General features: G+C 50.5%; 131 protein-coding genes and 3 tRNA genes (1 of these 134 running past the window's edge). 55 read left to right on the top strand and 79 right to left on the bottom strand.

Annotation, left to right across the window (positions count from 1 at the left end):
- Positions 1 to 519: 519 nt before the first annotated feature.
- Positions 520 to 2,178, top strand: coding sequence for an ATP-binding response regulator (locus tag DEV76_RS20955; RefSeq protein WP_198652151.1), 1,659 nt, complete (start codon positions 520 to 522; stop codon positions 2,176 to 2,178).
- Here the strand turns inward: DEV76_RS20955 and DEV76_RS20950 are convergent, their stop codons facing one another.
- Positions 2,179 to 3,408, bottom strand: coding sequence for an alkaline phosphatase family protein (locus tag DEV76_RS20950; protein ID WP_109699886.1), 1,230 nt, complete (start codon positions 3,406 to 3,408; stop codon positions 2,179 to 2,181).
- 49 nt (positions 3,409 to 3,457) lie between these two features.
- Between DEV76_RS20950 and DEV76_RS20945 the strand changes: the two genes are divergently transcribed.
- Together DEV76_RS20945 and DEV76_RS20940 are read left to right on the top strand one after the other, a co-directional pair.
- The gene (locus DEV76_RS20945; RefSeq protein ID WP_109699885.1) at positions 3,458 to 4,309 is read left to right on the top strand and encodes an SMP-30/gluconolactonase/LRE family protein; all 852 of its coding nucleotides are present in this window, start codon (positions 3,458 to 3,460) and stop codon (positions 4,307 to 4,309) included.
- Between the two features lie 55 nt (positions 4,310 to 4,364).
- Entirely contained in the window at positions 4,365 to 7,463 is a 3,099-nt protein-coding gene (locus tag DEV76_RS20940) for a two-component regulator propeller domain-containing protein (RefSeq protein ID WP_109699884.1), read from the top strand.
- Here DEV76_RS20940 and DEV76_RS20935 read toward each other — a convergent pair.
- The 4 genes from DEV76_RS20935 to DEV76_RS20920 are packed head-to-tail and all read right to left on the bottom strand — an operon-like array spanning position 7,460 to position 12,577.
- A complete protein-coding gene (locus tag DEV76_RS20935; protein WP_109699883.1) occupies positions 7,460 to 8,863 on the bottom strand; it encodes an MBL fold metallo-hydrolase RNA specificity domain-containing protein in 1,404 nt (467 codons plus the stop codon). The genes DEV76_RS20940 and DEV76_RS20935 overlap by 4 nt on opposite strands.
- Positions 8,860 to 9,354 (bottom strand): DUF4442 domain-containing protein, encoded by a 495-nt coding sequence (locus DEV76_RS20930; protein WP_109699882.1) that lies wholly within the window; start codon positions 9,352 to 9,354, stop codon positions 8,860 to 8,862. Before DEV76_RS20930 ends, DEV76_RS20935 begins: the two co-directional genes overlap by 4 nt.
- Before the next feature lie 10 nt (positions 9,355 to 9,364).
- The gene (gene ppk1 / locus DEV76_RS20925) at positions 9,365 to 11,359 is read right to left on the bottom strand and encodes a polyphosphate kinase 1 (RefSeq protein ID WP_109699881.1); all 1,995 of its coding nucleotides are present in this window, start codon (positions 11,357 to 11,359) and stop codon (positions 9,365 to 9,367) included.
- Between the two features lie 6 nt (positions 11,360 to 11,365).
- Positions 11,366 to 12,577 (bottom strand): Pycsar system effector family protein, encoded by a 1,212-nt coding sequence (locus DEV76_RS20920; protein ID WP_109699880.1) that lies wholly within the window; start codon positions 12,575 to 12,577, stop codon positions 11,366 to 11,368.
- Positions 12,578 to 12,648: 71 nt separating this feature from the next.
- Between DEV76_RS20920 and DEV76_RS20915 the strand changes: the two genes are divergently transcribed.
- Positions 12,649 to 13,503, top strand: coding sequence for a hypothetical protein (locus tag DEV76_RS20915; RefSeq protein WP_109699879.1), 855 nt, complete (start codon positions 12,649 to 12,651; stop codon positions 13,501 to 13,503).
- Positions 13,500 to 17,126: a BamA/TamA family outer membrane protein gene (locus DEV76_RS20910; protein ID WP_109699878.1), complete on the top strand. Its 3,627-nt coding sequence runs from the start codon at positions 13,500 to 13,502 to the stop codon at positions 17,124 to 17,126. Before DEV76_RS20915 ends, DEV76_RS20910 begins: the two co-directional genes overlap by 4 nt.
- A 75-nt stretch (positions 17,127 to 17,201) precedes the next feature.
- Here the strand turns inward: DEV76_RS20910 and DEV76_RS20905 are convergent, their stop codons facing one another.
- From DEV76_RS20905 to DEV76_RS20890, 4 genes are all read right to left on the bottom strand, one after another.
- Entirely contained in the window at positions 17,202 to 19,568 is a 2,367-nt protein-coding gene (locus DEV76_RS20905; protein WP_109699877.1) for a hypothetical protein, read from the bottom strand.
- A gap of 68 nt (positions 19,569 to 19,636) precedes the next feature.
- Entirely contained in the window at positions 19,637 to 20,260 is a 624-nt protein-coding gene (locus DEV76_RS20900) for a DUF3267 domain-containing protein (RefSeq protein ID WP_109699876.1), read from the bottom strand.
- 1 nt (position 20,261) lies between these two features.
- Positions 20,262 to 21,488, bottom strand: coding sequence for a diaminopimelate decarboxylase (gene lysA / locus DEV76_RS20895; RefSeq protein ID WP_109699875.1), 1,227 nt, complete (start codon positions 21,486 to 21,488; stop codon positions 20,262 to 20,264).
- A 39-nt stretch (positions 21,489 to 21,527) separates the two neighbouring features.
- Entirely contained in the window at positions 21,528 to 21,914 is a 387-nt protein-coding gene (locus DEV76_RS20890) for an RNA-binding S4 domain-containing protein (RefSeq protein WP_109699874.1), read from the bottom strand.
- Positions 21,915 to 23,326: 1,412 nt separating this feature from the next.
- On the opposite strand from DEV76_RS20890, the gene DEV76_RS20885 reads away from it, so the two are divergent.
- Positions 23,327 to 24,748 (top strand): cation:proton antiporter, encoded by a 1,422-nt coding sequence (locus DEV76_RS20885; protein WP_109699873.1) that lies wholly within the window; start codon positions 23,327 to 23,329, stop codon positions 24,746 to 24,748.
- Between the two features lie 705 nt (positions 24,749 to 25,453).
- On the opposite strand, the gene DEV76_RS20880 is transcribed toward DEV76_RS20885, so the two are convergent.
- The 11 genes from DEV76_RS20880 to DEV76_RS20830 form a co-directional block, all read right to left on the bottom strand.
- Positions 25,454 to 27,199: a carboxypeptidase-like regulatory domain-containing protein gene (locus DEV76_RS20880; RefSeq protein WP_109699872.1), complete on the bottom strand. Its 1,746-nt coding sequence runs from the start codon at positions 27,197 to 27,199 to the stop codon at positions 25,454 to 25,456.
- A 207-nt stretch (positions 27,200 to 27,406) separates the two neighbouring features.
- Positions 27,407 to 29,176 (bottom strand): carboxypeptidase-like regulatory domain-containing protein, encoded by a 1,770-nt coding sequence (locus tag DEV76_RS20875; RefSeq protein ID WP_109699871.1) that lies wholly within the window; start codon positions 29,174 to 29,176, stop codon positions 27,407 to 27,409.
- 333 nt (positions 29,177 to 29,509) lie between these two features.
- A complete protein-coding gene (locus tag DEV76_RS20870) occupies positions 29,510 to 30,751 on the bottom strand; it encodes a lytic transglycosylase domain-containing protein (RefSeq protein WP_109699870.1) in 1,242 nt (413 codons plus the stop codon).
- A gap of 15 nt (positions 30,752 to 30,766) precedes the next feature.
- Complete coding sequence (gene gatA, locus DEV76_RS20865; RefSeq protein WP_109699869.1) at positions 30,767 to 32,215, bottom strand: Asp-tRNA(Asn)/Glu-tRNA(Gln) amidotransferase subunit GatA; 1,449 nt, start codon at positions 32,213 to 32,215, stop codon at positions 30,767 to 30,769.
- 81 nt (positions 32,216 to 32,296) lie between these two features.
- Positions 32,297 to 32,524, bottom strand: a complete 228-nt coding sequence (locus tag DEV76_RS20860) for a Sec-independent protein translocase subunit TatA/TatB (protein ID WP_109699868.1) — start codon at positions 32,522 to 32,524, stop codon at positions 32,297 to 32,299.
- A gap of 326 nt (positions 32,525 to 32,850) precedes the next feature.
- Positions 32,851 to 33,198 (bottom strand): 50S ribosomal protein L19, encoded by a 348-nt coding sequence (rplS, locus tag DEV76_RS20855; RefSeq protein ID WP_109699867.1) that lies wholly within the window; start codon positions 33,196 to 33,198, stop codon positions 32,851 to 32,853.
- 86 nt (positions 33,199 to 33,284) lie between these two features.
- Complete coding sequence (trmD, locus tag DEV76_RS20850) at positions 33,285 to 33,965, bottom strand: tRNA (guanosine(37)-N1)-methyltransferase TrmD (RefSeq protein ID WP_109699866.1); 681 nt, start codon at positions 33,963 to 33,965, stop codon at positions 33,285 to 33,287.
- Positions 33,966 to 33,977: 12 nt separating this feature from the next.
- A complete protein-coding gene (gene rimM / locus DEV76_RS20845) occupies positions 33,978 to 34,544 on the bottom strand; it encodes a ribosome maturation factor RimM (RefSeq protein WP_232827010.1) in 567 nt (188 codons plus the stop codon).
- Positions 34,545 to 34,577: 33 nt separating this feature from the next.
- On the bottom strand, positions 34,578 to 35,042 hold the full coding sequence (gene rpsP / locus DEV76_RS26360) for a 30S ribosomal protein S16 (protein ID WP_109699865.1): 465 nt from the start codon (positions 35,040 to 35,042) through the stop codon (positions 34,578 to 34,580).
- 124 nt (positions 35,043 to 35,166) lie between these two features.
- Positions 35,167 to 36,486 (bottom strand): signal recognition particle protein, encoded by a 1,320-nt coding sequence (gene ffh, locus DEV76_RS20835; RefSeq protein WP_109699864.1) that lies wholly within the window; start codon positions 36,484 to 36,486, stop codon positions 35,167 to 35,169.
- Positions 36,487 to 36,591: 105 nt separating this feature from the next.
- A complete protein-coding gene (locus DEV76_RS20830; RefSeq protein ID WP_109699863.1) occupies positions 36,592 to 37,461 on the bottom strand; it encodes a sigma-70 family RNA polymerase sigma factor in 870 nt (289 codons plus the stop codon).
- A gap of 400 nt (positions 37,462 to 37,861) precedes the next feature.
- Here DEV76_RS20830 and DEV76_RS20825 point away from each other — a divergent pair, with 400 nt between their 5' ends.
- A complete protein-coding gene (locus tag DEV76_RS20825) occupies positions 37,862 to 38,242 on the top strand; it encodes an START-like domain-containing protein (RefSeq protein WP_109699862.1) in 381 nt (126 codons plus the stop codon).
- Here the strand turns inward: DEV76_RS20825 and DEV76_RS20820 are convergent.
- Entirely contained in the window at positions 38,239 to 38,844 is a 606-nt protein-coding gene (locus tag DEV76_RS20820; RefSeq protein WP_109699861.1) for a hypothetical protein, read from the bottom strand. The two genes, DEV76_RS20825 and DEV76_RS20820, sit on opposite strands and share 4 nt — an antisense overlap.
- 145 nt (positions 38,845 to 38,989) lie before the next feature.
- On the opposite strand from DEV76_RS20820, the gene DEV76_RS20815 reads away from it, so the two are divergent.
- Together DEV76_RS20815 and DEV76_RS20810 are read left to right on the top strand one after the other, a co-directional pair.
- Positions 38,990 to 40,432 carry an LptF/LptG family permease gene (locus tag DEV76_RS20815; protein ID WP_109699860.1) on the top strand — a complete coding sequence of 481 codons (1,443 nt, stop codon included), beginning with the start codon at positions 38,990 to 38,992 and terminating at the stop codon, positions 40,430 to 40,432.
- 112 nt (positions 40,433 to 40,544) lie between these two features.
- The gene (locus tag DEV76_RS20810; protein WP_109699859.1) at positions 40,545 to 41,783 is read left to right on the top strand and encodes an ArnT family glycosyltransferase; all 1,239 of its coding nucleotides are present in this window, start codon (positions 40,545 to 40,547) and stop codon (positions 41,781 to 41,783) included.
- A 31-nt stretch (positions 41,784 to 41,814) separates the two neighbouring features.
- On the opposite strand, the gene DEV76_RS20805 is transcribed toward DEV76_RS20810, so the two are convergent.
- On the bottom strand, positions 41,815 to 42,543 hold the full coding sequence (locus tag DEV76_RS20805) for a superoxide dismutase (RefSeq protein WP_109699905.1): 729 nt from the start codon (positions 42,541 to 42,543) through the stop codon (positions 41,815 to 41,817).
- A 571-nt stretch (positions 42,544 to 43,114) separates the two neighbouring features.
- Here DEV76_RS20805 and DEV76_RS20800 point away from each other — a divergent pair.
- Genes DEV76_RS20800 through DEV76_RS20780 form a run of 5 tightly spaced genes read left to right on the top strand, consistent with a single transcriptional unit; the run spans position 43,115 to position 48,686 of the window.
- The gene (locus DEV76_RS20800; protein WP_109699858.1) at positions 43,115 to 44,218 is read left to right on the top strand and encodes a ThiF family adenylyltransferase; all 1,104 of its coding nucleotides are present in this window, start codon (positions 43,115 to 43,117) and stop codon (positions 44,216 to 44,218) included.
- A 28-nt stretch (positions 44,219 to 44,246) separates the two neighbouring features.
- Positions 44,247 to 44,945, top strand: a complete 699-nt coding sequence (locus DEV76_RS20795) for a hypothetical protein (RefSeq protein ID WP_109699857.1) — start codon at positions 44,247 to 44,249, stop codon at positions 44,943 to 44,945.
- Between the two features lie 58 nt (positions 44,946 to 45,003).
- Positions 45,004 to 47,163, top strand: coding sequence for a sensor histidine kinase (locus tag DEV76_RS20790; RefSeq protein ID WP_109699856.1), 2,160 nt, complete (start codon positions 45,004 to 45,006; stop codon positions 47,161 to 47,163).
- 22 nt (positions 47,164 to 47,185) lie between these two features.
- Positions 47,186 to 48,283: a sensor histidine kinase gene (locus tag DEV76_RS20785; RefSeq protein ID WP_109699855.1), complete on the top strand. Its 1,098-nt coding sequence runs from the start codon at positions 47,186 to 47,188 to the stop codon at positions 48,281 to 48,283.
- Positions 48,267 to 48,686, top strand: coding sequence for a response regulator (locus tag DEV76_RS20780; protein ID WP_109699854.1), 420 nt, complete (start codon positions 48,267 to 48,269; stop codon positions 48,684 to 48,686). The genes DEV76_RS20785 and DEV76_RS20780 overlap by 17 nt, the downstream gene beginning before the upstream one ends.
- Positions 48,687 to 48,781: 95 nt before the next feature.
- Here the strand turns inward: DEV76_RS20780 and DEV76_RS20775 are convergent, their stop codons facing one another.
- From DEV76_RS20775 to DEV76_RS20760, 4 genes are all read right to left on the bottom strand, one after another.
- Positions 48,782 to 50,272 (bottom strand): trypsin-like peptidase domain-containing protein, encoded by a 1,491-nt coding sequence (locus DEV76_RS20775; protein ID WP_109699853.1) that lies wholly within the window; start codon positions 50,270 to 50,272, stop codon positions 48,782 to 48,784.
- Between the two features lie 78 nt (positions 50,273 to 50,350).
- Positions 50,351 to 51,586, bottom strand: a complete 1,236-nt coding sequence (locus tag DEV76_RS20770) for a sensor histidine kinase (protein ID WP_109699852.1) — start codon at positions 51,584 to 51,586, stop codon at positions 50,351 to 50,353.
- Between the two features lie 14 nt (positions 51,587 to 51,600).
- Positions 51,601 to 52,275 (bottom strand): response regulator transcription factor, encoded by a 675-nt coding sequence (locus DEV76_RS20765; RefSeq protein ID WP_109699851.1) that lies wholly within the window; start codon positions 52,273 to 52,275, stop codon positions 51,601 to 51,603.
- A 123-nt stretch (positions 52,276 to 52,398) separates the two neighbouring features.
- Positions 52,399 to 52,776, bottom strand: a complete 378-nt coding sequence (locus DEV76_RS20760) for a DUF805 domain-containing protein (protein ID WP_109699850.1) — start codon at positions 52,774 to 52,776, stop codon at positions 52,399 to 52,401.
- Positions 52,777 to 52,992: 216 nt separating this feature from the next.
- On the opposite strand from DEV76_RS20760, the gene DEV76_RS20750 reads away from it, so the two are divergent.
- Positions 52,993 to 53,066: transfer RNA gene (locus DEV76_RS20750), tRNA-Ala, on the top strand.
- Between the two features lie 530 nt (positions 53,067 to 53,596).
- The gene (locus DEV76_RS20745; RefSeq protein ID WP_109699848.1) at positions 53,597 to 54,379 is read left to right on the top strand and encodes a hypothetical protein; all 783 of its coding nucleotides are present in this window, start codon (positions 53,597 to 53,599) and stop codon (positions 54,377 to 54,379) included.
- A 432-nt stretch (positions 54,380 to 54,811) separates the two neighbouring features.
- Here DEV76_RS20745 and DEV76_RS20740 read toward each other — a convergent pair whose 3' ends face one another.
- Entirely contained in the window at positions 54,812 to 56,170 is a 1,359-nt protein-coding gene (locus DEV76_RS20740; RefSeq protein ID WP_109699847.1) for a RagB/SusD family nutrient uptake outer membrane protein, read from the bottom strand.
- 17 nt (positions 56,171 to 56,187) lie between these two features.
- Positions 56,188 to 59,793, bottom strand: coding sequence for a SusC/RagA family TonB-linked outer membrane protein (locus DEV76_RS20735; RefSeq protein WP_109699846.1), 3,606 nt, complete (start codon positions 59,791 to 59,793; stop codon positions 56,188 to 56,190).
- A 470-nt stretch (positions 59,794 to 60,263) separates the two neighbouring features.
- Between DEV76_RS20735 and DEV76_RS20730 the strand changes: the two genes are divergently transcribed.
- Together DEV76_RS20730 and DEV76_RS20725 are read left to right on the top strand one after the other, a co-directional pair.
- Positions 60,264 to 60,725, top strand: coding sequence for a MauE/DoxX family redox-associated membrane protein (locus tag DEV76_RS20730; RefSeq protein WP_109699845.1), 462 nt, complete (start codon positions 60,264 to 60,266; stop codon positions 60,723 to 60,725).
- An 87-nt stretch (positions 60,726 to 60,812) separates the two neighbouring features.
- Positions 60,813 to 61,205 (top strand): hypothetical protein, encoded by a 393-nt coding sequence (locus tag DEV76_RS20725; protein WP_109699844.1) that lies wholly within the window; start codon positions 60,813 to 60,815, stop codon positions 61,203 to 61,205.
- Between the two features lie 71 nt (positions 61,206 to 61,276).
- On the opposite strand, the gene DEV76_RS20720 is transcribed toward DEV76_RS20725, so the two are convergent.
- Positions 61,277 to 62,404: a TlpA disulfide reductase family protein gene (locus DEV76_RS20720; RefSeq protein ID WP_109699843.1), complete on the bottom strand. Its 1,128-nt coding sequence runs from the start codon at positions 62,402 to 62,404 to the stop codon at positions 61,277 to 61,279.
- A 131-nt stretch (positions 62,405 to 62,535) separates the two neighbouring features.
- Positions 62,536 to 63,114 (bottom strand): RNA polymerase sigma-70 factor, encoded by a 579-nt coding sequence (locus DEV76_RS20715; protein ID WP_157963021.1) that lies wholly within the window; start codon positions 63,112 to 63,114, stop codon positions 62,536 to 62,538.
- Between the two features lie 106 nt (positions 63,115 to 63,220).
- On the opposite strand from DEV76_RS20715, the gene DEV76_RS20710 reads away from it, so the two are divergent.
- The 9 genes from DEV76_RS20710 to DEV76_RS20670 all read left to right on the top strand — a co-directional run bounded on the left by DEV76_RS20710 (position 63,221) and on the right by DEV76_RS20670 (position 76,713).
- Positions 63,221 to 64,225: a FecR family protein gene (locus DEV76_RS20710; RefSeq protein ID WP_109699841.1), complete on the top strand. Its 1,005-nt coding sequence runs from the start codon at positions 63,221 to 63,223 to the stop codon at positions 64,223 to 64,225.
- A 258-nt stretch (positions 64,226 to 64,483) separates the two neighbouring features.
- The gene (locus DEV76_RS20705; protein ID WP_157963020.1) at positions 64,484 to 67,759 is read left to right on the top strand and encodes a TonB-dependent receptor; all 3,276 of its coding nucleotides are present in this window, start codon (positions 64,484 to 64,486) and stop codon (positions 67,757 to 67,759) included.
- A gap of 9 nt (positions 67,760 to 67,768) precedes the next feature.
- On the top strand, positions 67,769 to 69,427 hold the full coding sequence (locus DEV76_RS20700) for a RagB/SusD family nutrient uptake outer membrane protein (RefSeq protein ID WP_109699839.1): 1,659 nt from the start codon (positions 67,769 to 67,771) through the stop codon (positions 69,425 to 69,427).
- A gap of 24 nt (positions 69,428 to 69,451) precedes the next feature.
- Complete coding sequence (locus tag DEV76_RS20695) at positions 69,452 to 70,735, top strand: IPT/TIG domain-containing protein (RefSeq protein ID WP_109699838.1); 1,284 nt, start codon at positions 69,452 to 69,454, stop codon at positions 70,733 to 70,735.
- An 8-nt stretch (positions 70,736 to 70,743) separates the two neighbouring features.
- Positions 70,744 to 71,880 (top strand): family 20 glycosylhydrolase, encoded by a 1,137-nt coding sequence (locus DEV76_RS20690; protein ID WP_109699837.1) that lies wholly within the window; start codon positions 70,744 to 70,746, stop codon positions 71,878 to 71,880.
- A 172-nt stretch (positions 71,881 to 72,052) separates the two neighbouring features.
- Entirely contained in the window at positions 72,053 to 73,321 is a 1,269-nt protein-coding gene (locus DEV76_RS20685) for a hypothetical protein (RefSeq protein ID WP_109699836.1), read from the top strand.
- Positions 73,322 to 73,587: 266 nt separating this feature from the next.
- Positions 73,588 to 73,986: a hypothetical protein gene (locus tag DEV76_RS20680; RefSeq protein WP_109699835.1), complete on the top strand. Its 399-nt coding sequence runs from the start codon at positions 73,588 to 73,590 to the stop codon at positions 73,984 to 73,986.
- Positions 73,987 to 74,124: 138 nt separating this feature from the next.
- On the top strand, positions 74,125 to 76,203 hold the full coding sequence (locus DEV76_RS20675; protein WP_232827009.1) for a M3 family metallopeptidase: 2,079 nt from the start codon (positions 74,125 to 74,127) through the stop codon (positions 76,201 to 76,203).
- A gap of 123 nt (positions 76,204 to 76,326) precedes the next feature.
- Positions 76,327 to 76,713, top strand: coding sequence for a response regulator (locus DEV76_RS20670; protein WP_109699833.1), 387 nt, complete (start codon positions 76,327 to 76,329; stop codon positions 76,711 to 76,713).
- Here the strand turns inward: DEV76_RS20670 and DEV76_RS20665 are convergent.
- The 8 genes from DEV76_RS20665 to DEV76_RS20630 form a co-directional block, all read right to left on the bottom strand.
- A complete protein-coding gene (locus DEV76_RS20665; RefSeq protein ID WP_109699832.1) occupies positions 76,706 to 77,530 on the bottom strand; it encodes a CheR family methyltransferase in 825 nt (274 codons plus the stop codon). The genes DEV76_RS20670 and DEV76_RS20665 overlap by 8 nt on opposite strands.
- 9 nt (positions 77,531 to 77,539) lie before the next feature.
- Complete coding sequence (locus DEV76_RS20660; RefSeq protein ID WP_109699831.1) at positions 77,540 to 81,124, bottom strand: response regulator; 3,585 nt, start codon at positions 81,122 to 81,124, stop codon at positions 77,540 to 77,542.
- Positions 81,121 to 82,722, bottom strand: coding sequence for a sensor histidine kinase (locus DEV76_RS20655; protein ID WP_109699830.1), 1,602 nt, complete (start codon positions 82,720 to 82,722; stop codon positions 81,121 to 81,123). The genes DEV76_RS20660 and DEV76_RS20655 overlap by 4 nt, the downstream gene beginning before the upstream one ends.
- Before the next feature lie 194 nt (positions 82,723 to 82,916).
- Positions 82,917 to 84,017, bottom strand: a complete 1,101-nt coding sequence (locus tag DEV76_RS20650; RefSeq protein WP_109699829.1) for an efflux RND transporter periplasmic adaptor subunit — start codon at positions 84,015 to 84,017, stop codon at positions 82,917 to 82,919.
- Entirely contained in the window at positions 84,001 to 87,234 is a 3,234-nt protein-coding gene (locus DEV76_RS20645) for an efflux RND transporter permease subunit (protein ID WP_109699828.1), read from the bottom strand. The genes DEV76_RS20650 and DEV76_RS20645 overlap by 17 nt, the downstream gene beginning before the upstream one ends.
- A 13-nt stretch (positions 87,235 to 87,247) precedes the next feature.
- A complete protein-coding gene (locus tag DEV76_RS20640; protein WP_109699827.1) occupies positions 87,248 to 88,645 on the bottom strand; it encodes a TolC family protein in 1,398 nt (465 codons plus the stop codon).
- Between the two features lie 35 nt (positions 88,646 to 88,680).
- On the bottom strand, positions 88,681 to 90,006 hold the full coding sequence (locus DEV76_RS20635) for a sensor histidine kinase (RefSeq protein ID WP_109699826.1): 1,326 nt from the start codon (positions 90,004 to 90,006) through the stop codon (positions 88,681 to 88,683).
- Between the two features lie 9 nt (positions 90,007 to 90,015).
- Positions 90,016 to 90,699 carry a response regulator transcription factor gene (locus DEV76_RS20630; RefSeq protein WP_109699825.1) on the bottom strand — a complete coding sequence of 228 codons (684 nt, stop codon included), beginning with the start codon at positions 90,697 to 90,699 and terminating at the stop codon, positions 90,016 to 90,018.
- 157 nt (positions 90,700 to 90,856) lie between these two features.
- On the opposite strand from DEV76_RS20630, the gene DEV76_RS20625 reads away from it, so the two are divergent.
- Positions 90,857 to 91,753, top strand: coding sequence for a hypothetical protein (locus DEV76_RS20625; RefSeq protein WP_157963019.1), 897 nt, complete (start codon positions 90,857 to 90,859; stop codon positions 91,751 to 91,753).
- Positions 91,754 to 91,829: 76 nt separating this feature from the next.
- On the opposite strand, the gene DEV76_RS20620 is transcribed toward DEV76_RS20625, so the two are convergent.
- From DEV76_RS20620 to DEV76_RS20600, 5 genes are all read right to left on the bottom strand, one after another.
- The gene (locus DEV76_RS20620) at positions 91,830 to 93,869 is read right to left on the bottom strand and encodes a protein-disulfide reductase DsbD family protein (RefSeq protein ID WP_109699823.1); all 2,040 of its coding nucleotides are present in this window, start codon (positions 93,867 to 93,869) and stop codon (positions 91,830 to 91,832) included.
- A gap of 102 nt (positions 93,870 to 93,971) precedes the next feature.
- The gene (locus DEV76_RS20615) at positions 93,972 to 94,427 is read right to left on the bottom strand and encodes a protein-disulfide reductase DsbD domain-containing protein (protein ID WP_109699822.1); all 456 of its coding nucleotides are present in this window, start codon (positions 94,425 to 94,427) and stop codon (positions 93,972 to 93,974) included.
- A gap of 52 nt (positions 94,428 to 94,479) precedes the next feature.
- Positions 94,480 to 95,172 carry a phosphoribosylformylglycinamidine synthase subunit PurQ gene (purQ, locus tag DEV76_RS20610; protein ID WP_109699821.1) on the bottom strand — a complete coding sequence of 231 codons (693 nt, stop codon included), beginning with the start codon at positions 95,170 to 95,172 and terminating at the stop codon, positions 94,480 to 94,482.
- A 101-nt stretch (positions 95,173 to 95,273) separates the two neighbouring features.
- Positions 95,274 to 96,197: a hypothetical protein gene (locus tag DEV76_RS20605; protein WP_157963018.1), complete on the bottom strand. Its 924-nt coding sequence runs from the start codon at positions 96,195 to 96,197 to the stop codon at positions 95,274 to 95,276.
- A 72-nt stretch (positions 96,198 to 96,269) separates the two neighbouring features.
- A complete protein-coding gene (locus DEV76_RS20600; RefSeq protein WP_109699819.1) occupies positions 96,270 to 97,853 on the bottom strand; it encodes a hypothetical protein in 1,584 nt (527 codons plus the stop codon).
- Positions 97,854 to 97,940: 87 nt separating this feature from the next.
- Between DEV76_RS20600 and DEV76_RS20595 the strand changes: the two genes are divergently transcribed.
- Positions 97,941 to 98,864 (top strand): TIGR01777 family oxidoreductase, encoded by a 924-nt coding sequence (locus tag DEV76_RS20595; RefSeq protein WP_232827008.1) that lies wholly within the window; start codon positions 97,941 to 97,943, stop codon positions 98,862 to 98,864.
- 4 nt (positions 98,865 to 98,868) lie between these two features.
- On the opposite strand, the gene DEV76_RS20590 is transcribed toward DEV76_RS20595, so the two are convergent.
- From DEV76_RS20590 to DEV76_RS20575, 4 genes are all read right to left on the bottom strand, one after another.
- Entirely contained in the window at positions 98,869 to 100,065 is a 1,197-nt protein-coding gene (locus DEV76_RS20590; RefSeq protein ID WP_232827007.1) for an anthranilate synthase component I family protein, read from the bottom strand.
- A 99-nt stretch (positions 100,066 to 100,164) separates the two neighbouring features.
- Positions 100,165 to 100,695 carry a hypothetical protein gene (locus DEV76_RS26010; RefSeq protein WP_157963017.1) on the bottom strand — a complete coding sequence of 177 codons (531 nt, stop codon included), beginning with the start codon at positions 100,693 to 100,695 and terminating at the stop codon, positions 100,165 to 100,167.
- Positions 100,696 to 100,792: 97 nt separating this feature from the next.
- A complete protein-coding gene (locus DEV76_RS20580) occupies positions 100,793 to 102,055 on the bottom strand; it encodes an adenylosuccinate synthase (RefSeq protein ID WP_109699817.1) in 1,263 nt (420 codons plus the stop codon).
- A gap of 78 nt (positions 102,056 to 102,133) precedes the next feature.
- Positions 102,134 to 104,380: a RelA/SpoT family protein gene (locus DEV76_RS20575; protein WP_109699816.1), complete on the bottom strand. Its 2,247-nt coding sequence runs from the start codon at positions 104,378 to 104,380 to the stop codon at positions 102,134 to 102,136.
- A 200-nt stretch (positions 104,381 to 104,580) separates the two neighbouring features.
- Here DEV76_RS20575 and DEV76_RS20570 point away from each other — a divergent pair.
- From DEV76_RS20570 to DEV76_RS20565, 3 genes are all read left to right on the top strand, one after another.
- Positions 104,581 to 104,662, top strand: a tRNA-Leu gene (locus DEV76_RS20570).
- Between the two features lie 64 nt (positions 104,663 to 104,726).
- Positions 104,727 to 104,807: transfer RNA gene (locus DEV76_RS26005), tRNA-OTHER, on the top strand.
- Positions 104,808 to 105,064: 257 nt separating this feature from the next.
- The gene (locus DEV76_RS20565) at positions 105,065 to 106,195 is read left to right on the top strand and encodes a TlpA family protein disulfide reductase (RefSeq protein WP_157963016.1); all 1,131 of its coding nucleotides are present in this window, start codon (positions 105,065 to 105,067) and stop codon (positions 106,193 to 106,195) included.
- 80 nt (positions 106,196 to 106,275) lie between these two features.
- Here the strand turns inward: DEV76_RS20565 and DEV76_RS20560 are convergent, their stop codons facing one another.
- The 9 genes from DEV76_RS20560 to DEV76_RS20520 form a co-directional block, all read right to left on the bottom strand.
- Entirely contained in the window at positions 106,276 to 106,761 is a 486-nt protein-coding gene (locus DEV76_RS20560; protein ID WP_232827006.1) for an NDR1/HIN1-like protein, read from the bottom strand.
- Positions 106,762 to 107,169: 408 nt separating this feature from the next.
- A complete protein-coding gene (locus DEV76_RS20555; RefSeq protein ID WP_109699813.1) occupies positions 107,170 to 110,181 on the bottom strand; it encodes a PQQ-dependent sugar dehydrogenase in 3,012 nt (1,003 codons plus the stop codon).
- Positions 110,182 to 110,199: 18 nt separating this feature from the next.
- On the bottom strand, positions 110,200 to 111,324 hold the full coding sequence (locus DEV76_RS20550) for a DUF4855 domain-containing protein (RefSeq protein ID WP_109699812.1): 1,125 nt from the start codon (positions 111,322 to 111,324) through the stop codon (positions 110,200 to 110,202).
- 9 nt (positions 111,325 to 111,333) lie between these two features.
- The gene (locus tag DEV76_RS20545; RefSeq protein WP_109699811.1) at positions 111,334 to 112,539 is read right to left on the bottom strand and encodes a DUF4998 domain-containing protein; all 1,206 of its coding nucleotides are present in this window, start codon (positions 112,537 to 112,539) and stop codon (positions 111,334 to 111,336) included.
- Positions 112,540 to 112,561: 22 nt separating this feature from the next.
- Positions 112,562 to 113,761 (bottom strand): DUF5000 domain-containing lipoprotein, encoded by a 1,200-nt coding sequence (locus tag DEV76_RS20540; RefSeq protein ID WP_109699810.1) that lies wholly within the window; start codon positions 113,759 to 113,761, stop codon positions 112,562 to 112,564.
- A gap of 27 nt (positions 113,762 to 113,788) precedes the next feature.
- Entirely contained in the window at positions 113,789 to 115,693 is a 1,905-nt protein-coding gene (locus DEV76_RS20535) for a RagB/SusD family nutrient uptake outer membrane protein (protein WP_198652150.1), read from the bottom strand.
- Between the two features lie 47 nt (positions 115,694 to 115,740).
- Complete coding sequence (locus tag DEV76_RS20530) at positions 115,741 to 119,013, bottom strand: SusC/RagA family TonB-linked outer membrane protein (protein ID WP_232827005.1); 3,273 nt, start codon at positions 119,011 to 119,013, stop codon at positions 115,741 to 115,743.
- A 493-nt stretch (positions 119,014 to 119,506) separates the two neighbouring features.
- Complete coding sequence (locus tag DEV76_RS20525; RefSeq protein WP_198652149.1) at positions 119,507 to 120,748, bottom strand: sugar MFS transporter; 1,242 nt, start codon at positions 120,746 to 120,748, stop codon at positions 119,507 to 119,509.
- A 9-nt stretch (positions 120,749 to 120,757) separates the two neighbouring features.
- Positions 120,758 to 121,948 carry an AGE family epimerase/isomerase gene (locus tag DEV76_RS20520; protein ID WP_109699808.1) on the bottom strand — a complete coding sequence of 397 codons (1,191 nt, stop codon included), beginning with the start codon at positions 121,946 to 121,948 and terminating at the stop codon, positions 120,758 to 120,760.
- Between the two features lie 430 nt (positions 121,949 to 122,378).
- Here DEV76_RS20520 and DEV76_RS20515 point away from each other — a divergent pair, with 430 nt between their 5' ends.
- Positions 122,379 to 123,617: an ROK family protein gene (locus DEV76_RS20515; protein ID WP_109699807.1), complete on the top strand. Its 1,239-nt coding sequence runs from the start codon at positions 122,379 to 122,381 to the stop codon at positions 123,615 to 123,617.
- A 116-nt stretch (positions 123,618 to 123,733) separates the two neighbouring features.
- On the opposite strand, the gene DEV76_RS20510 is transcribed toward DEV76_RS20515, so the two are convergent.
- From DEV76_RS20510 to rhaT, 4 genes are read right to left on the bottom strand one after another with little or no spacing between them, the layout of a single operon-like run.
- On the bottom strand, positions 123,734 to 125,083 hold the full coding sequence (locus tag DEV76_RS20510; RefSeq protein WP_109699806.1) for an FGGY-family carbohydrate kinase: 1,350 nt from the start codon (positions 125,081 to 125,083) through the stop codon (positions 123,734 to 123,736).
- Positions 125,084 to 125,086: 3 nt separating this feature from the next.
- Positions 125,087 to 126,361, bottom strand: a complete 1,275-nt coding sequence (locus DEV76_RS20505) for a sugar isomerase (RefSeq protein WP_109699805.1) — start codon at positions 126,359 to 126,361, stop codon at positions 125,087 to 125,089.
- A 12-nt stretch (positions 126,362 to 126,373) separates the two neighbouring features.
- Complete coding sequence (locus DEV76_RS20500) at positions 126,374 to 128,464, bottom strand: bifunctional aldolase/short-chain dehydrogenase (protein WP_109699804.1); 2,091 nt, start codon at positions 128,462 to 128,464, stop codon at positions 126,374 to 126,376.
- Between the two features lie 7 nt (positions 128,465 to 128,471).
- The gene (gene rhaT, locus DEV76_RS20495; RefSeq protein ID WP_109699803.1) at positions 128,472 to 129,527 is read right to left on the bottom strand and encodes an L-rhamnose/proton symporter RhaT; all 1,056 of its coding nucleotides are present in this window, start codon (positions 129,525 to 129,527) and stop codon (positions 128,472 to 128,474) included.
- A 109-nt stretch (positions 129,528 to 129,636) separates the two neighbouring features.
- On the opposite strand from rhaT, the gene DEV76_RS20490 reads away from it, so the two are divergent.
- The 5 genes from DEV76_RS20490 to DEV76_RS20470 all read left to right on the top strand — a co-directional run bounded on the left by DEV76_RS20490 (position 129,637) and on the right by DEV76_RS20470 (position 135,131).
- Positions 129,637 to 130,665 (top strand): GntR family transcriptional regulator, encoded by a 1,029-nt coding sequence (locus tag DEV76_RS20490; RefSeq protein WP_109699802.1) that lies wholly within the window; start codon positions 129,637 to 129,639, stop codon positions 130,663 to 130,665.
- 303 nt (positions 130,666 to 130,968) lie between these two features.
- On the top strand, positions 130,969 to 132,339 hold the full coding sequence (tig, locus tag DEV76_RS20485) for a trigger factor (RefSeq protein ID WP_109699801.1): 1,371 nt from the start codon (positions 130,969 to 130,971) through the stop codon (positions 132,337 to 132,339).
- On the top strand, positions 132,329 to 133,048 hold the full coding sequence (gene clpP / locus DEV76_RS20480; protein ID WP_109699800.1) for an ATP-dependent Clp endopeptidase proteolytic subunit ClpP: 720 nt from the start codon (positions 132,329 to 132,331) through the stop codon (positions 133,046 to 133,048). Before tig ends, clpP begins: the two co-directional genes overlap by 11 nt.
- Positions 133,049 to 133,652: 604 nt before the next feature.
- On the top strand, positions 133,653 to 134,897 hold the full coding sequence (gene clpX / locus DEV76_RS20475) for an ATP-dependent Clp protease ATP-binding subunit ClpX (protein WP_109699799.1): 1,245 nt from the start codon (positions 133,653 to 133,655) through the stop codon (positions 134,895 to 134,897).
- A gap of 33 nt (positions 134,898 to 134,930) precedes the next feature.
- Complete coding sequence (locus DEV76_RS20470) at positions 134,931 to 135,131, top strand: hypothetical protein (RefSeq protein WP_109699798.1); 201 nt, start codon at positions 134,931 to 134,933, stop codon at positions 135,129 to 135,131.
- Between the two features lie 108 nt (positions 135,132 to 135,239).
- Here DEV76_RS20470 and DEV76_RS20465 read toward each other — a convergent pair whose 3' ends face one another.
- Positions 135,240 to 135,815 carry a cupin domain-containing protein gene (locus DEV76_RS20465; RefSeq protein ID WP_109699797.1) on the bottom strand — a complete coding sequence of 192 codons (576 nt, stop codon included), beginning with the start codon at positions 135,813 to 135,815 and terminating at the stop codon, positions 135,240 to 135,242.
- 2 nt (positions 135,816 to 135,817) lie between these two features.
- Positions 135,818 to 136,693, bottom strand: coding sequence for a c-type cytochrome (locus DEV76_RS20460; protein ID WP_109699796.1), 876 nt, complete (start codon positions 136,691 to 136,693; stop codon positions 135,818 to 135,820).
- Positions 136,694 to 136,788: 95 nt separating this feature from the next.
- On the opposite strand from DEV76_RS20460, the gene DEV76_RS20455 reads away from it, so the two are divergent.
- A complete protein-coding gene (locus tag DEV76_RS20455; protein WP_109699795.1) occupies positions 136,789 to 137,280 on the top strand; it encodes a helix-turn-helix transcriptional regulator in 492 nt (163 codons plus the stop codon).
- A gap of 229 nt (positions 137,281 to 137,509) precedes the next feature.
- Here the strand turns inward: DEV76_RS20455 and DEV76_RS20450 are convergent, their stop codons facing one another.
- The 7 genes from DEV76_RS20450 to porX form a co-directional block, all read right to left on the bottom strand.
- The gene (locus DEV76_RS20450; RefSeq protein WP_109699794.1) at positions 137,510 to 139,135 is read right to left on the bottom strand and encodes an NADP-dependent glyceraldehyde-3-phosphate dehydrogenase; all 1,626 of its coding nucleotides are present in this window, start codon (positions 139,133 to 139,135) and stop codon (positions 137,510 to 137,512) included.
- A 170-nt stretch (positions 139,136 to 139,305) separates the two neighbouring features.
- Positions 139,306 to 139,773: a hypothetical protein gene (locus DEV76_RS20445; RefSeq protein WP_109699793.1), complete on the bottom strand. Its 468-nt coding sequence runs from the start codon at positions 139,771 to 139,773 to the stop codon at positions 139,306 to 139,308.
- 125 nt (positions 139,774 to 139,898) lie between these two features.
- Complete coding sequence (locus tag DEV76_RS20440; RefSeq protein WP_232827004.1) at positions 139,899 to 141,020, bottom strand: acyl-CoA dehydrogenase family protein; 1,122 nt, start codon at positions 141,018 to 141,020, stop codon at positions 139,899 to 139,901.
- Between the two features lie 37 nt (positions 141,021 to 141,057).
- Complete coding sequence (locus tag DEV76_RS20435; RefSeq protein ID WP_157963015.1) at positions 141,058 to 141,798, bottom strand: ComEA family DNA-binding protein; 741 nt, start codon at positions 141,796 to 141,798, stop codon at positions 141,058 to 141,060.
- A gap of 42 nt (positions 141,799 to 141,840) precedes the next feature.
- Positions 141,841 to 142,605, bottom strand: coding sequence for an MBL fold metallo-hydrolase (locus tag DEV76_RS20430; RefSeq protein WP_109699790.1), 765 nt, complete (start codon positions 142,603 to 142,605; stop codon positions 141,841 to 141,843).
- The gene (locus DEV76_RS20425) at positions 142,602 to 142,985 is read right to left on the bottom strand and encodes a hypothetical protein (RefSeq protein WP_232827003.1); all 384 of its coding nucleotides are present in this window, start codon (positions 142,983 to 142,985) and stop codon (positions 142,602 to 142,604) included. The genes DEV76_RS20430 and DEV76_RS20425 overlap by 4 nt, the downstream gene beginning before the upstream one ends.
- 21 nt (positions 142,986 to 143,006) lie before the next feature.
- A complete protein-coding gene (porX, locus tag DEV76_RS20420; RefSeq protein WP_109699789.1) occupies positions 143,007 to 144,560 on the bottom strand; it encodes a T9SS response regulator signal transducer PorX in 1,554 nt (517 codons plus the stop codon).
- A 160-nt stretch (positions 144,561 to 144,720) separates the two neighbouring features.
- On the opposite strand from porX, the gene DEV76_RS20415 reads away from it, so the two are divergent.
- The 11 genes from DEV76_RS20415 (at position 144,721) to DEV76_RS20365 (ending at position 155,691) form a co-directional block, all read left to right on the top strand.
- Positions 144,721 to 145,947 carry an HD domain-containing protein gene (locus DEV76_RS20415; protein WP_109699788.1) on the top strand — a complete coding sequence of 409 codons (1,227 nt, stop codon included), beginning with the start codon at positions 144,721 to 144,723 and terminating at the stop codon, positions 145,945 to 145,947.
- A 92-nt stretch (positions 145,948 to 146,039) separates the two neighbouring features.
- The gene (gene lpxD / locus DEV76_RS20410; RefSeq protein WP_109699787.1) at positions 146,040 to 147,095 is read left to right on the top strand and encodes a UDP-3-O-(3-hydroxymyristoyl)glucosamine N-acyltransferase; all 1,056 of its coding nucleotides are present in this window, start codon (positions 146,040 to 146,042) and stop codon (positions 147,093 to 147,095) included.
- 30 nt (positions 147,096 to 147,125) lie between these two features.
- Positions 147,126 to 148,538, top strand: coding sequence for a bifunctional UDP-3-O-[3-hydroxymyristoyl] N-acetylglucosamine deacetylase/3-hydroxyacyl-ACP dehydratase (locus tag DEV76_RS20405; RefSeq protein ID WP_232827002.1), 1,413 nt, complete (start codon positions 147,126 to 147,128; stop codon positions 148,536 to 148,538).
- Positions 148,539 to 148,547: 9 nt separating this feature from the next.
- On the top strand, positions 148,548 to 149,348 hold the full coding sequence (gene lpxA, locus DEV76_RS20400; protein ID WP_109699786.1) for an acyl-ACP--UDP-N-acetylglucosamine O-acyltransferase: 801 nt from the start codon (positions 148,548 to 148,550) through the stop codon (positions 149,346 to 149,348).
- Positions 149,332 to 149,949, top strand: coding sequence for an ABC transporter ATP-binding protein (locus DEV76_RS20395; RefSeq protein ID WP_109699785.1), 618 nt, complete (start codon positions 149,332 to 149,334; stop codon positions 149,947 to 149,949). The genes lpxA and DEV76_RS20395 overlap by 17 nt, the downstream gene beginning before the upstream one ends.
- Positions 149,950 to 149,996: 47 nt before the next feature.
- Positions 149,997 to 151,328 carry an MFS transporter gene (locus DEV76_RS20390; RefSeq protein ID WP_109699784.1) on the top strand — a complete coding sequence of 444 codons (1,332 nt, stop codon included), beginning with the start codon at positions 149,997 to 149,999 and terminating at the stop codon, positions 151,326 to 151,328.
- A 3-nt stretch (positions 151,329 to 151,331) separates the two neighbouring features.
- The gene (locus DEV76_RS20385) at positions 151,332 to 152,171 is read left to right on the top strand and encodes an MBL fold metallo-hydrolase (RefSeq protein ID WP_109699783.1); all 840 of its coding nucleotides are present in this window, start codon (positions 151,332 to 151,334) and stop codon (positions 152,169 to 152,171) included.
- 18 nt (positions 152,172 to 152,189) lie between these two features.
- A complete protein-coding gene (locus DEV76_RS20380; protein WP_109699782.1) occupies positions 152,190 to 152,642 on the top strand; it encodes a hypothetical protein in 453 nt (150 codons plus the stop codon).
- A gap of 43 nt (positions 152,643 to 152,685) precedes the next feature.
- On the top strand, positions 152,686 to 154,245 hold the full coding sequence (locus DEV76_RS20375) for a helicase HerA-like domain-containing protein (protein ID WP_109699781.1): 1,560 nt from the start codon (positions 152,686 to 152,688) through the stop codon (positions 154,243 to 154,245).
- Positions 154,246 to 154,268: 23 nt separating this feature from the next.
- Positions 154,269 to 154,640, top strand: a complete 372-nt coding sequence (locus DEV76_RS20370) for an SdpI family protein (protein ID WP_109699780.1) — start codon at positions 154,269 to 154,271, stop codon at positions 154,638 to 154,640.
- A gap of 4 nt (positions 154,641 to 154,644) precedes the next feature.
- Entirely contained in the window at positions 154,645 to 155,691 is a 1,047-nt protein-coding gene (locus DEV76_RS20365; protein ID WP_109699779.1) for a Gfo/Idh/MocA family oxidoreductase, read from the top strand.
- Positions 155,692 to 155,696: 5 nt separating this feature from the next.
- On the opposite strand, the gene DEV76_RS20360 is transcribed toward DEV76_RS20365, so the two are convergent.
- The 3 genes from DEV76_RS20360 to DEV76_RS20350 are packed head-to-tail and all read right to left on the bottom strand — an operon-like array spanning position 155,697 to position 160,360.
- Positions 155,697 to 157,604 carry a RecQ family ATP-dependent DNA helicase gene (locus DEV76_RS20360; protein ID WP_109699778.1) on the bottom strand — a complete coding sequence of 636 codons (1,908 nt, stop codon included), beginning with the start codon at positions 157,602 to 157,604 and terminating at the stop codon, positions 155,697 to 155,699.
- A gap of 3 nt (positions 157,605 to 157,607) precedes the next feature.
- Positions 157,608 to 158,213 (bottom strand): trimeric intracellular cation channel family protein, encoded by a 606-nt coding sequence (locus tag DEV76_RS20355; protein WP_109699777.1) that lies wholly within the window; start codon positions 158,211 to 158,213, stop codon positions 157,608 to 157,610.
- 38 nt (positions 158,214 to 158,251) lie between these two features.
- Complete coding sequence (locus DEV76_RS20350; protein ID WP_109699776.1) at positions 158,252 to 160,360, bottom strand: heavy metal translocating P-type ATPase; 2,109 nt, start codon at positions 160,358 to 160,360, stop codon at positions 158,252 to 158,254.
- 236 nt (positions 160,361 to 160,596) lie between these two features.
- On the opposite strand from DEV76_RS20350, the gene tsaE reads away from it, so the two are divergent.
- Together tsaE and DEV76_RS20340 are read left to right on the top strand one after the other, a co-directional pair.
- On the top strand, positions 160,597 to 161,058 hold the full coding sequence (gene tsaE / locus DEV76_RS20345) for a tRNA (adenosine(37)-N6)-threonylcarbamoyltransferase complex ATPase subunit type 1 TsaE (protein WP_109699775.1): 462 nt from the start codon (positions 160,597 to 160,599) through the stop codon (positions 161,056 to 161,058).
- A 46-nt stretch (positions 161,059 to 161,104) separates the two neighbouring features.
- Entirely contained in the window at positions 161,105 to 162,322 is a 1,218-nt protein-coding gene (locus tag DEV76_RS20340) for an alanine dehydrogenase (RefSeq protein ID WP_109699774.1), read from the top strand.
- Between the two features lie 84 nt (positions 162,323 to 162,406).
- Here the strand turns inward: DEV76_RS20340 and DEV76_RS20335 are convergent, their stop codons facing one another.
- From DEV76_RS20335 to DEV76_RS20320, 4 genes are all read right to left on the bottom strand, one after another.
- On the bottom strand, positions 162,407 to 163,621 hold the full coding sequence (locus tag DEV76_RS20335) for a hypothetical protein (RefSeq protein ID WP_157963014.1): 1,215 nt from the start codon (positions 163,619 to 163,621) through the stop codon (positions 162,407 to 162,409).
- Between the two features lie 22 nt (positions 163,622 to 163,643).
- Complete coding sequence (locus DEV76_RS20330; RefSeq protein WP_109699772.1) at positions 163,644 to 164,426, bottom strand: undecaprenyl-diphosphate phosphatase; 783 nt, start codon at positions 164,424 to 164,426, stop codon at positions 163,644 to 163,646.
- Between the two features lie 65 nt (positions 164,427 to 164,491).
- Positions 164,492 to 164,743 carry a DUF3098 domain-containing protein gene (locus tag DEV76_RS20325; RefSeq protein WP_109699771.1) on the bottom strand — a complete coding sequence of 84 codons (252 nt, stop codon included), beginning with the start codon at positions 164,741 to 164,743 and terminating at the stop codon, positions 164,492 to 164,494.
- 20 nt (positions 164,744 to 164,763) lie between these two features.
- Positions 164,764 to 165,618 (bottom strand): cell division protein FtsX, encoded by an 855-nt coding sequence (locus DEV76_RS20320; protein ID WP_157963013.1) that lies wholly within the window; start codon positions 165,616 to 165,618, stop codon positions 164,764 to 164,766.
- A gap of 188 nt (positions 165,619 to 165,806) precedes the next feature.
- On the opposite strand from DEV76_RS20320, the gene leuS reads away from it, so the two are divergent.
- Positions 165,807 to 168,584, top strand: a complete 2,778-nt coding sequence (leuS, locus tag DEV76_RS20315; RefSeq protein WP_109699769.1) for a leucine--tRNA ligase — start codon at positions 165,807 to 165,809, stop codon at positions 168,582 to 168,584.
- 86 nt (positions 168,585 to 168,670) lie between these two features.
- On the opposite strand, the gene DEV76_RS20310 is transcribed toward leuS, so the two are convergent.
- On the bottom strand, positions 168,671 to 169,951 hold the full coding sequence (locus tag DEV76_RS20310; protein ID WP_109699768.1) for a hypothetical protein: 1,281 nt from the start codon (positions 169,949 to 169,951) through the stop codon (positions 168,671 to 168,673).
- A gap of 447 nt (positions 169,952 to 170,398) precedes the next feature.
- On the opposite strand from DEV76_RS20310, the gene DEV76_RS20305 reads away from it, so the two are divergent.
- Positions 170,399 to 173,596 (top strand): S41 family peptidase, encoded by a 3,198-nt coding sequence (locus DEV76_RS20305; RefSeq protein ID WP_109699767.1) that lies wholly within the window; start codon positions 170,399 to 170,401, stop codon positions 173,594 to 173,596.
- 305 nt (positions 173,597 to 173,901) lie between these two features.
- On the opposite strand, the gene DEV76_RS20300 is transcribed toward DEV76_RS20305, so the two are convergent.
- The gene (locus tag DEV76_RS20300; protein ID WP_157963012.1) at positions 173,902 to 174,147 is read right to left on the bottom strand and encodes a type II toxin-antitoxin system HicA family toxin; all 246 of its coding nucleotides are present in this window, start codon (positions 174,145 to 174,147) and stop codon (positions 173,902 to 173,904) included.
- 240 nt (positions 174,148 to 174,387) lie between these two features.
- A complete protein-coding gene (locus DEV76_RS20295; RefSeq protein WP_109699765.1) occupies positions 174,388 to 174,783 on the bottom strand; it encodes a hypothetical protein in 396 nt (131 codons plus the stop codon).
- A 116-nt stretch (positions 174,784 to 174,899) separates the two neighbouring features.
- On the opposite strand from DEV76_RS20295, the gene DEV76_RS20290 reads away from it, so the two are divergent.
- Positions 174,900 to 175,320: the 5' portion of an endonuclease/exonuclease/phosphatase family protein gene (locus DEV76_RS20290; protein WP_198652148.1), read on the top strand. It continues 431 nt past the right edge of the window; 421 of the gene's 852 nt are visible here — the first part of the coding sequence; its start codon is at positions 174,900 to 174,902; the stop codon falls past the right edge of the window.

Below are 175,320 nucleotides of genomic sequence, written 5' to 3'. Positions count from 1 at the left end.
AATTGTAAAGCGAATTTGATCGCAAGCCAAGTAACTGTAAAGCGAAAACAGTGTTTAACGACAATGCTGTCAAGCCAATCCCGTACTTAACCCCCTAACCCTGTAAAGTTTTTTCAGTGTAAGACATTGCTACTACATGGGTGCCTTGTTACTGCCTCCGGACTGCCTTTCCACTGCCTTTAGACTGCCATTACACTAAGGGCAGACTGCCTCTACACTGCCTTCCACGGCCTTTAGACCCTGTTTTACCTGTCTCGGTACATTGATAAGATGTTTACTGTGTAAACCAACAGGAAACAATAAGAGACCTGCCACGTAACACACAAACAAATTAGCGTGGATATTATGTTTTTGCCTGCATATCGGGAATGATTACTTTTGATCAGCGCTGGTTTAATGAACCAACAGCCCCTGATATTTTACGGATTCTTTTCTGCGAAACCACCCTGAAAAACAATGCATATTATTGCCCCGATAACCCGGATGCTGGATGCTGGATGTGAGCATGTTCCTAAAGAAATGAGGGTCCAGATAAGGATCGTTAACTCACTCGCAATTGCTATAGGATCAAGCTTGTTTGTGCTGGGGGTTATATACTACTTCATCAGCAAAGCCCCGGTTACCTTCTTCGCAAACTCACTTGCACTCGTATTATTCAGCACCGTTATTCTTTTAAACCGTATAGGGAAATTCCAGATAGCCGCAGTATGGCTGGTACTGCTGCAATCGGTATGGGCAGTGTATTACGATATGCTCCTTGGGCCGGGCGTACTGTTTATCACGGCGTGCATGTCCATGATCAGCCTTACTTACCTGACTATCGAAAACCATGTTCGCCAGATACTCGCCGTTATAATGCTTAGCGCAGCCATTGTGGTAATGGAATGGCATTTCGTGAAGGGCCAGCCGCCCCTGCTCGCACTTTCCCCCAGCGTGCAGCTCTCCCTCCGATGGATCAATCTGGCATGGCACATCGGCATCACACTTCTATGCATTTATCACTACAAGAAATCGTACAATTCCCTGCTGGAACAGCTCAGGCATAAAACGGACGAACTGGAAAAAGCCAACAACTCACGTAAACTGTTTTTGCAGGAAACCAGCCATGAGATCCGCAATCCGCTGAATGCCATATTCGGCATCGTACAACTGATGCGGATGGATCTGCATAACGGCCGTACCCCGCAGAACATCGGCAATCTCGTGGAGCATTTGTATGTGGCCAGCTTTAATGTAAAAGATATCATCAATAATGTGCTGGAGCTTTCCCGTATTGAGGCGGGGCAATTAGATACAGTGCGAATCGCTGAAGTTAAAACCCACACTTTCCTCAACAACATCGTCCGGATATACGACCTGCTGGCGCACAATAAATCAGTTACCATCCGCCTCGAAATAGGGCCGCGTATGCTTCCCCAGATCCGGACCGACGAAGTGAAGCTCTCACAGATTCTCAATAATCTTATGACCAATGCCATTAAGTTCACAGCCAATGGCACTGCGATCTTAGTGAAATGCGATGTAACTGAAAAGGATTGGTTCATCAGTGTAACCGATCAGGGCGGCGGTATACCTCCCGAAAAGCAGAAAGTTATATTCGAACCTTTTGTAGCGGTAAAAACATCCTTTATTGAAGGCACCGGCCTGGGCCTTCATATCACACAACACTTCGCCCAATTACTTGGTGGCATTGTGCAGGTTAGTTGTGTGGAAAACGTAAGCTCCACATTCACCGTTACTTTCCCTATCCCGGAAGGAGTTACCATCCCTGAACCGGAAGAGCCTGCTCCTATGGCCCCACGCTTTGCGGGAAGTACGGTGCTGGTGGTGGAAGATGACAGAATGAACCAGGTTATCCTCCGTAACTTTCTGCTGGCACAAGGTATTAAAGTACTGGCGGCGGAAAATGGTAACGACGGGCTTACCCTGGCGAGGGAACAACATCCCCACCTCATCATCCTCGATTCCCATATGCCTAAAATGAATGGGCGGGAAATGCTGCAGCACTTGAAGAAAGACCCTGAACTGCAACATATCCCCGTGATTATAGCATCGGGCGATGCATTCACCGAATCGGCCGACCGCTTCCGGCAGGAAGGCGCCAGCGATTATGTGGTAAAGCCCATCGAATTCACCGCGCTTGGCCATGTGCTGGAAAAACATCTCCAGCACGTGTAACTACTTCTCCCCTACCCACCAGCGGTTAACGGTATTCTCCTTCCCCTCGAGTACTACTTTGTAAAACTTCGAAGGCAGATCCTTCACGCTTACCACTGCACGGCGCTGTGTAGCAGGCACTTCTGCCAGTAAACGGTATTCGTCTTTTCCGCCTGTTTTATACGCATTGGTGGTGGTCACCCATATCTTCACCGTTCCCCCGGGATCAGGATTCACCCAGGTAATATCCAGTGCATCACGGAAGCAGTTCACTTCCGGCTGCGCTACAGACACCTTACCAGTTAGTGCCACACCATCTGACTCGCGGCTCACATGCTGCGGCAGCGGGAGCTGGAGGAACCGGGCTATGGTAGGCATAATATCTACCACACCGGGATAAGACACCCTGGCGTATGTATTGGGTTGCTGTATGTTGGAAATAATCCAGCCGGAGCGCTGGCGGTAAGATTGCCCCCCGTGGTGCTTGCCGGTTTGCTCATCGCGGCCATGATCTGTTGTAATAACAATCAGCCAGTCTTCCTTAAACTGCTTCTTACGATACTGAATTGCCTCCCAGATCTTCCCTACCTTCTCATCCATCTTCTGAATGGCATCGGCAAACTCAGGACTGTCGCCATACATATGACCCATATCGTCGGTATATTCAAGATATACCCAGCTAAGGTCGGGCCCCTGCTGGCGGATGGATTTAGCGGCTTCTTCCGATACATGGGCATCGATCCGTTCCATATACGCTTTCTTACGGTCGTGCGGGAAGCGCACGGTATCCAGCTCATATCCGTCGTATTTAACATCTATGGCGAGGTTGCCCGTGGCTTCCAGGCCGTCGCCCACCAGTTTGGTACGGTTATCTAACCAGCTGCTGTAAATAGCGGTTTTCTTCTGCGGGAAGTGGGTTTTGAAGGTCCGGAAGATGGTCCAGTATTGATAATTAGGGGCAGCAATATCGTTGTCCCACACATTATGCTTGTTAACCCAGGTGCCGGTAAGCACGCTGTTATAGCCCACGGCGGAGATGGTGGGCGTCTGGGAATAGCCTCCTTTTTCGCCTCCCACAAATGCCCGCATATAACTACCGGATTTTATAATACTTTTAAGATGAGGAAGTTGCGCCTGTTCGAGGACATCAGCGGAAATACCATCAACAATAATGAATACAGCTTTGCGCTGCTGGCCGGAAACGGAAGCGGCCCAGCATACCGCAAGGAATAAGCACAGGTATTGTTTCATAGCTGATAAAAATACATTTATTAAATTTAAAGTCTAATCTCCTTAAGTTATGAAAATGAAAAATGCTATCCTTTGTCTTTTCCTCGCCGGTGCGCCATGTATGAGTGCCCTGGCCCAGAAAGCCACGCTCAAGAAAATATGGTCTACAGACACCTCGCTGAAGGTGCCCGAATCTGTATACTTTGATGCCAAACGCGACATCCTTTATGTCACCAACATCGACGGCGAGCCGTGGGGGAAGGATGGAAAAGGATTCGTATCCCGCGTATCCCCCAAAACCGGCAAGATAGAAACGCTCCGCTGGGTAGAGGGCCTGAGCGCCCCCAAAGGTATGGGTGTACATAAAAACCGCCTGTATGTGGCAGATATGAACGAAGTAGTAGTGATCGATATAGATAAAGGCGCTATCGAAAAACGCATCCCCGTTGCCGATGCAGAAGGCCTTAACGATGTGAGCGTATCCAAAAACGGGCAGGTGTTCGTAACCGATTCCCGTAAGAAAACCGTGCACCTGGTAGTACCCGAAGTACCAAACAGTGTTTATCCCGCCAACGGACTGAAAGGCCCCAACGGCATCCTCTCCAGCCCCGCAGGGCTACTGGTGCTCGACAATAACTCCGTGAACCTGGTAAATGCTGATGGCTCCCTCACGGTAGTAGCTCCCGCATCTTCCGGTGCCGATGGCATCGAGCATGTTAAGGGCGACGAATACATCGTATCCTGCTGGAAAGGTGATGTGTATTACGTAAATATCAAAAACAACACTTCCGAAAAAATCCTCGACACACAGGCCGAAAAGCTGCAAACCGCAGATATCGGTTATGATGCAAAAAACCGCATCGTATACATCCCTACCTTCTTCGGAAATCACGTAACTGCCTATCAGCTCACTGTCAACTAAAAAATACCGTCTGCCGGAAAGCCGCCCATTGCTTTCCGGCAGTTATAATACCTGCATGAAATTTCTCTCCCTGCTCGCCTTACTGTTCACACTGTTTACCGCTAAAGCACAAACTTCGCGGCAGGCCTATGTTTTTTCCCACCTTTCCAAAGAGAACGGGCTCACCGGCGATCACGTTTCCAGCGTATTGCAAGACAAAAAAGGATTTATCTGGATCGCCAGCAATGCGCTGCAACGGTTCGACGGGGAGAATTTCATTACCGTTACCCACTTCGACCGGTTGCCCGGTTCTATTTTTTATGACGACATTGCCCTGTATGAAGACCATCAGGGCCGCATCTGGATCGGCGCGCCGGACAACATACGGATGTACGACCCCGTTACCGCGCGTATCTCCACCATCCCCATCGATGCCACTATTAAGCCCGGAGCAGAAATAGGCTGCTATGCCTTTCTGCAGGACCATAAAGGCCAGCTGTGGATGACTGCCGACGCAGGCCTGCTCCAGCTCGACCCTGTGCTCCACCGCTTCCGCCGCCCTAGCAATATCCCCGACAGTATTGGTTCCAGGATGCGCTCTGCTATAATGGAAGACGCCTTCGGCCGCCTGTGGATCAGCGGACTGAAAGAATTATACATGATCCCGCAGGACCGTAGCCAGATATACAGTCCGCATAACAACCCTCATAATTACCCCCTGCTCAACATTCAAACGAGCGTTAAAGAAATTATAGAAGATCACCGGCAGCGCCTTTGGGCAGCCACCCGTGGCACCAACGAACTCCTTTGCTGGGTACCCGACAGTAGCGGGCTGCGGCGTTTCCAGTTCCGCTATGGCAACAATGATCCCGACCAGGTGTATGAACTTGCAGAAGATCATCATGGCAACATCTGGGCGGGTATGAAAACTAACGGATTGTACCGTTACAATGATGCCGACGGTAAATTCTCCCTGCATATAGCCGCCTCCAAATCACCGCTGGGGCTGCATCTCAGCTACGAAACCAATTGCCTCCTTCCGGACCGCGACGGGCATATGTGGGTGGGTACAGACAAAGGCGTGAACATTCTCAGTCTTCACAACGAAGGCTTCACCCGCCTCGACCTTCCTCCCCAGCCCGGGCATGAAATTGAAGTAACCGGCTTACTAACCGCTAAAAACGGCGAGGTATTCATGGCTTACTGGGGCGCAGGGTTCTCCCACATGCGTGCAGATCTCAGTCCTGTTAAACATTACACCTACGGCCCGGGAGGTATCCCCGAAGAAAGGAACCTGGTCTGGAGCCTCGCCGAGCTGCCATCGGGCCGCATACTGGTAGGGCAGGAAAACGGGATGGTATCGGAATACGATCCCGGCCGGCAAAGCTTCCGCCACCACAGGCCACCTGGCTTCTACGACCAGCCCGTGCTTACCATGCACCCCGAAAGCGATACCACGGTATGGACCGGCCTCTATAAACACGGGCTGGCACAATGGAACCCTAAATCGGGGAAAGTGGTAAACTATCCGGAGCTCACTGCATTTATCCATCGTAATACCGCCATTACCTCCATTATTCCGGGAGGCGACAGTCTCCTCTGGCTGGGATCTACCCGGGGCGGGGTAATACGCTTCCGTAAGCGCGACGGACATATTTCTTCTGCTGCCATGTTCATGCGCGGCGGTACCGATACCGTCCGCAACATTACTGCACTGCTGTCGTATAACGATACCACGCTGATAGCCGGTACCGATCATGGCATTTACTTTTACTTTCCCGTTTCCGGAAAATGGGAAACACTGATGGTGAACAACCGTCAGTTCGATGAATGGATACTGTCTATGGCACCCGCCGGCCGCGGCCGATTCTGGATCACCACACCGTCCGGGTTTTACCGGTTGAACAGTCCTACCCGGTCTCTCACTGCATTTGTGCAGAACAATGATATCATTACCGATTCGCGCAAAGTGCGGCGCAGCATCGTGAGCCTTGCCGATGGCCGCCTGCTCATTGGTGCATCCGATCATGCCGTTGCGTTTTTCCCCGACAAGCTGGAAGTAAAACCCGCCCCTCCCGATGTTACCATTGTGGAGTTCAGGGTAATGAACCAGCCTATTATGGTGGATTCTGCCCTGTTCTTCAACCGCCCGGTATTACTGAAGCATGGACAGAATTTCTTAGGGATCGATTTTAAATCCCTGCAGTACCACGGAGAAAAGCTGCAATACTTTTACCAGCTCGAAGGGCTGGATGATGACTGGATAGCAGCAGAGAACGTACTTTCCGCCCGATACACCAACCTCCCTCCCGGAGAATATACTTTCCGCGTGAAGGGCATGAACATGGCAGGCATTTTCTCACGCAACACCACCTCGTTACAAATCATCATACAACCAGCTTTCTGGCAAACATGGTGGTTCAGGGTCTTGTTGTTTGTATTGGCTGCAGGGCTCGTATATGGCTATTTCCGCTTCCGGATGTACCTGGTGAAGAAAGATGCCCGCAACAGGGCCCTGTTCCGGGAAGAGCTGTCGCAGCTGGAAATGAAGGCGCTCCGTGCGCAAATGAACCCGCACTTCATCTTCAACGCGCTCAACTCCATCCAGACGTTCATGCTGAAGAATGAGACCGATACCGCACTGGCCTACCTCAGCCGCTTTGCGAAGCTCATCCGTAATGTACTCGACCATTCGCAGCTTAATAATATTTCCATTACCCGGGAAACAGAGATGCTGGAAAACTACCTGGAACTGGAGCGCCTCCGCCTCGACGGGCGCTTCAATTATACTATTTCCATTGACCCGGATCTGGATCAGGATTTCACGGAGATACCCGCCATGGTGTTGCAGCCATTTATAGAAAACGCCATCTGGCACGGCCTGCAGCATAAGCAGGAGAACGGGGAACTGTACATAAGATTCACCCGGGAAGGGCAACAGATCCATTGTGTGATAGAAGATGACGGCATAGGACGCGAAGCAGCTACGGCATTAAAGCAACATAGCCACCCCGCCCACGTTTCACGGGGCTTACAAATAACAAAAGACCGGCTGCAGATTTACAACAGCCGGTACAATATGGATGCGTCTTTCGATATCGAAGACCTTAAAGATGATAATGGTAATGCTGCGGGCACGAGGGTTAACCTCTGGTTCCCGCTCACGGAAGATTAGCCAAGGCCTATTTCCGTATGGCGTTCAGGGATCTCTACGTCCTGGAAACCCTTCTTCAGCAGCCAGTCTTTAAATACCGTCTGCACTTCGTATTCTCCATGCACAAGGAAGAGCTTCTTCACCTCGCGCGGGTTCTGGCAGGCAAGCCACTGGCTCATATCTTCATAATCGCCGTGCGCACTCATGGCGCGGATGATGCCTACTTCTGCTTTCACTTCATGTCTTTCACCGTAGATAGATACTTCCGTAGCCCCGCGCATCAGGCGGCCGCCAAGTGACTGCGGTTCACAATATCCGACAATGAGGATGGTATTCCTCCACTGGTCGATGTTATTGGCGATGTGGTGCTTTACACGCCCGGCTTCCGCCATGCCCGATGCGGAAATGATTACGCATGGCTCCTTACGGAAGTTAAGCATCTTGGATTCTTCCACTGTTTTGATATATCGCAGGCCGGGGAAGCTGAACACATCTTCGTCCACTTCCAGCATCCTGGCTACTTTACGGTTAAAGCATTCCGGGTGCATACGGGTTACCTGTGTAGCTTCCAGCGAAAGGGGACTGTCTACGAAGAGATCTACTGCCGGGAGCTTACCAGCCAGCTGGGCACGGTTGAGTGCATACAGGATCTCCTGTGTACGGCCAACGCTGAAGGCGGGAATAATGAGCTTCCCTTTCTTCATCACACAGGTTTCGTGAATATAGCGCAGCAGCTCTTCATCGGCAGGGGCTATATGCGGGTGGAGCGTACTGCCGTAGGTAGATTCCATGATGATGTAATCCGCCTGCGGGAACACTTCTGGAGATTTGAGGATGGGATCGCCATAGCGACCGATGTCTCCGCTGAAAGTAATATGCTCCGTTTTACCATTTTCCTGAATGCGGAGGTGTACACAGGCGCTGCCGATGATGTGGCCGGCGTCGGTAAACATCACTTCCACGTCTTCATCGATCTTAAACCATTCACCATAGTTCACCGGCGTAAGCTGATCGATGGCGCGCTTGGCATCGTCGATTTTATATAAGGGTTCTATATAAGGCTTCCCTTCACGGGCGTTCTTCTTATTTACGTATTTGATATCATCTTCCTGGATCTCTGCGGAATCGAGGAGGAGAATTTCGGTAAGGTCCCTGGTGGCCGGGGTACAATAGATTTTACCGCGGTAGCCCAGTTTGCTGAGGCGGGGTACGAGGCCGGAATGGTCGATGTGGGCATGGGAAAGGATCATGAGGTCGATCTCTTCCGCATCGAAGCCGAAGTCGAGGTTAAGGGGTGTGGTTTCGCGGCCCATCCCCTGGTACATACCGCAGTCGAGTAATATCTTCAATCCTTTTCTCAGGGTAATAAGGTGCTTCGACCCTGTTACCGTGCGTGCTGCTCCGTGAAATGCGATCTTCATGTTGTTGCTTTTTTAAAACTCCACGTAATTTTGAACCGGGCGATTTCCACATTGTCTTTACTACGGCCGGTTACCTCTACAGTAAGGGCCACTGGTTCGCCGGTTGTTATCGTGTGTGCGATGGCGTCGCGGATTTGCGTTCCGGCATCGCAGGTGAAATATGTTTTAGTTTTTGCTTTCTTCAGAAATATACCCTCCATTCCTGTTACCAGCATCGATACTTTAGCGGGGGCGCTGCTGACATGCCCCATTGCCAGGATACCGCTGCTCATTTCTGCGGCCATGGCAAGGCAGGCGAAGTAGGTACTGCGGAAAGGATTCTGCGACAGCCACCCGAATGGTACCGAAGTAGTACACGATTCTTCCGAAGCCGCACCGGCCCTTACACCGGATATCCAGGCGCTGGGGAGCTTGTACAACAGGAACAACGAAAAGCTGAACCGGTTGTTCACACGTTTGAAAAATTGAGCAGTACTTCGGGTTGTATCCATACCGAGGGTTTTACAGTTTCCGGACGTATGTGTAAGTATCCCGCTGGGCGTTCACTTCCGGCGCTCCTTCCTCCCTTTGGATGGGAAGGTTGCGGCCGTCGGCCCCCAATATTACGGCATTTGTGTTATCTGCCAGCTGTAAGGCTATAATATCTTTCAGCTGCTGCCTGTAGATGGGGTCGTAGACTGGGAAGCATACTTCGATACGGCGATGGAGGTTACGGTTCATCCAGTCTGCCGAGCCCATAAATATGGCTTCGTTGCCGCCATTATGGAAAATGAATACCCGTGCATGCTCCAGGAAGCGGTCTACTATCCGCCTTACACGAATCCCTTTACGGGGCACAATGCAACAGATGCTCCGGATAATCAGGTCTATCTCCACACCGGCATCTGCAGCGTCATACAACGCTGCAATCATACTCTTTTCCTGCAGGTTGTTCAGCTTAATGGTGATGCGGGCAGGCTTCCCGTTGCGGGCTGCTTCTGCTTCGGCCTGTATCATCGCCTTAAACCGGTCTACAAGGTTAAACTGCGCCACCAGCAAATGCCCGAAATGCATAAAGTTGAAACGCCCGGGCTGGATGCCTGTCTGCATATAAATAAACAGCAACTCCAGCTCCTGGGTTATTCCCTGGTGGCGGGTCAGTAATATATGATCCGCATAAAAACGCGCGGTACTTTCATTGAAGTTACCCGTTGCCAGCAGGGCCGTATGATCCCAGTACATACCGCGCTTCCGCTTCACCAGTGCTACCTTGGCATGCACTTTCAATCCGGGTATACTATACAGGATTTTAACGCCTGCAGCTTTCATGCGCTTGGCCCAGCGGATGTTGTTAGCCTCATCGAACCGTGCTTTCAGTTCTACCATCACCGTTACCTTCTTCCCGTTTTTAGCGGCGCTCATGAGGGCATGCACGATGCGCGAGGTAGAGGCTACGCGGTAAAGGGTAACATATATCTCCCGCACATCCGGGTCAGCAGCAGCTTCATTGAAATATCGCAGGATGTAGTCGTACTGCTGGTAAGGCACATGCAGCATTACATCGCGCTGCTGGATCTGATCGAGCAGGCTGCTTTCCGCATCCAGTGCCGTGCAATGCACAGGCGGCATCTTCGGATAAGAGAACGAGGGATCGGAAGGCAGGGGAAGATCAGCAAGATCGCGCAGGTTGTGGTAACGCCCGCCTGCCGCCATTTCCAATGCGGCAATGCGGAAATGTTCCGCCAGCTGATCGCGCAGCGTAACGGGCATGGCTGCATCGTAGAGGAAGCGGGTGGGTACGCCCATGTTCCGTTGCACCAGCATATCTTCCACCTTTTGCAGCAGGTGGCCGCTGAACTCGTCCACATCAATCTCCGCATCCCGTGTAACCTTAATGCTGTAGGCAGCTTTAATGCCCACATGCGGAAACAGGAAACCGAGGTGCTGCCGGATGGCATCTTCAAGGAAGAGGATATCGTTGCCGGATAGGCGGATAAAGCGCGGCAGATGGTCGGACGGGATGTTCACGATCCCTGTGCCCCCGTCTTCCAGGCATACCACGAGGTACAATGCATTGTTCTCAAGGAACAGCTCCATGGGTTGCCCGAAATGGAGTTTCACGGGCTGAAGGTATGCCAGTATGGTATTGTAGAAATACTCGCGGATAGCAGGGGAATGTTCCGCTGCCGGAGTCTCTCCATAATACAACCGGATGCCTTTCTCCAACATATCCGGGATAACGGATTGCGTGAAGATGCGCCCGTATTCATTCAGCTGCCGGGCTATTTCCTGCTGCGCTGCAGCGAGGGCACCCTGCTCAGCTTCGTGCAATTGGTGCAGGGCCAGCAATGCCGGCATACGTACACGGAAAAACTCATCGAGGTTAGAGGAAAATATGGAAAGGAATCTGACACGTTCCATTAAAGGAACGGCCCGGTCTTCCGCCATGGTGAGCACCCGGTAATTAAAATAAAGCCAGCTCAGGTCACGGTCGTTCAGGGGGATGGTTTGCTGCATCAATGCTTAACTTTTTGCATTGAAGAATATCGCCGCCACCGTGAATGCAATCACAGACGCTACGATGCCAAACATGAAAGTATTATATGCCAGTCGAAGCAACCGGTATTTCCGGCCAAGCACCACACCGAGGTTGTATATATCGTGGATCATGTTGCTGTAGAGGTAATCCGGGTTTTTGATGATCGTTTCCATCCCTTCTTCATATTCCGGGTACGACATCTTGTGGAAGTTACCGAAGAAAAGGAGGTTCGATTTCTTGTTTTTGATGTCTTCTTCCGTAAAGCGCCCGCTCGTTACATTGGGCCTTGTAGCCAGTACGGCAAACACAATGGTGGTAACGCATGTGGCGAGGAAGATGATGGCGGGCAGGGTAAAGCTGGGATAATCTTCCAGTTTGCGCAGCAATACAGACAGTAATACCGATATGATAATGGAGTTCACCGATATCATGATATTGGCCTTGGAATCGGCCATGGAGCTAAGCCTGATGTGGTTGGTTCCCGTTGTCCTGAACATGGTTTCCACGCCGGGCTTCTTCTTTTCGTCCTTCTCGGTTTTCTCTGCTTTCTTTTCTGCAGGAGCCACGCCTTTCTTTTCTTCCAGTGCTTCACGCTGCTTCTCTTCCAGCTTTATCTTAAGCTTCTCCAGGTTCTCCTCTTTCTGCTGGTTAAGGAGGGTGCGGCAGTAAGCGGTGTGATATTGATGGGCTTCGAGGAACTGGATGCTGGTGCGCGTCCATTCTGCGCCGCTGATCTTATTACCCGTGGCCAGTTCTGCCTCACTGCGGAGCAGTTTATTACGTTTGGAGAATTCTTTACTGCCGAGGTGAAAGAGGTCGGCATCACAAACGATCTGCTCCAACAGGTTCTTGGGTTGCTGGGGGATGTGTGTGGCCAGTATACAATCTGCTGCTGCACGGGCCATGTCATCGGGGAGGTTATGTTCTTTGGCGAAAGCCAGTACCGCTTCTGCTCCGGAGGCTTCATGGCGGTTGCGCTCCCCTTCGAGGTAACCCATATCATGGAACCAGGCTGCCAGCATTACAACCAGATGATCGGCATCCGAAAGGCGGTAATATGCCGCTATCTGGTCGGCCGCCTGCACTACCTGGCTGGTATGTACGAGATTATGATATACCAGCACCGGGCTGGGGTGCGATTCGTACTGCCGGGTCACATAGGCCTGCGCGGCTGCTATCACTGAACTTATTTCCATCTGGTGGTGTATTTACTATATTCCAAATTACGGCATTTTTTGCGTTAATTTTATCCTATAAAGAATGGCTTATGAAGATGTTTCCTCGCCTGTTGCCCGTTATTCTGCTGTTGTCTTGCCAGTCTGCTGGCGAAAACGGCGGCCGGCAACAAACTTCCCCGGAAGGTTACCGGTTGGAACAATATGAACGTTTCAGGGTTCGCGAATCCCTCCAGGAGATATCAGGACTGGTATTTCACCGCGACGAAGCGCATTTCATCGCCAATAACGATGAACAGGGAAAACTCTTCCAGGTAGACCTTCGCGCCAATACCCCATACCCCTCCTGGAAATTCGGGAAGAGCGGGGATTATGAAGAAACCGTGTTTACGGGGAAAGACTGGTTTGTGCTCAAAAGCAATGGTACCATGTACCGGATAGACGGGATGTTTTCCGATTCAATTTCCTCTACCGAAGCGCATTTCCCCCATAACTGGAAACGCGAGTTCGAAGCGGCGTATTACGACAGGGGTACCGATCAGATCGTTGCCATTTGTAAGAACTGCGAGGTCGATAAAGGGGAGCGCCGTACCAGCGCTTATGCCTTCAGGCCCGATTCTATGACCTGGTCTGCCGATCCGCTGTTTATGCTTCCCTACGACAGTATCCCCCGCCTTAAAGATGGTTCCGCCAAACACTTTCGCCCTTCCGGCGCCGCTGTGCATCCCATTGAAAACAGGGTATATATCGTGGCCTCGGTAAACGAATTGCTCGTCATTACCGACCTTCAGGGCAACATACAGGAAATGCACCGCCTCCCCAGGAAACATTTCTCCCAGCCCGAAGGCATCACCTTCGCCCCCAATGGAGACATGTATATTTCTAACGAAGGCGATGAAGACCACACTGCCGATATTCTCAAATTCAAATACCACCCTAAGAATTGAAATACCTCGCACTCATATTCCTCACCTGTTTTGCCCTGCAGGCCTCCGCGCAGGAAGACAGCATTCAGCAACGCATCATCCTCATCGGCGATGCCGGCGAAATGCGCAATGGCATCAACCCTGTAGTGGATGCCGTAAAGCGCAACTTCCAGCTGAACAAAGGCGTTAATACCGTCCTCTTCCTCGGCGATAACGTGTATCCGTTAGGACTGCCCAGCCCGCTGGCGAAAAACTTCCCGGAAGCCAAAAGCATCCTCGACTACCAGGTGAACCTCGTAAAAGGAACCTCCGCCAAAGGCATCTTTGTACCGGGTAACCACGACTGGTCGAAGCACCGGCCCGATGGCTGGCGGCAGATCCGCAACCAGCAGCAGTATATCGATTCGCTCAAACTCCCGAATGTGGACTTTCTCCCGAAAGACGGATGCCCCGGCCCGCTGGCCATCCCCATGGGAGACGATGTAATGCTGATTGTGATGGACTCCGAATGGTGGCTCTACCCCGGCGCCAAGCCCGGCCTCGAATCGTCGTGCGATCAGAAAACGGAAGATGAAGTGCTGGCAGAACTAAAAGATATTGCTGCCGCCAACCCCGGAAAGCTCCTTGTGTTTGCAGCCCACCACCCGCTGCGGAGCAATGGTATCCATGGCGGCTATTATACCATCAAACAACACATCTTCCCCCTAACAGATGCTAAACCGAATCTATACCTGCCCCTGCCCGTCATCGGCAGCATCTACCCATTGGTGCGGGGCGTTTTCGGAACAAGAGAAGATCTCCCCCACCCGTTATACAAACGCATGATCCGCGGTATCGAAGAAGCTATCCCGGAAGAATCGCCCACTGTATTTGTAGCAGGGCATGAACATACCCTGCAGCTGATGCAGGACCGCAACCGGTATTACCTCGTAAGCGGTGCCGGTGCGAAAGACAGCCGTGTGCGCCACGGACAGGGTTCCTTATTTGTCAGCAAGTATTATGGCTATAGCGTTATCACCGTGATGAAAAACGGGAAAGTGAAAGTGGATTTCTATAACGAAAACGATCCCACGCCCATTTACTCCCATCAGCTGTTCGACCTCGCAGGCCATCGCAGCCGGCTTGCGCAGGATGCCGCCAAACCAAAGCCCGATTCCGTGACCATGGCAGCCGATCCCCGGTATGTTCGCATCAACGGCTTTCACCGGCTCATGCTGGGCGAAAACTACCGGAAAGTATGGGCAACGCCCCTCACCTTCCATACCATCGATATCAATACCGTTAAAGGCGGATTGAAAGTAACCAAGCGCGGCGGTGGTATGCAAACCCGCTCGCTGCGTCTCGAAGATACTTCCGGCCGCGAATGGGTACTGCGCTCGCTGGTGAAAAACCCAACATCCGCCGTTCCCGAACCTCTCCGGGAAACCTTCGCAAGGGAAATAGTGCAGGATCAGATATCCGCATCCAACCCATACGCTCCGCTGGTAGTATCTTCTCTGGCAGAAAAAGCCGGGGTGCCACATACCAATCCCACCTTCGTATATCTGCCGGATGATACCGCGCTGGGCATCTACCGCCGTGATTTCGCCGGTGGCGTATACCTGTTTGAAGAACGCGAACCGGTTACCGCCAGCAAAACATATAACACACTTAAGGTTCTCGAAAACCTGCTGGAAGACAATGATAACTCCGTCAACCAAACTGCCGTGCTGCAGGCCCGCCTGCTCGATTTCTTTATCGGCGACTGGGACCGGCACGACGATCAGTGGCGCTGGTGGGCGGAAAAGGATAAGAAGAAAAAGATCTTCAACCCCATCCCCCGCGACCGCGATCAGGCATTCTTTGTGAACGAAGGCATCATTCCCCGGATGGCCAGCCGCGCATGGCTGATGCCCAACATTCAGGGCTTCCGGAAGAATATACCCAACATCAACGGCCTTAACTTCAACCCGCGTTACTTCGACCGTAACTTCCTCACCAACCTCCCTAAAGAGCAATGGGAGCAGCAGGCCGAAGCATTCTCCAAACTGATGACCGATGCTGCCATCGAAGAAGCCGTTCGCCAGTTGCCGGATTCCATCCACCGGCTTACGGAAAGCATGATGGTGGAGCGTTTGAAGGCACGCCGGGAGATCATTAAAAGCGAAGCCCTCAAATATTACCGTTTCCTTGCCAAAGGCGTAGATGTTACCGGCTCACTCAAAAACGAACAGTTCACCATCACACGCCTCGACGATGGTAAAGTGCATGTGCGTTCGCAGAAAATCAGTAAGTCCGGCGATCTGGAGCAAACCCTTTTCGACCGTACGTTCGACCCTTCAGAAACGAAAGAAGTGGCGGTATACGGCCTTGGCGGGCAGGACCGGTTCATACTTACCGGCAACGGTAATCCCCGCATTCGGGTGCGGCTCATCGGCGGAGCGGATAAAGACACTTACATCGACAGTGTGCCCGGTGGCGGTGGTAAAAAAGCCCTCATCTACGACCTGAAGCATAAAGAAGACAGCTTTGCCGTGGGCAACCGCGAAGGACTGCGCCTCTCTTCTAACCCCGATGTGATCCGTTACAACCGCATGGCTTTTAAATACAATAAGCTCATGCCGCTGGTGACAGGAGGCTATAACCTCGACGATGGACTCCTCCTCGGTGTAGGCCTTGAATATACCGGCCAGGGCTTCCGGAAGGATTCTTTTGCCGTACGCCACCGCCTCACCGGTATGCATGCCCTTGCAACGGAAGCATGGCAGTTCCGTTACGAAGGACAGTTCAATGATGTGATCGGCAAGTCTGACCTGCTGCTGCATGGCATGGCACGCGCACCGCACAATACGGTTAACTTCTTCGGCTTCGGTAACGAAACTGAATACAACAAGGAAATAACCGACCCTGCCATTCGCTACTACCGCAGCCGTTTCGATATTTATGCTGCGGAAGTGATGCTGCGTACCAACCTTGCACAGAATATCCATTTCAGCATAGGCCCCTCCATTACAGCGGCTAAGCTGGAAGCGGAAAACAATTACGGCCGTTACCTCAACGAATTCGCCAAGCCCGACTCGGCACGCATCTTTGCCAATAAAAGCTATGCAGGACTGAGAGGTAATTTCAGTATCGATACGCGCGATAATAAACTCGTAGCCACCCGCGGTTTACTGTGGAATACCACGGTACTCGGCAGTAAGGGTCTAACCGGTGCCAGTAACAATATGCTGCAGGTTCGGTCAGATATGAGCATTTACGCTTCCCTAGGCCTCCCACCCAATGTTGTACTCGTTACCCGCCTCGGTGGTGGATATACCTGGGGCAAGCCCGAATTCTTCCAGGCGCTTTCACTTGGTGGTACTGCCAACCTGCGCGGATATCGCAATAATCGTTTCGCCGGTCATGGTATGTTCTATAACAACATGGAGCTGCGCATAAAACTGTTTGATTTCACCTCTTACATTCTCCCCGGTTCCGTTGGTATGATAGCGTTCAACGATGTTGGGCGGGTATGGTATCGCGGGGAAGATTCCGGAAGATGGCATAACGGCTTCGGCGGAGGCTTGTACTTCTCCCCCGTTAACCTCGTAGTGGTAACCGCTGTGCTGGGGCATTCCAAAGAAGGTACCCTGCCTTACGTAACCTTCGGTTTCAAGTTTTAGACCTTAATATAATTAGTAATAAAAAAGGCTGTTCAGTATTATGAACAGCCTTTTTTTATGCGCAGTAAATTGTGATTATGCTTTCCCGGCAGGCAACATTCTGCCCATGTTCACCGTGAGGCGGATGGCCTTCAGGCCGCTTACGCCCTGCAGCTCTTCCAGATCCAGCTGCTCAACATCGCGCAGCAGTATATCTTTATCGATCAGGAAATCGATGTACTTGCGGTACTCTTCTGCTTCTCGGGAGTAGGAATATACGATCGCGATTTTACCGGGTTGCGTCAGCCGCTCATTTGTATCGCGGATGCGTACTTTATCAATACGCTTTTTCATGATCTCGTACCGCATATTGTAAGCTCCTTCCACATCAAAGCGCCGCTCATCTTTCCGGAAGCTGATAGCTATCGGGTTGGAATGTGCGAGGATCAGTTGCGTGGTTTGCAGCGGCAATTTAAGTGAAGGCACCAGGTCGTTCGTGAGGCGCGCAATCTTAGCCATTGATGTAAGCTGCCACAGGCGCAGGTTACGGAGGTACATCGAATCAAACTTACGATCGGGTGCAATGCTTTGGCCAATGTAAATGTTATACTCCACCCCGTCTGTCCTGTACTTCTCAAAATAGCAGGGATAAGATTGCTGCAGTTCGTCTTTCTCTGTTTCAAGGAAGCGGTTGATGGCAGAATTGATCTCCCGCAGGCTGTCTTCATACTCACGGCGGTGGTGATAGATATGCCCGGAATGCTTGTCGATCTTCGTGAAGTACTCATTCAGCAGGGGCTTCAGGTTATCTTCGCTATCATACAAATGCCGGAAGGTAGGAGCAATTTCGTGGTCGAGGAATTCGTTGATCTTCACTTCGTCTTCCGCGAACAATGTATCGTGCATGCTGTTCAGCATGCGGTTGTTCTTGTATTGCAGTTCTTCGAGCAGCGGCAGGTGTAAACTGCCGTTAATGCCTTTGAAAGTTTGCTGGATGAGTTGCAGTTGTTCACGAAGGTCGTCGCGGATAGCCGTGCCTCTTTCTACAGAACTGTTTCGGATATCCACGGCACCATACAGCGGGTACACATCTTCAAAAGCGATGTTACCGATATCTTTCTGCTTCACGTTTTTAGGCATGTGCAGGTATTCCCAAGCCGCTTCCGTAAACTTCCATTCCACGGCAGGCTGCAATGCGGTAAACTGATCTTTGATCACTTCATTGATCCGCTCATTAGCCAGCTCTACGGTACGGCCCAGCAGCATGGATCCCAGTGCATACACCGGTTGCAGGTGCGAGAGTATCTCCCAATCCAGCGGTGTTTGACCGGAAGTAGCCAGTTCCAGCATACCCAGCAGATTATTCTCGTGCAGGATGGGGAAAAGGATAAAGCTTTTTATTCCATGCAGCGGCAGGTATTTCAGGAAAGGATACAGCTCTACCGATTGGCGGGAAACTTCCTGCAATACCAGCGGGCGCGGGTTGCTCTGCAAAAATTCCATGAGCTGATCGTTGAGCGCCAAACGCTCCTGATCACTGCGTGCACTGCTGAAGATGATGCTCTGCGACACATAAGTGGTTTCGAGCACGCTCTTGTTATTCACTTTCAGGAAAGGGATGAGGTGAATATTCAGATCAGCCCGGCCGGTGAGGGTTTTGAGGTACTCACGTGCCTGGGTATATGTTTTCAGCTCATTATCTTTCCGGATGTTGAGCACCAGGCTCTTCATGCCATCCACCACATAATCGCGCGTCACATCCTGGATGGTCCATATCACGAACCCTTCCAGCTCAAAGGATTCCAGCGGCACCAGCTCTTGCAGGGTGGAAAGGTCCTGCGCCCTGAAGTCGCCGGCGCAGATGTTTCCGCAATCCAGTTTAGGAAGCTCGCCTTTGAGGCGCACATCCACAAAACGGGCGTCTATATTTACTTTAATGTATTTATTTAACCCGTCTTCCGGGAAGTTGACGGTATGCACGATGTCGGTATCGTAATTGATCTGCAGGTTATACCACCTTTCAAGGATCAGTTTGTAGAGCCATGAAAGCTTGTCGCGGCGGATCTTGTCGGGAGACATTCCCTTGGGCATGGCCAGCAGCTCCTTCCCGTCTTCGGAAAAGATCTGTTGAAACTTATCGGAGTAATAGAAAATAGCGAACCGGTAAGGCACCCCAATGCCAAAGATATCCCTCGTATCATCGATGGTGACGGGGAATACGGTGGCGGTAACAAGGTCGAGGTATTCCTGGTATCGGCTTATTTCCACATCGCTGGCAAGTGGCTTTTGCAGTTCGGGGTTACTTTCGAAGTGGCGGACGATTTCAGTAAAGAATGCTGCCCGGGCCCCCTTGGCCTTACTCGCTTTATCTTTCATAAACCGGACGAACGGGACGAACGAGATATGGCTGTCTATCAGGTGCTCCTCAATCAACTGATCCGGGTGTGCTGTAAGTATTTTCATAATTTTCTAAACCTTTTAGGCAAACAGCGACAGTGCAGGATAACAGAATAGTATGGGGGGAATAGTTGCTAGTGCGAAGTTACGTAAAAATACGACACGCTATTATCAGCGTCGTCGAAGGTGAGCGGGTTAAGATGGCGGAATTGATGCATATATCCACACAGACCGAAGTCACCGATACAGCAGAGGGTATGGAAGCCATACATCCCCAGCAGAAAAGCCTGTCCGCCGGGAGGAACCACCAAAGCGGCCAGCCCCATTGCTGCAGACAGCAGCACATACGGCCCCAGGGCTATCACGAGAAACTGCCGGTAGCTCACCGCAAAGTTGTGTGCCACAGCGTAAAACATCAGCTTGCGCCAAACCACGCCATACCGCACATCCTTCGCACCAAAATACCGGAACAGCAGGCCGTGGATCCCTTCATGGAGGGGTATCAGGAACATCACGGCGCCCACGCCCAGGGAAAACCACATAGAAAACCGGCCAACTGTCAGGAGTCCGGTAGCCTTCCAATGGAGGATGCCGTACACCAGCAATACGCCGGCTACGCTCATGGCAAGCAGGAGCAACCAGTAAAAAAGTGAACCCCTGCGCGTACCTTCCTTAACAGGGCCCATCAGCTCGCTGATACGGAAACTGGTAAGCTCCGTATACCCGCGGGCCAGCAGATCATCGCGCAGGGTAGTCATATCAGAGGGGGATTTCCACCTGGTTCTTCAGCAGATCCTCGATGGTATCGCGCCTGCGGATCAGCTGCGCCTTACCGTCTTTCACCAGCACTTCTGCAGGCTTCAGGCGGGAGTTAAAGTTGCTCGACATTTCGAAGCCATAGGCGCCGGCGTTGTAGAACACCAGTAGGTCGCCTTCACGAACCTCGCTGATCTTGCGGTCCCAGCCGAAAGTATCCGTTTCGCAGATATTACCCACAACGGTATAAATGCGCTCCGTGCCTTTCGGATTGGATATATTCTTAATAAGATGGAAAGAATCGTAGAACATGGGGCGGATGAGGTGGTTGAAACCGCTGTTCACACCCACAAACACCGTGGCGGTGGTTTGTTTGATGACGTTGGCTTTTACCACGAAGTAACCGCACTGGCTTACCAGGAACTTTCCTGGTTCAAACCAAAGCTGCAGGGGGCGTTTGTAAGCCTTTGCGAACTTGTTGAAAGCATCGCTGAGCTTTTTGCCGAGCAGGTCAATGTCGGTTTCCGGATCGCCCTGCTGGTAAGCAACTTTAAAGCCGCTGCCCAGGTCAATGAACTCCAGGTCGGGGAAATGTTCCGTCATTTCAAACATGATCTCCACCCCGCGCAGGAACACGTCCACATCCTTGATCTCGGAACCGGTATGCATGTGCAGGCCGGTAACACGCAGTTTGGTGCTTTTCACAATACGCTCGATGTGGCGCATCTGGTGAATGGAAATACCAAACTTACTGTCTACGTGCCCTGTTGAGATCTTGAAGTTGCCGCCCGCCATAATGTGGGGGTTCAGGCGGATGCAGATCGGGTAGCTGTCGCCAAACTGGTTGCCGAACTGCTCGAGGATGGAAATATTGTCGATATTGATGTTTACCCCAAGGTCTTTCGCAGCAATGATCTCGCTGAGGTCCACGCAGTTGGGCGTAAAAATAATATTCTTGGGATCGAAACCGGCCTTCAGCCCCAGCTGTACTTCCTGGATACTAACCGTATCCAGCCCGCAGCCGATGGAGTTGATGTAACGCAGCACGTTGATGTTCGTAAGTGCTTTACAGGCGTAGAAAAAGCGCGCATCGGCCTTACTGAAGGCATTCTTCAGCTTTTCATACTGTGTCTTGATCTTCTCGGCGTGATAGATATACACCGGGGTGCCGAATTCCTGCGCTGTTTTCACCAGAAAGTCCGCGCTGAGTACGTCGCTTTGTTGAGCCATTTGTTTCGGATAAATTGAATGTGCGAAAATAATAAGATTTTAATCTTCCTGCATAAAATCGTCGAGGTTGCGGCGCTCTTTCTTGGTAGGACGGCCGATTTTGCTCTGTCTTTTCCCTGTATCGAAGCTGGAAGCCACCCTTTTATTCATTTCCAGATCTTCTTCCGGAGTGATGTCTATGTAGTATTTAATGGCTTCGGAGTATGCCTGGCGGTTCGCCAGCAGGCCGGTTACCTTCACTTTCCACTTGCGCGTTTCGGTGCGCACTTCATATTCGTCGCCCACGTTAACGGCTTTGGCGGCTTTCACGGATACCCCGTTTAGTTTTACCTTGCCCGCTTCGCAGGCGGCAGCGGCCGCAGAACGGGTCTTAAACACCCTGATGGACCAGAGATACTTATCTACACGCAGTTTTTCAGCTGTCATCCTGCAAAAATACAAAACGCGCGCATCGTTCACCACCCTGTTTGACGTATTGCGGTTATCAGGCTCATCACATTACGAGCCGTTTTAGCCTGTTCTCCAGGCTGCCGCTTGCCAGATGCTTCTAAAATATGGTTGATTATCAATAACATACCTGTTTATACGCTTTTACAAAAGTTGTAAGCATCTATACCCAAAACCTTATAAAGCGTTGATTATTAGATACATTTTTACTGCTCCATCCCGAAATTCCAGGGTTCAACAGAATTAGCTATGGCATAACAACTATCACCCATTAAACCTAACAGGCCATAAATCATTGATTAACAGCTCAATGAACCTGTAACCCGGCATGAATACCATCATCAGGCATTTCCTGTAAACCGGCATATCTCTGAGGCATTCCCGCCCAAACAGCCAGCTCCCTGCTTCCATGTAACAGTTAATCAGCTGCAGGGTAAAATAGGAGATAAGCCGCCCTTAAGCCGCCTATATCCCGCCCTTAAGCCGCCCATAAGCCGCCCCTATATAAGGGCGGCTTATCTACGGGATATCCCCGGGTTAGTTACGACTTAACTACGGGTTATGTACTTAACCTTCCTGCTTATAGACCGGGGTTGGGATGTGGGGAATCCGGCTTTAGTCAGCTATCAGGCAGCCGTTGCGTCGCGCTCTTCAGCAGGTAGTTGCGCTGGCCGGTCATGGCGTTAATTGATAAATCTCTGCCTCTATACAACCTATCCACGAAACAAGTCCTTAGCCTTCCTGCCTGAAGGTGTGAGTTAGAATGAGGGGAACCCGGCTTTAGTCTGCTATAGGGCAGCCGTTGCGTCGCACACTTCATCAGGCAGTTGCGCTGGCCGGTCGGGGTATTAATTGATAAATTTCTGCCTATCTACGGAACATGTCCTTAGCCTTCCTGCCTAAAGGTTGGAGTTGGAATGGGGGGAACCCCGCTTTAGTCTACTATCGGGCAGCCGTTGCGTCGCACACTTCAGCAGGCAGTTGCGTTGGCCGGTCAGGGAGTTAATTGATAGATCTCTCTTGGTCAACTGGCTATCCACGAATCATATCTTTAGCCATTTTAACTGAAGGCCGGGGTTGAAATGAGGGGAACCCGGCTTTCGTCAGCTTTCGGGCAGCCGTTGCGTCGTACACTTCAGCAGGTAGTTGCGTGGGTCGGTCAGGGAGTTAATTGATAAATCTTTCCCGGTCAACTGTCTATCCACGAAACATGTTCTTAACCTTCCTGCTTGAAAGTTGGAGTTAGCATGAAGGGGATCCGGTTTTCGTCAGCTATCAGGCACCCGCTCGGTCGCACTCTTCATCAGGCAGTAACGCTGGCCCATACGGGCGGAGTATGGAAAATTTCTCAGGGAGTTTGTATCTTGTAAACCTTAAAAAGACTTGCTCAAATGCAAAAACGGCACCTGCTTTACCCCATTATCATCGGCATTTTCGGGCTTATGACCTGGTTCATCATCGCCCAGGGCGAGCAATTGCCGCTCCCTAAAGCCACAGATCCTATTCTTCAGCCCATTCCGGCAGCCGCGGCACCAGCCGTAGCACAGGGCAATATTTTCACAGACCTGGCCCATCATCTGCAACATCCCCTCAGTATGCTGCTGTTGCAGATCATCATCATCCTCTGTGTTTCCCGCGCCTTTGGTTTCATGGCCCGTAAAGTAGGGCAGCCGGCCGTTGTGGGTGAAATCATTGCGGGTATCGTACTGGGCCCGTCGCTCCTGGGACTTTTTGCACCGGAAGCCATGAACGCTCTTTTTCCCAAAACCTCCCTCCCCGCGCTGCAATTCCTCAGTCAGATCGGTCTGGCCTTTTTCATGTTCATCGTAGGTATGGAGCTGGACATTTCCAAAATCAGGCAAAAAGCTCATGATGCGGTAATGATCAGCCATGCCAGTATCATCATACCCTTTTTCCTGGGCGTTTGTCTTGCTTACTTCACTTTCAGTCAGTATGCGCCACCGCAGGTAGGGTTCCTGAGCTTCGCCCTTTTTATGGGTATAGCCATGAGCGTAACCGCATTTCCCGTACTGGCCAGGATCGTGCAGGAGCGCGGACTTACCGGCACTCCCCTTGGAGCTATGGCCATTACCTGTGCCGCAGCAGACGATATCACCGCCTGGTGCATCCTGGCAGTAGTGGTTGCCATCGCAAAAGCAGGTGGACTCATCAGTGCCCTGGTCACCATTGCACTGGCAATCGTATTTGTTGCAGGTATGCTCCTCATCGTACGCCCCTGGCTGAAGCGCCGCATGAGCACCCTCAATGGCAACAAAACCAAGGTAGCCCTCGGCTTCTTCGTGCTGCTCATTGCGGGATATATCGCAGAAGTAATAGGCATCCACCTCCTGTTCGGCGCATTCCTCGCCGGGGTGATCATGCCTGCCGAAACCAATATCAAACAGGTGCTCACCGATAAACTGGAAGATGTTAGTGTAGTCATCCTCCTGCCCATCTTCTTTGCATTTACGGGTCTGCGCACTTCCATCGGACTGCTTAATGAAGGGCACCTCTGGAGTATCTTCGCCGTAATTATGCTGGTAGCTGTAACCGGTAAATTTGTAGGCTCCGCGCTCACCGCACGCCTTATGGGCCAGTCGTGGGAGCAATCCCTTTCCATTGGCGCCCTTATGAATACCCGCGGACTCATGGAACTGGTGGTACTCAACATCGGGTACGACCTCGGTATCCTCACCCCTCAGGTTTTCGCCATGCTGGTACTGATGGCACTCGCCACTACTTTCATGACAGGTCCCCTGCTCGATTATTTCGGCTGGTACTTCCACGGCCGCAAAGCAAGGGCGGTTTCCTGATAATATGTTATTCAACAAAACAGCCCGCCAGGCATTGCCAGGCGGGCTGTTTTTATTTAGATAAAATCCTCATTATACTTTAATCCTCCGCACGGTTAACCCTCCGTTTACAATCTCCACTATATCATCACCACTACCAGGAGAAGCCAACAAAGCCACACAAACCGATAGAAGATGGTACTCACGCCCTCATCAACTTCACTCTACAGTTTTTCGCTTAACAAGTATTCATGACGCTTGCCATTACATTCATGATAAGCCCGGCGCCTGATTGTTGTGCATGCTTCTTCCATGACGCAACGCCAAGGAAGTTTCCACTTACTAAGTTATTCAACAAAACAGCCCGCCAGGCATTGCCAGGCGGGCTGTTTTTATTTAGATACAATCCTCATTATACTTTAATCCTCCGCACGGTTAATCCTCCGTTTACAATCTCCACTATATCATCACCACTACCAGGAGAAGCCAACAAAGCCACACAAACCGATAGAAGATGGTACTCACGCCCTCATCAACTTCACTCTACAGTTTTTCGCTTTACAAGTACTCATGACGCTTGCCATTACATTCATGACAGGCCCGGTACCTGATTGTTGTGCATGCTTCTTCCATGACGCAAAGCAAGAGCGGTTTACCGGTAATTACATTCTAATAAAAAAGCTCCGTGGTTATTACCGCAGAGCTTTTTTACAATAGCAACATCCTTTATCCGGCCACTCTTCTAACTGTAAATCGTCCGTTGAGAATTTCTACTTTATTACCCGGACTCTCCGGTGTTGCAATACCGGTAAACGTGCCTTCTATTATTTCACCGATCGCACCAAACCGTGTTACTTTTATCTGAGCTTTTTCAGCAATAAACCTAACATTAGCAAAATCCAGCACTATATAACCGCTTTGATAATTTCCTTCTGTTATCCCCGGGATAGTTAATGAAATGCGCCAGTCGTCGGCCTCAACGGCACAGGTAGTTTTACTACCACCAGCGTCCGTTACACCAATGGCAGTTCCTCCTTCAATCCGGTATTGCTGCTCCGACCCCACGCTCCGCAGCATAAACGTAGCTTCCAGATTCACTTCCGGCTCGCATATTTCTATATCAGGGATGTTGCTGACCGTTTCCTGGTCAGGCATCATAGTCGGTACCATTACCGTACCTCCCACGGGATTAAATGCTTTTACAATCACCCCCGCTCCCTTTGGACCAAACAGCTTGAATTTGTTTTCAACATCCGTATAGGTCTGTGCGAAAACAACACCGTTCAATTCCAGCGTTACAAATGTGGAAAATGCGGAACTACCGCATTGTGTGATGCGCCCGGAAAGTGCAGCGCCACAAGGCAACGCAATGTCCTGTACAGATGTGGCACCCTCAGCCAGTGGAGCTATTTCTTTAGAAATGGTTCTCCCGATATTTTGCCTCGGGTCTACACTGATAGTAAAAGGCACTCCTGCCGGCAGGCGCACCAGGTAGTTGCCGTCATTATCGGTTTGCACTGACATTTGTCCTAATGTTAGCACCACGCCCCGTAAGGGTATCCCGTTGGCGCATGCATCCGTCAGCCTTCCTTTTACTGTAGCCGTCCTGAGTGGCGCATCTACGTTCCAGGTAGAAAAATGGCCTACAGTACCTACATACACATCACCCTGCCGGGTGGCTTTCCCTTCCTCTTTCCACAAACCGGTGGCCTCGTCGAAATGCCAGAGGGGTATCTCTGCAGGTGCCATGCTCCGCTGGTCTGCTGCTATCGGGAACTTTATGTTGGAAGTCTGCCCGTTTTTCAATTGCAGCTTTTCTCCGGCTGCAGTGGTCATTTCAACATCTACCATTCCGAAAGAATACAGGACTACGGGGGTATTGTCTGTACGCACCCCGCTAAGATCTCCGCCCGGAATCTTCAGGCCGAAATCGGGATCGTCAGGACTAAGGTGATGCACGGCCAGTTGCACAGCACCGGTATATGCACTTCCATCTGCCTTTACTACCGCATTTGCCGGTATCTGAACGGTTGCACCACCGGGTAATTCTGCTGTTGCACCGCTTGTAGTCTGGAAGGTTGATGTAACGTCTTTATAAGGCATGGCTACATATAAGGCTGCGTTGTTGCCACCTGCTGTGGCAGCCCTTCGTATCTGGGTACGATAACCGGTTCTGGAACAGTTTACGAGCACCATGCTGCCGGATGAAGTCTTAATATTAAACAATGTGAAGGTGCCATTATCTGCAGTAGTGGTTTGCTGCCCGTCTGCCTTAACAGTGGCACCTTTAATTGGCCGGCCCGATTCGTCGACCACGCAGCCTTTCAAAGTAATGATGGTGCGTTCACCGGGAAGGTCGTTTCCTCCGCCGGACTTGTTGCTTTTTTTGCAGGATGCCAGAAACAGTACGAACAGCAGCGCCCAGCAATAGGCCCTCCTTACAAACACTCCGGGTATAGATGTGGTTTCCATAGGTTATTGAGGTATGATGTTTTTATTGAGGCTTACAAATCAAAGTAAGCAACAAAAGCCTGTCAGTTCAACATTATCCTGCCCGGATGAAGTTATTCAGGGCTCAACATCTCCTGGCCGGTTCCGAGCTGCTCCATATGTTTATATGATTAAAAAAGCCCCGGCATGTTGCCGGGGCCATGGGTTATTCACGGTGCTTCAATCTATTTATCCCTGTATCCGGAAAATGGTGAATTTACCCGCAGTGATCTGCACTTTACCGGTTCCTCCCTGAATCGTTCCTTCACCTGAGAAAGTGCCTTCTATCAGCTGGCCAATCTGCCCGTACCGCGAAACCGATACATGCATTTCTTCCGATACATATCTTTTACCATTGAGGTCCAGAATCATCACCACATCATTGAAATTCCCCGTGGCTCCCCCGGCAAATTGCAATGTGAGCTGTGTTTTACCCTGCGTGGCGGTGAGCAGGGTTTCTTTATTACGATCGTCGTAAATCCCAATTGTAACAAAGGGCTGCCCCGATGTACCGCCACCGATTTGTACCGGCTGATTGTTGAAACCGCTTCCATTAATAATGAATAGTGTAGGCGGCAGTTCCGTACCCGGACAAACCTTCACATCCCCGATATCCTTTCCGTTATCTCCATTAGGCATCGTAATGTCTTTAGCAGTTAAATTCCCCAGGAGGTCGAATACTTTCAGGGTAATTGTTTTCCCTTTTGGCGGAAACAGTTTGAAAGTTGAGGTTTCATCTGTATAGGCATTCCCGATGTTTTCACCATCGAGGTACATGCTAACCATGCCGGCATACGGCGTTCCGTCGCATGCTGTTATGCGCCCTGAAAGTTCAGGGCCGCAGGGTAGGGATACATTCTGCGTGGTACTGCCGCCCGGCGGGTAAGCAGGTAATTCTTTTTTCGTGCCTCGCCCGCCGTTTAAGCGTGGTTGCACATGGAGCGTAGCCGGCATGTCTGACGGGATAAGCGCTTTATAGTTACCGTCCTTATCGGTTTGTACTGTTACCTGCCCGATGGTTACATTAACGCCGCGCATTTTTAAATCTCCTCTGCAAGGGTCCGTTAAACAGCCCATTACCGTAACTATAGGTCTGGGAGCGTCTACATTCCAGGAAGAAAAGTGCCCTACAGTGCCTACATAAAGATTGCCCTGGCGTGTGGCACTTCCTTCTTCTTTCCATATTCCGGATACTTCATCAAAATGCCATAGCGGGATGGTGTTAGGTGCGGCGGTTTGTTGGAATTGTGAAATAGGAAACTTAATGGTAGATGATTTACCTGTTTTCAACTGCAGCTTTTCTCCGGCTGTACTTTCCATTTCCACCTGCAACATACCGTAAGAATAAAGGACCACATTGGAGTTATCCGTACGTATTGCACTTAGGTCGCCACCCGGTATTTGCAAACTAAAATCAGGTGCTGCAGGATCCAGGTGCGCTATTGCTAAGTTGACTGCTCCGGTATAAGCGCTGCCATCGGTCTTTACTACTGCATCCGGGGGTATGGTTACAGTGGCTCCTCCGGTAAGTGTGGCGGTGCCTCCGGCTGTAGCATTGATGGTGTGGGTAGTAGTACTTGGCAGCAACATCATTTGTACAGTCGCATTGTTTCCTCCGGCGGTAACCAGGCGGCGTACCTGTGTCCGGAACCCTGCTTTAGAGCAATTCACCAGTACAACATTTCCGGTGGCAGTTTTAACGTTCTGCAGAACAAAGGTTCCTTTGTCGTTCGTAGTCACCTGCTGCCCGTCAGCTTTAACGATGGCTCCAGCAAGCGGGAGACCGTCTTTGCCAATGATGCTCCCGGAAAGTTCAATGGGGCCTCCATTGTTTTGAGGTGGCTGAGTTCCACCGGAATTACTATTGTTTTTTTTACATGAGGAAAAGAAAATTCCGCACACGAGTACCAGGCAGGCAATGAAGCGCCCGGTTTTGAGGGGTTGGGGGTTGAGATGCATTTTTCCGTTGATGAAGAGTAATGTAATGAAGCTTGAATGCACAAAAGAAGCAACAAAACATGAGGCAGTTATTCAATGTTACCTGAAATGCGGAATAGCATTTCCCAAACGGATTATTCTTGAGGTGAGTTGCAACCAGACAATCAGTAAAGCACCTTCAAAGCCTTATCCTTACAGGGCTTCATGATAATTTCGAACAGTAAAACCGTGGACGGGCAAAGGACTTAAGATGGCATAATAAGGGATTGAAATTAAGTAGTTGAATTTAGTCAGGGTTAAATAAAAAAAGTGCGCTGATGTTAGTCAGCGCACTTCTCAAATATTTGTAGAAAGTTATTTCTTTCTGGTAGTGGTCCGTTTTTTCACCGGTGCTTTTTTCGCAACAGGCTTTTTAACGTTAGCTTTCACCTCAGGCCTTTTCACCGGAGCAGGGAATCTGCTTCTGTCTACAGTGGAAGCCTTATCATCCAGCGACATCTGGAGGGATTCTTTAAGAATTTCCTCTTTCTCAGCCTGGAAGAGTTTCATTTTCTCTTTGGGAATACGGAGATCGTAGCTGTTAGATTCACCGGCGAGGGCTTGTGCAAAGCCGGGGTTCAGTCTTTCCAGCTCGGAAGATTCCATGGCCAGTTTCTTGGCGATGGCTTCGAGGCGGTATTTGCCGGAGATATTGAATTCAACGGTGTTGAACATATCTTCTTCGGTGATGGGCGCTGCTTTTCTGAATTCCGCTGCGGTGCTCATACGGGCTGCGGGCAGGGAAACATTAGGAGTGGTGTAATTGCTGCCTACGCCGAAGAAGGTGTTGAACCTGTCGAGGATATAACCGGTAGCGATGAATTTGTACACGTGATTGCGGGATTCTGCAGGTAGGAAATACTGGATACCCCAGAAGTCGCTGCGTCCGCTGATCTTTTGTGCGCGTTGTACACCACCTGCACCGCAGTTGTATGCGGCAACTACCAGCAGCCAGTCATCGAACTGATCGTACAGTTCGTTGAGGAATTTGGCAGCGGCTACGGTGGATTTGTAAATGTCTTTCCGTTCGTCTACCTTCTTACCTACGTTGAGGCCGAAGATGCGTGCGGTACCGCTCATGAACTGCCACATGCCTACGGCACCCACACGGGAGCGCGCATTATGCAGGAGACTGGATTCGATTACGGCGAGGTATTTCATTTCTTCGGGAATACCGTGGTCCACGAATACCTTTTCTATCATAACGAAATATGGTGCAGACCGTTCTACCATCACGGAAAGGTGCTGGGAATAACGGTTGGCATAATCGCTGATGTAATTCTTAATAAAGTTATTATTCATCTGTTCGTACACCTTGGGCGTACGGATAACAGACGGGAGTGCCTGGGCGGCTCGTTTTACCGAAAGGGAAGCCGGAGCTCCGTGCACTGTTGTGTCTTTCGGGAGGTGTGCGGCCTTTTTCAAGGTAACGGAGGTATCGGCGGGCGTATCCTGCACGGAATACACCATCTCCTTATTCACCTCAACGCTGGCGGCAACTGCACTTGTACTACCCACTAATGCCGGCAATGATAGAAGTAAAAAGATTTTCGTCATACGCGTTGTTTTGTTTTAAACTGTATCTACTTGTTGCATCTGCAACACGGTTTGCGCAATTTCTAACAAGTTCTGCTCGTCTAACACCTCTGTGATAATCTGTAGGCCATAAGGCATTCCGTTTGAATGCCGCAGTAAAGGAACGGATATGGCAGGCACCCCTGTGAGGTTGGCCAGCACCGTATAAATATCGGCAAGGTACATAGCGATGGGATCATCCATCTTCTCCCCGATTTTGAAAGCGGTTGTAGGAACGGTAGGCAACAGGATGGCATCGTAATTGCTTAAAATCTGTTGCATCTTTTCAACCACAAGCCGTCTTACCTGCTGGGCTTTCGTGAAATAAGCGTCGTAATATCCGGCGCTCAGCACGAATGTTCCTAACAATATACGCCTTTTTACCTCTTTACCGAAGCCTTCAGACCGGCTTTTCTTATAAAAATCGGTCAGGTCCAGCCCCTTTTCCGGAGTACGGTAGCCAAATTTGACACCGTCGTACCGGCTCAGATTGCTGGAAGCCTCAGCCGTGGTGAGCACATAATATGCTGCTACCACGAAATCAAGGTATTCAAAATCAACCGCTTCCACGGTATGACCTTCCGCCTTTAACTGTTCAAAGAAACTTTCAAATCCTCCCCTCATTTCCGGGTCCAGTCCCTCGTGATGGAGGGCATCCCTTAAGTACGCGAATTTGCGCTTTTTATTGTGCAGATCGGTATTTAACTGATATTGAGGCACTTCGCTTTGCGAGGCCGTGCTATCATAGGCATCCGGGCCGGCAATAACTTGTAGAACTGCCGCAACATCAGCAATATTCGAGCCAAAAATGCCTATCTGGTCAAACGAAGAAGCGTATGCCAGCAGCCCGTGGCGGCTGATTCTGCCGTAACTGGGCTTAAGCCCTATGATACCGCAAAAATCCGCCGGCTGCCTTACAGATCCGCCTGTGTCGGAACCCAGACTCACATGGCAAAGCCCTGCCTGTACTGCTACTGCCGAACCACCCGAAGATCCTCCGGGTACCCTTGTTTCATCGAGCGCGTTAAGCGTAGGCCCATAGGCGGAGTTTTCATTGGTAGACCCCATGGCGAATTCGTCGCAATTGAGCCTGCCAATAATAATAGCCCCTGCTTCCAGGAGCCTTTCCACCGCCGTGGCATTATAGAGTGCTTCAAAGCCCTCGAGTATACGGCTCGCCGAACTTACGGCGTGCCCTTTATAACTTATAACGTCCTTGATGCCAACAACAACGCCCGCCAGCAATCCTGGCCGCTCCCCGTTACGGATCTTTTCATCCAGGGAACGTGCCTGCCGGAGGGCGTCATCTGTAAATACTTCAAGGAATGCGTTTAAGTGACGGGTTTGCTCTATGCGCCCCAGGTACATCTGTACCGTGTCCTCGCAGGTCGCTTTCCCGGCAAACAACGCCTCCTGAAAAGACGATATACTGCTGAATTCAGTCAAACCCAAACCAGTTTAAATCTTACAATGGTAGATCTCTGTAAAAATCGGCTCTGCACCTGCTATTCCTTGCGGAAGCCGGAATTATGCCTGTTTCTTTACTTCAGATTCACGGATACCTTCTTCCACTTCGCGGCGCACATTGTCTTTCGCATCTTTAAACTCACGGATACCTTTACCCAGGCCACGCATCAGTTCAGGAATCTTTTTACCGCCAAACAGCAGCAATACTACTGCAGCGATGAGGATCAGTTCAGTCATACCCAGTTCCTGGAAAAGTAAGAAAGGTGATTTAACAAAAATAGCAGTCATTTCTCAGTTTTTTATAATGTTCGAGCTAACAAAGATAACGTTTATTTGGGCTTTCGCAACCCCGCCGCTGCACTTTAATCGAGTTTTAAGGTCTTCTTCACAACCCCGGCCCACTGCTGTTTTCAGTTACTACGCACAGGTGACAAACAGCGCCCCTGTTGGCCATAAATCAGTAACCTTAATCTAAATCATGCTTTTATAGCACATATCCCGCGGAAACAAAGTTCCCCGGCTGAGCCAGCAGGTTCCTGCAAAACGGCACCTATACAAACAAAAAAGCGGGAATCCTGTCGGATTCCCGCGTACTAATTTCCCTGTATAAAATACTAAACCCTTTTTTCCTTGATACGGGCTGCTTTACCCTGACGCTCGCGCAGGTAGTACAGTTTAGCCCTTCTAACTTTACCAACTTTGTGCAGCAGAATGCTGTCGATGTTGGGAGAATACAGCGGGAACAGTCTTTCAACGCCCACGCCATCGGAGATCTTACGAACAGTGAAGGTTGCCGTAAAGCCTGTGCCCTGGATCTTCACCACATCGCCCTTGAAGGATTGGATACGCTCCTTGTTTCCTTCAACGATCTTATAGTTAACGGTAACGTTGTCACCGGCTTTAAACTTCGGAAATTGCTTGTTAGCAGTCAACTGCTCGTGAACAAAAGAAATTGCGTTCATCTTTCAATTATTTATAGGACGGCAAAGGTAAGGAACAATATCCAATTACCAAGACCTTTTCCCGGTTTTTTAAAATTTTATTTGAATCAGTCGTGGTCGAGCAGATCCGGCCGGCGGGCTTTTGTCCGCTTCAGCGCCTCATCATGCCGCCAATCATCTATCTTCCTGTGATCCCCGCTCATGAGCACCGGAGGCACCTTCCAGCCCCTGAACTCCTCCGGACGGGTATAAACCGGCGGTGCCAGCATATTGTCCTGAAATGAGTCGAAAAGGGCCGAAGTCTCGTCATTAAGGACTCCCGGCAGCAACCGCCCAATGGCATCCACCACTACTGCCGCAGCCAGTTCCCCGCCCGACAGTACGAAATCCCCTATTGAGATCTCCATGGTCACAAAATGCTCCCGTACCCTTTCGTCGATACCCTTGTAATGCCCGCAGATAATCAGCAGATTTCCTTTCATAGACAGCCGGTTGGCAGTTTTCTGATCAAAAGTGCGACCATCAGGGGTCATATAAATGATTTCGTCGTAGGTCACTTCCTTTTGAAGGGACTCAATGGCATTTACCAGCGGCTCAATCATCATCACCATCCCGGCCCCGCCGCCAAACTGATAATCATCTGTCTGGCTGTTCCGCAGCGTGGAATAGTCGCGCAGCTGGTGTACATTCACTTCCAGCAGGCCCTTGTTCCTCGCCCGCTTCATGATCGAATGGGAGAAAGGGCTCTCCAGCAGATCGGGCTGTACGGTAATGATGTCTATCCGCATAATGGTTTTCTGTTACCCTAAGTAAATGTCGAGCAGTCCTTCCGGCAGTTCGAGATGCAGGATCTTCCCTTTACGGTCCACTTTCAGCATGGTTTGCTCATTCAGCGGCAGCAGCATCTCCTTTTCTTTGTAGGTGACACGCGCCAGCAGCTGGTGCGGCATTTCGATGATCTCGTCTACCGTTCCCAGCACCCCGTGTTCTTTATCCTGAGCCATGAAGCCGAGGAGACTGAGGGGAGCATTGCTGGAAGCCTCTGCCTGAAAGTCTTCTTCCTGGAGATAAATCCCTTTCTGCAAATAAGCCCTGGCGGCTTCCCGCGAATCTATCCCCTCGAGTTTGAGGTAGATATGCTCCGCGTCTTTCGCTTTGGCTTTCTGTACGAAGTAAGGCAAAAAGCTGTCTTTCCGCTCTTCTACGAAGATGGCGGTCACGTCTTTAAGGGAGGAACGTTTGCCAAGACTGTGCTTTAGCAGCAGTTCTCCGTCGGTGCCGTGAACAGCGGCCAGTTTACCGATATGGAAATAATTCGCCATGAACAGGTGGGAGATAAAAAGCAAAAAGGGAATCTTTGCGAGCAAATCTTCCCTTTTTGAAATGTGTTATGCAGCGGATTATGCTTCTGCAGGAGCTTCGCCTTCTTCAGCGGCGGGAGCGCTAGGAGCAACATCTTCCACTTTACGAACTACCGGAGTGGCAGCACGTACTACTCTTTTCTGGCTTTCGCGGCGGGCAGTCACTTTTTCTTCGTGGTCAGCCTGCCATTGCTCGAATTTGGTGTAAGCAGTAGGCTCGTCAAACAGGCCAAGCTTCACACCGCGGAGCAGGTGTTTCAGGTACAGTACGCCTTTGAAAGACAGGATTCTACGAACAGTGTCGGTGGGTTGAGCACCTTTCTGCAGCCAGCGGAGTGCTTTCTGCGTGTCAATGTTGATAGAAGCCGGTACAGTCAGGGGATTGTAGGTACCGATTTTCTGAATGAATTTACCATCACGGGGCGCGCGGGCATCAGCCACTACGATAAAGTAAAAAGGTCTTTTCTTGGCGCCGTGTCTCTGTAATCTGATCTTAACTGGCATAAATAAGTCGAATTATTTTTTGCGAGTGGTGAAAAAAAATTGTTTCTATTGGGGCAGCAAATGTATAGCTAAAAATGAATTTTACAAAATAAAAGTTCACTTCATGCTTTTGCCACTATTTTAATTACTTCATCTTCAGCCCTTTGGCTCCTCCGGGCATCTTATTCATCATTTTCATCATCTGACGCATCTGCTCAAATTGCTTCATAAACTGATTTACGTCCGCAATTTCCTTACCGGCGCCTTTCGCGATACGGCGGCGGCGGCTTCCGTCTATCAGATCCGGGTTAGCACGCTCGGCAGGCGTCATGGAATTGATCATGGCCTCAATGCCTTTGAAAGCATCGTCGCTGATATCCAGATCCTTTACCGCTTTGCCTACTCCGGGAATCATACCCAGGAGGTCCTTGATGGAGCCCATTTTCTTGATCTGGGAGAGCTGCTCCTTAAAATCGTCGAAATCGAACTGGTTCTGGCGGATCTTCTTCTCCAGTTTCTTCGCCTGCACTTCGTCGAACTGAGCCTGGGCACGTTCCACGAGGGTGGTGATATCACCCATGCCCAGGATACGCTGTGCCATACGCTCGGGGTAGAACACGTCCAGCGTATCGAGCTTTTCGCCCATTGATACGAACTTGATCGGCTTCTGCACCGTATAGGTAATGGTAAGCGCAGCACCACCGCGGGTATCGCCATCGAGCTTTGTAAGTACGATACCGGAAAAGTCGAGTTTTTCGTTAAAGGCTTTGGCAGTGTTCACAGCATCCTGGCCGGTCATGGAATCCACAACAAAGAGGATCTCCTGTGGCTGAACGGCTTTCTTCACATTGCTCACCTCGGCCATCATCACTTCGTCAACCGCCAGGCGGCCGGCGGTGTCAATGATCACCACGTTATTACCGTTGGCTTTCGCCTGTTTGATAGCGTTTTCCGCGATCTGAACGGCATTCTTGTTTTCCGGTTCGCTGTATACTTCCACCCCTATCTGTCCACCGAGTACCTGCAGCTGGTCGATCGCCGCAGGGCGGTAGATATCTGCTGCAACAAGCAGGGGTTTCTTGTTCTTCTTGGTTTTGAGGAAATTGGCCAGTTTGCCGGAGAAGGTGGTTTTACCCGAACCCTGCAGGCCCGCAATGAGGATCACGGTGGGGTTGGCTTTGAGCTCCAGCTCCACTTCGGTGTTGCCCATCAGCTCCACCAGTTCATCTTTCACAATCTTCACCATGAGCTGGCCGGGAGAGATGGCAGTGATTACCTTTTCGCCCAGCGCTTTGTCTTTCACCTTATCGGTAAAGTCCTTTGCGATTTTATAGTTCACATCCGCATCCACGAGTGCGCGGCGGATCTCTTTCACGGTAGTAGCGATATTGATTTCCGAGATGCGCCCTTCGCCTTTTAGCTGTTTAAACGCTGACTCGAGCCGCTCTGATAATGATTCAAACATATACTTAAGCTGGTATGATCTTTAAAAAATGCAAAATGGTGAATATATCGAATATTCACCATTGGATTGCAAAAATACGTATTTAGACAGTTCGTTTAAAATAAATCAGCCGCCGAGGTAATTCCGCAGCAGTTTGCTCCGGGAAGTGGTGCGCAGTTTGGTAATTGCCTTGTCTTTGATCTGGCGCACACGCTCGCGGGTAAGACCGAATTTCTCACCGATATCTTCGAGGCTCATGGGATGTTCCACACCGATGCCGAAATAGAGCATGATTACGTCTTTCTGGCGGTCGGTAAGGGTGGAAAGAGAGCGTTCGATTTCGCGGCGGAGTGAATCGTGGTGGTCAAGCTCTTCGTCTGCGCTCACTGCGTTGGGATTGGCCAGTACGTCGAGCAGGGAGTTATCTTCCCCGTCGATGAACGGTGCGTCCATAGACACGTGGCGGGCAGCTACGCCGAGGGTGGCTTCCACTTCTTCGGTATTAATTTCGAGGATAGTGGCCAGCTCGTCGGGAGAAGGCTCGCGTTCGAATTCCTGTTCCAGCTGGGAATAGGCTTTACTGATTTTATTGGAGAGGCCTACCTTGTTGAGGGGAAGGCGTACAATGCGGGATTGTTCTGCCAATGCCTGGAGGATCGACTGGCGGATCCACCAAACGGCGTATGAAATGAATTTGAAACCACGGGTTTCATCGAAGCGCTGTGCAGCTTTGATGAGGCCGAGGTTACCTTCGTTGATAAGATCCGAGAGGGATAATCCCTGGTTCTGGTATTGTTTGGCTACGGATACCACGAAACGCAGGTTGGCTTTAGTCAGCTTTTCCAACGCCCGCTGGTCGCCCTGTTTTATGCGGATAGCCAGGTTTACTTCTTCTTCCGGCGTAATGAGATCCACTTTGCCGATCTCCTGCAAATACTTTTCTAGCGACTGGGACTCACGATTCGTGATGGACTTCGTGATTTTTAGTTGGCGCATTGACATAGCACGGGAACAGTTACAGGTTATAAATGAGTTAATTTAGAAGAATGCCCAACAAAAATAACTTTTTTTAGATACGACCCAAAAAAAATTACTTCCTGTTGAATCCTTTTCAAGCAAAATCGATTGTTGGTAATAATCCGTTCGTGTTATACCACATTAACCGGGTCTGATACGGGATTCACCCGCAGTGGTAAAGGTTTATAAGGGAATATTGGATTAATTCTGTCATCCGTTGCAATATACATAATTAAATATTTTTATATTCCATTTAGTTATAAATCGTGAGAATGAAGGATTTAGGCGGAAAAAAGATTTTCAAAATTTATTTTGATAGAATAAATATTTTTCTATAATTGCAGGCAGATGATTTAGATTTCTATAATAATACAGTGCGATGTCAAAGAAAGTGCAATATGAGTTAGAATATCCGGTGCGGTGCTCTCCAAGTATTCTCTATGAATTTCTTTCCACCCCGGCAGGTTTGCAGGAGTGGTTTGCAGATAAAGTAGATTTCCGGGATAATGTTTTTTCCTTTTCCTGGAACGGTTCTGCAGAGGAAGCAGAAGTGCTGGAACAGGAAGAAGATGAGTATATCCGGCTACATTGGACACACGCTCCCAAAAACGAGTATTTCGAATTCAGAATCCGTATTTCTGAAGTAACGAATATGACGATTCTGGTAATTAAAGATTTTGCAGAGAAAAAGGAAGTGGCTGATCAAAGCCAGCTCTGGGATTACCAGATCAAGGATCTTTTCCACCGTATCGGCAACTAACTACCTGAAGAGCCTCCCAGCCAGCCCAGCAGCGCAGCATACTGATCCGCCGCAAAGGGCATGATATTTTCCCAATCAGTCAACTTACACTGTTTAGCTATTTTAACGAAGGGCTTCCGCAGGATGCTTTCCCATTCCGCTTGCGAAAGGGAGGCCACCGCACGATAGTTATCTTCGCCGAAATGATGCTGCCAGGGGTCAACGTTCACACAAACGTGCCATCCGGCGGCGGTAAGCCGTGTGCGTATACCCGTCAGCACTTCCCTGCGGCGTTCCAGCGCCTCGCCCGCCAGGTGCAGTGTAAAACTGAAAAAACGCCCCCACCAGAAAAAGGTACGGCAGGCGAAAATACTTTCACGCCCAAACGCCCGGGGGTAATCCAGCATCACATACGGCAGCCCGCCGTATTGCTCACCACGGGATATCTTTGGCGGCTGCTCCCCTTCCGGTGAATAGCCACCAATCACAGGATCTGCCGCCATGGCCGTTTGCAATGCTCCGAACAGGGCGTAAACCTTGCCGATCACCCGGTTCTTTGCCAGCATCCATTCTGCGTCTGCCACCAGCGCCAGCTCAGCCGCGGTAAGTTGATAGTCTTCCATACCCAAAAAAATATTAACGGATTTTTGGGCCGCCCGCTGTTTCTCCTGTCCGGATTCGTGTTAACTTTGTGCGGCCGCTTTTCAAAATTAAACTGAAAATCAGGCCGTTTCACATTTTACCATTTTATTTTTCATTCGCCGATTTGTGAAGAAACTCGATAAACTGATCATCAAGACCTTCGTAGGCCCTTTCATCGCCACTTTTTTTGTGACGCTGTTCGTGCTCATCATGCAGTTCGTCTGGAAATACATAGACGATCTCGTGGGCAAAGGGCTGGACACTCCGGTGATCATGGAGCTGCTTATTTACACCAGCGCCAGCCTTGTACCCCTGGCCATGCCGCTGGCAGTACTCCTTTCTTCCATTATGACCTTCGGCAACCTCGGCGAAAGCTTCGAACTGGTAGCCATTAAATCTGCAGGCATCTCCCTCCTGCGGTTCATCCGCCCCCTGTTCGTTTTCTCCTCTTTCATCGCCATCGGCGCTTTCCTTTTTGCCAACTATATCATCCCCATCGCCAACCTCAGGGCCAAATCCCTCCTGTACGATATCACCAACTCCAAACCGGCATTCAATATCAAGCAGGGCGTGTTCTACAGCGATATCCCGGGGTATACCATCAAGGTTGCGAAGAAGGAAGCCGATAACAAGACCATCCACCAGGTGATGATCTATGAAAACAACCTTGGCGAAAAAAATCCGCGTATCATCCTTGCTGAGAAGGGCACCATGGAGCTCTCTGCCGACAAACGCTATCTTCTTTTCACCCTTTACAACGGCTGGCGGTACGAAGAGCGCGGCAATACCCGCGCCAAACAGGGTAATGAACTGATCCGCCTCGGCTTCAAGAAATACATCAAACCTTTCGATCTGCAGTCGTTCGCATTTGATCGCCTGCCGATGGACCTCTTCGCCGGCAACCAGCAGATGCTCAACATCCGTCAGCTGGATTACGGTATCGATTCCCTTCGCCGGATAGACTCATCGCTGATCCGTACCGTAAACGCCTATGTGACATCCCGCCTCGCTTTCTACAAATGGAAAGATACGGGCTGGGCTACCAGCGTGGCTCCTTTGAAGACAGACACTTTCTTTAATGTGATCCCCGAATCGTCGCGCCGTTATGTGATAGAGCGCGTGGAATCCAATATCCGCGAAACCGAAACTTCACTGGCCACCTCCTCGAAAGATTACCTCGACAATAAAGAAAAAATATCCCTGTTCAAAGTGGAATGGCAGCGTAAATTCTCACTGGCTGCGGCATGTGTGGTGCTCTTCCTGATCGGGGCGCCGCTGGGCTCCATCATCCGTAAAGGCGGGCTCGGCACACCGCTGGTGTTTGCAGTTATCTTCTTTGTGATCTTCAACATCTTCTTCATGACCGGCGAGAAAATGGCCCGCCGCGATGTAATGGCATCGTGGAGCGGGATGTGGCTCGCCAATATCGCCCTGCTGCCTATCGCTGCATTCCTTGTATACAAGGCTATGAACGACAGCCAGCTTTTCAACAAAGAATACTACTACCGCTTCTTCCAGCAGGTGAAGAAGCAATGGCAGAAACGCTTCAGCAAGGAAAAGGCAGCATAATTGCCTGCCGCAAGGTTGATGTTGTAACTGCGTTTTCCCCTCCCGGGCACTACCGGCAGGTGAAACTGCGTTATTACATCAGAACAACCAGACCGGCAAACCATATCTCCCGATGAAGCAAATCCTGACAGTACTGGCAGCTGGGCTGCTTTTCCTTCCTTTCCCCCTCGTTTACCACACAGGCCTGGTGCCTGTTGCGGAAGCTCCGCTGTACGGATGGCTGCAATTGCTGGCTGAAAGCATATTTGGCACCGGTTCTTTTGCAGCAAGGTTACCCAATGCCCTAACCGGCGTTCTGACGATCTTAACTTGTTTTGTAATCGGTAAGCGGCGGGAAGATGAGCGTTTCGGAATGTGGTGGGCGCTTATTCTGGCCGGCTCCTGGCTGCCGCAATTGCTGTTCCGCAGCGATGCGCCCATGCTGCCGGGGTACTACTTCCTGTTCCTTTCCATCTATCTGGCTTACCGGGTTTCCTGGAGCACCTCCCCATTCCGGGCTGCCGTATTCAGCGGTATTTCACTGGGACTTGCCACACTTTCAACCGGCCCTTCTGCCTTGCTTATCGCCCTGTTCACCGGGCTTGTGTATTGGACCTGGAAGCGTTTCCATACCGGTATGAAATGGCTCCAGCTCCTCACCATTGTACTGGCCGCCGTCATATCTTCCGGCTGGTATTACGGCTATCTGATGTGGCGTGGTACTGCCATTCATATACAGCCGTTCCCCACTGGCGGGGTTACCTTTTCAACACACTGGATCTCCTTTCTGGGTTGCTTCCCCGTACTGGCTTTCCTGTTTACCTGGCTGCAAACTGCCCGCATCCGCTCCATTTACCTCGCACAAACTGCAGAGAACAAAGATTTCGTGTGGTGGATGTGGGCGCTTTTCTGGACCGGATTGCTGATCTTTTCCATTATGCGCATACCATTGGCAGCTGCCTCCTTACTGCATTTACCCCTCAGTTACCTCGCCGCCATCCAGGTGAACCGGATACTGGAAGGCAGGCTGCGGCTGCGCCGCTGGAATGTGGCCATCCTGCTGGTGATGGGACTGGGCACCGGATTACTGCTTACATTACTCCCCCTCGCCGGCATATACCGGCCGGCCATATTACCCCCATGCTTCAGGGCAGGTGCGCAATGGCATATGGCTGAAGCCGCTTTTGGAATCATTCTCATGATATTAACTGCTGCGGGTACCGCCATGCTGGCCAGGAAGCGGGCACAGGAGGGATTGCTGTTACTGTTTGCAGGCAGCATGATACTGATACCTTTTGCGGCGATATGCTTCGCCCCTAAAATGCAACAGCCGCCGCAGGAAGCGGTGGCTGTTGCTGTAAAAGTTCCTTAAAAAGAAAACCCGCACATGGCGGGCTTCTTCATTATTTTTTGAGCGCTTCTTCGTACAGGGCGCTTACTTTTTCCCAGTTAACTACATTCCAGAATGTGGCGATATAATCGGGCCGTTTATTCTGGTGCTTGAGATAATAGGCATGCTCCCACACGTCCAGTGCCAGAATGGGGGTGCCTGGTTCTTTGGCGAGCTTCGTCATGAGCGGGTTGTCCTGATTAGGAGTGGAAGTAACGGCCAGTTTACCGCCTTTCTTTACGATGAGCCAGGCCCAGCCGGAACCGAATACGCCTTTGGCTGCGTCAGCGAATTTCTGACGGAAAGCTTCATCTGACCCAAAGGCTGCTGTGATGGCAGCTTTCAGTTTAGCAGAAGGCTCGGATTTTTCGGGAGACAGGAGTGTCCAGAAAAGGGAGTGGTTATAGTGACCGCCGCCGTTGTTACGGATGGCAGGCTGTTCTGCAGTAACTGCGGCGAGTATCTGACCGAGGGAGCCGGAAGCAAGCGGGCTTGTTTTCAGCGCATCATTCAGGTTTTTAACATAAGCTGCATGGTGCTTACCGTGGTGAATTTCCATAGTGAGCTGGTCGATATTGGGTTCCAGTGCGCCTGCGGCGTACGGGAGGGGCGGCAGCTCAAAAGGTGCTTTCAGGGAAAGGAGGTCTTTATTCTGCTCCCCTGCAGCAAAAAGCCCGGTAGGGTTGGCCAGGGCTGCCACTCCGGCCAATCCGGCCAGCTTTATGAATTCTCTCTTATTCATAATGAACATATTATTATTACAAATCTATTATTTCCAACGTAAAACCATGCAAATATTACACCAATGACCACCATTTTATTAAATTGCGCCAACACGGGGCAGGATTTTACATTTAATTCAAAATAATGCCATCGATAATCGTTTAATTTGAAATAAATTGCTATTTTACTTTTATATTCATGTGTAAGCTGTAGTGTACTTAATCATTTTGAAAAGATGAAGCCATTTATCCCTGGCGCCAGGAGAAGCCCGCAACGATACAGAGGTATTGCTGCTGGCGGCCTTGACAGCCAAATCCGGTTTACCCCGGGCATCGTCCATCCCCCCTTAAAGTTCTATTCAAGCGCCATTCTTTTCCATTCTTGTTCATTCGTTAAAAACGCTTTTCCCTGATCCGGGAAACAGGCAAGACAGGATTTTCTATTAGTCCGCCGGTATTGGCAGGATGATTCGGGAAATCGATTGAACCGGCCGGCAGCCATAGTGAAGCCGGGCGGATATTTGATTTTAAGCAGACAATATAGAGCACAGGCACAATAATCATTAAAAGAAAATCGAGCGAAGCGGCAGTATGACATTTAAGGATCGCATACAGGAGACAAAATCAGCGCCTGACGTCTTTACCCCGGTATTTTATCACCCGGGCCGGAGCAGTGATCAGGAAGAACTTCAGCAATTGCTGCAGGAAATACCGCATTTGCGGATATATGACGAACTGGAAAGTCAGCTGCGGGAACTGGTTAAATGCCAGCATCCTTCCCGTAAACTGAGCGAAGCAGAATCTGCAGCGGCAATTGCCGCCCATCTGAACGGTGTGCCTCCGGAGCAATATGGCGTATGGGTATATTACCCCTGGGGTGCCAAACTGGTACATCTGCTTGGAAAAGAAGAATTTATCTATCTCCGCACATCGCGGAACATGCATAAGATCACAGCGGAAGAGCGGACAGTGCTGCTGGAAAAGAAAATAGGTGTAATCGGCCTTTCCGTTGGCCAGACCATCGCCCTCACCCTTGCCATGGAGCGGGTATGCGGGGAGCTTAGACTGGCAGACTTCGACGATGTGGAACTGACGAATATGAACCGCCTCCGTACCACGGTCGATAACCTGGGGATGCCTAAAGTGATAGTGGCAGCCCGGGAAATTGCAGAAATGGACCCGTTTATCACTGTAAAGGTATTTACGGACGGGGCCACGGAAGAGAATCTGGACAGCTTCCTGACCGATGGAGGCAAACTCGATATCCTGGTGGAAGAGTGCGACGGTATAGATGTGAAGATCCTTAGCCGCCAGAAGGCCCGGAAACACCGCATCCCCGTTGTAATGGATACGAACGACCGCGGGATGCTCGACATCGAAAGGTTCGATCTCGACCCGGAATACCCCCTGCTGCATGGCCTTATCCCTCCCATTGAGGACTTAGGGACACTGAAGCACCTGACCAATGAAGAAAAAATACCGATACTGGGACCCATGGCCGGCATTGCCCATATGAGCCCCAGAATGAAATACTCGCTTGGAGAAATCGGCAAATCCATCACCACCTGGCCCCAGCTGGCTTCTTCCGTAATGCTGGGCGGAGCACTGGTGACGGACACCTGCCGTAGAATCCTGCTGGATCAGCTGCGCAGCTCCGGCAGGTATTATGTGGATTTCGATCAACTCATTCAATAACGCCCAATTCAACTAAACGAAGCAATCAATGAGCGCACCGATCAACGTTAGGGCTTTTTTCGCACCAGACGACCCGGAAGCATGTATGCGGTTTTACGAGGGCCACAGTAAACTTCTGCAGATTTACTTTGGCATTCATAAAATCACATCCGGCAACGTGGACTGGATCAACCACAAGAATACTGTGGTGGTGATCGTGGAAGACGAGACCGGCACCAAAACCTATGGTGGAGCCCGTGTTCAGATTGCAGACGGCGTGCTGCCCCTCCCCATCGAAATGGCGGTAGGCAAATACGATCCCAAAGTGCATACAGACGTGGTTCCCGGAAGTGCGGAAATCTGCGGGCTGTGGAACTCCAAAGAGGTAGCTGGTATGGGCATCGGAAGCCTGATCCTCAGCAGGGTATGCGTAGCACTTACCTCCCAGCTGCCCGTAGGCAACGTACACGTACTTTGTGCCCCCGTTACCGTAAGAGGTGCTAAAAGGGTAGGCGCCGTAATAGACACCTCCCTCGGAAATGAAGGGGTGTTTTATTACCCGAAAGACGATCTCGTGGCCACTGCCATGATCATCCGCGATAATCACGAGCTGGCCAGTGCCGACCCCTCAGAGCAGGCCCTTATCCGCGACCTGCGCGCTAATCCCAACCAGGTACGCACCGAAACCGGCCCTAAAGGCACATTCGAAGTAAATTACCTGCTCGGCCTCCCGCAAATGGTTCCCTAAAATCCATTATGTTTGCTGCGTATTTTGCGGCCTGACTATATAACAACCGAGAACTCAAATGTCTATACGTTTTTTCGCCCTGCTATTACTTTCCTTTGCAGCCCAAATAACGGCCCGGGCCCAGACACCCGTCGTTTTCCGGGATAGCGCCAAACTTATGCAGGTCGGCGAGTTCCTCGACCTGTATATCGACAGCACCAACGACCTCACCATCGATCAGGTTAGAAAAATGACCTTTAAGCCCTCCGGCTCCAGGGTCCCCAACCTCCAGATCACCCCATACACCAGCTGGGCACGCGTACATATCACCAATAACACCCACCTAAGCCGGCTGCTCCTGGAAGTGGAATACCCCACCATCGATGAGATATCACTCTACGAAGTACTCCCCGCAGGCGGTTATAAAGTAGTGGACCTCGGGCAATACCAGCCCTATAAAATGAGGCCCGTTAACCACCAGAACTACATTTTCCCGCTCGATATACCGCTGGATCAAACCCGGGAATACTTCCTGAAGATCCGCGCCGGTGAACAGGCACAACTTCCGGTTTACCTTGGTGCTGAAACCACCCTCTTCGCCAAAAACACCGAACGTAATTTCATATTCGGGCTGTACGCAGGCATCATCCTCGTAATGGCGCTGTACAACTTCTTTATCTGGCTCACCGTTCGCGACAACAGCTACCTCATTTACGTTACTTATATCATTTGCGTAGGCCTCACACAGGCCTCACAACAAGGCTATACCTTCCGGTTCCTGTGGCCGAACAGTCCATGGCTGGCCATGCACGATACCCTTATCATCCCGGTGCTGAACGGTATCACGGCAGCGCTCTTCATACAATCGTTCCTCCACACCCGCGAAAAATACAAGCTGGGGCATAAACTCCTCACCGGTGTGATCGTTGCTTACTGCCTGGCCTTCATACCCACTTTCCTCGATAACCATTTCGTGGCCAACATGATGACCCAGATCATCGCCATGACGGCCTCTATCCTCGCAATATTTGTAGGTATCAAAGTTTGGCGTAAAGGATACGGTCCGGCCGCCTACTTCCTCATTGCCTGGGGTATTTTCCTGGGAAGCGTGGTGATTTTTGTACTGCGGAACTTCAACATCCTGCCTTATAATGACTTTACTTATTACGCCCTGCAGGTAGGGTCTGCCGCGGAAGTTACGCTGCTCTCCTTTGCACTGGCCAATAAGATCAATATCTACCGTAAGGAGAAAGAAGAGTCGCAGGCTGTGGCGCTGCGTATGGCGCAGGAAAACGAGCAACTGGTGCGTGAGCAGAACGTAATACTGGAAGCCAAGGTGGCTGAGCGTACTGAGGCGTTGCAAACCTCCAACGGAGAGCTGAACAAGGCCCTCACCAACCTGAAAAGTGCTCAAACCCAGCTCGTGGAAGCGGAGAAGATGGCCTCCCTTGGTCAGCTCACTGCCGGTATCGCCCACGAGATCAATAACCCCATCAACTTCGTTACTTCCAATATCAAACCGCTGAAGCTCGATTTCGAAGACATCCGCTCCCTCTTACGGAAGTACGAAACCATCAGGCCGGGTGAGGATGTGGCAGGACAGCTGGCGGAGATCGAGCGGTATAAACAGCAGATCGATATCAATTACCTGCACGAAGAAGTGGATACGCTGATCAAAGGCATAGAAGACGGGGCTAACCGCACGGCAGAGATCGTGAAGGGGCTGCGTACTTTCAGCCGTCTCGATGAAAGCGATCTCAAATTTGTGGATATACATGAAGGGCTTAACTCCACCATGGTGTTGCTCCGCAATAATATCCCCAAGAACGTGACCGTGCGTTATGATTATGGTGAACTTCCTAAGATAGAATGCTTCGCCGGCAAGCTCAACCAGGTGTTCCTGAACATCATCAACAACGCGCTGAACGCCATCAAAATGAAACCCGAACAGGGCGAAGAAAGCCTTACGATAAAAACCCGTCTTGAAGAGGATAAGATGGTGAGCATCAGTATTAAAGACTCCGGCATAGGGATGTCAGACAAGGTCAGGGAAAAGATTTTCGAGCCGTTCTTCACCACCAAAGATGTCGGGGAAGGCACTGGCCTCGGGCTGTCTATCGTTTTCAGCATTATTGAGAAGCACCAGGGAAGAATTGCGGTGAACTCGGAACCCGGCAAGGGAGCGGAATTTATCATATATTTACCCCAGAATGTGCCTATCGCCCAGAGTCATGCGTAAATAAAAGCAGAAAGAACCCTACATGAAAAATAACCGTATCAGGATATTGTACATCGACGATGAGGTACATAACCTTAATGCATTCCGCGCTAATTTTCGCAGAACGTATGAGATATACACCGCCAGTTCTGCGGCCGAAGGTATGCAGGTACTGAAAGGAATTGAGGTACATATCATCATCGCGGATCAGAAAATGCCCACTACTACGGGGGTTGAGTTCTTTAACGAAATCAAGGACCTCCTGCCCGACCCCATCCGCATCCTCCTTACCGGCTATACGGATGTGGAAGATATCATTGACGCTATCAACAAAGGGCATATCTACTCCTACATTAAAAAGCCCTGGGATGAGCACGAGCTGTTCAAAACCATCAATAACGCTTACGAGATATATTCCGCCCGCAAACTCCTGAAAGAAAAGGTACTGGAGCTGGAAAAAACAAACGATGAGCTGAACAGGTTCATCTATTCCACTTCCCACGACCTCCGCGCTCCCCTCATGAGCGTTCAGGGCATCATTAACCTCAGCAGGCTCGATAATACCATGACTGACCCGCAGGGGTATATGGGGATGATTGAGGTTTGTATTACCCGGCTGGACAGCTTTATCCAGAAAATCATTGAATATTACCGCAATTCACGGCTGGATCTGGAGTACGAGAAAATCGACTTCAATGCACTGATGAACGACTGTATCGATACCTTTAAACACCAGAATACCGCTATCAACTTCAATGTGAATGTAGACCAGCCGGTACCGTTTAAAGGCGATTTCTTCCGGATAAGTGTTATCCTGAACAATCTTATCAGCAATGCCGTTAAGTATCAGAAGCCGGACGAAGCCGTCCCCCAGGTCAATCTCTCTGTAAAAGTGGAACCTCATAAGGCAACAATCCGTATAGAAGATAATGGTATCGGGATTCTCAGCGAGCACCTGAGCAACATATTCAAGATGTTCTTCCGCTCCAAGAACAACAACAAGCCCGGAAGCGGTATTGGCCTGTACATTGTAAAAGAAGCCCTCAATAAGATCGGGGGCACCATTGGCGTAGATTCCCGTTACGGAGAAGGAACGCAATTTGAAATTACCATTCCGAACAGAAATGAATTCGATACCTGATCTACGTGTAATATTAATCGACGACAACGACATCGATCTGCTGCTGCATGAACGGTTAATTTCCATTCAGCAGATCAGCAGAACGATCCTTTCATTCAGCAATGCCAACAAAGCACTGGAATTCCTTTCCAGTAACATTACCCTTCCCCATATTCCCCCCACTGTTATTCTCCTCGATATCCAGATGCCGGAAATGGACGGTTTCGAATTCCTCCGATCTTTCGACTCCTACCCGCAGAAAATCAAGAATCAGTGCTATATCATCATGGTTTCCTCTTCGCTCGACTTTGGCGACATCTCCCGGACCAATGCCAACCCCATGGTAATACGCCTCCTGAAGAAACCGCTGCAGCCCAAAGAGCTGAAAGACGTGATCGAAGGCATTTTCCGTGATCCTGCATAGAACAAAAAAAGGCTTCTTCATGCGAGATGAAGAAGCCATATAAGTTTCCCGGGCATTGCAGCCCGGAAAACGGCCCCCCTGGTTACAATTCCTGCTTAATAGTCATTGATTCCGTAATAATACGTTTTTCCACTGCCGGGATACATCCCTTCAATCTGGAAGTTACCGCTTTGGCGCGCCAGGGCCGCTTTCAGCTCTTCTACCGTGCGCACAGTGATGCCGCCCACACGGGTTATAACAAATCCTTCCTTCATATTCGTTTGCTCATCGAGCAGGCCGCCATCAGTGATGGACTGCACCTGCACCCCGCCTGCAATACCCATACGGGCTGCATCCTGACGGGAAAGCGATGCAAAATCTGCACCCAGTGCGCTTACTGAAGCATTATTGCCTGCGGTCATATTGCCGAGCTTGCCTTTCAAAGTTGCTTCAACCTTGCTTTCCGAACCATTGCGCAGCAGTGAGATCGCAACTTTGTCGCCGGGTTTCAGCCTTGCTATCTGTTCAGACAGTTCGGAGCCGGAATGTACCGCACTGCCGTTTACTGCCGTAATAAGGTCTCCTTTCTTCACACCTGCCGCAGCTGCCGCTCCGGAAGGATCCGTACCCATCACAATTACACCTTCAGCGTTGGAACCGGTAACACCCAGTTCTTTCTTCTGTGCATCATCGAGGTTATCAGGCGCCATAGAGATGCCAAGGTAACCGCGCTGAACACTGCCGAACTGCTTAATATCATTCACCACCTTTTTCATGAGGTTGGATGGAATGGAATAAGCATACCCGGCATATGCACCTGTGGGTGAAGCAATGGCCGAGTTGATACCGATCAGCTCACCATTGGTATTCACGAGTGCGCCGCCACTGCTGCCGGGGTTCACTGCTGCGTCGGTTTGCAGGAATGCTTCCACCGGAGCGGAACCCTGCCGGTTGATACCGATACTGCGGGATTTGGCACTGATAATACCCTGTGTAACCGTTACATCGAGGTTCAGCGGATAACCTACCGCCAATACCCACTGGCCCAGCCGCACATCGTCGGAGTTACCAACAGGAATAGCAGGCAGGTTTTTAGCGTCTATTTTAATAAGCGCCAAGTCGGTATTAGGATCTGTTCCCACTACCTCTGCTTTGTAATTCTTGCGGTCGTTCAGCGTAACGGTGATCTCGGAAGCACCGTCTACCACGTGGTTATTGGTCACGATAAATCCATCGGGGCTAATGATAACACCCGATCCGGAAGCTTTCTGGTCAGGACGGTTAAACTGCCTGCGTGGACCTCCTTCGCCAAAGAAATGGCGGAAGATGTCATCATCCATTCCTTCGAACTGATCTGCCTGGGCAGATTGTTTGTATTTAACAACCGTGCGGATATGCACGACGGAGGGTACCGCATTCCCTGCCGCCTTTTCAAAATCAGTAGGCTGGGCCGAAGCCGGGCCTGAATATGCTGTTTGAATGAGAGGTTGGGGATTTTCGATGCCGATACTTTCCGAAATTCTGCCGGCCTTGCCGCTGAGGGCGTAACCGCCGGCTACGACGGCCCCTGCAATGAGGAGGCCTGTGAAGAGTTTCTTTGTATTCATTGTATCCAGTGTTTTATGACGTAAAACTGCCATGGCATTCTGAATACATTCTGAATATCGGGGGAAAGATGGAGGATTTTAACTTTTCATTATCACCTGGAAGCTGTGCAGCATGTTCTCCCAGCGGTATTTTACTTCAAACCCATACAGGTCGCATATTTTACGTACGATCTCGAGGCCCAGCCCCATTGATTCCGCATCTTTACTATTCTTGGCAAAGCGCTGGTAAATACGCTCTTCGGGCAAAGGATATGGCTGGCCGGTATTACTGATGGTCAATGCTCCGTTAGCACCCTTCACCACCAGCTTTCCTCCTGCCACATTATGCCTGATAGCATTGGAAAGCAGGTTACCCAGCAGCACTTCCAGCAAATTAGGGCTCATGGTCACCTTCAGCTCGTCCAGCCAGTCTTCCTCCACACTCAGCCGCTGCTGCGAAATTTGCGGCTCGTATTGGGCAAGAAGGTGCCGTGCAGCATCGCGGACGGAAACCTCCGCAGTTTCAGGAAACTGTCCGTTTTGAATACGCGTCAGCAGCAGAAGCCCTTTGTTAAGGCGGGCCATACGGTGACTGGCGTCCGCCAGCTCACTGATCAGCATGGCCTGCTGCTCTGAAAGCGGACTGGTTTGCATGAGCATTTCCAGTTTGCCCTGGAACACGGCAAGCGGAGTACGCAGTTCGTGCGAAGCATTCTCTGCAAACTCTTTCTGGGAAAGGTAGGATTGACGGCTTCTTTCCGCCAGTTGCTCCACCGCGGTATTCAGCTCCGCGAATTCAGTGATACCGGATGGCGTAAGCTGCAATGGCCCGGGATCATCCACCTTATACGCCCGCAGCTTCCGGAGGGTTTGGTAAAACGGCTTCCAGATGCGGCGTGCGAGGGATTGATTGATGAGCAGCAGGCCCGATAGCAGCAGGATCAGTAATACTGATTGCAGGATGATAATACTGCCTATCAGCCGCTGATGATCGGCCAGAGAAGATTTGATCTGCAGCCGGTACGTTTCCTGGTTGATGACAAGGTAGGAAGTGAGGAGACGGTATTTGTCTGTCGTGTACAGCGAATCCCCACCCGGTTGCCGGGGCGCCTTTTCCAGAGTAACCCCATCTTCCAGCCGCGGCTGCGGGGTTCCGGGATGAATCTCCATCACACGCAGGCGGGGTATCAGCTCAGTTTTAGAGGCAACAAGGCTGGCGTCGATATTGGAGATCACAATCCGCTGCAGCACGAAATAAAACACGGGAATAGCTACCATAAGAAGTACTATGGATAGCCAGAAGTAGTATTGAAGTGTTTTATTCAGCAGCTTCATCAGCAATCAGTTTATTAAGCTTCGAGTTTATAACCCATGCCGTATACCGCTTTGATACGATCGGCCCATCCGGCCTGCATGAGTTTCTTTTTAAGATTTTTCATGTGGGCATAAATGAAATCATAGTTATCGAACAACCCTTCGCCATCCCCGGAAAGATGTTCTGCAATGGCATGTTTGGAAACTACGCGGTTCCGGTTGGTGAGGAGATACAGCAACAGATCGTATTCCGACCGCGTAAGGTCTGCCAGCTGCTGCCCGGCGCGCACGGTTCTGGCGGCGGTATCTACCGTAAGACCGGCAGCTTCGATAATGGAAGATCCGGAAAACCTGCGGCGGCGGATCACTGCAGCAATTCGGGCACTTAGTTCGGAGAGGTGGAAAGGCTTCACGAGGTAATCATCGGCCCCGAGCTGAAGACCGGTAATCCGGTCGTCTATACCATCGCGGGCGGAAATAATGATGACGCCGTCTGTTTTGTTATTGTCGCGGAGGGCTTTAAGTACCTGCAGGCCATTACCGTCGGGCAGAGAAATATCGAGGAGGATGCAGTCGTAATCGAACGACTCGATCCGCTGGAGCGCAGTGTGCTTATCAGCGACAAGCTCACAGGTATAGGACTCTGCCTGGAGATAGTCGGCGATGCTTTGGCCGAGGGCTTTTTCGTCTTCGATGATGAGGATCTTCATAATTCCGTGATGAAAATACGGAATTTCGCCGGAAGGAAATGAAGGGAGAGACGGGATACAGGTACGTTTATAATAAAGAAAAGCCCCGCGGTTGCAGGGCTTTTCTTTATAATCAGGGATGTATTATTTAGGCTGGTTTTGATTTTCGAAGTCAAAAAGCGGAGCACCGTCGCTGTAGGGATCCGGGCCATAATTATTAACGGACTTATCCCCTTCGGTAAGTGCGAGGATAAGGCTGTATATCGGGATCAGCATGTACCAACCGCTTTTATTCACATCATGCATACGGCGGATAGCCACGGCAACACCCGGTAGTAACAAAACCAGTGATACGATCAGGTTGAGGATGCTGGCAATTACCTGGCCCAGGATGGCGCCCAGTCCGAGTGTGATGGCATAGGAAAGGATAATGTTGAACAGGAAGAATGTCCAGAATTCTGCCCTGCTGGCACGACCGTTAAAGTCGGTGAATTTCTTGAATACGGTTGTAATGTGTTTCATAGTTGTAGCTACATTTTCATTAAGTGATCTTCAATTACAATCATTTTCCGGCAATACAGCGGGCGAATCCGCGGAAGTGAGAGAAGAGATGGCTGAAGCCTTCGATTTGATATATGAATATTCTTCCGGATATATGCCTTTCTCCTCCCGCGAAAAAATTCTCAAAGTATTTTTTTGAATTTTGGAAAAAGCCCCTATTTTTGCACTCCATTCAACGGGGGATTAGCTCAGTTTGGTAGAGCGCTTGCATGGCATGCAAGAGGTCAGCGGTTCGAACCCGCTATCCTCCACGAAAAAAAGCCTTTCAGTTTTTCTGCAAGGCTTTTTGCATTTGGGGATATCTCTAAATGGACAGAGCGTTCCGAAGGCGTTCGGAAAGGTCAGCGGTTCGAACCCGCTATCCTCCACGAAAAAAAGCCTTTCAGTTTTTCTGCAAGGCTTTTTGCATTTGGGGATATCTCTAAATGGACAAAGCGTTCCGAAGGCTTCCGGAAAGGTCAGCGGTTCGAACCCGCTATCCTCCACGAAAGAAAAAACCTGTCTTCACGACAGGTTTTTTCTTTTATAACCTTCCTCACATTTCCTATCCCGCAGGATTTCACCCATCCACCATATACGTTACATCAGATATAATCATGTCCCATTTTTCGAAAACCTCTAAACCCTGATACTCTCACCTTCGAAATTATTCAAGCCTCAATACTGTTAGCCTGCGTCGTTATTCAATCCGTAATACTATGACATTGAATATCCTCCAATTCCCCCTGCCGCCGCTCAGATACGGTTGTCGTAATTTCAGCAATAACAAAAACTTATTATTATGGCAATCTTAGATGCTATGATGCCGTTCACCGGTAAACTCGGTAATGTCATCTCTTACAAGCGCAACGGCAAGCACTGTTTGCGCACCGTACCACAAACAGTCCGGCAAACGGATAATACCCGCCGTGCTGCCAAAACATTCGGCGCAGCCAGCCGTAAAGGAGCACTTATCCGCAGCGCCTTTACGCCTGAATTAGACATCCACCCCGACCGGATGCTGGTAAACCGCCTGAACAGCTACATTGTAGCAGCCGGCAGAAATAACCACGCAGGCCTCAAAGGCTTCCGATTCAATGGTCACACCGGTCTCAGTAAGTTCTTCGGAAAACTGCCTGTGTTCTCCAATGACGGTAAGCTCCACATCCCCCCACAGCCTTTGACAACTTGTGAAGATGCAGTACGCATGGAGATAAAAGTGATCGCTTCCCGGATCGACTTCAGCACCCGTACCGTTTCTGGTACAGATACTGCCCGGATCAACATTGATCTGATCCGGCCCGTCCAACACTTCCACCAATTCGAAGGCGCAGACCTGTGGATAAACGTACCCGGCAAAGGCACCCTGGTAGTAGTGGTACAGATAAAGTTCTTTTGGGAAGATTTTGATATCCGCGACCGGAAGTTCGAAGTAGCAGATATCCTGACCGTTGTGGAAGACAAACCATTACTGGCACCCCTCACCAAAACAGCGCCCCGTAAGAAACTAACCCCAATGCCAGCGGAACCTACCTGCAACACCGCTCCCATTCAAAACGGACAGCCTCTCATCCAGCGGGAATAGCAAACCGCCATAATAGCGAGTTTTTGTTATAAATAATTCATTATCAGATAATATGGAACCCAAATCTACCCGGCAGGCCACTCCTCCGCCAGCCAATGCCATGGGCCACAGGCACCCGATCTTCACTTTTACTGCCTGCTATCACTAACACCCCGCCTCCGCATCACTTCCGCATCACCTCCGCATCAAGTCCACCTCATCTCCAAACATTATTGCAGGTTCCCTCGTAGTTGTCGCGTAGACGCTACATAGACGCTACATAGATACCTGCTTCAAACAAGCTTGTAATACCATCCTAATCCAATTAGAACTACACCTTATTGCTGTGTTCGTCAATTAACTGAAACAACCCATCCCATCTGTACCATAAAATAAAAAACCACCTCACAATCATCTGCAAGGTGGTTCAGTTTATTAATGGCAGAAGGAAAGTTACCAGCCGGGGTTTTGTTTGACACCAGATTTAGTAATCACATTTCTCGGAATGGGGAAAGTGTACCTGTCACTGTTAGGAGCGAGGGTATATGTTTTACCACCCAGTGTTTTCGTGAGCGTTTTGGCGAAGCGGGGATCATTATTGAGCCTGCGGAGATCGCTCCAGCGCGTCCCTCTTCTTACCAGCTCTTTCTCCCTTTCTTCAAGGATAATCCGGAGCGCTTCATCGGTAGTGTTAGCAGTTTTATTGATATAAGTACTTACGCCGTTAACAACTCTATACCGTGTACGGAGAAGGGTATTGAGATAGTGCATAGATCTGAGGACCTCTCCTTTCCGTGCAAGACACTCTGCGAAGTTGAGATACATTTCATCTGTAGCCACTCCGGCATAACAGTCTACATCAGAACGGCTGTAACTGCCTTTGAAATTGGCGATGCCATCCACCACCTGGAAGTAGATTATGGAACGCAGATCGTTCGGCTCATACCTTTGGTATAAGCTTTTCGCTATGCCAAAGTAATACACTGATCCCTGTTGGAAATAGTGCAGGCTACCCACTTCCACATTCAGTGCTATATATGGAAGGGTAGAGTCCAGCGTATTAAAATCAAGTAATGCAGGATATTTGGCAAGATAGAGATCCGCATACTTTTGTGCGCTGTCGTACACCTGCATGGATAAATATATCCGGGAAAGCAGGCCCCAGGCCGATCGCCGGGTAGGACGAAATATTTCTGCAGAATGCTCCGGCAGCAGCTGAACAGCAGCAGTTACATCTGCCAGAATCTGTTTGTAAGTATCCCCTACCGTAGCCCGCTGTACCGGTATGCTCAGATCATCGCTCGTTCTTACCGGAATCCCGAATTCATCGGAAAGATTGGCAGGATCGTAAGGATGCGCAAATGTGGAAGCCAGGCAATAATGAAAGTACCCCCTGTGATACAATGCTTCCCCTTTCAATTCCCTTACTGCCGCGCCGTCTCCTAATTTATTCAGTCCTGTGAGTATTACGTTTGTATGAAAGATGCCCGGATACATGGCAGACCAGTCGTAGTTTTCCTGATAGGGTACAATTTCAGTCCAGCTCATGGCATTTCCAAAATACGAGCGCTCGTAAGAGGTCCAGAAATCCCCGCTTAGTGTATCATGATCTGTGGCTACTTCTGCCAGATAACCGGTATTCATATACAGGTTATCCGGGTTATCCAGCATAGCCCTGAAGTCGGCAATTGTAGCCGGACTGGCGATAGCACTGTCAGATTTTGCATCCAGCCATTCTTTCATGCACCCTTGCAGGGCGGTAACTATCAGCAGTCCGGTTGCTATCACTATGTATCGGATGATTGTCCTCATGAGCTGTATTCAAAATATTATAATCTTACAATCGCGCTGAACGTGTAACTCTTCGATGCCGGGTAATTCAGGTTTTCAGGATCAAGCCCCTTCCCGTTGGCACGCCAGATAATTCCCAGGTTGGAAGCCATGGCTCTTAATGTGATCCCTGCAATATTGCGGTTGACCAACCGCTGTGGCAGTGTATATTCCAATACAACATCCTGCAGCCGGATGTTGTCTCCTTTTTCCACCAGAATATAAGACTGCCTGTAGAACAAATCCCTGAGCGCATTATTGCTGAGCGACTCTGACGGAATGCTTGTTATTCTTTCATCGCCCGGCTGCTGCCACCTGTTGGCGAAATCACTATGACCTGTCCAGTTATTCAACAGTTCATCGTAGTATATGGAAGGGCGCTGGAAATAATAATCCAGGTTATAGCGAATGTTAAAAGACAAGGCGATATCTTTCCATGCAACGCTATTCAGAAAATTTCCAAAGATCCGGGGCACCCTTGAGCCGACTTTTATCAGATCCTTCGGACGGGTATTCTTCCCTTTCATTACCTGGTCGTATGAAGCCAGTGTATCCGCCAGGTAGCCCTGCGGATCGCCATTTTGGGCATTCAGTCCTCCCCACCGGTATACATACATATCAAACAACGAGCTGCCAACAATGGGAGAAGTCCCTACCAGGTAAGTACCTGCATCTTCCAGCATACCCGGGCTCGTATATTCGTACCTGCTGGTTTTATTGGTATTGAAACTGAAGTTGAAAATGCTTCGCCAGTTAAACTGTGAAGTTTCGATAGGCACAGCATTGATCTGTACATCCACCCCTTTGCCTTTTACAGTCGCATAATTCCCCAGATAATTGGAGAACCCTTTGGTAATATCGTTGACGATGGGCCCGATCAGATCTTCCCCATTCTTCTGGTAATATTCGATTACACCACCTAAGCGGCGGTTCAGCAGCGAAAAATCCAGTCCTATGTTCCAGGTCTTCACCTTTTCCCAGGTAAGGTTGGGATTAGGCGGCCTGAGGATGATAGCATCCGGGATAGCCTGGTATGCATTCACGATATTGCGGTATGAGATAACGGGTAATGCAGACGCCGAATTCAGCAGATTACCATTCCAGCCATAAGTAAACCGGAGGTTCAGCTGATTCAGGGCCGGCGATTGCTGCATGAAGGGTTCCTTCAGGATGTTCCAGGCCATACCGGCAGACCATAAAGGCACTCTCCTGTCGTTTGCATTCACACCAAACAAATTCGCGGCATCCCATCTAATGCTGCCCGTGAGCGTATACCGCTGTGCGTATGCATATGAAAAGTTACCGTAGTAACTAAGAAACCTGTTTAAATAACTGGTAACCCCGCTGCCCGACAAAATCATGGCCATGGCGCCTGAAGGCCGTGTACGGTATGTACGTGTAAAATCTACCGGCGCATTCGTTGTGGTTTCTTCATTGTAACCATACAGGGTGGAAATATTACTTTCCGTTTTCGTTTCACTGATCTCCCCTCCTGCCAGCATATTCACCTGGTGCTGGTTCCACTGCTTTTCATAGTTTAGCTGTCCGCGTAAGTTAAAAGAGTTCTGTTTTATGTTCCGCATTACAAGCCTTGCACCCAAAGGATAAGGATAAACCATATTCCCGGTGATCTGGTCCTGGAAAGAAAAACGGTTGATATTATCCCGGGAATCGAATGAAGCGAGTGTGTACAGCAGATCTTCCCTGCTGTTCAGCTTATGAATCATCCCTTTTACATCTGCAGATAATCCTTTTACGATATTTATCCGGATGTTCGTACCCACCCGGAGGTTATCGCCCTTTGTTTTGATACTGACATTATCCAGTTCATCCAGCGGACGGTAATTCCAATCCAGTATTCCCGGTGCGCGCAGGGTATCGATATACTTCTTCCGGAGCCCGCGGGTAAAAGGGATTGGCAACGCATTTCCGGCCGCATCTGCCAATGCGGTATAAGGCGCCAGCCATTCTTCGCCGGAGGTTACAGGAAGCAGCTGGCGGTAGTTCAGCTCAGGCTGCCGGTCGGTAGTATTGGCATAATTGACAACGTACCCCACTTCAACAAACCTGCTGATCTTAAAAGAATTATTAATGTCGAATGTGAAACGCTCGCTGTTGGTATTGGCAACATCCAGCCGGCTACGGTCGTACCCTCCGGAGAAATAATAAGAAGAGCGGTCACTTCCGCCTTTATAACTGACATTGTATTGCTGGGTAAATGCAGGCCGGGTCATGTACCGCGATACATCATCCCATACAGAATGGTTACCCAGATCTGCAAGCGATGTTTCCAGTTCTGCACCCGTCATCTCACCGCGCCGCGCGGCCAGCATTAATTCAACAGCAGGAGAAGCCACCGGGAAGTAACTGCCGGAAGGATAGCTGTCGTCATAGCTATTGAAAAATCCGGTAGCGAAACGCCTTTTCTCAAAAGCAACGGCATCTGCAGAACTGATAACGGATAATTTATCCAGGTGTGGCCGCTCTGTTGCAGACAGGTATGCGGTAATGTTTAATTCAGGCTTAGCGTTGTATTTCCCTCTTTTGGTGGTGATGACAATAACGCCGTTTCCCGACCGGGCGCCCCAGATAGAAGCTGCTGCCGCATCTTTCAAAACCGTAATGGATTCTACATCATTAGGGTTCAGCCTTCGGATTATCTCTTCCGGATTATCACCTTCCTCATATGGGAATCCGTCAATAACGATCAGCGGGCTTCTTCCGGCGTTGATGGTACTTACGCCACGTATCATGTAGCTGGTCCTGGTAAAACCATGCATCTGGGGCATAACGTAGTTCAGTCCATTGGTTACGTACCTGATCCTGTCGAGTATGTTAACGGAAGGTGTACGGTTCAGGATTTTGCTGTCGAGTAAAACGAAACTCCCCGTTACCCGTTCTTTGGGGATATGCTGATAACCGGTAGATACAACTTCAACCGCCCTGATTTCACTGACAGCAGAATCCAGGACAACATGGAGGAAACTTTTACCGCCTGCTTTCACCTGGCGGGTGGCAAAGCCTAAAGATGAAAATACGAGTGCTTCATTACCCTGTATCCCGCTTAATACAAAACGGCCATCGTCATCCGTAATCGTACCTGCATTACCGTTTTTTGAAACTACAGTGGCGCCCTGCAACGGTGTGCCATCGCTGCTGACTACCATACCGGCCAGGGGTGTGATGCCAAGGCTATCCCGGGCAATCCCGGCCGGAGGTGTTTTGGCAGGTATTAACACGATGTAATCTTTCCCGATCCTCCATTGAACAGGCTGATGCTGGAACAGCATGCTCAGTACATCCGGCAGGGTTGCATTCTTAACATGCATGGTAACCGGTCTGGATTCCGGTTTGGCTTTGGTGCCATAGTAAAAAGTTTTCCCTGTTTGCTTTTCAATCATCCGGATAACTGTTTCCATAGGCTGTGCAGTAACCTGTAGCGTGATACGGCCTGTGTCCTGCAGGATATTTGCCCTTAGCGTAACGGGAGCCAGAAATATTAGCGTTAATACAAACAACCATCTGCTACAACAATGCGTATTGATGTAGATTTTATCCATGGGCGATTTCTTTAATTGCACACCGCTGTCGGTAACATTATTCATGAAACGGGGGAACGCGTTAAATTGGAGGGAAGGGAGATAATTGCAGGCGTAAACAGGGAGAAAAAATCCATGTCAATAATACTTTAATAAAGTAATGAAAACGACTGCCAATATATGTTATTAGTTTGTTAACGCGAATTCGTAAATTAGCAGTACATCCTGTTGAAAGCCGGAGGCAAAATATAAGTAAATAACTCTTTATTAATAAGTTATAATGATATCAACTATCAAATATTATGGATTTTAAATTTATCACCCACTGCGCCCTGTTTGCAGTGGCTTGTAATAGTTTTGAAGCATTAAAGTTTTAGACAAGCCATACATTAAGACATGAATTCCGTTGATCGCTGAAAATAAAAGACGACATACGATTTATCGTGTAGTGCGAAATCTTCCTTTTGCTTCTTTGTAATTTATATCTGCTTTCATAAATAAGCATGATGATCCTATTGCCCAAATAACGCATACATATGACACAGCAGCATGAGCACTTGCCAGCTAACCATGCCCCTGCGGCCTGGAAGCCGATCATAATCGAATCATTTGTTGCCATCCTATTGATTGTATTATTATACACTGGTATTTCCAAGCTAATCGACAGGCTCAGTTTTGAGATCAACCTTCAGCAACATTCCATATTCAGTGAACATGCGCGGCTTGTTTCCTATGCAGCTCCGGTGCTGGAAATTGTAATTGCCATTGCGCTCATATTCAACAAAACCCGGCAGGCAGGCCTCGCAGCATCTGCTGTATTAATGGCTTTTTTTACAGGATACGTAGTGTATATGATGATTACACTGCCCCATTTGCCATGTAGTTGTGGCGGAGCCGTAGCCTGGCTGAGCTGGCCGCAGCACATTGCATTCAATGCCCTGCTCACGGTAATAGCGGGCATCACATTCGCCCTTAACCGGAAGGTAAAAACAAGCTGAAAATAACTCGCTGATTGTTCCATAAGCAAGTTGATCCCTGACTTGCCACACAGACTGTATACTCGTTAACAATTTAAAAAGACAAAAATGACAAAGTTCAAATTCACAGCTATGGCTGTTGCTATCCTGACGATTGGTGCCACCTTTGCCCTCAATGCCAACGCACTTGGAAAACGTTCCGTTACCTCCTGTTTCAGAAATGTGGTACTTCAAAATGCCGCGGGTACTTATTTCTATACCCCGGACATTGCTGACCCGCGGGCTACTGTTGAAGCCGCCATCGTTACCAATGCCATCAAATACCTGGATGCCACCCCCTCCACCCTCACCACGCTGGGCAGCTTAAACAGTAACTTTTACAGTTGCATTAAGCTCACTGAAACTTTTGATTACCTCCCAAACGTCAGCCAATTCTCCATTAGTGGTGTTACTGCTAAATGGGTAGTGCATGAAATTCTGTACAAACCTACATGGAACTAATAGCGCACACCTCATCTGCGAAAGGGTTGTACACACAGCTCTTTCGCATTTTTTTACATCCTCGTCCGGCCTCAGATGGGTTCGTTCCGTTCAATCTGATGCAGTAAACTGTCTACCAGCGGCAACAGGCGGCTATTCCCGACAAATGCCTTATCCGTTAAAGGCTTTTCTCCGGCCTGCTGAATTACCATATTCTGCAGATACAATATCTTTCCATGCCGATCAATGAGGAAGTAGGCAGGTAAATTCCATACTCCCATCACCCCGCTGGCTCCATCAGAAAACTTATCGATAAAATGCATCCAGGGCGTTTTATCTTCTGCCACTGCTTTCTTCCACGCGGCTTCATTATCATCTACAGACAGACCTATGATATCAAAGCCCCTGCTCTTCATTTTCTCCCTTACTTCCATTAACTCCGGAACTGCCTCCCGGCAGGGCGTACACCAGCTGGCCCACACATCCACCAGCGTCAGCTTATGCTTTGCCAGCACATCATGCAGCGCCTGTGCCCCGCCTCCCGGATTTACAATCCCGAAATTAGGGACCACATTGCCTTTGGGGCCTTCTTTGTAAAATGCGGGAAAGTTCTCACGGCGGGCGATCTCTAAATTTACTTTCGAGCCAAACTGGCTCTTCTTTACAGCCGGGGTCATGTTGCTGTAGAAAGACTTTACAGTGTCTAACGGATATAAATTGATCAGCCGGGTAATAATAAAGGGAACAAAAGAAGAAGCAGGTTTAGATCTGATAAATGCAGTGATCTCCGTTACATCATTATCTTTTGCCGTTGCGAGGAGGCCCAGGTATTGCAGGTATTCATCATGAGCACCGGAGCCTGTCAGCTTAATTTCATCAAGGGCAGTTACATCACCAGCCAGCGCTATCACCGAGTTCTCCAGCCACAATGCTTTGCTTTTATGCACCGGGTTCAGTGAGGGGGCTACCTTCAGGTAATAGAAATCCGCGCCAAAAGGCATTCTGCCGGTGAACCTGAAATCTTCCCCTTTGGAAATGGCTTTGTGAACGGTATCCTCCCCGGCATTCGTCAAATACAACACAGCACCATCGGGCAGCCCGCTGAGGTGCCCCTTCAATACAAAACCTTTAGCAGCAGGAGCTTCCTGCGCATGCAATTGAATTATTAAACATAGTAACAGGGAAAAAATACCGATTCCGGCCGTAACTGAAATCTTCATATCCTATATCATTTTACCATACGCCTAAATACCTCACCGGCAACCTGTGAACAGTACACATTTCTATATAGATAAATGATAATATAAAAAGGGTGAATAAGATGTTCCTGAAACATCCCGGGGCTGTAAACTCACTTCATAACGGTCATTACCGCAACAATTCCCAGCACCCCAAAATCTTTCAGTTCATCCCGCATTACGCCTAAACTCCGGCTCATGTGCTTCTCCACCGCTTTTACGGATATGCCGAGCCGCTCTGCGATCTCTTTATAAGAAAGGTGATCTCTCCGGGAGAGGAGAAAAATTTCCCGGCTGCGTTCCGTTAACTTGTCGAGCGCGGCAGCAAATACCTTTTCCAGCTGCTGCAGATCGTAATTGATGTGAAGGGCCGTTACCTGTTCGGGCGGCATCTGGGCATGGTGCTGTTCGTGTAACAGTGAATTCCGTAACTCATTAAAGATCCGGTTACGGAGGGCATTATACAGATAGGAGCGGATGTTTTCGATATGGGAAAGCTCGGCCCGGCGGCGGTATAAATTGGCGAATACTTCCTGCAGCAGATCTTCTACGATGGCCTGAACCGGCACTTTCTTATAGGCAAACTGGTACATCGCACCCGCATGGCGCTGGTACAGCACCTCGAATGCCCGTGCATCGTTCCCGGCCAGCAACGTCACCAGTTCCTTATCAGACAGTGCGGTATATCCCATGATCTGGAGTAAAAATAGGAGAAAAAACAGGACGATCCCCATTTTTTGCCCAAAAGGGGTAGGGTAAGGATGCCCTGCCGTGTCTTATAGAAACACAAGCGCCCGAATGAACGATCAACAATTGTTGCAACTGCTGGATAAATACCTCCGCAACGAGTGCACACCGGAAGAAAAAATGCTTCTTGAAAGCTGGTACGAGCGGTACGAATCTCCCCTCGGAGATACTGCCCCCGACCCTGCTCCCCGGATCTCAGCGGTATACGACAGCATTGCTGCCCGCCTGCGGGAAGAAGGGGAAATGCCTGCATTGGAACCTGCTCCCGTCCGCCGCATGGCTCCCCGCTGGTGGAAGGCCGCAGCTGCTGCAGCGTTGATCCTTGCCGGCACCGCTGCATTCTGGTTCACCCGCCAGCCTGCCATGCTTGTGGCTACTGCCCCCGCCGGCAACAGCTCCTTCGTGGAACTCCCCGATGGCAGCCGCGTATGGCTCAACGTACGCAGCTCTCTCGAATATGCAGGAGACATGAGGAAAAACGGCCGCGAGGTATTCCTACGCGGCGAAGGCTATTTCGAAGTATCCCCCAACCAGAAGCAGCCGTTTATCATTCATACAAACGACCTGTCTGTCCAGGTACTGGGCACCTCCTTTAACCTGAAAGCCTACGACGAAGATGCCGCCCTCGAAACTACCCTCGTGGATGGTAAAATAGCCGTTGCCCTGCGTAACCAGCCTTCCCAGCGCCAGTTACTCTCCCCCGGCCAGAAGCTGCTCCTCACCAGGAAAGCCACACCGGGTGCACAGGGGCAGGACTGGGGCGCTTTCTATGCATTACTCGAAAACACAGCAAACACAATAAAAGATACTATCGTTAATGAATCACTATGGCGGAAAGGCCGCCTTCAGTTCAGGGACCAGTCGTTCACTGAACTGGCCAAAACCATGGAAAGGTGGTACGACAAGCGTATCATCATCCGGGATGCCAGCCTTAACGACAACCGTTTTTCAGGGGAATTTCGCAAAGAAGACATTACACGGGCCCTTAAAGCCCTGCAGCTCATCGCTAATTTCACGTACGACATGAGAGGAGACACCGTATTTATTCAGCAATAACGTCAACCATCAAATTACAGCTATGGAAGGATTCACACCAGTAAACACATCAGGCTAAACACTCTCCGGCCGCCATTCAATTAAAAAGGGATAGTGCTGGCACACTACCCCCTTATGCTAAACATGGAAAGAAACAACGATTCCGTGCGGGAAGCTTATTGTTTCAAATTGTCTAACACTCAATCCAAATTTATGAAAAAATCGCTGCGTTCAAAACCAGCATTACCCAAGCATTTCTTGCGAAAAACATTACTGTTTATGAAGCTATGCCTGATTCTCATGACCGTAACCGTTCTGCAATTGCAGGCCGCCGTGGGATATTCGCAAAACCGGTTCTCTATCGAAAGCCGGCAGATAGAACTTAAAAAGCTGCTGGAGTGGATTGAAACGAAAAGCACTTACCGATTTCTTTACAATATCAAAACCTTCCCCGCCGCGGAAAAGGTGGATGTCAAATTCGATAACGCCACCCTCCCCGCCATGCTCGACCGCGTGCTCCAGGGCCGTTCCCTTACTTATCGTATCCTTGAAGACGGGCTAGTAGTGATCTCTCCCGCCAAACAGGAAGAGAAAATTACCGTCAAAGGCAAGGTTACCTCGGCAGAACAAACCGAACTGATCGGTGTGAGCATCCAGCTCAAAGGCACCAGTCAGGGTACCTCTACCGACGAACGGGGTAACTTCTCTCTCTCCGTTCCACCCAAAGGCATACTCATCATCTCCTACATCGGTTACGAACCGGTAGAAGTGCCGGTTAACGGCCGCACCCAATTACCCACGATCGTACTCAAATCTTCCAGCTCAGGACTGAACGAAGTAGTGGTGCTCGGCTATGGCCAGAAGCAGGTACGCCAAAGCGTTACCGGTGCTATCAGCAGCATCCAGACCAAAGAGCTGAAGCAGAGCCCGGTAGCCAACCTCACCAATGCGCTCGCCGGCCGTCTTCCAGGTCTCATCACCACACAACGCAGCGGCCGCCCCGGCTCCGATTATTCGCAGCTCTTCATCAGAGGTATCAATACCACCGGTAACTCTAACCCGCTGGTGGTGATCGATGGTTTGCCACGTGGTAACGCCGATCTCGGTCAGCTCGATGCCAACGAGATAGAATCCGTGTCTATCCTGAAAGACGCATCTTCCACTGCCCTCTACGGTATCCAGGGTGCCAACGGCATCGTACTGGTGACCACCCGCCGTGGACAGGACGGGCCTCCCAATATCCAGATCAACCTGCAATCTGCCGTTCAGCAGCCCGTTGCCTTCCCCCGCTTCCTGGATTCCTACCGCTCCGGTAAACTCCAGAACGAAGCCGCGAAAAATGATGGCATGGCGCCCCGCTGGTCTGAACAGGAACTGGAATATTTCCGTACCGGCCTCAAACCCTACGATTATCCCAATACCGACTGGTACAACGAAATGGTGCGCGACTATTCGCCCCAAAAGACTGCCAACGTTAATATCAGCGGCGGATCGAAGTATGTACGGTATTTTGTTTCCGGATCATACATCCGCCAGGAACCACTGTACAAAAACGCCAGTCAGAACATCTACGGCGTTAAATACAAATACGACCGGTTCAACTTCCGCTCCAACATAGACATCACGCTCGACAAAAACACCGACCTGCAGGTAGACCTGGCCTCCCGCCTGGAAAACCGTACCAGTCCATCCCTGGACCGTGCCGGTGGAGAACTGTACTGGGTAGTGCTGTCGCAGATGACCAACAACCTTACTACCGTGCGCAACCCCAATGGCAGCATTGCCTCCGGGAACATGCGCGAGGATTTCTATAACCTGTACGGCATGCTTACCCAGAACGGTTACCTCGATGCCTACTGGCACAGTACCAATGGTTCTGTGGCACTGACCCGTAAGCTGGATTTCATCACCCCCGGCCTGAAAGTGAAAGGACTGTTCACCTTCGAGAACTTCGGTGATATCATTACCGCACTCGACCAGGAGTTTGATTCCTACCGCTACAAATCGAAGCCCGGTACGCACGATGGTGAGTATTTCCAGCACCGCACTGCTACCAGCCTGCAACGCTCCGGTGCAGCATCCGGCCAACGTTACTATTACTACGACCTGAAGCTGATGTACGACCGTGATTTCGGTAAGCATTCACTGGGCGGATTGTTCCTCTTTAACCGTAACCACCGTGCTATGGCAGGCGATCTGCCATATGTGTATGAAGGTTATGTGGGCAGGGCCACCTATAACTACGATAAAAAATACTACCTCGAATTCAACGCGGGTTATAACGGTTCCGAAAACTTCCCCACCGGTAAGCGCTTTGGCTTCTTCCCTGCTGCATCTGCCGCGTGGATGATCAGTAACGAAGATTTCATGCCGAAGAATACCGCGCTGAGCTTCCTGAAGCTCCGCTTCTCGCATGGCTATGTGGGTAACGATCAGATCGGCGGAGGCCGCTGGCTGTACATGTCTGATTACTCCCGTACCGACGGGTTCACTTTTGGCAACGTGGCTACCGGCACTGGTGGTTATTACGAAAGCAGGATCGGTAATACAGCCATTACCTGGGAGAAAGCTGCCAAAACCAATCTTGGTATAGAAACCGGATTCCTGAAAGACAGGATCAAGCTGAATGTGGACCTGTTCCGTGAACTGCGGTCAGACATTCTCACGCCTGCCGGAACCATCCCCTCCTACCTTGGTATCACCGCAGCCATCAACCGTAACCGCGGCCGTATCAGGAACCGTGGTATCGAAACCGACCTGCATATCAACCTGGATATTGACCGGGTAGGTGTGTTCGCCAAAATCAATTACCAGTACGTAAAAAACAAGATACTGGACATGGATGAACCCAAGCTGGAATACGCCCATCAGAGCAAAGCCGGTTACCCTATCGGTTATGAACTGGGGTATATATCCGAAGGCTTCTTCCAGTCGCAGGACGATATCAACAAACACGCGAAACAAACATTCGCTCCCCTTATCCCCGGTGATCTCAAGTACAAAGATTACGACGGTAACGGGGTGATCAATGAAGCCGACCGTGTGATGATGCCCATGATGAACGTACCTACCAGCTACTTCGGTGCCACGTTTGGTATTAACTACAAAGGGCTGGATGTGAGTGCCCTCTTCCAGGGTGCCCTCGGTGGCCGGCAGATCTATTCTGCACAGCTGACGTGGAACTACCGTGAAAGCTACCGCCCCTTCCACGAAGGCCGCTGGACGCCTGAGAACGCTGCCAACGCCACCTTCCCCGCACTGCACTATTCCGAAAGCAACATGGGTAATAACTTCATCAACTCCAGCTTCTGGGTACGTAATACCGATTACATTAAACTGAAAAATGTGGAGATCGGATACCGCCTGCCCAGAGACTGGACCAGCCGCGTGAAGATCAAGAATGCCCGTATTTATGTAAACGGTATGAACCTCATCAGCTGGGATAGCGTACGCGAGCTTGGCATCGATCCTGAATCCAACACGGGCGACCGCTGGGGCTGGCAGCCTTATCCTATCATGCGAGTATATAACGCAGGTATTACCATCAATCTCTAAACTGGCAACATGAAAATAACTAGCATAACAAAGCGATTCATCTGGCTGTTGCTGCCCTCTCTTTTTGCATGCAACAAGAATTTCCTGGACCGCAAACCCAGCGATAAGATTACCGAGGCAGAAGTGTTCAGGAATATCGAGAATGCTGAAAAGTTTGTAAACGTTATCTACCAAAGCCTCCCCGGCCTCTTCCAACCCGGAGGCGCCTGGATACTCGGCAGCGCTACAGACGAAACAAATCAGTCTATCGACGCTACCGCCACCTCTCCCGATGCCGGAAGCTTCAATACCAGTTCCATGAGCCCCATGGCATTTCCCATGCAGGGGCTGTGGGCGGAATACTATGGCAAGATTCGTTCCTGCAACACTTTCCTCGCCAACTACAACAACATCCCTAACGATCCCAACTATCCGCAACGTAAGGCGCGTATGCGTGGTGAAGTACTCCTGCTGCGCGGGTTCTACTACTTCCAGCTGGTGATCCGCTGGGGCGACGTTCCCCTGCTTACGCAGGTACAGAACCCGTTCGATAATCCTGAAGACATTTACTACAAACGTAACTCCATTCAGGAAGTGGTACAGGCCATCGTTAACGACCTGAACGAAGCGGCTACCCTGCTACCCGCAGGATATACAGACAGGCCCAATAACTGGGGCCGTGGCAGCAAAACCATTGCGCTTGCACTCAAGGGAAGATTGCTGCTGTACAATGCCAGCCCGCTCTTCAACCCCGGCAACGTTACCTCCCGCTGGGCACAGGCCGCCGAGGCCTGCCGTGCAGCATTGGATACTGCACTGAATAACGGTTACATCCTCAATCCACAATACAACGATGCATTCACCCAGTATTTCAGCCGCGAGGTAATCTGGAGCCGTCCTGCTCCGGGTGCTTACCGCGATGGTGGTATTGACCAGGAAATGAACCCGCGCGGAGCCAGCGGATACGGTAACATCACTCCCCTGCAGGAGCTGGTGGATGATTATGAAATGAAGAAAACCGGTCTACCCATCACCGATCCCGCTTCCGAATACAATCCGCAGCGCCCCTACGATGGCCGCGATCCGCGTTTCGCATTCACCATCCTCTACCCCGGTGCCATGTGGAAAGGCCGCCAGCTGGATCCCAATGGCGCTGATGCACCCCGGCCCGGACAGATCGTTTCCAACTACTGGCCCCGGAAATACCTCCTCGAAAACGTGAACCTCTTCAACCTCACCGGCGCTACCGACCGTAAGTGGGTACTGATCCGCCTCGCTGAATTGTACCTCAACTACGCCGAAGCACAGAACGAAGCCGGTGGTTCCGCTACGGAAGTAAATGCTGCCATCAACGCAGTTCGCGGAAGGGTGAACATGCCCGAATACCTGGGTGGTACGCAGGAGCAGACCCGCGCAAAGATCCGGAATGAAAGAAGGGTTGAACTGGCACTGGAAGGCCATCGCTTCTGGGACGTACGCCGCTGGAAAATCGCGGAAATCGTTGATAACAGGGATGTGCATGGCGTAAAGGTTATAGGCCAGGGTAACGTAACCTACGAATACCCCGTGGTGGAAAAGCGCACATTCAACAAGAACAAAGACCGTGATTACTGGCTGCCCATTCCTCAGAATGAAATAGATAAGGTAGCCGGCCGCAACGACCAGTTCAGGCAAAATCAGGGATGGTAAAACCAATCAAAACCGACAACTCACATGAAAAATATTGCATTCAGCCTCATGGCATTGCTGGCGTTGGTAACAATAGCCGGCTGCAAAAAAGATAAGGGCTTCGAGCATGATCCCAACGCCCCCGTTGTGATCGAGAAATTTACTCCGGCAACAGGTGGCGCAGGCGTGGAAGTACTCATCTACGGCACCAACTTCACGAAAGATACCACCGGTGTTTCCGTAACGGTAAACGGTGTACCCGCCTTCGTAGCCGGCGTAGTGGAAGACCGCATACTTATTACCATCCCGCCCAAAGCAGGAACCGGTAAGATTGAAGTGAACATCCGCGGCAATAAATCGTCCAGCACGCAGGAATTCGCCTATAAACCCTCCACGCTGGTAACTACCCTTGCCGGTAACAATAACGAAGGTTATATGGATGGTAAGGGCACAGAAGCTTCGTTCAGCATTGCTGCACGCTGTGGTATCGATATTGATGAAAACGGAAACATCTACGTGCCTGAAGCAGGCAACCGCCGTGTACGTAAGATTGCGCCTGACGGCACCGTCACTACTTTATCCGGCAATGGCAACAATGGCTACAAAGAAGGATCTGCCACTGAAGCCGAATTCTACATGCCCTTCGATGTGGTTTCTGCCGGCAGCGGAGTAGTATACGTATCCGACCCCGCCGCCTGGACCATCCGTAAAGTAACCGCTGACGGTACTACTTCCCTTGTTGGCTGGTTCGAAGCCTGGGGCCTCGGCATCGACCGGAGAAACGGAATGCTTTACTATTGTGATGCCCGTGCAGCAGGCAGCGTTTACCAGGTAGATCCTGCTACCGGTGCTTCCACAAAAATCATCACCGGCCTCAGCTATCCGTCTGACGTAGCGGTAGACAGTAAGGGAAATCTGTACGTGGTAGTAAACGGCAACCATACCATCCGCCAGTATCTGGCAGGCTCCTGGGCACCCGGTGTCACCATAGGTATCAGCGGCCAGAATGGTCTGGTAAACGGCCCTGCCGCTTCTGCCAAATTCGACCAGCCATGGGCAGTTGCAGTAGATGCTAACGACAACCTTTTCATTGCAGGTAATGGCAGCTGGGATGGTTCCTCTATCAACACCAATCAATGTATACGATTTGTAAATACCACCAGCTGGGAAGTTAGTACATTCACCGGTGGTAGTACGGCAGGCTTTGCAGACGGCACCGGATCGTCCGCCCTGTTTAGCGCGCCTACCGGTGTAACTGTTGGTGCAGATGGTGCAGTGTATGTTCTCGACAGAAGGAACAACCGTGTAAGAAAAGTAATCGCAGAATAAAATTAAGAATGCAACAGATTGTGAAACATTTACTGGCGGCCTGCATCTTTGCAGCCGCCAGCTTTACAGCCCGGGCACAGGCCCCCAGATATAAGTGGAATGAATTGCCGGTAAAGGGCCTGATGATGAGCGTACCTGCCAAACAGGATGTGGGTGTATTCTGCGATTTTGTGCGGAATGCATTGCCGAAAGAAGGCGTAAACACACTCGCCATCCGTATTGAAGGTATGTATCAATACAAAACACATCCCGAACTGGCAGAGAAGAATGCATTGTCGGAAAGCGACATGAAACAGATCGTGAAAGCCTGCAGGGATGCAAAGATCAGGTTCATTCCCATGATGAACCTCCTTGCCCATCAATCGGAAGGTTCCGACATCGGCCTGCTGCTGAAAGCTTATCCGCAATTCGATGAATCCCCGGATCTGAACCCTCCCAAACCATGGGTGAGTGGCGGCATGTTCGATTTCTACAGCAAGAGTCTTTGCCCCCGGCATCCCGATTTATTGAAAGTACTCTTCCCCATGATGGATGAGCTCGTGGAAGTGTGTGAAACCGATGCGCTGCATGTGGGCTTAGATGAAGTATGGATCATCGGGCACGACAAATGTCCCCGCTGCGGTGGCGGCGATAAGTCTGCCATCTTCGCTGAATATGTCAATAAGCTGAACACCCATCTTCAGTCGAAAGGCGTGGAAATGTGGATGTGGAGCGACCGGCTCATTGATGGTAAAACCACTAACCTGCTCGCATGGCAGGCCAGCATGAACGATACCCACCGTGCCATCGATCAAATCTCCAAAGACATTGTGATTTGCGACTGGAAGTATGAAAGCGCCCCTCCTACGCCGGGCTACCTGGCACTGAAAGGGTTCAACGTATTGGCAAGCCCCTGTTCCAAAACCGATGTTGCCATCGATCAGCTCAACCAGGTACTGAATATCCGGAAAGATGGTACCCGCGCAGAATGGGCACAGCCATTAGGAGAACGGATGAAAGGCGTATTCGAAACGATGTGGTTCAATTCAAAAGAATTCATCGACGCTTATTACGGCCGTGGCGAATACCGCCAGCTGGCGAAAGATAATGTGGAAACATTCAAAGCACTCTTCAAAGCAGTCCGCGAAGCAGAGAAGAAAAAATAAACTGTCCTGTTCCTAAATCCCTAACCAAAGAAAGGGCTGTCTCATCACCATGAGATGGCCCTTTTCATTTCCCAGAACCGGGGCTTCCCCCTAATTTTCATCACTAGGTAGCACTACCTATAGGCAAAAATTTTCCGCACTATACCTTTGCGTCTATCAAAATTAACCCCAGATGAAAAGTATAATTAGCGTATTCCTGCCAGCCTTAATGCTGTTGGCAGCATGTAAAAAAGACCGGGATATACCGAAAGATCCCGGAACGGAAATACCAAAGGAAATCCCCAATAAACCGGAAGCAAAACCGGTGGGAGAACCTGTCGGCCCGTTGATCATTACAAACGTTACGCCCGCCGGAGCAACGATTGTTTCGGAAGACGGCTCATTCAAAGTGAGGATACCTGTAGGTGCGGTTACCGAAGCCATCGACATCGAACTGCAGGAAGTGAGGAATACCGCGCAGGGTGGCGTAGGCAGAAGCTTTCAGCTGTCACCCCACGGTAAGATCTTCGCCAAACCCGTTACCCTGGAGTTTTCCTGGGCGGGTCACGAAAACCAGGTAAACATCCCCGAAGCATTGGGCGTTGCCTGGCAGGACGAAAAAGATTTCTGGCGCCTTACAAAAGCGCCTGTCATCAATAAAGAGCAGAAAACGGTTTCCATCCAGACCGATCATTTCTCCAACTGGGCCCTGCTGCAATGGTTACAATTGAGTCCTGCTGCCACTACCGTGAGAACCGGCGGAACGGCCAACCTTACCGTGCTGAGCTACATCCCGCTCGGCGGCGACGATCTGCTGTCGCCACTCGTACCTGCAGACGGGCAGGACGTAACGCTGGGAGAAGGCCGTCCGCTCCCGGGAGTATTTATCAAATCCTGGGCGGCAGGCGGCGTTGGAACGGTTAAAGGAAATGGAGGACAGGCCGTATATACCGCTCCTGCCACCGTGGCCAAACCGGAGATCGCCAATGTAACGGCCACGCTGAAAGACAGCAAGCACCAGCTGATGGTAGTAAGCACCATTACCGTGGTTCCTGAAGGGATCACCTTTAAACTGGACGGCGGTGAATGGGTAACCTTCCCCGCACACTCCGGAGCAAACGAAGAAGGCTTCGAAATGTCTGGCCATAAAGACGGGCGGTTCATCGCCATTCAATGGCCCACGGGAACCGGTGGCATGCCCTGGGACCGCGATCAGAAGGTAGCTGTTGTATATGCTGATAGTCACAGCAGAAAGAACTACGCCAGCATCTATTACGATAAAGCCCTCGGGTACTATGTTCCCGCAGGCGGCTTCCTGCAGGTATCGGAACTGGGCGCCAAAGGCGAATATGTCAGCGGAAGCTTCAGTATGTCCGGCGGTGGCATCTTCATCACCGATGATCAGGATCCGATCGGCAAAGGAAGCATCCAGGGATACTTTTCTTTAAAACATGATCTGTAAGAATATTCATCCACTCCCCAAACATCATCCATCCCCAAACATCCATATAACCCCAAAATATTTTTTACCCCCTTATCATCCAGGTAGCCCCGGAAATCCATGTAACCTAACCCCTTAACATCCATTGAAGACCAGTTAAATGGTCGTCAGGCCCCAAACTTTACCAGCCCGTTTTGCACTTCTCGCAGAACGGGCTTTTTATGCCTATTTTAGTCCCGCCGGTAACAAATTCAGACTACCACCCGTTTTAAACCTAAACCCTGCAGATGAAGCTTTTTTACTTTTGCCTTTTCTCCGTTATCCTGCTGGCCTCCTGCAAGAAAGACAAGGACGAGCCGCCGGAAGCATTTCGCGGTAAGTATTACGGGGAATTCTATGTAGATAAAGGCGGTATCTCTTATAACCTCTCCAATGTGAGTTTCCGGTTCGAGGGCTACCGGTACGATTTCGGTGTGTCTGAAATAGTGGATTATCCGGAATACTCTCACCTCGGCAAAGAGTTTTTCCTCACAGCACCGGATAAGATCACTTTTAAGCTGTTGCTCCCTACTGCCCAGCAGCTCAAGCGCGAATATGTCTATACCATTAAGCCCGATTCGCTGATACTGATCAATACGATCAGCCCTACCGAACGGGAAATATTCCGGCTGAAGCGGGCGAGATAGTCTCCAAACTTCATGAAAATGTGTGCAAAGCTCCGTCTGACGGGGCTTTACTTTTTTTTCCCTATTTTTACCCATTAGCCAACCAGTTACAACATGAGGATACCATCTTTTACCCGAAACCTGATAATAGCAGTGAGTATGACTACAGGAACCGCCACTCTGGCGCAGGCGCCCGCAGAAACCAATCCGTTGATGCAGGCCTACAACACATCCTTTAAAGTGCCGCCATTTGCGGAAATAAAGGCGGAACATTTTATGCCCGCTTTCGAAGAAGGCATTAAGCAGCAACAGCAACGCATCGGCGCCATCACCATGCAGCGCAGTGTGCCCGGGTTTGAAAATACAATAGCAGCACTCGAAAAAAGCGGCGAGCTGCTCCGTAATGTAAGCACCGTATTCTTCAATCTTACCTCCGCCAATACCAACCCCGACCTGGAAGGCATCTCCCGCCAGATCGCTCCTAAAATGGCGCAGAACAGCGACGATATCTACCTCAACCCCACGCTTTTCAACCGCGTAAAATCCGTATATGAAAAGCGCGCAACGCTCAAACTGACGCCGGAGCAACAGCGCCTCCTCGAAAAGACCTATAAAGCTTTTGTTCGCAGCGGCGCTAACCTCGATGCAGCCAAACAATCCCGCATGCGCGAGATCAACAAAGAACTGTCGCTCCTCACCGTAAAGTTCGGCCAGCACCTCCTTGCAGAAACCAACCAGTTCGAACTGATCGTAGATAACGAGGCCGCCCTCGCAGGGCTTCCTAATTCTGTTAAAAACGCCGCTGCCATCAGTGCGAAGGAAGCAGGTAAAGAAGGGAAATGGCGCTTCACGCTGCACAATTCAAGTGTGATGCCTTTCCTCCAGTATTCCGCCAACCGCCCCCTTCGCGAGAAAATGTACAAAGCATACATCAACCGTTGTAACAATAACGACGAGCGCGATAACAAAGAGATCGTGGCACAGCTGGCCACCCTCCGTGCAGAAAAAGCCGGTATGCTCGGTTTTGCTTCCCATGCAGATTTTGTATTGGAAGAAAACATGGCCAAAACACCCGCACAGGCTAACGAACTGCTGAACCGCCTCTGGAACGCAGCACTGCCCGTAGCGCAGAACGAAGCCGCAGAAATGCAGAAAGTAATGGACCGGGAAGGGAAAGGTGAAAAACTCGAAGCGTGGGACTGGTCATATTATGCTGATAAAGTACGCAAGGAAAAATATAACTACGACGCGGAAGAACTGCGCCCCTACTTCCAGCTGGAGAACGTTCGCGAAGGGATCTTCGCCGTTGCCAAAAAACTCTATGGCATCACTTTCTCACCCCTGAAAGATATTCCTGTTTACCAGGAAGACGTAGTGGCTTATGAAGTGAAAGAAGCTAATGGACAGCACATTGGTGTAATATTCATGGATTTCTTCCCGCGCGGCTCCAAGCGGGGCGGTGCGTGGATGACCTCCTACCGCAAACAGGCTGTTGAAAAAGGAAAACGCATTGCCCCGGTTGTTTCTATCGTGTGCAATTTCACCAAACCCACCGCCGACCAGCCCGCATTGCTCACGCCCGATGAAGTGGAAACCTTCTTCCACGAATTCGGTCACGCCCTGCACGGCCTGCTGTCGAACGTACAATACGAAAGCCTGAGCGGTACATCCGTACCCCGCGATTTCGTAGAGCTGCCTTCGCAGATCATGGAACATTGGGCATTTGAACCGGAAGTGCTGAAGATGTACGCCAAACATTACAAAACCGGCGAACAACTGCCCCAGGCGCTTGTAAAGAAAATGGACGACGCTTCTAAATTCAACCAGGGCTTCGTGACAGTAGAATACCTCGCCGCTTCCCTGCTGGATATGCAATACCATACACTGGCCCCGGGCGCTAAAGTAGACCCGCTGAACTTCGAAAAGCAGCAGATGGATAAACTGGGTCTCATCCCCCAGATTGCTCCGCGCTACCGCAGCACCTATTTCCAGCATATTTTCGCCGGCGGATACTCTGCCGGGTACTATAGCTACATCTGGTCTGAAGTACTCGACAGCGATGCTTTCGCAGCGTTCAAGGAAACCGGTAATATTTTCGACCCTGCCACGGCAGCATCGTTCCGCAAAAATGTACTGGAAAAAGGAGGTACCGCCGAGCCGATGGACCTTTACAAAGCCTTCCGTATGCGCGCACCGGAAGTGAAGTTCCTCCTCAAAAACAGGGGACTGGAGAATTAGCATTTATACCGATAAAACATAGCAAAGGCCGGGATTTCCGGCCTTTGCCGTTTAACCCGGCCAGTTAGGCGTTATCTGTTCTTTTTGCTACATTTGCCATGACACAGACAAAAACCCTCCTGGATGAAGCAAAATATTAGCTGCCTTTTGATTGATGATGACCGAGATGATCAGGAGATCTTTAAACTCGCCTTACAGGATGTAAACGAAAACGTGCTTTTCCGCGCTGCAGATGATGGTGTGGAAGGCCTCGCCCTCTTACAATCCGAAGAGCAATTCCGACCCAATTTCATTTTCCTTGACCTGAATATGCCCCGGATGACGGGTAAAGATTGCCTCGCAGCTATCAGGCAGCACCCCACCCTTTCCGGCATTCCCGTAGTTATCTACTCCACTTCTTCCGACCCTAAAGACATACAGGATACCCAGGCCCTCGGCGCAACGGACTATGTAGTGAAGCAATACAGCATCACTTCCCTGAAGGAAATTCTCCGCCGGTTCTTTAATTAAGCTTTTTCCATATACGCATCCTTTCCGGTAGTTGCCGGTAGCGTGGTGCAATAGGTGAATACCGCAGGCTTTCTTTCACGCCCAGTGCAAGGAAACCTCCTGTTTCCAGGCTGTCATCGAATAACTGAAGCGCTTTGTTCTGCAGGTGCCGGTCAAAATAGATCAGCACATTACGGCAAAGGATAAGCTGAAATTCGTTGAACGACCTGTCTGTAGCCAGGTTGTGGGGGGATATGACCATCCGGCGTACAAGATCGGCCCCAAACTTCGCAAAGTCGTACTTCGCCGTGTAATACTGGCTGAAGTCCTGTGTTCCTCCCGATTTAATATAATTCTCCGAATACTGTTTCATAAACCGCAGCGGGAAAATACCGCTCCGGAGGCTTTCCAGTACCGTGGGGTTAATATCTGTTGCGTACAGGAGCGACCGGTCCAGCAGTCCCGCTTCCTTCAGCAGGATGGCCATGCTGTACACCTCTTCCCCGGTGGAACAGCCCGCATGCCATATGCGGATCAGCGGAGCCTGTGCAATGGCAGGCAGCACATCTTTCCGGAGCAACTGGTAAAAGCCCGGATCGCGGAACATTTCTGTCACATTCACCGTTACCTCTTCCACGAAATGGCGGAAATACGTTTCGTCTTCCAGCACCTTCAGCCGGAACGCTTCCAGGCTCCCGAAGCGGTCGAGCGCCACCAGCCGCCCTATGCGCCTCCTAAGCGAAGGGCGCGCATAATTGATGAAATTATACCCGTGTAACTCGAATACATCGTTGAGGAACCCGTCCAGCCACTCGTCATTCATGTCCGCATGCTGCATAACACTGCTTTACTTACCTGCATCGTATAACCAAACGCGCAGGAGGGATAACAATTGATCAATATCCACCGGTTTACTGATATAATCTGATGCTCCGGCGGCAATACATTTCTCACGGTCGCCTTTCATGGCTTTGGCCGTCACCGCAATCACGGGTAAGTGCTTTGTAGCAGGGTCTGCCTTGATCCTGCGGGTTGACTCGTATCCGTCCATTTCAGGCATCATCATATCCATCAGTACGATATCAATTTCCTTATGCTGCGCCAGCTGCTGCAGCGCTTCGCTGCCATCGGTAGCAGAAATCACTTTCATACCAAAGCTTTCGAGTGCGCGGGTAAGAGAGAAAATGTTGCGCACATCATCATCGGCCAGCAGGATGTTCTTGCCACGCAGCACTTCCGCCAGGCGTCCAAGCCCGTTGCCCGGCCGCTCAACTTCCTTCTTCTCCCCTTCCACCAGGTGCAGGAACAGCGATACCTCATCCATTATACGCTGATAGGAATTGGCCACTTTTACCACTACCGAATCCGCATAACTCCTGATCTTCGATTCTTCTTCACGGCTGAGGTTCTTACCGGTAAATACGATGATGGGCACATTCTCCAGTCCCGGCTTCTGCTTCACACTCTCCAGCGTTTCGTAAGACTTAGCATGCGATACGCCCATATCGAGGATAACGCAGTTCACTTCCTTCTTCTGCAGCGATTCCAGACTCCCGTGAATGGTATCCCGGATCTCTGTATTTACTTTATAGTTTTCAAGGTAATAAGCCAGCGCTTTGGCATGCTGCAGGTTCTCCTCCACAATCAAAACCTTACGCGGATTCTTGTGGAGCATGAATTCTATCTTCCGGAAGATGTCATCCATCTTCTCTATGGTGAGTGGTTTATCAATGAAATCTACCGCACCTTTGGAAAGGCTCTTAAACTTACCCTGGAAAGACGACATGAAATGAACAGGAATATGGCGCACTGCCGCACTGTTTTTGAGGTCTTCCATTACTTCCCAGCCATCTTTAATAGGCAGCTGAATATCCAGCAGGATGCCGGCCGGAATATATTGTTCTGCCAGTCCCAGCGCTTCATCGCCACGTACCGTTACGATGCCTTTGTAACCTTTGCTGCGGGTAAATTCCAGCAGCGAGCGTGCGAAGTTGAGATCGTCTTCCACGATGAGGATAGACGTGTCTCCGGGAACAATACCCGCCCTGTCGTCTTCCACTGTACCAACAGGAATAGCGTCACTAACGAACCGCTGGCGGTATACACTTCTTTCTTTTGCAGGCATCAGTTCTGAGGCCGACATCTTTTCTACCTGCCCGATCCCTGAAGCAACCGGCAACAGTACAGTGAATTCACTGCCTTTCCCCTGTTCACTGTTTACCCTTATTTCACCACCCAGGAGCCGCGCCAGCTCCCTGCTTATGGAGAGGCCAAGGCCCGTACCGCCAAAGCGGCGGCGGGTAGAGCCGTCTTCCTGCTGGAAGGCTTCGAATACAACTTCGAGTTTATCCGGAGATATACCGATACCGGTATCCCGCACGCTGAATGCTATGGTATTAGCATAGTCATCCGGCCGGTAAGCGCGAAGCGTAACGGTTCCTTCATTGGTAAATTTAATAGCGTTGCTGAGGAGGTTCCGGAGGATCTGATCCAGACGCTGCCTGTCTGTTTCGAACACGCCCTGCACATTTTCCGCAACCTCAGTTTCGAAAGTTACACCCTTCTCCCGTGCAAGCGGTTCAAAGAGGCCCCTCATATCTCTTACCACTTCTTCCACACCGGCTTCTGTATACACCAGATCCATTTTCCCTGCTTCTATCTTGGAAAGGTCGAGGATTTCGTCGATCAGCATTAGTAACCCTTTCCCAGAGTTCTGGATCACACGGGCGTATTCAATCTGTTCTTCGGAAAGGTTCCGCTCATTGTTCTCCACCATCAGCCGCGACAGCAGGAGTATCGAGTTCAACGGTGTACGCAGCTCGTGCGACATGTTCGCCAGGAACTCCGATTTGTATTTCGTGCTTTGTGCGAGTTCTTCCGCCTTCCGCTGAATTTCGCGGTTACTATCCTTTACAATGCGGTTGGTTTCCTCCAGCAGCCGTGCCCTTTCCTCCAGTTCGGAATTCACATCCACCAGTTCTTCCTGCTGAGCACGAAGCTCTTCTTCCGACGCCTGCAATTTCTCAGTTTGAGCTTCCAGTTCACTGTTGGCATTTTCCAGTTCATTATGTTGCGCCTGTAATTCTTCAGCCTGGCTTTGCGTTTCTTCCAGCAGTTCCTGCAGACGCTTACGGTTGTCGAGGATATGGATAACGGTGCCGATGTTCAGCACTGCCGATTCAAGGAATGCCTTTTCGTTTTTATTGAAATTGCGGAGAGAAGATAACTCCAGTACCCCCATCACCTTCCGTTCGTGATACAACGGTACTGCAATAATGGATTTCGGCTGAATGGCACCGCAGCTAACCTGCATACGGAGCAGCCCTTCCGGAACATCTTCCAGCACAATGGTTTTACGGCTTGCCACACATTGGCCGGCAAGCCCTTCACCGAATGCGAGCACTTCTTCCAGCTGTTCTTTTTCCGCCGCATACCTGCCATATAACCGCAGGCGCGTTCCTTCTTCCATAATATATACCGCGCCGGCGCTGCCATTGGTATAAGGCACTACAAAATCCAGCACGCGCTGCGCCAGTTCTTCCAGCTCATATTCGCCGATCATACTGTCGTTAAGCGCTGCCACACCGGTTTGCAGCCATTCGCGTTCAGACAGGTCGGTGAACGACTTTTCGAGGGAAGCCGCCATCCGGTTCAGGGAAACCGTTAGTTGCCCCAGCCCGTCGTCCACATCATCCGTAATACGGGCAGTATAATCACCATCAGAAATGCTGGCCGCCACTTCCTGCGTCATCCGGATCCGGTTGGTGATCTCTAAATCCTTTTTCTCCAGCACCTGCTGCAATGCGGTACGCTGTTTATAATCATTATTGACCCTCATGAATGAGACGATGGTTATAATGATAGCTATAAAAGAAGCGATCAGCACAAAGATGGGTGTAGTATTGGCAAAGGCGGTCATCTGGCTGGTACGCTCCATCAGCAGTTTTTGCTCCGACGTTTTCATTTCAGTTATGATCATACGTGCCAGATCCATCTGCTCCCTTCCCCGTTCAATATCTTCGGGCATGATCTCCAGCCCCTTTTTCTTCTTAAGAATGTTATTGTTCAGTACAGCCAGCCGTGCGCGTACTGCTTTCGTCAGCTCTTCTGAAGATGCCTGCTGCCGGGGATTGTCTGCCGTCATTTCCTTGGTAATCCGGATATGCCGCATAATGCTGTCTTCCGAACTCTGGTATGGTGTCAGAAAGTCTGTATCGCCTGTGATAATATATCCCCGCTGCGAAGTTTCCGCATCTTTCAGATTGGAAATAACTTCGTCGAGATGGCGGATTACCTGGTTGGTATGCTCCACCCATTCCGCACTGGAAATGAGGTTACGGATGCTGATGATAGAAGCACCCGAGCCAACGATCAGCAGAAAAAGAGAAAAGCCAAAACCAATAATGAGGTTCCGTTGGAAATTAGATTTCATGTATCGCTGTCTTGTAATTGATTCTCGTGTTGATGTTGAAATACAGGAAGCACCAGGGTGAAGATGGTACCCTCCCCTTCCTTACTGCTGGCCGTTACCAGGCCACCGTGTGTGTCCACGATCTTTTTAACAATGGCCAGGCCAATACCTGTCCCTTCAAATTCGTTGTGCCCATGCAGCCGCTGGAAGATGACGAATATTTTATCGAGGTACTTTTCGTCGAACCCGATCCCGTTGTCGCTTACCGTAATACGGCAGTATGCCCCTTCGGGATTCCCGCCTCCGGCTACAGCCAGATCCACTGTCCGCTCTGCACTGATAGTGATTTCAGGAGCAACACCCTTGCGGGAAAACTTTACAGCGTTGCTGAGGATATTCTGGAACACCTGGCGCATCTGGGAAGGTATGGCATGCAGGGTGGGCACATCCGCCATATGAATAACAGCGCCCTTTTCCCGGATGAGTAATTCCATATCGTCCAGTATATCGCGGAATATGATGTTAACGTCAGTTTCCCGGAATTGGCCGCCGATGGAGATCCGGGAGTATTCCAGCACATCGGTGATCAGGTTGTTCATCCGTGCGGCAGATGAAACGATCTTATTGAGGTAGTATTCTGCTTCGGGCAGTTCCGGTCCAAACTTACTGCTGATGAGGTTGCTGAACACCTGTATCTTCCGCAGCGGCTCTTTAAGGTCGTGCGAAGCCACGTAGGCAAACTGCTGTAGTTCATGATTACTGTATTCCAGCTCACGGTTAACCTGCCATAGCTCCCGCGTTCTTTCCTCCACCCGGTTCTCCAGCACCTGGTTCATCATTTTCTGCTCATGGATATCCGTAAAGATGCAGACCCACTTGGCAATGCCACCTTCCTTCCATACGGGAGTGAGGCTTAGGAGATGATACCTGAAATCGCCATCGAGGATAGGTTTGATACTTACTTCGAATACCTGCTGTGTGTTACGAGCAATGGCAATACGGATGCATTCGGCCACAGAAAGCGCCCCTTCCTGTGTGGCAGGGAGTATCTGCAGGTTTGCTGCGTATTTATGCCAGTAACTGTTAACGAATTCTATATCTCCTTTCGCGTTCAGGGTAAACGCAATCTGCTGTATGGATTCGAGGATAGACCGCAGCTCATCCAGGCTGTGCGAAAGAGCTTCCTGTGCAAGCTTGCGCTCCGCCACTTCCTGCCGCAATGCTTCCTGTGCAGCCTGCAGCTCGGTAGTTTGCTGATGGAGCCGATAGAAAGTACTCACCTTCAGCAGGAGTATTTCCGGGTCTACTGGCTTGGTGATGTAATCCAGTCCGCCCGACGAATAGCCGCGGGTGATAAAACGCTTTTCCACGCTAACGGCAGACAGGAATATAATGGGAATGTCTTTCGACTTGCTGTAGCCTGTGATCGCTTCCGCTACTTCAAAACCGTCCATATCCGGCATCTGTACATCCAGGATGATCAGAAAATAGGTATTCTTCAAAATCTTCCTTAATGCCTCCTCCCCCGAAGAGGCCGTATCCACTTTGAAATGGTTCAGTTCCAGAAGTTGCTGCAGGGAATAGAGATTTTCAGGCCTGTCATCAACGATTAATATCATAATAATCTCATAAACAGGGGTAAAATATGGCTTTTTCAATCAACGGAACTGTAGATTCTTTTCCACACTCAATTATTTGATTTTCAAACCAATATAGCCACTGAGCCATGGCATGATTTTTAGGTAAAAATAAAAAAGGGAACAGCGCCTATCACAACGCTGTTCCCGGCCTTAATGCCACTCATTGATTCGTATCACTTCTTTAATGTAACGGCAGCGCCGTTCCTGATCTCGTCGTTGGCCTTTTCCACAAGCATATCACCTTCGCTGAGGTTTCCGAATATTTCAGTTTTGCCATCGGCTTCACGCCCTTTCTTTACATCCACCCATTCTGATTTCCCACTGTTCACGCGGATAACAAACACCTTCTCCGTGGAGCTTACCACGGCTGTGGATGGTACTACAAACACGCTGTCTGCAGTGGATAGCGGAATATGTACTTCCGTAACCATTCCGGGAAGGAGCAATTTATTCGCATTGTCTACATCCATTTCCACGCGTTGCGAGCGCAGGCGCGAATCCAGTGCTCCGGCGAGGCGGTTGATGACTGCTGTAAACTCACGGCCACCAAGGGAGCGTACCACAAATTTCACCTCGCTGTTCGCCTTCAGGTAAGGGGTATACGCTTCCGGAACGGAAACTACGAGGCGGAGCTTCTTCTGTTCCTGAAGGGTAAACAGGGGCTGCTCAGAGCCTTTGCCTGAAGGACCTACGTAAGCGCCTGCACTTACATTACGTGCAGAGATAACGCCGCCGAAGGGAGCGCGGATCTCAAGGTAATTGCGCTGGTCGGAGATTTCACGATAGGCGGCTTTCGCTGATTCCTTCTGCGCAAAATCGCTTTGCTGCTTCGCGAATGCCATATCCAGATCGTTCTGGGAAACAGTACCCGGCGTGAGGCTCGTTTGGTATAAGCGGTCGTAATTAGCTTTGCTGGCGAGGTAAACTGCCTCCTGCGAACGCAGGCGCGATTCCGCACCGGCCAGGGCCGAGCCCAGCTCAGGGGCTTCCATGGTAGCCAGCACCTGCCCTGCCTGCACAGTGGAACCTACATCCACATTCAGCCGGCGTACAAAACTACTCACCTTCGCGTAGAGGTCTACCTGCTGGAATGCCTGCAGCTCTCCCGGCGTTCTCAGGGAAGCGGAGAAAATTTCTTTCCCCAGCGGAAACGCAGTAACAGCCGTGGCCGTTTCCGCTTTTACATTTTCCGGTTTGCTTTGTGAAACACCGCAACCGGCCAGCCATACAGCTGCTGCAAGGGCAAGGCCCGATGTTTTATTGATTGTGATCATACAGGGAAGGTATATAGTGTTTACTTTCTTTGTTTTCAGGATTGAGGGAAACGCTTTGATTGGATGCTTTCTTCATTACCCAGCCGAATACCAGCGGGAGGATCACCAGGGCAGCTATCGTGGAGGCTATCAGCCCCCCTATCACTGCACGGCCCAGCGGCGAAACCTGGTCGCCCCCTTCGCCATGCCCGATAGCCATGGGTATCATACCCACCACCATCGCCAGGCTCGTCATAAGGATCGGGCGGAGGCGCAACGCTGCCGCTTCTTTTGCAGAAGCGATCGCATCGCCGTTATGCTTACGCAAATGCTCTGCATTCGTGATCAGCAGCACCGCGTTGGAGATGGATACACCTACAGACATGATGATGCCCATGTAGGATTGCAGGTTCAGCGTGCTGCCTGTTATGCGCAGCAGTACCAGCGACCCCAGGATTACGGCGGGCACCGTTGTCAGCACTACGAATGATACGCGGAACGACTGGAAGTTAGCCGTGAGCATAAGGAAGATCACAAGGATCGCCACTATGAGGCCGCTTTGCAGGCTGCTCAGCGTTTCCGTAAGGGTGGTGCTAAGCCCCACCGGCTCCATGGTAAGCCCGCGGGGAAGTTCGCCCAGCGAAGCAATCGCCGCTTTCACATCTTCACTCGCCGTTCCAAGGTCAGTATCATACAGGTTCGCCGTTACGGAAATCATGGGCATGGCGCCGAGGTTATCATTTTCTCCGTATGTGGTGCCGGGCGTGATGGTAGCCACATCCCCCAGTACAGGGCGCGAGGCATTCTTCATCAGCGGTATCTCGGCAATCTCATCTATGCTGTTCATCTTGTTCTCCGGTATCTGCACCTGCACGCTGTAACTGAGGCCTGCCTTTTCATCTACCCACACATTCTTTTCCGTTAACCGGCTGGAAGAAGTGGAGGCGATGAGCGAACGTGTTACATCAGTCATATCCCCACCCAGCTGTGCCAGTCGCGTACGGTCTACCTCAATATTGATCGAAGGGTATTTGGTAGACTGCTGCAGCTGCACATCCCGCATGTAATGGATGGCTTTCAGCTTATCGATAATCTTGTTCGCATATTCTTCATTGAGCTTTTTATTCCTGCCTGAGATGCGCACTTCCACCGGAGTGGGCGATCCCTGGCTAAGGATTTTATCGGTAAGTTCGATTGGTTCGAACGATAGCGTCATATCCGGTACTTTATCTTTCAGGCCTGCACGCAACTGTTCTTTCAGTTCCTCCAGTTCAAAATGTTTATCCTTATTCAGGCTCACCTGCAGCACGGCTTCATGCGGCCCGGCCATGAACAGGTAGATAGGGCTCACGGAAAATAAAGCAGGGTGCTGTCCTACATAGGCCGATGTAATGCTTATATTTTCCTTACCGATAATTTCTTCAATCGTACGGATGGCGCGGAGTGTTTTCTCTTCCGTCCGTTCCATACGGGTCCCTTCTTCCGCACGCAGCCTTATCTGGAACTGGCCGCCATTGGTACGGGGTAATACATCGCGCCCGATACCTGCCAGCAGCCACGCGGCCAGCCCGCTGATTATAACGAGATAGGCGATTACCACGGGTTTGCGGATGGGCATGAGCTTTTCGATCATCACCATGAAACCTCCGCGGAATTTCTCGAAGCGGCTGATCTTTCCGTCGTTATTACTGTCTGCCCGCTCCACGAGGATCTTCTTCTGATCCCAGGTATCGTTTTCATTGGCAGGCACATGTCCTTTCTTATGTCCTTTCATGATCCAGTTGGCCATTACCGGTACAAACGTCTGCGACAGGAAGTATGAAGTGATCATGGAAAAACCAATGGCCAGTGCCAGCGGGAGAAACAATGATCCCGGGATGCCCGTCATGGTGAATGCAGGCGCAAACACAGCGAGGATACAGAACAGGATCAACAGTTTAGGGAACGCTATTTCCTTACACGCATCCCAGATGGCGAGGGCTTTTGGCTTGCCCATATCCAGATGCTGGTGTATATTCTCAATCGTTACCGTACTCTCATCCACCAGGATACCGATGGCGAGGGCCAGACCGCTAAGGGTCATGATATTGATGGTTTGGCCAAACAGATGCAGGAACAGCACGCCGGAAATAATGGAGATCGGAATGGTGAGGATAACGATAAGTGCCCCACGAAGGTCGCCGAGGAAAAGTACAACCATCAACCCGGTAAGGATGGCACCGATGATGCCTTCGCTGACAAGGCTCTTCACAGCGTTCATTACGTAAGTGCTCTGATCGAACTCGTAACTGAGGGTCACATCTTCCGGCAGTTGTGCCTGCAGGCGGGGGATGGCTTTCTTCAGGTTCTGCACCACTTCCCAGGTAGAGGCATCGGCAGATTTGGCAACATTCAGGTAAACAGAACGGCGGCCGTTTACGAGGGCATAGCCCGCGGCAATATCCGCACCGTCTTCCACCGTAGCCACATCACGCAGGTAGAGGTTTTGCACTCCGCCTTTAAAGAGCGGGATGTTCTCGAAATCCTTGATATTCTTAACGGTGGTATTGGTAGGAGTGATATAGTTTTTATCGCCGATGCGCACGTTACCGGAGGGGGCTACCTGGTTGTTGAACCGGAGCGCTTCCACCAGCTGGTCGGGCGTAAGGTGATGGATACGCAGCAGCTCGGGATCAGCTTTGATCACTACAGTGCGGATGTTGCCACCGAATGGTGGCGGCGCCACCAGTCCGGGGATCGATGTAAACGAAGCACGGACGTACACGTTGGCCATGTCCATCAGTTCGTTGTTTGTACGCTTATCACTGCTGAGCACCAGCTCTCCCACAGGCAGGGTAGATGCATCGAAGCGGATGATAAACGGCGGCTGTGAACCAGGCGGGAAGATAGCCTGGGCACGGTTGGAGAAGGCCGATACTTCTGCAGCGGCCTGGCTCATATTAGTGCCTTCGTAGAAGTTAAGCTTCATAAGTGTGAGCCCCTGTACGTTCTTCGTTTCGATGGATTTCACACCGTTCACGAAGAGCAGGATATTCACATATTGCTTGGCGAAGAAAGCTTCCATCTGGTTGGGTGTATAACCGCCAAACGGGTGTGCGATGTACAGCACCGGCATGTCGAGCTTGGGGAAGATGTCTACTTTTACTTCCTGCACCGATTTAACGCCGAAGAAAAACAGCCCGGCCACCAGTACGATGATGGTGATCGGTTTGTCCAGTGCGCTTCTGATGAGTCCCATGTTGATGCTATGATTAAAATTCGTTGATAAATAGTCCGAAATTACCAGCTGCCGCAGCCTTCAGCAGCAGTGCCTGCCATACATTGCTGTACGCCACATCCCGGTCGGTTTCTGCACGGTTCAGGGTATACATTGCCTGGGTAACATCTACCAGCGTACTCAGCCCGTTCTTATACATCACTGTTTTCTGGAGATATGCGTCGGAGGCGGACTTAATCTGCACCAGTGCTTCGCGGTAGGTATCCAGTGCGTTCTTCATCTTCGTATCGGCCAGAGCGAGCTGCGCTTTCAGCTGCTGGTCGGCCACTTCCATTTCACTTTGCAATGCTTTCGAAGTGTATTCCTGCGCCAGCTTCTGCCGGTTTACCCGCATAATACTGGTCAGGTTCCAGGTAACGCCTACACCCAGCAGGTAGTTGGTCCTGTTGGGTTTTACCCCATCCCAGTAGTTGTGGGTAAAGGCTGTATGGTCGGTGATATATTCTGCTTTGAAGCCCGATGCACGCGTTTGCAGGATACTGAACAAACTGAAGGCAGGGTATTGGAGTGTACGGATGTACTTTTCCTGTTCCTGACTGAGCTGAATGCGGCTTTGGTAATATTGCAGGACAGGATGCCCTTCGGGCCGGAGGGCCACCGTATCGGTTACCACCACCGGCAGACGGGTGAGTATGAAAGAGTCGAGCAGGAAAGCCGAAGGAGCTACTCCCATGAGCTGCGCCAGCTGATTGCCCTGCTCCTGTTCCAGATCACGGGCACGGGTGAGGGAAATACGGGCGCTGGCTACTTCCGCATTGGCGAGGGAAGAATCTACTCCCGCAATAAGCCCGTTCTTGGCGCGGCGGGTAACTACGGAGCGGAAGGTATCGGCCCTTTCCAGGTTGCGCTCCCAGGCCTTGGTGAGGCGCTGTGCAGCCAGCAGGTTAAGGTATACAGCAGATACTTTCACTTCGTGACGGAACTGCTCCTGTTGCCAGTCGAGCTCATCACGGCGAACAAGCGTTTCGGCCGTTTTCACTTTTTCCTTCATTCTGCCGAAGGCAAAAAATTCCCAGTTTATATTGGCGAGATAGAGCGCCCCGAATGCGGCGTTCCAGTTTTGTTCCGGCATAGCCATACCGGAAGAAGCCACGCCCAGGCCTCCAAAGCCGTAGAGCGGACCGTTCTGGCCATTGATAGTGCCATAGTCCTGCTGAGCCGAAATACTGAAGTTAGGCAGGTAATCCCGCCGGGTTTGGTCAGCAGTAGCTTTCGAAGCATTGACGTAGTTGGCCTTAGCCTTGATGGAACCGTAGTTGTTCAGTGCCGTATGTACAGCATCTTTCAGGGTCAGCACCTGCGCACGGGCGCTGGTGAAACCGGAGAGAAGGATAACAGACAACAGCAGATGAACCGGATAGCGTAATGTCATCTGAATCAAAATGAGCGATTTTAAGCATGGCAGCCTTACAGCTGAGTTTTCTCATGCAAAGAGCGCGCATCATTCTGAAGCAATTTTGAAGAAACGGAAGCTGGAGGAAAATCGACCGTTATTATATGATGACCGGCCTGAAAGTGGTAGTTAATGGTAAAGCCGTTCATGTCGCAGATCTGTTTCACAATAGACAGCCCGATGCCTACGGAATTCTGACAAGCGGGCCCTTTCCGGAAGCGCCTGAACATTTCGTCTACCGGCTCCTGTGGCTCGTGGCCGGTATTGGAGATCACCAGTTTGCCGGCAGAAAGCTCTACCGAAATATGCCCCCCGGGATAGTTATGACGGATGGCATTGCCTACGAGGTTATTCAGCAGGATATCCACCAGCGCCGCATGGAGTTGCACATCCACATTCTCCTCTATCCTGTATTCCATCGTGAGGCCCTTGAGGGTCACGAGGTCGCAGAAGGTATTAACCGATTCGCGGACGGAGCGTGAGAAGTTCAGGGTTTCCTGCGATTCGTACTCGTTATTCTCCAGACGCGCCAGGAGCACGAGGCTCCTGTTGATCCGGGTGAGCTTATCCACCGCATTCTGCATGTCGGAAATCAGCACGGCCTCTTCTCCTTCAATATTGTATTCAGACATCAGCTCCAGCTTACTGCGGATGATGGCCAGCGGGGTTTGCAGCTCGTGAGATGCGTTTTCCGAGAATTCTTTCAGGGAGATGTAATCGTCTACAGCCTTATCCGTCATCTTTCCCACAAAACAGTTCAGTTCATTGAATTCCTTTGTGCGGGTAGGCTTGAACTCCAGTTTCTTCCGCGAGCGCAGGTTGAAGCGCTGGAGCTTTTTAAGGGTATTATAGAACGGCGCCAGCACCAGCCGCGAAGCCAGCCGGGCAGTTAGTACAACCACTCCTATGAGGATAACCAGTTTCCAGAAAATGCTGACCCGCAGCCCTGCGAGGATCTGCTCAGACCGCGTCACATAATCTCCGGAAATGATCTTATAGCTCACACCGTTGATCTGATGCCAGGAAGCTACCGTGATCTTACGGTCGTAATCTTCGAGGTCGGGATCGTGCTTCACATCGCGGTCGGTGATGAGGAAGAAATCTGCCGGCATAGTGGAATCGGAAGGGGCTGCCTTAATCCGGCATCCCTGCATAAACTCGCCAATGGCCTCACCCCTCGCCAGTTGTTCCGCCGCACGGGCGTTTACATGCTTCAGCCGCTCCACCGCCGCTTTATCGATCTCCTTTTTGATACTGTTATAAGTAATATAACTGTTGATCGGGATGATCAGCAACGTAACGCCCAGGAACCACAATGTAAATCTGTCTACAATCTTCATCCGGATGTTTTATTGACGGGAAGTATGAAATTTATATCCCAGCCCGTAAACCGTTCCGATATAATCGGTGCCGCTGGCAGCGCTGATCTTTTTGCGGATGTTCTTCACATGCTGGTATACGAAATCGAAATTGGAAAGGTTATCGGTATAATCGCCCCAAAGGTGTGCGGCGATCGACTGGCGGGAGAGTACGCGGTTCCTGTTAACCATGAAATACATGAGCAGGTCAAACTCCTTGCGCGTCATATCCAGCTGCGTACCGTTCACCCAGGCTTCGAAGGTATCAATATTAAGGGTGATCTCGTTAAAGGCAATGATGTTGCTGCCGTTCAGCTTCTTGCGGCGGTAGATGGCACGCAGGCGGGCGTTCAGTTCCGGCATGTGGAAAGGCTTCGTCAGGTAGTCGTCTGCCCCTTCTTCCAGCCCAATTATCTTATCGTCGAGCGAGTTTTTGGCAGACAGGATGAGGATGCTGCTCTGGAGCTTCTCCTGCCGCATGAACCGGAGTATTTCCAGGCCGTTACCATCGGGCAGCATTATATCCAGCAGTACACAATCATACTGGAAAGAGATCAGCTTATCCTGTGCATCACGGATATTGTAACTGATCTCACAGATGTAGCCTTCCCGCGCCAGAAAGGCGGAAATGCTGCTGGCCAGCTCCACATTATCTTCTATCAGCAATACTTTCATGATCCGGCAAAATTACACACAAATTTGAAGCAATTCTGAAGCAGCGAACCCTTTGGGGGCCGGTGGTGTTATCACATAAGAGGTAACTGACTGACACCCAATCTTTCATAAAACTGGCACGCCTTTGGCAACTAATGGCCGTTTTAAATCCTTTCTTATGAAACCATATGCTTTATTTCTTCCTTTCGTAATGCTGCTGGCCGCCTGCTCGGGCGGGGCCGATAAAAAGGCCGATGCGGAAGAAGCAGCCGAGGCTGCGAGGATAACCGCCATCAGCGCCTATGTTTCCAGTATAGACGAAAAGGCCGCCACCAACAAAGTAATGGCTGCCCATAACTTCGTAAACGGCGACAATACCGCCGGCCTTATCGGCCTCTATTCCATCAAAGACACGCCTATCCGGCTCTACATCTTCCCCGAAGGCCCTCCGGGCGATTCCAGTATAGAAACCTGGTTTTACCTCGATACCGTAACCGTGGAGGTAAAAATGCTGCGCGAAGTGATCACCACTAAAACGGGCGTCATCGAAAACACCTTCTATTTTGATACCGATACCCTCATTGATTCCGAAAGCCGCCGGGCAAAAGACCTCCCTTCCCTGGAGGCTGCTGCTATTACAGAATATGAGTCTCCCTTCGGCAAAACCGACTACCGCTTCAGCGCTGCCGAGGTAAATCTGCTGGCCGAAAGAGCCGCCGTAGCCCTTAAAATAGACCGGAAAGACCTAAGCCCCAAAGCCAATGAGCTGCGTCAGCTGGGGGCTTCGCACTGGGCTGTGGGTAATGAACCCGGCTGGCACCTGGCCGTTATCCCCCATAAAAAGATAGTGTATACCGGTAATTATGGTGAAAAGGTCATTGAGTTCCCCGCTGCCGATGCGCAAAAAGGAGATAAGGACGCTACTATTTTTACATCCAGCGCCAATGGCCATACGCTTACCGCTAAATTCGACAACACTGTTTGTACGGATGATGGTGATAAGAAGTACCCCTTCACCGTTACAATAACTGTGGATGGTAAAACCTATCGTGGCTGCGGCCAGTCGTTATTCTAAGCTTGTTCGTGTGTATAGATAAAAAAAGGACGCCCCATTACGGAGGCGTCCTTTTTTATGTTTCGGTAATACCGGATTAATTCGCTTTCTGAGCAGTGGTGTTCACCTTCTTCCAGCCATCCAGACCGGCTTTCAGCCAGTTGGCGTATTCCTGGATATCGGGCGTATAAGCCACAGGCAGTGTCAGCAGCTGCTCGTCTGGTGTGATGAGCACGTACAGTGGCTGCGACTGGTTAATGAAGTTCACACGCTGGAATGTAGCGTACTTGTCGCCGATAGTCACGATCTTTTTAGACCAGCCTTCGTCGGACTGGAACAGGAACTGATCGTTCTCACCCAGCTTCTTACGATCGTCGGTATAAAGCGAAACCAGGATGTAGTTCTCCTTGATGAGGCTGTGTACTTCGGGATCGGTCCACACGTTTTCTTCCATGTTACGGCAGTTCACACAGGCCCAGCCGGTGAAGTCAAGCAGTACGGGCTTGTTCTTCTCTTTAGCGAGGGCCAGGCCTTTTTCGTATTCGTTGATGATATCGGGCTCTACCGCACCTTTTTCTTCAGCAGTACCATGGCCATACCAGCTGTACGACATGGGAGGCGCAAAGCCGCTCATGAGGCGAAGACGGGCATATTTGGTGTTGGTGATGCCAGGGATGAGGTACAGGGTGAATGCACCGAAAAGTACACCGAAGAAGATGCGCACTTTACCCAGTTTCTTAATCGGGCTGTCATGCGGGAAACGGATCAGACCAAACAGGTAGGCTGTGGTAAGACCGAAGATGATGATCCAGATAAGGAAGAATGTTTCGCGGTGGAGGATGCCCCAGTGCGTAACGAGGTCGGCGTTAGACAGGAATTTGATAGCCAGTGCCACTTCCACGAAGCCGAGTACCACTTTCACTGAAGTAAGCCACCCGCCGGATTTGGGCAGGGAGTTCAGCCAGTTCGGGAAAAGGGCAAACAGGGCGAAAGGAAGTGCCAGTGCAATCCCGAAACCCGCCATGCCGGCTGTCAGCATCCAGGCGCCTGAACCTCCGCTGGCGGCAGAACCTGCACCTGCAAGCAGGGAACCCATGATGGGACCGGTGCAGGAGAATGACACTACCACGAGGGTAAGCGCCATAAAGAAGATACCCACCAGGCTGTTCTTATTGGCTTTGGAATCCGCCTTGGATGCCAGGCCGCTGGGGAGTGTGATCTCGAACAGTCCGAAGAAGGACAGGGCGAATACCACGAACACCACGAAGAAGATCAGGTTGAGCCATACGTTGGTGGAAATATTGTTGAAGATCGCAGAGTCTGCCTTACCGGCAATGTGGAACGGAAGGCTGAAAAGTACGTAGATCAGGAAAATGAAGAACCCGTACATCACGGCGTTGAATACACCGGCTTTGCGGTCCTGCGAAGATTTGGTAAAGAACGAAACGGTCAGGGGGATCATCGGGAACACGCAGGGCGTAACCAATGCTACGAGACCGCCGAGGAAACCAAGTACGAAGATGAGCCAGATGCTGGACTGTCCTTCGTTACCGATACCGCCGATTTTTACCACCGGGTTGTTCAGGTCGATGGTGGTACGTTTAAGGCCTGCAGCAGCTTCTTTATCAACACTCAGTCCGCCCACTGCTCCGGTAAGGGTACCTGAAGCGTCGGCTTTGAAAGTGAAGGGAGCTTCTTCCGGGAGGATTTCTTCGCCTTTGAGGACGAAGAAGGTCACGTTACCGCGAAGGTCTTTGATGGAATCTGAAGCATACTTTACCGTGGCGGTAATTACGGCTTCGTTCTCAAAGTATTTGATTTCCATGTCTTCGAGCATGGGCTCTTTGGCAGTGAGGGGCGTGGTTACGTCTGCAAGAGACTGGATGCGCACGCGGCTGTCGCTGAGGCTGTCGAAAACGATACGGGTGTTAGGATCATCGTCGCCCATAGAGGCGGCCATGAGCTTCCATCCCGGCTCTATTTTGGCTGTAAATTTAAGGATATACTCGCCGGGGGCTTTCTTATCTGCGGAAAATTCCCATGTGGCGTGAACTGGAGCGGCTCCCGGCTCCTGTGCAATGGCGGAAGGGCCAAAAAGCAACAGGAATGCGGAGATCATCGAAACGATATACTTCATATGTACGATAGACTTAACAGAATATATTAAAACAAAAAGCAAAAAACGAGTTCCTTCAAATGAAAGAACTCGTTCCTATGATGATGTGTTGTAATCAGGCGATTATTTCCCACCCACGTTCACAGCGAATTCTACTTCGGTCGGGGGAAGGCACTGGTGATCGTCGCAAACCATGAACTCCACGGAACCTTTCACTTTCGTCACAGCTTTACCTTTTACGGTAACTTTCTGGATGAAGGTTACGGTGTTTTCATAGTATTTCAGCTCAGAATTGAAGTTCTTGTCGAAAGCTTTGTGCAGCTTGCCGGACTCTGCTACTTTGCCTTTAGGGGCAACCAGCGGGTTTTTGGCAAATTTGAAGCTGGTGGGTACAGGGCCTTCGCCGGCTTCCTGGGCATAAAGGTGCCAGCCGCCCTCTATAGTGGCTTTGGCAATCACTTCGTATTCCTGGGCGCTCACCTTCTTGGAGGTAAATTCCCATTTAACGGGGTTCATGTCCTGCGCCAGGGCCAAAACCGGCAGCGCGAAGAGCATCATGGCTACGAGCAACTTTTTCATACTTTCTTTTTTTAACTGGTTGGTTGTTTTGATGGTTCACCAGGCCTCTTGCCTAGTTGTTATTTAACAGACTCTGGAATATCAGCTGTCCATCACGGTTGCCCAGCACTTCGCTGGTAGCACGCTCAGGGTGCGGCATCATTCCGAAAACGTTTCTTTCCTTGTTGCAGATACCTGCAATATTGCGGATAGCGCCGTTCGGGTTAGCAGAATCAACAATATTGCCAAATTCATCGCAATACCTGAAAATAACCTGGTTATTTGCGAAAAGCTCATCCAGTGTAGCCTCGTCTGCATAATATCTTCCTTCGCCATGGGCAACAGGGATCATCAGCGGGCGGCCGGTTACTTCCTTGGTAAGGGAAGCTGCGGTATTTTCACTTTTGATAAACACGTTCTTACAAACAAACTGCTGGTTCTCGTTCTTCAGCAGAGCGCCCGGAAGCAGGCCCGCTTCGCACAAAATCTGGAAACCGTTACATACTCCGATCACCCGGCCACCTTTGTTCGCAAACTCAACCACACTCTGCATCATTGGGCTGAACTTGGCAATAGCCCCGCAACGCAGGTAATCACCATAAGAAAAACCTCCCGGGATCAGAATGCAGTCTTCCGTAGTAAACATGCTCAGGTCCTTGTCTTTGTGCCACAGGGCGATCACTTCCTGGTTCAAATCGGTGCGCAGCGCATCGATCATGTCTTGGTCACAATTAGAACCGGGAAATGTAACAACTCCGAATTTCATCTATTTATCGATTTGAATATTTTCAGGAAAGAACAAAATTACTGACCATTAGGGAATTTACAAGCACCACTCATCAGATTTATGAATACACTAACAACCCGTCAGTTACTAAAGTATTGCATTATAATAACATATGCCAGCACTAATATGTGTACTGCATTGGCAACCGTATTGTTGGTTATAGTCCAGAACACATTCCCCGCAAACAGCGACACCGGCATTACCGCCAGTATCCAATACGTTGGTGAAAAGTGACCGCTGAATAATGGCACCAGCATCGCCACCAGCACATAAATCACTACCGTTGCCCATATTTTCCGGCCCTGTATCAGCATTTTTTTGAATGTACGCTGCAGCATCAGCCATCCCGTCACAAAAAACAACATCCCCCCTATCAGCGCACCCCACACTTTATAATCCGTGATTACCGGTAAATTAGCCCGGATGTGCCACAAATCAGCAATCAGCTCCCACCGGTTTGTGAGAAACAGCCAGGTTCCCAGCAGGTAAAACGGGCAAAGAATGCCCATCAGCCCTATGATCCACTCTGCCAGCCGGAAGGCACGCATGATGAGCAGGCTCAGGAAAAGCAGCGCTACAAACAAAACGGAGGGGAAGTAGAACAATCCGCAGATACCGAGGGCAAACCCGATGTTGAACGATACATCCCGGGCGGAATTACGCATATAAAGGCCGGTAATGCTCGAAAAGATCCACAGCATCACCGTATTCACGATCAGCGCGGGCGAAAACACGTTCCAGCTCTGTAACAGGGATGTCAGCAGCAGGTAACACATCGCCGGCAAATAAGTATCCTTCGCAAAAAGGCGGTGGTTATTCACAATGCGGGCCAGCAGCAGCGACTGAATAAAAAGCAGCATCAGCGCCAGGAAAGTGAAAAACACCGGGCTGGGCCCCACCATCCCCGAAAGCCAGTTAACCAGCCATTTGTACAGCAAGCCCTCCGACCCGTCTTCCAGATAAGTGGACGGATGGAGCAGGTAGTAAAACTTGATGAACAACATGTACAGGAAAAGCAACAGTACCGTTAGGGGGTTGCCTGATCTGAAAAATTTTATCACGATGCAAAGGTGGGGTTAAAAGTCAATTTTTGCAAAGCAAATATAATTCCTGTAAATACAGGGCACGAGTACCGTACGGCCACTGATCTGTTTGCCATAGCGGGGCATCCAGGTAAATCCTTTATCGAGGTTCCGCAGCGTGGGCTTGCGGTTCACCTTCCCGTCTGGGCCCAGGGTGTTTTCCGTGAGCACGTACTGCCGGCGCTCCAGCTCATTAAAGAGGAAACGCAGCTCGCTGCCCACATTCACCAGCATATAGCTCAGGTAAAGGTCTGCACCGTCGTCGAACTGACTTTTATGAACGAAGTTGCTGTAAGTAAGGTCGCCCTTATCATCGAACGCCATAACGGCGATATTGTCGTAGTGGTAACGGGTACCCTGCCCGTCGTTCCAGCCATAAGGATTATAGTAATACGGGCTGTAGGGGGAGTAATAGTAAGGGTAATATCCGCCATAACCGCCGTACATATAGTTCCAGCGGTTCCAGGGCTGGCTGCGGGAGGTGGTGTAATAGGCTTCCGCCGCCAGCATAAAGCCGCCGTTGGAAGTATTTACGATCTTGCGGATGAAATAATCGTTGAAAGCTGCGTTGGTGGAGGCATCGCCTTTAGCCTGCTGCTTCAGCTCCGGACTGAACACTACCTGCTTCTCGAACAAGCGCTGGTTATTGGCATAGTCGAGGCGGAGGAGGTACATGCCTTCCACATTACCGCGCTTCTGTTTGTAATAGAACGCGGTAACAAGTGCCTGCTTGTCGGCGTTATCCAGCTTCAGCTTCACTTCGTCGAGCAGCAGGTTCTTCATTTCGAAGGGTACTGTCTCAAAAGCGTCGGTGGTGGCGCGCTTCACAATCACGAATCCGTTGGTGATATAATCCCGGCCGGCCCCTCTTTCCAGTTTGGTGAGGAACAGGTCGCCGTCGTTATTGAGGTGGAAGTTATTGAGGAACTGCTTCTTACCTTCCATGGGGAGGCTTACGCGGCTGTTGTTAATGAGGTTGAAAGCACTGTCGTACAGGAAAGTATAGAAAACGTTGTTGTCTTCCTTATCCTGGTTGATTTTGTAAATGAGAATGCGCCCTTTATCTTCCGATGCTTCCACGGAGTAGATCTTATTTTCCTTGGAATAGAAGCCAATGCGGGTAGAGTCTACCATTACGGGGGCTTCGAGGAACTGTCCTTTCCCGTTTACGCGGCCAACAAAGCTGTACACGGCATCTTTGCGCTGGAACTGGTAGATCATGTAGGCGAAGTCGGGATAAGACACAAAATCGACGCTAATGAGTTTTTTGGGGAGGAAGTCGAGCTTTACCCGGTCTACCAGCTGCATGCCGTTGTCATATACGGAAATGTTATAATCGCCACGGTCTGCCTTATACACGAGGATGTTGCCGGATACTTTGCCCACGATTTCGAACTCGGTGGTTTTATAATCGTCCCTTTCCGGTTCGGAATAGGTGATTTTCTGGGCCATGGCAAGGGAAGCGCAGAGCATCAGCGCAAAAAAAGGAAGGATATGACGGAAGCGCATGGGCATGAGTTTAAGGTAATCTACAGGATAAACGCCTGATGCGGCGGTTTTAGCATAGATCCGGTTCAAACCTACATGAAAAATATCTTATTGCCAAGTGCAGGGAAGGGCCGGGATTTATTGCGTAAATTTACAAAGGAACAATCGGCTTTTAACATGATGGACACGGTATTAATTACAGGCGGCACCGGCATGATAGGCAGGGCATTAACAGACTTCCTGCTCGACAGGGGTTATCGGGTAATCGTATATACGCGGGAGATGCGTGAATCCCCCCATCCCAATCTCCGTTATGCCCTGTGGGACCCGGCGCGTAAAACGCTGGACACCACCGCTCTCCAGGAAACCAACCAGATCGTACACCTTGCCGGAGCCAATGTGGCTACCGGGCGGTGGACCGAATCCCGCAAGCAGGAGATACTCGACAGCCGCGTACAAAGCAGCCAGCTCCTGTTCGAACAGCTCTCCCAACTCCCCAATAAGGTACGCACCATCATCAGCGCCTCTGCCACAGGCTTTTACGGTGAATTCGAAGGTACTCCCTTCACTGAAACCGATCCCCCGGCGCAGGATTACCTAGGCAAAACCTGCGTGGCATGGGAAAACAGCGTCCGCCAGATGGAATCCCTCGGCAAAAAGGTCATCATCCTCCGTACGGGCATCGTACTGTCTAACAAAGGCGGTGCTTTGAAAGAGTTCATCCGTCCTGTAAAGCTTGGCTTTGCCACCGTTATGGGCAGCGGCCACCAGTTCATCTCCTGGATCCATCTGCAGGACCTTGTGCGGCTGTATTTCAATGCCCTGGCCAACGATCAGCTCAATGGCATCTACAACGCAGTATCTCCCTTCCCCGTCACCAACCAGGAGCTGGTAACCCAGCTGGCCCGTGTTGTGAAGGGCAAAAGCTTCATCACGGTCAATATCCCGGCTTTCGCACTGAAGCTGGCCATGGGTGAAATGAGTGTGGAAGTACTGAAAAGCGTGAAAGCCTCTTCCGCCAAAATCCAGACTACAGGATTCCAGTTCTCCTACCCCCGCATCTCCGACGCGCTGGCGCAGCTGGTAGCTTCGGGCGATTAATGCCTTAAATACCGAGGGCGGTGCGCAATGCACGCGCCTTCAGGAGGCACTCCTCCCACTCTTTTTCCGGATTGCTGTAAAAGGTAATGGCAGATCCTGTCTGAAAGGATATGTAATGGTTATCGGCATTGTAGAGGATGCTGCGTATAACCACATTGAAGTCGAAATCCCCTTCGGGTGTGATATATCCCACCGCGCCGGAGAACAATCCTCTCCGCGTTTGCTCATATTGTTCAATCAGCTGCATCACCTTCACCTTGGGCGCCCCCGTCATGGAGCCCATGGGGAAGGCGTTTTTAATAGCGTCGGTGAAATGGAAAGCGGGGTCGAGGGTGGCCGTAACGGTAGATATCATATGATGCACCTGCGGGAAACTGTAGATACCGAATAGCTCAGACACCTGTACACTGCCGCGCACTGCCGTGCGGGACAGATCGTTACGCACAAGGTCTACCACCATTACGTTCTCCGATTGTTCCTTTGGACTGTTGCGGAGCGCCTGCAGCAGGGCTGCATCCTCTTCCGGACTGGCAGCACGGCGGATGGTGCCTTTGATAGGCTGGGAAGTGAGGGTACTGCCTTCTTTCCGGAGGAAGCGCTCGGGACTGGAGCATGCCAGGTAGCGGGAGCCGCGGCGGTAATATGCAGCAAAGGGTGCAGGGCTCAGCCCGTTGAGGCGCAGGAATATGGCCGCTGGTTCAGGAAGCCGGGCGAGGGCATATTGCTCCCGGCAGAAATTGATCTCATAACAGTCGCCCTTGCGGATATGTTCCTGCAGAGCACGTACGGCGCTCAGGTAATCTCCCCGGTGAATGCGCGCCTGCGATACGAAGGGCGGTGGAGCAGATGGTATGATACGTGGCTGTGCAATCAGATCGGAGTAAATATCCCTTGCTTCCTTCTCTGTGAGGTTTTCTCCTGAAATCTCCAGTGCTTCAGCCGTAAGGCGGAGCAGGTATCTGGGTCTGAAAAAGGAAAGATCAGGGAAACTGATACCATCGGGGCGATGGCTTTCGAGCTTTTCAGTTTCGTTCTTGAGGTCGTAAGCCAGGTGTCCGAAGAGCCAGCCGGGTTTTTCGTCGTGGAAACGGCGCAGCTTCTCAAACGCAGTGCCCGCAGGGCATTCCAGCGTTTCAACAGCGTCTGCAGCCAGGAGGGCTTCAGCGCGGGAGCCGGCCAGGCGGTAATTATTGTTATCCAAAAAACAACAAATGTTGAACCGGTTGCCCCAGCTCAACATTTGCTGTTTAATTGCGCTTATATCTTTAACAGGAAAACTGTATGATAGCACGTTTATGAATTAGAAATCATCATCGTCATCGTCAAAACGGTCGTTGAACATATCCATATCCTTAAACTCATCGTCGATGCTCAGGTCGTCGTCATCATCGGAGCTTTTCTTGGAAGGACGGCCGCGTTTGCTTTTAGGCTTCGGCATGTCAAATTCTTCGAAGTCCGGATCATAATCTTCGTCTTCTCCTTTTTCCCATGCATCGTCGTCATCATCTCCACCATCTTCGTCATCCTCATCTTCATCGTCGTCATCCTTCTTACGGCTGCCGGATTTGGCGGGTTTACGTCCTTTTTTGGGAGCGTCGTCATCCTCCTCATCGTCATCATCATCGTCGTCGTCTTCCTTCTTCGATTTTGCCGCAAGCTTATCTGATTTTTTAGATGCAGCAGACTTACGGGGAGATTCCTCCTCATCATCATCGTCATCCTCGTCTACTTCCTTCTTAGTCTTGGCTGCGGCTTTCTTTTCAGAGGCTTTGTCAGTCTGAGGCGAAGTAGTCTTTTTAGTCTCTTTCTCTTTATCAGATTTTGATTTCATAATGGTACGTTACAATTAGATTCTAAGGGTAAAGTTTTAACAGTTTTTTTTATTCGCCAAATTTTTTTTTGACTGTTTTTTTCGTACTTTTTTGTCTTTATTTCTCCAGTATCTGATCTCTTCCGGGGCCATTGGACACGTACTGCACAGGCACCTTCAGATAGTCTTCCACAAAAGATAAGAATTTTTTCATTTCCAAAGGTAAAGCGTCGTAACGTTCACTTTTTGCAGTAGGTTCAGACCAGCCTGCGAAGTTTTCCAATACCGGTTCGATGGCAGCCCCACAGATGTTATAAGGCATTTCCCGTGTGGTTTGACCATCAATGGTATACGCCGTGCAGGCACTAACTGTATCAAACTCGTCCAGCACATCACATTTGGTCATTACCAGCTGGGTAACACCGCTGAGCATACAGGTGTAGTCGAGCGCTACCAGGTCGATCCAGCCGGTACGGCGGGGACGGCCCGTGGTGGCACCAAATTCACTACCTGCCACACGCAGTCTTTCTCCGGTTTCATCTTCCAGCTCGGTAGGGAACGGACCGCCACCTACACGGGTGCAGTACGCTTTCGTAACACCGATCACCTCAGCTATCCATTTAGGAGCTAAACCGAGGCCGGTGCATACGCCGGCGGAGATGGTATTGGAAGAAGTCACAAAGGGATAGGTTCCGAAGTCCACATCGAGCATGCTGCCCTGTGCGCCTTCGGCCAGTACCTTTTTCCCGGCTTTCAGGTAACCATTCAGCCAGTATTCTCCATTAACAATATTCATTTTAGACAGGAACTCCACCGCTTCCCAGAATTCATTTTCCCATTCTGCGATGTCTTCACTGAAATTATAATTGGCAAGTAACTGCAGATGTTTGGCTTTCAGCTTCTCGTACTGCTGACGGAAGTCTTTGCTGAGCACATCCCCAACACGGAGACCGTTCCTGCCCGTTTTGTCCATATAAGCCGGCCCGATCCCTTTCAGGGTAGAACCGATCTTTTCCTGGCCTTTAGAAAGCTCGGAAGCTTTGTCTAACGCACGGTGGGTTGGAACGATGATATGTGTTTTTTCCGCAATAAAGAGGTTTTTAGACAGGTCGATGCCTAAATCCGCCACTTTCTGGCATTCTTTACGGAAAGTCACCGGGTCGAGCACTACCCCGTTACCGATCAGGTTCAGGGTATTACCGTGAAATACGCCGGAGGGGATGGTATGCAACACCACTTTCTGGCCATTGACATACAGCGTATGGCCCGCATTCGGGCCGCCCTGGAAGCGTGCGATGATATCATATTTACCGGCAAAGTAATCTACGATCTTGCCTTTGCCTTCATCGCCCCATTGCAGCCCCAGCAGAACATCTACCATTGTTGAAAAGTTAATTATTGTTTAAAGAAGTGGCAAAAATAAGGCGATTGATTGAAAATGCAGAGAAATAAAAATATTCTAATCTTCCAGCCGGTTAATGCTCTGGATGCCATCCAGCCCCTTCAGCCGGTTCACCAGCTCTTCCAGCTCATCTTTATCATGCACAAAAACCTTGATCAGCCCCTCAAACAGCCCTTCTTTCGACTCAATGGTAAGCCCCGCAATGTTGATCTTCAGCTCTCCGGAGATGATATTGGTGATCTTGTGAATAACCCCCACATCATCCATCCCCACGATCTTAAGACCCGTCAGGAAGGAAATTTCCCGGTTTTTCACCCACTTCGTTTTCACCACACGGTGCCCGTAGTGCGCCAGCAGCTGTGCGGCGTTAGGACAATTGGTCCGGTGGATCTTCAGCCCCTCACTGGCCGTAACAAAGCCAAACACATCATCTCCCGGGATGGGACGGCAGCAGTTAGCCAGCTTATAAGCAATCTTATCGGAGCTTTCCCCGAATATGATCAGCTCAGCGTCTTTCTTATTTGATTCCTTTTCCTTGGTTTTGTGATGCTCTTCAGGGTGCGGCACTTCCACCGGCTTCGCCGGCTTGGGAGGCTCCAGCTTATCGCCCAGCACGTTGAACTGCTTAAGCTCACGCAGGTCGATGTTTTTCACCGCCACCTGGTAGTAGAGGTCAAGCGGCGACGGTTGTTTATAGAATTGCACCAGCTCATTGATGTTATACTGGCTGGCACTGGCTTTCATATGATCCAGCTTACGGTGCAGGATATCTTTCCCGTCCATGGCCACTTTCCGCTTCTCTTCCTTCAGCGCATCCTTGATCTTGCCTTTGGCCTTGGCCGTGAGCACAATATTGAGCCAGTCTTCCGACGGCTTCTGCTTGTTAGAAGTAATAATCTCCACCTGGTCGCCGCTACGGAGCTTATGGCTGAGCGGCACCAGTTTATAGTTAACCTTGGCGCCGATACACTTGTTGCCTACGGCGGAGTGGATGGAATAGGCAAAATCCAGGGCCGTGGAGCTCACGGGCAGTATCTTCAGGTCCCCTTTCGGGGTATAAACATAAATCTCTTCCGTAAACAGGTTGCTCTTGAAATCGGCCAGGAAATCAAGGGTATTGGTATCCGGACTGCTCAGGATCTCCCGGATCTGGGAGAACCACTGCTCGAATTTGGATTCCTGGACGTTGGAATTGCCTTCCTTATACCGCCAGTGGGCTGCTACGCCTTTCTCGGCATAGTCGTTCATCCGCTTCGACCGGATCTGTACTTCCACCCACTTCCCGTTAGGGCCCATAACCGTCACGTGGAGGGCTTCATAGCCGTTACCCTTGGGGTTGGAGAGCCAGTCGCGGGTACGTTCAGGGCTGGGGTGATAAAAGTCGGTGATAATGGAATACACCTTCCAGCAATCGGCCTTTTCCTTTTCCACGGCGGAATCAAGGATAATGCGGATAGCAAAGAGGTCATACACTTCTTCAAACTGGACGCCTTTCGTCTTGATCTTGTTCCAGATGGAGTGGATAGACTTGGGGCGGCCGTATATCTCGAACTGGAAGCCTTCTTCCTGGAGTACTTCCTTGATCGGTTTAATGAATTCGTTGATATAGCGGGTACGCTCGCGCTTGGTTTCTTTCAGGCGGCGGGCTATTTCGCGGTAGTGGTCCTGCTCGGTGTACTTCATGGCGAGGTCTTCCAGCTCGGACTTGATATTATACAAACCAAGCCGGTGAGCCAGCGGGGCGTAGATGAACACTGTTTCCGATGCGATCTTCAGCTGTTTTTCCCGGCTCATGGAATCGAGGGTACGCATATTGTGCAACCGGTCGGCCAGCTTGATGAGGATCACCCGCGGGTCGTCTGCCAGGGTGAGGAGGATTTTCTTGAAGTTCTCCGCCTGCATAGTGCTGGTATTGGAATCGATGACGGTGGAGATCTTGGTGAGACCGTCCACGATATGGGCGATTTCGGTACCAAACTCGCGCTCCACGTCTTCCAGGGTGACTTCGGTATCTTCCACGGTATCGTGCAGGAGGGCACAAATGGCGGAGCGAACGCCGAGACCTATTTCTTCCACGGTGATTTGCGCAACGGCAAGGGGATGGAGGATGTAGGGTTCCCCGGATTTACGCCGCATATCCTTATGGGCGTCTGCTGCTATTTCGAAGGCGGTACGTACTAATTCCCTGTCGCCTTTTTTCAGGCGGGGCTTCAGAGCACGTAAAAGGGCGCGGTAATGGCGGACGATCTCCTTTTTTTCCTGTTCTTCGTCGAGATTATATTTTTGTACAGTCACTGTATCCATGCTAACCGTAAAAGTACAAAAAGGAGACCACACGGGGATATGCTGCCATTGCGGCAGATAAAATTATCTACCCTGCTTTTTCAAAAAACAAAACAACCGCAACAAGTTGATAATGTGACACTTAATAATCAATCCATCCCCTCCTGTATCCATAATTTTTATAATTCCTAAAAAAGAATACCTTTGCATCCTTCGAAAAAGCGGATGTGGTGAAATTGGTAGACACGCCAGACTTAGGATCTGGTGCCGCAAGGTATGTAGGTTCGAGTCCTATCATCCGCACGATTAAATGGGAATACTGTAACAGGTGTTCCCTTTTCTTTTCCCAGAACTTTATACAGTTGATGCGGCTGCAATTTGATTATGACACGCCCAGACTTAGGATCTGGTGCCGCAAGGTATGTAGGTTCGAGTCCTATCATCCGCACTTATTAAGGGAACCATAGGTTCCCTTTTTTTATTGTTCCGATGCGGCTGCAATTTGATCTTGACACGCCAGACTTAGGATCTGGTGCCGAAAGGTATGCAGGTTCGAGTCCGACCCAAAACCACGATCCCCTCCATTTTTAACAAAGCATTTCATAGCGGGCAACTTCAAATGCTATAATTTACCTGTCATGACCATGTGCGTATAGCCTTTCCCTTCATGTACAGAAACATCAATTGCCCATGACTCCCTTTCTAATGCTTCAAAGAACGCTCATCCTATCCGCTGCACTGTTCTGTTACAGCACCTTCGCTTTCGCCAATGATTCAACTTACATCAGATTCATACTCCATCCGGGACTGGACAGCAACCGGCTCACCATTTCCATTCACGATGGCATTCAGGAACAACGGTTAAAACTAAATGAAACACATACCTGGCGCGGCAGGCTTTTTAGTCCGTATGGCCATATTTTCGTGGCTTATCCCGGACAGGACACTGCCGGGTTCGCCAAAAGAATTTTCTTCGGTAAAGGCAACATCATCGTATCAGTAACTCCCGGCCATTCGGTAAATGAGCCCTTCTACATAAACAAAAAGGATTCAAAGAATATCTTTCCTTATGAGGAAATGGGGGGCCTTGAACTGGATGCCTATATAAAAGAAAAGCAAGACAGCCAGATGGCCTTCTACCACCGGAATAAAAGAAGATTCGGCGCGGATGAAAATCTTGTTCAGAAAATGTTGGATCTGGGTGATACCGTTATATTCAAAAAACTGGAATTCATCAGACAGCACCCCGGCCTTTACGCTTCTTTCTGGACTTTCCTGAATAATACATACAAATCCAATGTTATTAGTCCCGACTCGATGCTGGCTACATACAACAAGATTTTTCCGGAAAAATACAAATCATCCAAAGCGTCGGAATACATGGTATCTGTGCTGAATAATAAAATCGCCATTGCCACCAAATCACATTTCCCGGAATTTTCAGTAACGGATATCAACAACAATATCATTACCTCGGAATCATTGAGAGGAAAGTATGTGCTGATACAATTCTGGGCCTCCTGGTGTATTCCCTGTATCAACGAAATGCCTGTAATCAGGCGTATCCATGAACAACATCGCCAGGCGCCGTTCACGATACTCTCCATCAGTATCGACCAAAATGCTCAGGCCTTCCGCACGGCCATCACCAAACATGCTATGAATTGGACACAGGTGCATGGAGACCTCAGGCTGTATAATGCTATGGGATATGCACCCATCCCCCAGCTTTACCTGCTCGACAAATCAGGCCGTGTAATCTATAACAATCTTAAAGGAACCGACATAGAGTTGCGGTTGCTACAATCCACCCTTTCAGAAAAATTGCCTCACTGATTCAATACCGTCAACCGGAAAAGTAACACGTAAAAGCCGCCCGAAAAAGGCGGCTTTCCTATTCCAGCATAGCTCATGGCCTACGGCATCTGCAGATCCAGGTAATGGATGCCTTCATACTCTATCCGCACAGTGCGGGAGAATACTCCAACGCTTCCTTTCATATCTCCTTTAAAAGAGATCTTAACCGAATCGGCCAGGTTAATACCCGACTGGCCGAGCTTATTAAAATCAGGCTCTAAAACTACCGGCACATTAAATACCGCGTGTGCCGGCACCTCAATAACAGTATCCAGATGAACGCGCCCCAGGTGGAAAGTATCCAGCATCAGGTCCAGATCACCGCCTTTAAAAGTGAAGGCATAGTTGTTAGGGTTGTAATATGCCCCTTCAATTTTTAGTGCAGCCCTTTCAGGGGTGATGTTAAATATCCGGACCGTTAACTTAGCGGGCAACCGGGGCTCAGGCTTTTTAAATACACGGCAACCTGTAAACGATCCTAATAACAAACTACAAATAACCCCTATCAGTAAAAGAAGAGGAATAATGCGCCGCCGCTTGTTCATGAATTTATTTTTTAATAGGTTATTGGCAGGTAACACTGAGCTGATTTCTAATGCCCCCGTCCTGTAATTGGTAATCGAAATAGGAAAAAGGGTGATTGGCAGGGGATATTTATTTTCAAACCAGGGGGTAAAGGTTAGTGAATAGTAGGGTAATTCGTATATAAACTACCCCTATTTAGGGGCTAAAAGGGCGCTAACAGGGGCTTTCAGGTACCCTAGATATACATTATACCTACATTAAGTATACTTTAACCCTTCTTTAACCCTTCTTTAACCCTTCTTTACCTTACCTGTAAGCCGGGGCTGGCAGGCTGGTTATGGCCCTTAAAATAGCAAAGCCGCCCGGAGCGGGGCGGCTTTTGCTTTATCTGGTGAGCGGCTCTTGCCAGCGCGCCCGGGTTTTCTACTTTACTGCAGGAAATGGGTCCAGTCGAGGCTGAAGAGCTGGCCCTGGCCGGGGTTGCTGAATACAAAGTAGAGGTCTGTGGGGCCGGGGCTATTCAGCACCGGGGCTTCCAGCTCTACCCACTCTCCCTTGTTACCCGCAGGCACCTTCAATTCGCACACGACAGGGCCATCTTTGGCCGATACATGCAGCTGCAGCGTACCGCCCGCACCCTGCAACATTATCCGGAACCGGGCACGGGTTACGCGGGTGAGGTCGATGTTCCTGTACATGAAATAGCTCCCGTCTTTCACATTGCCATAACTGAGCAACTGGCTGATGTAGTTCAGGAAATGCATGTTGTGGTCGAAATCCCGGTCTTCCGCTTCCAGTTTGGGGTGGCGGAGCATGATGTACCGCTGGCCCGTAAGCGCTTCAATTCCATTGGCACCACCATCGGTATAGCGGGCACTCATCAGGTATACACCCGAAGCGGATTTGCCGATATGGTCTTTCAGCACAAGTGTGCCCTGTGTAGCGAGGGTGGTACCGGTAGATTTCAGCGATAAAATATAATCCACGATCATCTTTGCCTCTTCCACCGCCATACCGGGGTGGGCGCTCATGGGCCTGTTGCCCCAAACGCCGCTGCCACCACGGATCACCTTATCGGCCAGCAAAGCCGTGTTCTTTTCATTATGGGCATACTTCCCGGCAATATCCATCAGGCTGGGGCCTACGGATACGGTGTTCTCGGTATGACAGGCCTTACAGTCGAGTGAGTAAAACAGCTCCTTCCCTTTCGGGGCGGGTAATGCACCTCCCTGCGTAAGTACCCCGGCCATATCGCGGCCATAAGGGATGTAGCTGAAGCCTACCGTAATCTTTTCCGGTGGCACGGTGCCGTCTTCCTTATCGGAAGCGGTGATTTTGTATGGGAAAGGCGCATTGTCCCAATAGAAGGTTTTATTCGCGTCGGTTTCGATATTTACTGTTGGCGGTGCGTTACCGGCTTTGATGTAGAGGGAGGTGGTATCAAATGCTTCGTGATCGTCAGTAACAGTCAGCAACACCTTGTATACACCCGGCTTGTTGAAGACGTGGGAAACCGCAGAATCTGCGTACTCCCTGCCTTCTATGCTCCATTTGTAATGCAGTTTATCCTGCCGGTCGGGATCAGCAGAGCCTTTTGGGGAAAGGTTCACCGTCATGGGTGCGGAGCCCGTCAGTTCATCGGCCGCAATACCTGCTACCGGCCTGCGGTTACCGTCTGCATAAGTAATACGGACGAGGCGTGCATCCATGTTACGGGAAAACCAGTTGGTACCGTACTCCAGCATATAAAGCGAGCCGTCTTTCGCGAAGCGCAGATCAATAGGTGCTGCGGGCGCCAGGTGATCAAGGAACGGCTCCATGCGAACGTAGTTGTGATCCTTATCCAGCGTTACCGCCATGATCCAGCGGCGCACCCAGTCGTAGATAAACAGCTTGCCATCGTAGTAATCAGACAGTTTGTATTCCGCATCCTTGAACTGATCGGCATAATAAACAGGTCCTGCCATTACACTCTGTCCGCCTTTACCCACGAGAGGGAATTTAGCGGAAGGCCCGTCGCCAAACCAGATCATGGCCGGCTGTGCGGGTGGCAGTTCTTTCACACCCTTATTGTTGGGCGATGTATTCATGGGTTTTGCAGGATCCGGCCTGGGGCCTTCGGTTTTGGTTTCGAAGTTCCATTTCGGCAAGCCTTCGTTCTCACCCAAAAAGTACGGCCATCCGAAGAAGCCGGGCTTGCGTGCCTGGTTTACCTCATCATAGCTGATGGTGCCTTCGCTGCCGGGAACTTTGGTATCGGGCCCTACATCTCCCCAATAAACATACTGGTTCTTACGGTCTACCGAAAAGCGGAATGGATTGCGGCAACCCATTACATAAATCTCGGGACGGCCTTTGGAACCATCTTTCGGGAAAAGGTTTCCATCCGGTATCTCATAAGTGCCATCTGCTTTGGGGCGGATGCGGATGATTTTCCCGCGGAGGTCTGCCGAGGAAGCGGAAGTAGCCTGATCATCGGCCAGTTCGCGTCCCGGGCGCTCGTCTACCGGAGTATAGCCTTCTGTTTCTTCCGCATTGGTATTATCACCGGTGGAGAGGTAAAGGAGGTTATCGGAACCGAACTCAAGATACCCGGCGGAGTGGCAGCAATGCTTGCGCTGGGTGGGTATTTCGAGGAGGGTTTTCTCTGTTTCGGGCAGCAGCTTCTGGTCGCGCATTTCCATGCGGGTGAGGCGGCTAACCGGTACATCTCCTCCTACTGCGTAGAAGAAATAGATCCAGTGATTTTTATCGAATTCAGGATCAAGGGCCACGCCGAGCAATCCATCTTCCAGGCCGCTGTACACGTTAAACTGGGCGAGGGTGATGACATCTTTTTCTTTTGCACGGTAAAGGCGTACGGCCCCTTTCCTTTCTGCGAACATGACATCGTTCCCCGGCAGTACGGCCAGCTGCAGCGGCTCATCAAGCCCCTGCGCCAGCATCGTGTAGGTGTATCGGTTATTCTCAGGAATGGCGGTTGTGGTGCATGCGGTATAATCAAGCCCGGAAGCTTCCTCGCCGGCTTTTAGGATGGCTGCATCAATAGCAGCTGCTTCGCTCATAAATACCTGCCTGTTATCAGCCAGATCGTTGAGCCAGGGCCATCCCTTCAGTTTAAACACGGAGTCTTTCGCCACAGCCCAGGTACCTCCAGCTTCGAGGAAGCGCTGAAGCGCGTTGAGCTGACGGTGATCCAGACTGTCGGGGTACGACCAGTTGCTGACGATGGTTCTGACTCCCTGTAAGGAATCGGGGTGGAGGGAGTATTTATTTCCCTCCACAACTTCCCATCCGTTTGCTTCTGCCGTGGCTTTTGCGGCGTTTAAAATGGTTTCCGTGCTGCCTGCGGTTTGCAGGAGTAATACTTTGTTTCCGGGCGATTTGCGCGAGCAGGCTGCTAATGCCAGCATGCACCCGAACATCCATAATTTTCTCATTAACGTGTGTCTGTTTTTTTACCGAGAACGTGCGTCGGTGTCTCTATGTCTTTTGGCGATAATATCTGCAAGCCGCTTGTACAATCCGACAATCACGGGATCCGTCTGAAGGCTCATTTCGTACCATGCTCCCCCGCCTTCGTAATAAGCGACAGGTAAATTACTCCACGCACCGGCTTTTTCAAACTCGTTTATATAATCGGTATATTTTTTCTGATAACCGGCATTGGTGATGAGCCGGTTGTCGAACTCCATTTCAAGCGCCATTTTATTCTGTTGTGCAAACCGTATAGCGCCGGTGAGAATGCTGTAGGGAGAATTGAGGTCGAAGAAGTAATTAGGCTGCTGATAGGCAATATCGAAGCCCATAGTTTTCCACTGTGCCGCCCCGGCAGCACCGTAGTAGGGGATCCAGTAGAAGCGTTTGTTACGCTCATGGATCTTCGCCGAAACCGTAGGCAATATCTCCACCGCTCCTGTATTCTGTTCCGCCACCCAATAGAAGCCGCTCAGTTCCAGGTGCTCCAGGTTAGCAGCATTCCACATGGTCATGGCGGTATCGATGTACCACTGGCAGGCGGCTACCCTGTCTGCGATATAGGCGAAGTTCATCTGCCGGCCATTCAGCTCACCCCAGTTATCATTCGTGCCGATGGGTTCCGGCAGGGTAAGCACTACCTTTCTTTTACGCTGGGGTATCTGGCCCTGTGCCTTTAGGCTGTCGAGCATCCCTTCCAGCGCATGGATGGCTTTACCCTGCTCGAAGTTGCGCTGCAGCAGCCACAGCCATTGTGCTTTGCCTGCGGGCTGCTGGCCATAGCCTTCCGCATATTCGTAGCCGAGATTGTCTTTGAACTCAATGAACAGGAAACCGTCGTACAGCCATTCAAGCCCTGCTGTGCCGCTTCTGAAGAGGTAGGGCTTCAGCTGGTCGGCCGTCCAGGGAAAGCGGTGGGTACCGCCCTGGTAGATGAGTGCCAGGTCAGAAATGTAATATGCAGGCAGCGGGGCCGGCGCGGGTTTACCGGCTACAGTTAAAGGCTTTGCGGCAGTATCCAGCGCTGCCTTGTGGCAGGATGTGGTGGCCAATCCGGCCACCGTCATCCATATCGCCATCATCCCACTAATCGTCAGTTTTAGCATCTTTCAGAATTATTTGGGTATGTGATTTAATATAATTTCCTGTGCGCGGAAAAACTGTGCCTCCCAGGATACCCAGTTCATCACGAAACCTATTGTTACCGGGCTTGTCCCGTCTACCGTAAACCGGATGCCGGAACGTGTAAGGCCTGAGAAATTCTTATAAACAAGCGCATTGCCCATAGCGTTGTAATCGGGTAATGCATTACCAGTGGCCGCTGCGAGGTAACGCACATCGTTTCCACGGGTGCCGAGGTACCATTCACCTTCTCCCAGATTCAGTACTACTTCATAGGTTCCGGCAGGCAGGGTAACGGTTTGCGAAGCTTTACCGTTATTGATGGCAGTTTCACCCTCCCACTTCTCAAAACCGAATGTTGCTGCACCGCCAAGGTTATCGAACCCGCCATACAACCCGCCACGGGTTTTGGCGGATGCAGTAACATTCCAGTATGCAGGAGTACCCCACCGCTCACCATCCCATTCACCGATAGCAAAGGGACGGCGGAAATTCTTAAGATACTTATGCGTAACCACTTCGCGCTTCAGCAGCATGGAAACCGGCGCTGCATAAAAGGTATCAACCGCCAGGGGCTCTGGCTTGAAAAGCGTACGGTAAGTGAAGGGCGTTCCCGGTTTATAATCTTCCAGCACAATTTCAGGAGTAGCTTCTGCGAGGTAACGCTCCGCTTTGGAACCATTGTTTTTGGTCCAGGATATCTTAACACCAAGGCAGGTTTCTTCCCTTGCACCCCATTTCAGGGTTGCATTCCCATTCTCTGCCAGCCAGGCATCTTCCAGCGGACGATTAAGCAGCGCTTTGGTGTAATTCTCTCCATACGATTTCCCGGAAACATATACCGGAACTGAGCGTTCGCCAAATGTATTGGTGGTGATCACCGTATAGTTATGCGTAGCTTCCGGCAATGGTGAGAATTCGTAGGTAATGGAATCCTGATGCTGGGAACGGGTTACCGGTACGGTAACAGAATCGGTGCCATTGAACTTGATGGTCACCTTGTTCACATTAGGATCTGCGATCAGCAGCCAGCTCAGCACAACGCGTCCGTTACCGGGAAAGAGTTTGAGTGAATCCACCTTCCCCGCGTACTTATGCATTCTGCCGGCGGCAAATTCGCGGTAGTCGTCGATCTTCGAGCAACCTGCCCAGGCCAGTACCGCAGCCAGGGATAATATCGAGAGCATTAGTTTTTTCATGTGCGAATTTTTGAATTGTCGGTTACATCGGTTGTCCGTACAGGGTGATTTCAGAGAAACTCAGGTCGCCCGTACCCTGCCAGTTCTCCAGGCAGCGGATGCGGAGGTAACGTACAGCAGGTGCCGTGAGCGGGAAATCTGCCTGATCACCCAGCAGCCATGCCGCAGCATCTGCATCGTTGTAGGTTTCGTACGGTAAGCCGGAAGGTTTCTTCTGCTCGTAACTGATCAGTTTCGTCCAGCTGTCCCAGCTGCCGTCCGGGTTCGGATCGTTCGATCCCCAGATCTCATATCTCTTCATCCCGCGGTTGATGTACCTGTAATAGTGGTTGACGCGGAACCGGCTCAGTTTGTTTTTCGTACCCATATCAAACGTGATCCAGGTAGGGTCTACAGTGAGCTGGTCGGTAGATATGTTCAGCCAGTTGTTGCCATTACCGTCGTAGGGAGATCCCCAAACAGACGACCATTTACCGTCGAACGCGAAGCCTACGGAAATGTTCCACTGGTCTACCAGTTTTGAATCGTTGGGCATGCGGTAATTACGGAATTTCGATTTGTCGAGCTGTGTTTCGAACAGGGGCGTAAGGGTGGCGAACAATGTGTCTGTCCGGTTCCCCCAGCGGTCTTCGAGATACATGCCGAAGCGGGTTTCCTGATCCTTCAGTCCCCTGAAATTCACTCTGCCGGCTTCTTCTCCGAGCGTGGCAGCGTTGATCTGTTTGATACGGCCCAGCGAATCGGGGCCGATGAGGATTGCCTGAAGCGATTGTTTATCGGGGTTCAGGTAGGTAAGACGGATGCCGCCAAAGTCACCAAGCAGCTGCAGTGTTTTGAACACTTTCAGGTAAGGCGGCAGCGTTGGCGTAAACTTCTTCACTACCGGTTCGGATCGTACTTCTGCACCGTTCACGGAATAGAGGCGTACTTCATACTCGCTTTCATCGCCCAGCCCTTCGATACGGATCTGGTTGGTATAAAACGATGATTTGAAAGTGCGTACCGTACCCTGGCGGGTAGTGACCTCAGCCGATATGTAAGAAAGGTTCTGGCTTTTGGGAAGTGCATAGCTGATATGAGCGCCACCCGGCTCCGGGGTGATCTGCACATTGGCGACCTGGCCCGGAGGATTAGGATCGTTTGCCAGCGGGGTGAGCGGCTTCTCTTCTTTGCAGGAGAAAAGTAAAGCGCCCAGCGAAAGTATAATCGGGAATTTTTTCATGATGGATTACGTTTGGCGTTAGGAAATTTACCACCCGGGGTTTTGCAAAAGGTTAGTATTGATGATGAGGTTACTCTGTTTGATCGGCCACAGATAATCCCTCGGCGCCACGAACCTCTGCATGTACAATTGCTTTTTCCGGTAATAATCTGCGGCACTTTTCTGCACAATATCCCACCCTTCCACAGGCTGGTTAAAGTATTCCACTGCTTTCTTCCAGCGGCGAAGGTCCCAAAGCCGTTGTCCTTCGAACGACAGCTCTATGAGCCTCTCCTGGCGGATGATTTCCCGCAGCCCTTCTTTGGTAGTGTATTTGGCAGGCTGGTTCGAGAAGTTGGACCATGATTCCGCTACACCTTTCAGTCCTGCTCTTTCGCGTACTTTATCTAAATATTCGATGGCACGCGTACTGTTACCTGATTCGTTAAGCGCTTCGGCATAAATGAGGTAAAGATCTGCAAGCCGCATTTCGGGCCAGGGCCATTTCTCGGTGGTAACACCCTGATCCGTCTGGTTGAATTTGTAGTTGATGATCTTCTTCGGGAAGTACCCTGTCACACAATAAAACTCTTCACTGGACTTGCCCTGCGTTTGCCCGAACTTGGCCTGTATGTTGGAGGCGAGGTCGTCAGACTTGTTGCCTTCCAGGAAAAAGCGGGAACCGTCGAATGCGAGGCTGGCATAGAATCGTTCTTCCCGGTCGTAGTGCATGCTAACCGTTGTATAGCCTTCCTGGATATGGAAACGTTCGTCGTGGGTAGCTACGCGGAGGTTGTAACGGCCCTGGTAATCCCAGGTTTTGTCTTCAGAAATGGGAACACCGTTCTTCGTATAAAAGCTTTCCGCCATTTTGATGGTGGGCGACATATAGCCTCCGAAGTAGTTGTTCCTGCTGGACATGAGGTATTTCGGCGCACAGTGCGTCTGCAGTACACCGGTTTGCTCTGCACGGCCTGTCAGCACCCAGATGGCTTCAGGATTCTCGCGGGTATTGAGTGCACCGGATGTGCTCAGCTGCACACGGGTACCATTGGTGATGGTTACGAACGGAGAGCTGAACCCGAACAACTGAATGCCTGCACCTGCGCATTCCGCCACTGCTTCTTCCGCTGCTTTGGCGGCAAGGGTCCAGCGGTTGGCATCGTAAGTGGGGTTGAAGAGAGGAGTGCCTTTTTTGTCTTTGAAACCGGCAAAATCAGTATTGCCGTTAAACAGCGGGCTGGCCCATGCCAGCAGGATGCGTGCTTTCAGCATCATAGCCGCCGGCTTCGTGATACGGCCCAGTTCTTCGGCCCTGTCTTTCACAACTGTAGGCAGCATGGGTATCACTTCGTCGAGTTTACTGACGAGGTATTGCGCTACCTGGTCTACAGGCTGGCGGAACACTTTCACTTCTTCCGGCGATGCACTCACGGGTATATTCACGTCTGTAATGGGAATAGGCCCGTAGAGCTTCATCAGGTAGAAATGATAAAACACTTTCAGGAAGGTTACCTCTGCAATCCAGCGTTTCTGATCATCCGGGCTCAGGTAAGGTATGCGGCGGGTGGTACCGTTCTCATACATATTCTCCAGGAAGATGTTACACTCACGGATGGCTACCCAGTAGTTTGTTCCGTGATTGCCGCCATCCCAGAAGTTTACCCAGGGATCGCCTGCGTTCTGCTCACCCAGGGCTATTTTCCAGGGAGACTGATAGGAGTAATGATTATAGCGGTAAGTCCACATATCATCTGCCCCGAAGAACTGGATATTGCTCACGGGGTCTACAGATGGCAGGAAGGAATAGCATGCACGGAGATATTTTTCCGCTTCTGTTTTATTAGAAAAAGCATCGTTAAGCGTGGGCACGTTATCGGGCACCACGTCCAGGAATCCTTTCTCGCAGGAGGCCGTTCCCAGGGCGGTTGCCAATACCGTGCTGTATAGCATGAATCTGAAATTTCGTTTCATGATGATTACGTTCTTGTGTCAGGAAATTAGAAACCGATGTTGATGCCGGCGTTGATCACCCGCTGTACGGGATAGTTGAAGGCATTGTTGTATCCGCTGGTCTGAACACCACCCATTTCGGGATCCCACAGCTTGAAGGTGCTGAAAGTAAGCAGGTTGAGCCCGTTCACGTAAAAGCGGAGTGCGTTGAGGTGCATGCGCCTGAGGTAGCGGTCGGGTAATTCGTAACCCAGCTCTACCGTTTTGAGGCGAAGGAATCCGCCATTGCGCAACCACCACGACGACATTACCGTGTTATTAGGCCAGCCAACAGAGCGGATGCGCGGCCAGAAGGCATAAGGGTCCTGGTTAGACTCCGACCAGTGATTGTCTGCTATCACCTTCAGCAAGCCACGCTGTGTATTCTCCTGCTGAATGAACGGAGCAATGCCTCCGGCGTCGATGAAAGTGGATGAGCGTGCCGATCCCTGAAAGAAGGTACTGATGTCGAAAGCTTTGTACTTAAATGAAAAGCCAAAGCCGTAGTTGATTTCCGGGCGAATGGGATGCCCGAGGGGTACCATGTCGCGCTCGTTCACTTCACCGTCTCCATTGATATCTACATACTTGATATCGCCACCAGTGAGGCCAATGATACCAAACTGACGGGGTGAATTGGCTACATCATGTTCATCGGTAAACAGGCGTTCCGCAACATATCCCCATCTTACCTGATCGGAATGCCCTTCGCGGCGCAGGTGCTTCAGCTCTTCCCCATACTCCGGTTCTTCGTTCTCTATGATCTTTGTGGTTGCATAAGTGAAAGTACCGCGCAGGTTGAGCCAGGAATGCTGATTGAAGTTGCGCTTGTATTCCAGCGTCATGTCTATCCCCTTTCCTTCACCAATACCAACGTTGGCCTGCTGAATGGAGCGGAGGCCCATGGTGCTGGGGATGTTTGCTCTCGGGAGGAGGATGTCTGTACGGCGCTCTTTGAAGATATCTGCCTGCAGACTGAAGTTTTTAAACATCTCCAGCTCCAGGCCAATATTGGTTTTATAAGCACGCTCCCAGGTAATGAACGAGTTGGGATAACGGTAGATGATGGTACCACCGCCACCGTAACTCCATTTGTCTCCGAACATGTAACCCGGCCCGCCACCGAGCGAAAGGTCTGGCAGGTAAAAGAAGCGGTCCCAATCGGGGCCTATCTGGTCGTTACCCACCACGCCATATGTTCCGCGGAACTTCAGCCTGCTTACTACACCCAGGAATGGTTCGAACCATTTCTCCTCACTCACGTTCCAGCCGCCGCCCACAGAGGGGAAGAAACCGAAGCGGTTCCTTTTATCGAAGCGTTCGGAGCCGTTATAACCGAAGTTAAATTCCATGAGGTAACGGGAGTCGTAGTCATAGGTAAAACGTCCTGAAATACCCTGGTTACGGCGCGGGAGTGAAAGTGTGAGGGAGCCTGCGTTGGCGTCTGACTTATTGGTAAGCAGGGTGATGAGCATTGCCCCTACGTTATGTTTTTCCCTGATCGTACGGTTGTAATTCAAAGCAGCTTCCATGTAGGTGTACATGCTGGCAGTTTTGTCTCCCCCCTGGAAATCGAGGTAGTTGGTACCACCGCCGGGGTTGAGTGGCTCCAGGCCGCGAACGCCTTCTTCAGGATCCACCGTTACAGAATAATAGAACGGGTAGAAGCGGCGGTTCAGTGAAAATTCCGAGTAGCGGGAAGTATATGCCATTACGCGGCCACTGAGGCCGGGAACGAGGAAGCCGAAGTCCTGCTTCAGCTCCAGCTGTGCAATGAGTGTAGAGTTATTATTCTGCGTGAAGCCGGACACCGCGTTGGCGAAGGGGTTCATCATAAGGCTGCTGTTGGGCATGCGTGCGCTGCCGAACAAAGGGTTTCTTTCGTCTGGTGCGAAAGAAGCCGGGAAATAGGCAGGAAAGGCTACAGGGTTGGCACGCGCTACATTCGTCAGCAGGGCATTGGATCCTCCCTGCGGGCCGCGGTAGTCGTAGAAACGGCCTGTAGTACGGATGATGGCTTCCGTGGTTTTGGTGAGCTTTACGTTTACATTCGACCTGATCTCGTAGTTCCGCGCCTTAATGTTGCTGTTGAATTTATTATCGTCTATCGTGCGGAGCAGTCCGTTATCAATATTGTAGGTGCCGGAAACATAATACTGCGCCTTTTCCACTCCACCGCTGACGTTGAAGTTGTAACGCTGGTTGTTGGTACTGTTCTTCAGGAGCAGGCCCATCCAGTCGTTGTCGGGATAAACGTACTTATTGTCTTTATTGACGCGGTGGCGGATGTCGTCTTCCGTGTAGGGACGGTTCATAGCACCTGAATTCACTGCCGCTTCGTTGGCAAGCCGCATATAGGTGATGTTATCCGCCAGTTTCAGGCTCTGTGTATTCCTGGAATTGGAATTCTCTCCGCGTACGTTGAAGCGCGTGCTGCCAACGTTCCCTGATTTGGTAGCTACGAGAATTACCCCATTGGCACCACGGGCACCATACAGAGAGGAAGCGGTAGCATCTTTAAGGATGGAGAAGCCGGAGATATCGTCGGGCTGAATACGCGCCAGATCACTGGGAGAGCTTTCGCGGCCATCGATAAGGATGAGGGGATTTACTTTTCCGCTGCCAAAAGTGGTTACACCGCGGATGAAGAAGTCTGCATTATCTTTCCCCGGTTCACCACTTGTTTGCATGGCAATAACACCTGCGAGCCTTCCGGCGAGCATGGTGGTGAGGTTACTGGTAGGCCCTTTCAGTTCTTTAGGATTGATGGTAGTTACTGAGCCTACCATCGTTGTTTTCTTTTGCGTACCGAAAGCCACGATGGCTACTTCGCCCAGCATTTTATCGGAGCTTTTCAATTGCACTTCGATGGAGCCTGATGAAGAAACAGCCTGTTCGTGTTTTATATATCCCATGAAAGAGAATACAAGGGTGGTGGGATGGGTGAGTTTAATGGTGAACTCTCCCGAACCGTTTGTTTGTACCCCTTTGAGCGGATCAGTTTTGAGGGTGATGGATACACCGGGGAGCGGCATCCCCATGGTATCAGTAACGCGGCCTTTGACAACGATGCCGGTATCGCGTAGTGTATGAGGAATGGCGGGAGATGCGTATGCATGGATCGTGGAATTCGCATGCTCCGGGTAGCTATCTTCCGGTATGGCCGCAATGGCGGCGCTTCCGGCAAAAAGCAGACCCAACGTCAATTTCACGCGCAGGGCAGCCTTTTGGGGCATGCCTTCGGCAATAAAGCCGGAATTGACCTTTTGTGGAAATAACATAGCGTAGGTTGTTGCGTGTTTAAATGATTTAATACATCGGTACGAGGGCCCGTTACCGCAATACAATCCCTGTGCGCGAAGCGGGCGCACCGGGCTGGTTATCGGTAACAGTGATGTGAAATAGCGGTTACTGCATGATCATTGCGTAGTTTTCTTTTTGGCTGACTGTATGCTGATTTGTTCAGGAAAGACAATAAAGTACCCCGCCTGTGCCGTCGCACAAACGATCGCATATTGCCAGTTCCTGCTAAACTTACTTTTGAAATTGCGGGAAGCGCTGCTCAGCCTTCCCCCGTCCGTCCCTTCACCGGAAACCAACGATCTTTTTCACTTGTATCATCTCCAATGTGCGTATTCCTGTAACGTGGTATTAATATTAATTTTTCTCGTGTAGGCTAAAGATATAAAATTATTTTAAAAATACTAAGCCTCTAAGGAATATTTTATGCTAATTATTATCAAGCAAGTGGAGGTTTTTAATATATTTTATCAACTAAACCGATTTTGCAATACCGGAGCGGGGTTTAAAACCGTTTAATCCGTAGAAGACGATGTACGCATAGCATAAAACCGGGATGATGAAGGCCGTAGCCCAGGATGCACTGTCGATCAGCCAGCCCTGTAGCACTACAATTACAGCCCCTCCTGAAATAGCGGCAGACAGTATTCCCGATGCCTGCGTCATCTGTTTACCCAATCCATTTACAGAAAGGGAAAAGATGATGGCGAACATTACGGAGTTGCACAGTCCAACACTGATAAGCGACCAGACTGCGAGCGCCCCGCTGCTGAATATGGAAATGAGGATGAGGGCAATGGCTGCCAGTGCGTTCAGCGCCAGGAGCTTCTGTGGCTGCATAAAGCGCAGTATTCCTACCCCGGCAAGCCTCCCGGCCAGCATAGCGCCCCAGTAAAAGGAAACATACCGGTTAGCTTCCTGTTCGGTAATTGCCAGTGTATCTGCGATGTAATTGGTCAGGAAAGATCCCACGGCTACTTCGGCCCCTACGTAGAAAAAGATGGCCAGCGCCCCCAGCTTCAGATTACGGAAACCCAGTGCGCTGCCGCTATTGGCAGATGCTTCTTCCACAGCAGGCTTCACTTCCGGGAGCTTCATCTTCCACAGGATCAGGCTGATTACAACCAGTACCAGGGCTATACCGGCGTAAGGGTATTTAACAGCAGAGGAAGCGCCTGCAGTCATGTTCGGCAGTATTACCGCAGCGCCAAACAATGGTGCCACTATAGTTCCAATAGAGCCAACGCTCTGGATGAGGTTCATGCGGGAAGAAGCGGTTTCAGGCCGGCCCAGCACTACAATGTATGGATTGGCAGATACCTGCATGAATACGATACCCACTGCTACCACGAACAATGCACCGAGGAAAAGGTAGTAAGCATGCAGCAATGCGGCAGGATAAAACAATAACGCCCCGGCAGCTGCAACCAGGAACCCGGTCACCATGCCTTTGCGATAACCGATCCTACCGATGATGCGCCCCGCCGGAATAGAGAAAATACCATACACCGCGAAGAAGTAGAACTGCACCAGCGACGATTCCGTGTAGCTCAGCGTAAACCCTGCTTTAAAATACGGGATTAGCGTATCGTTCAGGCAGGTGATGAAACCCAGCATGAAATACAGTACCGCCAGGGAAAGCAGTGCAGGCAGATAACTTTTTCCGGCCGGCATTTCGTTACGGACAGACAATTCAGGCATCAATACATTGGCCATATTCGACGTTTAAGGTTCTACAGTTACAGTTTGCGAAACGGCAATCTCTTCCAGCGTTTTCCAGCTGAGGAATAAAGAGCGCGGAACATGGAAACATCCTTTCCATTTACCGCCTTTTAGTGGCAGCAGCACTTCTCCCCTGCGGTTCAGATAGCCGAACCATTCCCCGAATTCCGGGTCGTGAAAATGTTTCCAGGTATAATCATGCAGGCGCTTAAACCATGCGAGGCAACGTTCATCGCCCGTGTAGCGGTAGCCTTTCAGCATGGCCACAATGGCTTCATGATGCACCCACCAGAGCTTTTGATCCCATTCCAGTTGTTGCGGAGGCCGTCCTTTCGCGTCCATAAAATAGAAAATCCCTCCGAATTCTTCATCCCATCCAAATTCAAGCATGTTCAAAGCTATATCGGTACACCTGCGCATGAGCGCTTCGTCTTTCAACCGGTGTGCAATATCCATGAGGAACCACATGGATTCCAGGCTGTGCCCCGGCGAAACAAGGCGCCCGTCGAATGAGTCAGACAAACGCCCGTCCGGCGTTACATTTTCCATTATCAGCCCGGTAGCCGGGTCATAGAAATCTTCCATCACAGCGCGTACACATTCACGAATGGTACTATCCACCGTTTCTGCAGGAAGCACATGCTCCACTTCCAGCACCAGGTTGGAGAGGATCATGGGCAGCGATAATCCCTTCAATGGCCGTGTACCCGGTACAGCCTTGGAATAATTGCCCTTGGGCTTATCGAACCTTGTGAGGATGTTTTGAAACGTATCCAGCGCCAGCTGGTTGTATTCCGCACTCCCCATGGCTTTACCCAGCTGCGCAAAGGCCATGGCGGCAAAGCAGTCAGAAAAAATATTGTATGCCTGTATAAGCGGGCGCCCTTCGCGGGTAAGACTGAAATACCATTGCCGGTTGGCATCGCGGCCATGGCGCAGCAGAAAGTCGGCACCATGTTCAGCAGTGCGCAACCATTCTTCCCGCATGCCAAGGCGGTTACAGAGCATGGAAAACGTCCACACCTGGCGGCCCTGGAGCCAGATGAATTTATCGGTATCAAATACTTTCCCTTCCCGGCCGAGGCAGGTGTAGTACCCGCCAAACTCTTCGTCTATAGAATGTTTCAGCCAGAAAGGGATCACATCATTCAGCAGGTTGTCCCGGTATTGCCCTGCGTATTGAATCAGGTTCATATAATCTGTCAGTTTTTTAAAATTGGGTTAACACCAACGGATGTTGCTGCATTTACTACTAAACCGGTCGTTGCACATGGATGCATTAATGGAAACAGGAACCAATTGCCCCGTTGCTGCATACGGCAATACCATATCAGCAGGGTGTGCACCACCCTGCTGAAAATTGATCGTAAGAAAAAGATTATGGAATAAACGTGGAACTATCAAGCATGTGTAAGCGGTTTGTGATGATATAATAACCAACACCTCCGGACCAACATGGCTGCCGGGGCGGTGCTGTAATGCTCTCCTATCCCGCTTCGAATGGAGAACATATCCTTAGACTGCTAAATAAAGAATTATTTTACATTCATGCAAGTAGTTAATTAAATATTTTATTAATTAGGTAAGATTATAACCGGAAGGTGATTTATGCTATTTTTCGAGGATGACCGGTCATACATTTTTTGAAGACCTCCGGAATGGGGAAATAACGGGGGTGGCGTATAAGAATCTTCAGCTTAAGAAGCAGATATTGTCGTGGTTCGTGAATACCGGCAACGCCACTATCGCTGACCTGAGCCGGGAGCTGAACGCCAGTGTGCCTAAAGTGGGTGAGCTGGTGAACGAACTGATTACTGACGGACTGGTCAAAGACTACGGTAAAATTGAAGCAGCAGCCGGCCGCCGGCCAAACGTATATGGCCTTGAACCGGATTCTTTCTTCTTCGTAGGGGTCGATATCAAGCAGTATTATGTGAATCTCGGTTTGGGTGATTTCCGGAATAACCTGGTACGCACACAGGAAAAGGTGCCCTTCCATCTCAAAAACACCCCTGAAGCACTCAACCGCCTGTGCGACATCATCAGTGAGTTCATCGAAACTTCCGGGAAAGGAAAAGGCAAACGCAAGGTACTGGGCATCGGGGTTAACCTGTCTGGCCGCATCAACTTCAAATCAGGCTATAGCTACAGCTTCTTTCATTTCCAGGAAGACCCGCTCAGCAAAGTGATCGAACAAAGGCTGGGCATTTCCACTTTCCTTGAAAACGATTCCCGTGCCGTGGCATATGGGGAGTTCAGCAGCGGCAGTTATACCAATGAAAAAAATGCCTTCTTCATCAACCTCGAGCATGGCATCGGGATGGGAATGTTGCTGAACGGACAATTGTACTACGGTAAATCGGGCTTTGCCGGTGATATCGGCCATATTCCGGTTTTCGAAAACGAAATCCTTTGTCACTGTGGCAAAAAGGGCTGCCTTGAAACAGAAGCTTCCGGCGCGGCGCTTACCCGCATATTCATTCAACGCATCCGGGAAGGTGCCAGCAGCATTCTGGCCAAACGGTTCCCTAACCCGGGGGATATTCAGCTGGAAGACATCCTCGAAGCCGTGAAGCAGGAAGATACACTGGCCATCGAGCTTATAGCGCAGATCGGTGAAAAGCTGGGCCGCGGCATCGCTATTCTCATTAATATCCTCAATCCGGAGCTGGTGATCCTGGGCGGAGCGCTTGCTTCTACGGGCGATTACATCATGCTGCCCATCCGCAGCGCCATCAATAAATATTCCCTGACATTGGTGAATAACGATACCAGGCTGGTGTTATCCCGCAAGGGAGAACAAGCGGGTATGTCGGGCGCCTGCCTGCTGGTACGCGACAGGTTGCTTGCACTAATCGACTAAATAATAAGATGGAGCAGCAAATAAATATTTGCACTCTGTATGCTATTCACTTAACACGTATCTAATCAGCAATTATTACAAACAGTCGCTGCCGATCAGGTGCATCGTGAAGTCTATCATCCAAGAATTTCAGTGCAGGGATCGGGATAAAAGGTTAGTTCGATCAGCTTTTCCGGCAGCGGCCCCTGCTGCCAGGCGCTATGCAGTGCCAGTGCGGCTCCCAGTGCCGTGGCTTGCGGAACTGTTGCAGCATATACTGCCACACCAGGGAATTGTGCTGCCAGCATTTGCATGAATACATCATTCTTCCCAAAGCCTCCATCCACAAATATCTTACTTACCGGTGCGCCATTCAGCACCAGTGATGTGGAGCGGTATTGTGCGGTAACAAGGTCGTACATGAGCTGGTGATACGCTTCCACATCGCTCCTGAAACCGGCCATATCGCGCGTGGCGAAATCTCCGCCTGCTTCCATCCGGTCCATTAACTGCGGCACGAAACTTACCGATTGGTAATGGGCAGGCTGGCGGTTGAAATACTCCGCGATCCTTGCCACTTCGCGTTCATGTACAAACCCGGAAAAGAGGCGCGAGGCTTTCACGGGGCGTGCATCGTACGAAAGGTAACACAGGCAATCCTGCTCCAGCTCTTCCGCTGTTAGCGGCGTGGAATTGAACGGATTGAGACTGATGCACCAGGTGCCCGTGGAAATAAGTGCAAATGGTTCGCGGAACTGCATCAGGTAAGGGATCAGAGCCGCGGATGAATCATGAAGACCGGGCCCTGTGAGCACTTCCTTTCCTCCCGCCTTTCCCTTCATCACCTGCCCCGCTTCGCGCAGCGGCGCCATTACACGGGTTAGCTGTTCTCCATGCACCCACTCGTGATAATCCTTCTTTTCGAAATCCCACAATGCCGTGTGGCAGCCCAGGCTGGTAATATCCGCACAGGGCATACCAGTGAGCAGGTAGCTTACATATTGCGGTAAATGCAGGGCATACTTCACCTGATTGAAAAGCGCGGGGCGCTCTGCCTGTAAACGGTATAGTTGCAGGCCTGAATTGAGACTATCCAGTGCAGGAGAAGCGGTTTGCCTTGAGAAGCCCGCCTTTCCGCCGTATTGCGTATAAAGCCCTTCGCGTAATGCTTCCGGGTAAGGTTTCAGGTAATTATAAAGTGGCGTGAGCGCACGGCCATCCGCATCGATGTAAACAAGGCTGGCGCCATAGGCCGATATGTTTACAGCACGTACATCTACGCCTGGAAGTGCCATTGCTTCTTCCAGCGAGGCCTGTACGAAATCGCGCAGGCTGTGGATGCACTCGCAGGCATCCCCGTCTTCGTCTGCCGTTTCCGGGAGGCGCACATTCTTCTCATGCACCACCCGGTAACTTTCGTCGAAGAGGAATAGTTTCTTATTGGTTTTGCCGATGTCCAGTACGGCGATAACGGGAATTGAATTCATGATCTATAAACCTGTGGCGATGGTAACAAGCCCTCTTTCGCGGATGAGTCCTGCACGCACCTGCTCGCCGCGATATACTCCAAGCGGATCAAGTACACCGCCTGAACGGAGGCGCGCTTCTGCCACCAGGGGCCTTACATCTGTTCGGTATGCCTGCTGCAGTATTTCCTGCGCGGCCACTACATCGTTGCGTTCCTGCGCGGCAGTCAGCTTAGCACGGTCTACCAGCAAAGCCTGTGCATAAGCGATCTGGATCGCTTCCACGGATTGCAGTAAATCTTCGAGGGGATCTTTTACATTATGTGAAGCATCGATCATCCATCCGAGATCAGTGGCGTGTTGCATATTACGCGCATTCATCCCGTCTACCAGTTCACAGAAAATCAGGAACAGCTGGTAAGGCTTGATGCTGCCAACGGTAAGATCATCATCACCGTATTTCGAATCATTGAAATGGAAACCGCCCAGCTTCCCTTCCATCAGCAACAACGAAACGATCTGTTCGATGTTGGCATTGGGGAGGTGATGGCCAAGGTCTACCAGTGTATATGCCTTATTCCCGAGCTTAGAAGCATAGAGATAGGATTGGCCCCAGTCGCCCACGGTAGTGGAATAGAAGTTAGGTTCGAAGGCTTTGTATTCCACGAACATTTTCCAGTTATCGGGCAGCGCTGCATAAATCTCCTGCAGTCCTTCCAGCGTATTCTCAAACGCTTTCCGGAAGCTGAGCTGACCGGGGAAGCAGGAACCATCAGACAGCCAAACTGTGAGTGACTCCGAGCCAAGGGCAATACCATGGCGGATTACTTCGATGTTATGCTCGATAGCCTGCTTACGCACATCGCGGTTCACGTTTTGCAGCGAGCCGAATTTATAACTGTGTGCCTGCCCGGGCTGGTCCTGGAAAGTATTGGAGTTCATCGCATCGAACTTCAGGCCATGCGCGGCAGCAAGGGCACGGATGTGTGCAGGATCTTCCGGGATATCCCAGGGGATATGGAGGGAGATGGCGCCGCTGGCGCGATTGAGGCGATGCAGCAGGCCTATGTCTTCGATCTTTTCTTCGAGGTTGCGGGGTTCCCCGCCTGCAGGGAAGCGGCCGAAGCGGGTGCCTCCGGTACCCAGTGCCCAGCTGGGAATCGCGATCTGAAAAGCACCCAGCTGCTGAATGATATCGTCTGCATGAGGGATTTCGCCCTGCAGGTATGTTAGCGCCCGCTCGTGTTTGCGGAGCGACTGACTGTTATATCCGTCAATTTTGTTCTGGTCGATTTGCATGGTGTTCTAATTTTATCTGACAAATGCCATGGCTACGCCGCCGTCTACATTCAGTACATTGCCCGTGGCTTTCTGTAATAATCCTCCCACAAAAGCGAAGCAGGCATCCGCGATATCTTCCGGCAGGATCACCTGGTTGAGCAGGGTGCGTTTCGCATAATAAGCCGGTAACTCTTCTACCGTTACGCCATAGGCTTTCGCTCTTCCTTCGGCCCATGGGCCCGCCCAGATGGTGCTGTCGGCAATTACGGCATCCGGGTTCACGACGTTTACACGGATGCGGTCTTTCCCAAGTTCTGCTGCATTCAGGCGGCTCAGGTGGAGCTGCGCGGCTTTCGCTGAACCATATGCTGCGTTGTTGGGCCCTGACACCAGTGCGTTCTTGCTTACGATGTTCAGCACATCGCCACCGAGGTTTTGCTTGCGCATTACCTCCACACCTGCCTGCGTTACGAAGAACTGGCCTTTTACAAGAACGTCGTACAGCAGATCCCAGTCTTTCTCCGTATGCTCTTCAAGTGGTTTGGAAATCGACAGTCCGGCGCAGTTCACCACAATGTCGATACCTCCGAATGCCAGTGCCGCAGTGCCATATGCGCCGGCTACATTCTGTCCGTCTTTAACATCGAGCAATGCGGAAGCACAGGTATCTTTTCCAAACTCCTTGTCGAATGCTGCTTTTGCTTCGGCGAGGCGGTCGGGGTTGTTATCACTGAGCACCACAACTGCGCCTTCCTGCGCAAACTTCCGGGCAATGGCTTTACCGATACCTCCTGCGCTGCCTGTTACCAGAGCAATGCGGCCGGTGAGGGCTTTAGGCTTGGGCATCCGCTGCAGCTTCGCTTCTTCCAGCAGCCAGTATTCAATATCAAACGCTTCCTGGTGTGGCAGCGAGGTGTAAGACGATACCGCTTCCGCGCCGCGCATCACGTTAATGGCATTGATGTAAAACTCTGCTGCCACGCGTGCCGTTTGCTTGTCTTTTGCGAAGGTGAACATACCAATTCCCGGGCACAATATCACAACAGGATTAGGATCGCGCATAGCGGGACTGTTGGCATGCTTACAGCTGTCGTAGTATGCCGCATACATTTTGCGGTATGCTTCGAATGCTGCTTCCAGTTTGAGGCGGTCGCCCGCCATTTCAGGATGCACTACCAGCGGGCTTATCTTGGTACGCAGGAAGTGGTCGGGGCAGGAAGTACCCAGTGGTGCAAGGCGCTCCAGATCGTTGGAATGGATGAACTGCAATACGCGCTCATCATCCGTGAAATGGCCGATCATACGCTGGTGCGAAGAAGCGAGCCCTCTCAGCACCGGCGCCAGCTCTGCCGCTTTGGTGAGCCTTTCGGCTTTGGGGAGTGCTTCCATGCGGGGGCCGCCAAATACAGGGCGTGCCTTACCGAGGTTCTTCTCCAGGTATTCCGCACATTGCTCTATTACTTCGAGCGTGTTGATATAACTTTCATATGCCGTATCTCCCCAGGTGAAAAGACCGTGCGAGCCCAGCATGATACCGCGGATGCCGGGGTTCTCATCGAGGCATTGTTTGAGCTGCAGGCCGAGATCGAAGCCCGGGCGCTGCCAGGGTACCCATCCTATCTTCCCGCCAAAAAGTTCTTTGGTGATCTGCTCCCCGTCTTTCGCCGCAGCAATGGCTATGGCTGCATCGGGGTGCAGGTGGTCGATATGTTTGAAAGGCAGAAACCCGTGCAGGGGGGTATCAATGGAAGGGGCTTTTGATTTGAGATCGTAAATGCAATGATCGAACAACGCTACCATTTCATCTTCCATCTGCATACCGGTGTAGATATTTTTCAGGGCACGGAGCCGGTCTACATACAACGCTGCGAGCCCGCTGCGCTGAAGGGTGCCAAGATCGCCGCCGGAGCCTTTTACCCACATTACCTCCACGGGCTTGCCGGTGAGCGGATCGGGAGCTGTAGCCTTGCAGCTGGTATTACCTCCTCCGTAGTTGGTGAGCCTGAGATCGGCCCCCAGGAGGTTGGAACGGTAAATCAGCAGGGCCACTTCATCGCCCGCCATCGCGGCAGCTTTGGCCTCATCCCATAAATAACTTACATGTTTAAATTGCTTCGTCATCGATCAATTAATTTTCAAGTGAACTGCCGTATCCTACCAGCATGACAGACAAAATAATGGTGGCGATGCCCGCCAGCACCGTCCGGTAGGTTTTAGGGGATACGCCTTTCCATTCCTTCAGCGCAAAACCCCACAACGTGGAAATGAGAATGATAAAGGCCATGTGCAGAATCCAGGAGCCGGCGCCGTTGCCCAGCTTGCTTTCGCCCATGCCATAAAAGAAAAACTGCATGAACCAGGTAGTACCGGCCAGCGCGGAAAAGAAGAAATTCGCAGCCAGGGGCGTTTCCTTATTCGTATAATCTTTGAAAGAACGGTTGCGTGCATTCAGTATCATACACCAGATGAAATTCGTTGTGAGTCCGCCGAGCATGATCACCACAAATGTTACGTTGTTGGCGAAAAGCGGATTGGCGCCATTGGCTACTGCAGCCTCCCCCATTGATCCACCGGCGGAAATAGCGAAGCTCATACATGCGCTGAGTATCCCTGAAATACTGGCTACCGTTAATCCTTTCTTGAGATCGAATTCGCGGATGTTCTCCTGTTTCTGATCATCCGTCAGTTCCTTTTCTTTCCGCATGCCTGCTTTCCCGCTGATCATGATACCAAGGAGGCAAACCGCAACACCAATCAGTACAAACAATCCGCCATGGGTGCTTACCATCGTACCAAAGTCTGTTCCGCCTTCTGCCATGATGCTGCGGTAGATGGGAGGTATCAGTGCGCCGAATGCGGAACAGAAACCCAGTGCTACTGCCATACCGAGGCTCATACCGAGATAGCGCATAGACAGTCCGAATGTTAACCCTCCGATGCCCCAAAGCACCCCGAGGAAGTAAGTCCAGAAAAGCGTGGTGCTATCCGTGTTCCGGATGATGTCCATGAAACCGGGTACGGTGATCCATGCTGCAATGAAAGGAACGATCAGCCAGGAAAACATGCCGCCGGTGATCCAGTAACTTTCCCAGTTCCAGCCTTTGACTTTTTTATAAGGCAGATAAAAACTGCCGGAGGCGAACCCGCCCAGTAAATGGAAGAACAATCCCAGGATAGCGTTCATAAACGTGGATTTTGTAAGTGCTTCACAAAATATGCAAACCCCTCCGAATCACTGTCATGCCCCATCCTGCCTGTGTTTTTTCAATTTATTCACTACTTTGGGAGACGTTATGAAAACACCAGACATCCTCCGGCATATTGCCATCGACGACTTTTCCGCTACGCCAAAATACCAGCAGCTGGCTGATGCTTTGCTGCAGGCAATCGGCGAAGGAAAAATCCGGCAGAACGACATTCTCCCTTCCATCAACGAGCTTTCCTATAAGCTCGACATTTCGCGTGATACCGCTGAGAAATCGCTGAAGCTGCTGAAGGCGCGTGGAATACTGGGCTCCGTGCCGGGGAAAGGATACTTCGTGCAGCAAACGGGGCTGCGCCAGCAGTTTAAAATCCTGCTTCTTTTCAACAAGCTGAGCGAACATAAAAAGATCATTTATGACGCCTTCGCCGGTAAACTGGGCGATGCCGCCAGCATCGATTTCTATATCTACAACAGCGATTTCGGTTTGTTCAAAAAACTGCTGCAGCGAAATTTGTCGGAGTATACCCACGTGGTAGTGCTGCCGCACTTCCGGGAGCGCGTACAGGTAGATGAGCTGTTGAACGACATCCCGCGCGATAAACTGCTGCTGCTCGATAAGAAGCTTAAAGGGGTGACCGGGCCATACGGGGCGGTATATGAAAACTTCCGGGAGAACATTTACGAAGCGCTGGAGGTGTTGCGGGAGCGGCTGGAGCAATACCAGGCGCTGACCCTGATTTTCCCGGAGAACACCTATTACCCGGATGAGATCCTCGACGGCTTCCAGCAGTTTTGTCAGGACTACGCCTTCCCTTCCCGGGTGGTGCATGATGTGGAGGCGGAAGAAGTGCGGCAGGGGGAAGTGTATATTAACCTGCGGGAAAGCGACCTGGTGGAGCTGATCGGTAAAACGAGGGCGCAGGGGTTGATGCCGGGGAAAGACACGGGGATCATTTCATATAACGAAACACCATTGAAACCCTTTATTCTGAACGGGCTTACTACTATATCGACAGACTTCCAGCTGATGGGAGAGCTGGCGGCCGGGATGATCCTTGACGGGGTGCTGACGCAGGTGGAGGTGCCCTTCCGTGTTACGCCGCGGGCCTCGCTCTGAGGGTACCCATTCCGATACTTTCACATATGACTGCCACGGGCGTAAAATTCACGAAAACGCACTATCTTCGCGCTTCGCCGGTAGTGGCATTTTTTCACAAACCGTTGAAGCCTACCCCTTTAGCCAGGGCCAAACGTCCGATTACGGACCGCAGGAGTGATATTCTGTCGGTCTTCCGGCCCGCCCGCCCTGCAAAAAAGGCAGGTTTACCGCACTGCGGGCACGTGGCACAATCTTGGTTGACAGGATTGGGCACGGAACAAGAGATTTTATATTCTGTGTTTAAATAATAACAAAAAACAAATGGCAACCGTAACCAGAGAGAACATTGGTTTATTAAATGATAAGATCACTGTGAAAGTGAGCCAGGAAGATTACCTTCCGAATTTCGAGAAAGCTGTAAAGCATTTTTCCAAAAACGCCAACATCCCTGGGTTCCGGAAAGGCCAGGTTCCTGCCGGTATGATCAAGAAAATGAGCGGCCAGGCACTGTTTGCGGACGAAATCCTGAAAACGGTGGAAAAGGAACTGATGTCTTACATACAGACCGAAAAACTGGAAATTTTCGCCCAGCCCCTCTCTATGGAGAACGAAGCGAAGAACTTCGATTACAATAAGCCCGAGAATTTCGATTTCGAATTCGAAGTAGGCCTGAAGCCTTCTTTCGAAGTAGATTCCCTCCTCAGCAAAACCTCCCTCACCCGCTATAATGTAAAGGTGACCGACGAGATCGTTGACCAGGAGCTGGACCGCCTGCAGCTGAAAGGCGGCAAAATGACCGAGCCCGAAACCGTAACTTCCGAAAATAACGTACTGAACCTCGAGTTCCTCGAGTCAGACAGCAAAGGAAATATCGCTGAAGGCGCTGAAAAGAAAGAAAACTCTCTGCTGGTGAAAACCTTTGCAGCTGCCGCTCAGGAGAAATTCATGGGCAAAAAAATCGGTGATACCGTAGTACTTCAGCTGTCTAAAGCTTTCGATAAAGACCGTCTCGACCACATCATTAAAGATCTGGGCCTGGCAAACGATAAAGACGCTGCGAAAAAATACTTCCAGCTCACCATCACCAAAGTAAGCCTTATCGACAAACGTGAACTGAACGAGGAATTCTTCAACGAAGTATACCCCGGCCAGAACATCACTACTGCCGAAGCTTTCCGCGAAAAACTGCGCGAAGAGATCGGTAAGTACTGGAAACAGGAAGCCACCAACCACCTGCACAACGATCTTTTTGAGACACTTGTGCACGAAACACCTATCGAGCTTCCTAAAGATTTCCTCAAACGCTGGCTCCAGAAAGGCGGCGAAAATCCTAAAACGGAAGAGGAAGCCGAAAAAGAATACCCGAACTTCGACCATCAGCTGCGCTGGACGCTTATCAGCGATAAACTGATCCGTGATAATCAACTCGACGTTTCTTTCGAGGAACTGAAAGACAATGCACGCACCAAACTGATGTCTTACTACGGCCTTGGCGGAGAGCAGGCTGAGTGGATGGACAGTTACCTGGAGCGCCTGCTGCAAGACGAGAAATACGTTGACCAGACTTATCGCGAACTGATCACCCAAAAGCTGTTTGACTGGGCTGAAGGAAAGGTGAACGTAAAAACAGAGGAAATTACTGCAGAAGATTTCGTTAAATTACCTCATAAACATCACCATCATGCACATTAATAACGAATTCCGGAAGTATGCGATCCAACACCGTGGAATCAGCAGCCTGGTTGTAGATAGTTATGCCCGTCACCAGATCAACTCGCTTACTCCCTATATCATTGAGGAGCGCCAGTTGAATGTTACCCAGATGGACGTGTTTTCGCGCCTTATGGCCGACCGTATCATCTTCCTGGGCGACCCCGTGAACGACTATGTGGCTAACGTGATTACCGCACAGTTACTGTTCCTGGAGTCTGCCGATCGTAACCGCGACATACAGATGTACATCAATAGCCCCGGTGGCTCCGTTTACGCCGGTCTGGGTATCTATGATACCATGCAGATCGTTTCGCCCGATATTGCCACAATCTGCACCGGTATGGCCGCCTCTTTCGGCGCTGTATTGCTGGTTGCCGGCACCAAAGGCAAGCGCACTGCCCTGAAGCACGCCCGTGTAATGATCCACCAGCCTCATGGCGGTGCGGAAGGTCAGACTTCCGACATTGAGATCACTGCACGTGAGTTCGTAAAGCTGAAAAAAGAGCTGAACGAAATCATCGCCTCCCACTGCGGCCAGTCCGTGAAGAAAGTGGAAAAAGACGGTGACCGCGACTTCTGGATGACCGCTGACGAAGCCAAGGAATATGGCATCATCGACGACGTTCTGGACAAGAATCCCCGTAAGAAAGCTGTGGAAGGTGGTAACACTCCTCCTCCTGCCATCTAACGGATCAACGCATAAAAAAAGGCGCTTCTCAAAAGGAAGCGCCTTTTTTTATGTACTAATAGCAAGTAACGCAATCTAAATCAAGTGATTACTTACAATCACTGCCTAATACTATCCCTTTCCATCCAATTCAGTGGGGTGATAGTATAATTCGCTGATAATTAGGCAAACATGGAGTTACAAGTTAGAATGAAGATAAGATGTAGTTAAGATGAAGCAGTTATCCAGGTAAGATCTACGGCTTTTCATAAGGTTTCAAAGCACTAAACATGCAATATTCAAACAGTACTCAAGCACTTAACAAGCACTCTTCTAGCACTCTCAAGCACTCTTTAAGCACTCAACAAGCACTTTTGATGCACTCTTGATGCATCAGCAAGCACTCTTCATGCACTCAGCACAAATTAGTGTAAGGTTTCATTCCCCAAGAGGGAAACCCGCTGCTCCGGTATTCACCGCATGTACCGGGTTCCTGAAATGTTAATGGGAACTGTTGTTTCCTGTTACTCACACTGCGATTCTCCCTTCCATAACCCGGGAAAAAAGCTTAATTTTGTAACCTTGTAAATCAGGCTCTAACAGCCTTACATTAAAAACCAGATAAATGAAAGAATCCAAGATACGCTGTTCGTTCTGCAACCGGAATAAAGACGAGGTGAGGATACTGATCGCAGGCGCGGACGGCCATATCTGTGAAAACTGCGTGGCCAACGCACAGGAGATCATTGAGCAGGAACTGAGCCCCGCCGGGGAAACTCCCCGCAAAGCCGCCCCTTCCCATTTTGTGCCGAAAGTGGCTAAACCTGTGGAAATCAAGCATTTCCTGGACGAATATGTGATTGGACAGGACGATGCCAAGAAGATTCTTGCCGTTGCAGTTTACAACCACTACAAACGCCTTAACCAGCAGGTTACGGAAGATGATGTGGAGATCGAGAAAAGCAACCTCATCATGGTGGGTGAAACCGGTACTGGTAAAACACTCCTGGCAAAATCCATCGCCCGCCTCCTCAACGTTCCCTTTACTATCGTAGACGCTACCGTGTTTACCGAAGCAGGTTATGTGGGAGAAGATGTGGAAAGCATCCTTACCCGCCTCCTCCAGGTTTGCAACTACGATGTGGAAGCTGCTGAAAGAGGCATCGTATACATCGATGAGATCGACAAAATTGCCCGTAAAAGCGATAACCCTTCCATTACCCGTGATGTAAGCGGCGAAGGCGTGCAACAGGGCCTCCTGAAGCTTCTGGAAGGTACAGAGGTACTCGTTCCCCCGCAAGGTGGCCGTAAACACCCTGAACAGAAGCTTATCAAGGTTAATACGCAAAATATCCTCTTTATCTGCGGAGGTGCATTTGATGGGGTAGACCGTATCATTGCCCGCCGTGTGCAGACCCATTCCATTGGGTTTACCGTAAACAAAGAGCAGGAAGAAGCTAACCGCAAACACATTCTCCGTTATGTGAACTCACAGGATCTGAAGCAATTTGGCCTTATCCCCGAACTGCTCGGCCGCCTGCCGGTAGTAACCTACCTGAACACGCTTGATCTGGATGCCCTTAAAGCGATCCTCACCGAGCCGCGTAACGCGCTCATCAAACAGTACAAAAAACTGTTCAAGGTGGAAGGTATTGAGTTTGAGATAGAAGACGATGCGGTAGATTATATCGTGGAAAAAGCGCTGGAATACAAACTGGGCGCCCGCGGCCTCCGCTCCATCTGTGAAGTGGTACTGGCCGAAGCCATGTTCCAGCTTCCCAGCACAAACGAGAAGTCTTTCGTGCTTACCCGTGCCTATGCCATGGAAAAGCTCGAAAAGAGCACACTCGTAGCCCTCAAGGTTGCCTGATCACCCGTTCATTAAACGATAAAATCAAACCCGATGCAAGAGCTTATTCAGCAGGTAAAAGATAAAGCCGGTATTTCTGACGAACAGGCCGTACAGGCCATAGAAGCCGTAAAAGAATTTGTGAAAAGCAAATTGCCCCCGATGATCGCAGGCAATGTGGATGTGTGGTTTGCCGGAATGGCCGGCGGCGCCCAACCCAAGAAGCCGGACGCCGCGGAAGATTTTCTGGATTAACTTAAGCCGCGCGGCGGATACTGCGGCAGGCGTCAGACACCAGGCAGTAAATGAAATCCCGCGAATTCTGCGCAGCAGACACTAGCAACAATAACATATTCATCTTTTTTATACAGAGGCGCCAACCGGCGTCTCTGTTCGTTTATAATACGGTTCCAATTCCTTCATCACTCCTTTCCGGCGCGCCCTTTTCCCCAGGTACCTGAACAACCGGCGCTGGAACCAGTAAGGCATGAATGGCAGATACGTTTCTCCTATATCCAGCAACACTGCCAGATGGCTGAACTTCAGCGGTATGCCTTTCTTATCCACCCTCCCGTCTGCCGCCAGGCCGTAAGCAATCCTGAGCGTATCCTCAAAACCACCCGCCGGCGAAATCGTTACCCGGAAAGTAACCGGTTCCTTTTTACTGGGGTTAAAGAAGAGGTGTCGGACATATAACGCGACATCTGCCGTTCCACCCCTACGCAGGTACAAAATTTCTTTTCCCACCTGCAGGCCCAGCTCCCCTTTTACCACCTCGAAATGCTCCAGGTAAGTAGTATGGTAATGCAGGCCGTTCTTACCCTCCGGCGCCAGTTCCACTTCCACCGTTACCCGCTCTCCGCCGGTTTCTTCCGCAGTTTCCAGAAAGGTGACTTTATCACCGATGATAGGATTGTATATCGTTCTGGGGAGGGACATAGTTACAGGGTTTTTAAATAACGGTATAAAGCGGTCAGCTCTTCATCTGAATACTGGTTCGTCATTTTCCAGGGCATGTCTTCGTTCTTCATGGCACGTCCCTCAGGCGTCTGGCCGGTACGGAGCACGGCAATAAAGTCCTTCTCAGACCATTTGCCAACGTTACCGGCCGTGGTTATATCGCGGACGTAAGTACCACCCGGAATGGGGCTGTCGCCGCCTTTAAGGTTCGGCTGATGGCATCCGGTACACGACATGGAAAGGTACTTTCCGTATTCAACAGTGGGGCCTTTAGGAATAACCGCACCGGGTTTGTAGGCATGGTCTATTTTTTCTGCAGGGATCAGCGGCAATTTATCAATGCCGGCGAGCACAGTACCCAATGGGCCCAGGCGGGGTTCTGCCGTAACATGATCTACCGGCGTAACGGATTTGCAATAAGCGATCAGCGCACCAAGATCCTGATCACTCATCTTGTAATACTCGTAAGATGGCATCACCATCAGCGATTTACCGTTCTTCCGGATGCCGTGCCGCAGGGCAAGTATCCAGTCGCGGTCGCTGTAGTCAGCAGGCCGGCCACCTTTCCCACTGGTCAGATTTGTACCATAGAGGGTACCGATGGGACCTTCGTCAATAAAAATTTGTCCTTCCAGTTCTGCCCCATGGCAGTCTGCACAGCCGCGGGTAGCGTAGATATGCGCACCGGCCGCCACAGTCGCGGAATCGGTGGGAATATCGAACATCCGTACATCTACGTTGTAAATTTTGTCCTTCTTATTATTCACCTTAATATGCATGGTGAAATAAAAAATAAGTACGCCGGCGATGAGGACTCCGATGATACCGCCTGTCCATTTCAGTATTTTCCGCAACATTAGATTGATTATTTTTATGGCATCAAAAGTACGTACCGCTAATAACCCCGGTGGTACGGGAAACGGATAAATCAATACGATAAACGGATTACGTTATGACCCCAAAAGCTTTAACCGACGCGCAGAGCGCAGTCGCAAATCATGCATTTTACATGGATTATGCCGCCGTTGCGGAACAGGATTACCCGGGCGACTGGGACCCGCTGCAGGCCTTACTTCACTTCCAGGTAAAGCCCGGGCCGGGGCGTATAATTCCCGCGGCCGATGTGGCACGCCTTCAATCTGTCAAGGATTTCCTGCGGGAGCATTACCTCGACGAGCACCTTAGCTTAGGCTATCTCTGCCGGTGCTTTGGCCTCAATGAATTTAAACTGAAGAAAGGATTCAAGCAATTATTCGGTAACACCGTGTTCGGCTATGTGCAGGAGATGCGGATGAAAACCGCGCGGCGCTTGATTATCGAGGAAAAGAAAAACATCAATGAAGTAGCTGATTTCCTTGGTTACAGCTCTCCCAATCACTTCTCTGCTGCATTCAAGCGGCTATACGGCTTCTCGCCGGCTAAGCTGAAAGCGTGGCAGATGTAGGGTTTGGTGCAAATAAAAACCGCCCCAAGGGGGGCGGCTTCTTTTTGGAGTAAAATTTTCTCGATCTTTCTTAATGTTTAGGTTGATAAATTGGTAAGGAAAGTAATTAACTCAAATTTAACTTTCTGTTATCAATTTTCCATCACACTAAGGTGTAAATATTCAAAAAACTGTAAAAAAGAATGCAGATAATCACTAAGTTATATGGTGACAGCATATTTACAGTTGATTAAAATATATACTTTGTCGATAAAAAGTTCGATGATTGGGCACTTACGATCTCATTTATGAGTGCTTTGTTCTCTTCTGTCTGTTTTGTAGCCACTAAAGAGCGGATAGAAAAGGCGCGTAAAGCATCAAAAACGGAGAGTGTTGCCTCTGCGGAATCCTTTCTTCCGGTGAAAGGGAAGATGTCGGGCCCGCGTTGACACTGGCAATTTATATTCACCCGGCTTACCTGGTTCACCAGCGGATCAATGAGCGTTGCCAGCTCTGCTGCATCGTTGGAGAACACTGCCACCTGCTGCCCGTGATCTGCTTCGATCAGGTAGCGGACAGGCGTTTCAATATCATCAAAAGGTACCACCGGTATTACGGGGCCAAATTGCTCCTCCCGGTATAACTTCATCTTCTCGTTTACAGGATACACAATAGCCGGATAAACAAACGATGCGTTTGCCGCGCCGCCATTGCGATTGATCACTCTGGCGCCATGTGCCACGGCATCCGCCACACAGCTCTGGAGGTAGCCCGGCTTCTGGGGTTCCGGCAGCGGGGTGAGGAATACATCTTTCTCCCAGGGCATACCGAACTTCAGTTTACCCACTGCATCTGCGAACTTCTCAAGGAATACATCCGCCACACTGCGGTGCACATATATAATCTTGATGGCAGTGCAACGCTGTCCGTTAAACGAAAGCGAGCCCAGCACACATTCCTTCACGGCAAGGTCAATGTCGGCCTTCTCTGTGATGATGGCGGCATTCTTGGCATCCAGGCCGAGGATCGCGCGGAGGCGGTTCACCTTCGGGTGCATTTTCTTCAGCTGGTCTGCCACTTTGCTGGACCCGATCAGTGTGAGCACATTGATTTTCCCGGATTCCATTAATGGCTGGATGATGACGTTTCCACGGCCATATATCGTGTTTACCACGCCTGCGGGGAAGCAGTCGCGGAATGCTTCCAGCAATGGGTAATGCACTAAAGTGCCATGTTTGGGAGGTTTAAAGAGCAGCGTATTACCCATGATCAGGGCGGGAATCAGTGTGGTAAACGTTTCATTAAGCGGGTAATTGAACGGGCCCATACACAGTACCACGCCAAGCGGGCTGCGCCTGATCTGGCCAATGATCCCCTGCTCAATGGCGAACGAAGATGATTTACGGTCGAGGTTCTTCAACGCATCAATCGTAGCGTGAATGTATTCTACCGTACGGTCGAATTCCTTTACGGAATCGCCATAGGATTTACCGATCTCCCACATGATGAGCTGTACCACTTCCTGCTTCTTAGCGATCATCCTGCCGGTGAATTTCTCCACACAGGCAATACGCTCTGCTACAGACATGGTGGGCCACTCTCCCCTGCCGTCGGCATACGCCTTTACAGCTGCGTCGAGCGAAGCCTTTGCTTCTTCCTGTCCGCATAAGGGATACGACCCGATCACACGGCGCTCCAGGCCGTTGGGAGTCTTAATACAAATGGGCGACACTACGGTGTGCACGTCGCCATGCCAGTTTTTCATAACGCCGTCTGACAGATAGCTCCGCTGATGGATTTCACCGGGCAGGTTATACTCCGCAGGAATAGCGGCTGCATCCGGGAAAAGATGGCTTAATTGGTCTTCAAAGGTCATAAGTTAGGATTCTAATGGCGCGTAAGATATAAAAGATAAATAAAAAAATAAGCAGATCATTATCAACCTATTACCATATTGCAATCGATTGATTATATCTATGCATTAGTTTATGAACTAAAACCCGGATGCATTAAAATAGTATTACTTTGGGTGAATTTTGAAGAACCTTAAGTGTCCGGCATCCTCTTCTTCTGATGGAAGATTTGCAGAATCTGCTCACTGTTGTTTGTTGTTATATAGCGTGTTTTTCCATTGCGTAATTCCAATTTCAACACGTCCTTACCATCGAAGATATATCCCCAACCATCGCCCGCATAGCGGATTCCCCATCCACCGAAGTTCATGCCCCGCTTCATTTGTGAAATGCTCATCACATCTTCCCACAAAAAACTGCGCTGCAACCGTATCAGCGGCCGGATCTTCATGCAGATGCCCCGTTCATCCACATCCAGCCGCATATGCATCCATACAATAAGCCCGCCGAGCACAATCACCGCAATCACCGAAACGATACCGAGCTCCCACCAATCCCCGGTTGTTGCGGCCATGTATGTAAACAGCACAGTCTGCGCAACGAGAATGACCCCGAAGATCCACTTCAATACTGCGGGCATGTATTGTGTTTCTGAAATCATGCTGTACGCTTTGAAAGCAAATTAATCAAAAGCCGCACATCCTCCGGGAAATGCTATAAAACTGCAGCGGCTGGCCCTAACAGGAGCCAGCCGCTGACTATACGGATTGACCTTTTGATACGATATTAAGCTTTGAGTACTTCTCTGGCGATCACGATTTTCTGTATTTCGCTCGTGCCTTCACCGATGGTGCACAGCTTCGCGTCGCGATAGTATTTTTCTACCGGGAAATCTTTGGTATAACCATAACCACCAAACACCTGAACGGCTTCATTTGCGATGGATACGGCAATTTCCGAAGTGTAGTATTTGGCCATGGCGGCCTGCTTCGTCATAGGAATCTTTTTATTCTTCATATCGGCAGCCTGCATGGTGAGCAGTTCTCCGGCAGCGATCTGAGTGGCCATATCCGCGAGCTTGAAGGAAATACCCTGGAAGCTGGAAATAGGTTTATCGAACTGGTGCCGTTCCTGCGAATACTTCAACGCTGCATCGTATGCTCCTTTTGCAATACCGAGCCCTAATGCTGCAATTGAGATACGTCCTCCGTCGAGTACTTTCATCGACTGTATGAATCCGTCGCCTTCCTTGCCAAGCATGTTCGCAGCAGGGATGCGGCAATTATCGAAGATCATTTCGGCAGTTTCTGATGCACGCATGCCGAGTTTGTTTTCTTTCTTCCCACCGCTGAAGCCCGGTGTTCCGCGCTCTACAACAAAGGCGGTCATACCATGGCTGTCGCGCACTTCACCAGTACGGGCAATTACTACGGCAACATTGCCGCTTCTGCCATGTGTGATCCAGCATTTGGTGCCATTGATCACCCACTCGTCTCCTTCCTTACGGGCGGTGCATTTCATATTCATGGCGTCGGATCCGGTGTTGGGTTCTGTGAGTCCCCAGGCGCCAATCCATTCGCCGGCAGCCAGCTTCGGCAGCCAGCGTTGCTTCTGCTCTTCGTTTCCGAATTGCAGGATATGACCGGTGCACAAACTATTGTGTGCAGCAAGGCTCAGCCCGATAGCACCGCAAATCCGCGATACTTCACTGATTACGGTCACATATTCGAGATATCCGAGGCCGGAGCCACCGTAACTTTCCGGTACAAGCACGCCCATTAAACCCAGTTCTCCCATCTTATGAAACAGGTCGGCAGGAAAAGTCTGCGATTCGTCCCACTCCATTATATGAGGCTGGATGTTCGTTTTTCCGAAGTCTTTTATCACTTGTGCAATCTGTTGTTGCATGTCCGTTGGCTGAAAATTCATAACCTGAAATCGTGTTTTAAGGGGCGATTAAGTATTTTTCAATTTTACGATAAATGGAGTCATTCACCAAAGGCAGCCTTTTGAGGTCTTCTACCTGCCTGAAACGCCCGTTGGCACTGCGAAAGCGGATGATGGCACGGGCCAATTTCGTGTTGATGTATGGATGATTGGTCAAAGATTTCTCATCTGTATCGTTGACATCGATCTTTCTTAGAGATTCGTTACCCAGTCTTAGTAAAGGTTGAATTTTATTAAATACGGAATCCGGTAAACCATAGGTTTCGCTTACTTGTATGACACTATGGAAGCCGCCAAGCCGCTCCCGGAAGCGGACAATCCTCCCTGCATAGCCACTTCCGATGTATGGCAACCGCTCCCATTCCGCACTGTCTGCCGTGTTAATATTGATGATTTCCGGCGTTTTCTTTACCCAGGTTTTCTTCCATGTACTATCGGTTTTACGAAAGGCACTATCCCTCCAGCGCGATTTCCGGAATGCACTATCGCGGTGATACCGGGGCCGCTTCCAGCTGGCGCGCATACTGTCGTACTTCCGTGTTTTCTCCATAGCCCCTTCGGCCAGGAGCCTCTCAAGGGCAAGCTCCGCCTGCGCCAGGCCCGCCGTATCATCCGGAGGCGGCGATGCGCGGATATGTGGCCATACGGCCGGTAAACATTGACAAATAAGAATGAGAATAAGCAGGCAGGCTATACCCTGCCGTTCCCCGCGGGAAAAATTGAAAAAGGAGTCCGGCACAAACAATGGTTTTAATGGATGCCGAATGTAAAGATTATTTGATTACAAAATTACTTCGAGGCCATCGTATGCGAGGTGCATACCTTCCGGCAATGTGGGGTCTACTTCTGCATGTAATCCAAGCTGGTGGCTGATGTGCGTAAAGAGCACTTTCGGCACTTCCAACTCCCTGCCTAAATCGATTGCTTCATCGAGTGTAAAATGCGAGATGTGTTTTTCACGACGCAGCGCATTCAGCACCAGTACTTTTGAACCGCGGATCTTCTCCTTTTCTTCCGGCGCAATGAAATTAGCGTCGGTAATGTAGGTGAAGTCGCCGAACCGGAAGCCCAATACCGGCATTTTATGATGGAGGACATTAACAGGGGTAAACCTCAGTCCGTTCACCGAAAATGCTTCGCTGCCAATTGTCTGGAGGTTAAGTTCCGGAATACCGGGGTATTTGAAATCCGCGAAAGCATAGGAGAACTCGCGGATGATGACATCCTGCGAATATTCGGAGGCGTAAATATCGATAGGCTGCTGCTGGAAATAGTTGAATGCGCGGATATCATCCATCCCGGCGATATGATCTTTATGGGAATGGGTGATCACCACTGCTTCGAGGCGCTTTACCTGTGCGCGGAGCATCTGGTAGCGGAAATCAGGAGTGGTATCGATCACGATATTGCCGGCGGTTTCGTCGGAGATCATGATACTGCTGCGCAGCCGGTTGTCGCGCGGGTCTTTGGAAGCACATACCGGGCATGGACAGGCGATGACCGGCACACCCTGCGAGGTGCCCGTGCCAAGGAAAGTTACTTTCACGGCTGTGGTGTTTCCGGGTTTTCGTTAGCAGATTCGTCCGCTCCTTCTTCCCCGGCCTCATCTTTCGCCGCAGCTTCTTTCCCTGCTTTGATAGCTTCTTCCTTCAGGGCTTCGGCCTTGCTGTCGAGCACCTGGCGGTAGAGCTTCTGTGAATCCGGCGTAAGGAAACCCTCTTCCAGCGTGATGGCCGGCAGAATGTCGAGCAGGGCATTGATGCGCCCTTCCACGTTCAGGAATTTGTTCACCACCACCACTTTCTTATGTTCCAGAATGCAGTAGCCGGAGTTAAACGTTCCCTTCTCGAAGCGAATAATATACTTCGCTTCGTCAAAAATCTTTTCCAGCTTCGCCAGGTTATTGGGGGTACTCTTCAGGTTCATATGTTCTCTCCCGTTGTTTTTCTATTTGCTTACCATCCTCGCTACCGGTACAATCATCTCTTCGAGAGAAATACCGCCATGCTGGAAGGTGTTGCGATAATAGTTAACAAAATAATTATAATTGTTCGGATAGCAGAGGTATCCGTCTTCGCGGGCAAAGATATAAGAAGAATTGACATTAGGCCTCGGCAGCCCTGCATCTTTCGGATCGCGGAATGCCAGCACCTCCTTAGGGTCGTAGTTCAGATTCCGCCCGTGCTTGTAGCGCAGGTTGGTGGTAGTCTGTTTATCCCCAATCACTTTCACCGGTGTTTTCACCCGAACAGATCCGTGATCTGTAGCAATGATCAGGTTGATCTTCTTATCTGCAATCTTCTTCAATGCCTGGTGCAGCGGCGAATGCTCAAACCAGCTGGTGGTGATGGAGCGGTAGCTCACCTCGTCGCCCGCGAGTTCCTTGAGCACTTCCATTTCCGTACGGGCATGGCTGAGCATATCCACGAAGTTATAAACCACTATGTTGAGCGGATAGTTCAACATATTATGAATGTTATTGACGAGATGCTGTCCGTCGGCATGGTGGGTCACTTTTGTGTAGGAGAACCGCGGGTCCATTTTAAGGCGGGCCAGCTGGGCAGCCATGAATGACTCTTCGTACAGGTTCTTTCCTCCTTCCTCATCATCATTCTTCCACTCTTCCGGAAACTTCGCTTCGATATCTATCGGCAGCATACCGGCAAAAATGGCGTTACGGGAATATTGGGTGGATGTGGGGAGGATGCTGTAAAAGGTATCTTCCTCCACAAGCCGGAACGTTTCGGAGAAGATGGGCTGTATGGCTTTCCACTGGTCCAGCCGCAGGTTATCGATCAGTACAAAGAAGTTTGGAACGGAAGGGTCCAGCAGGGGCACCACCTTCTTGGAGAAGAGGGTATGGCTCATGATGGGAGCGCCTTTGGCGTTGGGAGTCATCCAGTCGGAGTAATTCCGGTTAATGAACTTGGCGAACTCGGTATTGGCTTCAGCCTTCTGCGACTGGAGTACTTCCAGCATTTCAGGGCTGTCCGATTTTGCCATTTCCATTTCCCAGTACACCAGTTTTTTATAGATATCCGCCCATTCTTCATGGTTTGGATTATCGTTCAGGGCCATGAACAGCGTCCGGAATTGTTGCTGGTAAGCCGTGGTGGTTTTCTCAGCCACGAGGCGTTTATTGTCGATGATCTTTTTAAGGGAAAGCAATACCTGGTTAGGGTTCACCGGTTTAATGAGGTAATCGGTGATCTGCGAACCAATGGCGTCGTCCATTACGTTTTCCGCCTCGTTTTTGGTGATCATAACAACGGGGATCTGCTGGTTGATCTCTTTGATCTTGCCCAGCGTTTCCAGTCCGGTTATACCCGGCATGGATTCGTCCAGCAATACCACGTCCACAATGTTTTCCTTCAGGAATTCAAGAGCATCGTACCCGTTTGTGAGGGCGGACACCTTGTATCCTTTGTTTTCTAGGAAGATGATCTGCGATTTAAGGGAATCGATTTCATCGTCGACCCAGAGTATGTTGATTTGGTTCATGTATACGAATTACGAATTAATTTAGAATATATTGGCAATTATTTGGATACGGTCAAAAATCGTACCCGCGCGGCGTTAAAACGCGGAACAGGGGCTTCCGGTTCAGCGAAAGTTTGCGGGGATGGCGTAGATTTGTACCGTCCGAATATAAAATAACTGAATGACTGACCGTAAACGCAAGATTGTGAACGACCCGGTGTACGGGTTTATCACAATTGATCATCCATTGATTTTCAGCCTCATTTCGCACCCGTATTACCAGCGGTTGCGGCGGATACACCAGATGGCACTTGCTCACCTGGTATATCCCGGCGCTATGCACACGCGGTTTCATCACAGTATGGGTGCTTACCACCTGATGAGCTGTGCGCTGGCTGAGCTGAAGGGTAAAGGAGTAGATATTTCGGAGGATGAAGAGGTGGCGGCAAAAATGGCCATATTATTGCATGATATAGGCCACGGGCCTTACTCTCATGCTTTGGAGCATACATTAGTGGAGGGCGTTTCTCACGAGGAAATATCCCAGCTGCTGATGCAGGAGCTCAACCGCGAAATGGATGGCGCACTGAATCTTACTTTGGAGATCTTTAACGACCGTTATCATAAAAAATTCCTGCATCAGCTGGTTTCCAGCCAGTTAGACGTAGACAGAATGGATTACCTGAGCCGAGACAGCTTTTATACAGGTGTTTCGGAAGGGGTGATTTCCTACGACAGGATCATTAAAATGCTGACGGTGGCCAACGGAGAACTGATGGTGGAGGAAAAAGGTATCTATTCCATTGAGAAGTTCATTGTGGCGCGGCGGCTCATGTACTGGCAGGTATATCTGCATAAAACAGTACTGAGTGCGGAAAATATGCTGGTAAAGGTGCTGCAGCGGGCCAAGGAGCTTGCGGGCCAGGGAGCGGAACTGTTTGCCTCCCCTGCCCTGCGGTACTTCCTGTACAGCCAGACCGGCCGGCAGGAATTTGAACGCGATCCGGCAGTTCTGGCGCAATTCTGCCTGCTGGATGATTATGATATCATGGGAGCGGTGAAGGTTTGGGCCGGGCATGCAGACAAAACGCTCAGTACCTTATGCCATTGGCTGGTAAACCGTCAACTTTTCAAGGTGACACTCCGGAGCGACCCTTTCGGGGCGGAAGAAGTGGCTGCCTTACGTGAAAAAGCACAGAAAGTGATGGGGCTTACCCCGGAGGAAGCGGAATATTTCGTATTTACCGACGCGGCCAGCCTGAAAGCGTATGATGCTGAAGATGAAAAGATTAACATATTATATAAGGACGGCAACGTGCGGGATATTTCTTCTATAGACAATGCACTCGTATCGCATACTTTAGCAAGACCGATAAAAAAATTCTACATTTGTCATCCAAAATTCTAGGCTAACAACGTTTTACACGAACTTAACATGTTAGTGAATCCATTCATATTAGCCGGAGGCGGCCTGGAAGGTAACTTTTTCAAATTATAACTATGCAATTCAGCGCATTACAGCTGGCTACCATACTGAACGGTAAGCTGGAGGGGGACCCGGAAGTGAAAGTGCACAATATCGCCAAGATAGAGGAGGCAGGGGACGGCATGTTAAGTTTCATTGCCAATCCTAAGTATGAAGAGTTCATTTATACTACCCAGGCTTCTATCCTCATCGTAAACGATACTCTGGAGATCGACCGGCCCGTGAAGCCCACGCTTATCCGTGTAAAGGACGCTTACAGCTCGTTTGCCCTGCTGCTGGAGAAATATCAGCAAATGGTAGGCGCGGGCGCTAAAACAGGCATTCAGGAGCCTTCCCATGTACCTGCCACGGTAAAAATGGGGACAGGGGTGTTCATTGGTGCCTTTGCTTACCTCGGCGAAAACGTACAGCTGGGCGACAATGTGAAGATTTATCCCGGTGTTTACCTGGGCGACGGTGTGAAGATCGGCAGCAATTCCGTATTGTACCCCGGCGTGAAAGTATATGACAACTGTGTACTGGGTAACCGTGTTATACTCCATGCCGGCTGTGTAATCGGGGGAGATGGCTTTGGTTTTGCCCCTCAGGCCGACGGTTCCTATAAAAAGGTGCCCCAGGTTGGGAACGTAGTGATCCATGACGATGTGGAGATTGGCGCCAATACAACAATTGACCGGGCAACCATGGGCTCCACCGTGATCCTTTCCGGTGTGAAGCTCGATAACCTGATCCAGATTGCCCACAATGTGGAAATCGGGCAGAATACGGTAATTGCGGCTCAGACGGGCATTTCCGGCAGTACTAAAATCGGCAGGAACTGCGTGATCGGCGGGCAGGTAGGCATCGTAGGGCACATCCAGATTGCCGACGGCACCCGGATCAATGCACAGAGCGGGCTTTCCAAATCAATCACCACGCCTAATACCGCCCTTACCGGCTCCCCGGCGTATGATTATAAAAGTTCACTGAAAAGTCAGGCAATTTTTAGAAATTTGCCGGAATTGGAAAAACGGGTTAAAGAGCTCGAAGACATGGTGAAACAGCTGCTGGCAGAAAAAGCCGGTGTGTAATTATAAAACGAAACTGAATACGTAGCTATAATGATGGACACTCAGCAACAGAACCAGCAGACCCTGAAAGGCCCTGTGACCATTTCAGGTGTTGGTTTGCATACAGGCGCGCATGTGAACATGACCCTCAAGCCGGCGATGCCCGGCTTCGGCATTAAATTCCAACGCATCGACCTTCCGGATCAGCCTATCGTTAAAGCAGATGTGGATTATGTGGTAGACACCGCACGCGGTACCACCCTCGAGCATAACGGCGCCCGCGTCAGCACTGTTGAGCACATCCTCGCAGCACTGGTAGGGATGGGCGTTGATAACGTGCTGATCGAGCTTAACGGCCCTGAGATCCCCATTATGGACGGATCCTCCCTCCCCTTCATCGATCTTATCGAAGAAGTGGGCATCCAGGAGCAGGACGCCAAAAAGATCTGGTACTCCATCGATACCAATATCAATTACTACGACGAAGTAAAGAAAGTGGAAATGGTTGCACTGCCTGCAGTAGACTACCGTATTACCACCCTCATCGACTTCAACTCTCCCGTACTCGGCACCCAGCATGCCAACCTGAAGAGCCTTGCCGATTTCAAGAAAGACATCGCCCCCTGCCGCACATTCGTTTTCCTCCACGAACTCGAATACCTGCTGGCAAATAACCTTATTAAAGGCGGTGATATCAACAACGCTATCGTAGTGGTAGACCGTGCGGTAAACCAGGACGAGCTCAACAGGCTCGCCAAAGCGTTCGACCGTGCAGAGATCTCTGTTCACCAGCGCGAAGGTATCCTCAACAACGCCCAGCTCCACTTCCCCAACGAACCGGCACGTCACAAGCTCCTGGATATCGTAGGTGATCTGGCGCTTATCGGCTATCCCATCAAGGCACATATCATTGCCAACCGTCCCGGTCACGCCTCCAACGTGGAGTTTGCCCGTAAGATCAAGGCTTATATCAAAAAGAACAAGCATAACCGCGACGTTCCCATCTACGATCCCAACCAGCCCGCTATCTACGATATCAACCGTATCGTGAAAACCATGCCGCACCGTTACCCGATGCTGCTGGTAGACAAGATCATTGAGCTGAGCGATACGCAGGTGGTAGGTATCAAGAACGTTACTTTCAACGAGCAGATCTTCCAGGGGCACTTCCCCAACAACCCGGTTATGCCCGGCGTTCTGATCTGCGAAGCACTGGCACAGGTAGGCGGCATCCTCGCCCTCAACCCTAAGCCGGACCCGGAAAACTACGACACCTATTTCCTTAAGATCGATAACTGTAAGTTCAAGCAAAAAGTACTTCCCGGAGATACCATGGTACTGAAAATGGAGCTGCTCAGCCCCATCCGCAGAGGCCTGGTGGAAATGCGCGGAACCGCTTTCGTTGGTAACAAAGTTGTTACGGAAGCAGACATGGTAGCTCAAATTGTAAAACGCGAAGGATAAAATAAAAGCATGATTCATCCGCTCACATACATCCACCCGGACGCCAAAGTAGCGCCCAACGTAAAAATCGATCCTTTTACCGTTATTCATAAAAATGTAGAGATCGGGGAAGGCACCTGGATCGGTTCGAATGTGACCGTCATGGAAGGGGCCCGTATCGGCAAGAACTGCCGCATCTTCCCCGGAGCGGTGATCGCCGCCATTCCGCAGGACCTCAAGTTCGAAGGTGAGGAAACCCTCGTGGAAATCGGCAATAACACCACCATCCGCGAATACGTTACTGTAAACCGTGGTACCAAGGACCGCTGGAAAACATCTATCGGGAACAACTGCCTGATCATGGCCTACAGCCACATCGCGCACGATTGCACCGTAGGTAACTACTGCGTGTTCTCCAACAATACCACCCTGGCAGGGCACATCACCATCGGTGATCACGTGGTACTGGCAGGTATGGTTGCGGTACAACAGTTCTGCAAAGTGGGCAACCACGCTTTCGTAACCGGCGGCTCCCTCGTTCGTAAAGACGTTCCGCCTTATGTCAAAGCAGCACGCGAACCACTGTCTTACGTTGGTGTAAACTCAATCGGTCTCAAACGCAGAGGATTTTCCCTGGAAAAGATCAACCACATCCTGGACATCTACCGCATCCTCTTCGTTAAAGGCAACAATATTTCCAAAGCCATCCGCATCATCGAAGCTGAGTTCCCCGCCACGGACGAAAGGGATGAAATCCTTTCCTTCATCCGCGACTCCGGCCGCGGCATCATGAGAGGATATAGCACCCGGGCGAATGACGATCTCGCTTAACCAGGTCGGCAAAAGGTATAACCACGACTGGATCTTCCGTCGTTTCAGCCACACATTCTCCGGTACGGGCGGTTTTGCCATTTTAGGGCCTAACGGCTCCGGTAAAAGCACCCTGCTGCAGATCATCAGCGGTCATCACCATCACAGTGAAGGCAAGCTGGAATACTTCTTCAATGATCAACTGCTCCCGCAGGACCAGTTCTTCCGCCACTGCGCCATCGTAGCCCCCTACCTGGAAGTGGTCGAAGAGCTGACCCTGCGGGAATGCTTTGAGTTCCATCTCGAATTTAAAACGTTCCTCCCCGGCTTCAAGCCCCGCGAGATAGCCGGTATTGTAGGGCTCGACGCTGCCTGGAATAAGCAGGTACGCCACTTCTCTTCCGGTATGAAGCAGCGGGCAAGACTGGCACTCGCCATCTTCTCCGACGTCCACACCCTTCTGCTCGACGAGCCCTGCACTAACCTCGACGCTTCCGGTATCGCGCTGTACCAGCAGCTGATCCGCGAATATGGCGGCAACCGCCTCATCATCGTATCTTCCAACGACCCCGCTGAATACTCCTTCTGTAAGGAGCAAATCCGCATCAGCGACTACAAGTAATAAATTTGTACTTTCAGGGCATCATTGTGAATGAATAAAAACTCCCTATGAGCATTCCAAACAAAAAAGTCGTAAACGGCTGGGCCATGTATGATTGGGCCAACTCGGTGTATAACCTCGTAATTACGACCACCTTCTTTCCCCTGTACTTTATCTCCGTCACCAACGCCAAATTCGGGGGCGACGTAGTAGACTTTTTCGGCTGGAAGCTGACAAACTCTGTACTTTACGACTACGCCCTCGCTTTCGCATATCTGCTGATCGCATTTACCATGCCCATCCTCGGCTCTATCGCAGATACACGTGGCAATAAAAAGAACTTCCTGCGCTTCTTTACCTACCTCGGCGGCCTTTCCTGTATGGCGTTTTTTCTGTTTACTAAAGATTCGTCGCTGGAGCTGGCCGTATTATACTTTGTACTGGCTACCATCGGCTATTGCGGCGGGCTGGTATTCTATAACTCCTATCTCCCTGAAATCGCATCCATTGAGCATCGCGACCGTGTATCGGCCCGTGGATATTCGTTTGGATACATGGGGAGCGTATTACTGCAAATCCTCGGGTTTGCCCTCGTATTGGGCTTTGAAGCGCAGGGCCTCCCCGGCGATCTTGCCCCCAGGATCACCTTCCTGCTCGTAGGGCTATGGTGGATCGGCTTCGCACAGATCCCCTTTATCCGACTCCCCAAATCGCAACCCGCCGCAGACCTGCAAAAGGGAAGCGTATTTTCCGTAGGGTTCGAAGAACTGAAAAAAGTATATGCACAGGTGCGCCGGATGCCTGTGCTGAAACACTTCCTCAGAGGGTTCTTCTTCTATTCCATGGGTGTGCAAACCGTAATGATGGTAGCCACCATTTTTGGGTTGAAGGAATTGAAGATGGAACAGAGCAACCTCATTGCCTGCGTGGTAATTATCCAGGTAGTAGCTATCCTTGGTGCATGGGGTATGGCCAGGCTGTCAGAAAAATATGGCAACTTCCGCATCCTTATTCTCACAGTGCTGCTCTGGATAGGCATCTGCCTGTGTGCATATTTCATCACCACTGAAAAACAGTTTTACCTGCTGGCTGTGGGCGTAGGGCTGGTGATGGGAGGTATACAATCCCTCAGCCGCTCCACTTATGCCAAGCTCATTCCCGAAACGCGCGACACCGCTTCCTTCTTCAGCTATTACGATGTAACGGAGAAATTATCCATCGTGCTGGGCCTGTTCAGTTTCGGTTATATCGAGCATTTGACCGGGGATATGCGTAGCTCCGTGCTCGTATTGACCGGCTTCTTCGCCATCGGTCTCATATGGCTGTTTTCTGCTTTAAGGAAACAACGTAGATTAGCAGTAGCAGAAAACGCCCCTGCACAAGTCACCGAAACAATCTGATGCATGAAATTACATACGATCAATACCGGCAACTTTAAGCTCGACGGCGGCGCCATGTTTGGCGTTGTTCCCAAAAGCATATGGAATAAACTCAACCCGGCCGACGAAAATAATCTTTGCTCCTGGGCCATGCGCTGCATGCTCGTGGAAGATGGCAACCGCCTCGTGCTGATCGACAACGGCATCGGTAATAAACAGGATGCCAAATTCTTCAGTCACTATTATCTGCATGGCGATGATACGCTCGATAAATCGCTCGCAGCCCTGGGATATCACCGTAATGATATCACGGATGTGTTCCTCACGCACCTGCATTTCGACCATTGCGGCGGAAGTATTGAACGTGCGGGAGACAAACTGGTACCTGCCTTCAAAAACGCTCATTACTGGAGCAATGAAGCACACTGGAAATGGGCTACTGAGCCAAATGACCGCGAAAAAGCTTCATTCCTCCGGGATAACATTCTTCCTATCCAGCAAAGCGGCCAGCTTAAATTCATCGACCAGCAGGATGGCGTCGCTTTCACCGACCACATCCGCGTCCGCTTCGCTTATGGCCATACCGACGCTATGATGCTGCCGGAGATACGTTACAACGGGCACACGCTTGTATATATGGCCGACCTGTTGCCGTCTGTTGGGCACATTCCGCTGCCATACGTGATGGCATATGATATGTTCCCCCTCACCACACTGGAAGAAAAGAAGCGCTTCCTGATGGAAGCCAACGAACGTAACTACGTACTCTATTTCGAGCACGACCCTGTGGTGGAATGCTGCACACTGCAGAGCACCGAAAAGGGTATCCGCGTGCACGAAACCTTCCCATTATCGAACCTGTAACCGTTTAAACCGAAACATATGCACAAGAACATCTTACGCACGCTGCCCGTAGCCGCAGCACTTTTATTCGCCGCATGCCAGAGCGGAACTACCAACGGTACTACAGACAATGCTGCCGTACAGGACTCTCTTGCTATTGATTCACTCAGCAATGATGTGATGGCTGTGCACGACGAAGCGATGGCCAAAATGATGGTGATCCGCCGCCTGCGCACCCGCGTGGCAGAAGTTTCCGACTCCCTTGGTAAAGCGAAAGCCGACACTGCCGCCTACCACACTGCCGGTGTAATGCTGGACAGCGCCAACAGCGCTATGGACGGCTGGATGCGTGCTTATGATATGGAACTGACCGGGAAAGACAATGCGCAGAAAAAAGCATATCTCTCGTCTGAAAAATCAAAAATCGACGAGGTAAAAACCCTCATGCTGAAAAGCATCGATGATGCCAAAGCACTCCTGAAAGAACAATAAACCGATCGCTCAAAACTGCTATCTTCACGAAAACCGAACTGCAATGTCCAAACAGGAAGCATTCTTACAATACATCAATAACGGGTACACATTTAAAGGTGAACATTTCAAGCTGGGATGCGCCATGCTAGATGGCGAAGTGGTAACAGGGGCCGATGTTTTTCTCCCCCTCAAAACCCTCAACCGCCACGGTCTCATTGCCGGCGCAACGGGCACCGGTAAAACAAAGACCCTGCAGGTTATCGCCGAAGGCCTCAGCGATGCCAGTGTGCCCGTACTCATGATGGACATCAAGGGCGACCTGAGCGGTATTGCAGCACCGGGTACCTCCAATGCTAAAATCGAAGAACGGTATGCGAAAATCGGCGGATCATGGACGGCCGCGGGCTACCCCGTAGAACTGCTCACTCTCAGTCATGAGAAAGGTGCCCGCCTTCGTGCCACCGTCAGCGAATTCGGCCCCGTTCTCCTGTCCAAAATACTGGAGCTGAACGATACGCAGGCAGGGCTGGTAGCCATGATCTTCAAATATTGCGACGATAATAAACTGCCGCTCCTCGACCTGAAGGACTTTAAAAAAGTACTCCAGTTCGTTAGCGACGAAGGCAAGAAAGAACTGGAAAAGGATTACGGGAAAATATCGACCACATCCACCGGTACCATCCTGCGTAAAGTAATTGAACTGGAACAACAGGGAGCCACTGTATTCTTCGGGGAGAAATCCTTTGAAGTGGACGACCTCATGCACATCGGCGACGATGGCCGCGGAGTGATCTCCATTGTGCGCGTAGCTGATATCCAGGACCGCCCGAAGCTCTTTTCCACATTCATGCTCAGTCTCCTCGCAGAGCTGTACGCCACCCTTCCTGAAGAAGGCGATATGGACAAGCCAAAGCTGGTGATGTTCATAGATGAAGCGCACCTCATCTTCCAGGAAGCAAGCGATGCATTACTGCAGCAGATCGAAACAATCGTTAAGCTCATCCGCTCAAAAGGCGTGGGCATTTTCTTCTGCACGCAAAACCCCATGGATGTGCCGCCATCTGTACTGGGCCAGCTGGGCCTTAAAGTACAGCATGCCCTGCGTGCATTTACGGCCAACGATCGTAAAACTATCAAACAAACTGCGGAAAACTATCCGCTGTCGGACTACTACAAAACAGACGAACTGCTTACCCAGATCGGGATAGGCGAAGCATTGGTTACCTGCCTCAGCGAGAAAGGCACTCCTACTCCCCTCGCAGCTACCATGCTTACTTCTCCCCGTTCCCGGATGGATATCCTTACTGACGATGAAATGGAAGCACTGGTTGCCAAATCAAAACTCGTCCGTAAGTACAATCAGGAAATAGACACCGAGAGCGCATACGAGATACTGACTGCGAAACTGGAAGAAGCGGCGGAAAAATCGAAAGAGGAAGAAGAAGCCAAACCGGCAAAAGGCCGTCAGAAAGAAGAGAAAGGCATATTCGAAACGATCGTTACCAGCTCAGCAGCAAAGCAGGCAGGCCGAACCGCCGCCAATATCATTACCCGCAGCCTGCTGGGAGCCCTTGGCCTGGGCGGGCGCAGCAGCAAAAAGAAAGGGACCAGCTGGTTTTAGGACGGGTATCAAAAACGAATCAAATGGTTTTGATTATTCTTTTAATCGGATTGATTTTTACGATCATGGGCTACATCTTCCTGAAGTGGCCTCCTAAAAGAATTAATCCCATTTACGGGTACCGCAGCCGCCGCTCCATGCGGTCGCAGGCAGCGTGGGATGCATCCCAGGTGTACTCCGCCCGGCTCATGCGTACTGCAGGGCTGGGTGTGCTGGCACTAAGCATTCCTGTATGGCTCACCAGTGGCGTAGAACTACAATATGTACCCATGGGATGGGTGATTATACTGCCTTTACTGGCCAGCATCGTACCGGCAGCAGTTATTATCATCCAAACCGAGAACTATCTGAAAACACATTTCGACGACAAGGGCGAACCGAAAAAAATAAACTAAAGATATGTCTACACCCATTAAAACCGGGCTTTGCTCCTACGGGCACAGTGGCTATGCTTTCCATGCACCGTTTCTGCATGTGCATCCCGGATTTGAACTGACAGCCATTACCGAGCGTAGCAAGCACCTTGCGCAGCAGCGCTATCCGGATGTGAAGATTTTTGGTGATGTATTGAGCATGATCAACGATCCTTCCCTGGAACTGATCATCGTTAACACCCCCAACTACTCCCATTACGAATACACCAAGGCCGCGCTTATGGCAGGTAAACATGTGGTAGTGGAAAAGCCATTCACTGTTACTTCCGTTGAGGGAGTAGAGCTGATTGAACTGGCTAAGAAACAAAACAAACTCATCATCGTATATCAGAACCGCCGGTACGACAGCGATTACAAGATCGTGCGCCGCGTGGTGGAAGAAGGCCTCATCGGCGATGTGCTGGAAGTAGAATTCCATTACGACCGATTCAAGGAAGAACTCAGTTATAAAAAGCACAAAGAGCAAGCCTCTCCGGGAACCGGGGTATTGTACGACCTCGGCTCGCATCTGATCGATCAGGCACTTACTATTTTCGGTATGCCGGAAGCCGTATTCGGTGATGTACGCATTATACGGAAGGAATCTGTGGTGGACGATTACTTCGAGCTGCTGCTTTACTATCCTTCCTTACGGGTACGCCTTAAATCAAGCTATCTCGTGAAGGAAGCCCTCCCGGCTTATGTGCTGCACGGCCGTAAGGGATCGTTCATAAAAAGTAAGTCCGACATACAGGAGGCACTGCTCATGAAAGGCGTACTGCCCGATACGCCCGACTGGGGTGCTGAAGCTCCCGCTGAATGGGGCCTGCTCCATACCGAGCGCGATGGTAAAACGGTGAAAGAATACCTGCCCGGCGGCAATGGCAACTACCTCGATTTTTACAAAGGAGTATATGCTGCAATCCGAGAAGGCAAACCCAATCCGGTAACGCCGGAAGAAGGCCTGAATGTAGTTAAGGTAATTGAAGCCGGCTTCCTCAGCAGTGCGGAGCGCCGGGTGGTAACGTTATAATATGCTCAGGACTTTGTGCCGGCAACCAGCAGCCCGTCTGCATCCCGCAACACGAGTCCTTCGGCGATGAGGAACTGCAGGGCATCCAATACCCTGCTTTCCTCGGCGTCGAGCTTAATCATGAGGGATTGCACAGTCGATTTTTCACTGAGTAACGAAAGGATCGTCTTAGCCAATGTTCCGAATTCCCCGGCTTTCATCTTTCCCTTATCCTGCTTCACACATACATCGCAGACGCCGCAACGGTCGGCATCTTTTTCCCCAAAGTAGGATACCAGCTGCTGTGTGCGGCAAACTTCCGGATTCTGCGCATAGCGGGTAATTGCTTCAATCTTCGCTTCCATGATTTTCTTTCGCTGCCTGAGGCTCTCCATATCGATCCGGAGCTGCTGTGCATAAGGGCGCTCCTGCAGGAAAGATAACTGCGGACTGTCTTTCCGCGGGTAATAGCGGATCACTGCCTGCCGGTGGAGTTGCTGCAGGTTATCTACAACCTCATCTTCTGTACACCGGAGGATGCGGGCAATCTGTTTCTCGAAGATCGGAACCGCCGAATCGAAAATACCCTGATAAGTACGTAATAAGGTTTTTATCAGCTGATCCAGCCGTTCGTTGATGTTTTCATATTCCAGGATCGTTTCCCTGTTGGTAATGATCTCCGCTTTGGAAGGCATGTATACACTTTCACTGAGCTGCCACACCCCTTCCTGCTCGATAACACGGATGGCACTGTGTGCTACCGTAACATTCAGCTTGAAACGCTGAACAAACTCATTGAAATCAAAATCAAAATATACTCCTTCCACTCCGCCAGCCGGTGCCTGAAGGTAGTTTACCACACACTGGAACACTTCACGGATGGTTTCCAGAGAAGGGAACTGCAGTTCCAGCCGGGCTTTCATCTGATCGAGGTCATGCTGCGTATAGAGTAATACTGCATAGGCCTTATGCTCATCGCGGCCGGCACGGCCGGCTTCCTGGTAATACGCCTCAATACTGTCGGGCACATCGGCATGGATAACCATACGTACATCCGGCTTATCGATGCCCATACCAAAGGCGTTGGTACAAACCATCACACGCGTTTCCCCTTTGATCCAGGCGGCCTGGCGGAGGTTGCGCTGTTCGTTAGGTATACCGGCATGGTAATAACTGGCGGAAATGCCCTGTGCAGTGAGTAACCCTGCCAGATCCTGTGTTTGCCGGCGGTTGCGGCAGTATATCAACGCGGAACCCGGCACCCTGTCCAGCATATTGCGGATGCGCAATGGCTTACTTTCTTCTTCCAGTACACTATATGACAGGTTGGGACGGGCGAAGCTTTTAATGTAAATATTCGGAGCTCTCAGCTCCAGCTGTATGCAGATATCTTTTTGTACGGCAGGCGTAGCGGTAGCGGTAAGTGCGAGGATGGGCGCGTTGGGGAACTGTTCGCGAACGGCGGAAATCTGCAGATACGCCGGTCTGAAATCATAGCCCCATTGCGAGATGCAATGCGCTTCATCCACCGCGATCAGCGTGATGGGCAGCACTTCACAATACCAGAGGAAACGGCGGCTTTGCAGCCTTTCGGGCGATACATACAGGAACTTGATATCTCCTTCACGCGCCAGCGCCAGCACCTTCTCCACATCCTTCGCCATCATCCCCGCATAAATTGCGAATGCGGGAATGCCGCGGCGGTTGAGATTCTCCACCTGATCTTTCATGAGTGCAATGAGCGGGGTAACCACGAGGCAAACCCCTTCCCGCATCATGGCGGGCACCTGGAAGCAGATAGATTTACCGCCACCGGTGGGCAGCAATGCCAGTACGTCTTTCCCCGATGCCACGGCCTCCACGATTTCCCGCTGCATAGGCCGGAATTCGGAATAGCCCCAGAATCTCTTCAATATCTCCTGTGACGTTTGCATGTATTATTTCTTCTCCAGATATGGCAACGACCAACCTTTGCGGAGGGCCGTAAGCCTGATTGTAATAACGAGTATGATGCTGGCTATCATGTTCCATTCCTGATCTACACCCAGGTGACTCAGCCCTATGTATAGTGCCGCGCCGGCAAGGCAGGCAGTGGCATAGATCTGGCGGCTGAAGATGAGGGGTATTTCATTTACCATCATATCCCTGATAACACCACCGAAAATGGCGGATATCATACCCAGGATCACTGCAGCCCAGGGGTGTACGCCGAAGGCGAGAGCCTTCTGCAGGCCAATCACGGTATAGAAACCAATCCCCAGCGTATCGAACAGGAAAATGGAACGGCGGTATTGCAGCAGCCGGCGGCGGAACAACAGGGTTACCAATACACCGAGAATGATGGCGATCACGTACCGGGAATCGTTCACCCATACCGGGCGGGTTCCCAATATAAGGTCGCGCATGGTACCACCGCCAATGGAAGTAACAAAGGCGGTGAAGCTTACCCCGAATATGTCGTGGTACATTTTTTTGTCCCAGGCGGCCAGTGCACCTGATATGGCAAACACAAAGGTACCGATGAGGTCTAACCAGTATATCATTCACGAACGGATTTCGATATACGAATTAACGACAATTTTTAATGGCTTACACGCTTGAAGCGCAGCCTTACGGAATTGACCGCCAATACTACATCAGAAAGCCCCATTACCAATGCGCCCACAATGGGATTAAGGAATCCCAACGCAGCCACGGGAATGGCCACCACGTTGTAAATAAATGCCCAGAACAGGTTTTGTTTGATGGTAAGGTAAGTATGTTTGCCAAGCCCCATGGCCAGCGGAAGAGCGCCCAGGTGGTTGTTGAGTAAAATGACGTTTGCGCTTTGCATGGCCACTTGTGTGGAATCGCTGAGCGATATGCCGATGGTGGCTTTCGCCAGCGCAGGTGCATCATTGATGCCGTCGCCCACCATTGCCGTGGGCGCTTCGTTCATCAGCGTTCCGATCATGTCGAGCTTCTGCTTGGGCGATTGCTCGGCATACCAGGAATCGATTCCCAGTTCCGCTGCCATTTCCCGGCATTTGCGGGTAGTGTCTCCACTGAGCAGGATGGTCCGGATGCCGGAGGCATGCAGGCTTTGGATCACCTGTCTCGCCTCGGGGCGCAGCTCGTCGGTAAAATCGAGCCAGCCGGCAAGGGCTCCGTTCTTCAGGAGGTAAATATTATGCGAATCATCGTCCGTAAGGTCTTTCGCCATAAGGAACGAGCCCAGCTTCCATTCGTTGCCTTCCTGATCGGCAGCCTGCATTCCAAGGCCCTTGATCTCCCTGACCTGGCGGAGGGTGGTTTCCCTTGTTCCTTTCCAGGCGGCGCTGATGGAGCGGGCTATGGGGTGAGAAGAATATTTTTCGAGGCTGAAAACGAGGGAGCGGAAAGTGTCATCATCCATTCCAATGGCTTTCCACTGGCCGATGCTGAGCTTGCCGGTGGTAAGGGTCCCGGTTTTATCGAACACGATCTGCCGGATGTTGCGGAACTGTTCGAGCGTATTGGCGCCTTTAATGAGGATACCGTTGCGGGCAGCACGGCCCAGGCCTACCATAACTGCAGCCGGTGTAGCAAGGCCCATTGCACAGGGACAGGCAATCACCAGTACGGCGATGGCCCGCATCATGGCAACCGATACATCGGTACCGCCAATAAAATACCATCCTAAAAACGTTACCACAGCAATTCCTAAAACTACCGGTACAAAGATGGCACTGATCCTGTCTGCCAGTTTCTGCATGGGCGGCTTATTGCCCTGCGCCTGTTTTACGAGTTCGATGATGTAAGAAAGCACCGTGTCTTTCCCGGTAGCGGTAATGTATACCTTGATGCTGCCATCTTCCAGAATGGTGCCGCCTATTACTTTATCCTTTTCCTGCTTACCTAAAGGCGCGCTTTCGCCGGTGATCATGGATTCGTTCACATGCCCGCTGCCCCAGTAAATGGTACCGTCCATAGGAATTTTATCCCCGGTATTGACCAGTACCCGGTCGCCGGTGCGGAGCGCACTGTTATCTACTTCATCCACATGTTCTTCTCCATTCTCATGCACATGTAATCTGCGGGCGGTAGTATGCTGCAGCCTTGCCAGTTCTGCAATGGCAGTGGTGGTGGATTTGACGGAACGCTCTTCGAGGAGGTTGCCAAGGAATACGAGGGTGAGGATGGCGGCCGTGGTTTCGAAAAACAGGTAATCTTCTCCCAGGCCCTGAACAGCACCTATAAGGCTGTAAGCGAATGCTGCAGTAGCACCCAGGGTTACCAGCACATCCATGTTAGCGACGCCGTTGCGCAGCGAGCGGAAGGCGCTGGTTCCAAAATGCGCCATACCTACAAGGAACACCGGCAAAGTAAGTGCAAACTGCACCCAGGGGTTATGCAGCCAATGCCAGCTCACAACCATATGCAGGAGCAGCGGGGCGGTGAAAATGGCGCAGAATATGAATTTGAATGTAAGGGTTTTGTATAATGGCTGGACGCGGGCTTCTGCCCCCGGGAGTACCACTTCGTACCCCAGCTTATTGATACCGGTGATCACTTCATCCGCATCGGCGCCCTGTGGAAGATTGAAACGCAATTCTTCCGTGGCCACGCTGATCGCCACATCTTCCATGCCTTTATTCTCGAGGTATTTGGAGATGGTAAGCGCGCAGCTGGTGCAATTCATGCCTTTTACTTTACAACTGATCGTTTCCATATGTAATACAAAATTACCCACGGATGCCCGCAAACCCATAGGTTTTTAATGCAACAATCTTGCTATTTAACCCCCCCGGCCCGCCATTCCGGGCTTCGGCAGGGCATTTCCCAAAATAGCGGCTATTATTGCAACAAAGGTGCTTTTCAGCCCCTCAAATCCCCTGAAAACGCCATAAAACGGCAGTAAGTGGCCGGGAATTATTAAATTTAGGCTTTGTAAAAGGGCAGACACGTATGAATTTGACTTTTTCACTGGATGAATTACCGGAAGTGGCCCGCCAGTTCTGGGCCGGTTTCCCGAAAGCGCGCGTTTTTGCGCTCAATGGCGAAATGGGGGCGGGTAAAACTACCTTCATTAAAGCCCTTTGCGCGGTAAAAGGCGTAAATGGCGCTACCGCCAGCCCCACCTTTTCCATCATCAACGAATACCGGTTCAATGACGGCCGCGAACAGGAGAAAATCATTTATCATCTGGACCTTTACCGGCTCAAAAACCTGGAGGAAGCCGTGGAAGCTGGCGTTGAAGACTGCCTTTACCACCCTTCCGCAGTTTCGTTTGTGGAATGGCCGGATGTAGTAACGGGGATATTACCGGCCGATACGGTACACGTGTTCCTTTCCGTCACCCCAGGTCATCAGCGCAAGCTGGTAGCGGGTTTGGCCGATCCCGGGGAATTCAGTCCATCCCTGCAATAATAAACGTAACTTTGGAAGCGACCCTAACATACAACTGTCAATAATTATGGAGCATAGGCCAAAACCTGTTGTGAGTGCTGGTTTCACGTATTCACCGCTCGAGGAAACACTGGACATCCCGCAGAAAAATTCCCGCCTTTTTATCGGGATGCCAAAGGAAACATCCTTCCAGGAAAACCGCATCGCGCTCACGCCCGACGCGGTAAGTATCCTTACCAATAACGGGCACCACATCGTTGTGGAACATAAAGCGGGCGATGGCTCGCATTTCTACGATACGGACTATTCAGAAGCCGGAGCGGAAATCGTATACGAAAAGAAAGAGGTTTTTAAGGCAGACATCATTGTCAAATCTGCCCCGCTCAACGATGAAGAGATTGAGCTGCTCCACCCTCACCAGATCGTTATCTCCCCCATCCACCTTTCTGTTTTAAGGGCAGAACAGTTGCAGAAGATGATGGACAAGCGGATCACCCTCCTCTCTTTCGAAAATCTGAAAGACGATGCAGGCACCTACCCCATTGTACGGGCCATGAGCGAAATTGCCGGTTCTGCCGTAATGCTCATTGCCGGTCAGTATCTCAGCACCAGCAGCCGCGGAAAAGGCATTCTGCTGGGTGGTATCACGGGCATCCCGCCTACCAAAGTAGTGATCATCGGCGCAGGCATAGTAGGCGAATTTGCCGCACGTACCGCGCTGGCACTGGGCTCTTCCGTAAAAGTTTTCGATAACAATATTTATAAGCTGAAAAGGCTGCAGAATAACATCGGAGTACGTCTTTTCACCTCCGTCATCCAGCCCAGGGTGCTGGCAGAGCAACTGCGCACGGCGGATGTGGCGGTGGGTGCACTCTCTTCGCAAAGCGGCCGCACCCCTATCGTAGTCTCCGAATCAATGGTGAGCCATATGAAAACCGGTTCGGTAATTGTTGACGTGAGCATCGATCGCGGCGGCTGTTTCGAAACATCCGAGGTGACCACCCACGAAAACCCCGTTTTCAAAAAGTATGATGTGATCCACTATTGCGTCCCTAACATTCCTTCAGGCTTCGCAGGCACAGCCTCTCAGGCTATCAGTAATGTGCTAATGCCCCTGCTGCTGGAAGCGGCAGACGATGGCGGGTTCGAAAACCTGGTGTGGATCAAACGTGGTGTTAGAAACGGGATTTACCTCTACAAAGGCGCCCTTACCAACTATCACCTCAGCGAAAAATTCAAACTCAAATACACTGACCTGGAACTGCTCCTGGCCGTTAAGGGATAACTGTACGTGATTTATTTCCCGATTTAAATGTAAAAGGCCGTCTCAATCAAATGAGACGGCCTTTTACAATATTGTTCTAAACCATTATTGACGGAGAACATACCGGATAAGGAGCTGAGCTGTGGAAGCCCTCACGTCGAGCGTATTATAAACATCCAGTGCATGTGGCAGAATATACCTTAGTTCGCCGTTAAGCCGTTTGTAACGAAGGCCCGCACCTATGATGATGGGCAACGTCAGTTCTCTCCCTCCACCAAGTGCTTCTTCCTGCTGGGTCCGGCCCTCCCGTCTGTACAAATCACTACCACTGATTTTAGCCATTATACCGAACCCGCCATTTACATATGGCCGAAGTTCACCAACCGGGTATGTATAGCGCAGCAGCGTTTGCAGGCTGAGGAAATGCAGGGTAAAATCAATGGGATCCGGACCTTTGGAAATCAGTTGCTTGCTGCTATAAACTCCTTCCATATTAAGGACCAGCTGTTGCCTGCGGCGCGATAACGGAAGGTCGAGGAATACACCTACAGTAGGTGTAAAGGTATGCTTGAACTTGTTCTTGGCTACAGGATGCGGCCCATCGGCCGTTACCATCTGGAAAGATGCGCCACCCATCACACCATACATCGCCCGCATCTGCGGATCCTTCTTTGCTATTACAGCCTGCTGAGTAGGGTATTTACAGGCAGTATACCGCTGGAGTACGCGGGAAAGCGCTTCTGCACGATATTCCAGAGCATCGATTTGAGACTTATGGTTACAGTCGTTCAAGAGAATATCCAACTGCTGACGGAAAAAATTAAGTGTCTGGACTTTACCGTAATTGGCGGATTCATGATTATCGATGTACTTCACCTGGCGGATGAGATGGAGTGTGGTATCAGGTGTTTGCACTACAAAATGCTGCCGGTTATTCTTATCAGTATGCTGCAGTAATTTAACAGGCCCGTTCATGACTACTCTGAAAAAATGCGGGCCTTTTGAAACAACCCGCGTTTTTTCTACCGAGAGATTTTCTGTTGATTCATAGGTAATATCCATTTCTCCGGAAACGGAAATATACTGTTCGTCATTCTCATGAATACGGAAGCCGGCAAGCATCTCCGGCGTATAGGCAGTAGCGCTGCCATTTCCGCGGAAGCTGATGGTAAGCGGGTCTTTGTCCCACTTCCGGTAATCGATTTCGCCAATCAGGCTGTCGCCCTTGGGAAGAAAAACTGTGGCCGGTACAAAACGTTGCTGTGCAAATGCAGCAGTGGTCAACAAAAGGGCTGTCAACAATAAGGTAAGGGATCGCATAAAAATGAAATAGCAGTAAAAATTATCGGTGAATGAATAATGTAACAAGGATAATGAGACCTACCACAATCCGGTAATATCCCCACATTTTGAATCCGAATTTCTGAAGGGTTCCGATAAAGAATTTAATGGCAAGCATGGCCACGAAAAACGCCACTACGTTACCTATCAGCAGCAGCCGGATATTGTCGGGCGAGCTGGTAAGTACTTCGTGGTTTTTCAGGATCTTATATCCCGTAGCTGCCGCCATGGTAGGTACGGCGAGGAAAAATGAAAATTCTGCTGCGGCATGACGGGTCAGTTTTTGCTGCATACCGCCTATGATGGATGCGGCACTGCGGCTTACACCGGGGATCATGGCGATACACTGGAAAAGGCCGATGCGGATAGCACGGAAGTAATCCAGTTCCTCATCGCTTTTTATAGTTGGGTTCTGGAACCATTTATCCACGAATAACAGCACGAAACCACCCAACAGCAGGGTGACACCCACAATGAGGGGGCTTTCCAGCAGCTGATCGATATAATCGTCGAACAGGTAGCCCAGGATGAGTGCCGGCGTTACGCCGAGGGCGAGCTTCACATAGAATTGCCATTTCCCGAAATTGAAGAACTTTTTCCAGTACAATACTACCACGGCCAGAATGGCTCCCAGCTGAATGGCAATCTCAAAGAGCTTGGTAAAAGCGTCTTCATTGATGCCCATGAGACTGCTGGCAATGATCATGTGGCCGGTGGATGAAATGGGAATGAATTCGGTGAGTCCTTCAATGATCGCGATAAGGATGGCTTCTAATGTGCTCATGATTCAAATAAGAAAAGCGATGAGGCTTTCATCGCTATGTTAGAAATTCGGGTTACGGTGTTGAATTAGTCTTTCGGTTTACGCATAATGGCCCATGCTTCCACGGCGAGGCCGAGAAGGATCACGATGGGAGCCAGGGTAATACGGCGGAAGCTATACACTTCTTCCGGTGAAAAACGGGCCGGATCGTCGGAGCTGCCGCCCATCATCAGGAGAAAGCCGATCACGATCAGGACTGCCCCTGCCAGCATCAGCTGGTAATTACCTTTCCCGAAGAGGGATTTGGAGGCAGACGGTTTGTTAACTTCTTTAGACATATCGGTGAATTAAGTTTAAATCAATATAAATCGTCGAGTTTGAGTTTGAGGTATTTCATCACCGAGCGATGGGTGCTGATGACGGAAATACCGATACCGAGTACGATGAGGCCTATGAACAGAAGCCCTGTAAGCCAGTAATCACGCATACCACGGAGGCCCGGCAGCGCCGATTCCGCGAAGTATATCAGGGCAATAAGGCTGGCGATGGCCAATACCGCAGAAATGGCTCCGTTGATGATACTGCGCTGGTCAAACGGTTTGGCGATGAACCAACGGGTAGCTCCCACCATCTGCATCGTTTTAATGAGGAAGCGGTTGCTGTACATAGCCAGGCGGATGGTATTATCGATAAGGAAAAGTACCACAATGGCCATCAGTGAGCTGATCACCAGCAATACAATCCCGATCTTCTTGGCGATTTCCAGTACTTCCGATACGAGTGATTTCTGATAATACAACTCGCGAACGGTAGACCGGGCCTGGATCTGCTGCTCGATAGCCTTCAGGCTGTCGGGCTGCACATACCGGGCATACAGGCTGATGTCGATACTGGCGTAAAGGGGGTTGAAGCCCAGTACGGCGAAGTTTTCTTCCGGGTTTTCCCGCTTGAACTTCTCCGCAGCCATTTCCTTAGACACATACTGTATTTTCTTTACATAAGGCATTACCGCGAGGGAATCCTTCAGCAGCAGCGCCTGATCTTCCTTCACATTATCGCGCAGGATTACCTGCAGCTCAATATTTTCCTTGTAATATTCGCTGAGATTCTTGGCATTGATCATGAAAAGCCCGAGCACACCTAACAGGATGAGCACGAGTGTGACACCGATGATCGAATATATATAAGACGGCTTCGATTTCTTTGCTGACATTTTCCCGGGTTGAGCCATTCGTCTATAGTTTATGGGCGAAAATAATAAAAATTGGGACTTATGTTTACTTTTGCCATCCCAAACGGTATTTTAACATATTTTATTATATGCATAAACGCCGGTTGGAAAATGTTTTGTGAATAAGTAATTTACAATAAATGCCCGGCTAACCCGGGCTTTCGATCATTATGGAGTACAATTTCAGGCAAATCGAGCGGAAATGGCAGGACCATTGGGTGAAAACCGGCGCCTACAAGGTTAGTAACGACAGTAATAAGCCCAAATGTTATGTGCTGGATATGTTCCCTTACCCATCAGGGGCAGGGCTGCACGTAGGGCACCCCCTTGGCTTCATCGCTTCGGATATCTATGCCCGTTTTAAACGGCTGAAGGGCTTTAACGTACTGCACCCCATGGGGTACGATGCTTTTGGCCTGCCCGCAGAGCAATATGCAATAGAAACCGGTCAGCACCCCGCCGTAACTACAGCAGCTAATATCCACACCTTCCGCCAGCAGCTCGATAATATCGGGTTCTGCTTCGACTGGTCGCGCGAGATCAACACCAGCGAGCCGGATTATTACAAATGGACACAACATATCTTCCTTCAGCTGTACGGCAGCTGGTATAACCGCCATGCCGCCAAAGCTGAAGCCATAGAAACGCTCGTGCGCATCTTCGAACAGGAAGGCAACATCCACCAGGAATGCCCCGGCGACCGCAGCATCCGTTTCAGTGCAGACACCTGGAACGGTATGACGTATGAAGAGCAGCAGCAAACCCTCATGGAGTACCGCCTCGCTTACCTGGCTTATGCCGAAGTGAACTGGTGCCCCGCCCTCGGTACTGTACTTGCCAACGATGAAGTAATCAATGGCGTGAGCGAACGGGGAGGCCATCCCGTTATTAAAAAGAAGATGCGCCAGTGGTTCCTGCGCATCACCGAATATGCAGACCGCCTGCTCGAAGGCCTCGAAAAAGTCCAGTTCAGCGAAGCCATGAAAGACATGCAGCGCAACTGGATCGGTAAAAGCCAGGGCGCGGAAATTAAATTCAACGTTTCCGGCAGCCTCGAAAATATCGTTGTATACACCACCCGCCCCGACACTATTTTTGGTGTAGACTTCATGGTGCTGGCCCCTGAGCATGAACTCGTGGAAGGGATAACTACCAGCGAACAGCTGCAGGCCATTACCGATTACCGCGAATATGTACAGAGCCGCTCAGAGCGCGAGCGCATGGCCGAAGTGAAACAAATTACCGGCTGCTTTACAGGCGCTTATGCCGTAAATCCGTTCGACGGGCGCAAGATCCCCATCTGGATCTCCGAATACGTGCTGGCCGGATACGGTACCGGCGCTATAATGGCGGTGCCCTGCGGTGATGCGCGCGATTTTGGCTTTGCCAAACATTTCAATATTCCCATCACCAATATTATCGGCGATGCCTTCAACGGGGAAGAAGCAAATGCCACGAAAGACGCTATTCTCCAGAACAGCGATTTCCTGAATGGCAAACCCATGCGGGAAGCTATGGACCTTGTGGCCGACAAAATAGAGCAACTGGGTATCGGCAAACGCCAGATCAATTACAAAATGCGTGATGCCGGTTTCAGCCGTCAGCGCTACTGGGGCGAGCCTTTCCCTATCGTGTTCCGTAATGGTGTTCCTGAAGCAATGGACGCATCCGAGCTGCCGCTGGAACTGCCGCATGTGGAAAATTATCGTCCGGGTGAAGAAGGCGAAGGCCCCCTGGCCAATGTAACCGACTGGGTTAACCTCCCTTCCGAGCCAGGTACTTCCATCCGGCGCGAAACCAATACCATGCCCGGTTATGCCGGCTCCAGCTGGTACTTCCTCCGCTATATGGACCCTCAGAATAAGGATACCTTCTGCGACCGTAAAGTATCTGACTATTGGGGACAGGTAGATCTGTACATCGGCGGCACCGAGCATGCCGTAGGGCACCTGCTTTACAGCCGTTTATGGACCAAAGTACTGTTTGACCTCGGCCACATCGGCTTCGACGAGCCTTACAAGAAACTCGTGAACCAGGGTATGATTGGCGGCAGCTCACGCCTCGTTTACCGTGTTCGTGGCACCAACCAGTTCGTATCTGCAGGCCTTGCTGATAAATACGAAACCGATGAACTGCATGTAGACGTGAATATTGTAGACGGTGTGGAACTGGATACTGAAGCGTTCAAAAAGTGGCGCCCGGATTATGCCAAAGCTACATTCATCCTTGAAAATGGTAAATACGTTTGTGGAACGCTCATGGAGAAAATGAGCAAAAGCAAATTCAATACTGTGAATCCGGATATGCTGGTGGAGAAATTCGGTGCGGATACCTTCCGCATGTACGAAATGTTCCTCGGTCCGGTAGAGCAAAGCAAGCCCTGGGAAACCAAGGGTATCGAAGGTGTACATCGTTTCCTCAAGAAAACCTGGCGCCTGTTCTTCGACGAAAACAAAGGCCTCATTGTGAAAAATGATGCCCCTACTGCCGAAGAGCTTAAAACACTCCACCGTACCATCCGCAAGATAGAAGACGATTCCGAGCGCCTTTCCTTCAATACTGCCGTAAGCGCATTCATGGTTTGCGTAAATGAACTGACCGACCAGAAGTGCAATAAGAAAGCCATACTGGAACAATTACTGGTATTGCTCACTCCTTACGCTCCGCACCTCGCTGAAGAGCTCTGGGAGGCTATTGGTAACAGCGGCTCCATCCTGGATGCAACGTTCCCCGTATTTGAAGAAAAATACGTGGTGGAATCTGCAAAGGAATACCCTGTTTCCGTTAACGGTAAGCTCCGCACTACCATCAATATCAGCCTTGACGCTGAGGCTGCAGAAGTGGAAAAGATCGCATTGGCGAATGAGATTGTGCAGAAGTGGCTGGAAGGTAAAGCGCCTAAGAAGATCATCTTCGTGAAAGGTAAAATGATCAATATAGTGGTGTAATACCCACTGAACGATAAAGAGAAAGCCGGTCCCCTGAGGCCGGTTTTTCTTTTTATGGTACAGTTTCTCACGCACGCCCCGCGGGTTTATGTTTCCTGCGTTAAAAGTCTTTTAATACTCCGCCTGTCCGGTATCCGCGGGTTTCTTCTCAATATCCTGACTACGCCTGAGCGATGTTCTGTCAAAATGCGCGTATCACCTCTTCTTATGCGATACCCATACGGCTCCGGCTCATATGCCGGCCATGAAGCATCGTTGACAGCTTCCCGATACTTTCGGAATGGCGCAGCTCTGCCGTCGGCTTGCTTATCAGGTTGTTGTGCCAGGGTTTTACATATAGGTTTGGTTTTCCTTCTATTGTCGGAGCGGGTATGATGGTCAGGGATTTGATCCGTGTTCCTGCACACTTTCTTTTCCGGTCGCTGCTGCGTATCCTGCACAGGAGGCTGCTCCGGCAGGTTACAGGCATGCTGCTTTGCGGAATGCTCGCTTTCCGCGGGTATGTGCAGAACAGGGCTGGTACTTTTCAGCATTGGGGTGTTTGTCTCCGTTTCCGCAACAATCAATATTTCCTCCTGCGCGGGGATAGGTTGTGCTGCGGCGGCTACTGCTACATCTACACCTGTCAGCTGCATGCTGTTACCATCGCAGTTCAGCACGGGGATGAAAACTCCCTTCTCCCATATCATGAACTCTATTGCCATCGCAATAAACAGGGGAGAGCTGGTGCCGGCCGGTATCTGCACAGTAAGCTCTTCCGGATTGATGGGTTTGTTCCCCTTCGAAAAAGGCGTGGAACTGGTGGATGCAAACGTAAACGTTTCCTGTCCGAAGTCCAGCACCGCTACGCCCGCCTTCAGCCGGGCATGCGTGGCATGCTTCGGGAAACGGATAACGCCGGCCGGTGCAAAGGCAGGCATCCCGATACGAACGATGCCGGTGTTACGGTCAGTTGTATGGTGGAAAGGTATATTGCCAAGCAGCCCTAACTTCCCTTCCGGGTTGAAGCTAAAATTTCTCAGCAGAGAAAGGTCTCCGTTCATGAGCATGCGGCTGCCCCTGGGCTGAGTGGAGTCGGAATTGATAACCGCTTTACAGACCCCGGTGAGCCGGCTGTGCAGCACATCATTCGCCACTTTGGGGATCATGGTACGAAAGGCTTTGCGTATCAATGCGCTGCCTTTGGCGGCCTGGCCAAATTCACTGGTATTGATCCGGGCCTGTGCATAATTGGGGTCTTTGGCGAACCTTTTAGCCGTTGGCCCACCCTTTCTTCTAAGTGCGTATTCACCGTTTCGCTTCCGGTAAATACTCATGTTTTGCGTTGGCCCCAGCATCTGCAAGAGGCCGCTTTGCGTGCTTGCCATAGCGTTGTTTATTATGAGTGAAAAAATAAGCGTATCGGGCCATGGGGGCCTTTCTACATCGTGAATTCCGGTATAATAAGATACGGATTCCTTACCAAATATCTATTTGTTATTCTCGTTTTCCATGCTTCGGGGGGCAATAGTTCCGCTTTGGGTCGTTTTGGGTCATAAGGGGCGGTTTGGAGTCATGTTATCCCCCTGGAGGTTAGGGCTCAAATGCCCTTCATCTGCCCTTCATCTGCCTTTCGTCTGCCTTTCGTCTGCCCTTCATCGGCCAGTTAATATGGCTTTATCTCCTGCACATTATCCTGAAATAAGTTTACAACTGTACCCACTCCCCACCCACGGGCATGGAAAAATGTTCTGAAACACCGTTCTTCCGTGATAGAAGGTTTCCGCGTACAGGGAATCCTCATTATCTTACCTGTCACAAATTACCCTGCTATTATGAGACCATTATTACTGGGCGTTATGGCCGCAACCCTGTCGATGCCTGCCATTGCCCAACAATCAGACACATACTTTACCACCTCCCCCACCCTTACCCCTGACGGGCAAACCGTGATCTTCAGCTTCGAGGGAGACCTCTGGAAAGCCGATATCCAGCAACCCCAGGCCACCCGCCTCACGGCGATGCAGGGCAGCGAATCCCTTCCGAAAGTATCCCCCGACGGTAAATGGATCGCTTTCACCGGCACCCAGTTTGGCCGGGCCGATGTATTCATCATGCCCATCGCAGGCGGTGAAATAAAACAGCTCACCGTTCATGATGCCAACGACCTCATGGATTCCTGGAGCTGGGATTCCAAATCGGTATACTTTGCCTCCAGCCGTGGCGGTACCCCTACTACCTATAAAGTAGGCATCGATGGCGGAACGCCCGTTCGCGTTTTCAACCACTATTTCAACCTCATCCACAACGTTGCCGAGCATCCCACCACAGGAGAGCTCTTCTTCAACGATACCTGGGAAAGCAGCTTCGCCGCAAACCGCAAACGTTATAAGGGCGACTTTAACCCCGATATCCAATCCTACAATCCTGCCACCAAACAATACAAGCAATACACCAACTACCGCGGTAAAGACCTCTGGACTACCATCGACCGTAAAGGCAATGTGTATTTCGCTTCCGACGAAGCTAACGGGGAATATAACCTCTATACCTTTGCCGGTGGACAGAAAAAGGCACTCACCAAATTTCCTACTTCCATCAAGCGCCCGTCTGTAAGCGCTGCCGGTAACCGGATCGTATTTGAAAAAGATTACCAGGTATGGGTGTACGACGTTGCTTCCGGCAAATCGGAAAAACTTGCCCTCCAGCTGTTCCGCAACCCTGTTCTCAATAAAGAACAGGCTTTCGATGTGCGCGACCGCATCTCCAACTTTGATGTATCGCCCGATGGCAAGAAACTTGCATTCATTTCCCGCGGCGAACTCTTCGTGTCTGACATCGAAGGGAAGTTTGTACGCCAGCTCGAAGGTTCCGGCGAAAGGGTAACTGAAGTATGCTGGCTGGCTGACAATAAAACCCTGCTCTTCAACCAGACGCTGAATGGCTACCTCAATATCTACACCATCGCAGCCGATGGCAATGGTACTGCCAAACAGCATACCAGCGATAAGCGTAACAACCGCAGCATCAATCTCAATCATAACCGAACCGAAGCCGTATACCTCAGCGGCCGCGATGAAGTAAGGATCATCGATCTTAAAACACTGCAATCACGCACCGTTGTTAAAGACGAGATCTGGGCTTTCCAGAACGCTGAGCCACGCTTCTCTCCAAACGGTGAATACATCGTGTTCAACGTACGCCGCAATTTCGAGACAGATATCCTGGTACACCAGCTTAAGAAGAATACCACCACCAATCTCACCAATACCGGTGTTTCTGAAGTGGATCCTTTCTGGTCGCCCGATGGCAAGTATATCTACTTCGCGTCTTCCCGCACCAGGCCCTCATACCCATTTGGTATGCAGAATCCTAAGATCTACCGCCTCGCGCTCGACAAGAACGATGATCCTTTCCGCTCCGCGAAGTTCAATGAGCTTTTCGAAGAGAAGAAAGACGAGAAGAAGGATGAGAAAAAAGATGATAAGAAGAAGGATGATAAAACCGACAAACCAGCTGTTGCTGCTTCCGGTAAAAAAGATGATGAATCCGGCTCCGCTTCCGGTGCTATTGTGCTCAACACTTCGCGCCTGATGCAACGCATCCAGCAGGTATCACCCGATTTCGGTTCGCAATACGGGCCTTATCATATCACCGGCAAAGGCGATAAGGTTACCTTCTACTTTAGTTCTAATCATGAAGGACGGTTTGGGCTGTATAAAACAGTTTCTGAACCGTTTGAAAATACCAAGACTGACCGGATCAATGGAAGTGAGAATGTTAATGGCAACATAGTTGAAGTAGATGGTAAGCTCTATGTACTTGCCGGTGGCAATATCTGTAAACTGAACCCTGATGCCAACAAGATAGACCCGATCAGCATTGGCCAGACTTTCTACCGTAACCTGCACGACGAGTTCCAGCAGATCTATTTCGAAACCTGGGCCAACGTGGAAGAAAACTTCTACAACGCAGATTTCCATGGCACCAACTGGACCAAACTGCGCGACGATTACAGCCGCTACCTCCCGTATGTAAATAACCGTGCTGATCTCCGTGTACTGATCAACGATCTGCTGGGTGAACTGAATTCTTCCCATCTCGGGTTTAACTCCTTTGGTGACGAAGAACGCATTACCCTTAGCTACCAGACCATGGAAACCGGCATTCTCTACGAAGAACTGCAGTCTTACACCGTGCGCCGGATCGTTGCTAACAGCAATGCAGACAGAACAGGTATAGACATTCGCCCCGGTGATGTACTTACTAAGGTTAACGGCAAGAAAGTAGATCCTAAACAATGCCGAGATCAATACTTCACCCGCCCCGGTTTCGAGCGTGAAATCACCCTCACCTTCGAACGGGCAGGTACTCCCTTTGACGTACGCCTCCATCCTCAGAACAGCGGCGACCTCGACCGCCAGCTATACGACGAATGGATTTATGGTAACGAACAGAAAGTGGACCAGCTTAGCAACAACCGCATTGCCTATACCTATATGAAGAATATGGGCGGCGGTGAACTGGACAAATTCCTGATTGATATGGCTTCCAAAATCGGCAGTAAGGATGCGCTCATCCTCGACCTCCGTTACAACACCGGTGGAAACGTACACGATGAAGTACTTAAATTCCTGTCGCAGCGCCCTTACCTGGAATGGCAGTACCGCGAGGGCAAACGCTCTCCCCAGCCTAACTTCGCACCCGCAGGCAAACCTATTGTGCTGCTGATTAACGAACAATCGCTCAGTGATGCGGAAATGACTGCCGCTGGTTTCAAAGCCCTGGGACTTGGAAAGATCATCGGTACAGAATCTTACCGCTGGATCATTTTCACTTCCGGAAAAGGATTGGTAGACGGATCTTTCTACCGCCTCCCCTCCTGGGGTTGCTATACCCTCGATGGTAAAAACCTCGAGAAAGAAGGTGTAGCCCCGGATATCTATGTTAAGACCAGCTTTACTGACAGACTGGAAGACAAAGACCCTCAATTGGAACGCGCCGTACAGGAACTGCTGAAAAGCATCCGCTAATATGCACTCCATGTAATGTAAATATCAGGCCCGGCAGGAATGCCGGGCCTTTTTTTGCTAATTATTCAATGAGACAAAGCAGGCCAGCAATTGCGTCGTGCTTCCCGGTATGCCTCCCGGAAAACTACTAACCCCAATAGTGACACATGCTGGCCTGTGGCGCATTTACTTACACTTATGAGTCGGTCTGTTAAACACGATCTTTCTTCTGCCCCTCATCATTCTTACCTCAAAGGATGGCCCATCTACGTATGCATAACATTCTTCCAGTGCAACGCCTGCTTAAATTGCAACGCATTGTATGATCAATACCCACTCAGATAATCCTCCAGATCTTCACGCGGAACCCCTATTGCCCGCAGTGCCTGCATGATGATGAAGGGAGGCACAGGATCTGTAAGCCGCGATAATACTACCGGCCGCATACCTTCACGGGCTGTCCATTGCTCATGGCCACCTGACACCAGTCTGAACCGGTAACCTTTCCTGATAAGAAATGCCCGGAGCATTTCCAGAGACACGTCCTCTCCATAGTCAGTAGTTTGTTTCATGCCGTTGTATATTTTCCAGCTATTAAGAAATTTCATGCGCCTGCTTCTTTCCTTCTGATTACAAAACTCTCCTGTATAAAGGCACAGCTCTACCGGGGTAATTATGCAAAACGCGCACACTCATCCCCTCCCGAAACCACCTATTTAATCATCACGCCCTTGCTGTATAGCATAGCTCTCCCGGGACGCATACTGAGATACATCCGTTCCTTTACACTGTCACATCGTTTGTATGAATTATTATTCGCCGGAAGCGCCTACTTCCAGCCGTAAGCAAAATGGCCGCATCACTGATCCCGTCTTGAGATAGGCCATTACTTCCTGCAACTCCGAAAACCGGATCAATGGAGAATACCAGTCGCCTGCTTCCCTTGTCCACCTCCCTTCCCGCATCGCTTCTTCCAGTTTTTCATCCCTCCAAACCGTCCGCATATATACTCCCGTCACCACTTCCAGCGAATCGTACGCTGCCCTGCGGTTGCGTCCATATCCTGTTACCTGTAATGACGGTACATGCGCATGCCAGCAGCCTCCCGCATCCCGGAACAATACCCCGGCCGCACGCAACCGGTACGCTACCGGCCCATCAAATACTATACGCTTCGTAATCATGGATATGGTTGCAGCAATGCGCATCGCTGTAAAGTAAATTTAAAGGGAAAGATGACCGGGGGAATGAAAAAAGGGTGAGGATTTCTCCGAGTTTCAGGGAATATCTCCGAAAAACAAAGAATGTGGCGTATTTTAATTGCATGAAAAGGTTTTTGACTATTCTCTTCGCAGCTTTTTCCTGCATGCAGGCTTCTGCACAAGACCAGAGCATCCAGGTTATGACGTTCAACGTCCGTTATAACTCACCTAAAGACAGCATCAATGCATGGCCTAACCGTAAAGACCGTCTGGCCTCACAGGTCCATTACCACCACCCGCACCTCCTCGGAGTCCAGGAAGCGCTGTGGGATCAAATGCTCGACCTTAATAAAGCCCTCCCACAATACAAATACCTCGGAGTAGGCCGTACCGACGGAGACAAAAAAGGTGAGTTCTCCGCCATATTCTACGATACCACCCGCCTCCGCCTGCTCGAATCCAACACTTTCTGGCTCTCGGAAACACCGGATAAAATCGGCGCCAAAGGCTGGGATGCCGCCATCGAACGCATCGTATCGTACG

Origin of the sequence: Chitinophaga deserti (assembly GCF_003149455.1) — a bacterium.
GTDB classification, from domain to species: domain Bacteria; phylum Bacteroidota; class Bacteroidia; order Chitinophagales; family Chitinophagaceae; genus Chitinophaga; species Chitinophaga deserti.
The sequence above is the reverse complement of the archived record's forward strand: the minus strand, read 5'-3'. Positions and strand labels throughout refer to the sequence as shown.

Excerpts from the sequence above, each read along its gene's own strand:
- DEV76_RS20725 (WP_109699844.1), top strand. The coding sequence starts at position 60,813 with ATGACAAAGTTCAAATTCACAGCTATGGCTGTTGCTATCCTGACGATT.
- DEV76_RS20455 (WP_109699795.1), top strand. The coding sequence starts at position 136,789 with ATGACCCCAAAAGCTTTAACCGACGCGCAGAGCGCAGTCGCAAATCAT.
- DEV76_RS20630 (WP_109699825.1), bottom strand. The coding sequence starts at position 90,699 with ATGAAAGTATTGCTGATAGAAGATAATGTGGAGCTGGCCAGCAGCATT.
- DEV76_RS20740 (WP_109699847.1), bottom strand. The coding sequence starts at position 56,170 with ATGAGGACAATCATCCGATACATAGTGATAGCAACCGGACTGCTGATA.
- DEV76_RS20685 (WP_109699836.1), top strand. The coding sequence starts at position 72,053 with ATGAAAAGTATAATTAGCGTATTCCTGCCAGCCTTAATGCTGTTGGCA.
- DEV76_RS20295 (WP_109699765.1), bottom strand. The coding sequence starts at position 174,783 with ATGCGCATTGCTGCAACCATATCCATGATTACGAAGCGTATAGTATTT.
- DEV76_RS20950 (WP_109699886.1), bottom strand. The coding sequence starts at position 3,408 with ATGAAACAATACCTGTGCTTATTCCTTGCGGTATGCTGGGCCGCTTCC.
- DEV76_RS20340 (WP_109699774.1), top strand. The coding sequence starts at position 161,105 with ATGGAGCATAGGCCAAAACCTGTTGTGAGTGCTGGTTTCACGTATTCA.
- DEV76_RS20870 (WP_109699870.1), bottom strand. The coding sequence starts at position 30,751 with ATGACGAAAATCTTTTTACTTCTATCATTGCCGGCATTAGTGGGTAGT.
- DEV76_RS20885 (WP_109699873.1), top strand. The coding sequence starts at position 23,327 with ATGCAAAAACGGCACCTGCTTTACCCCATTATCATCGGCATTTTCGGG.
- tsaE (WP_109699775.1), top strand. The coding sequence starts at position 160,597 with ATGAATTTGACTTTTTCACTGGATGAATTACCGGAAGTGGCCCGCCAG.
- DEV76_RS20775 (WP_109699853.1), bottom strand. The coding sequence starts at position 50,272 with ATGAATACAAAGAAACTCTTCACAGGCCTCCTCATTGCAGGGGCCGTC.
- DEV76_RS20490 (WP_109699802.1), top strand. The coding sequence starts at position 129,637 with ATGAAAACACCAGACATCCTCCGGCATATTGCCATCGACGACTTTTCC.
- DEV76_RS20735 (WP_109699846.1), bottom strand. The coding sequence starts at position 59,793 with ATGAATAATGTTACCGACAGCGGTGTGCAATTAAAGAAATCGCCCATG.
- clpP (WP_109699800.1), top strand. The coding sequence starts at position 132,329 with ATGCACATTAATAACGAATTCCGGAAGTATGCGATCCAACACCGTGGA.
- DEV76_RS20640 (WP_109699827.1), bottom strand. The coding sequence starts at position 88,645 with ATGACATTACGCTATCCGGTTCATCTGCTGTTGTCTGTTATCCTTCTC.
- DEV76_RS20645 (WP_109699828.1), bottom strand. The coding sequence starts at position 87,234 with ATGGGACTCATCAGAAGCGCACTGGACAAACCGATCACCATCATCGTA.
- DEV76_RS20355 (WP_109699777.1), bottom strand. The coding sequence starts at position 158,213 with ATGATATACTGGTTAGACCTCATCGGTACCTTTGTGTTTGCCATATCA.
- DEV76_RS20540 (WP_109699810.1), bottom strand. The coding sequence starts at position 113,761 with ATGAAAAAATTCCCGATTATACTTTCGCTGGGCGCTTTACTTTTCTCC.
- DEV76_RS20605 (WP_157963018.1), bottom strand. The coding sequence starts at position 96,197 with ATGTTGTTCATCAAGTTTTACTACCTGCTCCATCCGTCCACTTATCTG.
- DEV76_RS20890 (WP_109699874.1), bottom strand. The coding sequence starts at position 21,914 with ATGACAGCTGAAAAACTGCGTGTAGATAAGTATCTCTGGTCCATCAGG.
- DEV76_RS20795 (WP_109699857.1), top strand. The coding sequence starts at position 44,247 with ATGAGCGCACCGATCAACGTTAGGGCTTTTTTCGCACCAGACGACCCG.
- DEV76_RS20415 (WP_109699788.1), top strand. The coding sequence starts at position 144,721 with ATGACTGACCGTAAACGCAAGATTGTGAACGACCCGGTGTACGGGTTT.
- DEV76_RS20790 (WP_109699856.1), top strand. The coding sequence starts at position 45,004 with ATGTCTATACGTTTTTTCGCCCTGCTATTACTTTCCTTTGCAGCCCAA.
- DEV76_RS20335 (WP_157963014.1), bottom strand. The coding sequence starts at position 163,621 with ATGCGATCCCTTACCTTATTGTTGACAGCCCTTTTGTTGACCACTGCT.
- DEV76_RS20695 (WP_109699838.1), top strand. The coding sequence starts at position 69,452 with ATGAAAAATATTGCATTCAGCCTCATGGCATTGCTGGCGTTGGTAACA.
- tig (WP_109699801.1), top strand. The coding sequence starts at position 130,969 with ATGGCAACCGTAACCAGAGAGAACATTGGTTTATTAAATGATAAGATC.
- DEV76_RS20565 (WP_157963016.1), top strand. The coding sequence starts at position 105,065 with ATGCTTCAAAGAACGCTCATCCTATCCGCTGCACTGTTCTGTTACAGC.
- DEV76_RS20525 (WP_198652149.1), bottom strand. The coding sequence starts at position 120,748 with ATGGCCAATGTATTGATGCCTGAATTGTCTGTCCGTAACGAAATGCCG.
- DEV76_RS20820 (WP_109699861.1), bottom strand. The coding sequence starts at position 38,844 with ATGGAAGACTATCAACTTACCGCGGCTGAGCTGGCGCTGGTGGCAGAC.
- DEV76_RS20760 (WP_109699850.1), bottom strand. The coding sequence starts at position 52,776 with ATGAAACACATTACAACCGTATTCAAGAAATTCACCGACTTTAACGGT.
- DEV76_RS20670 (WP_109699833.1), top strand. The coding sequence starts at position 76,327 with ATGAAGCAAAATATTAGCTGCCTTTTGATTGATGATGACCGAGATGAT.
- DEV76_RS20905 (WP_109699877.1), bottom strand. The coding sequence starts at position 19,568 with ATGAAAATACTTACAGCACACCCGGATCAGTTGATTGAGGAGCACCTG.
- DEV76_RS20675 (WP_232827009.1), top strand. The coding sequence starts at position 74,125 with ATGACTACAGGAACCGCCACTCTGGCGCAGGCGCCCGCAGAAACCAAT.
- DEV76_RS20390 (WP_109699784.1), top strand. The coding sequence starts at position 149,997 with ATGAGCATTCCAAACAAAAAAGTCGTAAACGGCTGGGCCATGTATGAT.
- DEV76_RS20505 (WP_109699805.1), bottom strand. The coding sequence starts at position 126,361 with ATGCAAATCGACCAGAACAAAATTGACGGATATAACAGTCAGTCGCTC.
- trmD (WP_109699866.1), bottom strand. The coding sequence starts at position 33,965 with ATGCGGATAGACATCATTACCGTACAGCCCGATCTGCTGGAGAGCCCT.
- DEV76_RS20555 (WP_109699813.1), bottom strand. The coding sequence starts at position 110,181 with ATGAGAAAATTATGGATGTTCGGGTGCATGCTGGCATTAGCAGCCTGC.
- DEV76_RS20780 (WP_109699854.1), top strand. The coding sequence starts at position 48,267 with ATGAATTCGATACCTGATCTACGTGTAATATTAATCGACGACAACGAC.
- rpsP (WP_109699865.1), bottom strand. The coding sequence starts at position 35,042 with ATGCCAGTTAAGATCAGATTACAGAGACACGGCGCCAAGAAAAGACCT.
- DEV76_RS20690 (WP_109699837.1), top strand. The coding sequence starts at position 70,744 with ATGCAACAGATTGTGAAACATTTACTGGCGGCCTGCATCTTTGCAGCC.
- DEV76_RS20805 (WP_109699905.1), bottom strand. The coding sequence starts at position 42,543 with ATGAATAAGAGAGAATTCATAAAGCTGGCCGGATTGGCCGGAGTGGCA.
- DEV76_RS20300 (WP_157963012.1), bottom strand. The coding sequence starts at position 174,147 with ATGAAACAAACTACTGACTATGGAGAGGACGTGTCTCTGGAAATGCTC.
- DEV76_RS20665 (WP_109699832.1), bottom strand. The coding sequence starts at position 77,530 with ATGCAGCATGCGGACATGAATGACGAGTGGCTGGACGGGTTCCTCAAC.
- DEV76_RS20635 (WP_109699826.1), bottom strand. The coding sequence starts at position 90,006 with ATGAAGATTGTAGACAGATTTACATTGTGGTTCCTGGGCGTTACGTTG.
- rplS (WP_109699867.1), bottom strand. The coding sequence starts at position 33,198 with ATGAACGCAATTTCTTTTGTTCACGAGCAGTTGACTGCTAACAAGCAA.
- DEV76_RS20575 (WP_109699816.1), bottom strand. The coding sequence starts at position 104,380 with ATGGATACAGTGACTGTACAAAAATATAATCTCGACGAAGAACAGGAA.
- DEV76_RS20955 (WP_198652151.1), top strand. The coding sequence starts at position 520 with ATGAGGGTCCAGATAAGGATCGTTAACTCACTCGCAATTGCTATAGGA.
- lpxA (WP_109699786.1), top strand. The coding sequence starts at position 148,548 with ATGATTCATCCGCTCACATACATCCACCCGGACGCCAAAGTAGCGCCC.
- DEV76_RS20350 (WP_109699776.1), bottom strand. The coding sequence starts at position 160,360 with ATGGAAACGATCAGTTGTAAAGTAAAAGGCATGAATTGCACCAGCTGC.
- DEV76_RS20520 (WP_109699808.1), bottom strand. The coding sequence starts at position 121,948 with ATGAACCTGATTCAATACGCAGGGCAATACCGGGACAACCTGCTGAAT.
- rhaT (WP_109699803.1), bottom strand. The coding sequence starts at position 129,527 with ATGAACGCTATCCTGGGATTGTTCTTCCATTTACTGGGCGGGTTCGCC.
- DEV76_RS20360 (WP_109699778.1), bottom strand. The coding sequence starts at position 157,604 with ATGCAAACGTCACAGGAGATATTGAAGAGATTCTGGGGCTATTCCGAA.
- DEV76_RS20425 (WP_232827003.1), bottom strand. The coding sequence starts at position 142,985 with ATGAACCTGAAGAGTACCCCCAATAACCTGGCGAAGCTGGAAAAGATT.
- lpxD (WP_109699787.1), top strand. The coding sequence starts at position 146,040 with ATGCAATTCAGCGCATTACAGCTGGCTACCATACTGAACGGTAAGCTG.
- DEV76_RS20825 (WP_109699862.1), top strand. The coding sequence starts at position 37,862 with ATGTCAAAGAAAGTGCAATATGAGTTAGAATATCCGGTGCGGTGCTCT.
- DEV76_RS20860 (WP_109699868.1), bottom strand. The coding sequence starts at position 32,524 with ATGACTGCTATTTTTGTTAAATCACCTTTCTTACTTTTCCAGGAACTG.
- DEV76_RS20620 (WP_109699823.1), bottom strand. The coding sequence starts at position 93,869 with ATGAAGTATATCGTTTCGATGATCTCCGCATTCCTGTTGCTTTTTGGC.
- DEV76_RS20320 (WP_157963013.1), bottom strand. The coding sequence starts at position 165,618 with ATGTCAGCAAAGAAATCGAAGCCGTCTTATATATATTCGATCATCGGT.
- DEV76_RS20830 (WP_109699863.1), bottom strand. The coding sequence starts at position 37,461 with ATGCGCCAACTAAAAATCACGAAGTCCATCACGAATCGTGAGTCCCAG.
- DEV76_RS20445 (WP_109699793.1), bottom strand. The coding sequence starts at position 139,773 with ATGATTTCAGAAACACAATACATGCCCGCAGTATTGAAGTGGATCTTC.
- DEV76_RS20515 (WP_109699807.1), top strand. The coding sequence starts at position 122,379 with ATGACCGGTCATACATTTTTTGAAGACCTCCGGAATGGGGAAATAACG.
- DEV76_RS26010 (WP_157963017.1), bottom strand. The coding sequence starts at position 100,695 with ATGAAATCAAAATCTGATAAAGAGAAAGAGACTAAAAAGACTACTTCG.
- DEV76_RS20880 (WP_109699872.1), bottom strand. The coding sequence starts at position 27,199 with ATGGAAACCACATCTATACCCGGAGTGTTTGTAAGGAGGGCCTATTGC.
- DEV76_RS20325 (WP_109699771.1), bottom strand. The coding sequence starts at position 164,743 with ATGTCTAAAGAAGTTAACAAACCGTCTGCCTCCAAATCCCTCTTCGGG.
- DEV76_RS20945 (WP_109699885.1), top strand. The coding sequence starts at position 3,458 with ATGAAAATGAAAAATGCTATCCTTTGTCTTTTCCTCGCCGGTGCGCCA.
- DEV76_RS20395 (WP_109699785.1), top strand. The coding sequence starts at position 149,332 with ATGACGATCTCGCTTAACCAGGTCGGCAAAAGGTATAACCACGACTGG.
- DEV76_RS20405 (WP_232827002.1), top strand. The coding sequence starts at position 147,126 with ATGATGGACACTCAGCAACAGAACCAGCAGACCCTGAAAGGCCCTGTG.
- DEV76_RS20530 (WP_232827005.1), bottom strand. The coding sequence starts at position 119,013 with ATGTTATTTCCACAAAAGGTCAATTCCGGCTTTATTGCCGAAGGCATG.
- DEV76_RS20705 (WP_157963020.1), top strand. The coding sequence starts at position 64,484 with ATGAAGCTATGCCTGATTCTCATGACCGTAACCGTTCTGCAATTGCAG.
- DEV76_RS20650 (WP_109699829.1), bottom strand. The coding sequence starts at position 84,017 with ATGATCACAATCAATAAAACATCGGGCCTTGCCCTTGCAGCAGCTGTA.
- clpX (WP_109699799.1), top strand. The coding sequence starts at position 133,653 with ATGAAAGAATCCAAGATACGCTGTTCGTTCTGCAACCGGAATAAAGAC.
- DEV76_RS20510 (WP_109699806.1), bottom strand. The coding sequence starts at position 125,083 with ATGAATTCAATTCCCGTTATCGCCGTACTGGACATCGGCAAAACCAAT.
- DEV76_RS20370 (WP_109699780.1), top strand. The coding sequence starts at position 154,269 with ATGGTTTTGATTATTCTTTTAATCGGATTGATTTTTACGATCATGGGC.
- DEV76_RS20375 (WP_109699781.1), top strand. The coding sequence starts at position 152,686 with ATGTCCAAACAGGAAGCATTCTTACAATACATCAATAACGGGTACACA.
- DEV76_RS20450 (WP_109699794.1), bottom strand. The coding sequence starts at position 139,135 with ATGACCTTTGAAGACCAATTAAGCCATCTTTTCCCGGATGCAGCCGCT.
- DEV76_RS20710 (WP_109699841.1), top strand. The coding sequence starts at position 63,221 with ATGAACGATCAACAATTGTTGCAACTGCTGGATAAATACCTCCGCAAC.
- DEV76_RS20935 (WP_109699883.1), bottom strand. The coding sequence starts at position 8,863 with ATGAAGATCGCATTTCACGGAGCAGCACGCACGGTAACAGGGTCGAAG.
- DEV76_RS20900 (WP_109699876.1), bottom strand. The coding sequence starts at position 20,260 with ATGACTACCCTGCGCGATGATCTGCTGGCCCGCGGGTATACGGAGCTT.
- DEV76_RS20625 (WP_157963019.1), top strand. The coding sequence starts at position 90,857 with ATGAAACCATATGCTTTATTTCTTCCTTTCGTAATGCTGCTGGCCGCC.
- DEV76_RS20560 (WP_232827006.1), bottom strand. The coding sequence starts at position 106,761 with ATGAACAAGCGGCGGCGCATTATTCCTCTTCTTTTACTGATAGGGGTT.
- DEV76_RS20915 (WP_109699879.1), top strand. The coding sequence starts at position 12,649 with ATGAAGATGTTTCCTCGCCTGTTGCCCGTTATTCTGCTGTTGTCTTGC.
- DEV76_RS20680 (WP_109699835.1), top strand. The coding sequence starts at position 73,588 with ATGAAGCTTTTTTACTTTTGCCTTTTCTCCGTTATCCTGCTGGCCTCC.
- DEV76_RS20720 (WP_109699843.1), bottom strand. The coding sequence starts at position 62,404 with ATGAAGATTTCAGTTACGGCCGGAATCGGTATTTTTTCCCTGTTACTA.
- DEV76_RS20785 (WP_109699855.1), top strand. The coding sequence starts at position 47,186 with ATGAAAAATAACCGTATCAGGATATTGTACATCGACGATGAGGTACAT.
- DEV76_RS20595 (WP_232827008.1), top strand. The coding sequence starts at position 97,941 with ATGATGGACACGGTATTAATTACAGGCGGCACCGGCATGATAGGCAGG.
- DEV76_RS20745 (WP_109699848.1), top strand. The coding sequence starts at position 53,597 with ATGGCAATCTTAGATGCTATGATGCCGTTCACCGGTAAACTCGGTAAT.
- porX (WP_109699789.1), bottom strand. The coding sequence starts at position 144,560 with ATGAACCAAATCAACATACTCTGGGTCGACGATGAAATCGATTCCCTT.
- DEV76_RS20535 (WP_198652150.1), bottom strand. The coding sequence starts at position 115,693 with ATGCTATACAGCACGGTATTGGCAACCGCCCTGGGAACGGCCTCCTGC.
- DEV76_RS20310 (WP_109699768.1), bottom strand. The coding sequence starts at position 169,951 with ATGGCAAGCACGCAAAGCGGCCTCTTGCAGATGCTGGGGCCAACGCAA.
- DEV76_RS20365 (WP_109699779.1), top strand. The coding sequence starts at position 154,645 with ATGTCTACACCCATTAAAACCGGGCTTTGCTCCTACGGGCACAGTGGC.
- DEV76_RS20800 (WP_109699858.1), top strand. The coding sequence starts at position 43,115 with ATGACATTTAAGGATCGCATACAGGAGACAAAATCAGCGCCTGACGTC.
- DEV76_RS20470 (WP_109699798.1), top strand. The coding sequence starts at position 134,931 with ATGCAAGAGCTTATTCAGCAGGTAAAAGATAAAGCCGGTATTTCTGAC.
- DEV76_RS20810 (WP_109699859.1), top strand. The coding sequence starts at position 40,545 with ATGAAGCAAATCCTGACAGTACTGGCAGCTGGGCTGCTTTTCCTTCCT.
- DEV76_RS20730 (WP_109699845.1), top strand. The coding sequence starts at position 60,264 with ATGACACAGCAGCATGAGCACTTGCCAGCTAACCATGCCCCTGCGGCC.
- DEV76_RS20305 (WP_109699767.1), top strand. The coding sequence starts at position 170,399 with ATGAGACCATTATTACTGGGCGTTATGGCCGCAACCCTGTCGATGCCT.
- DEV76_RS20920 (WP_109699880.1), bottom strand. The coding sequence starts at position 12,577 with ATGGAAATAAGTTCAGTGATAGCAGCCGCGCAGGCCTATGTGACCCGG.
- DEV76_RS20715 (WP_157963021.1), bottom strand. The coding sequence starts at position 63,114 with ATGGGATATACCGCACTGTCTGATAAGGAACTGGTGACGTTGCTGGCC.
- DEV76_RS20440 (WP_232827004.1), bottom strand. The coding sequence starts at position 141,020 with ATGCAACAACAGATTGCACAAGTGATAAAAGACTTCGGAAAAACGAAC.
- DEV76_RS20580 (WP_109699817.1), bottom strand. The coding sequence starts at position 102,055 with ATGGTAGATGTTCTGCTGGGGCTGCAATGGGGCGATGAAGGCAAAGGC.
- DEV76_RS20380 (WP_109699782.1), top strand. The coding sequence starts at position 152,190 with ATGCACAAGAACATCTTACGCACGCTGCCCGTAGCCGCAGCACTTTTA.
- DEV76_RS20385 (WP_109699783.1), top strand. The coding sequence starts at position 151,332 with ATGAAATTACATACGATCAATACCGGCAACTTTAAGCTCGACGGCGGC.
- ffh (WP_109699864.1), bottom strand. The coding sequence starts at position 36,486 with ATGTTTGAATCATTATCAGAGCGGCTCGAGTCAGCGTTTAAACAGCTA.
- DEV76_RS20330 (WP_109699772.1), bottom strand. The coding sequence starts at position 164,426 with ATGAGCACATTAGAAGCCATCCTTATCGCGATCATTGAAGGACTCACC.
- DEV76_RS20550 (WP_109699812.1), bottom strand. The coding sequence starts at position 111,324 with ATGCTAAAACTGACGATTAGTGGGATGATGGCGATATGGATGACGGTG.
- DEV76_RS20700 (WP_109699839.1), top strand. The coding sequence starts at position 67,769 with ATGAAAATAACTAGCATAACAAAGCGATTCATCTGGCTGTTGCTGCCC.
- DEV76_RS20660 (WP_109699831.1), bottom strand. The coding sequence starts at position 81,124 with ATGAAATCTAATTTCCAACGGAACCTCATTATTGGTTTTGGCTTTTCT.
- DEV76_RS20770 (WP_109699852.1), bottom strand. The coding sequence starts at position 51,586 with ATGAAGCTGCTGAATAAAACACTTCAATACTACTTCTGGCTATCCATA.
- DEV76_RS20545 (WP_109699811.1), bottom strand. The coding sequence starts at position 112,539 with ATGAAAAAACTAATGCTCTCGATATTATCCCTGGCTGCGGTACTGGCC.
- DEV76_RS20930 (WP_109699882.1), bottom strand. The coding sequence starts at position 9,354 with ATGGATACAACCCGAAGTACTGCTCAATTTTTCAAACGTGTGAACAAC.
- DEV76_RS20465 (WP_109699797.1), bottom strand. The coding sequence starts at position 135,815 with ATGTCCCTCCCCAGAACGATATACAATCCTATCATCGGTGATAAAGTC.
- DEV76_RS20500 (WP_109699804.1), bottom strand. The coding sequence starts at position 128,464 with ATGACGAAGCAATTTAAACATGTAAGTTATTTATGGGATGAGGCCAAA.
- DEV76_RS20615 (WP_109699822.1), bottom strand. The coding sequence starts at position 94,427 with ATGAAAAAGTTGCTCGTAGCCATGATGCTCTTCGCGCTGCCGGTTTTG.
- lysA (WP_109699875.1), bottom strand. The coding sequence starts at position 21,488 with ATGGCTCAACAAAGCGACGTACTCAGCGCGGACTTTCTGGTGAAAACA.
- purQ (WP_109699821.1), bottom strand. The coding sequence starts at position 95,172 with ATGAAATTCGGAGTTGTTACATTTCCCGGTTCTAATTGTGACCAAGAC.
- leuS (WP_109699769.1), top strand. The coding sequence starts at position 165,807 with ATGGAGTACAATTTCAGGCAAATCGAGCGGAAATGGCAGGACCATTGG.
- ppk1 (WP_109699881.1), bottom strand. The coding sequence starts at position 11,359 with ATGCAGCAAACCATCCCCCTGAACGACCGTGACCTGAGCTGGCTTTAT.
- DEV76_RS20875 (WP_109699871.1), bottom strand. The coding sequence starts at position 29,176 with ATGCATCTCAACCCCCAACCCCTCAAAACCGGGCGCTTCATTGCCTGC.
- DEV76_RS20655 (WP_109699830.1), bottom strand. The coding sequence starts at position 82,722 with ATGATATTAATCGTTGATGACAGGCCTGAAAATCTCTATTCCCTGCAG.
- DEV76_RS20765 (WP_109699851.1), bottom strand. The coding sequence starts at position 52,275 with ATGAAGATCCTCATCATCGAAGACGAAAAAGCCCTCGGCCAAAGCATC.
- DEV76_RS20460 (WP_109699796.1), bottom strand. The coding sequence starts at position 136,693 with ATGTTGCGGAAAATACTGAAATGGACAGGCGGTATCATCGGAGTCCTC.
- DEV76_RS20940 (WP_109699884.1), top strand. The coding sequence starts at position 4,365 with ATGAAATTTCTCTCCCTGCTCGCCTTACTGTTCACACTGTTTACCGCT.